The organism is Ruegeria sp. BF8 (assembly GCF_056538625.1).
This window is the reverse complement of record NZ_JBQFTL010000001.1, coordinates 561157-783235: the sequence shown is the minus strand read 5'-3', so window position 1 is coordinate 783235 and position 222079 is coordinate 561157. Positions and strand designations below refer to the sequence as shown.

General features: G+C 62.2%; 234 protein-coding genes and 1 tRNA gene (2 of these 235 running past the window's edge). 108 read left to right on the top strand and 127 right to left on the bottom strand.

Annotated features, from left to right (window positions below):
* Positions 1-101, bottom strand: the 5' end (the start) of a protein-coding gene (gene dusB, locus ACR0LD_RS03935) for a tRNA dihydrouridine synthase DusB (protein WP_480635660.1). The gene continues 916 nt to the left of window position 1, outside the view; 101 of the gene's 1017 nt are visible here — the first part of the coding sequence; it begins with the start codon at positions 99-101; its stop codon lies beyond the left edge, outside the window.
* Positions 102-253: 152 nt separating this feature from the next.
* Between dusB and ACR0LD_RS03930 the strand changes: the two genes are divergently transcribed.
* The 9 genes from ACR0LD_RS03930 to ACR0LD_RS03890 all read left to right on the top strand — a co-directional run bounded on the left by ACR0LD_RS03930 (position 254) and on the right by ACR0LD_RS03890 (position 9017).
* The gene (locus ACR0LD_RS03930) at positions 254-1384 is read left to right on the top strand and encodes a bifunctional 2-C-methyl-D-erythritol 4-phosphate cytidylyltransferase/2-C-methyl-D-erythritol 2,4-cyclodiphosphate synthase (protein WP_170418537.1); all 1131 of its coding nucleotides are present in this window, start codon (positions 254-256) and stop codon (positions 1382-1384) included.
* Positions 1381-1878 carry a phosphatidylglycerophosphatase A family protein gene (locus ACR0LD_RS03925; protein WP_480635659.1) on the top strand — a complete coding sequence of 166 codons (498 nt, stop codon included), beginning with the start codon at positions 1381-1383 and terminating at the stop codon, positions 1876-1878. Before ACR0LD_RS03930 ends, ACR0LD_RS03925 begins: the two co-directional genes overlap by 4 nt.
* Complete coding sequence (locus ACR0LD_RS03920) at positions 1875-2351, top strand: CinA family protein (protein ID WP_170358998.1); 477 nt, start codon at positions 1875-1877, stop codon at positions 2349-2351. Before ACR0LD_RS03925 ends, ACR0LD_RS03920 begins: the two co-directional genes overlap by 4 nt.
* A 180-nt stretch (positions 2352-2531) precedes the next feature.
* Positions 2532-3713, top strand: coding sequence for an ammonium transporter (locus tag ACR0LD_RS03915; protein WP_170370570.1), 1182 nt, complete (start codon positions 2532-2534; stop codon positions 3711-3713).
* A gap of 146 nt (positions 3714-3859) precedes the next feature.
* On the top strand, positions 3860-4537 hold the full coding sequence (locus ACR0LD_RS03910) for an orotate phosphoribosyltransferase (protein ID WP_170358994.1): 678 nt from the start codon (positions 3860-3862) through the stop codon (positions 4535-4537).
* Positions 4538-4738: 201 nt separating this feature from the next.
* On the top strand, positions 4739-6229 hold the full coding sequence (locus tag ACR0LD_RS03905) for a replicative DNA helicase (RefSeq protein ID WP_170338856.1): 1491 nt from the start codon (positions 4739-4741) through the stop codon (positions 6227-6229).
* A gap of 231 nt (positions 6230-6460) precedes the next feature.
* Positions 6461-7495 carry an alanine racemase gene (alr, locus tag ACR0LD_RS03900; protein WP_170372447.1) on the top strand — a complete coding sequence of 345 codons (1035 nt, stop codon included), beginning with the start codon at positions 6461-6463 and terminating at the stop codon, positions 7493-7495.
* Positions 7492-8274 carry an MlaE family ABC transporter permease gene (locus ACR0LD_RS03895; protein ID WP_170338351.1) on the top strand — a complete coding sequence of 261 codons (783 nt, stop codon included), beginning with the start codon at positions 7492-7494 and terminating at the stop codon, positions 8272-8274. Before alr ends, ACR0LD_RS03895 begins: the two co-directional genes overlap by 4 nt.
* Entirely contained in the window at positions 8271-9017 is a 747-nt protein-coding gene (locus tag ACR0LD_RS03890) for an ABC transporter ATP-binding protein (RefSeq protein ID WP_170338853.1), read from the top strand. The genes ACR0LD_RS03895 and ACR0LD_RS03890 overlap by 4 nt, the downstream gene beginning before the upstream one ends.
* A 2-nt stretch (positions 9018-9019) precedes the next feature.
* On the opposite strand, the gene ACR0LD_RS03885 is transcribed toward ACR0LD_RS03890, so the two are convergent.
* Positions 9020-9442: an acyl-CoA thioesterase gene (locus ACR0LD_RS03885; RefSeq protein ID WP_480635658.1), complete on the bottom strand. Its 423-nt coding sequence runs from the start codon at positions 9440-9442 to the stop codon at positions 9020-9022.
* Between the two features lie 106 nt (positions 9443-9548).
* On the opposite strand from ACR0LD_RS03885, the gene ACR0LD_RS03880 reads away from it, so the two are divergent.
* From ACR0LD_RS03880 to ACR0LD_RS03850, 7 genes are all read left to right on the top strand, one after another.
* Positions 9549-10001 (top strand): paraquat-inducible protein A, encoded by a 453-nt coding sequence (locus ACR0LD_RS03880; RefSeq protein WP_170338849.1) that lies wholly within the window; start codon positions 9549-9551, stop codon positions 9999-10001.
* A 149-nt stretch (positions 10002-10150) separates the two neighbouring features.
* Positions 10151-10933 (top strand): DNA repair protein, encoded by a 783-nt coding sequence (locus ACR0LD_RS03875; protein WP_480635657.1) that lies wholly within the window; start codon positions 10151-10153, stop codon positions 10931-10933.
* A 133-nt stretch (positions 10934-11066) separates the two neighbouring features.
* Positions 11067-12431, top strand: coding sequence for a DNA repair protein RadA (gene radA / locus ACR0LD_RS03870; protein WP_170358987.1), 1365 nt, complete (start codon positions 11067-11069; stop codon positions 12429-12431).
* A gap of 40 nt (positions 12432-12471) precedes the next feature.
* Positions 12472-13041 carry a CvpA family protein gene (locus ACR0LD_RS03865; RefSeq protein WP_093962256.1) on the top strand — a complete coding sequence of 190 codons (570 nt, stop codon included), beginning with the start codon at positions 12472-12474 and terminating at the stop codon, positions 13039-13041.
* Between the two features lie 497 nt (positions 13042-13538).
* Complete coding sequence (gene purF, locus ACR0LD_RS03860; protein ID WP_170402710.1) at positions 13539-14999, top strand: amidophosphoribosyltransferase; 1461 nt, start codon at positions 13539-13541, stop codon at positions 14997-14999.
* A 184-nt stretch (positions 15000-15183) separates the two neighbouring features.
* Positions 15184-15432, top strand: a complete 249-nt coding sequence (locus tag ACR0LD_RS03855; RefSeq protein ID WP_093962257.1) for a hypothetical protein — start codon at positions 15184-15186, stop codon at positions 15430-15432.
* A 42-nt stretch (positions 15433-15474) separates the two neighbouring features.
* On the top strand, positions 15475-16122 hold the full coding sequence (locus tag ACR0LD_RS03850; protein WP_480635656.1) for an SDR family NAD(P)-dependent oxidoreductase: 648 nt from the start codon (positions 15475-15477) through the stop codon (positions 16120-16122).
* A gap of 56 nt (positions 16123-16178) precedes the next feature.
* Here ACR0LD_RS03850 and ACR0LD_RS03845 read toward each other — a convergent pair whose 3' ends face one another.
* The 4 genes from ACR0LD_RS03845 to ACR0LD_RS03830 form a co-directional block, all read right to left on the bottom strand.
* Complete coding sequence (locus ACR0LD_RS03845; RefSeq protein ID WP_480635655.1) at positions 16179-17021, bottom strand: ATP-binding protein; 843 nt, start codon at positions 17019-17021, stop codon at positions 16179-16181.
* A gap of 115 nt (positions 17022-17136) precedes the next feature.
* Positions 17137-18018: a twin-arginine translocase subunit TatC gene (tatC, locus tag ACR0LD_RS03840; protein ID WP_170390335.1), complete on the bottom strand. Its 882-nt coding sequence runs from the start codon at positions 18016-18018 to the stop codon at positions 17137-17139.
* Positions 18015-18473 (bottom strand): Sec-independent protein translocase protein TatB, encoded by a 459-nt coding sequence (tatB, locus tag ACR0LD_RS03835; protein ID WP_170358981.1) that lies wholly within the window; start codon positions 18471-18473, stop codon positions 18015-18017. Before tatB ends, tatC begins: the two co-directional genes overlap by 4 nt.
* 6 nt (positions 18474-18479) lie before the next feature.
* Positions 18480-18695: a twin-arginine translocase TatA/TatE family subunit gene (locus ACR0LD_RS03830; RefSeq protein ID WP_170338833.1), complete on the bottom strand. Its 216-nt coding sequence runs from the start codon at positions 18693-18695 to the stop codon at positions 18480-18482.
* Positions 18696-18914: 219 nt separating this feature from the next.
* Here ACR0LD_RS03830 and ACR0LD_RS03825 point away from each other — a divergent pair, with 219 nt between their 5' ends.
* Positions 18915-19220 carry a hypothetical protein gene (locus ACR0LD_RS03825; protein WP_149774521.1) on the top strand — a complete coding sequence of 102 codons (306 nt, stop codon included), beginning with the start codon at positions 18915-18917 and terminating at the stop codon, positions 19218-19220.
* Between the two features lie 21 nt (positions 19221-19241).
* A complete protein-coding gene (locus ACR0LD_RS03820; RefSeq protein ID WP_170363332.1) occupies positions 19242-19913 on the top strand; it encodes a helix-turn-helix transcriptional regulator in 672 nt (223 codons plus the stop codon).
* Between the two features lie 43 nt (positions 19914-19956).
* Here the strand turns inward: ACR0LD_RS03820 and ACR0LD_RS03815 are convergent, their stop codons facing one another.
* The 7 genes from ACR0LD_RS03815 to ACR0LD_RS03785 form a co-directional block, all read right to left on the bottom strand.
* A complete protein-coding gene (locus tag ACR0LD_RS03815) occupies positions 19957-21108 on the bottom strand; it encodes a LysM peptidoglycan-binding domain-containing protein (RefSeq protein WP_480635654.1) in 1152 nt (383 codons plus the stop codon).
* Positions 21109-21171: 63 nt separating this feature from the next.
* On the bottom strand, positions 21172-21822 hold the full coding sequence (locus ACR0LD_RS03810; protein WP_170338827.1) for a protein-L-isoaspartate(D-aspartate) O-methyltransferase: 651 nt from the start codon (positions 21820-21822) through the stop codon (positions 21172-21174).
* Positions 21819-22601, bottom strand: coding sequence for a 5'/3'-nucleotidase SurE (gene surE / locus ACR0LD_RS03805; RefSeq protein ID WP_480635653.1), 783 nt, complete (start codon positions 22599-22601; stop codon positions 21819-21821). The genes ACR0LD_RS03810 and surE overlap by 4 nt, the downstream gene beginning before the upstream one ends.
* A gap of 123 nt (positions 22602-22724) precedes the next feature.
* Positions 22725-23810: an ABC transporter ATP-binding protein gene (locus ACR0LD_RS03800; RefSeq protein ID WP_170338320.1), complete on the bottom strand. Its 1086-nt coding sequence runs from the start codon at positions 23808-23810 to the stop codon at positions 22725-22727.
* Between the two features lie 86 nt (positions 23811-23896).
* Positions 23897-25009, bottom strand: a complete 1113-nt coding sequence (locus ACR0LD_RS03795; RefSeq protein WP_480635652.1) for a hypothetical protein — start codon at positions 25007-25009, stop codon at positions 23897-23899.
* Positions 25010-25011: 2 nt separating this feature from the next.
* The gene (locus ACR0LD_RS03790; protein ID WP_480635651.1) at positions 25012-25791 is read right to left on the bottom strand and encodes an SDR family oxidoreductase; all 780 of its coding nucleotides are present in this window, start codon (positions 25789-25791) and stop codon (positions 25012-25014) included.
* Positions 25792-25866: 75 nt separating this feature from the next.
* The gene (locus ACR0LD_RS03785) at positions 25867-26229 is read right to left on the bottom strand and encodes a nuclear transport factor 2 family protein (RefSeq protein WP_093962268.1); all 363 of its coding nucleotides are present in this window, start codon (positions 26227-26229) and stop codon (positions 25867-25869) included.
* A gap of 109 nt (positions 26230-26338) precedes the next feature.
* On the opposite strand from ACR0LD_RS03785, the gene ACR0LD_RS03780 reads away from it, so the two are divergent.
* The 3 genes from ACR0LD_RS03780 to ACR0LD_RS03770 all read left to right on the top strand — a co-directional run bounded on the left by ACR0LD_RS03780 (position 26339) and on the right by ACR0LD_RS03770 (position 30505).
* Complete coding sequence (locus ACR0LD_RS03780) at positions 26339-27946, top strand: peptide chain release factor 3 (protein WP_170338819.1); 1608 nt, start codon at positions 26339-26341, stop codon at positions 27944-27946.
* A 43-nt stretch (positions 27947-27989) separates the two neighbouring features.
* Positions 27990-28931 (top strand): glycosyltransferase family 2 protein, encoded by a 942-nt coding sequence (locus tag ACR0LD_RS03775; protein WP_480635650.1) that lies wholly within the window; start codon positions 27990-27992, stop codon positions 28929-28931.
* A 185-nt stretch (positions 28932-29116) separates the two neighbouring features.
* On the top strand, positions 29117-30505 hold the full coding sequence (locus ACR0LD_RS03770; protein ID WP_480636277.1) for a DEAD/DEAH box helicase: 1389 nt from the start codon (positions 29117-29119) through the stop codon (positions 30503-30505).
* A gap of 59 nt (positions 30506-30564) precedes the next feature.
* Here the strand turns inward: ACR0LD_RS03770 and ACR0LD_RS03765 are convergent, their stop codons facing one another.
* From ACR0LD_RS03765 to ACR0LD_RS03755, 3 genes are read right to left on the bottom strand one after another with little or no spacing between them, the layout of a single operon-like run.
* Positions 30565-31467, bottom strand: coding sequence for an EamA family transporter (locus ACR0LD_RS03765; RefSeq protein ID WP_480635649.1), 903 nt, complete (start codon positions 31465-31467; stop codon positions 30565-30567).
* Positions 31468-31488: 21 nt separating this feature from the next.
* Complete coding sequence (locus ACR0LD_RS03760) at positions 31489-32391, bottom strand: fatty acid desaturase (protein ID WP_480635648.1); 903 nt, start codon at positions 32389-32391, stop codon at positions 31489-31491.
* A complete protein-coding gene (locus ACR0LD_RS03755) occupies positions 32384-32587 on the bottom strand; it encodes a DUF2061 domain-containing protein (protein WP_480635647.1) in 204 nt (67 codons plus the stop codon). Before ACR0LD_RS03755 ends, ACR0LD_RS03760 begins: the two co-directional genes overlap by 8 nt.
* A 110-nt stretch (positions 32588-32697) precedes the next feature.
* On the opposite strand from ACR0LD_RS03755, the gene ACR0LD_RS03750 reads away from it, so the two are divergent.
* Positions 32698-33564 (top strand): helix-turn-helix domain-containing protein, encoded by an 867-nt coding sequence (locus ACR0LD_RS03750; protein ID WP_480635646.1) that lies wholly within the window; start codon positions 32698-32700, stop codon positions 33562-33564.
* Positions 33565-33654: 90 nt separating this feature from the next.
* Positions 33655-33837: a hypothetical protein gene (locus ACR0LD_RS03745; RefSeq protein WP_093962276.1), complete on the top strand. Its 183-nt coding sequence runs from the start codon at positions 33655-33657 to the stop codon at positions 33835-33837.
* Here ACR0LD_RS03745 and ACR0LD_RS03740 read toward each other — a convergent pair.
* The 3 genes from ACR0LD_RS03740 to bcoG form a co-directional block, all read right to left on the bottom strand.
* Positions 33834-34595 carry an SDR family oxidoreductase gene (locus ACR0LD_RS03740; protein ID WP_480635645.1) on the bottom strand — a complete coding sequence of 254 codons (762 nt, stop codon included), beginning with the start codon at positions 34593-34595 and terminating at the stop codon, positions 33834-33836. The two genes, ACR0LD_RS03745 and ACR0LD_RS03740, sit on opposite strands and share 4 nt — an antisense overlap.
* Positions 34592-36055, bottom strand: a complete 1464-nt coding sequence (locus ACR0LD_RS03735) for a carnitine 3-dehydrogenase (RefSeq protein WP_170586970.1) — start codon at positions 36053-36055, stop codon at positions 34592-34594. The genes ACR0LD_RS03740 and ACR0LD_RS03735 overlap by 4 nt, the downstream gene beginning before the upstream one ends.
* An 81-nt stretch (positions 36056-36136) precedes the next feature.
* Positions 36137-37051 (bottom strand): 3-dehydrocarnitine:acetyl-CoA trimethylamine transferase BcoG, encoded by a 915-nt coding sequence (gene bcoG / locus ACR0LD_RS03730; protein ID WP_480635644.1) that lies wholly within the window; start codon positions 37049-37051, stop codon positions 36137-36139.
* A gap of 133 nt (positions 37052-37184) precedes the next feature.
* Between bcoG and ACR0LD_RS03725 the strand changes: the two genes are divergently transcribed.
* Positions 37185-38171, top strand: a complete 987-nt coding sequence (locus ACR0LD_RS03725) for a GlxA family transcriptional regulator (protein ID WP_170358955.1) — start codon at positions 37185-37187, stop codon at positions 38169-38171.
* A gap of 70 nt (positions 38172-38241) precedes the next feature.
* Here ACR0LD_RS03725 and ACR0LD_RS03720 read toward each other — a convergent pair whose 3' ends face one another.
* Genes ACR0LD_RS03720 through ACR0LD_RS03710 form a run of 3 tightly spaced genes read right to left on the bottom strand, consistent with a single transcriptional unit; the run spans position 38242 to position 41277 of the window.
* Complete coding sequence (locus tag ACR0LD_RS03720) at positions 38242-39288, bottom strand: aldo/keto reductase (protein ID WP_480635643.1); 1047 nt, start codon at positions 39286-39288, stop codon at positions 38242-38244.
* A gap of 56 nt (positions 39289-39344) precedes the next feature.
* The gene (locus tag ACR0LD_RS03715; protein ID WP_480635642.1) at positions 39345-39806 is read right to left on the bottom strand and encodes a DNA polymerase III subunit chi; all 462 of its coding nucleotides are present in this window, start codon (positions 39804-39806) and stop codon (positions 39345-39347) included.
* A gap of 4 nt (positions 39807-39810) precedes the next feature.
* Positions 39811-41277, bottom strand: a complete 1467-nt coding sequence (locus ACR0LD_RS03710; protein ID WP_480635641.1) for a leucyl aminopeptidase — start codon at positions 41275-41277, stop codon at positions 39811-39813.
* Positions 41278-41505: 228 nt separating this feature from the next.
* Between ACR0LD_RS03710 and lptG the strand changes: the two genes are divergently transcribed.
* The 5 genes from lptG (at position 41506) to rsmA (ending at position 47907) form a co-directional block, all read left to right on the top strand.
* The gene (lptG, locus tag ACR0LD_RS03705; protein WP_170372421.1) at positions 41506-42606 is read left to right on the top strand and encodes an LPS export ABC transporter permease LptG; all 1101 of its coding nucleotides are present in this window, start codon (positions 41506-41508) and stop codon (positions 42604-42606) included.
* The gene (locus ACR0LD_RS03700; RefSeq protein WP_480635640.1) at positions 42606-44774 is read left to right on the top strand and encodes an LPS-assembly protein LptD; all 2169 of its coding nucleotides are present in this window, start codon (positions 42606-42608) and stop codon (positions 44772-44774) included. The genes lptG and ACR0LD_RS03700 overlap by 1 nt, the downstream gene beginning before the upstream one ends.
* Complete coding sequence (locus ACR0LD_RS03695; protein WP_480635639.1) at positions 44765-46018, top strand: peptidylprolyl isomerase; 1254 nt, start codon at positions 44765-44767, stop codon at positions 46016-46018. The genes ACR0LD_RS03700 and ACR0LD_RS03695 overlap by 10 nt, the downstream gene beginning before the upstream one ends.
* Complete coding sequence (gene pdxA / locus ACR0LD_RS03690) at positions 46015-46980, top strand: 4-hydroxythreonine-4-phosphate dehydrogenase PdxA (protein ID WP_480635638.1); 966 nt, start codon at positions 46015-46017, stop codon at positions 46978-46980. Before ACR0LD_RS03695 ends, pdxA begins: the two co-directional genes overlap by 4 nt.
* Positions 46981-47064: 84 nt before the next feature.
* Positions 47065-47907 (top strand): 16S rRNA (adenine(1518)-N(6)/adenine(1519)-N(6))-dimethyltransferase RsmA, encoded by an 843-nt coding sequence (rsmA, locus tag ACR0LD_RS03685; protein WP_170338787.1) that lies wholly within the window; start codon positions 47065-47067, stop codon positions 47905-47907.
* Positions 47908-47975: 68 nt separating this feature from the next.
* Here rsmA and ACR0LD_RS03680 read toward each other — a convergent pair whose 3' ends face one another.
* From ACR0LD_RS03680 to prfA, 3 genes are all read right to left on the bottom strand, one after another.
* Positions 47976-48548, bottom strand: a complete 573-nt coding sequence (locus tag ACR0LD_RS03680; protein ID WP_170338278.1) for a DUF4167 domain-containing protein — start codon at positions 48546-48548, stop codon at positions 47976-47978.
* A 239-nt stretch (positions 48549-48787) separates the two neighbouring features.
* A complete protein-coding gene (gene prmC, locus ACR0LD_RS03675; protein WP_170437758.1) occupies positions 48788-49633 on the bottom strand; it encodes a peptide chain release factor N(5)-glutamine methyltransferase in 846 nt (281 codons plus the stop codon).
* Complete coding sequence (prfA, locus tag ACR0LD_RS03670) at positions 49630-50685, bottom strand: peptide chain release factor 1 (protein ID WP_480636275.1); 1056 nt, start codon at positions 50683-50685, stop codon at positions 49630-49632. The genes prmC and prfA overlap by 4 nt, the downstream gene beginning before the upstream one ends.
* A gap of 62 nt (positions 50686-50747) precedes the next feature.
* Between prfA and ACR0LD_RS03665 the strand changes: the two genes are divergently transcribed.
* The gene (locus ACR0LD_RS03665; RefSeq protein WP_480635637.1) at positions 50748-51050 is read left to right on the top strand and encodes a hypothetical protein; all 303 of its coding nucleotides are present in this window, start codon (positions 50748-50750) and stop codon (positions 51048-51050) included.
* Here the strand turns inward: ACR0LD_RS03665 and ACR0LD_RS03660 are convergent.
* From ACR0LD_RS03660 to ACR0LD_RS03645, 4 genes are all read right to left on the bottom strand, one after another.
* Positions 50976-51383 carry a DUF1499 domain-containing protein gene (locus ACR0LD_RS03660; protein ID WP_480635636.1) on the bottom strand — a complete coding sequence of 136 codons (408 nt, stop codon included), beginning with the start codon at positions 51381-51383 and terminating at the stop codon, positions 50976-50978. The two genes, ACR0LD_RS03665 and ACR0LD_RS03660, sit on opposite strands and share 75 nt — an antisense overlap.
* Positions 51384-51449: 66 nt before the next feature.
* Positions 51450-52397, bottom strand: a complete 948-nt coding sequence (gene speB, locus ACR0LD_RS03655; protein WP_170402632.1) for an agmatinase — start codon at positions 52395-52397, stop codon at positions 51450-51452.
* 69 nt (positions 52398-52466) lie between these two features.
* Positions 52467-53444, bottom strand: a complete 978-nt coding sequence (speB, locus tag ACR0LD_RS03650) for an agmatinase (protein WP_170358930.1) — start codon at positions 53442-53444, stop codon at positions 52467-52469.
* A 35-nt stretch (positions 53445-53479) separates the two neighbouring features.
* Complete coding sequence (locus ACR0LD_RS03645) at positions 53480-54643, bottom strand: M20 aminoacylase family protein (protein ID WP_170366170.1); 1164 nt, start codon at positions 54641-54643, stop codon at positions 53480-53482.
* 66 nt (positions 54644-54709) lie between these two features.
* Here ACR0LD_RS03645 and mazG point away from each other — a divergent pair, with 66 nt between their 5' ends.
* The 3 genes from mazG to ACR0LD_RS03630 all read left to right on the top strand — a co-directional run bounded on the left by mazG (position 54710) and on the right by ACR0LD_RS03630 (position 57016).
* Entirely contained in the window at positions 54710-55567 is an 858-nt protein-coding gene (gene mazG / locus ACR0LD_RS03640) for a nucleoside triphosphate pyrophosphohydrolase (RefSeq protein WP_480635635.1), read from the top strand.
* A gap of 61 nt (positions 55568-55628) precedes the next feature.
* The gene (locus tag ACR0LD_RS03635; protein WP_480635634.1) at positions 55629-56570 is read left to right on the top strand and encodes a nucleoside hydrolase; all 942 of its coding nucleotides are present in this window, start codon (positions 55629-55631) and stop codon (positions 56568-56570) included.
* A complete protein-coding gene (locus ACR0LD_RS03630) occupies positions 56567-57016 on the top strand; it encodes a GNAT family N-acetyltransferase (RefSeq protein WP_480635633.1) in 450 nt (149 codons plus the stop codon). Before ACR0LD_RS03635 ends, ACR0LD_RS03630 begins: the two co-directional genes overlap by 4 nt.
* On the opposite strand, the gene ACR0LD_RS03625 is transcribed toward ACR0LD_RS03630, so the two are convergent.
* The 7 genes from ACR0LD_RS03625 to ACR0LD_RS03595 all read right to left on the bottom strand — a co-directional run bounded on the left by ACR0LD_RS03625 (position 57013) and on the right by ACR0LD_RS03595 (position 63056).
* Entirely contained in the window at positions 57013-57183 is a 171-nt protein-coding gene (locus ACR0LD_RS03625) for a hypothetical protein (protein WP_170338259.1), read from the bottom strand. The genes ACR0LD_RS03630 and ACR0LD_RS03625 overlap by 4 nt on opposite strands.
* 133 nt (positions 57184-57316) lie before the next feature.
* Positions 57317-57859: a GNAT family N-acetyltransferase gene (locus tag ACR0LD_RS03620; protein ID WP_480635632.1), complete on the bottom strand. Its 543-nt coding sequence runs from the start codon at positions 57857-57859 to the stop codon at positions 57317-57319.
* Positions 57860-57905: 46 nt separating this feature from the next.
* A complete protein-coding gene (gene eno, locus ACR0LD_RS03615; protein WP_170366178.1) occupies positions 57906-59183 on the bottom strand; it encodes a phosphopyruvate hydratase in 1278 nt (425 codons plus the stop codon).
* A gap of 135 nt (positions 59184-59318) precedes the next feature.
* Positions 59319-60203 (bottom strand): DMT family transporter, encoded by an 885-nt coding sequence (locus ACR0LD_RS03610; protein ID WP_170432248.1) that lies wholly within the window; start codon positions 60201-60203, stop codon positions 59319-59321.
* Between the two features lie 148 nt (positions 60204-60351).
* Positions 60352-60765: a Fur family transcriptional regulator gene (locus tag ACR0LD_RS03605; protein WP_093962302.1), complete on the bottom strand. Its 414-nt coding sequence runs from the start codon at positions 60763-60765 to the stop codon at positions 60352-60354.
* Between the two features lie 81 nt (positions 60766-60846).
* Positions 60847-61551: an endonuclease/exonuclease/phosphatase family protein gene (locus ACR0LD_RS03600; protein ID WP_170358914.1), complete on the bottom strand. Its 705-nt coding sequence runs from the start codon at positions 61549-61551 to the stop codon at positions 60847-60849.
* An 86-nt stretch (positions 61552-61637) separates the two neighbouring features.
* Complete coding sequence (locus ACR0LD_RS03595) at positions 61638-63056, bottom strand: protein adenylyltransferase SelO (RefSeq protein ID WP_480635631.1); 1419 nt, start codon at positions 63054-63056, stop codon at positions 61638-61640.
* A 66-nt stretch (positions 63057-63122) separates the two neighbouring features.
* Here ACR0LD_RS03595 and ACR0LD_RS03590 point away from each other — a divergent pair, with 66 nt between their 5' ends.
* Positions 63123-63542 (top strand): cupin domain-containing protein, encoded by a 420-nt coding sequence (locus ACR0LD_RS03590; protein WP_170358910.1) that lies wholly within the window; start codon positions 63123-63125, stop codon positions 63540-63542.
* A gap of 90 nt (positions 63543-63632) precedes the next feature.
* The gene (locus ACR0LD_RS03585) at positions 63633-65174 is read left to right on the top strand and encodes a phospholipase D family protein (protein WP_480635630.1); all 1542 of its coding nucleotides are present in this window, start codon (positions 63633-63635) and stop codon (positions 65172-65174) included.
* A gap of 12 nt (positions 65175-65186) precedes the next feature.
* Here the strand turns inward: ACR0LD_RS03585 and ACR0LD_RS03580 are convergent, their stop codons facing one another.
* From ACR0LD_RS03580 to ACR0LD_RS03570, 3 genes are all read right to left on the bottom strand, one after another.
* A complete protein-coding gene (locus ACR0LD_RS03580; protein ID WP_170363300.1) occupies positions 65187-65639 on the bottom strand; it encodes a TspO/MBR family protein in 453 nt (150 codons plus the stop codon).
* A 29-nt stretch (positions 65640-65668) separates the two neighbouring features.
* Positions 65669-66181, bottom strand: a complete 513-nt coding sequence (locus ACR0LD_RS03575) for an aggregation factor core (protein WP_170446407.1) — start codon at positions 66179-66181, stop codon at positions 65669-65671.
* A gap of 76 nt (positions 66182-66257) precedes the next feature.
* Positions 66258-67379, bottom strand: a complete 1122-nt coding sequence (locus tag ACR0LD_RS03570; RefSeq protein WP_480635629.1) for an anhydro-N-acetylmuramic acid kinase — start codon at positions 67377-67379, stop codon at positions 66258-66260.
* 63 nt (positions 67380-67442) lie between these two features.
* On the opposite strand from ACR0LD_RS03570, the gene tyrS reads away from it, so the two are divergent.
* Positions 67443-68693, top strand: coding sequence for a tyrosine--tRNA ligase (gene tyrS, locus ACR0LD_RS03565; protein ID WP_480635628.1), 1251 nt, complete (start codon positions 67443-67445; stop codon positions 68691-68693).
* A 37-nt stretch (positions 68694-68730) separates the two neighbouring features.
* Here the strand turns inward: tyrS and ACR0LD_RS03560 are convergent, their stop codons facing one another.
* The gene (locus ACR0LD_RS03560; protein ID WP_480635627.1) at positions 68731-69432 is read right to left on the bottom strand and encodes a GntR family transcriptional regulator; all 702 of its coding nucleotides are present in this window, start codon (positions 69430-69432) and stop codon (positions 68731-68733) included.
* Positions 69433-69544: 112 nt separating this feature from the next.
* Between ACR0LD_RS03560 and ACR0LD_RS03555 the strand changes: the two genes are divergently transcribed.
* Positions 69545-70495 carry a GlxA family transcriptional regulator gene (locus tag ACR0LD_RS03555; RefSeq protein WP_170338740.1) on the top strand — a complete coding sequence of 317 codons (951 nt, stop codon included), beginning with the start codon at positions 69545-69547 and terminating at the stop codon, positions 70493-70495.
* Between the two features lie 76 nt (positions 70496-70571).
* Positions 70572-71327 carry a 3-hydroxyacyl-CoA dehydrogenase gene (locus ACR0LD_RS03550; RefSeq protein WP_480635626.1) on the top strand — a complete coding sequence of 252 codons (756 nt, stop codon included), beginning with the start codon at positions 70572-70574 and terminating at the stop codon, positions 71325-71327.
* Between the two features lie 55 nt (positions 71328-71382).
* On the opposite strand, the gene ACR0LD_RS03545 is transcribed toward ACR0LD_RS03550, so the two are convergent.
* From ACR0LD_RS03545 to ACR0LD_RS03535, 3 genes are all read right to left on the bottom strand, one after another.
* Positions 71383-73194 carry an ABC-F family ATP-binding cassette domain-containing protein gene (locus ACR0LD_RS03545; protein WP_480635625.1) on the bottom strand — a complete coding sequence of 604 codons (1812 nt, stop codon included), beginning with the start codon at positions 73192-73194 and terminating at the stop codon, positions 71383-71385.
* 69 nt (positions 73195-73263) lie between these two features.
* Entirely contained in the window at positions 73264-74004 is a 741-nt protein-coding gene (locus tag ACR0LD_RS03540; RefSeq protein ID WP_170358892.1) for a GNAT family N-acetyltransferase, read from the bottom strand.
* A 98-nt stretch (positions 74005-74102) separates the two neighbouring features.
* Entirely contained in the window at positions 74103-74576 is a 474-nt protein-coding gene (locus ACR0LD_RS03535; RefSeq protein WP_093962985.1) for an outer membrane protein assembly factor BamE, read from the bottom strand.
* Positions 74577-74659: 83 nt separating this feature from the next.
* On the opposite strand from ACR0LD_RS03535, the gene ACR0LD_RS03530 reads away from it, so the two are divergent.
* The 8 genes from ACR0LD_RS03530 to ACR0LD_RS03495 all read left to right on the top strand — a co-directional run bounded on the left by ACR0LD_RS03530 (position 74660) and on the right by ACR0LD_RS03495 (position 80024).
* Positions 74660-75196 (top strand): YceD family protein, encoded by a 537-nt coding sequence (locus tag ACR0LD_RS03530; protein ID WP_480635624.1) that lies wholly within the window; start codon positions 74660-74662, stop codon positions 75194-75196.
* A gap of 205 nt (positions 75197-75401) precedes the next feature.
* Positions 75402-75608 carry a 50S ribosomal protein L32 gene (gene rpmF / locus ACR0LD_RS03525; protein ID WP_093962313.1) on the top strand — a complete coding sequence of 69 codons (207 nt, stop codon included), beginning with the start codon at positions 75402-75404 and terminating at the stop codon, positions 75606-75608.
* Between the two features lie 24 nt (positions 75609-75632).
* Complete coding sequence (plsX, locus tag ACR0LD_RS03520; protein WP_480635623.1) at positions 75633-76718, top strand: phosphate acyltransferase PlsX; 1086 nt, start codon at positions 75633-75635, stop codon at positions 76716-76718.
* A 23-nt stretch (positions 76719-76741) separates the two neighbouring features.
* Positions 76742-77713, top strand: coding sequence for a beta-ketoacyl-ACP synthase III (locus tag ACR0LD_RS03515; RefSeq protein WP_093962315.1), 972 nt, complete (start codon positions 76742-76744; stop codon positions 77711-77713).
* Positions 77714-77809: 96 nt separating this feature from the next.
* Positions 77810-78112 carry an integration host factor subunit alpha gene (ihfA, locus tag ACR0LD_RS03510; protein ID WP_093962316.1) on the top strand — a complete coding sequence of 101 codons (303 nt, stop codon included), beginning with the start codon at positions 77810-77812 and terminating at the stop codon, positions 78110-78112.
* Between the two features lie 18 nt (positions 78113-78130).
* Positions 78131-78745, top strand: a complete 615-nt coding sequence (locus ACR0LD_RS03505) for a MerR family transcriptional regulator (RefSeq protein ID WP_480635622.1) — start codon at positions 78131-78133, stop codon at positions 78743-78745.
* A 61-nt stretch (positions 78746-78806) separates the two neighbouring features.
* Positions 78807-78883: transfer RNA gene (locus tag ACR0LD_RS03500), tRNA-Pro, on the top strand.
* 61 nt (positions 78884-78944) lie between these two features.
* On the top strand, positions 78945-80024 hold the full coding sequence (locus ACR0LD_RS03495; RefSeq protein ID WP_170418417.1) for a 2'-deoxycytidine 5'-triphosphate deaminase: 1080 nt from the start codon (positions 78945-78947) through the stop codon (positions 80022-80024).
* Positions 80025-80027: 3 nt separating this feature from the next.
* Here the strand turns inward: ACR0LD_RS03495 and ACR0LD_RS03490 are convergent, their stop codons facing one another.
* The 7 genes from ACR0LD_RS03490 to ACR0LD_RS03460 all read right to left on the bottom strand — a co-directional run bounded on the left by ACR0LD_RS03490 (position 80028) and on the right by ACR0LD_RS03460 (position 86919).
* Entirely contained in the window at positions 80028-80267 is a 240-nt protein-coding gene (locus ACR0LD_RS03490) for a hypothetical protein (protein ID WP_170402583.1), read from the bottom strand.
* A gap of 63 nt (positions 80268-80330) precedes the next feature.
* Positions 80331-80990, bottom strand: coding sequence for an SMC-Scp complex subunit ScpB (gene scpB, locus ACR0LD_RS03485; protein WP_170370616.1), 660 nt, complete (start codon positions 80988-80990; stop codon positions 80331-80333).
* Positions 80983-81777: a segregation and condensation protein A gene (locus tag ACR0LD_RS03480; RefSeq protein ID WP_093962321.1), complete on the bottom strand. Its 795-nt coding sequence runs from the start codon at positions 81775-81777 to the stop codon at positions 80983-80985. Before ACR0LD_RS03480 ends, scpB begins: the two co-directional genes overlap by 8 nt.
* Positions 81767-82774 (bottom strand): beta-N-acetylhexosaminidase, encoded by a 1008-nt coding sequence (gene nagZ / locus ACR0LD_RS03475; protein ID WP_480635621.1) that lies wholly within the window; start codon positions 82772-82774, stop codon positions 81767-81769. Before nagZ ends, ACR0LD_RS03480 begins: the two co-directional genes overlap by 11 nt.
* Positions 82771-83832, bottom strand: a complete 1062-nt coding sequence (locus ACR0LD_RS03470; RefSeq protein ID WP_170587073.1) for an SPOR domain-containing protein — start codon at positions 83830-83832, stop codon at positions 82771-82773. Before ACR0LD_RS03470 ends, nagZ begins: the two co-directional genes overlap by 4 nt.
* A gap of 88 nt (positions 83833-83920) precedes the next feature.
* Positions 83921-85666: an arginine--tRNA ligase gene (gene argS, locus ACR0LD_RS03465; protein ID WP_480635620.1), complete on the bottom strand. Its 1746-nt coding sequence runs from the start codon at positions 85664-85666 to the stop codon at positions 83921-83923.
* Positions 85667-85761: 95 nt separating this feature from the next.
* Positions 85762-86919: a deoxyguanosinetriphosphate triphosphohydrolase gene (locus ACR0LD_RS03460; RefSeq protein WP_480635619.1), complete on the bottom strand. Its 1158-nt coding sequence runs from the start codon at positions 86917-86919 to the stop codon at positions 85762-85764.
* Positions 86920-86995: 76 nt separating this feature from the next.
* Between ACR0LD_RS03460 and ACR0LD_RS03455 the strand changes: the two genes are divergently transcribed.
* Both ACR0LD_RS03455 and xth read left to right on the top strand, forming a co-directional pair.
* The gene (locus ACR0LD_RS03455; protein ID WP_093962326.1) at positions 86996-87319 is read left to right on the top strand and encodes a HesB/IscA family protein; all 324 of its coding nucleotides are present in this window, start codon (positions 86996-86998) and stop codon (positions 87317-87319) included.
* Positions 87320-87562: 243 nt separating this feature from the next.
* Complete coding sequence (gene xth / locus ACR0LD_RS03450; RefSeq protein WP_170338208.1) at positions 87563-88342, top strand: exodeoxyribonuclease III; 780 nt, start codon at positions 87563-87565, stop codon at positions 88340-88342.
* Between the two features lie 4 nt (positions 88343-88346).
* Here xth and ACR0LD_RS03445 read toward each other — a convergent pair whose 3' ends face one another.
* A complete protein-coding gene (locus ACR0LD_RS03445; RefSeq protein ID WP_480635618.1) occupies positions 88347-89498 on the bottom strand; it encodes an FAD-dependent oxidoreductase in 1152 nt (383 codons plus the stop codon).
* Positions 89499-89569: 71 nt separating this feature from the next.
* Entirely contained in the window at positions 89570-89992 is a 423-nt protein-coding gene (gene dksA / locus ACR0LD_RS03440) for an RNA polymerase-binding protein DksA (RefSeq protein WP_170358872.1), read from the bottom strand.
* Positions 89993-90356: 364 nt separating this feature from the next.
* On the opposite strand from dksA, the gene ACR0LD_RS03435 reads away from it, so the two are divergent.
* The 5 genes from ACR0LD_RS03435 (at position 90357) to ACR0LD_RS03415 (ending at position 94508) form a co-directional block, all read left to right on the top strand.
* Positions 90357-91202 carry an AAA family ATPase gene (locus ACR0LD_RS03435; RefSeq protein ID WP_093962329.1) on the top strand — a complete coding sequence of 282 codons (846 nt, stop codon included), beginning with the start codon at positions 90357-90359 and terminating at the stop codon, positions 91200-91202.
* Positions 91203-91326: 124 nt separating this feature from the next.
* Complete coding sequence (locus tag ACR0LD_RS03430) at positions 91327-91776, top strand: GNAT family N-acetyltransferase (protein ID WP_170443006.1); 450 nt, start codon at positions 91327-91329, stop codon at positions 91774-91776.
* Entirely contained in the window at positions 91773-93122 is a 1350-nt protein-coding gene (locus ACR0LD_RS03425; protein ID WP_170443008.1) for a DUF2927 domain-containing protein, read from the top strand. The genes ACR0LD_RS03430 and ACR0LD_RS03425 overlap by 4 nt, the downstream gene beginning before the upstream one ends.
* Before the next feature lie 26 nt (positions 93123-93148).
* On the top strand, positions 93149-93319 hold the full coding sequence (locus tag ACR0LD_RS03420; RefSeq protein WP_170338198.1) for a hypothetical protein: 171 nt from the start codon (positions 93149-93151) through the stop codon (positions 93317-93319).
* 4 nt (positions 93320-93323) lie between these two features.
* Positions 93324-94508: a vWA domain-containing protein gene (locus ACR0LD_RS03415; protein ID WP_480635617.1), complete on the top strand. Its 1185-nt coding sequence runs from the start codon at positions 93324-93326 to the stop codon at positions 94506-94508.
* Between the two features lie 19 nt (positions 94509-94527).
* Here ACR0LD_RS03415 and ACR0LD_RS03410 read toward each other — a convergent pair whose 3' ends face one another.
* A complete protein-coding gene (locus tag ACR0LD_RS03410) occupies positions 94528-96012 on the bottom strand; it encodes an inorganic phosphate transporter (RefSeq protein WP_170358865.1) in 1485 nt (494 codons plus the stop codon).
* Between the two features lie 203 nt (positions 96013-96215).
* Here ACR0LD_RS03410 and ACR0LD_RS03405 point away from each other — a divergent pair, with 203 nt between their 5' ends.
* Complete coding sequence (locus ACR0LD_RS03405) at positions 96216-96902, top strand: M48 family metallopeptidase (RefSeq protein ID WP_093962334.1); 687 nt, start codon at positions 96216-96218, stop codon at positions 96900-96902.
* A gap of 54 nt (positions 96903-96956) precedes the next feature.
* Here the strand turns inward: ACR0LD_RS03405 and ACR0LD_RS03400 are convergent, their stop codons facing one another.
* Genes ACR0LD_RS03400 through ACR0LD_RS03380 form a run of 5 tightly spaced genes read right to left on the bottom strand, consistent with a single transcriptional unit; the run spans position 96957 to position 102211 of the window.
* Positions 96957-97499, bottom strand: coding sequence for an RSP_2648 family PIN domain-containing protein (locus tag ACR0LD_RS03400; RefSeq protein WP_170358863.1), 543 nt, complete (start codon positions 97497-97499; stop codon positions 96957-96959).
* Entirely contained in the window at positions 97496-98704 is a 1209-nt protein-coding gene (locus ACR0LD_RS03395) for an RSP_2647 family RNA methyltransferase (RefSeq protein WP_480635616.1), read from the bottom strand. The genes ACR0LD_RS03400 and ACR0LD_RS03395 overlap by 4 nt, the downstream gene beginning before the upstream one ends.
* Positions 98705-98756: 52 nt before the next feature.
* Positions 98757-99029, bottom strand: coding sequence for a hypothetical protein (locus tag ACR0LD_RS03390; RefSeq protein ID WP_170338699.1), 273 nt, complete (start codon positions 99027-99029; stop codon positions 98757-98759).
* A complete protein-coding gene (locus ACR0LD_RS03385; protein WP_480635615.1) occupies positions 99016-101808 on the bottom strand; it encodes a [protein-PII] uridylyltransferase family protein in 2793 nt (930 codons plus the stop codon). Before ACR0LD_RS03385 ends, ACR0LD_RS03390 begins: the two co-directional genes overlap by 14 nt.
* Before the next feature lie 13 nt (positions 101809-101821).
* The gene (locus tag ACR0LD_RS03380) at positions 101822-102211 is read right to left on the bottom strand and encodes a nuclear transport factor 2 family protein (RefSeq protein WP_170363276.1); all 390 of its coding nucleotides are present in this window, start codon (positions 102209-102211) and stop codon (positions 101822-101824) included.
* Between the two features lie 141 nt (positions 102212-102352).
* Here ACR0LD_RS03380 and ACR0LD_RS03375 point away from each other — a divergent pair, with 141 nt between their 5' ends.
* The 4 genes from ACR0LD_RS03375 (at position 102353) to ACR0LD_RS03360 (ending at position 104565) form a co-directional block, all read left to right on the top strand.
* A complete protein-coding gene (locus ACR0LD_RS03375) occupies positions 102353-102772 on the top strand; it encodes a DUF2852 domain-containing protein (RefSeq protein ID WP_170370632.1) in 420 nt (139 codons plus the stop codon).
* A 66-nt stretch (positions 102773-102838) separates the two neighbouring features.
* Positions 102839-103270 (top strand): RDD family protein, encoded by a 432-nt coding sequence (locus ACR0LD_RS03370; protein WP_093962341.1) that lies wholly within the window; start codon positions 102839-102841, stop codon positions 103268-103270.
* Between the two features lie 74 nt (positions 103271-103344).
* The gene (locus ACR0LD_RS03365; protein ID WP_093962342.1) at positions 103345-104169 is read left to right on the top strand and encodes an arginyltransferase; all 825 of its coding nucleotides are present in this window, start codon (positions 103345-103347) and stop codon (positions 104167-104169) included.
* A gap of 6 nt (positions 104170-104175) precedes the next feature.
* Positions 104176-104565, top strand: coding sequence for a VOC family protein (locus tag ACR0LD_RS03360; protein WP_170338689.1), 390 nt, complete (start codon positions 104176-104178; stop codon positions 104563-104565).
* A gap of 74 nt (positions 104566-104639) precedes the next feature.
* Here ACR0LD_RS03360 and ACR0LD_RS03355 read toward each other — a convergent pair whose 3' ends face one another.
* The 3 genes from ACR0LD_RS03355 to ACR0LD_RS03345 all read right to left on the bottom strand — a co-directional run bounded on the left by ACR0LD_RS03355 (position 104640) and on the right by ACR0LD_RS03345 (position 109145).
* Complete coding sequence (locus ACR0LD_RS03355; RefSeq protein WP_480635614.1) at positions 104640-106994, bottom strand: TRAP transporter large permease; 2355 nt, start codon at positions 106992-106994, stop codon at positions 104640-104642.
* 17 nt (positions 106995-107011) lie between these two features.
* Positions 107012-107938: a TRAP transporter small permease subunit gene (locus ACR0LD_RS03350; protein ID WP_170338177.1), complete on the bottom strand. Its 927-nt coding sequence runs from the start codon at positions 107936-107938 to the stop codon at positions 107012-107014.
* Between the two features lie 124 nt (positions 107939-108062).
* A complete protein-coding gene (locus ACR0LD_RS03345) occupies positions 108063-109145 on the bottom strand; it encodes a TRAP transporter substrate-binding protein (protein ID WP_170338175.1) in 1083 nt (360 codons plus the stop codon).
* Between the two features lie 247 nt (positions 109146-109392).
* On the opposite strand from ACR0LD_RS03345, the gene ACR0LD_RS03340 reads away from it, so the two are divergent.
* Positions 109393-110826, top strand: coding sequence for a cache domain-containing protein (locus ACR0LD_RS03340; RefSeq protein WP_480635613.1), 1434 nt, complete (start codon positions 109393-109395; stop codon positions 110824-110826).
* On the top strand, positions 110826-111470 hold the full coding sequence (locus ACR0LD_RS03335) for a response regulator transcription factor (protein WP_170338171.1): 645 nt from the start codon (positions 110826-110828) through the stop codon (positions 111468-111470). The genes ACR0LD_RS03340 and ACR0LD_RS03335 overlap by 1 nt, the downstream gene beginning before the upstream one ends.
* Before the next feature lie 30 nt (positions 111471-111500).
* Here ACR0LD_RS03335 and ACR0LD_RS03330 read toward each other — a convergent pair whose 3' ends face one another.
* Positions 111501-111875: a bleomycin resistance protein gene (locus tag ACR0LD_RS03330; protein ID WP_170432165.1), complete on the bottom strand. Its 375-nt coding sequence runs from the start codon at positions 111873-111875 to the stop codon at positions 111501-111503.
* 44 nt (positions 111876-111919) lie between these two features.
* Positions 111920-112765 carry a HalD/BesD family halogenase gene (locus tag ACR0LD_RS03325; protein WP_480635612.1) on the bottom strand — a complete coding sequence of 282 codons (846 nt, stop codon included), beginning with the start codon at positions 112763-112765 and terminating at the stop codon, positions 111920-111922.
* Between the two features lie 418 nt (positions 112766-113183).
* Between ACR0LD_RS03325 and ACR0LD_RS03320 the strand changes: the two genes are divergently transcribed.
* The 6 genes from ACR0LD_RS03320 to ACR0LD_RS03295 all read left to right on the top strand — a co-directional run bounded on the left by ACR0LD_RS03320 (position 113184) and on the right by ACR0LD_RS03295 (position 119295).
* Positions 113184-114935, top strand: coding sequence for an acetolactate synthase 3 large subunit (locus ACR0LD_RS03320; RefSeq protein ID WP_170338679.1), 1752 nt, complete (start codon positions 113184-113186; stop codon positions 114933-114935).
* A 64-nt stretch (positions 114936-114999) separates the two neighbouring features.
* On the top strand, positions 115000-116256 hold the full coding sequence (locus ACR0LD_RS03315; protein ID WP_480635611.1) for a glycosyltransferase family 87 protein: 1257 nt from the start codon (positions 115000-115002) through the stop codon (positions 116254-116256).
* On the top strand, positions 116253-116813 hold the full coding sequence (gene ilvN / locus ACR0LD_RS03310; RefSeq protein WP_093962354.1) for an acetolactate synthase small subunit: 561 nt from the start codon (positions 116253-116255) through the stop codon (positions 116811-116813). Before ACR0LD_RS03315 ends, ilvN begins: the two co-directional genes overlap by 4 nt.
* 278 nt (positions 116814-117091) lie before the next feature.
* The gene (locus ACR0LD_RS03305) at positions 117092-117808 is read left to right on the top strand and encodes a helix-turn-helix domain-containing protein (RefSeq protein WP_254429924.1); all 717 of its coding nucleotides are present in this window, start codon (positions 117092-117094) and stop codon (positions 117806-117808) included.
* Between the two features lie 111 nt (positions 117809-117919).
* Positions 117920-119077, top strand: coding sequence for an aromatic ring-hydroxylating oxygenase subunit alpha (locus tag ACR0LD_RS03300; protein WP_170363267.1), 1158 nt, complete (start codon positions 117920-117922; stop codon positions 119075-119077).
* On the top strand, positions 119074-119295 hold the full coding sequence (locus ACR0LD_RS03295; protein WP_170338672.1) for a hypothetical protein: 222 nt from the start codon (positions 119074-119076) through the stop codon (positions 119293-119295). Before ACR0LD_RS03300 ends, ACR0LD_RS03295 begins: the two co-directional genes overlap by 4 nt.
* A 10-nt stretch (positions 119296-119305) precedes the next feature.
* On the opposite strand, the gene ACR0LD_RS03290 is transcribed toward ACR0LD_RS03295, so the two are convergent.
* The 3 genes from ACR0LD_RS03290 to prfB all read right to left on the bottom strand — a co-directional run bounded on the left by ACR0LD_RS03290 (position 119306) and on the right by prfB (position 122767).
* Positions 119306-120109: a DUF2189 domain-containing protein gene (locus ACR0LD_RS03290; RefSeq protein ID WP_170449684.1), complete on the bottom strand. Its 804-nt coding sequence runs from the start codon at positions 120107-120109 to the stop codon at positions 119306-119308.
* Positions 120110-120133: 24 nt separating this feature from the next.
* Positions 120134-121534 carry an amidase gene (locus ACR0LD_RS03285; protein ID WP_170358828.1) on the bottom strand — a complete coding sequence of 467 codons (1401 nt, stop codon included), beginning with the start codon at positions 121532-121534 and terminating at the stop codon, positions 120134-120136.
* A 105-nt stretch (positions 121535-121639) separates the two neighbouring features.
* On the bottom strand, positions 121640-122767 hold the full coding sequence (gene prfB, locus ACR0LD_RS03280) for a peptide chain release factor 2 (protein WP_170368612.1): 1128 nt from the start codon (positions 122765-122767) through the stop codon (positions 121640-121642).
* Positions 122768-122845: 78 nt separating this feature from the next.
* Here prfB and ACR0LD_RS03275 point away from each other — a divergent pair, with 78 nt between their 5' ends.
* Positions 122846-123679, top strand: coding sequence for an aminoglycoside phosphotransferase family protein (locus tag ACR0LD_RS03275; RefSeq protein ID WP_480635610.1), 834 nt, complete (start codon positions 122846-122848; stop codon positions 123677-123679).
* On the opposite strand, the gene ACR0LD_RS03270 is transcribed toward ACR0LD_RS03275, so the two are convergent.
* From ACR0LD_RS03270 to ACR0LD_RS03260, 3 genes are all read right to left on the bottom strand, one after another.
* A complete protein-coding gene (locus tag ACR0LD_RS03270; RefSeq protein ID WP_170338660.1) occupies positions 123673-126162 on the bottom strand; it encodes a penicillin-binding protein 1A in 2490 nt (829 codons plus the stop codon). The genes ACR0LD_RS03275 and ACR0LD_RS03270 overlap by 7 nt on opposite strands.
* 95 nt (positions 126163-126257) lie before the next feature.
* Positions 126258-127478 carry an N-acetylmuramoyl-L-alanine amidase gene (locus tag ACR0LD_RS03265; protein WP_480635609.1) on the bottom strand — a complete coding sequence of 407 codons (1221 nt, stop codon included), beginning with the start codon at positions 127476-127478 and terminating at the stop codon, positions 126258-126260.
* Positions 127479-127543: 65 nt separating this feature from the next.
* Positions 127544-128707, bottom strand: coding sequence for a pyridoxal phosphate-dependent aminotransferase (locus ACR0LD_RS03260; protein ID WP_480635608.1), 1164 nt, complete (start codon positions 128705-128707; stop codon positions 127544-127546).
* Between ACR0LD_RS03260 and ACR0LD_RS03255 the strand changes: the two genes are divergently transcribed.
* Both ACR0LD_RS03255 and ACR0LD_RS03250 read left to right on the top strand, forming a co-directional pair.
* Positions 128706-130088, top strand: coding sequence for a M48 family metalloprotease (locus ACR0LD_RS03255; protein ID WP_170438940.1), 1383 nt, complete (start codon positions 128706-128708; stop codon positions 130086-130088). The genes ACR0LD_RS03260 and ACR0LD_RS03255 overlap by 2 nt on opposite strands.
* Entirely contained in the window at positions 130085-130843 is a 759-nt protein-coding gene (locus ACR0LD_RS03250; RefSeq protein ID WP_170438938.1) for a DsbA family protein, read from the top strand. Before ACR0LD_RS03255 ends, ACR0LD_RS03250 begins: the two co-directional genes overlap by 4 nt.
* Positions 130844-130915: 72 nt before the next feature.
* Here the strand turns inward: ACR0LD_RS03250 and ACR0LD_RS03245 are convergent, their stop codons facing one another.
* The 4 genes from ACR0LD_RS03245 to hemA all read right to left on the bottom strand — a co-directional run bounded on the left by ACR0LD_RS03245 (position 130916) and on the right by hemA (position 135328).
* Entirely contained in the window at positions 130916-131281 is a 366-nt protein-coding gene (locus ACR0LD_RS03245; protein ID WP_480635607.1) for a hypothetical protein, read from the bottom strand.
* Between the two features lie 279 nt (positions 131282-131560).
* Positions 131561-132682, bottom strand: a complete 1122-nt coding sequence (gene ispG, locus ACR0LD_RS03240; RefSeq protein ID WP_170358814.1) for a flavodoxin-dependent (E)-4-hydroxy-3-methylbut-2-enyl-diphosphate synthase — start codon at positions 132680-132682, stop codon at positions 131561-131563.
* A 72-nt stretch (positions 132683-132754) separates the two neighbouring features.
* The gene (locus ACR0LD_RS03235; RefSeq protein ID WP_480635606.1) at positions 132755-133975 is read right to left on the bottom strand and encodes a helix-turn-helix domain-containing protein; all 1221 of its coding nucleotides are present in this window, start codon (positions 133973-133975) and stop codon (positions 132755-132757) included.
* Positions 133976-134104: 129 nt separating this feature from the next.
* Positions 134105-135328: a 5-aminolevulinate synthase gene (hemA, locus tag ACR0LD_RS03230; RefSeq protein WP_480635605.1), complete on the bottom strand. Its 1224-nt coding sequence runs from the start codon at positions 135326-135328 to the stop codon at positions 134105-134107.
* Positions 135329-135669: 341 nt separating this feature from the next.
* On the opposite strand from hemA, the gene ACR0LD_RS03225 reads away from it, so the two are divergent.
* Entirely contained in the window at positions 135670-137055 is a 1386-nt protein-coding gene (locus ACR0LD_RS03225; protein WP_170446473.1) for a dipeptidase, read from the top strand.
* Positions 137056-137213: 158 nt separating this feature from the next.
* Here ACR0LD_RS03225 and lpdA read toward each other — a convergent pair whose 3' ends face one another.
* Positions 137214-138608, bottom strand: coding sequence for a dihydrolipoyl dehydrogenase (gene lpdA / locus ACR0LD_RS03220; protein ID WP_480635604.1), 1395 nt, complete (start codon positions 138606-138608; stop codon positions 137214-137216).
* A 211-nt stretch (positions 138609-138819) separates the two neighbouring features.
* On the opposite strand from lpdA, the gene ACR0LD_RS03215 reads away from it, so the two are divergent.
* Positions 138820-139251, top strand: a complete 432-nt coding sequence (locus ACR0LD_RS03215; RefSeq protein WP_480635603.1) for a hypothetical protein — start codon at positions 138820-138822, stop codon at positions 139249-139251.
* Here the strand turns inward: ACR0LD_RS03215 and ACR0LD_RS03210 are convergent.
* The 4 genes from ACR0LD_RS03210 to ACR0LD_RS03195 form a co-directional block, all read right to left on the bottom strand.
* Complete coding sequence (locus ACR0LD_RS03210; protein ID WP_170338132.1) at positions 139248-139826, bottom strand: DUF924 family protein; 579 nt, start codon at positions 139824-139826, stop codon at positions 139248-139250. The genes ACR0LD_RS03215 and ACR0LD_RS03210 overlap by 4 nt on opposite strands.
* A gap of 108 nt (positions 139827-139934) precedes the next feature.
* Positions 139935-141206: an MFS transporter gene (locus ACR0LD_RS03205; protein ID WP_170338636.1), complete on the bottom strand. Its 1272-nt coding sequence runs from the start codon at positions 141204-141206 to the stop codon at positions 139935-139937.
* A 108-nt stretch (positions 141207-141314) separates the two neighbouring features.
* Positions 141315-142361, bottom strand: a complete 1047-nt coding sequence (gene queA / locus ACR0LD_RS03200) for a tRNA preQ1(34) S-adenosylmethionine ribosyltransferase-isomerase QueA (RefSeq protein ID WP_480636273.1) — start codon at positions 142359-142361, stop codon at positions 141315-141317.
* Between the two features lie 44 nt (positions 142362-142405).
* A complete protein-coding gene (locus ACR0LD_RS03195) occupies positions 142406-145792 on the bottom strand; it encodes a YhdP family protein (RefSeq protein WP_480635602.1) in 3387 nt (1128 codons plus the stop codon).
* A gap of 68 nt (positions 145793-145860) precedes the next feature.
* Here ACR0LD_RS03195 and ACR0LD_RS03190 point away from each other — a divergent pair, with 68 nt between their 5' ends.
* From ACR0LD_RS03190 to ACR0LD_RS03165, 6 genes are all read left to right on the top strand, one after another.
* Positions 145861-146322 carry a peroxiredoxin gene (locus tag ACR0LD_RS03190; RefSeq protein WP_480635601.1) on the top strand — a complete coding sequence of 154 codons (462 nt, stop codon included), beginning with the start codon at positions 145861-145863 and terminating at the stop codon, positions 146320-146322.
* Positions 146323-146399: 77 nt separating this feature from the next.
* A complete protein-coding gene (locus tag ACR0LD_RS03185; protein ID WP_480636271.1) occupies positions 146400-147218 on the top strand; it encodes a ferritin-like domain-containing protein in 819 nt (272 codons plus the stop codon).
* 175 nt (positions 147219-147393) lie between these two features.
* Positions 147394-148719: a DUF5930 domain-containing protein gene (locus ACR0LD_RS03180; protein ID WP_170358803.1), complete on the top strand. Its 1326-nt coding sequence runs from the start codon at positions 147394-147396 to the stop codon at positions 148717-148719.
* Complete coding sequence (locus ACR0LD_RS03175) at positions 148709-149212, top strand: bactofilin family protein (RefSeq protein ID WP_170338122.1); 504 nt, start codon at positions 148709-148711, stop codon at positions 149210-149212. The genes ACR0LD_RS03180 and ACR0LD_RS03175 overlap by 11 nt, the downstream gene beginning before the upstream one ends.
* 179 nt (positions 149213-149391) lie before the next feature.
* Complete coding sequence (aqpZ, locus tag ACR0LD_RS03170) at positions 149392-150081, top strand: aquaporin Z (protein WP_480635600.1); 690 nt, start codon at positions 149392-149394, stop codon at positions 150079-150081.
* Positions 150082-150315: 234 nt separating this feature from the next.
* Positions 150316-151539, top strand: a complete 1224-nt coding sequence (locus tag ACR0LD_RS03165) for a hypothetical protein (protein ID WP_480635599.1) — start codon at positions 150316-150318, stop codon at positions 151537-151539.
* A gap of 16 nt (positions 151540-151555) precedes the next feature.
* Here ACR0LD_RS03165 and ACR0LD_RS03160 read toward each other — a convergent pair whose 3' ends face one another.
* The 3 genes from ACR0LD_RS03160 to ACR0LD_RS03150 all read right to left on the bottom strand — a co-directional run bounded on the left by ACR0LD_RS03160 (position 151556) and on the right by ACR0LD_RS03150 (position 153685).
* Entirely contained in the window at positions 151556-152518 is a 963-nt protein-coding gene (locus ACR0LD_RS03160) for a DUF3179 domain-containing protein (RefSeq protein ID WP_480635598.1), read from the bottom strand.
* 122 nt (positions 152519-152640) lie between these two features.
* A complete protein-coding gene (locus ACR0LD_RS03155; RefSeq protein ID WP_170338115.1) occupies positions 152641-153186 on the bottom strand; it encodes a peptidylprolyl isomerase in 546 nt (181 codons plus the stop codon).
* Positions 153179-153685: a peptidylprolyl isomerase gene (locus ACR0LD_RS03150; RefSeq protein ID WP_093962382.1), complete on the bottom strand. Its 507-nt coding sequence runs from the start codon at positions 153683-153685 to the stop codon at positions 153179-153181. Before ACR0LD_RS03150 ends, ACR0LD_RS03155 begins: the two co-directional genes overlap by 8 nt.
* A 134-nt stretch (positions 153686-153819) precedes the next feature.
* Between ACR0LD_RS03150 and ACR0LD_RS03145 the strand changes: the two genes are divergently transcribed.
* The 3 genes from ACR0LD_RS03145 (at position 153820) to ACR0LD_RS03135 (ending at position 155879) form a co-directional block, all read left to right on the top strand.
* On the top strand, positions 153820-155010 hold the full coding sequence (locus tag ACR0LD_RS03145; RefSeq protein ID WP_480635597.1) for a phosphoglycerate kinase: 1191 nt from the start codon (positions 153820-153822) through the stop codon (positions 155008-155010).
* Between the two features lie 59 nt (positions 155011-155069).
* Positions 155070-155414 (top strand): lysozyme inhibitor LprI family protein, encoded by a 345-nt coding sequence (locus ACR0LD_RS03140; RefSeq protein ID WP_480635596.1) that lies wholly within the window; start codon positions 155070-155072, stop codon positions 155412-155414.
* A 165-nt stretch (positions 155415-155579) separates the two neighbouring features.
* Positions 155580-155879 carry an FtsB family cell division protein gene (locus tag ACR0LD_RS03135; RefSeq protein WP_170338112.1) on the top strand — a complete coding sequence of 100 codons (300 nt, stop codon included), beginning with the start codon at positions 155580-155582 and terminating at the stop codon, positions 155877-155879.
* On the opposite strand, the gene ACR0LD_RS03130 is transcribed toward ACR0LD_RS03135, so the two are convergent.
* Positions 155876-156595 carry a hypothetical protein gene (locus tag ACR0LD_RS03130; protein ID WP_480635595.1) on the bottom strand — a complete coding sequence of 240 codons (720 nt, stop codon included), beginning with the start codon at positions 156593-156595 and terminating at the stop codon, positions 155876-155878. The two genes, ACR0LD_RS03135 and ACR0LD_RS03130, sit on opposite strands and share 4 nt — an antisense overlap.
* Positions 156596-156819: 224 nt before the next feature.
* On the opposite strand from ACR0LD_RS03130, the gene pdhA reads away from it, so the two are divergent.
* The 3 genes from pdhA to ACR0LD_RS03115 are packed head-to-tail and all read left to right on the top strand — an operon-like array spanning position 156820 to position 160520.
* Entirely contained in the window at positions 156820-157809 is a 990-nt protein-coding gene (pdhA, locus tag ACR0LD_RS03125) for a pyruvate dehydrogenase (acetyl-transferring) E1 component subunit alpha (protein WP_093962386.1), read from the top strand.
* 15 nt (positions 157810-157824) lie between these two features.
* Positions 157825-159198, top strand: a complete 1374-nt coding sequence (locus ACR0LD_RS03120; protein WP_170358788.1) for a pyruvate dehydrogenase complex E1 component subunit beta — start codon at positions 157825-157827, stop codon at positions 159196-159198.
* A gap of 14 nt (positions 159199-159212) precedes the next feature.
* A complete protein-coding gene (locus ACR0LD_RS03115; protein WP_170455658.1) occupies positions 159213-160520 on the top strand; it encodes a pyruvate dehydrogenase complex dihydrolipoamide acetyltransferase in 1308 nt (435 codons plus the stop codon).
* A gap of 69 nt (positions 160521-160589) precedes the next feature.
* Here the strand turns inward: ACR0LD_RS03115 and cysE are convergent, their stop codons facing one another.
* Positions 160590-161399 (bottom strand): serine O-acetyltransferase, encoded by an 810-nt coding sequence (gene cysE, locus ACR0LD_RS03110; RefSeq protein WP_093962389.1) that lies wholly within the window; start codon positions 161397-161399, stop codon positions 160590-160592.
* 86 nt (positions 161400-161485) lie between these two features.
* Between cysE and ACR0LD_RS03105 the strand changes: the two genes are divergently transcribed.
* Entirely contained in the window at positions 161486-161824 is a 339-nt protein-coding gene (locus ACR0LD_RS03105; RefSeq protein ID WP_170370659.1) for a TraR/DksA family transcriptional regulator, read from the top strand.
* Here ACR0LD_RS03105 and ACR0LD_RS03100 read toward each other — a convergent pair.
* The 16 genes from ACR0LD_RS03100 to ACR0LD_RS03025 all read right to left on the bottom strand — a co-directional run bounded on the left by ACR0LD_RS03100 (position 161805) and on the right by ACR0LD_RS03025 (position 174357).
* Entirely contained in the window at positions 161805-162101 is a 297-nt protein-coding gene (locus ACR0LD_RS03100; RefSeq protein WP_170358782.1) for a DUF7742 family protein, read from the bottom strand. The two genes, ACR0LD_RS03105 and ACR0LD_RS03100, sit on opposite strands and share 20 nt — an antisense overlap.
* Before the next feature lie 7 nt (positions 162102-162108).
* Positions 162109-166074, bottom strand: a complete 3966-nt coding sequence (locus ACR0LD_RS03095) for a baseplate multidomain protein megatron (RefSeq protein WP_480635594.1) — start codon at positions 166072-166074, stop codon at positions 162109-162111.
* A complete protein-coding gene (locus ACR0LD_RS03090) occupies positions 166074-166517 on the bottom strand; it encodes a C40 family peptidase (RefSeq protein WP_170418294.1) in 444 nt (147 codons plus the stop codon). The genes ACR0LD_RS03095 and ACR0LD_RS03090 overlap by 1 nt, the downstream gene beginning before the upstream one ends.
* Positions 166517-167404 (bottom strand): DUF2163 domain-containing protein, encoded by an 888-nt coding sequence (locus tag ACR0LD_RS03085; RefSeq protein ID WP_480635593.1) that lies wholly within the window; start codon positions 167402-167404, stop codon positions 166517-166519. Before ACR0LD_RS03085 ends, ACR0LD_RS03090 begins: the two co-directional genes overlap by 1 nt.
* Positions 167404-168036 (bottom strand): phage distal tail protein, Rcc01695 family, encoded by a 633-nt coding sequence (locus ACR0LD_RS03080; protein ID WP_480635592.1) that lies wholly within the window; start codon positions 168034-168036, stop codon positions 167404-167406. Before ACR0LD_RS03080 ends, ACR0LD_RS03085 begins: the two co-directional genes overlap by 1 nt.
* A 15-nt stretch (positions 168037-168051) precedes the next feature.
* Complete coding sequence (locus tag ACR0LD_RS03075) at positions 168052-168714, bottom strand: phage tail tape measure protein (protein ID WP_005982489.1); 663 nt, start codon at positions 168712-168714, stop codon at positions 168052-168054.
* Entirely contained in the window at positions 168692-168910 is a 219-nt protein-coding gene (locus tag ACR0LD_RS03070) for a rcc01693 family protein (RefSeq protein WP_170358769.1), read from the bottom strand. Before ACR0LD_RS03070 ends, ACR0LD_RS03075 begins: the two co-directional genes overlap by 23 nt.
* Positions 168907-169227, bottom strand: coding sequence for a gene transfer agent family protein (locus ACR0LD_RS03065; RefSeq protein ID WP_170358767.1), 321 nt, complete (start codon positions 169225-169227; stop codon positions 168907-168909). The genes ACR0LD_RS03070 and ACR0LD_RS03065 overlap by 4 nt, the downstream gene beginning before the upstream one ends.
* Complete coding sequence (locus ACR0LD_RS03060; RefSeq protein WP_170370664.1) at positions 169227-169640, bottom strand: phage major tail protein, TP901-1 family; 414 nt, start codon at positions 169638-169640, stop codon at positions 169227-169229. The genes ACR0LD_RS03065 and ACR0LD_RS03060 overlap by 1 nt, the downstream gene beginning before the upstream one ends.
* Before the next feature lie 20 nt (positions 169641-169660).
* Positions 169661-170074, bottom strand: a complete 414-nt coding sequence (locus tag ACR0LD_RS03055; protein WP_480635591.1) for a DUF3168 domain-containing protein — start codon at positions 170072-170074, stop codon at positions 169661-169663.
* Entirely contained in the window at positions 170071-170409 is a 339-nt protein-coding gene (locus tag ACR0LD_RS03050) for a phage head closure protein (protein ID WP_480635590.1), read from the bottom strand. Before ACR0LD_RS03050 ends, ACR0LD_RS03055 begins: the two co-directional genes overlap by 4 nt.
* A complete protein-coding gene (locus ACR0LD_RS03045) occupies positions 170406-171005 on the bottom strand; it encodes a head-tail connector protein (protein WP_170366307.1) in 600 nt (199 codons plus the stop codon). Before ACR0LD_RS03045 ends, ACR0LD_RS03050 begins: the two co-directional genes overlap by 4 nt.
* A 177-nt stretch (positions 171006-171182) precedes the next feature.
* Positions 171183-172361: a phage major capsid protein gene (locus tag ACR0LD_RS03040; protein ID WP_480635589.1), complete on the bottom strand. Its 1179-nt coding sequence runs from the start codon at positions 172359-172361 to the stop codon at positions 171183-171185.
* Between the two features lie 34 nt (positions 172362-172395).
* Positions 172396-172941 carry an HK97 family phage prohead protease gene (locus ACR0LD_RS03035; RefSeq protein ID WP_149774850.1) on the bottom strand — a complete coding sequence of 182 codons (546 nt, stop codon included), beginning with the start codon at positions 172939-172941 and terminating at the stop codon, positions 172396-172398.
* Between the two features lie 26 nt (positions 172942-172967).
* Positions 172968-173192: a GTA head formation protein, RCAP_rcc01685 family gene (locus ACR0LD_RS03030; RefSeq protein WP_093962401.1), complete on the bottom strand. Its 225-nt coding sequence runs from the start codon at positions 173190-173192 to the stop codon at positions 172968-172970.
* Positions 173185-174357, bottom strand: a complete 1173-nt coding sequence (locus ACR0LD_RS03025) for a phage portal protein (RefSeq protein ID WP_170366310.1) — start codon at positions 174355-174357, stop codon at positions 173185-173187. The genes ACR0LD_RS03030 and ACR0LD_RS03025 overlap by 8 nt, the downstream gene beginning before the upstream one ends.
* 192 nt (positions 174358-174549) lie before the next feature.
* Here ACR0LD_RS03025 and ACR0LD_RS03020 point away from each other — a divergent pair, with 192 nt between their 5' ends.
* Positions 174550-175392: an SDR family NAD(P)-dependent oxidoreductase gene (locus ACR0LD_RS03020; RefSeq protein ID WP_170366313.1), complete on the top strand. Its 843-nt coding sequence runs from the start codon at positions 174550-174552 to the stop codon at positions 175390-175392.
* Here ACR0LD_RS03020 and ACR0LD_RS03015 read toward each other — a convergent pair whose 3' ends face one another.
* Positions 175393-176763 carry a DNA-packaging protein gene (locus ACR0LD_RS03015; protein WP_244952356.1) on the bottom strand — a complete coding sequence of 457 codons (1371 nt, stop codon included), beginning with the start codon at positions 176761-176763 and terminating at the stop codon, positions 175393-175395.
* A gap of 592 nt (positions 176764-177355) precedes the next feature.
* Here ACR0LD_RS03015 and ACR0LD_RS03010 point away from each other — a divergent pair.
* Positions 177356-177655, top strand: a complete 300-nt coding sequence (locus tag ACR0LD_RS03010; protein WP_480635588.1) for a hypothetical protein — start codon at positions 177356-177358, stop codon at positions 177653-177655.
* 309 nt (positions 177656-177964) lie between these two features.
* Positions 177965-179215 carry a DEAD/DEAH box helicase gene (locus ACR0LD_RS03005; protein WP_170358751.1) on the top strand — a complete coding sequence of 417 codons (1251 nt, stop codon included), beginning with the start codon at positions 177965-177967 and terminating at the stop codon, positions 179213-179215.
* Between the two features lie 116 nt (positions 179216-179331).
* Here ACR0LD_RS03005 and mltG read toward each other — a convergent pair whose 3' ends face one another.
* The 7 genes from mltG to fabD all read right to left on the bottom strand — a co-directional run bounded on the left by mltG (position 179332) and on the right by fabD (position 185660).
* Positions 179332-180492, bottom strand: coding sequence for an endolytic transglycosylase MltG (gene mltG / locus ACR0LD_RS03000; protein ID WP_480635587.1), 1161 nt, complete (start codon positions 180490-180492; stop codon positions 179332-179334).
* Entirely contained in the window at positions 180493-181758 is a 1266-nt protein-coding gene (gene fabF / locus ACR0LD_RS02995; RefSeq protein ID WP_170338075.1) for a beta-ketoacyl-ACP synthase II, read from the bottom strand.
* A 195-nt stretch (positions 181759-181953) separates the two neighbouring features.
* Entirely contained in the window at positions 181954-182697 is a 744-nt protein-coding gene (locus ACR0LD_RS02990; protein ID WP_170358746.1) for a 1-(5-phosphoribosyl)-5-[(5-phosphoribosylamino)methylideneamino]imidazole-4-carboxamide isomerase, read from the bottom strand.
* Between the two features lie 123 nt (positions 182698-182820).
* Positions 182821-183360: a GNAT family N-acetyltransferase gene (locus tag ACR0LD_RS02985; RefSeq protein ID WP_170366317.1), complete on the bottom strand. Its 540-nt coding sequence runs from the start codon at positions 183358-183360 to the stop codon at positions 182821-182823.
* Positions 183361-183498: 138 nt separating this feature from the next.
* Positions 183499-183732, bottom strand: coding sequence for an acyl carrier protein (locus ACR0LD_RS02980; RefSeq protein ID WP_005982462.1), 234 nt, complete (start codon positions 183730-183732; stop codon positions 183499-183501).
* Between the two features lie 210 nt (positions 183733-183942).
* Entirely contained in the window at positions 183943-184680 is a 738-nt protein-coding gene (gene fabG / locus ACR0LD_RS02975) for a 3-oxoacyl-[acyl-carrier-protein] reductase (protein WP_170338567.1), read from the bottom strand.
* A 41-nt stretch (positions 184681-184721) separates the two neighbouring features.
* Positions 184722-185660 (bottom strand): ACP S-malonyltransferase, encoded by a 939-nt coding sequence (gene fabD, locus ACR0LD_RS02970; protein ID WP_480635586.1) that lies wholly within the window; start codon positions 185658-185660, stop codon positions 184722-184724.
* A gap of 172 nt (positions 185661-185832) precedes the next feature.
* Between fabD and ACR0LD_RS02965 the strand changes: the two genes are divergently transcribed.
* The gene (locus ACR0LD_RS02965; protein ID WP_480635585.1) at positions 185833-187062 is read left to right on the top strand and encodes a cytochrome b/b6 domain-containing protein; all 1230 of its coding nucleotides are present in this window, start codon (positions 185833-185835) and stop codon (positions 187060-187062) included.
* Between the two features lie 66 nt (positions 187063-187128).
* Here ACR0LD_RS02965 and ACR0LD_RS02960 read toward each other — a convergent pair whose 3' ends face one another.
* Positions 187129-187701, bottom strand: coding sequence for a YceI family protein (locus tag ACR0LD_RS02960; protein WP_093962996.1), 573 nt, complete (start codon positions 187699-187701; stop codon positions 187129-187131).
* Between the two features lie 127 nt (positions 187702-187828).
* Positions 187829-188338 (bottom strand): hypothetical protein, encoded by a 510-nt coding sequence (locus ACR0LD_RS02955; protein ID WP_244952357.1) that lies wholly within the window; start codon positions 188336-188338, stop codon positions 187829-187831.
* Between the two features lie 280 nt (positions 188339-188618).
* Between ACR0LD_RS02955 and rpsF the strand changes: the two genes are divergently transcribed.
* The 6 genes from rpsF (at position 188619) to ACR0LD_RS02925 (ending at position 192381) form a co-directional block, all read left to right on the top strand.
* Complete coding sequence (rpsF, locus tag ACR0LD_RS02950) at positions 188619-188972, top strand: 30S ribosomal protein S6 (protein WP_093962413.1); 354 nt, start codon at positions 188619-188621, stop codon at positions 188970-188972.
* 28 nt (positions 188973-189000) lie between these two features.
* Positions 189001-189228 carry a 30S ribosomal protein S18 gene (gene rpsR / locus ACR0LD_RS02945; protein WP_005608650.1) on the top strand — a complete coding sequence of 76 codons (228 nt, stop codon included), beginning with the start codon at positions 189001-189003 and terminating at the stop codon, positions 189226-189228.
* 12 nt (positions 189229-189240) lie between these two features.
* Positions 189241-189861, top strand: a complete 621-nt coding sequence (rplI, locus tag ACR0LD_RS02940; RefSeq protein WP_480635584.1) for a 50S ribosomal protein L9 — start codon at positions 189241-189243, stop codon at positions 189859-189861.
* 150 nt (positions 189862-190011) lie between these two features.
* A complete protein-coding gene (locus ACR0LD_RS02935; protein ID WP_480635583.1) occupies positions 190012-190494 on the top strand; it encodes a transglycosylase SLT domain-containing protein in 483 nt (160 codons plus the stop codon).
* Between the two features lie 226 nt (positions 190495-190720).
* On the top strand, positions 190721-191422 hold the full coding sequence (locus ACR0LD_RS02930; RefSeq protein WP_170338055.1) for a helix-turn-helix transcriptional regulator: 702 nt from the start codon (positions 190721-190723) through the stop codon (positions 191420-191422).
* Between the two features lie 95 nt (positions 191423-191517).
* Positions 191518-192381 carry an acyl-homoserine-lactone synthase gene (locus tag ACR0LD_RS02925; protein WP_480635582.1) on the top strand — a complete coding sequence of 288 codons (864 nt, stop codon included), beginning with the start codon at positions 191518-191520 and terminating at the stop codon, positions 192379-192381.
* 226 nt (positions 192382-192607) lie between these two features.
* On the opposite strand, the gene tig is transcribed toward ACR0LD_RS02925, so the two are convergent.
* The 3 genes from tig to ACR0LD_RS02910 form a co-directional block, all read right to left on the bottom strand.
* Positions 192608-193939 (bottom strand): trigger factor, encoded by a 1332-nt coding sequence (gene tig / locus ACR0LD_RS02920; protein ID WP_170340026.1) that lies wholly within the window; start codon positions 193937-193939, stop codon positions 192608-192610.
* Positions 193940-194125: 186 nt separating this feature from the next.
* Positions 194126-195247 (bottom strand): porin, encoded by a 1122-nt coding sequence (locus ACR0LD_RS02915; protein WP_480635581.1) that lies wholly within the window; start codon positions 195245-195247, stop codon positions 194126-194128.
* A gap of 308 nt (positions 195248-195555) precedes the next feature.
* On the bottom strand, positions 195556-197148 hold the full coding sequence (locus tag ACR0LD_RS02910; RefSeq protein WP_480635580.1) for an NAD(P)H-hydrate dehydratase: 1593 nt from the start codon (positions 197146-197148) through the stop codon (positions 195556-195558).
* A gap of 169 nt (positions 197149-197317) precedes the next feature.
* Here ACR0LD_RS02910 and ACR0LD_RS02905 point away from each other — a divergent pair, with 169 nt between their 5' ends.
* The 5 genes from ACR0LD_RS02905 (at position 197318) to ACR0LD_RS02885 (ending at position 201992) form a co-directional block, all read left to right on the top strand.
* Positions 197318-197656 carry a P-II family nitrogen regulator gene (locus ACR0LD_RS02905; protein ID WP_093962420.1) on the top strand — a complete coding sequence of 113 codons (339 nt, stop codon included), beginning with the start codon at positions 197318-197320 and terminating at the stop codon, positions 197654-197656.
* A 31-nt stretch (positions 197657-197687) separates the two neighbouring features.
* Positions 197688-199094, top strand: coding sequence for a type I glutamate--ammonia ligase (gene glnA, locus ACR0LD_RS02900; protein ID WP_093962421.1), 1407 nt, complete (start codon positions 197688-197690; stop codon positions 199092-199094).
* 143 nt (positions 199095-199237) lie between these two features.
* Positions 199238-200074 carry an amino acid ABC transporter substrate-binding protein gene (locus ACR0LD_RS02895; RefSeq protein WP_170358729.1) on the top strand — a complete coding sequence of 279 codons (837 nt, stop codon included), beginning with the start codon at positions 199238-199240 and terminating at the stop codon, positions 200072-200074.
* A gap of 16 nt (positions 200075-200090) precedes the next feature.
* Complete coding sequence (locus tag ACR0LD_RS02890; RefSeq protein WP_170338547.1) at positions 200091-200885, top strand: lytic murein transglycosylase; 795 nt, start codon at positions 200091-200093, stop codon at positions 200883-200885.
* Between the two features lie 198 nt (positions 200886-201083).
* Positions 201084-201992, top strand: a complete 909-nt coding sequence (locus ACR0LD_RS02885; protein WP_480635579.1) for a hypothetical protein — start codon at positions 201084-201086, stop codon at positions 201990-201992.
* Positions 201993-202029: 37 nt separating this feature from the next.
* Here ACR0LD_RS02885 and ACR0LD_RS02880 read toward each other — a convergent pair whose 3' ends face one another.
* Positions 202030-202773: a heme-dependent oxidative N-demethylase family protein gene (locus ACR0LD_RS02880; RefSeq protein ID WP_480635578.1), complete on the bottom strand. Its 744-nt coding sequence runs from the start codon at positions 202771-202773 to the stop codon at positions 202030-202032.
* A gap of 123 nt (positions 202774-202896) precedes the next feature.
* Between ACR0LD_RS02880 and dddP the strand changes: the two genes are divergently transcribed.
* The gene (gene dddP / locus ACR0LD_RS02875; protein ID WP_480635577.1) at positions 202897-204240 is read left to right on the top strand and encodes a dimethylsulfonioproprionate lyase DddP; all 1344 of its coding nucleotides are present in this window, start codon (positions 202897-202899) and stop codon (positions 204238-204240) included.
* A gap of 3 nt (positions 204241-204243) precedes the next feature.
* Here dddP and ACR0LD_RS02870 read toward each other — a convergent pair whose 3' ends face one another.
* Complete coding sequence (locus ACR0LD_RS02870; protein ID WP_170338541.1) at positions 204244-204438, bottom strand: hypothetical protein; 195 nt, start codon at positions 204436-204438, stop codon at positions 204244-204246.
* A 236-nt stretch (positions 204439-204674) separates the two neighbouring features.
* Here ACR0LD_RS02870 and ACR0LD_RS02865 point away from each other — a divergent pair, with 236 nt between their 5' ends.
* Complete coding sequence (locus tag ACR0LD_RS02865; protein WP_480635576.1) at positions 204675-205913, top strand: bifunctional alpha/beta hydrolase/OsmC family protein; 1239 nt, start codon at positions 204675-204677, stop codon at positions 205911-205913.
* Between the two features lie 22 nt (positions 205914-205935).
* Here the strand turns inward: ACR0LD_RS02865 and ACR0LD_RS02860 are convergent, their stop codons facing one another.
* The 3 genes from ACR0LD_RS02860 to ACR0LD_RS02850 all read right to left on the bottom strand — a co-directional run bounded on the left by ACR0LD_RS02860 (position 205936) and on the right by ACR0LD_RS02850 (position 207305).
* On the bottom strand, positions 205936-206295 hold the full coding sequence (locus ACR0LD_RS02860; protein ID WP_170338034.1) for a hypothetical protein: 360 nt from the start codon (positions 206293-206295) through the stop codon (positions 205936-205938).
* A 10-nt stretch (positions 206296-206305) separates the two neighbouring features.
* Positions 206306-206860: a hypothetical protein gene (locus tag ACR0LD_RS02855; protein ID WP_244952358.1), complete on the bottom strand. Its 555-nt coding sequence runs from the start codon at positions 206858-206860 to the stop codon at positions 206306-206308.
* A gap of 112 nt (positions 206861-206972) precedes the next feature.
* The gene (locus ACR0LD_RS02850) at positions 206973-207305 is read right to left on the bottom strand and encodes a hypothetical protein (RefSeq protein ID WP_170358721.1); all 333 of its coding nucleotides are present in this window, start codon (positions 207303-207305) and stop codon (positions 206973-206975) included.
* An 87-nt stretch (positions 207306-207392) separates the two neighbouring features.
* Here ACR0LD_RS02850 and purB point away from each other — a divergent pair, with 87 nt between their 5' ends.
* From purB to ACR0LD_RS02825, 5 genes are all read left to right on the top strand, one after another.
* A complete protein-coding gene (gene purB / locus ACR0LD_RS02845) occupies positions 207393-208697 on the top strand; it encodes an adenylosuccinate lyase (protein ID WP_170538714.1) in 1305 nt (434 codons plus the stop codon).
* Positions 208698-208824: 127 nt separating this feature from the next.
* Entirely contained in the window at positions 208825-208977 is a 153-nt protein-coding gene (locus ACR0LD_RS02840) for an adenylosuccinate lyase (RefSeq protein ID WP_141138470.1), read from the top strand.
* A 101-nt stretch (positions 208978-209078) separates the two neighbouring features.
* Positions 209079-209618 carry a tetratricopeptide repeat protein gene (locus tag ACR0LD_RS02835; protein ID WP_480635575.1) on the top strand — a complete coding sequence of 180 codons (540 nt, stop codon included), beginning with the start codon at positions 209079-209081 and terminating at the stop codon, positions 209616-209618.
* Between the two features lie 66 nt (positions 209619-209684).
* On the top strand, positions 209685-210785 hold the full coding sequence (locus tag ACR0LD_RS02830) for a flagellar motor switch protein FliG (protein WP_480635574.1): 1101 nt from the start codon (positions 209685-209687) through the stop codon (positions 210783-210785).
* 118 nt (positions 210786-210903) lie between these two features.
* Entirely contained in the window at positions 210904-211827 is a 924-nt protein-coding gene (locus tag ACR0LD_RS02825; protein ID WP_170338026.1) for a lysophospholipid acyltransferase family protein, read from the top strand.
* Positions 211828-211835: 8 nt separating this feature from the next.
* Here ACR0LD_RS02825 and ACR0LD_RS02820 read toward each other — a convergent pair whose 3' ends face one another.
* Positions 211836-212537: a DUF1223 domain-containing protein gene (locus ACR0LD_RS02820; RefSeq protein ID WP_170358715.1), complete on the bottom strand. Its 702-nt coding sequence runs from the start codon at positions 212535-212537 to the stop codon at positions 211836-211838.
* 226 nt (positions 212538-212763) lie between these two features.
* On the opposite strand from ACR0LD_RS02820, the gene acnA reads away from it, so the two are divergent.
* Together acnA and ACR0LD_RS02810 are read left to right on the top strand one after the other, a co-directional pair.
* Positions 212764-215454 (top strand): aconitate hydratase AcnA, encoded by a 2691-nt coding sequence (gene acnA, locus ACR0LD_RS02815; protein ID WP_480635573.1) that lies wholly within the window; start codon positions 212764-212766, stop codon positions 215452-215454.
* A 110-nt stretch (positions 215455-215564) separates the two neighbouring features.
* A complete protein-coding gene (locus ACR0LD_RS02810) occupies positions 215565-216266 on the top strand; it encodes an SDR family NAD(P)-dependent oxidoreductase (protein WP_480635572.1) in 702 nt (233 codons plus the stop codon).
* A gap of 8 nt (positions 216267-216274) precedes the next feature.
* On the opposite strand, the gene ACR0LD_RS02805 is transcribed toward ACR0LD_RS02810, so the two are convergent.
* The 9 genes from ACR0LD_RS02805 to secD all read right to left on the bottom strand — a co-directional run.
* Entirely contained in the window at positions 216275-216814 is a 540-nt protein-coding gene (locus ACR0LD_RS02805; protein WP_170438865.1) for a DsbE family thiol:disulfide interchange protein, read from the bottom strand.
* Positions 216807-216965 (bottom strand): heme exporter protein CcmD, encoded by a 159-nt coding sequence (ccmD, locus tag ACR0LD_RS02800; RefSeq protein WP_005982370.1) that lies wholly within the window; start codon positions 216963-216965, stop codon positions 216807-216809. The genes ACR0LD_RS02805 and ccmD overlap by 8 nt, the downstream gene beginning before the upstream one ends.
* Positions 216962-217735: a heme ABC transporter permease gene (locus tag ACR0LD_RS02795; protein ID WP_170372304.1), complete on the bottom strand. Its 774-nt coding sequence runs from the start codon at positions 217733-217735 to the stop codon at positions 216962-216964. The genes ccmD and ACR0LD_RS02795 overlap by 4 nt, the downstream gene beginning before the upstream one ends.
* A 59-nt stretch (positions 217736-217794) precedes the next feature.
* Positions 217795-218451: a heme exporter protein CcmB gene (gene ccmB, locus ACR0LD_RS02790; protein WP_093962439.1), complete on the bottom strand. Its 657-nt coding sequence runs from the start codon at positions 218449-218451 to the stop codon at positions 217795-217797.
* On the bottom strand, positions 218448-219062 hold the full coding sequence (ccmA, locus tag ACR0LD_RS02785) for a heme ABC exporter ATP-binding protein CcmA (protein WP_170372302.1): 615 nt from the start codon (positions 219060-219062) through the stop codon (positions 218448-218450). The genes ccmB and ccmA overlap by 4 nt, the downstream gene beginning before the upstream one ends.
* Positions 219063-219188: 126 nt before the next feature.
* Complete coding sequence (locus ACR0LD_RS02780; protein WP_480635571.1) at positions 219189-219542, bottom strand: Mth938-like domain-containing protein; 354 nt, start codon at positions 219540-219542, stop codon at positions 219189-219191.
* An 8-nt stretch (positions 219543-219550) separates the two neighbouring features.
* A complete protein-coding gene (locus tag ACR0LD_RS02775) occupies positions 219551-220297 on the bottom strand; it encodes a sulfite exporter TauE/SafE family protein (protein WP_170338013.1) in 747 nt (248 codons plus the stop codon).
* Positions 220290-221258 (bottom strand): protein translocase subunit SecF, encoded by a 969-nt coding sequence (gene secF, locus ACR0LD_RS02770; RefSeq protein WP_480635570.1) that lies wholly within the window; start codon positions 221256-221258, stop codon positions 220290-220292. The genes ACR0LD_RS02775 and secF overlap by 8 nt, the downstream gene beginning before the upstream one ends.
* 1 nt (position 221259) lies before the next feature.
* Positions 221260-222079: the end of a protein translocase subunit SecD gene (gene secD / locus ACR0LD_RS02765; RefSeq protein ID WP_480635569.1), read on the bottom strand. 842 nt of this gene lie beyond the right edge of the window; 820 of the gene's 1662 nt are visible here — the last part of the coding sequence; its start codon lies off the right edge, out of view — the gene reads right to left on this strand; the stop codon is at positions 221260-221262.

Genomic DNA, 222079 nt, shown 5'->3' with positions numbered 1-222079 from the left:
GTGATTCCGGCCATCGGCGCCAGCAGAACTGGCGGGGTCAAAGTTTTCTCGGCAATGCGCAGCGTCAACGTGCCTAATCCTTGAGCAATTGCGGTTTTCATATCGAATACGGGGCGTATGAACAACAAATCCGCGACCAACAAGCCCGCAAAATCATCATATGCCTATTTTTTAATCAGCTTACCGCGAGTGATTGCCTCTGCTTTCACCGCCGCCTAAACACGGAAGCCAAACGAAGGTCGGAAATTCAAACATGACAACCGCCGCCATCATCGTCGCCGCCGGGCGCGGCCTGCGCGCCGGAGGAGGCCAGCCCAAGCAGTGGCGCCCCTTGGCCGGGCGACGTGTGGCCGACTGGACGATCGAACGGATCAAGGCGCAGGTCCCGCTGGTCGTGCTGGTCCTGTCCCCCGACGACCCCGAGGCCTGGACGGAATTCGCCGACAGCGGCCTGATCCTTGCGCCCGGCGGCGCCGACCGAGCCGAATCCGTGCGCAACGGGTTGCAGGCGCTGGCCGACCGCGGCGTCAGCAAGGTTCTGATCCATGACGTCGCCCGGCCCTGTGTCAGCGCGCGGGTCATTGGTGACGTGCTGGCGGCCCTCGACACCCACGCCGCTGCGGCGCCGGGGCTGCCGGTCACCGATGCGCTGTGGACCGGGGCCGACGACCAAGTTACCGGCACCCGAGATCGCGCGGGCCTGTATGCCGCGCAGACGCCGCAGGGGTTCCGCTATGACGCCATCGTCGCCGCGCATGCCGCGCATCCCGGTGGGGCCGCCGATGATGTCGAGGTTGCCCGCGCCGCCGGGATCAACGTGGCCATCGTGCCGGGCGACGCGGACAATCTGAAAATCACACGGCCCGAGGATTTTGCCCGGGCCGAAAGGATATTGAGGTCAGATATGGATGTAAGGCTGGGCAACGGATATGACGTGCACCGGTTCGGACCGGGCGATCACGTGATCCTGTGCGGCGTCGAGGTCCCGCATGATCGGGGGCTGCAGGGCCATTCCGACGCGGATGTGGGCATGCACGCCGTCACCGACGCGATCTATGGCGCGCTGGCGCAGGGCGATATCGGTCAGCACTTCCCCCCATCCGACCCGCAATGGAAGGGCGCCGCCAGCGAGATCTTTCTGCGCCATGCGGTGGATCTGGCCACGCGCATGGGCTTTCGCATCTCCAACATCGACTGCACGCTGGTCTGCGAATACCCCAAGATCGGCCCGCACGCTGCGGCGATGCGGCAGAAAATGAGCGAAATCATGGGGCTGGAGGCGGACCGCGTGTCGATCAAGGCCACGACGTCCGAGCGGCTGGGCTTTACCGGCCGCAAGGAAGGCATCGCCGCTATCGCAACCGCCTGTCTGGTGAAACCATGACCCTGGCGCGCCTGATCGGAACCGTGGGCGGGGTCGGATATCTACGCCCTGCCCCCGGCACCTGGGGTTCGCTGGCCGCCCTGCCTTTGGCCTTGGCGCTGCACCTGCTGGGCGGCTTCCCGCTGCTGGCCGTCGCAACCGTCGCCGTTTTTGCGGCCGGCACCTGGGCCACGGGCGTCATGACTGCCGGGCAGGACGATCACGACCCTTCAGAGATCGTCATCGACGAGGTCGCGGGCCAATTCATCGCTATCTGGGCCGTGTCTTATCCGGCCTGGGCGCATGACATCGCGGTCACCGCCCTGTGGCCGGGCTGGATCGCCGGGTTTTTGCTGTTCCGCTTGTTCGACATCACCAAGCCAGGCCCCATCGACTGGGCCGACCGTCGTGGCGACCCCTTGGGCGTGATGCTGGATGACGTGATCGCGGGCTTGTTCGCGGCCGTGGGCGTTCTGATCCTGGCCGGGATCTCACATGGAGTACTGGGCTTATGACCGTCGCCGAACTGCTCGACCGCGCCAAGGCGCTGAACGTCATGATCGCCACAGCAGAAAGTTGCACGGGCGGCATGGTCGCCGCCGCGCTGACCGACATTCCCGGCAGCTCGGCCGTGGTTGACCGAGGCTTCGTCACCTATACCAACGCCGCCAAGCAGGACATGCTGGGCGTGCGTGCCGAGACGCTGGCGGCCCATGGTGCCGTCTCTGAAGAGGTCGCCCGCGAGATGGCCGAGGGTGCGCTGGCGCATTCCCAGGCGCAGCTTGCGGTCTCGATCACCGGCATCGCGGGGCCCGGCGGGTCCGAGTTCAAGCCCGAGGGCCGGGTCTGTTTCGGCCTTGCCGTCACAGGCCACCCCACCCTGACCGAAACCGTCGAGTTCGGCGCCGCGGGCCGCGCCAACGTCCGACGCGCGGCGCGGGATCATGCGCTGAAACTGCTGGAAAACGGGCTTTCCGAACTCGCCTAATTTTTTGGCACCTTCCGGGATACGGCGCACTTTTTGTCACCACTTGGAAAAAGGACGCCAAAACAGGCACCTTTTTCGCACCCCGCCTCTTTTTTCCTCGACGTCCGTTCGGTTGAACCCACGGCACGTCACTCACACCGCGCCCCTTGGCGCAGCTTCAGGAAAGAGGAGAACGGCCCAATGAACGGAGCCGATACCGCCTGGATCATCGTCGCGACGGCGCTGGTCCTGTTCATGACTTTGCCGGGCCTGGCCCTGTTCTATGGCGGGCTGGTGCGCGCCCGCAACGTGCTGAGCGTTTTCATGCACTGTTTCGCGATCGCCTGCCTGATGAGCATCCTGTGGCTGGTCGCGGGGTATTCAATCGCCTTCGGTGACGGCGGTTCAGGCCTGTGGGGCGGGCTGGGCAAGGCGTTTCTGAACGGCGTTGATGCCGACAGCCTGTCGGGTACCCTGCCCGAAGTGCTGTTCTTTGCCTTCCAGATGACCTTTGCCATCATCACCCCGGCCCTGATCGTCGGTGCCTATGTGGAACGCGTGGGCTTTGGTTTCGTGCTGGTCTTTTCGGGCCTTTGGATGCTGCTGTGCTATGCGCCGGTGGTGCATTGGATCTGGGGCGGTGGCATCCTGACCGATGGCGGCATCCTGGGCGAGGTTGGCGTGCGCGACTTTGCCGGTGGCATCGTGGTGCACGAAACCGCCGGTCTGGCCGCTCTGATCATCGCGTGGGTCCTGGGGCCGCGCAAGAACCGCACCACCCCGCCGCACAACCCCGGATACGTCATGATCGGGGCCGCGATGCTGTGGGTCGGCTGGTTCGGCTTCAACGGCGGCTCGCAGCTGGCCGCGGATGGCGGCGCGGCCATGGCGCTGACGGTCACGCATATCTCGGCCGCCACCGCATCGCTCAGCTGGGCGCTGTGGGAGCGGATCAAATACGGCAAGGCCTCGCTGGTCGGTCTGGTCACCGGGACCATCGCGGGTCTGGCCTCGATCACGCCGGCCTCGGGCTATGTCGATCCGGTTCAGGCGCTGATCATCGGCGCGGTCGCCGGCATCCTGTGCCAAGAGGCGGTGAACGTGGTCCGCAACGTGCTGAACATCGACGATACGCTGGACGTGTTCGCCGTGCATGGCGTGGGCGGCATTTTCGGCACCATCATGATCGCCGTCTTCGGCCTGGGCGCCTGGACCGCGCAATTGGGCGGGCTGGTGATCGTGGGTGTCTTTACGTCAGTTGTCACGTTTGTGCTGATCAAGGTGGTTGCGCTTGTCACCCCGCTTCGCGTAGACGCCGAGACCGAAACGAACGGGCTCGACCTGTCGGTCCACGGCGAACGGGCCTATGACATGAGCAGCTAAGCCCACCTTGGCTGACTCGACTGCCCATCCGGGCATCAAGCGGACCTCTTGGGAGGTCCGCTTTTCTTTTGCGCCAACCCCTCTCGACATCGGGCCGGTCGGCAGGCTATCAGCCCGCAACGTCATTTCAGCGCCGAGGTCCCGCCATGATCCCCAGTTCCTTTCCCGACAGCACGGAAATCGCCCGCCTGACCGCGCGGATGCTGCTGGAGATCAAGGCGGTGCATTTCAACGCGCGCGAGCCGTTCACGCTGGCCAGTGGCCTGCCCAGCCCCACCTATATCGATTGCCGCAGGCTGATCTCGTACCCGCGCATCCGGTCGACCCTTATGGACTTCCTGACGGTCACCGTCATGCGGAATGCCGGGTTCGAAGCCTTCGACAACATCGCCGGTGGTGAGACCGCGGGCATCCCCTTCGCCGCGATGGTGGCCGAGCGCATGGCCCTGCCGATGACCTATGTGCGCAAGAAGCCCAAGGGCTATGGCCGCAACGCCCGGATCGAAGGGGCCATGACCGAAGGCCAGCGCGTGCTGCTGGTCGAGGACCTGACCACCGACGGCGGCTCAAAACTGTCCTTCGTGGACGCAATCCGCGAAACCGGCGCCACCTGTGGGCATACGGCGGTGATCTTCTATTATGGCATCTTCCCCGAAACCGAAAAGACGCTGGGCGATCACGGTGTGCAACTGCACCACCTGTGCACCTGGTGGGACGTTCTGGCCGAGGCCAAGGCACAGGGCACGTTCGACGCCGAAACGCTGGACGGGGTCGAGGCCTTCCTGAACGACCCGCGCGGCTGGCAGGACGCCAACAAGAGCTGACTGTCGAGCCATTGTTGCCGGCCGGGAAACACTGGCCGTCAGCCTTGCTACCTATCCACAAGATGTTGACGAATGACCGATCCCTGCGGCAAGATGCAGGAGCGGAAGATATGCACAGCATATCCCCAGAAAACATACAATTTGCCCCGACTCACGGGGCCGCGATATGACCTTTGTCCCATGGGGACAGCGAGAGCAGCAATGAACGAGATCAGCAGTATCGAGCAGGCAGCGGCGCAGATTCAGAACGCCGAGACCATGCCGCATTCCATCGAGGCCGAACAGCAGCTTCTGGGCGCGATCCTGACCAACAACGACCTGTATGACCGGGTCGCCTCGATCATCGGGCCCGAGCATTTCTATGACCCGGTCCATGCCCGCATCTATGAGGTCGCCGCCGCGCGCATCGCCAAGAACGCGCTGGCATCGCCGGTGACGCTGAAATCCTTCATGGCCGAGGACGAGGGTTTGAAGGAACTCGGCGGCCCGGCCTATCTGGTCAAGCTGGCCGGGGCCTCGATCAGCGCCTTCGCCGTGCATGACTATGCCCAGATGATCTATGATCTGGCGATCCGGCGCGAACTGATCCGGCTTGGTCGCGACATCTCGGACAAGGCCGCGCGGGTCGAAGTGGCCAGTGAGCCCAAGGAACAGATCGTCGAGGCCGAGCAAAAGCTCTACAAGCTGTCCGAACAGGGCCAGACCGAACAGGGGTTCAAATCCTTCCTCAAGGCCGTGACCGAGGCGGTGAATGTCACCAACGAGGCCTATCAGCGCGGCGGCGGCATGGCCGGGATTTCGACCGGGCTGGTCGATCTGGACAAACAGCTGGGCGGGTTGCACCCGTCGGACCTGATCATCCTTGCCGGGCGTCCGTCGATGGGTAAGACCTCGCTGGCGACCAACATCGCGTTCAACGTGGCCAAAGCCTATAAGCGGGGTCAGCGCGCCGATGGCACCGAGGGTGCGGTGGACGGCGGCGTCGTCGGATTCTTCTCGCTGGAAATGAGCGCCGAGCAGCTGGCCGGACGGGTTCTGGCCGAGGCGTCCGAAATTTCCAGCCACAAGATCCGTCAAGGCGACATGACCGAGGACGAGTTCCGCCGTTTCGTCGATGCGGCCAAAGCGCTGGAAGCCTGTCCGCTTTACATCGACGACACACCGGCTCTACCGATCTCACAATTGGCGGCCCGGGCGCGGCGGCTCAAGCGGACGCATGGGCTGGACCTGCTGGTCATCGACTATCTGCAGCTGTGCCGCGGCATGTCCGACAACCGCGTGAACGAGATCGCCGAGATCTCGATGGGCATGAAGGCCATCGCGAAAGAGCTGAATATTCCCGTCATCGCCCTGTCGCAGTTGTCGCGTCAGGTGGAAAACCGCGACGATAAGCGCCCGCAGCTGTCCGACCTGCGCGAATCCGGCTCGATCGAGCAGGACGCCGACGTGGTGATGTTCGTGTTCCGCGAGGAATACTACAAAGAGCGCGAAAAGCCCGGCGATCACGAGCTGGAGAAGATGGAAGAGTGGAAGCAGGCGATGGAGCGCCTGCACGGCAAGGCCGAAGTCATCGTCGGCAAGCAGCGCCACGGCCCCATCGGCACGGTCGAGCTGTCCTTCGAGGCGCAGTTCACCCGATTTGGCAACCTTGTCAAACCCTGGCAGCAGGGTGGCCAGATCGAAGGCTACTAAGCCCATCAGGCCCGAATCCATGTGCCGCGGCCCAATGCGCCGGATGAACGATCTGGATCAGCCAACGGTTTTGGCCCGGATAGGCGGACAATGCTGGCAGGCTGTCTTGCCCGCGTTCAAGCCCGCCCGGACCTGCGCAACCCGGCTACAAGCCGCCCATGGCAAGGACTTTACGCGCGTTTGCAGCGCATTCCCCCTTGACCTCGTGCGGCGCAATGTCATGAACGGGTCATGAGTACTGCACGTTTGACGATCAACCTTCATGCGCTGGCCAGTAACTGGCGGGCGCTGGACGCAAAAACCGATGTCGAGACCGGAGCCGTGGTCAAGGCCGACGCCTATGGTCTGGGCGCCGGACCTGTCGCCAACACGCTGGCCGAAGAAGGCGTCCGCAAGTTCTTTGTCGCCGTTGCCGAGGAAGGTGCCGCCGTCCGTCAGGCGATTGGCCCCGGCCCGCTGATCTGCGTCTTTTCAGGCCATATGGAGGGCGACGCCGACCTGTTGCGCGATCACGACCTTGTGCCGCTGATCAACTCGCCCGAGCAATTCCAACGCCACCTGCAGGCGCTGCCGGTCCATCCGTTCGGGATTCAGTTGGACAGTGGCATGAACCGCCTCGGGCTGGAGCCTTCCGACTGGGCCGCTCTGCGCAGCCGGGCCGAGGCGCTGAACCCTGTCGTGGTCATGTCGCACCTGGCCTGTTCGGACGAACCCGACCATCCCATGAACCGGCAACAGCTGAAAACCTTCCGCGAGATGACCGATGGCGTATCAGCTCCGCGTTCGTTGGCGGCCACCGGTGGCCTTCTGCTGGGGCCGGAATTCCACTTTGATTTCTGTCGGCCCGGCATCGGCCTGTATGGCGGCTTGCCTTTTGCGGGCGCCAAACCTGTGGTCACCGTCGATCTGCCGGTGATACAGGTGCGCGACCTAGCAGTCGGAGAAACCGTCGGCTACGGCAACACGTGGAAAGCCCGGCGCCCCTCGCGGATCGCAACCGTGGCCGCGGGTTATGCCGACGGGCTGCACCGCGCCATCGGTGGCGGCATCGACACCTTCGCCGGCGACCTGCCCTGCCCCGTCGTCGGACGCATCTCGATGGATCTGATCACCGTCGACGTCACCGACCTGCCGCACACGCCCGAACGTCTGCGCATTCTGAACGGCCATCAGACGGTGGACGACCTGGCCGAGGCCGCGGGCACCATCGGGTACGAGATCCTGACCTCTCTCGGCAGCCGCTATTCGCGGGGCTATGTCGAATGAATCCACTCGCATGGCTTGGCGAACTGGGCCGCGCGGTCCTGAACCTGCTGGCGGCGTTCGGCCGCGTGGCGCTGTTTGCATTGGATGCTCTGTCACACATCTTTCGACCGCCGTTCTACCCGCGTGAACTGGGCATGGCTCTGCTGAACATCGGCTGGCTGTCGCTGCCGGTCGTAGGCCTGACGACCATATTCACCGGCGGCGCGCTGGCGCTTCAGATCTACGCCGGCGGCGCGCGTTTCAACGCCGAAGCCGTCGTGCCCCAGATCGTGGCCATCGGCATGGTCCGCGAGTTGGGTCCTGTCATGGTCGGCCTGATGATTGCGGCGCGCGTCACCTCGTCGATCGCCGCCGAGATCGCCACAATGAAGGTGACCGAGCAGATCGACGCCCTGGTCACCCTGTCGACCCACCCGATGAAATACCTGGCGGCCCCGCGCGTTCTGGCCGCATTGATCACCGTCCCTGTTCTGGTTGCCGTGGGCGACATCATCGGCATCGCGGGCGGCTACGCCGTGGCGACGCAGAACCTCGGCTTCAACCCGGCAGCCTATCTGAAAAACACGGTCGATTTCCTCGAGCCGCTCGACATCCTGTCCTCGCTGGTCAAAGGAGCGGCGTTCGGCATGATCGCGGCCATCATGGGCTGCTATTTCGGCATGCATTCGGGGCGCGGCGCGCAAGGCGTGGGCCGCGCAACCAAGGGCTCGGTCGAGGCCGCCGCTGTGCTGATCCTTGCCGCCAACTTCGTTCTCACGGGGGTGTTCTTCTCGCTATGATCCGGATGGAGAACGTACACAAGGCCTTCGGCGACAACCACGTGCTCAGGGGCATGAACCTCGAGATTGCCAAAGGCACGTCCATGGTGATCATCGGTGGCTCGGGCACCGGAAAATCCGTGGCGCTGAAATGCATCCTTGGTCTGATCAAACCCGACAGCGGCAAGATTTTCGTCGATGGGCAGGACGCCCAGACCGGTGACCGAGACGCCTTTCTAGCCAGGTTCGGTATGCTGTTCCAAGGGGCGGCCCTGTTTGACTCGTTGCCCGTCTGGCAGAACGTGGCCTTCCGCCTGCTGCGCGGCTCGCTGAAACGACCGACGGACGAGGCACGTGAAATCGCGATCGAGAAACTGCGCCGCGTGGGCCTGCGCGCCAAGGTGGCAGATCTCTACCCGTCCGAACTGTCGGGCGGCATGCAGAAACGTGTAGGTCTGGCCCGCGCCATCGCCGCCGAACCCGAGATCATTTTCTTCGACGAACCCACTACGGGGCTGGACCCGATCATGTCGGGCGTCATCAATGACCTGATCCGCGAGATCGTGACCGAAATGGGCGCCACCGCAATGACCATCACGCACGACATGAGCTCCGTCCGCGCGATTGCCGACAACGTGGCGATGCTGCATGACGGGGTGATCCAGTGGACCGGACCGGTCAGCCAGATGGATTCCTCCGGCGATCCTTATGTCGAACAGTTCATCAGTGGGAGTGCGGAAGGGCCGATTGAGGCGGTGCGGTAGGTCTATTCTACATCCATCCACAGTTTCGCTTTTTCTGAAACATCACCGGGCAACACCTCAGCCCGGCGTGTTTCCAAGTTCAGCAAAACACATTTAAACACAGCGGTGAAAACCGTTTCACCGTCCGCTACTTTTCTAAGCGTGTGGCGGAAAGTCATGGATTTCTTTCCAATTTCCAGAATTTCGCTCTCCATTTGGATCGCTTCGCCCGAACCAAGTTCCTGCCGGAAGTCGCTGTTGATATTCACCACTGCGAAGGAAAGCCGCCTACCGCTCCGCATATCGTCTGCCGTCAAACCCATTTCTGCCTGCATGGCGAAAACGGAATCTGAACATGCTGCAAAATACCTGGATACATTCATGTGCCCAAGGAAATCGCAATCGGAAGGATCAACCACCGACTTGAACGCCAAATAGGCGGGCATAGAAATTATCTCCTTGCCGAATGACTTTATATGACTTCACTTGTACACGTTATCACATCGTTCAGTCGAAGAAAGCGTCGTCCATAAACCCTACGATTTAAGCATAATGACCCTCCGCCTCGCCACCCTCTCGCTCCTGATCCTCTACCCCATCGCGTGGTTCGCCCCGCTGATGCGCGCGGGCCTGCTGCCGATCTTCGGCCTCAGCGAGATCAGCGTCATCACCGGCCTCCAGTCCTTGTGGAAATCCGACATCTTCCTCGCGCTGGTCGTCACCGTCTTTGCCCTGTTCGCCCCGTACATCAAAACCATCGGCACCGCGCTGGTCCAATGGGACCTGCTGGACCCGCGTGTCCAACCCGCGCTGAACATCATGGGCAAGCTCGCCATGGCCGATATCTTCCTCATCGCGCTCTACATCACGTTGGCCAAGGGCATCTCATACGCAACGATCGAAACAGCGTGGGGCCTGTACCTTTTCACCGGCTGCATCCTTGCGTCGATCGCGCTGGGATACGTTACCGAAGTGAAACTTGGTTCACGAAACCTCCGGACCTGATTGATTGAAAACGCATTTCTGGCTATGATGGCCAGTATTCGAGCAGCCAAGTCATTTTTGTTTCAGGGTCCGACGCGGACCGTCTTGCACGTTTGATGGATACTCCGCCCGGGCCCGGTTTTGCCGGTTTCCAAAGGAGTAGGACTGCCATGGCCGCCCTCCATTCGATTTCAATTCATTTCCAGAACGTATTCCTGCGACTGACTTTTTTCCTGATTTGCGCCGCCGCTCTGTTTGCCGTATCCGCCACCCTGCTTGCCGCCGTGAATGTCTGGCCTTGGCTGACGATGCAGGCTGGATTGGGCGGGCAGGACATTCCGAACGCCGGCGTCTACATCCAGATCGGCCTGACCGCTCTGGTTCTGATGCTCGCCTTCTATCTGCCCTCCAGCGCGCGCATGATGGCGTTGGAAAACGCGCATCGGAAGTTCTCGCTGCAGATGCAGGACGTGGTCGATGCCTACCAGATCGCCCATGCGGCCGACCGCAGCGGCGTGTTCGCGCTGGCCTCGGAATTCGACGCGGTAAAGGAACGCATGGCCTTCCTGCGCGATCACCCCGACCTGCAATCGCTGGAGCCCGAGATCCTTGAACTGGCCGCGCAGATGAGCCAGGTCAGCCACGAACTGGCCGAGATTTACGGCGCGGCCAAAGTTGCCCGAGCGCGGGCGTTCCTGCAACAGCGGCAGGAAGAGGTCGAACTGTTCCAGCAACGGATCGAAGACGCCCAGACCATACAGCATGAATTGCGCCAATGGACCCGCGACATCGAGATCGAGGAGTCCATCGCCAAGGCGCAACTGGCCCGCCTGCGCGAGGAATTGTTCGAGCTTTTGCCCGAGCTGTCAGCCCAGTTGCAGACACCGCCGGACGACAGCGACCCGACCGCATCGAGCGTCATCGCCATGCCCCCGCCCCGCGCCGCCGAATAGCCACTCACTCACCAGATGCGGCAGCATCAGCCGCGAAGGATGGCCCTCCCGGGCCTGACGCCGCGGCCCGTCAGTCCGGATTGAACACCGGAAGGGCTTGAAGAACCGCGCAAGCTCGGGCACGAATTGCGCCATGGCAAAGACGACGACTTTCACCTGCTCGGCCTGTGGCGCCTCGCATTCCCGCTGGTCCGGCCGCTGCGACGGCTGTGGCGAGTGGAACACCATAGTTCAAGAGGCCCCATTGTCGGCAGGCCCGGCCAAGAAATCGCTGGGCGGCAAACGGGGCCAGGCCGTCACCCTGACGGACCTCTCCACCGAGGAGGCCCCGCCGCCCCGCACAGTCTGCGGCGTCGAGGAACTGGACCGTGTCCTGGGCGGCGGGCTGGTCCCGGCCTCGGCCCTGCTGGTGGGCGGCGATCCGGGCATCGGCAAATCCACCCTGCTGTTGCAGGCCGCCGCGCGCTTTGCCCGGTCAGGGCTAAAAACCATCTATGTCTCGGGCGAGGAAGCCAGCGCCCAGGTTCGCATGCGCGCGCGCCGTCTGGGGCTTGAAGACGCGCCGGTTCAACTGGCGGCCGAGACCAACCTACGCGACATTCTCACCACGCTCGAGGCCGAGAAACCCGGCCTGGCCATCATCGACTCGATCCAGACCATGTGGGCGGACAATGTCGACAGCGCACCGGGATCGGTCAGTCAGGTCCGCGCCGCCGCGCACGAACTGACCAGCTTTGCCAAGCGCCACGGCGTGTCCATCATCATGGTCGGCCATGTCACCAAGGAAGGCCAGATCGCCGGCCCCCGCGTGGTCGAGCACATGGTCGATACCGTCCTCTATTTCGAGGGCGAGCGCGGCCACCAGTTCCGCATCCTGCGCGCGGTCAAGAACCGCTTTGGCCCCGCCGACGAGATCGGCGTGTTCGAGATGACGGGCAAGGGTCTGGCACAGGTCACCAACCCCTCGGCCCTGTTTCTGTCGGAGCGCGGCACACCCAGCCCCGGCTCGGCCGTTTTCGCAGGCATCGAGGGCACCCGGCCGGTTCTGGTCGAACTGCAGGCGCTGGTCGCGCCCTCGCCCCATTCACAGCCCCGCCGCACGGTCGTCGGCTGGGACAGCGGACGGCTTGCGATGATCCTCGCCGTGCTCGAAGCGCGCTGCGGCATCCCCTTTGCGGGGCTCGACGTCTATCTGAACGTGGCCGGGGGCCTGAAGATCAGCGAGCCCGCGGCCGACCTTGCCGTGGCTGCCGCCCTGCTGAGCGCGCGCGAGGACACCGCCCTGCCCGCCGACACCGTGGTTTTCGGAGAAATCTCGCTATCCGGGGCACTTAGACCAGCGCCGCAGACCGAAAACAGGTTGAAAGAAGCGCAAAAACTTGGTTTCACAGCAGCAATTGCTCCGGCAGGCGGCAAAACCGGTACTGTGGCAGGTCTGACACTCACCCGACCCTCTGATTTGGTTGGGTTTGTTGGCGAAACCTTCGGAGCAGGTTAAAGTCGCGCCTCGAGGGGCAGAAAAAGAACAGGCGAGGGCCATGGAAGGTTTTACAATAATTGACGGGCTCGTTGCCCTGATCATCGTGCTGTCGGGGATTCTGGCCTATTCGCGCGGCTTCATGCGCGAGGTCATGGCCATTGCAGGTTGGGTCGCCGCCGCAGTTCTGGCCTTCATCTTTGCACCGCAAGCCGTGCCGCTGGTCAAGGAAATCCCGGTGGTCGGAGACTTCTTGCGTGACAGCTGCGAATTGTCGGTGATTACGGGCTTTGCCGCGGTGTTTGCCATTGCGCTGATCGTGGTCAGCATCTTCACCCCGTTGTTCTCGTCCCTGGTACAGCGCTCGGCGCTGGGTGGGCTGGATCAGGCGCTGGGGTTCTTCTTCGGCATCGCCCGCGGCATTCTGCTGGTTGCCATCGCCTTCTTTGTCTACGACACCGTGATGACCGGCCAGTCCTACACGATCGTCGATGAAAGCCGCTCGGCCAAGGTATTCGAGCAGTTCAGCGACAGGATCGAAGAGCAGAACCCCGAGGCCGCCCTGGGTTGGGTGACCACCCAGTACGAAGAGCTTGTTGCATCCTGCACAGCGGATTCTCAGGGGCAGTAACAGCTACCAGCCAAGCAAAACGAAGCAGCCCGGCGGCCAGCCGGGCTTTTCTTTTGTCAGAGGGTCAGACGAACCCTTCGCCCCCACAAACCGAGCAGCGGTTGGTTTTCAGGCCAAAGCATCCGTCGCACCGGCTGAACTGGGGCTTGCCCAAGTGATCTCGACCCTTCAGGACTTCGCCCTTGCCATTGCATATCTGGCAAGGTGCACGTCCCATTCCGCGGCACCGATGGCACCGGCGTTTGACGTGCTCGTCCTTTTTCTGGCTCGGTCGTCCCTGCCACATACCTGTTTTGCCCTCGGTCAAATGCTGCCGGCGTCATGCCACGCAGCGCGTTCAAAACACGGGAAACACTCATGTTCGCGGCCCCATCAAACCAGAAACCCGGCCTGCGGCAAAACGAATTATGATCCTTTGGTGACATGGGGGGCATTAGGCATTATGTGAGGGCCAACTCGCCATGGAATCGGAGCTGCCTGTCTTGCATAGCCCGCAGATGCCCCCCGCCCACCCGTTCGATGATGACAAGCTCCGCGAGGAATGCGGGATTTTCGGGGTCGTCGGCGTCAAAGATGCCGCCAATTTCGTTGCTCTTGGTCTGCATGCCCTGCAGCACCGCGGGCAGGAAGCCGGCGGGATCGTCACCCATGATCCTGAACTCGGCTTCAACTCGGCCCGTCGATTTGGCTATGTGCGCGACAATTTCACCTCGTCCGACGTGATGGAAAGCCTGCCCGGGCCTATCGGGATCGGCCATGTGCGCTATTCCACGGCCGGGTCCAAGGGCCAGACCGCCATCCGTGACGTACAGCCATTCTTCGGCGAGTTTTCGATGGGCGGCGCCGCGATTGCGCACAATGGCAACATCACGAACGCCAATGCCCTGCGGCGCGAGCTGATCGAGCGCGGCTCGATCTTCCAGAGTTCGTCCGACAGCGAATGCATCATCCACCTGATGGCCCGCTCGCTACAGCGCAACATCCCCGAACGGATGGAGGACGCGCTGCGCCGGGTCGAGGGTGCCTTCTCGGTGGTCGCCATGACCCGCACGAAGCTGATCGGCGTCCGCGATCCTCTGGGTGTGCGCCCGCTGGTATTGGGCAAAATCGGCGATGGCTGGTGCCTGGCCTCGGAAACTTGTGCCCTGGACATCATCGGTGCCGAATTCCTGCGCGAGATCGAACCCGGCGAAATGGTTGTGATCAATGCCCAGAACGGTGTTGAGAGCCACTTCCCGTTCCGCCGGCAACCCAGCAAGTTCTGTATCTTCGAGCATGTCTACTTCTCGCGCCCAGACTCGATTCTGGGTGGACGCTCGGTCTATGAGACACGCGAAGCCATCGGGCGCGAGCTGGCCAAGGAAAGCCCCGTCGACGCGGACCTGGTCTGCCCCGTGCCAGACAGCGGTACGCCCGCGGCCATTGGGTACTCGCTGGAGTCGGGCATCCCCTATGCGATGGGGATCATCCGCAACCAATACATGGGCCGCACCTTCATCGAACCCACCGAACAGATCCGCAATATGGGCGTGCGGCTCAAGCTGAACGTGAACCGCGCCCTGATCGAGGGCAAGCGGGTGATACTGGTCGACGACTCGGTCGTGCGCGGCACGACCAGCCGCAAGATCAAGGAAATGATCCTGGATGCCGGCGCGAAAGAGGTGCATTTCCGCATCGCCTCGCCGCCCACGGCCTGGCCCTGTTTCTACGGCGTGGACACCCCACAGCGCGAAAAGCTGCTGGCCGCCACGATGACCGAGGAAGAAATGACCAAGCATCTGGCGGTCGATAGCCTCAAGTTCATCTCGCTGGACGGGCTGTACCGGGCGGTCGGCGAATCGCAGGGTCGCAGCAAGGACTGCCCGCAATACTGCGATGCATGTTTCTCGGGCGAGTATCCCGTCACTCCGGCGGACATGGTTGAACAAGGGTTCAAGATGCAACCGGCGGCCGAATAAGGCCGAAATTCAGAGACTTCTCAAAGGGGCCGCAGGGCCCCTTTTTTCATGGGCCGGATCGGCGTGGCGAAACATGGCCGACACCTGCTGCACCGGCTTTTCCTTCTCCTTTGGCTCTGCTAGCCAACCGGCTGCTCACTCACGCAATCACACGGAGGCCGGGCCACCGGGCCGGCCAGTTTACATGGCAAATCCCAGAGTCGACAGCGCGGCCACCCAAAAGGGCGCGCTCAGCAAGAATGGTACGACCGTCCTGGGCGTCTTTGGCCCGCAGAACGACATGCGCGCCCTGATGCGCTCATCGTCTGGACGGGTGAAAGAGGTCAAGACCGGCAGCCGTTTTGGTTCGGGCACGATCGTGGCCATCGACAAAGACGGCATCATGCTGCGACAAAGCGGCCGGACCCAGCGCATCGCCATCCCCGGAAGCTGATCCGGGCTTGACGGGCTGCGCGCTTGGGTTCAAACCCCGCGCATGACCGATCAGATCAAAATCGCACTTGTCACCGGCGCGTCGCGCGGCCTTGGTGCCGCTCTGGCCGAGGCGCTGGCGCCCGAGTATCACATCGTCGCCGTTGCCCGCACCACCGGCGGGCTGGAAGACCTGGATGACCGCATCAAGGCCAAAGGGGGCGCGGCCACCCTGGCGCCGATGGACATCGCCGACCCCAATGCCATGGCCACGCTGTGCCGGGGCATCCATGACCGCTGGGGCAAGTTGGACCTGTGGCTGCATACGGCCATCCACACCGCACCGCTGACGCCCGCAAATTTCATCGACCCCAAGGATTGGCAAAAGTCCGTGGACGTGAACGCCTCGGCAACTTCGGTGCTGATCCCCTATGTCGCGCCCTTGCTGGGTGAGGCTGGACAGGCCGTGTTCTTTGACGATCCCCGCGCGGGCGAGAAGTTCTGCGCCACCTATGGTGCAACCAAGGCCGCGCAGATCGCCATGGCGCGCAGCTGGGCCGCCGAAACCGTGCGCACCGGGCCGAAGGTTTATGTGTTGCAGCCCGAGCCCATGGCCACAGCCCTGCGCGCGCGTTTCTTCCCCGGTGAGGACCGGTCGAAGCTGGCCAGCCCCTCGGACGAGGCAGCGCGCCTGCTGTCCATGCTGGGCTGAGACCTTTCGGTCAGATCCTTTGACACATGCAGCGGCGCCCAATACGGGCGCCGTTTTCATTCGATATGGACGCCCTGACGGCCAGCCAGATCGACAAAGAACTGCCACGCCACCCGGCCCGAACGCGCGCCGCGCGTGGCCTGCCATTCGATCGCCTCGGCCCGCAGAACGTCGGCATCGACGCTGACGCCATAGGCCGCGCAATACCGGTCGATCATCGCAAGGTATTCGTCCTGATCGCAGGGGTGGAACCCCAGCCACAGGCCGAACCGGTCGGACAGCGAAACCTTTTCCTCGACCGCCTCGGACGGGTTGATCGCGCTCGAGCGTTCGTTCTCGATCATGTCACGCGGCATCAGGTGGCGGCGGTTTGACGTGGCATAGAACACCACGTTTTCGGGCCGGCCCTCGATCCCGCCGTCCAGCACGGCCTTCAGCGATTTGTAGTGCTGGTCGTCATGGCTGAACGACAGGTCATCGCAGAACAGGATGAACCGGTAAGGTGCGGCGCGCAGGTGGTTCAGCAACCGCGCGACCGAGCCCATGTCCTCGCGCTGAAGTTCGACCAGCTTCAGGTCGGGAAACTCGGGCTGAAGGGTCCCATGCACCGCCTTGACCAAGCTGGACTTGCCCATGCCGCGGGCACCCCACAGCAGTGCGTTGTTGGCCTTGTACCCGGCGGCGAAGCGGCGCGTGTTGTCCAGCAGCGTATCGCGCGACCGGTTGATGCCCACCAACAGATCCAGATCGACGCGGTTGACATGGTGCACCGGCTCCAGCCGGTCGGGCCCGATGTGCCAGACAAAGGCGGGGGCTGCCGAGAAATCAGGCGCGGCCAGCGGCGCCGGGGCCATGCGCTCCAAAGCGTCGGCGATGCGGTTCAGGGCTTGGTCGTCCATGGGTCCTCCGAAGTCTTGCGGCCGATTTCAACCACGTTCACGGGCCGCCAACAAGACCCGCATGAAGAAAGGGCGCACCCGCCAAGGCACGCCCTTCCCCATTTACTGCTCGGGTTTATTTGCCGTCTTCTGCGTCAAACTCGTCCATCATCGCATCATCGGCGGCTTCTTCATCGTCATAGTAGCCTTCGGCCCGCAGCTGTTCTTCACGCTTTCTCTCGACCCGGGCCACCAGGAAGATCGAGATCTCGTACAGGCCATAGACCACGACGAACAGGATGATCTGGGTGATCACGTCCGGCGGGGTCACGATGGCGGCCAGAACCAGAATGCCCACCACGGCATATTTGCGCACCGCGCCCAAGCCTTCGGCGCTGACCAGCCCGGCCTTGCCCATCAGGGTCAACAGAACCGGCAGCTGGAAACACAGGCCAAAGGCCACGATGAACTTGATCGTCAGGTTCAGGTATTCCTGTGCCGAACCCTGGAAAACCACGCTCAGCGGCGCAGTGGCACCATCCGCTAAGGCCTCACCCTCGGCCCCGAATTGCTGGAACCCAAGGAAGAAGTCATAGGCCAGCGGCGTGACCACGTAAAAGGCAAAGCTCGCGCCCAGCAGGAACATGAAGGGCGAGGCCAGCAGGAACGGCAGGAAGGCGTTCTTCTCGGATCGATAGAGCCCCGGCGCCACGAACCGCCACATCTGCATACCGATATACGGAAAGGCCAGAATGAACCCACCCAAGAGCGAGACCTTGATCGCCACGAAGAAGCCCTCCTGCGGCGAAATGAAGATCAGGTCGCAGTCCTGTCCCCGCTCGGACAGAACATCGCACAGGGGCTGGGTCAGAAAGTTGAAGATCGGCGTGGCTACCGTGAAACAGATGATCATACCGATCAAAAATGCCACGACGCTGTGGATCAGCCGCGTGCGCAGCTCGGCCAGATGCTCGATCAGGGGGGCCGAGGTATCTTCGATCTCGTCGGTCTTGCTCATGTCTTGCCTTCGGTTCTCAGCGCGGCTTCGGCCTCTTCAGCCTTGGCCAGGGCCTCGGCGGCTTCTTTCGCTTTGCGCTCGGCAGCCGCACGGGCGGTAGAGGCCTGGATCTTCTTGGCCTGCTCGGCGCGCTCAGCGGCCAGTTTGCCGGTTTCGCTGTCGGGGTCGAACTTGGTCGGGTCCATACTCTTGGCCATGTCCTGGGCCGCCTGCTTGACGCCGTCCATCGCACTGCCCACCGGGTTGGTGGCCGCGTCCAGTCCTTTCTTTATGTCATTCACGCCCGCCTGGTCGGCCGCCTCGTTCATGGCGCTTGAGAACTCGCGCGCCATGCCGCGGGCCTTGCCGACGAACCGTCCGACATTGCGGAACAGAACCGGCAGGTCCTTGGGCCCCACGACGATCAGGGCAACGATGCCGATGACCAGAAGCTCGGTCCAGCCCAGATCAAACATGGGCGATTAGACCTTGTCTTTGTCGGACTCGGGCGTGACATCCTTGGCCAGCTCGGACGCGTCCTGTTCGATCTCTTCGGTACCGTCCTTGACGCCTTTCTTGAATGCGGTGATGCCCTTGCCCACTTCACCCATCAACGAGCTGATCTTGCCGCGGCCGAACAGCACCAGCACCACGACGGCGATCAGCAGCAGGCCGGGAAGGCCGATATTGTTGAGCATGTCTCTTCTCCTTCTACGTCGGCGCGCCGCGCCGGGAATGTGATCTGGAAGCCTGTCTACGCCCACCGGGCAGCCGAAAAAAGTGACGCAAGTCAAATCCGCGTTCAAATCCGGGCCGCTCGGGCGCTTTTTGCGGGCTGGCAATTCTCTACTGACAGGTTTATGTCAGTTGCAGGCGACTAGGAACAGGGCATCGAAACCTGGTCAACGGAGACTCACATGACCCATGTTGCTGAAATCGTCACCTTCACCCTCGCCGATGGCACCACGCCGGAGGAGTTCGTCAGGCTCAGCCAGACGACCGAGGCCTTCGTGCGCGCGGCCCCGGGCTTTGCCCACCGACAGCTGAGCCAGGGCGAGGATGGCCGCTGGACCGATTATGTCATCTGGACCGACATGAAGGCCGCGCAGGACGCCGCCGCGCAGTTCCCGCAGCAGGATTTTGCCGCCGGTCTGATGGCGGCCATCGACCCCGCCAGCATCCAGATGCGTCACGAGAAAGTGCTATGGAACATGACCGCCTGATCGCGGTCCGGACGGCGTGTCATGCGCCGCACTGACCGCCTGTTCGACATCATCCAGATCCTGCGCGACGGCAAACTGCACCGCGCGCAGGACATCGCGGACCGGCTCGAGGTTTCGGTCCGCACCATCTATCGCGACATGGACACGCTGGTGGCGTCGGGCGTCCCGGTCGAGGGTGAACGCGGCGTGGGATACATGGTGCGCGAGCAGATCACCCTGCCCCCGCTGAACCTCACCCCGGCCGAGCTTGAGGCCCTGAACCTCGGCATGGCGATCGTGGCCGAGGCCGCCGACCCCGACCTGAAAGCCGCCGCCGAGTCGCTGGCCGCCAAGATCGACGCGGTACTGCCCACCCAGGTGGTGGCCGAGGCGGATGCGTGGAAATTCGCCGTCTACCCCTTTGCCGATGCCGCGCGCGGGCTGGCGCATATGGCTCCGATCCGGGCGGCCATCAAATCGCGCCAGAAGCTGCGGCTGACCTACCGGCGAATCGACGGAACCCTGACCGAACGCACGATCCGCCCCCTGCACATGGAATACTGGGGCCGGGTCTGGACCCTAACCGCCTGGTGCGAGCTGCGCGACGCCTTCCGCGTGTTCCGCATCGACCTGATCGAAAGCGTCACACCGCTGCCCGAGATATTTGCGGACGAGCCCGGAAAGCGACTGGCTGACTACAACCCGACCGCCTGATCCCGTTTTTCGCGCAAGGCTACTTGGAACGGCGCTCAGACCCTCAGCGCAGATAGGTTTCGGGGTCGACGGACTCGAACCCTTTGCGTACCTCGAAGTGCACATAGGCGTTCTCACCCCCGCGCAGCTTGGCAATGCTCTGGCCGCGGCTGACCCGGTCGCCCTTCTTGACCGAGATGTTCTCGACATTCGCGTAGACCGTCAGCAAATCGTTGGTGTGCTTGACGACGATGATCGGGATCTGATCCGCATCCGCCGTAATGGCCGCCACGGTACCGGCTTCGGCCGCCTTGACCGATGCACCGGGCGAACCGGCGATGTCGATCCCTTCGTTCTTGCCCTTGGCATAAGGGCGAATGATCTTGCCGGTCACCGGCAGAGCCAAGGCTGACGAGCTGGAATTCGTCGGGGCCTCGGCCGTCACGTCCGGAGCGGGCGTCAACGGCGCAACTTTTTCGTCCGGCAACGGCTGCGTTGCACTGGGCGGCGTCGGGGTGGGCGATCCCTGCCCCGGTTCGGTGGTCGCCGTGGGCGCTGCGGCGGCAGCTTGGCGCGGTGCAGCCTGATTCTTGACGGGGATCAGCAGAAACTGCCCTTCGCGCACGGCGAAGTCCGAACCCAAACCGTTCCATTCAGCCAGCGCATCGACCGGAACCTGATACAGGCGCGAAATGGTATAGGCCGTCTCACCCCGCTTGACCTTGTGCCGGATCGGCTCGTCCGTCGAGGTGACGGGCGCCGGTTTGGCCGGCTCAAGGTTCGTGACCCGCACGCCGCCCGTGTCCGGCGCCTGATCAATCGCGGTCGTGGCAATCGAGGCGATATCGACGTTCCCCGCTCCGGCGCCGACGGACCGTGGCAAGGCCAGCACCTCGCCCTCGCGCAGCTGGTCGGTGGGCTTGAGACCGTTGAACCGGGCCAGCTCCGCCTGGGGCAGACCGACCCGCGCAGCCACGGCGGCGACGTTGTCACCCCGTTGCGCGACGGCAACCTGATATGTCGGATAGGTGATCACGCCACGGCTGTCCGGCGCCGGTCGGTTCGTGGTGGCTGATTGTGCGGCCGGAGTGGTCGAAAAACCGCCGACCTGACCGCGCAGGTCGTAATCCAGCGGGCCTTCGCAACCGGCAAGCACCAGCGCGGCAACCATCGCCGTTGTTCCACGACCCAAGACTGACTTGGAAACTGCTCTCATATCACTGTCCTCAACACCTGCCCCTGTTTGCCGGGGTTCTGGCGCCCAATTCCTAAACCTACGTTACGCCTCGTCCTTTCCAAGCCCTTCCAGCAAGGGCACGAACCGAACAGGCAACAGTTCGTCATATTCCAGCCCGGTCTCGGTTCTGGTGACCCGTATCAGGGTCTGAACCGCATCCGACTGCCCAACGGGCAAGACCATGATACCGCCGATTTTGAGCTGCGCCAAGAGCGGGCCCGGCGGGTCCTCGGCCGCGGCGGTGACGATGATGCGGTCAAAAGGAGCCTGTTCGGGCAACCCGAAAGATCCATCCGACAGCATCGCCGTGATATTCGTCAGCCCCAACTCTCGAAACAGCTCTCCTGTTTCGCGTACCAGACGCTTGTGGCGTTCCACGGTGTAGACCCGCCGCGCCAGCTTGGACAGCACCGCAGCCTGATACCCCGAACCCGTCCCCACCTCGAGCACCTTGTCGCGCGGCGTGACCTGCAGCGCCTGCGTCATCAGACCCACGACCGAGGGCTGGCTGATCGTCTGGCCGCATGCAATCGGCAGCGGCGTGTCCTCGTAGGCACGCTCTGCGAACAGGCCCCGCACGAACTTGCCGCGGTCGATCTGCTCCATCGCGTCCAGAACACGCGCATCCGTCACCCCGCGAGACCGCAGGGCGAACAGGAACTGCATCTTGGTTTCGGGGTCCAGTCCGGTCATTCGATCGTCTTCAACGCCTCCAGCGCATCATTGGCGGTCAGGTCGGCCCGCATCGGCGTGACCGAGATATAGCCATCCAGGTTCGCCGCAGCATCCGTTCCTGGAGCCGTCGGGTTGTGCTGATAGCCCCCTTTGATCCACAGGAAACGGCGACCCGAGGGCGAGCTGTGCGGTTCCACCCCAAAATGCGTGTCGCGTCGGAAACCCTGACGCACGACGCGGGTACCAAGAACTTCATCGGCAGGCACCGGAGGGAAATTCACGTTGTAAAACAGGCGGTAGTCTTCCTGCGCGGGCGGATCGGCCTCAAGGATGCGTCGTACCAGGTCCGCTCCGAACCGTGTGGCGGCCTCGAACGGTTCTTCCAGCCCAAGATTGCGCGGGCCAAAGTACTGCGACAAGGCGATCGCCGGAATGCCCTGAAGTGCGGCCTCCATCGCGCCGCCGATCGTGCCTGAGTACAAAGTGTTCTCGGCCGAATTGTTGCCCCGGTTCACGCCTGAAAGAACCAGATCAGGTCGCGCGTCCTTCATCACGTCATGAAGCCCGGCCAGTACGCAATCGGCCGGCGACCCTTCGGCCGCGTAACGACGCTCGCCCAGTTTGGCCACCATCATGGGATGGGTATAGCTGATGCAATGCCCGACCCCTGACTGTTCGAAAGCCGGAGCCACGATCCAGACCTCACCATCCGGGCCGGCCACATCCGCAGCAATCGCCTCGAGCGCGATCAGGCCTGGGGCGTTGATCCCGTCGTCATTTGTCAGAAGTATGCGCATTGCCTGCCTGTGCCCCCGCGTTTCGCCCTTGATAGACGGCCCCAAAGGATGCGGCAAGCGATGCCCCGGCGCATTCTGCGGCATTCGCGCACCACTCGCCGGGAAATCGACCGGTTGCGGCGTCTAGGCTGGAAAAACGAAGCAGCGATCCCGCCGGATGGTCAACCACATCACCCGGCCCGGATTGGGCACGAACACGTTCGGAACGGTCGCCTTGAGGATCGAGCCGTCATAGTCCATCCGAAACTCGATCAGGCTTTCGTTGCCCAGAAAGCGAGCGCGCTCGACCACGCCGCGGGCCGCAACACCATCGGTCGCCGTCGGCAGCGGTCCCTTGCCGTTGCGATCAAAGTCCAGCCGCACATGCTGAGGGCGGAAAACGATTTCGACGTCCGTGCCATCGGGAACGCCCGGCGCCAGGAATTGACCAAATGGCGTTTGCGCCAATGCTCCATTCACCTGGGATTGCAACACATTGACATCACTAAAAAATGCCACGGCAGCCTTGTCTACGGGTCGGGTGTAGACATTGTAGGGCGCGCCCTGCTGCACGATCTTGCCGCGGCGCATCAGTGCAATCTCGTCGGCCATGCGCATCGCTTCTTCGGGCTCGTGCGTGACCAGCAGCACGGCGGCGTCCTCTTCCTTGAGGATGGCGAGGGTCTCGTCGCGGATGCCGTCGCGCAGACGGTTGTCGAGGCCAGAAAACGGCTCGTCCATCAGCATGATCCGCGGACGCGGCGCCAACGCTCGGGCCAGCGCGACCCGCTGCTGCTCGCCCCCTGACAGTTGATGCGGAAACCCGTCGATATGGCGGATCAGGTCGACCTTTCTCAGCAACTCTTCGACACGTTCCCGTTTTTGCTCTTTGGCCCCCTTCAGGCCAAAAGCCACGTTGTCGGCCACGCTGAGGTGCGGAAACAAAGCGAAATCCTGGAACATCAGTCCGATCTCGCGACGTTCCGGCGGCACCCTGAACACCGTGTCACAGACCAACTTGCCATCGACGTAGATTTCGCCCGAGTCCTGCATTTCGACGCCGGCAATCATCCGCAACGTAGTGGATTTGCCGCAGCCCGACGGGCCCAGCAGACAGGTCACCTGCCCCGCCTGAACGGTCAGCGAGACATCATCCACCACCGTGCGCCCGCCGAACCGACAGACCAGATTGCGGATTTCCAATCGCGGAGGAGCTGTGTTGATTGCCACCGACGGACCCCAATTGCCTTTTCCCGATCAAATTCATCGGGCTTGCGCCGGGATAACAACCCCGCCCATCGGGCGCAAGAGAGGCGCTAGGTCAGCAGCTCGAACGGCACGCCCGCGCGGACCTTGCCGTTGACCTGAATCTCAAGCCTGTGCGGCCCCGGAACCAGCCGAAACGTGGTGGCGTCGCCCTTGAGTTTGTGACGCTTGCTCAGCCGCAGGCGGCCATCTGACAGATTGGCTTGCTTGAGCTTGTGAACCTTGGGTGAGATTTTCCCGCCAGGTCGCTGAAAATGCACGATATAGTCAATCAAGACCGGCTGATCATCGGGACCTGAAACCGAGACGGCGAACTCCAGAACCCCGCCGATGCGGGCCTCGCCAATCACCTCAACATTCACCTCCAGCGGTGCGTCGGGATCATAACCCAGCAGCGCCATCGCCCCGCCATGGCCGGACTTGACCAGCCCGCGCAGCGCATGTGCGGTGATCCACCGCATCTCGTCGGGGTCTTGCGCACCGGAGGCGTGCCACGCCTTCAAGCGGGTCAGCGCCAAGTCGGGGTCTTTCTTGGTGATGTCGTTGAGATGGTTCGCCACCGACCGCGTGACATAGCGCGTCGGATCCGAGTGCAACCGATCCAGCAGCGGCAGCGGGTCAGACAGGTCCAGCCCGACCGCCTGCCCCCAGGGCAGCCGTGGGCGCGTGCCTTCGGAGACCAGCCGCCGGACGTGATAGCTGGAATGCCCGCACCAGTCCTGCATCCGATCCAGCACCAGATTGGGATGACTGTTCAGAAAAGGCCGGATCGCCCATTCCATCGAAAATCGCTGAGTGATCTCTGCAAGCACATCCAGCGCCACGTCGGGATGGTCCGCGCCGACCTGCGCCACCCACTCACCCAATGGGGCAAAGATGAAGTCACCGAAATCATCATCGCTCAGGGTCGGATCCAAAGGCGGCGGCAAGGCGCGCAGGATCACCGGGGCCACGTCGGGCAGCGCGCCGGGAAAGGCCGTCTGCAAACAATCGGCAATCCACGCGATCCGCTGCTTCAGCTCCAGCTCCGGTAGGCGCGACATGACCCGAGCCTCGAACGCCTCTCCGTCAAACCCGGGGTCGGCCTGCGCGAACAGGCCGACTAGGTAACGGGTCTTTTCCGCGTTGAACAGCTGATCCTTCAGCGAAAACCCCTGCGCCACGGTCACATCGTCAGGTTGGTCGCGCCACCATCCAGCAGGATGTTCTGCCCCACGATGAACCCGGCATGTTGCGAGCACAGAAACGCGCAAGTCGCGCCGAATTCCTGCCGCGTACCATAGCGCCGCGCCGGGATCGTGGCCGCGCGCTCGGCCCGTGCCTCGTCCAGCGAGATGCCCTTCTGCGCCGAAACCCCGGCATCCAGCGAGTCCGCCCGGTCGGTGGCATGAATGCCGGGCAACAGGTTGTTGATGGTCACGCCGTAGGGCGCCACCTGCCGCGCCGTTCCGGCCACATAGCCGGTCAGCCCCGTGCGCGCAGCGTTCGACAGGCCCAGCACCGCGATGGGCGCCCGCACAGATTGCGAGGTGATGTTCACCACCCGGCCCCAACTCTTGTCCATCATTGACGGCAACAGCGCCTTCATGAAGGCGATCGGCGTCAGCATGTTGGCATCCAGCGCCTTGATGAAATCGTCGCGATCCCAGTCGGACCACAGGCCCGGCGGCGGACCACCGGCGTTTGTCACAAGGATATCAACGCCCTGCGCGGCCTCGATCACCTGCGCCTGGCCTTCGGGCGTGGTCACGTCGCAGGCGACCGTCTGCACCTCGACACCGTAATCGGCGCGCAACCGGTCGGCCTGCGCCTCCAGCGCGTCAGGCCCACGTGCGTTCATCACCAAATCGACACCCTCGGCGGCCAGCGCCTCGGCGCAGCCCAGCCCCAAGCCCTTGCTGCTGGCACAGACCAGCGCGCGTTTTCCTTGTAGTCCCAGATCCATGTGATCCCCCCTGTCATTTGTTACCCGCATGTCTAGCACCGGCCAGACAGGGAAGACCAGATTGGCGTCGGCAAATCAGTAGAAGAACTCTTCCCGCACGATCTTGCCGTTGACCACGTGATAGACGCCGACCTCGCGCATGTCGAAAGCTTCACCGCTTTCCTTCACCTTGCCCTGCACTTCAAAAATCACGGCAAAGCTGTTTTCACCATGCAGGAACGGGTCGCTGACCGACGCGCCCGAGACCTCGTGCGCGCTTTCCCACCAATCATGCTTGCCGCGGATGCCCTCGATGCCGTGGGTCTCGCGGCCCATGCCCTGCATGTCCATCGCCTCGACCGAGACGGCATCGGCTGCATACAACTTGTCCAGATTCTCCTTGGCGCGGTTTTCGCGGCAACCCGCCACCAGTTCCTGGGCGATTTCTTTCAAATTCATTGATCCACTCCATTATTTGTTCACTATATGTTCTTATTGGCATATCCACCTGATTCGAACCACCCCCTTTGTCTTGCCTCGGCAGGATTCCCCGCCTATACGCGCCTTCATGCTTGATACCGCCTCGAACCAACCCACCCTGCCGCCCGAGATCGCGCGGCGCCGGACCTTTGCCATCATCTCGCACCCGGATGCGGGCAAGACGACCCTGACCGAAAAGTTCCTTCTGTATGGGGGTGCTATCCAGATGGCCGGACAGGTGCGCGCCAAGGGCGAGGCACGGCGTACGCGGTCGGACTTCATGCAAATGGAAAAGGACCGGGGTATATCGGTCTCGGCCTCGGCCATGTCGTTTGACTATGGCCCCTACCGGTTCAACCTGGTGGACACACCCGGCCACTCGGACTTTTCCGAGGACACCTATCGCACGCTGACCGCCGTTGACGCCGCGGTCATGGTGATTGACGGGGCCAAAGGCGTGGAAAGCCAGACGCAGAAGCTGTTCGAGGTCTGCCGCCTGCGCGATCTGCCGATCCTGACCTTCTGCAACAAGATGGACCGTGAGAGCCGCGATACGTTCGAAATCATCGACGAGATCCAGGAAATGCTGGCCATCGACGTGACCCCGGCCAGCTGGCCCATCGGCGTGGGGCGCGATTTCATCGGCTGCTACGACATGCTGCGTGACCGGTTGGAACTCATGGACCGCGCCGACCGCAACAAGGTGGCCGAAAGCATCGAGATCAACGGGCTGGACGACCCCAAACTGGCCGAGCATGTGCCCGCAGAACTGCTGGACAAGCTGCTGGAAGAGGTCGAGATGGCGCGCGAATTGCTGCCTGCGCTGGACCCGCAGGCGGTGCTTGAAGGCCACATGACCCCGATCTGGTTCGGCTCGGCCATCAACTCGTTCGGCGTCAAGGAACTGATGGAAGGCATCGGTGCCTATGGACCGCAGCCGCAGGTGCAATCGGCCGAACCGCGCCAGATTTCGCCGGACGAGAAAAAGGTGGCGGGCTTTGTCTTCAAGGTGCAGGCCAACATGGACCCCAAGCACCGCGACCGGGTGGCCTTTGTCCGCATGGCCAGCGGCCACTTCAAGCGCGGCATGAAGCTGACCCATGTGCGCAGCAAGAAGCCCATGGCGATCACGAACCCGGTTCTGTTTCTGGCCTCTGACCGGGAACTGGCCGACGAGGCATGGGCCGGCGATATCATCGGCATCCCCAACCACGGCCAGCTGCGCATCGGTGACACTCTGACCGAGGGCGAGGCGATCCGCGTTACCGGAATTCCATCCTTCGCGCCCGAGCTGTTGCAGGGCGTGCGCGCGGGCGATCCGATGAAGGCCAAGCACCTGGAAAAGGCGCTGATGCAGTTTGCCGAGGAAGGCGCGGCCAAGGTGTTCAAACCCTCGATCGGCTCGGGCTTTATCGTCGGCGTGGTGGGCGCGCTGCAGTTCGAGGTGCTGGCCAGCCGGATCGAGCTGGAATACGGCCTGCCGGTGCGGTTCGAGGCCTCGCAATTCACTAGTGCGCGCTGGGTGTCGGGCGACAAGGCTGAGGTCGAGAAGTTCGTAAATGCGAACAAGCAGCACATTGCCCTCGATCACGATGGCGACATCGTCTATCTCACCCGCCTGCAATGGGACATCGACCGCGTGGTGCGCGATTATCCCAAACTGACGCTTACCGCGACCAAGGAAATGATGACCTGATGCTGACCCCGCCCCCCGCCAAAGCAACAGAGGCCGTCATCGCATGACCGCAGCCAGGCCGAGCTGGGGCATCGTCTCGACGGTGCGTGGATCGGCCCGCGACATTCTGAGTTTTGCGGCCTACCACCTGGATCTGGGCGCGGATCACCTCTACCTCTACCTTGATGAGCCCAACCGGCGGGCTTTTCGCGCCCTGCGCCGCCACACCAAGGTGACCGCCCGCATCTGCGACGATGCGTTCTGGGCGGCGCGCAAACGGGACAAGCCCGAGCGCCACCAGGTCCGCCAGACCGTTCATGCGACCTTTACCTATCGCCACACCGATCTCGATTGGCTAGCGCATATAGATGTGGACGAGTTCCTGTGGCCCACGGCCCCCATCGCGGACTTGCTGGGCGAAGTGCCCGAAACGGTGCACGCGGTTCGGGTTCGTCCGATCGAGGCCCTGGCCTGCGGCAACGATCTCTACAAAGCGTTCATCCCCCAGGGCCCCGAACGCGAAGCGCTTGTCGAGACGATCTATCCAAACTACGGCGCTTTCGTTCTGGGCGGCTTTCTTAGCCACGTACAGGGCAAGCTGTTCGTGCGCACGGGGATGGAGAACCTCAATTATCGCATCCACAATCTGTTTCAGAACAAGGTCATCTTGCCCTGCAAGACCGAGATGCCGCAGATCGACCTGTGCCACCGCCACGCCCCGGATTGGGAGCATTGGTGGTCACACTATCGGTTTCGACTGGAACGCGGCTCGTACCAGCCCGGCATGGCTCCGAACGTACATCGCGATCGGGGCGGGTTGAACATGAACGAACTGCTCAGTTGGATCGAGGCCGAAGAAGGCGAGCAAGGTCTGCGCAAGTTCTTTGACGAACTCAGCGCCACCGACCCGAAGGTTCGCGCGCGCCTGCAGGAACGGGGCCTCATCAAGCACCGACCGCTTGATCTTGAGGAAAAGCTGCAGAAACACTTTCCCGGAAGCTGCTGAATTGTTGCACGAAATCGCCAGTGACGCGATGTAGCGGTATAGATGAAACTGTCTTCATTTGACCCTGCCACACCTTTTTGTTATGTCCGCATCCAAGCCGAAACGCGCATGGTGCGCATGGCCATCCGGGCCCGGCATTTTTCATACGCGCGGGCCAGGTCAGTGTCCGCATGAACCGGACATACATGACGAAATTCAACGATCTGAACCTGAACCCCAAGGTCCTCAAAGCTATTGAGGAAGCCGGCTACGAAACCCCGACCCCGATCCAGGAAGGCGCCATCCCACCGGCGCTGGAAGGGCGAGACGTTCTGGGCATCGCCCAGACCGGAACCGGCAAGACGGCCAGTTTCGTCTTGCCCATGATCACCCTGTTGGCGCGCGGTCGTGCGCGGGCGCGGATGCCGCGTTCGCTGGTGCTGTGCCCGACGCGGGAACTGGCGGCGCAGGTGGCCGAAAACTTCGACACCTATACCAAGCATCTAAAGCTGACCAAGGCGCTGCTGATCGGCGGCGTCAGCTTCAAGGAACAGGATGCCCTGATCGACCGCGGCGTGGACGTGCTGATCGCCACGCCCGGCCGTCTGCTGGACCATTTCGAGCGCGGCAAGCTGCTGCTGACCGGCGTGCAGATCATGGTCGTGGACGAGGCTGACCGGATGCTGGACATGGGGTTCATCCCCGATATCGAACGCATCTTCTCGCTGACGCCCTTTACCCGGCAGACGCTGTTTTTCTCGGCTACCATGGCGCCCGAGATCGAGCGGATCACCGACACGTTCCTGTCGGCCCCGGCCCGGATCGAAGTGGCCCGTCAGGCCACCGCGTCCGAGACCATCCAACAGGGTGTCGTGATGGTCAAAGGCGGCCGCCGCGACCGCGAGGGCAGCACCAAGCGCAAGGTCCTGCGCGCACTGATCGATGCCGAAGGTGACAAATGCACCAACGCCATCATCTTCTGCAACCGCAAGACCGATGTGGACATCACCGCGAAATCGCTCAAGAAATACGGCTACAACGCCGCACCGATCCACGGTGATCTGGACCAGTCGCAGCGGATGAAGACGCTGGACGGGTTCCGCGACGGCTCGGTACGTTTGCTGGTGGCGTCTGACGTGGCCGCGCGCGGGCTCGACATTCCGTCGGTCAGCCATGTGTTCAACTTCGACGTGCCCAGTCACCCCGAGGACTATGTGCACCGCATCGGCCGCACCGGCCGCGCCGGGCGCGAGGGCAAGGCGATCACCATCTGCTCGGCCCGCGATGAAAAGGCGCTGGATGCGATCGAGAAACTGATCCAGAAGGAAATCCCGCGTCTGGACAACCCGGTTCAGGCCGAACCGGCCGAGGCCGAGGACAAAAAGCCCGAAAAGAAATCGCGCGCCTCGACCCGCAAGGACGAGGTCAAGAAGGACAAGCCCGCCAAGGACGCCGCGTCGAACGACAAACCTGCCAAGGAAAAACGTGGCAAGGGCCGTGGACGTCGCGACGATGGCGGTCCGGCCGTCGTCGGCATGGGCGATCACCTGCCCAGCTTCATCGCACTCAGCTTTGACGAACGCCGCGCGGGCTGACCCGCCTGCATGGCCAAAGATCAGAAGGCGCACGGACCTCCGCGCGCCTTTTTTGCATCTCAGATCGTGGCGACCAGGATCAGGATCGAGAGGCCCAGCAGGACCATCCCCGCAATCTCGCGCCGGGTCACCGTCTCGCGGAACACCAGAACCGAGGCCATGAGGCTGAAAATCAGCTCGACCTGCCCCAGCGCCTTGACGTAGGCCGCGTTCTGCAGGCTGAAGGCCCAGAACCAGCAGAACGACCCGCCCAGGCTGGTCAGCCCGACGAAGACGCCGGTGCGCCGCGTGTCCCACACCGCGCGCAGCTCGGCCCGGTCGCGCCAAACCAGCCACAGCGCCATCGATAAGAACTGGATCGAGACCACGACCGCCAGCGTCACCAGCGCCCGAAACCAGGCCTCGCCATCGCCCAGTTGCAGCGACGCGCCGCGATAGCTGACCGCAGAAAAGGCGAACAAGACGCCCGATCCCAACCCCAGTTGCGAGGCGCGGTTGGTTAGGTGACGCCACCACGCCCCACTGCCGCCCGGAGTTTTCGACAACAGGAGAACCGCCAGAAGCCCCAGCAGGATGGCCCCGAACGCACCGGTTGAAACCCGGTCGCCGAGCACGACGAAACCGACGATTGCGGTCTGGATCACCTCGGTTTTCTTGAAGGTGATGCCGACGGCAAAGTTGCGCTGTTTGAACAGTGTCACGACGCAGATCGTGGCAAGGATCTGGGACAGCCCGCCGATGGCGGCATAAAGCCAGAACAGAGGCGGCAGCGCCGGCAGCGGCAGACCGCTGAGCCGGATTGCTCCTGCCAGACCCAGCAGCACCAGAGGCATCGAGTAGGCAAAGCGCGCAAAGGTCGCGCCGGTCGCCGACAGCTTCACGCTGCTCAGCGATTTCTGCAGCATGAAGCGCACCGTCTGAAAGGTGGCGGCGGCCAAGGTTACGGGAATCCACAAACTCATGGCTTCCCTTCTGTCGTCAAATCAAGGTTTTGGCCAGAGCGGATGCGCCACCGGATCCTTGGCGCGCCAGATATACTGCCGGAAAACCTGCCCGTAGGAACGATAGACATAGGCCTCGTTGCAGGCCAGATAGCGCTCTTTCCCTCGGCGATAGAGCGCGGGCAACCGATACCATGGCGCCGCCGGGTTCATGTGATGAACGACGTGCAAGTTGTTGTTCAGAAACAGAAAGGCAAGCGGCCCTCGGTCTTCGACAATCACCGTGCGGGCGCGCGACTTTTCGTGCGCGCGGTGTTCCAGAAAGGTGCGTATCTTGACCAGCGCAAGTCCCAGATAGGCCGAAAGGACAAAGGCCCAGACCGGCATCGCTGATTGCGCCACGACCCACAGAACCACCGCCACGCCGAGCAGATGGAAAGCCCAGGCTAGCCAGATGTCGCGGTCCCCGCGCACCGCACCGCGCCAGTCGTCGCGCAGAAAAGCCAACTGGCCGATGATCGGACCCAGCGCCATGCGCCCCAACAGCGTGTTGTTCGCCTGATAGACCCACCGCTGCCACCGCGGCAGCCTGACCCAGACCGCCGGGTCCAGATAGTTGGATTCCGGATCGTCGTAGGGGTCGGTCAGGTTGGCATCCTGATGGTGCGCCAAATGCAGATCGCGGAAGCGGTTGTAGGGGATGAACAGGGTCAGCGGCAGCGCCATCAGCGCCTCGTTCAGCCACTTTGCGCGGAACGGGTGGCCATGCAGCGCTTCATGCGTCAGCGATGAATGCAGCGCCGCGACGACCCCCATCAACGGTACCGCCAGCCACAGCGACCACGCCGCCACGCCGAAAATCGCAATCAGCCAAAGGGCATAGCAGGCTACGATCAGGGCAAAGGTCGGCCATTCGGGGGTTTTGGGGGTGGTCGCCTCAGCCATGCCGCCCCCAGGAGATTCCGGCCCAGATGCGTTCGTAAATCACGTAGAGCGTCAGCCCGATGGCCGTGTTCACCACCGCCAATGCGCCTCCGACAGCGGCCGAGCCGGTGGCGACCAGCCCCACCACGGTCATGACCGCAAGGCCCATCGCATTCCAAATGATTGCCTTCACGACAGATCTTCGCCGCGTTTCCATTCCGGTCCCCAGTCTTTTTTGGTTTTCACACAAGCGTTACCTGCCGCCGGCCCTGTCGAGAATTCCGAATATGATTAACAAATCTCAGCGACCGTGATATTTATCATCACATGCAGGAAAATTTCGACAAACGAGACCGCGCCGCGCAGTTCCGCCTGCGCCTGGCCCGCGCGATGGACCAGCGGAAGATGAGCCAAAGCGCACTGGCGCGCACCATCGGGGTCGATCGCTCGACCGTGTCCCAGTTGCTGACCGATACGGGCGCGCGCCTGCCCAACGCCCATGTGGTGGGCAGCTGCGCCTCGGCTCTGGGGGTGTCGGCGGATTGGCTGCTCAGCCTCTCGGACCGACCCGAGAGCGCGGCCGAGTTGCTGGCCAGTTCGCTGACCATGACCGAGGCACCCCGCGCGCTGGTCGACGAACGCATCTTTGAATGGCACCAGCAGGCCGCGGGGTACAAGATCCGCTATGTTCCGGCCACCCTGCCCGACATGCTGAAAACCCGCGCCGTGCTGGAATGGGAATACGCGCCGCATCTGGGCCGAACCGCTGACCAGGCCATCGGCGCCTCCGAGGACAGACTGACCTGGATGCGCGGTGCCCAATCCGACTATGAAATCGCCATGCCGCTGTACGAGATTCACAGCTTTGCCCATGGCACTGGCTATTATGACGGGCTGCCCCTGCAGGTGCGGCTGGACCAGATCGACCACATGCTGGAGCTGTGCGAGCAGTTGTATCCGCGTATGCGCATCTACCTTTTCGATGCCAAGCGGCTCTATTCCGCGCCGGTCACCATCTTTGGTCCGCTGCTGTGCGTTTTCTATGCAGGCAGCCATTACATGGCCTTCCGCGACCGGGACCGGATCGAGGTTTTTACGCGCCATTTCGATACCTTGGTCCGCGAAGCTGATCTGACCGCCCGGCATTTCCCGACCCATCTTCGCCAACTGCGCGCGGCAATGGCGGCCGGGTAACGCCAGTCCACAGGTGCAATTTCCCACCTGATCCCCTATATTGAGGTGCGCGAAAATCCGAACGATCCGACCCAAAGGAGGATATCAGGAATGGACGCTCTCAAGACCGCTCAATACGCACGCGCCCTCTACTCGGCGCATGGCGACAAGGCCGAGGCCGAAGCCGCCCAGAAAGCCCGCGAATTCGAAGCCGCCGGAAACGTGGAAGAGGCACAGAACTGGCAGGCCGTCCGCGCCTCGATCCGCCAGATGCGCGGCCCAAACCAGGGCTAAAGCTTGGGGTCGGGGTTCACGGTGTGCCCATCGACGGCGATGACCTGCCCCGACACCAACCGTGCCGCATCCGAGGCCAGGAACACCGCCATGGCGGCAATGTCATGCGCTTCGACGAAGCGGCCCATCGAAGTACCCGCCGCATAGCCCTGATAGACCTGATCCCGGGTCATGCCCTTGGCGACCGCTTCGCGCTGCAGCACGCCCTCCATCCGAGGGCCTTCCACCGCGCCGGGGCAGATGACGTTGCAGCGCACGCCGTGCGGCCCCAGCTCCATCGCCAGGGTCTTGCCCAACCCGATCACCGCCCATTTCGCCGCCGCATAGGGCGCGCGGTTGGGATAGCCGTACTGCCCGGCGGTCGAGGATGTGATCAGCACCACGCCGCGCCCCTGCCGTTTGAGCATCGGCGCCGCGTATTTCGCGCACAGAAACGCCCCGTCCAGATTGACGGAAATACATTTTTGCCAATCTCTTAGCGCCACATCTTCGACCAATGCGGTCGGCCCCGCGATACCCGCATTCGCGCACAGAACATCCAAACCGCCCCACTGCGCCGCGATTTCGGAGAACAGCGCTGCGACGGCGGCCTCATCCGACACATCGGCCTGCGACCGCCCCCAGTGATCCGGGCAGGCCTGAAGCGCCTCGAAGTCCACGTCCGCCACCCAGACCTGCGCGCCCGCGGCGTCGAACGCCTCGGCCATCGCGCGCCCGACGCCCGAGGCACCGGCAGTGATCAGAACCCGACCGGTCATGACGGTTTGCGGATGGCCGCCCCTGCGCCCTCGGGATAGGGCAACCCGGCCTGCGCTTCGGCGATGCGGGCCATTGCGGCTTCGATCTGCGGCGACGGCGCACAGGGCCGACGGGTTTCCAGGCTGACATGCAGCAGAAAGCTCTCGCCCGTGGCCAGCAGTTTGTCGCCCTCGAACATGCTGTGGAACAGGTGCAGCTTCTTGCCCTGCCCCAACAGCATCTGCGTGCGCACCTCGATTTTCGCCCCGGCATGGGCCTCGTCCAGATACCGGATGTGATTTTCAGCCGTGAAATAGCTGCCGCCCGAGGCGATGTAGTCGGCATCGCAGCCGATGATCTCCATGAAACGGTCGGTCGCTGCGGCAAAGGCCTCGAGATACCGCGCCTCGTTCATGTGACCGTTGTAGTCGGTCCAGTCCAGCGGCACCGCGCGGGCCAGCGTCAGGATCGCCTGGCCCAAATCCGCCTGTTCCAGCGTCGGCAGGGCACCCGGCTTCAGCAGCGCGTCATGCCGGTTCAGAACTGCCCCCGCGCCCCAGTCGCGCGCCTTCAGCGCCCGCATCATGCCCACCAGATTGTTGTCACGAATGCGCTCCAACTCGCGGATCGAGTGCATCCCCGATTGCGCGTCCGACTGGTCGGCGATCATATTGACCAAATCATCGGTGAACTCGGGCACATCCATCAGCTTGGTCCAGGGCCATTTCAGCGCCGGGCCGAACTGGGCCATGAAGTGCCGCATCCCGGCCTCGCCCCCGGCCACGCGATAGGTCTCGAACAGGCCCATCTGCGCCCAGCGGATGCCAAAGCCCATCCGGATCGCCTCGTCCACCTCCTCGGTCGTGGCCACGCCGTCCTTGACCAGCCACAGCGCCTCGCGCCAGACGGCCTCGAGGAACCGGTCGGCGATATGCGCGTCGATCTCCTTGCGGACCTGCAGCGGGAAAAAACCGACCGAGCGCAACACGTCCTTGGCCTGCCCGACCTGTTCAGGCGGGTTGACGGCCGAGGGCACCAATTCGACCAGCGGCAGCAGATAGACCGGGTTGAACGGGTGCGTCACCACGATCTGTTCGGGCCGCAGCGCGCCTTCCTGCAGCTCGGAGGGTTTGAACCCGCTGGTCGAGGATCCGATGATCGCCCCCGGATCACAGGCCTCCTGCAGCCCCTTGTAAACCTTCAACTTCAGATCCAGCCGCTCGGGCACGCTCTCCTGGATCCACGTTGCCCCCTGCACCGCGTCGGCCATGTCGGCATGAAAGCTCAACGCGCCTTCGGGCGGCAGCGGCACATCGCTCAGCCCGGGCAATGACCGCCGGGCGTTGTCCAGGACCTCGCCGATCTTTCGCTCGGCCTCGGGGTCCGGGTCGAACACCCGTACATCCCAACCATTCAGCAGAAACCGCGCGGCCCATCCGCCGCCGATCACGCCACCACCGATGATCGCTGCCGTCTTCATCTTCTCTCCTTCGCCCCGAACGTTCGCGCCGCACCGGGGGCCATCGTTGTTTGACAGATTTTGCGAGGGTCGCCCCGCCCGTCAGGACGCCACAGGCGCCCGTTTGACCAGCCCCAGTTTCTCGCGCACCTCGGCCGGGCCGATCACCCGCGCGCCCATGTTCTCGATGATCGTTCCGGCGCGCTCGACCAGTTGCCAGTTCTCGGCCAGCACCCCCTTGTCCAGCCACAGGTTGTCCTCGAGCCCCACGCGCACGTTGCCGCCCGCCAGAACCGAGGCCGCCACATAGGCCATCTGATGCCGCCCCAGCGAGAACGCGCTGAAGGTCCAGTCGTCGGGCACGTTGTTCACCATCGCCATGAAGGTGTTCAGGTCGTCCGGCGCGCCCCACGGCACGCCCATGCACAGCTGCACCAGCGCATTCGGGGCCAGAACGCCCTCTTTCACCAGTTGCTTGGCAAACCACAGATGGCCAGTGTCAAAGGCCTCGATCTCGGGCTTCACGCCCAGATCGGTCATCATCTGCCCCATCGCCCGCAACGCGCCCGGCGTGTTGGTCATCACATAGTCGGCCTCGGCAAAGTTCATGGTGCCGCAATCCAGCGTGCAGATTTCGGGCAGACACTCGGCCACATGGGCCACGCGTTCCGAGGCACCGATCATGTCGGTCCCCTCGGCCACGGGAAAAGGGGCTTCGACTCCGCCGAACACGATGTCACCGCCCATGCCGGCGGTCAGGTTCAGAACCACGTCCACCTCGGCGTCGCGGATGCGGTCCGTCACCTCGCGATACAGGTCAAGACGGCGGCTGGGCGCGCCGGTTTCGGGGTCGCGCACATGGCAATGAACCACCGCCGCCCCGGCTTTGGCGGCCGCGATCGCACTGTGGGCGATCTGCTTGGGCGAACGCGGCACATGCGGGCTGCGATCCTGCGTCCCACCCGAGCCGGTCACGGCACAAGTGATGAATACTTCGCGGTTCATTTCCAAAGGCATGGTGTTATCCCCAAGTTATACACGGCTTCGCCATGGGTTTTCCCCAGGCTTCTCCCCGGATTCCGATTTGCGTCTGGCCCCGACTCTGGCGCAGCCTTGACCAGACAACTTGCCAGAATGCGAATCAGACTTGATGAAATCCGCAAAAAACATCCTCCAGCCCGAGCACCGCGCGCTGAAAACCGCCGTTCTGGTGCTGGACGAGTGCAACACGCTCAGCTTCGCCTCGGCGGTGGACCCGATGCGCGCCGCCAACCGGCTGGCCGACCGCCCGGCCTTCGACTGGGACTACGTGACCGCCACGCCCGAGCCGGCGATGCTGACCAGCGCGTTGCAAGTGCCGGGCATCCCGCTGGCGCGTCTCGACCACTGCGACCTAATGATCGTGATCGCGGGGTTCAACCTGGTGCGCCACGCCACCCCCAGCCTTCTGGCCGGGCTGCGCCGCATCGCCAATACCGGCGCCACGATGGCGGGCATCGACGGAGGCCCCTGGCTGTTGGCCGAAGCGGGGCTGCTTGACGGTCACGCCGCCACCACCCATTGGGAAGATCTCGAGACCTTCGCCAGCCGCTTCCCCGAAGTCGACGTGCGCCCCGACCGGTTCACCGTGTCGGGCAACCGCCTGACCTCGGGCGGCGCGATCCCCGCGGTCGAGATGATGCTGCAAATCATCGCGGCACGCCACGGCGCCGGCTTCGCGGCCCGTGTCTCGGGCCTGTTCCTCTACGAAGGCGCCCCCGAACCCGGCAGACCACAGAGCCGTACTGGGGCGCCACACCGCCACAGTGCCCTGACCGCCCGCGCCAACGCGATCATGCAGGCCGCGCTGGACGACCCGCTGCCCCTGGCCGAGATCGCAAAGGCCCTGGGAACCAGCCCGCGCACCCTGCAGCAGCAATTCCGCCTGCGCCTCAACACCACGCCACAGGACCACTACCTGCAACTGCGCCTGGCCGAGGCCCGCCGTCTGGTCACCGATACCGACATGCCGCTGATGGATGTGGCACTGGCCACGGGGTTCACGTCACAATCCAGCTTTGCGCGCGCTTTCCGCACGGCGCATGGACTATCCGCCCGCGACCTCAGGCAGGACCGCACCCAGCCCACCCATCACTGACGGGCGAGCTTCATCTGGTCATAGATTTGGGGGGAGTTGGCCACGGCGACGGGCGCAGCGCCCCCATCCCTCAATACGGCATCGGATGCGCGCGATGGGCCGCGTTGATCTCGGCCATAACCTCATCGGACAGCACGACATCCCGCCCCTCCAGGATCCGCTCCAGCTGCGCCTGCGTGGTCGCGCCGAAGATGACCGAGGTCATGAATGGCCGCGCCTGGCACCAGGCCAGCGCCATGTGCACCGGGTCCAGCCCGTGTTTAGCGGCAATCGCCAGATAGGCTTCGACCGCGTCGAAAACCCGGTCGCCTTTGCGCCCGCCCATCTGCGGCACGATCGACATGCGCGATCCCTCGGGCACCGCCCCGCCCTGATACTTGCCGGTCAGAAATCCGGCGGCCAGCGGCGAGAAGGCCAACAGACCCACATCCTCATAGGCGCTCAACTCGGCCATGTCGGTGTCATACAGGCGGCACAGCAGGGAATACTCATTCTGGACCGAGGCCACCCGCGGCGCACCCATCTCTTCCGACAAGCGCAGCCACTGGGCGGTTCCCCAGGCGCTTTCGTTCGACAGGCCGAAGGCGCGGATATTGCCCTTGTCCACCTGCGCCTGCAGCGCCTCGAGGCATTCGCGCATGTTGTCCAGAACCGCCTGCCTGTCGCCGCCCGAGGGGTCATAGTCCCAGTTCTGCCGGAACATGTAACTGCCTCGGTTGGGCCAGTGAAATTGGTACAGGTCGATGTAGTCGGTCTGCAGACGCCGCAACGATCCCTCGATGGCCCCGGGGATCGTGCTGGCCGAGATCGGTGCTCCGTCCCGCGCATGCGCGAAGCCGGCGCCCGAATGCTTGGTAGCCAGTACGTAACTGCCGCGGCGGGCCGGATGTGCCGCATTCCAGTTGCCGATAATCTGCTCGGTCTTGCCCACGGTCTCCTTGGTGATCGGGTTGACCGGGTACATCTCGGCGGCATCAAGGAAATTGATCCCGGCTGCCAGCGCCGTGTCGATCTGACGATGCGCATCCGCCTCGGGGGTCTGCGTGCCGAATGTCATGGTTCCGAGGCACAGATCCGAGACCTGAATGCCCGTGCGGCCCAACGGTTTCATTTTCATCAATCAATCTCCTGTCGCGCGGATCGCCACGCCTGCAATCTGATTTTGGTCCCAAGTCAGCCGGATTCGGCCTTTTTCTCCCAACGGCCGGATTCCTCCGACCAATACTGCGCCGCGCAACCCGCCGCGGTGAGCGTCTTCCATTGACCACGCGCATGGTCCACCGCGCTTGGATCGTTGCCGTCGAACAGGATGCAAACCCGCTCCGAGGCGGTCACCTCATCCGGCGTCACCTCGGCCCCGTCCACCGCCATCAGGCAAGACGGGTTGTTGGCAGCGTCCGCCTCGGTAGTCAGCAGAATCGGCTGAACCGCGTCATACGGCCCACCTGCCTGCCCATGCGGCAGAAACGCGTCTTCGGGGCCCCGCCAAAGCCTTTCGTCCAGCCAGTCCATCCGCGCAGGGTCAGTGCCTCGCACCGCAATCCGCCACCCGGCCTGTCGTGCCTTGTCCAGCAATACCGGCAAGGTCTGCTCAAGTGGATGGCGGGTCAGGTGGTAGAAGTAGACGGCGCCCATCGACCTACTCGAAATTGTCCTGCACGAAACGGCTGAGCGCACGGACGCCCCAACCCGTGGCGCCCTTGGGCGCATAGGACGTTTCCGCCGCGACCGAGGCCACGCCCGCGATATCCAAATGGATCCAGGGTGTTTCTTCCTTGACGAAACGCTGCAGAAACTGCGCTGCGGTGATCGAACCGGCCGGCCGGCCGCCCACGTTCTTCATGTCCGCGATGCGCGACTTCAGCAGATCGTCATAAGCCTGCCCCAGCGGCATACGCCACGCGCCTTCATCCTCGGCCCGGGCCGCCTTCAGGAACGCGTCGCAGAAGGTGTCGTTGTTGGAAAACACGCCTGCGTTTTCATGCCCCAGCCCGATGATGATCGCGCCGGTCAAGGTGGCCAGATCGATCATGCCGACCGGATTGAACCGCTCCTGCGCGTACCACATGACGTCACACAGCACCAAACGGCCTTCGGCGTCGGTGTTGATGATCTCGACCGTATCGCCCTTCATCGACTTCACGACGTCGCCCGGCCGCGTGGCACTGCCCGAGGGCATGTTCTCGACCAGCCCGACCAGGCCCACGACATTGGCCTTGGCCTTACGCTTGGCCAATGCGCGCATGGTGCCCGCAACGACGCCTGCGCCGCCCATGTCCATGGTCATATCTTCCATACCAGCGGCCGGTTTGATCGAAATACCGCCGGTGTCGAAAACGACCCCCTTGCCGACCAGAGCCAGCGGTGCGTCATCAGCATCGCCGCCATTCCACTGCATCACGACGACTTTCGAGGGGCTGTCCGACCCTTGCCCGACGCTCAGCAGGGTCCGCATGCCCAACTCGGCCAGCTTGTCTTCCTCCAGCACCTCGACCTTCAGGCCCAACTCCTCCATCTCTTTCAGACGGTTGGCAAATTCGCTCGTTGTCAGGATGTTGGCGGGTTCGTTCGTCAGGTCGCGGGTCATGCGCACACCATCAGCAACCGCATAGAGCGGTGCGAAGGCGGCCTTGGCGTCGTCGGGCTTGGCGTGGCAGATGGACACCGCGCCTTTTGCGTCATCGTCCGTGGTTTTGTGCGCGTCAAAATCATAGCTGCGCAAAGCAATGCCCAAGGCCAGTTCCTCGGTCCGTACGTGGTTGCCCGCCATGACCAGCAGGTCCTTGCCACCTGCCAGCTTGGCCAGCGCAGCACCGCCCTTGCGGGCTTCGTCCGGTTCGGGGCGGCGTGGCAGGACGAGGATGTCCAATGCCTCTGCCTCCATCCCGCCGGGCCAAGCCAACGAGATCACGTCGCCAGTCTTGACCTTGGCGAAACGGTCGCTTTCCACCAGCCGGGCCACGGCACCACGGGTCAGTCGGTTTGCGCGACGCGCGGCGGGGTTCATCTTGCCATCGGTCGGTATGAGAATGGCCACCCGGCCTTGGGCCTGTGCCATCAGGTCCAGTTCGAAGGCTTGAAAACGGATCGGTACCAGACTGCTCATTTCTTGCTCCTGAAAAACTCTGCCCACAGACCTAGCCCGCGCTGCCGCCATTGACCAGATAGCAGTTTTCCCCGCCCGCCAATTGCATTAAGGTCGCGCCAAAATGACCGGCAGGCTCGGGGGAGAAAATTTGGCATCATTCGGCAGGCATAGGCCGTCGCGCATGTTTTTGTGCCTTGGCGATTCTGGCAACAGGCCTGCTGGACGCCCCGTGCCGGGGATGCGGCCGTGATTCTGGACCGGTACTTCGCCCGCCGCTTTTTGCAGAGCTTTCTGGTGATTGGGGCCATCTTCCTGACACTGATGATCCTGATCGACCTGATCGAACAGGCCCGTCGGTTCAATGACGCCGACCTGTCATTTGGCCAGGTTCTTCAGCTGACGCTGTTGAACACACCCGCTGCGATAAGCGAGATGCTGCCGCTGTTGATGATCCTGTCGACCATTGCCCTGTTTGTCGGCCTCGCACGCAGCTCGGAGTTGGTGGTGACCCGGGCGATCGGCCGCTCGGGTATCCGCGCGCTGTTGGCACCGGTCCTTCTGGCGCTGATAATCGGAACTCTGGCGGTGGCCCTGCTGAACCCGATTGCGGCGGCCACGTCCGAGCAGTACCGGCATTTCTCGGATCTATACAAAAACGGTGGCAGTTCCGCCCTGTCGATCAGCCGCGATGGGCTTTGGCTGCGTCAGGGCTCGCCACAGGGCCAATCGGTGATCCATGCCCGCGCATCGACCAACGACGCCGAGCTTGAATTGATCGACGTGTCCATCATCACGTTTTCGCCCGAAGGTCTTCCGACCCGTCAGATCATCGCCGACGGCGCTCGCCTCGACGACGGGGCCTGGATCCTGCGCAACACCAAGGAATGGCCCCTGTCCAGCGACACCAACCCCGAGACCCACGCCGTCACGCATGAGACCCTGCGGCTGCCCACTTCGCTGACCCGTCAGCGCATCCTTGAAACCTTGGGCCAACAGGACAGCGTCTCGGTCTATGACCTGCCCCAACTGATCCGCGACCTGCGCGAGGCGGGCTTTTCAACCAAGCAATACGAGGTTTGGCTGCAGGTGCAGCTGGCGCGTCCATTCTTCCTGATTTCGATGGTGTTGATCGGCGCGGCCTTCACCATGCGGCACGTGCGGTTCGGCGGCACCGGCGTCGCCGTGCTGACGGCTGTTCTTCTGGGGTTCGGCGTATATTTCGTGCGCAATTTCGCTCAGATTTTGGGAGAGAACGGCCAATTGCCGATTGTGATTGCGGCCTGGGCACCACCGTTTGCGGCCATATTGCTGTCGCTCGGCCTTCTGCTGCACGCGGAGGACGGTTGATGCGGCGCCTTCTGCCCCTTCTTTTGTCCAGTGCCGTGTTCTTTTCCGGTCCGGGGCTGGCATTGGCCCAAACCTCGGAGACCAGTACGCCCGCGCCTGACACGGCACAACAACAGGATCAGCCTGCCCTGCTGGTGGCTGACAGGATCTTCATCACCCCGGATCGCAAACTGGTGGCCGAGGGTAATGTCGAAGCCTTTCAGGGCGACGTCAAGCTGTCCGCGCAGCGCGTGGTGTTCGACCGCGAGTCGGGCGAGCTGACGCTGGAAGGTCCGATCCGGATCGATCAGGGCGGACGCTCGACCGTCCTTGCGGACTCAGCGCAACTGGATGACGGCATCCAGAACGGGTTGCTGACCGGCGCACGGCTGGTGTTCGACCAGCAGGTGCAGATCGCGTCGGTTCAGGCGACCCGCGCGGCAGGACGATACACGCAGTTCAGCAAGGTCTCGGCCACGTCCTGCCATGTCTGCGCCGACGGTCGGCCGCCCCTCTGGCAAATCCGGGCCCGCAAGGTCACGCATGATCAGCTCGAACGGCAATTGTATTTCGAGGGCGCCCAGTTCCGCATTCTGGATGTGCCGGTTTTCTACTTTCCAACCCTGCGGCTGCCGGACCCGACACTGGACCGGGCAACCGGATTTCTGGTGCCGTCAATCCGCACGACCTCGCAGTTGGGTACCGGCGTCAAGACGCCGTATTTCTTCAAACTGGGCGATCACAGGGATCTGACGCTGACCCCCTACCTGTCGTCCAAGACCACGACGCTTGGCTATCGCTACCGGCAGGCCTTCAAGAACGGCCGCATCCAGTTTGAAGGGGCCTATACCCGCGACGATGTCCAGCAGGAGCAGGATCGGGGCTATTTCTTTGCGAATGGCTGGTTCAATCTTCCGAACGACTTCCGGCTCACCTTTGACGTCCAGACCGCATCGGACGACTCATACCTGGCGGACTATGGGCTGCCTGACTATGACCGCCTGCGCAGCGAGATCGCGCTTGAGCGCATCAAACGCGACACGGCGTTTCGGACCAGCTTCATTCACTACAAGACCCTTCGCGACAGCGAGGAACAGGATGAGATCCCGTCGCAGGTCTTCGATCTGTTCTACCAGAAACGCTATTTCCCCGCGTCCGCTGTCGGCGGTGAGGTGCGGTTGGGCTTCGTCACCCACACCCACACCCGGACCAGCGACGAGGATACCATCGGGCGCGATGTGGCCCGCGCCACATTCGACGCCCAGTGGCTGCGCAGCTGGACCTTTGCCTCCGGGCTGCGCGCGGATGCTGAACTGGGGGCTTCGGTCGACACGTTCGACATTCGCAATGACAGCGCCTACCCCGACCAGATCACCCGGTCGACCCCGCGTGCGGCTTTGACACTTCGCTATCCGATGACCCGGCGCGAAGCCTCTGGCGCGACCCAGTTTCTTGAGCCGATCGCGCAGTTTGGCTGGACTCATGTTTCGGACACCGATGTGCCCGATGACGAAAGCACCTTCCAGGAATTTGACCAGGGCAACCTGTTGTCCCTGTCGCGCTTTCCGGCCGAGGATCGACGCGAAGACGGCACGACCGCGGTCGTGGGCGTGAACTGGGCGCGGTATGCCCCGGGCGGTTGGCGGGCATTGGCCACGGTCGGCCAGGTCTTCCGCTCGACCGCCGATCCGAACTTCACGGCTACGTCCGGCCTGCAGGGAACTTCGTCCGACCTGCTGCTGGCAGGGCAAATCAAAACGAACAATGGCCTGACGCTGGCCGCACGTGGATTGATGAATGGCGATTTCAGCTTTACCAAGGCTGAATTGCGCGGAACCTGGGCCAACGAGGGGACCCAACTGGGCGGAAGCTATATCTGGCAGCAGCCGGACCCGGCCGAAAACCTTGACATGGAAACATCCGAGATACGGTTGACCGCACGTCAACGACTGGATGAAAACTGGAGAGCCAACGCCCTGGCCCGCTATGATCTGGCAGAATCCGAACCGCTGCGGCTGGGCTTGGGTGTGACGTATGAAAATGAATGTGTGCAGGTTAACATGTCCGTCAGCCGGCGATATACTTCGACATCAAGTATTGAGCCTTCGACGGAATTCGGCTTTACCGTTGCACTGACAGGATACGCCGTTGAAGGCGGGGGCAAGAAGTATAAAAGAAAATGCAGCTGATTTCAGGTTTTTCCAGGTTCTTTCGTTCCCGTTGGCTGACGGCATTTGCGCCCGGCCTCGCGGTCGCCATGCTGTCAGTTGCGCCTCAGCAAGCCCCTGCGCAAAGCTTGTTTTCACCGGCGATCCGCGTGAATCAGGACATCGTCACCTGGTACGAACTGGATCAGCGCCAGCGGTTTCTTGAGATTCTGGGTATCCCCGGCAGCTCTGAGGCCGAAGTCCGTAAGGCACTGATCGACGAACGCCTGCGCAAACAGGCCATGCGTGAAGCCGGTATCCAGCCCACACCCGAAGACATTCAGGTTGCGATCGACGAATTCGCCTCGCGTGGTCAGCTGACCCCGGATCAATTCCTGAAGGCATTGGCTGATGCGGGCATCGACCGCGAAACCGTGCGGGATTATGTATCCAGTCAGCTGGCATGGCGCGACTATGTCAGCGCCCGCTTTATCTCTCAGGCCCGTCCGACCGACGACGAAATTGACCGTGCAATGGGTCAGACCGGCGGTGGCGGTCTCCAGGTTTTGCTGTCCGAAATCATCATCCCCGTGAATGCGCAAACCTTGGCACAGGCCGAAGCCTTGGCCGACGAGATCGCCCGTGTCGAAACCATCGATGCATTTTCGGCCGCCGCCACGCAGTACTCGGCAGCGCCGACACGCGAAAATGGCGGACGCCTGGACTGGTTGAACGTCAGCAACCTGCCTCCGGCGCTGCAACCGGTTATCCTTGGCCTGAAAAATGGCGAGGTCACGGCCCCGCTGAGCCTGCCCAACGCCGTAGCCCTGTTCCAGATGCGCGGCCTGCGAGAAGTGGCCGCCAGCACGCCGCGGTTCTCCAAGATCGACTATGCGGCCTATTACCTGCCTGGCGGGCTCAGCCCCGAAACATTGCAAAGAGCCGCCGAACTGAAGGAAACGGTTGATACCTGCGAGGACCTGTACGGCATCGCCAAGGGGCAACCGCCCGAGGTACTCGACCGGGTCTCGGCAAGTCCGTCCGAAATCCCGCGCGACATCGCGCTGGAACTCGCCAAGCTGGACCCCAACGAGGTGTCGACCTCTCTGACCCGAAACAACGGCCAGACGCTGGTGTTCCTCATGCTGTGCGGTCGGACGCGCGATCTGGGTGAGGATACGTCGCGCGAAGACGTGGCCAACGCGCTGACGCAACAACGCCTGCAGGCATTCGCCAACAGCCTCGTCGAACAGCTGCGCGCCGACGCCACCATCATCGAGCAATGACCGCGCCCATCGCGCTCAGCTGCGGCGAACCCTCGGGCATCGGTCCGGAAATCGCCGCCAAGGCCTGGGCCGCATTGCGCGACAGCTGCCCATTCTTCTACATCGGCGATCCCGACCATCTGCCGGACAACATTCCCACGACCGAGATCGTAGACCCCGCCCAGGTGGCTGACATCTGCGCAGGGGCGCTGCCGGTGTTGCCGCTGACCTTTCCGGCCCCGAACCTGCCCGGCCACCCCGATCCAGCCAATGCGCCTTCGGTGATAGACGCCATCGAAACCGGCGTGTCACTGGTGCAATCGGGCGCGGCCTCGGCCCTCTGCACGGCACCGATCCACAAGAAGGCCCTGATCGACGGCGCCGATTTCGCCTATCCTGGCCATACCGAATTTCTGGCGGCGCTGGCAGGCCGTTCCCGCGTGGTGATGATGCTAGCCAGCGAGCAACTCCGCGTGGTACCCGCCACGATCCACATCCCACTGTCGCAGGTGCCCTCGCGCCTCACGCCCGACCTGCTGCGCGACACGATCGCAATCACCGCCGACGGCCTGCGCCGCCAATTCGGCATCCCGCATCCTCGCATCGCGGTGGCCGGGCTCAACCCCCATGCCGGCGAGGGTGGCAAGATGGGCCGCGAGGAACTGGACTGGATCGCCCCTCTGCTGGCCGATCTCACCCCCGATGGCTACAGCGTCACCGGCCCGCACCCGGCCGACACGATGTTCCACGCCGCCGCGCGCGCCCGTTACGATGCCGCCATCGCCATGTATCACGATCAGGCGCTGATCCCGATCAAGACCCTCGACTTCGACCGTGGCGTGAACGTGACCCTGGGCCTGCCCTTCATCCGCACCTCGCCCGACCATGGCACCGCGCTCGATATCGCCGGACAGGGCATCGCAAACCCCACCAGCCTGATCGAGGCGCTGAAACTCGCCCAACGCATGGCACAAAGCACTTGATCCTTCATCTGGCGCCAAATATCCCCGCCGGAGGCAAAAATTCTCTGGCGCACCGCCTGCCCCTCGCGCCACGGTAACCGGATCATGAGCGCAATCGACACCCTCCCCCCGCTGCGCGAGGTCATCGCCAAGCACCAGCTCTCGGCGCGCAAGTCGCTGGGTCAGAACTTCCTGCTCGATCTCAACCTGACGGCCAAGATCGCCCGGCAGGCCGGCGACCTGAGCCAATGCGACGTGCTGGAGATCGGCCCCGGCCCCGGAGGCCTGACCCGCGGTTTGCTGGCCGAAGGTGCGCGCAAGGTGGTGGCGGTGGAAAAAGATATCCGCTGCATCGCCGCGCTTCAGGAAATCGCCGCTGCCTATCCCGGGCGGCTCGAGGTCATCAATGGCGACGCTCTTGAAATCGATCCGCTTGAACATCTGAACCCGCCCATCCGCGTGGCGGCCAATCTGCCCTACAATGTGGGCACGGAACTGCTGGTGCGCTGGCTGACCCCGCCGGAATGGCCACCCTTCTGGCAGAGCCTGACCCTGATGTTCCAGCGCGAGGTGGCCGAGCGCATCGTGGCGCAGCCCGGCACCAAGGCTTATGGGCGGCTGGCGATCCTGGCCCAGTGGCGGGCCGAGGCGCGCATCGCCATGTCCCTGCCCCCCGGTGCGTTCACGCCGCCGCCCAAGGTCAGCAGCGCCGTGGTCCACCTGACCGCCCTGCCCGAACCCCGCTTTCCGGCCGATGCCGGTATTCTGTCACGTGTCGTGGCCGCTGCGTTCAATCAACGCCGCAAGATGCTGCGCGCGTCGCTCAAGGGGATGGCCCCCGATATCGAGGACCGCCTGAACGCCGCCGGCATCAAGCCCACCGACCGTGCCGAGCAGATATCACTCGAAGCGTTCTGCGCGCTGGCGCGTGAGATACAAAAAACCTGATCCCGAACGAAAACGGCCCCGGACATCTCTGACCGGGGCCTTTGAACTCTGTGCGCAACCGCTATGGCTTATTCGGCAGCCTCTGGTGCATCACCGCCGCCTTGGGGGGCCTGCTCTTCTACGGCCTTAGGCTTGCGTGCGCGCGGTCTCCGGGCAGGTTTGTCCTTGCGCTCGGCCGCTTCGGCCTTGGCGCCCGCGCTTTCGGGCGTCTCGACAAGCCCGGATTCAGGAGTATCCGAATCGGCGTTCAGATCAACGATGTCCGGCTGCGGAGCCTCGGCCGGGTCCGCCTGGCGTGCGGCTTCACGTTCCTGCCGTTCCGCCCGCTCCCGATCGCGCTCGGCCTGACGCTCGCGGTTCTGGCGTTCCTGCTCTTCCCGACGCGCTTCCATTTCGCGTTGCGCCTCGCTCAGCAGGCGCAGGTAATGCTCGGCATGTTGCTGAAAGTTTTCGGCAGCGACGCGGTCATTGGCCAGCTGTGCATCGCGCGCCAGCTGGTTGTACTTGTCAATGATCTGCTGCGGCGTGCCGCGCACCTTGCCCTCGGGCCCCGAGCTGTCGAAAACCCGGTTAACGACGTTTCCACCAGAGGGACGATTGCGGTTGTTCTTTGCCCGCGAGCGGGATTTGGAGGATCTCATCTTACTGTACGTCAGCCTTGTCTTGCACTGTCGATCCACCCGTATTCTGCGCTGCTCTGTGGCCTGTGCCGTCACGGGATGTCGACTTTTTTGGGCTTGGCGTCAGGGGTGCGCCGAAGGGGCGTCAACCGCGCTGACTACTCTGAGTAAGCATGTCCTGACGGCGCAGACAAGGGGTTAATACACCAAATGCCGGGTTTTTTACCCCGACCGGCGTAAATCGGCCTCAGAATCCGCGGCTAGCCCGGCATTCTGGCGCCCACCACCCGGTCCCGCCCGTCCAGATCAGGAACCACACGGATATCCGCCAGCCCCGCCGCGTCGAACAACGCGCCGACCGCCTGCGCCTGTGTCGGGCCGATTTCCACCAGAAGCCGTCCGCCGGGCACAAGGTGATCAGGGGCGCCGGCCGCAATCCGGCGATAGGCGTCCAGCCCGTCCGCTTCATCCGTCAAGGCCAGGCGCGGCTCGTGCTCGCGCACTTCGGGCGACAGGCCGTCCATCTCATCCAGCGCGATATAGGGCGGATTGGAAACGATCAGGTCGAAATGGCCACCAATGTTTTCGAACCAGTCCGAGCGCTGGATTTCCGCCCGATCCTGCACCCCATGGGCCACTGCATTGGCGCTGGCCTGCAGGCAGGCGGCCTCGCTCAGATCGACGCCCAGCCCGGTTGCGCTGGTGCGTTCTGCCAGCAGGGTGATCAGGATGCAGCCCGAACCGACGCCCAGGTCCAGCACGCGGTCGAACGGCTGGCTGAGGGCCGCTTCGATCAGCGCTTCGGTTTCGGGGCGCGGGTCCAGCACGTCGCGGCTGACGCGGAAGCGTCGGCCGTAGAATTCGCGTTCGCCCAGAAGATGGGAAACCGGCACCCGGATCGCGCGCAACGACACCAGTTGCTCATACCGTTCGGCGATCTCGGGCGAGAGCTCTTCGGGCGCGATCAGGGTCACGCGGCTGGCCTCGATCCGGGCGGCATGGGCCAGCAGGACCCGCGCGTCGCGCGCCGGGTCGTCCACGCCTGCGGCCCGCAGGCGCGCGGTGGCGGCCACCATGGCCTGGGCGGCCGTCAGCGCCGCGATCATTGCGTCATCTCCGCCAACAGGCGGGCCTGATCATCGGCGGTCAGCGCGTCGATCACCTCATCCAGATCGCCCTGCATGATCTGGTCCAGCTTGTAGAGCGTCAGGTTGATCCGGTGATCGGTCATCCGGCCCTGCGGGAAATTGTAGGTACGGATGCGCTCGGACCGGTCACCCGACCCCACCTGGCTGGCCCGGTCGGCCGAGCGTTCGCTGTCGATCCGCTGACGCTCGAGGTCATAGAGACGCGTCTTGAGCACCTGCATCGCGATCTCGCGGTTGCGGTGCTGCGACTTCTCGGAACTGGTCACCACGATTCCCGTTGGCAGGTGGGTGATCCGCACCGCCGAGTCGGTGGTGTTCACGTGCTGCCCGCCCGCGCCCGAGCTGCGCATCGTGTCGATGCGGATGTCATTCGGGTCGATCTGGATGTCCACGTCCTCGGCCTCGGGCAGGACGGCGACGGTTGCCGCCGAAGTGTGGATGCGCCCGCCGCTCTCGGTTTCGGGCACGCGTTGAACGCGGTGCACGCCGGATTCGTATTTCAGTCGGGCAAAGACGTTGTCGCCCTTGATGTGGGCCACCACTTCCTTGATGCCACCCAGTTCGGTCTGCTGTTCTTCGATGATCTCGAACTGCCAGCCGCGCGCCTCGGCATAGCGCTGATACATCCGCAGCAGATCGCCCGCGAACAGCGCCGCCTCGTCGCCGCCGGTGCCGGGGCGGATCTCCAGCATCGCTGGCCGCGCATCGGCCGCGTCCTTGGGCAGCAGCGCCAGTTGCAGCGCATGCTCGGCCTCGGGGATGCGCGCCTTGAGCTGCGGGATCTCCTCTTCAGCCAGCTCTTTCATGTCGGGGTCGCCCAGCATCGCCTCGGCCTCGGCCAGATCGGACCGCAGCTGACGCCAGGCTGCGATCTGTTCGACCACCGGCTTGAGGTCGGAATATTCCTTGGCCAAAGCCGCGATATCCCCGCCCGAGGCGCCATCGGACATGGCCGCTTCGAGGTACTGGAATCGCTGGGTGATCTGTTCAAGACGTTCTTCGGGGATCATTGGGGCGGTGTCTATCATCCGACGGCTTTGGTCAAGGCCCCGGCTTGTGCTAAGCTATGCGCATGAAACGGATCATTGCCCTGCTGATTGTCTGCGCAACACCCGGTCTGGCCGATGTCATCGGCCCCGGTGGCAAGGTGCAGGATTGCTATTGCACCGACACGTCCGGCAGCCGCGTCGAACTGGGCGAGATGGTCTGCCTGCAGGTCGATGGCCGCATGTTCATGGCCCAATGCCAGATGTCGCTGAACGTGCCGATGTGGCGCGAGGTGTCCGAGGGGTGCCTGTCTTCAGGACTGCATAGCCGCCAGCCAACCGTCGACCCGGGTGCGGTTGACGTCGAAATCCCGTCGGCCAAATCGTAACCGTCCATAGATGCGCAACGAGTCGCCGTCCTGCTGGGCGGTAGTGTAGTCGGGAAAGCCGAACACCCGGCTGCGGGACACATAGGTGATCAGGCCCTCATCCACCGATCCGGCCAGCACCGTCGTACGCGGCGTCGACCGCGCCATCTTGTCCAGCCGCGCGAGGCCGTCCGGCCCGGTCTGCACCACGCGGATCACGCCTCCGGGCAGGTCACGATCTGCCTCGGCCACGACTGGCACATGCCAGCGCGCGGGATCGGCCGGTGCCAGCCGCACATAGAGGCCAAGCCCGACAACCGCGGCGACGATCAACCAAAGAACCATGCGTTTCATTCCAATCAGACCTTCCGGCAGAACCCTAGCCGCCCGCTGGTAAGGGGCAAGACCTGCCGGCGCTGCCTACCGTGACGTCACGCCGGGCAGAATGCACAGCAGTTCGAACAGCAGATTTGCCGCCGTCAGCGCGGTGTTGCCCGACGGGTCATAGGGCGGCGAGACCTCGACCAGATCGCAGCCCACCACGTTCATGCCCCCCAGCGCGTGGATCAGCTGCAGCGCTTGCGGCGTGGTCAGCCCGCCGATCTCGGGCGTACCGGTGCCGGGGGCATAGGCCGGGTCCAGGCTGTCGATGTCGTAGGTGACATAAACCGGATGCTCGCCGATTTCCTTGCGGATCAACGCTCCGATTTGAGTCAGGTTTTGTTGCCACAACTCCCACGCAGGAAACTGCCGGAACCCCCAGCCCTTGGCCTCGGTGAAATCGCTGGCCGCATAGCCCGAGCCGCGGATACCGACCTGAAAGGTCCTGTCGGGCACGATCAGCCCCTCTTCATACGCGCGGCGGAAGACGGTTCCGTGGGTCTCACGCTCACCGAACATCTCGTCATTGACGTCGGCATGGGCGTCCACATGCACCAGGGCAACAGGCCCATGTTTTGCGGCAACGGCCCGCAGAATCGGCAGGGTGATCGAATGATCGCCCCCCATCGCCACCGGGATCACGCCCTGCGCCAGGATCGCGTCATAGCTTTCCTTGATGATCCGAAGGCTGTCGGCCAGCGAGAAGGTGTTGATCGCCAGATCTCCGATATCGGCGATCTGGAGGCTGTCGAAAGGCGCGGCGAAGGTAGCCATGTTGTAGGGCCGGATCATCGCGCTTTCGGCGCGGATCTGCTTGGGGCCGAACCGGGTGCCCGACCGCCATGAGGTTCCGATATCCATCGGCACGCCCAGCACCGCCACGTCCAGCCCCGCCAGCGTATCGGCCGCGGGCAACCGCATGAAGGTGTTCGGCCCGGAAAACCGCGCCAGATCATTGCCGCTGATGGGTTGGTTGTATTGGCTCATGGCGTGCGCGTCCCCTGTCCCGTTGGTTCACCTGATATCGGCCATAGCAAAACCATGGCTAACCAATGGTTAAAGCCGCCCGTCTTTCGCCAGCTTGGTCCATCCCAGCAGGCAGATGATCTGGGTCGCCACATGCGCCCCCGCAATCGCCGTTGCGCCGGACGTATCGAACGGCGGAGACACCTCGACCACGTCGCCGCCCTTGATGTTGATCCCGGCGATGTCGCGCAGAATGATCTGCGCCTGGATCGAGCTGAGCCCGCCCCAGACCGGCGTGCCGGTGCCGGGGGCAAAGGCCGGGTCCAGCCCGTCGATGTCAAAGCTCAGATAGACCGGACTGTCGCCCAGGATGCCCTTGATCTTCTGCGCCACGGCGGCGGGGCCGGATTCATAGACCTCGCGCGCGTCGATGATGTTGACGCCCAGCGTGTCCTCGTTGGTGGTGCGGATCCCGACCTGGACCGAGCGTTTCGGGTCCACGATTCCCGACTTCACCGCCTTGTAGAACATGGTTCCGTGGTCCACCCGGCTCATGTCGTCATCGGCCCAGGTGTCGGTATGGGCGTCGAACTGCAACAGGGACATCGGGCCGTATTTCTCGGCATAGGCCTTGAGGATCGGAAAGCTGATATAGTGGTCGCCCCCCAGCGTGACCGAGGCCACATCCGCCGCCAGAATGGTACGGATATGATTGGTCAGCGTGTCGGGAAAGGCCGGGATGTTGGCATAGTCATAGGCCATGTCGCCATAGTCGATGATCGCCAGCTCGCTGAGCGCATCGAAGGGCCAGCCATAGGGCGCATCGGGCGATTGCAGGGCGCTGGCCTCGCGGATCGCGCGCGGACCCAGACGGGTACCGGGGCGGTTGGTCACCGCCTGATCGAACGGCACGCCGGTCACCGCGATATCGGCGCCGGTCAGATCCTTGGTGTACAGCCGCCGCAGAAAGGACGTCGCCCCGCCAAAGGTGTTTTCATAGCTCAACCCCTTCAGGTCGGGGTTGGTAAAGGCCTCATCGACCTGATTTTTTGCGTCTTCCAATGCCATTTTGGCCCGTTTCCTTCCTGATATCGACCGGACCGTCAGGTCAACGGCTGCGCCTTTTCGACGATGCGCGCAAAGAACGAGGCACCCACCGGTGCGATCTCGTCGTTGAAATTGTACTTGGGGTGGTGCAACCCGGGCCCGTCGCCCTGCCCCAGGAACAGATAGGCGCCCGGACGTTCCTGCAGCATGTACGAGAAATCTTCGGCCCCCATCTCGCGCCCGGCTTCGGCGATCACCCGATCGGCTCCCGAGACCTCGCGCGCAACTTCGGCGGCGAAACCGGTCTTGTCCGCATCGTTGACCGTGGCCGGATAGCCGACGACATAATCCAGCGTCGCCGTGACCCCGTAGGACGCCGCCTGCCCCTGCACGATTTCTTCAAGACGGTTCATCACCATCTGCTGCACCGCCGGATCGAAAGTGCGGACGGTGCCGTTCAGATAGGCGGTGTCGGGGATCACATTGTTCACGGTCCCGGTGTGGATCTGGGTGACCGAGATCACCAGATCGTCCAGCGCATAGTGGTTGCGGCTGACGATGGTCTGGATCGCCTGGGCGATTCCGCAGGCGGCCATGACCGGGTCGCGCGTCTCGTGCGGCATGGCACCGTGGCCACCCACGCCCTGAATGTGGATGTCGAACGTATCGACCGCCGCCATGATCGGCCCAGGCGTGGTATAGAACGCGCCCTCGGCAAAGCCCGGCGCGTTGTGCAGGGCATAGACCTGAGCGATGTCGAACCGGTCCATCACACCCTCTTTGACCATGATATCGGCACCACCGCCCTCTTCCTCGGCGGGTTGGAACAGCAACGCCACCCGGCCCCGGAAATTCCGCGTCTCGGCCAGGTACCGCGCCGCGCCCAGCAGCATAGTGGTGTGCCCGTCATGCCCGCAAGCATGCATCATGCCCGGTGTCTTCGAGGCATAGTCCACACCCGTTTCCTCAGCGATCGGCAGCGCATCCATGTCGGCGCGCAGCCCGATCGTGGGGCCATCGCCCTGCCCGGTGATGATCGCCACGATCCCTGTCTGCGCGATCCCTTCGTGCAATTCGTCCACGCCGAATTCACGCAGCCGCTCGGCCACGAAAGCGGCAGTCTGGTGGCAGTCGAACTCCAGTTCCGGGATCGTGTGCAGGTGCTGGCGCCATTCGGCCATGTCGGCGGCGTAATCGGCAATGCGGTTGACGACGGGCATCGGGGGTGGACTCCTGATCCAAGCTGCGGGATGGATGCATCTGACACCGGAACAAGGGGCTTCGCAATGGCTGAAAATCCACTGATCCACGATACCGACGCCGGAATCGAGCGGCTGCTGGAGATCATGCGCCGCCTGCGCGACCCGGAAACCGGCTGCCCGTGGGACATCGAACAGGATTTCGCCACCATCGCCCCCTACACGATCGAAGAGGCTTACGAGGTCGCCGACGCCATCGAGCGACAAGCCTGGGACGAGCTCAAGGGCGAGCTGGGCGACCTGCTGTTCCAGTCGGTCTTTCACGCGCAGATGGCCGAAGAGGCGGGGCATTTCACCTTTCAGGACGTGGTGCGCACCATGTCCGACAAGATGGTGGCCCGCCATCCGCATGTCTTCCGCGACGAATCCCGCGACAAGTCCGCCGAACAGCAGACCCGCGACTGGGAGGCGATCAAGGCCGCCGAGCGCGCGGGCAAGGAACAGAAAGGCGCTCTGGACGGGGTGGCCGCCAACCTGCCCGCCCTGCTGCGCGCCTACAAGCTGCAGAAACGCGCCGCGCGGGTGGGTTTCGACTGGCCCGATGTCAGCCATGTGCTGGCCAAGATCACCGAAGAGGCCGCCGAACTGACAGAGGCGCGCGACCAGATGGACGCGGACGCGCTCGAGGACGAGTTCGGCGACCTGCTGTTCGTGATCGTCAATCTCGGCCGCCATATGGGCATCGAGCCCGAGGCCGCGCTGCGCCGCACCAACGCCAAGTTCACCCGCCGGTTCGAACAGGTCGAAGCCCGGCTGGCCGCACGTGGCAAGACGCCGTCAGACAGCACGCTGGAAGAGATGGACGCCCTGTGGGACGCGGTGAAAACCGAAGAACACCGGGCAAATGGCAAACTCCCGCCGGTGGCCACCGGAACAGGGGCCTGAAACCGCTGGACAAGCGGCGCGCGGATTGACAGTCTCCGCCCTTCAAGACCCCGGAGGCCCCGTGACCGCGCGCAAGATCATCATCGACACCGACCCCGGACAGGACGACGCCGTCGCCATCCTGCTGGCGCTGGCCAGCCCAGACGAGATCGAGGTTCTGGGCATCACCGCCGTCGCCGGCAACGTGCCGCTGGAGCTGACCGCAAAGAATGCGCGCATCGTCTGCGAACTGGCCGGGCGCACCGACATTCCGGTCTTTGCCGGGTGCGACCGCCCTTTGAAACGTCCTCTGATCACCGCCGAGCACGTGCATGGCAAAACCGGGCTGGACGGCCCCGTCCTGCCTGACCCGCAGATACCGTTGGCCGAGGGGCATGGCGTCGATTTCATCATCGACACGCTGCGCGCGCAGGATTCCGGCACCGTCACCCTCTGCCCGCTGGGGCCGCTGACAAACATCGCCACGGCTTTTCAGAAGGCGCCCGACATTGTTGAGCGCGTGCAGGAAATCGTGCTGATGGGTGGCGCTTACTTCGAAGTCGGAAACATCACACCCACCGCCGAATTCAACATTCATGTCGACCCCGAGGCCGCTGATATCGTGTTCAAATCCGGCGTTCCGATCGTGGTGATGCCGCTGGACGTGACGCACAAGGCGCTGGTTACCAAACCGCGCAACGACGCCTTCCGCGCCCTTGGCACCAAGGTTGGAATCGCAGTGGCCGAGATGACCGATTTCTTCGAACGTTTCGACAAGGAAAAATACGGAAGCGAGGGCGCGCCCCTGCACGATCCCTGCGTGACCGCCTATCTGATCCGCCCCGAGCTGTTCTCGGGCCGCCATGTGAACGTCGAGATCGAAACCCAGTCGGACCTCACGCTCGGCATGACCGTCGCCGACTGGTGGGGCGTCACCGACCGCAGGCCCAACGCGCTGTTCATCGGCGACGTGGACGCCGACGGGTTCTTTGCCTTGCTGACCGAACGGCTGGCGCGGCTATGAGTGCCGCTCTGCGCCTTGCCCGTCCCGAGGACCTTGATCGCCTGATGGGCCTGGTCGCCTCCTTTCACGCTGAGGCCGGGATCGAACAGGACCCCGACCAAAGGCGCGATGCGCTGACGCCGCTGCTGGAAGGCATCCCGCATGGCTGTATTTATCTGATCGGCCCGTCGCGCGCACCGTTGGGCTACATCATCCTGACCTTCGGTTGGTCGGTCGAGTTCGGGGGGATGGACGGGTTCGTCGATGAAATCTACATCCGACCCGCCATTCGCGGCCGCGGAATCGCCACCGAGGTTCTATTGGACTTGCCCAAAGCGCTGGCGGGTGCCGGCCTGACGGCCCTGCATCTGGAAGTGGATCGAACCAACGAAGCCGCGCAGAAACTCTACCTTAGGACCGGTTTCAAACCGCGCGACCGTTACATGTTGATGAGCAAAAAGCTCTAGCGTGACTCGCCGCGGAAGATCAGCCCGGGATTGTAGTACATCTCTTGCACCGGATCGTTCTGCGACACCGGCTCGCCGGTGATCGGGTAGGTGTCAGGCCCTGCGCAGGCCGCCAGAACCCCGACGGAAAGCACGGAAATAACGAGAAGGATTCTTGAAGCGGACATCACGTTCTCCTTTTCTGCTGTACCGTCAAGCTACGCCCGACAACCTCGCACTTGTAGGAACAAGTTCACACATAATCACATTTATGTTTGCTTTTTTCTCCCTGCCTGCCCCAAACTCGGGCGTAAAGGGAGATTACCCTGCAATTCCATCGGGTTCGGCAGAGTCGTCCGCCAGTGACATTTCGAAGAACAACAGCTGGCCTTGGGCGATCTTGGGTATATCCGAATAGGCATCGCGCAGCTTGAACCCCAGCGACAGATACAGCCGAGTCGCCGCTTCCAGCGGTTTTCCGGTGTCCATCCGGATCATCTCAAACCCGTCCTTGCGGCACTGGGCAATCAGCGCCTGCATGATCGCACACCCCGCGCCAGTGCCCCGAGCGTCATCGGTCACGAACACGCGCTTGATCTCGGCGATACCCGGACCGATCGTCTGGAACATCCCGCAGCCCACCGCCTGCCCGTCCAGCATCGCCAGCCGGGTCCCGCCCTTGGGTGGCATATGCTCGACTTCGATGGCGGACAGAACAGCTGCATATTTCTCGGGTGGATAGAACGTGTTCACGACCTGCCGCGATCGTTCATCCAACGTCAGCAGATAGGCGTGATAATCCCAACACAAACGCCGGACAGCATCGAACTGGTCCGGCGTTCTTGGTTCAACGATACTAAGCATGACGGACCCCCGGCCAATGTCGGGGGTCAGCCTAGCAGCTTGAGCGTTACTTGCGAAGGATCGAACGCCCCGCGTATTCCGCGACCTCGCCCAGCGTTTCCTCGATGCGGATCAGCTGGTTGTACTTGGCCAGCCGGTCCGACCGCGCTAGCGAGCCGGTCTTGATCTGACCGCAGTTGGTCGCCACGGCCAGATCGGCGATGGTAGCGTCCTCGGTCTCGCCCGAGCGGTGCGACATCACGTTGGTATAGCGGGCGCGGTGCGCCATATCCACGGCACGCAGGGTCTCGGTCAGCGAACCGATCTGGTTCACCTTGACCAGCATCGAGTTGGCGCAGCCCTTCTCGATCCCTTCGGCCAGACGCGCGGGGTTGGTCACGAACAGGTCGTCACCTACCAGCTGCACCTTGCCGTCCAGCTCGTCGGTCAGCGCCTTCCAGCCGTCCCAGTCATCCTCGGACATGCCATCCTCGATCGAGATGATCGGATAGTCGTTCACCAGGGCTGCCAGATAGGCCACGTTCTCGTCGCTGCTGAGGGTCTTGCCCTCGCCCGACAGGACGTATTTGCCGTCCTTGTAATACTCGGTGGCGGCGCAATCGAGCGCCAGGTAGATCTCGTCACCCGGCTTGTAGCCCGCCTTCTCGATCGACTTGAGGATGAAATCCAGTGCCTCGCGGGTCGAGGCGATGTTGGGGGCAAACCCGCCCTCGTCGCCGACACCGGTGGCCAGCCCGGCGGCCGATAGTTCCTTTTTCAGAGTGTGGAACACTTCCGAACCCATGCGCACCGCTTCGCGGATGTTGCTGGCGGCCACGGGCATGATCATGAATTCCTGGATGTCGATCGGGTTGTCGGCATGTTCGCCGCCATTGATGATGTTCATCATCGGCACCGGCAGAACCCGCGCCGAGGTGCCCCCCACGTAGCGATAGAGCGGCTGGGTGGTGAAATCCGCCGCCGCCTTGGCCACGGCCAGCGACACGCCCAGAATGGCGTTGGCGCCCAGGCGGCCCTTGTTCGGGGTGCCGTCCAGCTCGATCATGGCGGCGTCGATCGCCACCTGCTCGGTCGCGTCAAAGCCCACCAGCTCTTCGGCGATCTCGCCGTTCACGGCGGCCACGGCTTCGAGCACGCCCTTGCCCATGTAACGGGACTTGTCGCCATCGCGCTTTTCCACCGCCTCATAGGCGCCGGTCGATGCGCCCGAAGGCACGGCGGCCCGGCCCATGGTGCCGTCTTCCAGAACCACGTCCACCTCGACGGTGGGGTTGCCCCGGCTGTCCAGGATTTCGCGTGCGTGGATGTCGATGATGGTGCTCATGATACCGGTCCCTGAAAATGCGTTCGGTTGCATGCCTCATACCAGCACGCGGGGAAAAGTAAACCGGGTCCGTTATCGCTAACACGCATATTTTCCGGCCTTTAGCGCCAACAGCGGCGTGTTTGCGCCAACAGGTCAGCAGACCGCCGGAGCCATGGCCCGGGCAATGCGCCGTTCGCGGATGAACGTGTACATGCCCGACCCGATGATCAGCGACGCGCCGATCATGGTCATCAGGTCCGGCCGTTCGCCGAACATCCACATCCCTGCCAAGATCGAAAACAGCAGCCGCGTATAGCGGAACGGCGTCAGGGCCGAGGCCTCGCCCACGCGCATTGCGGTCACGATCCCCAGATAGCCTAGAACACCGAATCCAACGGCACCGAGATAGGGTCCGATCTGCCCCATCTGCAGCGGCGCCAGAGGCTGCGCCGAGGTCAGCATCAGCACGCCGCCGGCAATTGCGACCGCCGCGTAGGCCTGCAGCGCCACCACGGCCGAAGCCACGCGCGCGTCCAGCCGGCGGGTGATCAGGTCCCGCGCGGCGATCGCAATGACGCTGGCCACCACGAACAGAGCCTCGGGCCGAAACCCGTCCAGACCGGGGCGGATGATCATCAGAACGCCGATGAACCCGACACCGATTGCGCTCCAACGGCGCCAGCCGACCTGCTCGCGCAGGAAGAGTGCGGCCCCCATCGTGACCACCAGCGGCATCGCCTGGAACACGGCCGCAACGGTTGACAGGTCGACCAGGGACAAGGCCGTGACAAAACTCAGCGCCCCGACCGCCTCGGTGCACGCGCGGATCACGAACAGCGGTTGCCAAGCGGCCGAGTCAAAGATCGGTTTGCGTGTCACGATGGCCATGGCGGCAAAGACTAGCGCGCAGAACAGCCCCAACACGATCATGACCTGACCGGTCGGCACGGTGACCGACAAATGCTTGATGAACATGTCCTCAAGCGTGAAGGCGGCCATAGCGCCGATGACCAGCAGGATGCCGTTCGCGTTGTTCATGTCATTGCCTATTGATTTCGGAGGGCCTAATTGCCGCGTCGCAACTCAGAAGACCCGGATCGCGCCGCCGTGGCAAGCGCGAAGAGGGCTTGGAATCATGAATAGATTTTAGATGACCAATCGCTTTTGGTGATGTGTCCCGGCCGGATCAGTCCTTGTCCAGCGGAACTCCGTACAACTCCAGCCGATGACCTTTCAGGCGATAGCCCAGCTTCGAGGCGATCTTTTCCTGCAGGGCTTCGATCTCGGGGTCCACGAATTCAATCACCTCGCCCGAGTTCATGTCGATCAGGTGATCGTGGTGGTCGCGCTCGGCGTCCTCATAGCGCGCACGCCCGTCGCCGAATTCCAGCCGTTCGAGAATGCCGGCCTCTTCGAAAAGTTTGACGGTGCGATAGACGGTTGCGATCGAAATGCCCGCATCCAGCGCCGAGGCGCGTGCGTACAGTTCCTCGACATCGGGATGATCATCACTGTCCTGCAGTACCTGCGCGATGGTTCGACGCTGGCCGGTCATGCGCAGGCCTTTGGCTTCGCAACGCGCGATGATCGTGTCCGCCATGTCATCCCCCAGAATCCGTTCGGGTTTCTGTCTTAGTACGTCCGCGCAGATTTCGCCACTGTGATTTGCGCCCGCTGCGCCTTAGCCCGCCAGCCGCAGATCGGCCCAGACCGGCAGGTGGTCCGAGGCGATATGCGCGGGCCGTTCCCCGTGCACGCCGTGGGCCAGCGCCTCGAGCCCACCGCCCAGCGCGATCCGGTCCAGCGCGCCCAGAGGCTGCGCGGCGGGAAAGCTGGGCACAGGCGGCAGGAACCGCATGTCGGGAGCCAGACGGTCAAGAATCGGTTGGCGTGACCATTCGTTGAAATCCCCTGCCCAGACGGTGGGCATCCGGTCCAGCGCGCGGCCGTCCTGCCGCAGGTGGATGATCTGCTGACGGCGCCACGCCGAGAACAGCCCCAGATGCATCCCCATCACCCGCAAAGGCCCGATATGGGTGTCGAACTCGACCCGGACCGCCCCGCGCGGCTCCAGCCCCGGCAGATCGTGATGCGCGGCGCAGCGCACCCGGATGTGGTCTCCCCGCCAGATCACCGCGTTGCCATGCCAGCCCAGACTGCCCGCACCGCCCAGATCGACGATCTTCCACCCGGCCTCGTCCAGCATGAAATGCGGCAGCGCCGCCGGGCGCGGCGGCAGGCGTTTGTCGGCCTCTTGAAGCACCACGATATCGGCGCCCAGCCGGTCCAGCACCTGCAGGATGCGCTGCGGCTGGCGTCGCAGGTCCAGTCCGACGCATTTCTGGATGTTGTAGCTGGCAAGGCGCAGCTTGGGCAAAGTGGTCATCGGTTTTCTACGGTTGTACCCCGTCAGGATTCGCAGGATCGCGCCTGGACGCAAGCCGATAGTTCAGCACAGATGCCGAAACCCGCTCAGGTCCCGCAAAAGGTGGCATGCACCACCTCGTCCTGCGTGGGCGGGCGTATCAGGTCGGCGGCGTCGGGCTGGTCGCCATAGGGCCGGGCCAGCACTGCATTCAGCCGGTGGAACGGGGCATAGTCGCCCTGAACGGCGGCCTGGATCATCTGTTCGACCCGGTGGTTGCGCGGGATGAAGGCGGGGTTGGCGGCGTGCATCACCGCGGCCGGGTCCGCCTCGCGCGTCAGTCGCGCGCGCCACCCCTCGGCCCAGCTGTCGAAAGCCGCCGGATCGGTGAACTGGTCCCGCGCCGCATCGCTGCCCAGCGCGCGGAAGGTATTGGTGAAATCGGCCTGATTCTGCGCCATCCGCGTCAGCAGGTCCGAGATCAGCGCAAGGTCGCCGTCCTCCTCGGTGGTCAGGCCGATCTTGGCCCGGAACCGGCGCAGCCAGTGCTTCTGCATCAAATCGGGCATGGCGTGTACGATCTCGGTCGCCTCTTCCACGGCGGCCTGCTTGTCCTCGATCTGCTGGATCAGCGCCGTCGCCAGCTGCGCCAGGTTCCACACCGCGATCTCGGGCTGGTTGGAATAGGCATAGCGCCCCATCCGGTCGATCGAACTGTAGACGGTGTTCGGATGATAGCTGTCCATGAAGGCGCAGGGGCCATAGTCGATGGTTTCGCCCGAAATGGCGCAGTTGTCGGTGTTCATCACCCCGTGGATGAAGCCCACCGCCATCCACTGCGCGATCAGCGCGGCCTGCGCGTCACGCACGGCGCGCAGCAGGCCCATCGGCCCGACGGCGTCCGGGTAGTGGCGCGCGATGGCATAGTCGGTCAGCCGCTGCAGGTCGGCGATCTGGCCGCGTGCGGCGAACACCTGAAACGTACCCACCCGCAGATGGCTTTGCGCCACGCGGGTCAGTACCGCACCGGGCATAGGGCCCTCGCGCAGCACGACCTCGCCGGTTTCCACCGCCGCCAGCGCCCGCGTGGTGGGAATACCCAGCGCGTGCATCGCCTCGGACACGACATATTCGCGCAGAACCGGCCCCAGCCAGGCCCGCCCGTCGCCCTGCCGCGAAAACGGCGTGCGCCCCGAGCCCTTGAGCTGAATGTCGCGGCGAATCCCGTCCGTGCCCACCACCTCGCCCAGAAGCACCGCGCGCCCGTCGCCCAGCTGCGGGTTGTAGTTGCCGAACTGGTGGCCGGAATACAGCTGCGCCAGCGGCTCGGCCCCGTCCGGCAGGGTGTTGCCCGCAAAAACCTGGGCCATGTCCTGCGCGTCACCGGGCGAGATACCCAGCACCTGCGCCAGATCGTCATTGAAAGCCACCAGCCGCGGCGCGCGTACGGGCTCGGGCGACTGGCGCGCATAAAACGCACCGGGCAGCCGGGCATAGGAATTGTCGAACGGGATCGTCAGGGTCATGGCGCAAACATATGATCTGTGCACAGTATTGCCAGCACCAAATCCCATCGCCGTGAAAGGCCCGCCATGACCGCCGACCAGATCATCGACCACCTGCAACTGCAGCCCCACCCCGAAGGCGGCTGGTATGCCGAGACCTGGCGCGCAGACAACACAGGCCGCCCCACCGCGACTTGCATCTATTTCCTGCTGAAACGGGACGAGGCCAGCCACTGGCACCGGGTCGATGCAACCGAGATCTGGCTGTTTCACGCCGGCGCGCCGCTGATCCTGTCGATCAGCGAAACCGATACTGGACCGGCAAGCGATCACATGCTGTCCCCTGACCTGAGCGCGGGCGCGCCGCAGGTCATCGTACCCGCCGGGCATTGGCAGGCTGCCCGCAGCACCGGGGACTACACGCTGGTCAGCTGCGTCGTCTCGCCCGGGTTCCAGTTCGACGGGTTCGAATTGGCGCCGCCGGAGTTCGACATTCCCAGGAACTAAACCTCAAGCCCCTGCCGAACCATGCTTGAACTTGCCCTGCCCGATGCGGCAAGGTTCGCGTGTGTATGATTGGGCAAAGACGAGGGCGCGATGCGGCTGATCAAGACTTTGGTGACCGTGGCTGTGATCCTCGGCCTGGGCGTGCTTGGGATGCGGTTGGCTTTTCCGCTGCCCGAGACCAATTTCTCGGAGCGGACATACCGCCAACCCGCGGATTGGACTGGTCCGCTGGGCCAAGCCATCGAGCCGGCGATGCAGCGCAACCCCGGACTGGACGGCGTCCGCCCCCTTGGTCAGGGGCATACCGCATTTGCTGCCCGCGCCATTCTCGCGCGTGAGGCGGTCTCGTCCTTAGATGCCCAATACTACATCTGGCAGGATGACGTGACCGGCCTGATGTTGCTGGACGAATTGCGTGCGGCGGCGGAACGGGGCGTACGCGTGCGCCTTCTGGTCGATGACAACGGCATCTCGGGGCTGGACCCGCTTCTGGCTGAACTGGATGCCATGCCAACGGCCCATGTCCGCATCTTCAACCCGTTCACGCTGCGCAATCCCAAGCTGCTGTCCTATGCGTTCGATTTCGGCCGGTTGAACCGCCGCATGCATAACAAGTCCATGACGGTGGACGGTGTGGCCACGATTGTCGGGGGCCGAAACATCGGCGACATCTATTTCGACTACGGTGCCGGGACGCATTATCTGGATGTCGATACCATCGCGATCGGTCCGATCGTGGACGAGGTGGCCGAGTCGTTCGATGCCTACTGGAACAGCGGATCAGCCTATGATGCCGCGTTGTTCCTGCCCGCTGCGACCGACCCAAGCCTGAAAGCACTGGCCGAGGCCGCGCGTCAGACCGCGGCCGGGGCCGGATACCAAAAGGCGATCCGCGACAATGAGCTGGCCGACCGCATCGCCGCCCGCGATCTGCCGTTCGAATGGAGCGCGGTCGAACTTTTTGTCGATGACCCGGCCAAGGGGCTTGGAGAGGTCGAGGACGAGAACCTCATGGTCGAGCGTCTCATCACCTTTGCCGAAAGCTCGGAGACTTCGCTCGATCTGGTCTCGGCCTATTTCATTCCCGGTCCCCGCGGGGCCGAGCTGCTCGAGCGGTTGTCGTCATCCGGGGTCAAAGTCCGGGTCCTGACCAACTCACTGGATGCGACCGATGTGATGCCGGTTCATGCGGCCTACATGGCCTATCGCGACGACCTGCTGGCAAGCGGGGTTCAGTTGCTGGAGCTGCGCGCGTTGCGCGACGAGCACAAGGAACGCAGCCTGCCCGAAATTCTTGCAGGCTCCGCCTCCGGCCTGCATGCAAAGGTTTTTGGCTCGGATGGCAAACGGATCTTTATCGGCTCATACAATCTGGACCCGCGTTCGGCCCGGTTGAACACCGAGATGGGCCTGCTGATCGAGAGCCCCACGATCGCGACAGATCTGGCCCGGCAACTGGACAAGCCGGAATTTGCCTATCGCGTCGAGATGGATGTTGACGGTGGGCTGGTCTGGGTTCAGCAGACCAAGGACGGGACGACCACGACCTTTGAGACCGACCCGAACACCTCGCGGTTCCAGCGCGGCCTTGCCGCCGTCGTCAGATGGCTGCCGGTCGAGTGGATGCTCTGACCACCGCCGGCGTCAGTTCAGGATCGCGATCGACAGGTTCAGAACGGTCGCAAATGCCACCCATGCCAGATAGGGCACGAACGCCCATGCCGAAACGCGATCCACAGGGCGGACACGTGTGATGAACAGAACAATCACCACCAGAAGCGCCAGTATCACTACCAATGCCAGCCACGGCTGGTGCAGCACGAAGAATGCGGGCGACCACAGGAAGTTCAGGCCCAGCTGCGCCCACCACAGGCGCATTGCGGGCGATCCCCGGTCGCGTTCGAACTGCCGCCATCCCGCCATCGCAATCAGCACGTACAGAACCGTCCAGACCGGGCCGAATACCCAGCCCGGCGGGTTGAAGACCGGTTTGTTCAGGTTTGCATACCACTCACCCGGCCCCGTCAGAGTGCCGATCAGTATGCCGCCACCCAGTACCAGAACCAGAAATGCGATACGTGTCAGGGTCTTGGTCATGCCGGTTCCATCCGCAGGTGCACTGCCCCTCAGCAGGTCCCGACCGGTATAGCCGCGCGGGCCGCCGACGAAAAGACACCACGCTGCGGGTTCTTCGCGCCTTCCAGAGAGACCGTCGCGCCCTGAATCTCAGCCCCCGACACGGTGATCTCGCGTCCGCCGCCCGTGTCATCCACGTCGATCGTAAAGGCGATTTCCGCACCGGGCGGCATGGCCCGGATGTCCAGATCGACCATCGACTGCCCGTCCTGAACCTGAGGCAACCCGTTCAGATACTCGGACCCCGAAACCATCTCAAACGGCTGAAACACTTCGACCCCTGCCCCCGCGCCAGTGACATCAAAGATCAGCCCGCCCTGCGACGAGGACAAATCCAGACGCACCGTTGCAGCAGACAGGCTGCAATCGCTGGCGTTGCGAAGAACGAAGCGGTCCTTTGGCGCTCCCTCGACGAACTCAACCTGCACGTCGGCCATGGCGGGCACTGCGAGCATGAACGCGACGGCACACCCGGCCGCATTTTTGACAAGGGAACCGATCATCTTCATCTCCGGCGTTTTTGTGGCTACTGCTACAATTACGCCCGAGCGCCTTGGCAGGATCATTTTTCGCCGCGTTTCAGCGCGGTGCGCCCTGCGACACCCGGCTGACCGTGCCCCCGCCAACCAACGCCTTGACACCGGTGGTGCCGGGGCAAGAGGTCGGCATCCCCCGCGCCACGCGCACCGCCAGATAGGCAAAGGCCTGCGCCTCGAGCATGTCGCCATCCAGACCTACGGCCTCGACCGGATCGACCGGGCAGTCCATCGCCACGCGCAGCATCTCCATCAAGACCGGGTTCCTGCGCCCGCCGCCGGTGACCAGCACCCGCGCGGGCGGTCTGGGGCAATGCTCCATCCCCTGCACCACCGCCGCCGCACTCATGCCTGTCAGGGTGGCGACGGCGTCAGCGTCGCTCAATTCCCTCACCAGGCCGATCATCTCGGCAAAATCGTTGCGGTCCAGCGATTTGGGCGGCAGGCGGTTGAAATAGGGCTCGGCAAGGAACAGCTCCAACGCTCCGGTCTCGACCGTGCCCTGCCGGGCCAGCGCGCCGTCGCGGTCCATCGGCAGGCCCAGACGCGCCTGCACCAGGTCGTCGATCGGCGCGTTGGCCGGGCCGGTGTCAAAGGCCAGCAGCGCACCGGGCGCCTCGGGCCCGTCAAAGGACGGGTCCACATAGGTCAGGTTGCCGACACCACCCAGATTCAGAAAGCACAAGGGCGCCGTGGCCCCGACATATTTTGCGCAGGCAAAGTGGAAGAACGGCGCCAGCGGCGCGCCCTCGCCGCCCATGGCCACGTCATCGCTGCGGAAATCCCAGACCACGGGCACACCCAGCGCGACCGCCAGCCCCTCGCCATCGCCCACCTGCAACGTGCCCTTTCCGCGCGGCTCATGCGCAAGGGTCTGGCCGTGAAAGCCGATCAGGTCCACGTCCTCGAATTCCGACAGCAGCTCGGCATGGGCGCGGGTCACCAGGTCTTCGGCGGCGTGCACTTCGGGTCCGCTCCATTTGCCCAACGCGGCGCGCAGCAGCTTGCGCTCGTCCTCGGTATAGGGCCTGTACGCGCTGTCGCCGAACCGCAGGATCTGCCGCCCGTCGGTTTCCACCACCGCCGCGTCGACCCCATCGAGCGAGGTGCCCGACATGGCCCCCAGTGCCCGCACTGCCCCAACTTTGCCTCGGGCCTTATTCATGGCCTTTTCCTTCCCTCGTTCGCCGCCTATAACGTGCCCCGCAATTCAACCCCGAGGCAAGACATGACGTATCACCCCAAATCGGATTTCATCGCCACGATGATCGAGCGCGGCTTTCTCGCCGATTGCACCGATTATCAGGGCCTTGACGATGCTCTGACAAGCGGGGTGCAGACAGCCTATATCGGGTATGACGCCACCGCCCAGTCCCTGCATGTCGGGCATCTGATGAACATCATGGTTCTGCGCTGGTTCCAGAAGCTGGGGCACAAGCCGATCACCCTGATGGGTGGCGGCACCACCAAGGTGGGCGATCCGTCTTTCCGCTCGGACGAACGCCCCCTGCTGGGCCCCGAGCAGATCGACGCCAACATCGCCGGCATGCAGAAGGTGTTCGACAAGTACCTGTCCTATGACAACAGCGACACCGGCGCGCTGATGCTGAACAATGCCGAATGGCTTGACGACCTGAACTATCTCGATTTCCTGCGGGACATCGGGCGGCATTTCTCGGTCAACCGGATGCTGTCCTTTGAATCGGTGAAATCGCGGCTGGACCGGGAACAGTCCCTGTCGTTCCTCGAGTTCAACTACATGATCCTGCAGGCTTATGACTTTCTGGAACTGAACCGCCGCTATGGCTGCATCCTGCAGATGGGCGGATCGGACCAGTGGGGCAACATCGTCAACGGCATCGACCTGACCCGCCGCGTGCTGGATCACGAGATCTATGGCCTGACCACGCCCCTGCTGACCACCAGCGATGGGCGCAAGATGGGCAAAAGCCAGGGCGGCGCCATCTGGCTGAACGGCGACATGCTGTCGCCCTACGAATTCTGGCAGTTCTGGCGCAACACCACCGACGCCGATGTGGGCCGCTTCCTGAAGATCTTCACCGAGCTTCCCGTGGACGAATGCGACCGCATGGGCGCGCTGCAGGGGTCCGAGATCAACGAGGCCAAGATCCGTCTGGCCAACGAGGTGACGACCCTGCTGCACGGGGCCGAGGCCGCGGCCAAGGCCGAGGCCACCGCGCGCGAGGTGTTCGAAAAGGGCGGCGTGGGCGGCGACCTGCCCACCCTGACCCTGACAGCCGAGGATCTGGGCGACGGCATCTCGGTCGTGCAGCTGATCGTGAAGTCGGGCCTGGCGAAATCGGGCAAGGAGGCCAAGCGCTTGATTTCCGAAAACGGCGCCCGTCTGGACGACGCACCGCTGACCGATGCCGGGCTGATGATCGACGCAGCGGCCCTTTCCTCGCCCATCAAGCTGAGCGCGGGCAAGAAGCGGCACGCGCTGGTGCAGCTGGGCTGAACCCGATCTCCACGGCCGCCTTCGGGCGGCCGTTTTTCTATCCGCGCTCGACCGAGCCCAGCGGCAGGTCCAGACCAGCCGGCGTCACGAACAGCTCGATCTGATCGCGCGACAGCGCCCAGTGATCGGCCGCCAGCTGCCCCGCCGCCGCCTCGTCACGCGCCTCGATCGCGGCGATGATGGCCTCATGCTGGTCGCAGGCCAGATCGAGGCCTTCACCCATCCCGTCCTGACCCGGGCGATAGAAGGTCATGCCGATGCGCGCATGGTCGATCAGCAGCCGCTGAAACGACGGCAGCAGGTAGACATTCGCCGCCATCTCGCCGGTGATCTCGTGGAACTGGTTGTTGGCCAGCGCGCGATCTTCGGCCGAGCTCGCCCGCAACGTTTCCCGAAACGCCGCCTGCGCCGCCTTCAACCGGTCGATCTGGTCGCCCGTGGCGTTCTGCGCCGCCAGCCGCAGCACCGCGCCATAGATCATCGGCGCCACCAGGAAGAAGTCGCGCAGCGTGGCATAAGACATCTGGGACACCCGCGCGCCCCGGTTTTCACGCAGTTCAAGATAGCCCAGCCCGGCCAGATGCCGGAACACTTCGCGCAGCGGTGTGCGCGACAGGCCGAACGCCTCGGACAGCTGCGCCTCGTCCAGGTCATCGCCAGGGCGCAGTTTCAGTGTCATCACCGCCGCCTTCAGATGCGCGGCCAGCGCCGCCTTGCGGCTTTTCGTGTCGTCTTTCATCCCCAACCTTCGATTTGGTCGAATCGCGACACCCAGGATGTCGCCTCTGCTCTTGCCCGATAAAATGCAACTTGTACACAATCAGTCTGACCGCCCGTGATAGACTGAGCGCATGACCCGCCCGCAACATTTCTGTTTCATCCTCGTTCCCGAGTTCTCGCACCTGGCCTTCTCCTGCGCGGTCGAGCCGCTGCGGATCGCCAACTGGGTCAGCGGCGAGGAACTGTACCGCTGGTCCTTCGCCTCGGAGGACGGCGCGCAGGCGGTGTGTTCGAACGGGTCCGTGACACTGGTGCATGGCGGGTTGGCGGACCTGCCGAAATGCGACCAGATCTTTGTTTTGTCGGGCATTCACATGCGCGATCACGTCAGCCGACCCCTGCTGGCCGCGCTGCGCCGCGAACGGGCGCGCGGCACGGCCATCGGGGCGCTGTGTTCGGGTGCGTGGCTGCTGGCCGAGGCCGGGTTCCTGAACGGGATGCAGGCGGCGATCCATTGGGAATATCACGACGCCTTCATGGAGGCTTTCCCGGACGTGAATCTGGTGCGCAGCGTCTTCGTGGCCGATGAAAAGCACATGACCGCCTCGGGCGGCACCGCAACGGCCGACCTGATGCTGCACCTGATCGAGCGCGACCACGGGCAGGACCTGTCGATCGCGGTGGCCGACCAGATGGTCTACAACGCCGTGCGCAACGCGACCGCCGATCAGCGTGTGTCGCTGCAATCGCGCAACGGCATGCGCAACGCGCATCTGGCCAAGGCGATCCAGATCATGGCCGACCGCATCAACGACCCGATCTCGCCGGCGGTGATCGCCGAACAGATCGGCATCTCGACCCGCCAGCTGGAACGGCTCTTCGGCAAATACCTCAACGCCTCGCCCAAGAAATACTTTATGGAACTGCGGCTGGACCGCGCGCGCAACCTGTTGTTGCAGACCGAATCCTCGGTCACCGACGTGGCCTTTGCCTGCGGCTTTGAAAGCCCAGGCCATTTCTCACGCGTGTACCGCGCCGCCTTCGGCGTCACCCCGATGCAGCAGCGCAGCCGGCTGGACTGAGTCACTGCCGACTGGACAGGACGTGCCATCTCGGATTATTTGAACGAACGTTCAGATCACTGGGGAGGAGCCCGCCATGCAATTGTCCACCACCGCTGCCGTCATCACCGGCGGCGCCTCGGGCCTCGGAGAGGCCACCGCCCGTTACTTTGCCGAGAACGGCGCGCAGGTCACCATCCTCGACCGCGATGCCGAGCATGGCGCGCAGGTCGCAGCCGAGATCGGCGGACATTTCGCCCAGACCGACGTGACGGACGAGAACTCGGTGGCCGCGGCCATTGCGCTGGCGATGGAGAAGATGGGCAAGATCACCGCCTGCGTGAACTGTGCCGGCATCGCCTATGGCATCAAAACCGTCGGCAAGGACGGCCCGCATCCGCTGGACGCCTTTCAGCGCACCATCGACATCAACCTGGTGGGCACCTTCAACGTGTCGCGTCTGGCCGCCGCCGAGATGGCCCAGAACGCGCCCGAGTCGGATGGCGCGCGTGGCGTGATCATCAACACCGCCTCGATTGCCGCGTTTGACGGACAGAAAGGTCAGGCGGCCTATGCGGCGTCCAAGGGCGGTGTCGTGGGCATGACCCTGCCGATGGCGCGCGATCTGGCCTCGACCGGGATCCGGGTCATGACCATCGCGCCCGGCATCTTCATGACGCCGATGCTGGCCGGCCTGCCCGAAGAGGTGCAGCAGCAGTTGGCCGCCGACGTGCCCAACCCCGCCCGTTTGGGTGACCCGCGCGAATATGGCCGGCTGGCCGGATTCATCGTCGAGATGGGCTATCTGAACGGCGAGGTCATCCGCATCGACGGCGCCCTGCGCATGCGCTGACATGACCGCATGGCGTGGGCAGAGCCGATCTGCCCGCGCCTCGGGTCGAGCCTGGCTAGGCCCCGGCCTCGGCCTTTTCTTCCAGTTCCAGCCATTCCTCCTCGGCGGCGGCCAGCTTCTCCTGCCGCTCGACAAGGGCTTCGGTCGCCTTCTGGAACTTCACCGGCTCGCGGGTGAACAGCTCGGGGTCCGACATCAGCTCCTCCAGCTTGGCGATCTCGGCTTCCAGCCGCGCGATCTCGGCGGGCAGCTTCTCGAGCCGGTGCTTTTCGGAAAAGGACAGGCCGGCTTTCGGCTTGGCTTCCTGCTTGACCTTCGGCTTGTTCTCTTTTGATTTCTCAGTCTTTTTCTCGACCATATCGCCGCGCTGCGCGACATAGTCCGACCAGCCGCCTGCATAGACCGTCGCGCGGCCGTTGCCCTCCATGGCGATGGTCGTGGTCGCCACACGATCCAGGAAATCGCGGTCGTGGCTGACCAGCAGCACGGTGCCGTCATAGTCGTCCAGCAACTCCTGCAACAGGTCCAGCGTCTCGACATCCAGGTCGTTGGTCGGTTCGTCCAGCACCAGCAGGTTCGACGGTTTCGCCATCAGCTTCGCCAGCAGCAACCGCGCTTTTTCCCCGCCCGACAAGGACTTGACGGCCGCTCGTGCCTGCCGCTCGTCGAACAGGAATTCCTTGAGGTAACCCACGACATGCTTGGGCTGGCCGCGCACCATCACCTGATCGGCCTTGCCCGAGACGCGCATCTCGGGGTCGCCGGTCAGGCTGTCCCACAAAGTCATCTCAGGGTCCAGCTGCGCGCGGGTCTGGTCGAAGACCGCGATTTCCAGATTGGTGCCCAGGCTCACGCTGCCGTCATCCGGCGCGACCTCGCCCAGCAGCATCTTCAGGACGGTGGTCTTGCCCACACCGTTCGGCCCGACAAAGGCCACCCGGTCGCCGCGCTGCACCAGCAGGTCCAGGTTGCGCACGATCGGCTTGCCGTCGAACGCCTTGCTGACGCCGCGCGCCTCGATCACCTTGCGCCCGGATTTCGGACCAGACTCCAAGGACATGGCCGCCGAGCCCTGACGCTTGATCTGCGCGGCGCGTTCAGCCCGCAAGGCCTGCAAGGCGCGCACCCGGCCCTGGTTGCGCTTGCGGCGAGCGCTGATCCCCTCGACTGCCCAACGCGCCTCGGATTTGATCAGCCGATCCAGCTTGTGGCGTTGCTGATCTTCCTCTTCCCAGATCTTGTCGCGCCAGGCCTCGAAGGCCTCGAACCCCTGCTCCTGCCGGCGCACCTCACCGCGGTCGATCCACAGTGTTGCCCGGGTCAGCGCCCGCAAGAACGCGCGGTCATGCGAGATCAGGACAAAGGCCGCCCGCGTCGCGCCCAGTTCACGCTCCAGCCAGCCGATGGCCTCGATGTCCAGATGGTTGGTCGGCTCGTCCAGCAGCATCAGGTCGGGGGCCTCGGCCATCAGCTTGGCCAGCGCCGCGCGCCGCCTTTCACCGCCCGAGGCGGTCTGAACCGCGCGCGAGGGGTCGAATTTCAACCCTTCCCCGGCCCGTTCCACCTTGTACAGCTCGCCGGGTTCAAGCCCGCTGGCCGCATAGTCGCCCAGCGTGGCAAAACCCTCCATCGTCGGGTCCTGCTCCATGTAGCCGACGGATTTGCCGGGCGGCACCACGATTTCGCCCCGGTCCGGTTCGACCAGACCGGCCATAACCTTCATCAGGGTGGATTTACCCGAGCCGTTCCGCCCGACCAGCGCAACGCGGTCGCCGGGCTGAACCACCAGGTCCAGGTCGGAAAACACCGGCTCGCCCCCGAAGGTCAGCGAGATACCGGACATCTGCAACAAAGGAATACGTGCCATAAGCGCCAGCTAAACCGGCAGACATTGGGCGTCAACGCCCCAGCCTCACCTTTTGACAGCAGCGCGGCTTCAGCCCGCGATCATCCGCAAGAGGCGTTTCCGCGCCGCGGGAATCGCACCGATCTCGACGCCGGTGAACACATGCAGCGTGTTCAACTGGCGATCCACCACCGCATGGTCGCTGACCCAACCGCCCATCATCAGATAGGTGCGCAGCAGCGGCGGCATTCGCAGCATGGCCTTTTTGGCATCCGGGCGTCGCCGCAGCCGCGCGGCAAAGCGAAACACGTCCGGCGCCTTGACCCGCGGCAACCAGCGTTTGGGCGCAAGGTGGCGATGTTTGAGCATCGCGAAGGCATCCAGGTATTCCGCAGTCTCAGTCCCTGCGAAGGACGAGCATCCAAACAGCAACTGGACGCCGTTGCGGTCGACGAAGGCCGTCATCGCGCCCCAGGCCACCCTCAGGATATCGGGGTCTGTCCAATCGGGATGGATGCAGAACCGCCCCATTTCCACCATGCGCCCATCAAAGCTCTGCAACGCGGAAAGGTCATAGAACTGGGCCGAATAACTCCGGCTGATTTCGCTGCCGCTGTCCATGACCAGCATCCGGAAACAGCAGACTAACTGGCCGCCTGCCTGCGAATCCTCGACCAGAACATGGGCGCAGGCAACATCGAAGTCGTCCTGATCCGTCTCGGCTGTTCGGAATGCAAGAGTACGAAGATTCTTGGCCGCCCGCACGTCCTCGGGACACCGCGCCAGGCGCGCGCGGTAGCGGCCCTTGTCCAGCAAAATATCATCGGCCATGGTCGCATCCTCCACGGTTTCTCACCGATTGCGATCTGCCTGATCCCATGCACCAATAGTGTGACCGCCGTGTGAAGCTTTCAACCGGCGGCCGGAAATTAGCTGGCCCCCGGGATGTTCGACGGGCTGAATTGGCCGATGTTGCCCAGCAGCTGCCGCAGGAAGCCTTTGTCCTGAACACTGGAGTCCGTCACACGGCGATCCAGCACGATGACATAGCCGTCTTCGAGACCGAATTTCTCGATATTGCGGACGACGCCACGCTGGTCAAAGCTGATCGCCACCAATTCGCGCGAGACGACCTCGGGGCGTTTGGGGCCATAGTGGCGAACGCGCGACGCCACATAATAGAAACCCGAATCCTTCAACACACCTGACGAGCTGGGCGCGCCAGCCTTTTCCAGAACCGTGTCGCGGGTATCGACGCCAACCTTGATCTCGGCCAGCTCTTCCGGGGTGGGGATATAGCCGTGTTTCTTGTAGACCGGGGTACAGGCAACAGCGGTGGCCAGAACAAGCGTGCAGGCAACCGCCCTGGACGCCGGTTTCAGCCTGTTCAGTACTTTCAACATGTTCACCCTCTTGCCTTGGTCCCTTGCGGCTTCTATCCGATTACAGAAACCCATGCCCCGGTTCAACACAGGAAAGGGTCACAATGTCCGACCTCTCAACATTGCGCGTCGCCGATCTGCCGCAAAACAGCCCGACCGCGTTCGAATTGCGCCCCCTTGCCCGGCAACTCGAGGAATTTCGTGATGCGTTGGGCCTGCTCGGGCTGCGCAAGCTGAGTTTTGTCGGCGAGCTGCGCGCGAAGGGCAAGCGTGATTGGGTGTTGACCGCCAAGCTGGGCGCAACCGTCATTCAGCCCTGCGTGGTGTCGCTGGACCCGGTCACGACCCGGATCGAGGCCCCGGTGCGGCGCGTTTTCCTGGCCAATTGGACCGAACCCGACGAACCCGAATTCGAAATGCCCGAAGATGACGAGACCGAAGCCTTGGGCCCGGAAATCGATCTGGACCAGGTGATGCGCGAGGCATTGTCCCTTGCGTTGCCCCAATACCCCCGGAAAGACGGTGCACATTTGGGCGACGCGAACTATACCGAACCGGGCAAACAGGCGATGACCGACGAGGATGCCAAACCCTTTGCCGGGCTGGCGTCCCTGCGTGACGCACTGAAAAAAGACGAGTGACAGGGGATCGATTTCCTGTCATAGCAGGCGCTCAGAAAAATCGCTTGAACATGTCGAGAATCGCAGTATTTTCGCGCGCTCATCGGAATTTGGGTTGGACATCGCGGGGCTTGTTCCCTAAACGCACGTCACACCACGAGAAAACGAAGAATGAAACCCGGCCTGCAGCGAATCTGCTGGCCCTTAGTAGACAAAGGTTGAGACCATGGCCGTCCAACAGAACAAAGTTTCCAAGTCGCGTCGCAACAACCGCCGCGCACACGACGCTCTGGTTGCTGCAAACCCGAACGAATGCGCGAACTGCGGCGAGCTGAAGCGCCCGCACCACGTTTGTGCAGCCTGCGGCCACTATGACGACCGTGAAGTCGTCGCTCAGGCCGACGACATCGACCTGGACGAAGACGCGGCCTAAGCCTGATTGAACGCAGGTTCTGGCATGACAGCGCAGCCCACGCAGACCGGAAAGATCATCATCTCGGTTGACGCAATGGGCGGGGATTCAGGTCCCGGCGTGGTCGTGGCTGGAATCGCGAAGTCAGCAAAGAAGAACCCCGAAATCGGATTTCTTCTGCACGGCCCGGAAGATGTGCTGAGCAAGCTTGTATCGAAACGGCGTGTCCTCGACGGACGCGTCGTTTTTCGTGATTGCCCGGACGTGGTCACGATGCAGGACAAGCCCAGCCAGGTGGTGCGCAGCGGCAAGAACACCTCGATGTGGTCGGCGCTGGAATCCGTGCGTCAGGGCGAGGCCCGTGGTGCCGTGTCCTGCGGCAATACCGGCGCGCTGATGGCGCTGTCGATGATGCGACTGCGCAAACTGCCCGGGGTAAACCGCCCCGCCATCGCGATTCTGTGGCCATCCCGCAACCCTCAGGGTTTCAACGTCATGCTGGACGTGGGCGCGGATGTGCGGGCCGACGCCAAGGATCTGCTGCAGTTTGCACTGATGGGCGCTTCTTATGCGCGCAACGGCATGGAACTGACTCGCCCGCGTATCGGACTGCTGAACGTCGGCACCGAAGAGCACAAAGGCCGCGCCGAACTAAAGGAAGCCCATGCCCTGATCACCGAATTCGCGGATCAGGCAAACTTTGATTTCGTGGGCTTCGTGGAAGGCAGCGACATTCCAGGCGACAAGGCGGATGTCATTGTTACGGATGGGTTTACCGGAAACGTCGCCATCAAGACCGGAGAAGGCACGGCCAGCCTGATCGGTGACCTGCTCCGCGAGGCCTTCAAGTATTCGCCCCTATCTCGCCTGGCCTCGGTTCTGGCCATCACCTCTCTGCAGCGATTGAAGAAACGCATCGACCCGCGCCGCGTCAACGGCGGGGTCTTTCTTGGCCTGAACGGCACTGTCATCAAATCCCACGGAGGCGCCGACGCCACCGGCGTGTCTGCCGCGATCAAGCTGGCTTTCACCCTGGCCAAGTCCGGCTTTGCGGAAAAATTGGCAGCACGGGTTGCATCCACGGCTGAGCTTGAACAAGATGCGGCGCAATCTGCGCTGCAGACCAAATAAGAACAAAGAAGGCAGTACCCCAGATGGCAGGCCGTTCAGTCGTTGTAGGTGTCGGGCATTACCTGCCCAAGCGGGTGGTTCCGAACTCCGAATTCGAAAAGACGCTTGATACGACCGATGAATGGATTCGCACCCGTTCCGGTATCGAACGTCGGCACTTTGCGGCCGAAGATGAAACCACGTCCGATCTGGCAACCTATGCGGCCAAAGCCGCTTTGCAGGACGCCGGCCTTACAGCTGATGACATTGACGCAATCGTACTGGCGACCTCGACCGCGGATCTGACGTTCCCGTCGGCCGCAACCATGGTTCAAGCCAATCTGGGCATGACCCGGGGGTTTGCCTTTGATGTTCAGGCCGTCTGCGCCGGTTTCGTGTTTGCGCTGAGCAACGCCAACGCCCTGATCCTTTCGGGTCAGGCCAAGCGGGTGCTGGTGATCGGCGCCGAAACTTTTTCGCGGATCATGGACTGGACCGACAGATCGACTTGCGTGTTGTTCGGGGATGGGGCCGGTGCTCTCGTGCTCGAGGCGCAGGACGGTGCCGGAACAAGCGATGATCGAGGTATCCTGTCCACGGATCTGCATTCGGATGGACGTTACAAGGACCTTCTGTACGTGGACGGCGGGGTGTCGACGCAATCGACGGGCCATCTTCGGATGCAGGGCAACCAGGTGTTCCGCCATGCGGTCGAAAAGCTCACCGCCACGGCCGAAACCGCCCTGGAACGCGCCGGACTGAACAGCCAGGACGTCGACTGGATCGTGCCGCATCAGGCCAATATCCGCATCATTCAGGGCACCGCAAAGAAGATGGGCCTGCCCATGGATCACGTTGTGGTGACCGTTCAGGACCACGGAAACACATCGGCCGCCTCGATTCCCCTGGCCCTGTCGGTGGGCAAGGAACGGGGCCAGATCAAGCAAGGTGATTTGATCGTGACCGAGGCGATTGGCGGCGGTTTGGCATGGGGCTCGGTGGTCCTGCGCTGGTAACCGGCGCAATCCGGCTTACACAGCCGCCCGCAATTCATTGATATTGACAGCGAATTTGCGCTACCCCTATGCTCGAAAATCAATAGGGGAAATGTCATGGGCGATAATACACTGACGCGAATGGATCTGAGCGAAGCCGTGTTTCGCGAAGTTGGGCTGTCACGCAACGAAAGTGCACAGCTTGTCGAAAGCATTCTGAACCACATGTCGGACGCGCTGGTGCGTGGCGAACAGGTCAAGATTTCGTCCTTCGGCACTTTCAGCGTTCGTGACAAATCAGCCCGTATTGGACGCAACCCGAAAACCGGTGAAGAGGTTCCGATCCAGCCGCGCCGCGTGCTGACTTTCCGCCCGTCGCATCTGATGAAGGATCGCGTCGCCGCCGGGAATCGCAAGTAAACCCGGGGCCAGGAGGATATGAGCAAGTCACCCGACGCGTTTCGCACCATCAGTGAAGTTGCGGATTGGCTCGGTGTTCAGGCCCATGTCCTGCGATTCTGGGAAAGCCGGTTTGCACAGGTCAAACCGGTTAAACGGGCTGGCGGTCGCCGTTACTACCGCCCCAACGACATGCGCCTGCTGGGCGGCATCAAGAAGCTGCTGCACGAGGACGGCATCACGATAAAAGGCGTTCAACGCATCCTGAGGGAACAGGGCGTGGCCCATGTGGCGGCGCTGTCACCCGACATCGATGTCAGCGCAGAATCACCACAGACGCCACAGGACGTGGTGGTGTCCTTTCTGCCCAAATCGACCGGTCAGCAAATCGACCTCGATCTGCAGGCCGGCACTGATGGTCCCGGATCGCCAGAGCCTCAGGAAACACCCAGTTCCCCAGACCCCGAGCCGGCGCCCGCGCCCACTGCGGTCAACGGGGACGATGGCATCAGCCCTGCCCCGCTGTTCGGCGGCATCGCCTCCAAAGCTTGGCAGACTACGGATTTTGACGCTGAGGCGCTGCGCCAGATCGCCCCGATCGCGAGGGACCTCAGGGCATGGCTCAGCCGGGTCGAAGGTCAAAAGGCGGGATAAGAAGAAAGGCAATGTTTTCCTCTTGCCCCTGCCGGGAAAATCATTATGAACAGCCCAACGTCGGGCTATGGCGCAGCCTGGTAGCGCGTCCGTCTGGGGGACGGAAGGTCGCAGGTTCGAGTCCTGCTAGCCCGACCAAATCACACCGACGTTTATGGCAGACAGGCCAGATCCCGCTCTGGCACCAGGGGGGATCGGAATGACAGGTGTATGCCCGAACCAGCAAATCGAGGCGATGATCGCGCGCGGTGAGATCTCCGCCGAGCCGGCCATTCTGCCCGCTCAGATCCAGCCCGCCAGCCTTGATCTTCGTTTGGGAACAGTTGCTTACCGCGTCCGTGCGTCATTTCTGGCGGGCGAAGGGCGTTCGGTGTCCGAACGGCTGGCCGAGTTCGAGATGCACCGTATCGACATCACCGACGGCGCCGTTCTCGAAAAAGGTTGTGTCTACCTTGTGCCCCTGATGGAAGCGTTGTCCCTGCCCGGTGACGTGACCGCTGTCGCCAACGCCAAAAGCTCGACCGGGCGTCTGGACCTTCTGACCCGTACCATTACCGATGGCGGAACCGAGTTCGACCGGGTGCCCGCAGGCTATTCGGGGCCCCTCTACGCCGAAATCTGCCCGCGGTCCTTTTCTGTTCTGGTGCGTCCGGGGATGCGGCTGAACCAGATCCGTTTCCGGCAAGGCCAGGCGGTTTTGTCCGATGCAGACCTGACCGCTCTGCATGCGGAATCACCATTGGTCGATGGTCCGGCCGTCATTCAGGACGGTCTGGGGTTTTCGGTCGACCTGCGCCTGCCCAACACTGACCTTGTTGGCTATCGCGCGAAACCGCATACCGGCGTGATCGACCTTGACCGGATCGGCGAATACGACCCACAGGAATACTGGGAAGAGGTGCGTACCAAGGACGGGCGGATCATTCTGGATCCGGGCGCATTCTATATCCTGGTCAGCCGAGAGGCAGTTCACATCCCACCGATGTACGCGGCCGAAATGGCGCCCTATCTGGCGATGGTGGGCGAATTCCGGGTGCACTACGCGGGCTTTTTCGATCCGGGCTTCGGTCATGCCGAAGCCGGAGGCGCCGGGTCACGTGGAGTTCTGGAAGTTCGCTGTCACGAAGCGCCCTTCGTACTGGAGCATGGACAGGTCGTCGGGCGGCTGGTCTATGAGCGTATGGCCGAGATGCCGACACAGCTGTACGGCGCAGGAATTGCTTCGAACTATCAGGGCCAAGGCCTGAAATTGTCGAAGCATTTCAAGTCCGTACAGTAAACCTCAGAACCGCATGAACCGCCGCATCTGGCGGGTCAGCTGCTTGGCCTGTTTCATGCTCGGGCTCTGTCCGCCTGCACTTTGCGCCATGCGCCGGTCGGTCTGAGGATCGCGCGGCTGGCTTTGTTGGCCCGACTTGCGGGTCGCACGATCGGCAAGGTCAAAACCTTTGTCGACACCGCGCGTGACCAGCCTGCGCATGACTTGCCGAACGATCATGTCGATGATGCGGTTTGCGTTCATTTCGGTCTCCGTTCCTCTGCGCCGAACCTAACGGCGATATGCGCCGACAAATGGGCGACGCAATCAATCTTCCTCGAACAGTTCGGACTGATCTTCGTCACCCGTTTCATCTTCGTTGGCCTCGCCGATCGGCATCGCCCCCGGCGGCGGCCGGTTTTCCAGCAAGCCAGCAGCGCGCAGTTCCTTAAGGCCCGGCAAGTCACGCGCGCTTTCCAGACCGAAATGGTCCAGGAATTGAGGCGTTACGACAAAGGTCACCGGACGGCCCGGCGTCATGCGGCGACGGCCCAGCCGGATCCACTCCATCTCCAGCAGCTGGTCGATGGTTCCCCGCGACACGGACACGCCGCGGATTTCTTCGATCTCGGCGCGGGTGCAGGGCTGATGATAGGCCACGATCGCCAGGGTCTCGATGGCGGCGCGGCTCAGCTTGCGGGTCTCGACCGTTTCCTTCTGCATCAGGAAGCCCAGATCGGGGGCCGTGCGGATGGCCCACGCCTCACCCACTTTGACCACGCGGACCCCGCGCCCTTCATAACGTTTCTGCAGCAGTTCCAGCGCTTGCGCGGCGTCGCAGCCATGCGGCATCCGCGCCTCAAGATCGGCCACTGTCACCGGCTCAGCGCTGGCGAACATTACCGCCTCGACCATACGCTCCTGCTCAGCCAGCGGAGGCGCTTCGAACAGGGTGCCGGTGCCGTCGTCTTCGGGGGCGTCAGTCACGTTTGTCAGTCCTTCTGCGCAGTTGGATCGGAGCAAAGGTCTCGCTTTGCTTGATCTCCATATGTCCTTCCTTGACCAGTTCCAGCGAGGCCGCAAACGTCGCCGCCGTGGCCGAGCGCCGCCGCACCGGGTCAACGTCCCATCCGTCGGGCAGGTAGGTTTCCATGTCGGTCCAGGTTCCGGCAAATCCGATCAGCGGGCGCATCCGTTCCAGCGCCTGCTCCATCGTGAAAACGGCGTCGCGGTCCATCACGAAGGGCCGGAACTCGTCGCGGGTGCGGATGCGGGCATAGCCCTGCATCAGGTCCAGCAAGGTCGCGGAATAAGTGACCGTGCGGATGCGGGTGACATCCTCGCCCTGCCCGCGCCTGAAGAAATCGCGCCCGAGTTGGTCGCGCGCCATCAGGCGCGCCGCCGCGTCGCGCATCGCCTGCAGGCGTTCCAGCTGAAAGGCCAGGTGAGCGGCCAGTTCCTCGCCCGTCGGCCCCTCTTCGTCGGGGTCGGGCGGCAGCAACAGCCGGGATTTCAGAAAGGCCAGCCACGCGGCCATCACCAGGTAGTCGGCGGCCAGTTCGATCCGCAGGGCGCGGGCCCGTTCGACAAAGGCCAGATATTGCTGCGCCAGCGCCAGAACCGAGATCTTGCGCAGATCGACCTTTTGCGTCCGCGACAGGGTCAGCAGAACGTCCAGCGGGCCTTCAAACCCGTCGACGTCCACGATCAGCGCCTCTGCGGCCAGCCGATCGGCGACCGAAACCGGGTCTTCGCTGAAAAGGTTATCCGTCATATACCTGCCCGCCCATCAGACGGGATAGTTCCGTCTCGGCGGCACGGATGTCAAGTTCCTCGGGCGATTGCCGCTGTGCCAGCGCCTTGTCTGCGCGGGCTTGTGCCGCCTCGGACATCTCGCCCGCAGCTTCCATGACCGCCGCCCTGTCGGCAAGCGAGCCGTTGCAGTGCAGCACAACATCGCATCCTGCGGCCAGCGCCTGACGTGACAGGTCGGCCAAAGACCCGCTGAGCGCCTTCATCGAGATGTCGTCGGTCATGATCAGGCCATCAAACCCGATCTGATCCCGGATCACAGCCATCATCTGCGGAGAGATCGTTGCCGGTCGTTCATCGAGCTGCTCAAAGACCAAATGGGCTGTCATGCCCATCGGCAGGTCGTTCAAGGCGCGAAACGGGGCAAAATCGGTCTGCAACAGATCGACCAACGGCGCATTGACGTGTGGCAGATCGAAATGGCTGTCCAAGGTCGCCCGCCCGTGGCCGGGAATATGCTTGACGATGGGCAACACGCCACCGTCCAAATGACCCTGCGCAACGGCCCGGCCGATTTTTGCGACCGTAGCAGCATCGCCACCGTAGCACCGGTTGCGCAAAAACGCGTGGGTGTCTGGACGCGCCAGATCCACCATCGGTGCGCAGTTGCTGTCGATCCCCATGGAATACAGTTCATGCGCGATCAGGCGGTACCGCAGGTACATGGCCCGCTCGGCATGGTCGCCGGCACGTTCCGCATGATCCAATGGGGGCATCCATTGCCGGGCAAGTGGCGCGCGCAAACGTTGGACCCGTCCGCCTTCTTGATCGATGGTGATCGGACAGTTTCGGCCGACAGCCTCGCGAAAGTCGCCACACAAGGCACGGACCTGATCCGCGGTTTCGATGTTGCGGGCAAACAGAATGAACCCGAACGGGTTCATTTGGCGAAACAACGCCTTTTCTTCGGGTGTCAATCGCAGCCCGGCCGCATCCGTGATCGTGGCGCCAAACCTCACCGCACGGCAACCGGGATACAGTCAGCGTCCTGTGCGACAAGGGCGGCGCAGAACTGGCGCGAGTCGCTCAGGTCATCGAACCCCAGGACCCGCAGACGGTAAAACGTGCGGCCTCCGCTTGAGGTTTTCTGGATAACCCTCTGCTTTCCATCCATATATTCGCCAAACCGACGATACAGCCTGTCCCATTCGGCCTGCGCGACCTCGGGGCTTTCAAACGCACCCAGCTGCGCCAGCCGGGTACCCTTGGTCAAGGTGTTCGGGTCGACATCCAACCCTACAGCAGCCTTGACCGCGGCGTTGATCGCGGCTTCGTTGACCGCAGGGCGCACAGCGGAAGCCGCGCGCGCCGGGCGGCGGAGCGGACGCAGGGACCGGCGCACGCCCGGCAGGGCCGCGATTTCGGGATCCGGCAACTGAGCGGCGAGATCGGCCGGATCAATGGCTGGCTCGTCATCGGCCAAGTTCAGGGATGCAAGCTGCACACCCGCTTCGGTCTGCGGTGTCTCAACGGCAGGCGCGCCGGACAGTTCGGCCACCACGGCGTCAACTGCGCCTTGACGCAGTTCGGCCGCTTCCTGGTTCGAGATTTCTTGTTCGACAACATGCACGGCGGGGGTCGGCTTCAGCTCGCCCATCGCCACGTCTTCATCCGTCAGGGAAACGGGCCGCGGCGCAAGGATCAGCCGGTCGGCCGGAGGCGCCGCGGTTCCAACCGCGGCAACTGCATTGACCGCAAGACCCTGGTGATCGGCGGGTGTGCCCCCGGGAGTTTCCGGCTGCACCCGCATCGGTCCCTCGGCCGCGCGTACGACCGGTACGCCGCTCACATCGCGCATGACCAGCTTGTACCCCCAGATCGCGACGCCAGCGACAAGCGCCAGAGACGCGGCAGCACCCAGCAGGTTGACGACGCGCCCAAGGCCCGCGCCCGCCGGCGCACCCTCTGCCTGGTCCATCATGTCGTCGGGATATTCATACCCATCTTCGGGGTGGAACTGATTCGAGTAATGCGCGTGCTCGGGGCTGGTCTGCCCCGAGAAATCGTAACTGGTCATATCCGCCTCACTGCCCGTTTCGCGCCTGAAATTGGGGCGCGCGGGTCATTTCTTGCCTACCTCGGGCCGGCGGTTCGGGCAGTGTTGGTTACCGCATCTCCTGCGCCGGCGTGACACCAAGAATACCCAAGCCTGCTGAAATCACAACAGAAACGGCCCGGGCCAGCGCGATTTTTGCCTGGCTTGTTGCCGCGTCACCATCTTGCAGGAAGCGCAGCGACAATTCTTCGTTGCCCTTGTTCCACAACGCATGAAAATCCCCTGCAAGTTCATATAGATAGAAGGCAACCCGATGTGGTTCATTGGTACGCGCAGCGATCTCGACCAGCCGTGGCCATTCGGCCAGCTTTTTGGCAACAACCAACTCAGCCGCGTGGTCGATCTTGCTCAGATCGGCAGCTTTGAGGGTCGCGTCGTCCGCGGCAATGCCCGCTTCGGCGGCACGGCGCAGCACGCTCATGACCCGGGCATGGGCGTATTGCACGTAGAACACGGGGTTCTCGCGGCTTTGCTCAAGCACCTTGTCGAAATCGAAGTCCAGCGGCGCATCGTTCTTGCGGGTCAGCATCACGAACCGGGTCACGTCCGGGCCAACCTGGTCAACCACATCACGTAGCGTGACGAAATTGCCGGCCCGCTTGGACATCTTGAACGGCTCACCGTTTTTCCACAGTTTCACCAACTGGGTCAGCTTGATGTCCAGCGGCACCTTGCCGTCCGACAAGGCCGAAACGGCGGCCTTCATCCGCTTGACGTAGCCACCGTGATCTGCGCCGAACACGTCGATCAGCGCGTCGAATCCGCGGCTCACCTTGTCGTAGTGATAAGCGATGTCCGGAGCAAAATAGGTCCAGCTGCCGTCGGATTTCTTGACAGGGCGATCCACATCGTCGCCATGCGCGGTAGACTTGAACAGGGTCTGCTCGCGGGGTTCCCAGTCTTCGGGGGTTTTGCCCTTGGGCGGCTCAAGAACGCCTTCATAGATAAGACCCTTGTCGCTGAGCGACTTCAGTGCAGCCTCGATCTTGCCGGTTCCGTACAGCGACTTCTCCGAGAAGAACACGTCCATCTCGACGCCCAGCGCCTTCAGGTCGGCGCGGATCAGATCCATCATCGCATCGGTTGCGAAAACGCGGACCTCGGCCAGCCACTCGCTTTCAGGCTTGTCCAGCAAGCTGTCGCCGTATTTTTCCTTCAGCGCCTCACCGATCGGAATCAGGTAGTCGCCCGGGTAAAGGCCTTCGGCGATCTCCGGGCTTAGGCCGTTGGCCTCGCGGTACCGCTCAAACGCGGACCGGGCCAGCACATCCACCTGCGCACCGCCATCGTTGATGTAGTATTCACGGGTCACGTCGTGGCCGGAATAGGCCAACAGGCTGGCCAGCGCGTCGCCGAACACTGCGCCACGTGTGTGGCCCACATGCAGCGGTCCCGTGGGGTTGGCCGAGACGTATTCCACGTTCACCTTCAACCCCTGCCCCATGGTCGAGCGACCATAGTCCGTGCCCTGTTCCAACACCGCACCCAGAACGCCCTGCCAGACCGACGGAGCAAGCCGCAGGTTGAGAAAGCCCGGACCTGCAACCTCGGCACTCGTGATCCGCTCATCGGCGGCCAGTTTCGCGGCCAGCGCATCGGCAATGTCACGCGGCTTCATCTTGGCCGGCTTGGCCAACACCATCGCGGCATTGGTCGCCATGTCTCCATGGGCGGCGTCGCGCGGGGGTTCGACCGCAACGTTGTCAAAGCTCAGCCCCTTGGGCAGCGCGCCTTCGGACTGCATCTGCGTCAGCGCGTCCAGAACAAGGCCGCGGATCTCGGAGAACAGGTTCATTTCGGATGTCCTTTTGCTTGCGCAGCGGTTTACCACGCAAGGCGGCAAGGTCAATGCGGGCAAGCGGTCCAAACCAGCATTCGCAGCATGCAGCCCTAAACCTGCGGGGGCTGCGCGCCGGTCAGGCGCGCATGATCCTGCAATGCAAAGCGATCGGTCATGCCCGCAATATAGTCTGATACGATCCGGGCCAACGCAGTCTCGTCCGGCGCCGCTTCGATATCCGAATGCCAATGCCGAGGCATCTGGCGCGGGTCGCTCAGATAGATCGGGAACAGCTCCTCGACTACGCGACTGACCTTGGCGCGCACCTCCATGACGCTGGGCGCCCGGTACATGCGGGTGAACAGAAACGCCCGGATATCGTTGAGCTGCGCCCAAAGATCATCCGAGAAGCGGATGACAGGCGCCCCGAGGTGACGAACATCCTCGACTGTTTGCGCACCCGATCTCTCCAGAACCTCGCGCGAGGTGTCGATTACATCCGAAACCATCACGCCGAACACCCGCCTCAGCGCCTCGTGACGACGCCGGTAGAAATCCAACCCGGGGTACCTGCGATCCACCTCTGCATAACACTCCCGGACGATCGGCAATTGGGCGATCTCGTCGTCGTTAAAAAGTCCGGCCCGCAGGCCGTCGAACAGGTCATGATTGTTGTAGGCGATGTCGTCGGACAGTGCCGCAACCTGCGCCTCTGCGCTGGCATGGGTGTGCAGTTCAAGGTCAAAATCGGCATTGCACTCGGCCAGCGCCCAGGGCAGCTCGCCCGTAACCGGGCCGTTGTGCTTGGCGATGCCCTCAAGGCATTCCCATGTCAGGTTGCACCCGTCGAAATCCGCGTAATGCCGTTCCAACTTGGTGACGATGCGGATCGCCTGGGCGTTGTGGTCGAAGCCCCCGTAGGGCGCCATCAGCGCATGCAGAGCGTCCTCGCCGGTATGGCCAAACGGCGTGTGGCCCAGATCATGCGCCAGGGCCACGGCCTCGGTCAGTTCGGGGTTCAGCCCCAATGCCCCCGAGATCGTGCGCGCGACCTGCGCCACCTCGATCGAATGGGTCAGGCGCGTGCGATAGCTGTCGCCCTCATGCTCGACAAAAACCTGTGTCTTATGCTTAAGACGTCGGAACGCGCTGGCGTGTATGATCCTGTCCCGGTCCCGCTGAAAGCACGACCGGAAACTGCTTTCTTCCTCTGGCACCAGCCGCCCGCGCGCCCGGCCCGGATCGGCAGCAAATCCTGCTCGCTCCAATGGTCTTGTCCTTGTCGCCTGTCTCCGGGGTTTCTATATTGTAGACCAACGAGGAAATAAACCTTTGGAGCATGGCATGAATCTGCCTCCGAGAGTCACAGAACGCGCCTTCGAGAGGCTTGCCGAGATCGGCGCCGCCGACAACGGCAAGGCCCTGCGCATCGCCGTTGAAGGCGGAGGGTGTTCAGGCTTTCAGTACGAAATCGCGTTGGACGAGCCCAAGGACGATGATCTGGTACTGGAAGGCAAAGGCCAGAAGGTTGTCGTCGACGAAATATCTTTGCCGTTCCTGGAAAATGCGACGATTGATTTCACTCAGGAACTGATCGGCGCCCGGTTCGTGATCGACAACCCCAACGCAACCTCTTCCTGTGGGTGCGGCACGTCTTTTTCGATGTGATCAATCGTGGGGGCGTTGCGCCCCCGTCCTCTGAATATCTCTATGATCTGCAGGAGCGCCCGCTGTCCCGCGATCAGGCCTTAGGGCGCGGTTGACCGTTTTTGGTCCCGCGCCCTCTGGGCCAGTTCGTCATCGCGTCATCCGTCCCCAAACGCCCCCGGTGCCCGCGGCAGGCCTGACTGACACCTTGTGATGGCCTCCGTTCTGGGCGATAGGTTTCGGCAGAGCTTCGGAGGGACCGGGATGAAAATCGCAACATTCAACATCAACGGCATCAAGGCGCGGGCCGAGGCTCTGCCCCGCTGGTTGGACGAAGCCCAGCCCGATGTAGTCCTACTGCAGGAAATCAAATCCGTCGACGAAAACTTTCCCCGCGAGATCTTTGAGGAACGCGGCTACAACGTCGAAACCCATGGCCAGAAAAGCTTCAACGGCGTGGCGATACTTTCGAAATATCCGCTGGAAGACGTCTCGCGCGGGCTGCCCGGGGATGAAGAGGACGAGCAGGCGCGATGGATCGAGGCAACCGTCATCGGCAAGCGGGCGCTGCGGATTTGCGGGCTTTATCTTCCCAACGGGAACCCTGCTCCGGGGCCGAAATTCGACTACAAGCTTGCGTGGATGGAGCGGCTGTACGAGCGCGCCCGTGATCTTCTAGCCACGGAAGAGCCGGCCCTCATGGCCGGGGACTACAACATCATTCCGCAAGCCGAGGACGCGAAACGCCCGGAGGCCTGGCGCGAAGACGCCCTGTTTCGGCCGGAAAGCCGCGCGGCGTTTCGCAAGGTGCTGAACCTTGGCTTCACCGAAGCGTTCCGCGCGCGGACACAAGGCCCGGGCCACTATTCGTTCTGGGATTATCAGGCCGGCGCGTGGAACCGGAATGACGGCATTCGCATTGACCATTTCCTTCTGACACCACAAGCGGCGGACCTGATGCGCGATTGTCAGATCGACGCCGCAGTGCGCGGACATGAAAAACCGTCCGATCACGTCCCTGTCTGGGTGGACCTCGACATCTGACCCGTCAGGCCGTCGGATCGTAGTCGTAGATCCAGTCGTATCGACGCGTCAGGCGAGGACCAATCAGGGCCAAGGCCGCCTGCGCCGCCAGTCGTGCGGGACCGCGCAAATGAAAGTTCCGCGCGTTGGCACCGGCAGCTGCGACCACCTTGCGCGCGCGGGGTTTCCTCGTGCTTTCATAGGCTTCGAGTGCGCGGCGGACACCCGACTGTTCGTCAAAAGATCGGGCCAGGATCCAAGCATCCTCAAGCGCGAGGCACGCCCCTTGAGCCATAAACGGCAATGTGGGATGCGCGGCGTCCCCCAGAAGGACAACGCGACCATTCTGCCATTTCTGTGCCACCGGGCGCAGAAACAAAGCCCACAGATGGACATCCTGCACCTGCGCAAGCGCGGCGCCGGCCAGACCGCCGAAATCGGAAAAACGCGCCCGCAGGTCCTCGGGGTCACCGCGCAGGCGCCAGTCCTCTTCCCGCCAGTCGGACCGCTCTTCTACCGCCACGATGTTCAACATGGACTGCTTTCGCAGCGGATAGGTCACGACATGACGCCCGGGGCCCATCGTCAGCGATGCCATGGGCTCGGCTTCGTGGTCGGTCCAGGGCACAGTTGACCGCCAGGCCACCTGATGCGTGAACGCGGGCGCTTCGGTTCCGTTCAGGATGGGCCGGATACCGCTGCGCCCGCCATCCGCTGCAACGGCGAATTCAGCGCGCAGCCGGGTGCCATCCTGCAGCGCAATCTCGGCTTCGGCTGGATGCTTCCGAACATTGGTGACGCGGGCATTCAGTCTGATCGACACCCCTGCGCGCTCGGCCGCCTTTTGCAACACGTCCAGAAGGTCAGCGCGATGGAAATACCACGTGGGTCCGGCCGAAGGTGCCGGAAGACGGCTGACGACGCGGCCCCGCCGATAATCGCGCAGAAGAGTGCCGTGAGAGAGTTGTGCGACCCGACCGGGATCATCCACGACACCCAGCGCACGCAGGACCGCCATGCCGTTGGCGCTGATTTGCAGGCCGGCCCCGACCTCGGTCAAGGCCTCGGCCTGCTCGAGCACGGTCACCCGTGCACCGCGTTGCTGCAAGGCCAGCGCAGCGGCCATTCCGCCGATCCCGCCGCCGATGACACAGATTTGCAAACCGTCGATCTTCATGACACGGGCCTAACGCAAAAAGGCCGGAGCCACAGGCCCCGGCGCATGTCGCTTTTGAAAGAACCCAGCGATCAATCGTCGCGGTGAACTTTTTCGCGACGCTCGTGACGCTCTTGCGCTTCCAGCGTCATGGTCGCGATCGGACGCGCATCCAGACGCTTGAGCGAGATCGGGTCGCCGGTTTTTTCGCAGTAACCGTATTCGCCCTCGTCGATCCGGCGCAGAGCCGCGTCGATCTTGGCAACCAGTTTGCGCTGACGGTCCCGGGTGCGCAGCTCCAGCGCACGGTCGGTTTCCTCGCTGGCGCGGTCTGCAACGTCGGGAATGTTACGGGTGCTGTCCTGCAGCCCCTCGATCGTGTCCCGGCTGCCCGCCAAAAGTTCGTGTTTCCAGTTCAGCAGCTTGCGGCGGAAATACTCAAGCTGGCGTTCATTCATGAAAGGTTCATCTTCGGCCGGACGATAGTCCTCCGGCAGAAAAACTTCCTGCTTCATATTGGCTCCCTCGGTATGGCCAGAAACGTCTTTTGCGGTCGTGTCGCCTGACATTTGGCACCCCCTTCTGCGCAGCGTTTAACTGACGGGACGGGGAATGTCACTATCCAAACGCAACCCCGACGCGCCGTTATGAGAACCGGTATAAATATGAGACTTTGGGCACCAAATCGTTGCCATTCTGTGAAAGCGAAACGACCATTTTCCGGCAGAACACCCGCGAGCGGATGATGGAATCGGTGCGATTCGTCCCTCGCACCCGTCGTTGGCAGCCCGCGACGCTGCGGCCCGGCTTGTCATTCGGCCGCGCCCTAGGTAACCCGGTTCCCGTCTCCTGTTGCTGCGACCATCATACGAGGGCCCCATGACCGCACGTTTCAAAGGCACAGCCGAATACGTTGCCACCGACGACCTGACCATTGCCGTAAACGCAGCCGTCACGCTGGAACGACCACTGCTGGTCAAGGGTGAACCCGGCACGGGCAAAACCGAACTGGCCAAACAGGTCGCCGGCGCACTGGGTCTCAGGATGATCGAGTGGAACGTCAAGTCGACAACCCGCGCGCAGCAGGGTCTTTATGAATATGACGCAGTCAGCCGACTGCGCGACAGCCAGCTGGGCGACGAACGTGTGCATGATGTGTCGAACTATATCCGCAAAGGCAAGCTGTGGCAGGCCTTCGACGCCGATGAAAAGGTCGTGCTGCTGATCGACGAGATCGACAAAGCCGATATCGAGTTCCCCAACGACCTGCTGCAGGAGCTCGACAAGATGGAGTTCCACGTTTACGAGACCGGCGAAACGATCCGGGCCAAACACCGCCCCATCGTGATCATCACTTCGAACAATGAAAAGGAACTGCCAGACGCCTTCCTGCGCCGCTGTTTCTTCCACTATATCCGCTTCCCCGACGAAGCCACGATGCGCCGCATCGTCGAAGTGCATCACCCCGGCATCAAAGAGGCGTTGCTGACCACCGCCCTGACACAGTTCTACGAAATCCGCGAGACGCAGGGGCTGAAGAAAAAACCCTCGACCTCCGAGGTGTTGGACTGGCTGAAACTGCTGCTGGCCGAGGATCTGGATGCCGAGGACCTGAAACGCGACGGGGTAAATGCCCTGCCCAAGCTGCACGGGGCGTTGCTTAAGAACGAGCAGGACGTGCATCTGTTCGAACGGCTGGCCTTCATGGCGCGCGCCAAGCGCTGAAGCCCGCCCATTCATGAATACTTGGTGATCACGGCTTGCCTTGCGGCAAGCCTGATGCCAGCATTGCTGCAACTAAGATCAAAGAATACGACACCGAGCACGCTGTAGAGCAGGACCACCCGAATTGACCCAAGCGCCGCGCATTCGCCCCCTCAAGCCCGAAGACCGGCCGAGCTGGGACTTGTTGTGGCGGGCGTATCTTGAATTCTACGAAACGGTCTTGCCCGACGAGGTCTACGACAGCACGTTTGCGCGCCTGCTGGGGGATGATCCGCAGGACTTTTCATGCCTAGTGGCCGAGTTGGACGGCGAATTGATCGGGCTGACCCACTTCCTGTTTCACCGCCATGCCTGGAAGATCGAAAACGTCTGTTATCTGCAGGATCTCTATGCCAGCCCGCATGTACGCGGCAGCGGTGTCGGTCGAGCGTTGATCGAGGCCGTCTATGCCGAAGCCGATCGAAAAGGCGCGCCCGATGTCTATTGGTTGACGCAAGAGTTCAACCATACGGCGCGCCAGCTTTATGACCGCGTCGGCCAACTGACGCCTTTCCTCAAGTATCGGCGTCCATGAAACGTCTTGCTGGCATATTTCTTGGCTTTGTCCTTGCCGGCTGCAGTTCGGTCGACCGGATTGAGTTGCCCGATGAAATCAAGGTGACCGAGGCCGCGGCACCGGTGACTCAGGCTTTCGGCACGCCACGTCCTTTCCCGCCGGCCCGGTCGAATACGAACATCGCGGCGGATTTCGTGGAGCTGCATTTCTCGCTGGAAAGTGGCACTGCCCTGCCGGTGTTCACGCGGTTCGAGGGTCCGATCACAGTTCGGCTGACGGGCGCCCCTGCCCCCACGATGCAATCCGACCTGACGCGTCTGCTGACCAGACTGCAGCGCGAAGCCCGGATCGACATCCGCCAGATCAACGATGGGCAGGCCAACATCACGATCGAAGCAGTGACCCAGCGCCAGATCCAGCGGCTGCTGCCGCAGGCCGCGTGTTTCGTCGTGCCCAACGCGTCCAGCCTCGAGGAATACAATCGCGACAAGCGCAAGACCAAAAGCAGTTGGCGCGCACTGCGCAGCCGCGAGCGATTGGCGATCTTCATTCCCAACGATGTCAGTCCCCAAGAAATGCGGGATTGCCTTCACGAAGAACTTGCACAGGCGATCGGGCCTCTGAACGACATGTACCGCCTGCCGGATTCGGTCTTCAACGACGATAATTTCCACACTGTCCTGACCGGGTTCGACATGCTGATCCTGCGCGCGACCTATGTGCCGGAGCTTCAGACCGGCATGACCCGGGAACAGGTGGCGCAGGTCATACCCGGGGTCATCGCCCGCCTGAACCCGCGCGGTGCCAATCTGCCCGTCCAGCCAATCTCGGAGACCCCGCGTGAATGGATCGACGCCGTGCAACTGGCGGTCGGCAAGGGCCGAGCCTCGCCGCGGCAAATGCGGGCCATCGACCGCGCGATGCGGATCGGCCGAGAGCAAGGTTGGACCGATCACCGCCGGGCGTACCCCCATTATCTGAAGGCCCGTTTGGGTGAATTCGACGCCCCCGAGGAAGCGCAGCGCGAATATGCCATCGCTCTGCAATACCTGCGCGCGACCCCCGGAACCGAGCTTCAGCGCGCGCATATCTCGGTTCAGACGGCGGCCTATGCCCTGACCCAAGGGCGCGGCCCCGCAGCCCTGCCGGACCTCGACCGGGCCATCGCGACGATGACGCGGGCCGAAAACGCCTCGATGTTGGCGACGCTGCTGCTGCTGAAGGCCGAGGCCTTGAAGCAGGCCGGCAAACCCGAACAGGCACGCTCCGTCAGGCTGGACAGTCTGGGGTGGGCGCGCTACGGGTTTGGCTCGGAATTGGTGGTCAGCTCGTTGATGCAGGACGTCGCACTGGGGGCCCCATAACATCGCAAAAGGCGGATGACTAACACATGCTAGTGGTTGTGGGAATGGCGGTCCTGGGGGCGGCTCTGGGCGCGCTGACGGCACGAAAACGCAAAGGCAGCGGCGCGGATATCGCCCAGTATGCGGCCGGCTACGGCATTGCATTTGCATTGGCGGGACTGGCCATTTCGCTTGTTCTAGTGCGGGTGATAGGCTGAGCCGATGTTCATCCCCTTTTTCGAAAACCTCAGAAAAGCAGGCATCCCCGTCTCGTTGCGGGAATACCTGACTTTTCTGGAGGGGATGAAAAAGGGGCTGGCCACCTACGACATCGAGGCGTTCTACTACCTCGCCCGTGTCTCGATGGTGAAGGACGAGCGCAACATCGACAAGTTCGATCGCGCCTTTGCCGCCAGCTTCGAAGGGCTGTCCGAGATCACCTTCGATCAGGTGCTCGAGGCCGTGGACATCCCGGCCGAGTGGCTGGCCAAGATGGCCGAGAAGCACCTGTCAGACGAGGAAAAGGCTGAGATCGAAGCGCTTGGCGGTTTCGACAAGCTGATGGAGACGCTGCGCGAGCGGCTGAAGGATCAGCAAGGCCGCCACCAGGGCGGCAACAAGTGGATCGGCACCGCGGGCACGTCGCCCTTCGGGGCCTATGGCTACAACCCCGAAGGTGTGCGCATCGGTCAGAAGGAAAGCCGCCACCAGCGCGCGGTCAAGGTCTGGGATAAGCGCGAGTTCCGCAATCTGGACGACACGGTCGAACTTGGCACCCGCAACATCAAGGTCGCGCTGAAACGCCTGCGCCGCTGGGCCCGTGAGGGCGCCGCCGAAGAACTGGACCTCGACGGCACCATCCGCGCCACGGCCGAGCACGGATACCTGGACGTCAAGACCCGGCCCGAACGGCACAATGCGGTCAAGGTGCTGCTGTTTCTCGATGTGGGCGGCTCGATGGACCCGCATATCAAGGTGGTCGAGGAATTGTTCTCGGCCGCGCGGTCCGAGTTCAAGCACCTGGAATATTTCTATTTCCACAACTGCCTGTACGAAGGCGTCTGGCGCGACAATCGCCGCCGGTGGGATGCGCAGACCCCCACGCATGAGATGCTGCGGACCTACGGCCCCGACTACAAGTGCATCTTCGTGGGTGATGCGTCGATGTCGCCTTACGAGATCGCCTATCCCGGCGGCGCCAACGAGCACTGGAACGCCGAGGCCGGGCAGGTCTGGCTGCAGCGCGCGCGCGAACAGTGGACGTCGAACCTGTGGATCAACCCGGTGCCCGAGAAATACTGGGAATACACCCATTCCATCGGCATGATCCGCGAGATCTTCGAAGACCGGATGGTGCCGATGACGCTGGCCGGGCTGGAACGCGGCATGCGCGAGCTGACGCGATAGCGCCAGCCCGGCTTTGCTTTTATCCGGCGATTGCCTGAATCCCCAGGAACAGCAGACCTGACAGCAGGGCCGCCGCGGGCACGGTGATCACCCAGGCCGCGATGATCGTCAGGAAATGCGACCGGCGCACCAGCTTGCGGCGGCGGCGCTCTTCGGGGGCCAACACCGGGCGTTCCGGCACAGCGCCGCGCGCCTTGATCAGGCGCCGCTCGGCGTCCCATTCCCGGAAGAACCCGACACCGAACACTGCGCCCACGGCGATGTGGGTCGAACTGACCGGCAGGCCAAGCCAGCTGGCCACGATCACGGTGATCGCCGCCGACAGCGCCACACAATAGGCGCGCATCGGGTTCAGCTTGGTGATCTGGCTGCCGACCACCCGGATCAGCTTGGGCCCGAACAAGAACAGACCGAACGAAATGCCGAAGGCGCCGATGATCATGACCCAGGGCGGAATGTTCACCGCATGGGTGAAATCACCCACCGCCGAAGCCTGAACGATGGCGGCCAGAGGTCCGACGGCATTTGCCACGTCATTGGCCCCATGCGCAAAGCTGAGCAGCGCCGCCGAAATGATCAGCGGGATGCCGAACAGGATCTTCAGCGACTTGTTGCGGTTCTCCAGCCCTTCGGCCTGACGGCGAATGACAGGAATCGTCACCATCCAGATCAGCACTCCGCTGACCAGACCGATCACCAGGGCCGTCTGCAGGTTGATCTTGAACAGATGTTTCAGGCCTTTCAGCGCAAGGTACGAGGCAAACGCCCCGGCCATGATGCCGACCAGAACTGGAACCCATTTGCGCGCAGCGGCGATCTTGTCGTCCTGGTAGATGATCCGCGCCTTGATGAACCACAGGAATCCGGCGGCGATGATGCCGCCCAGAAGCGGCGAGATGACCCAGCTTGCAGCGATCTGGCTCATCTTGACCCAGCTGACCGCGCCGAACCCCGCCGCCGCGATCCCTGCCCCCATGACGCCCCCCACGACCGAATGCGTGGTCGAGACCGGAGCGCCAACCCAGGTGGCCAGGTTGATCCAAAGCGCAGCAGACAACAGCGCGGCCATCATGGCCCAGATGAAGACGGTTGCCGTTCCCATGCTTTCGGTATTGATGATGCCCTTGGCGATGGTCGAGACCACATCTCCACCCGCGATCAGGGCGCCGGCGCTTTCGAAAACTGCGGCAATCGCGATGGCGCCGCCCATGGTCAGGGTGTTCGCGCCCACCGCCGGGGCCATGTTGTTGGCCACATCGTTCGCCCCGATGTTGAGCGCCATGTAGGCTCCGAACATGGCCGCAATCACGACGATCATCGTGTTGCTGGCCTGTCCGAACAACAAAGCAGCCGTGATCCCGGCGATCACGATGAACACGAAGGCGATGCCCGATCCGACGAACGGCCGCCCGACCTGCGCCGTTGCAACCTCGAGGCGGGAAAACCGCCGCAGGTCACGATCCAGTGTTTCAAGGTGCCGGGCTTCTAAATCATTGTTGGCCATTTGTCCCTCTTGCAAAGCGCGCGCTCGCACAGCGTGCGCCGTGCCCTAGAAGGCTTTTGCCTTCATTTCAACCTTTGAAATATGGAAACTGCGATCTGACGCCGCGCGATTTCCGTCTCACGAACTGCCCCAGGTCGCCCATGTTGCCCGAAAGTGATGAGGAACGACTTGCCCCCGCATCCCGATCCGCCCATATCTGAGATATGTTGCGTCTGACCCCAATTCTGCTGGCGATCGCCTATGCCATTGTGATGTATCGGATTTCCGTCTGGCGCACCCATCGCGAGCTGGATGCGAAGTCGACCGAACTGGCTGATCCCGAGTTGAAGCGTATGACCGACCGCCTGGCCGCCGCCTTGGATGTGGCGCGCGTGCCGGTCTATATCTATGAAATCGACCCGGTGAACGGGCTGGCCGCACCGGACGGGCGCATTTTCATCACCCGAGGCTTCTATCGCAAGTTCCGCAACGGCGAGGTCTCAGCCGAGGAGATGGCCAGCGTCATCGCGCACGAGCTGGGACATGTTGCGCTGGGCCACGCCCGGCGGCGGATGATCGATTTTTCCGGTCAGAACGCGATGCGGGCGGCGCTGATGATGCTGCTCAACCGGTTCATTCCCTTCATCGGCGCGTGGATCGCAAATGCGCTGACCGCGCTGCTGGCCTCGCGCCTGTCGCGGGCGGACGAATACGAGGCGGACGAATACGCAGCCGCCCTGCTGACCAAGGCCGGAATCGGGATCGGGCCGCAGAAATCCCTGTTTCACAAGCTTGAGGATCTGACCCAGCAGCGGGCGGGCGTGGTTCCGGCCTGGCTGATGAGCCATCCCAAGACGGACGAGCGGATTGCCGCGCTGGAGGCCCTTGAACAACGTTGGGAGCGTGGCTGAGGGTCAGAGTGCGAGAGGCCACACTCTCGCGATATTTGGAGCCAGGGGAAGAGGTCAGGCCGCCAAAGCCTTGCCGAGACGCGGCAGGCGGGCTTTTTTCATCAATGCGCGCAGAGTCCATCTGTCGCCCGACAGACGGTTGGCTTCGGTCAGGACCGATTGAGCCATCTCTTCGACACTGCTCGGGTCACTCTGCCAGATGCCGTGAAGGAAGCTGTCGGGGTCGATACGCGCAAGGCCCTCTTCCGCCAGAATATTCCTTGGAAAGTCTTTGGCATTCACGGTGATGATCGTGTCGGCCGAAGCGGCGACCGCGGTGGCCAGCACATGGGTGTCGGCCGGATCGGGCAGCCAGAGTCGCTGTTCGAGGCCGGGTGCCTCGGGGCGTTCGGCCTGCGGCCAATGTGCCTGCACCAGCGCGATTTCGGCCCGGGCCTGCGCCTCGCCCTCGGGTCCGAGTTTGCGGGCGGCGCGGGCCCATTCCTCGAGGATGCGAGCCGACCAGAGCGGGGTGAAATGGCCCCGCGCCGCCACGCCCAGCAGCATCTCGCGCATCACCGTCGGATAGATGACGCAGGTGTCGAGAACCGCCTTCACAGCCGGTAGAACACGGATTTCAGATAGCCGCTCTCGGCCAGTTGCGGCAGTTGCGGATGGTCGGGGCCGGCAAAGCCAGTATGGATCATCTGCGCCTGGCGCCCGGCCCGGCCGATGCCGCGGGCGCAGGCCTCGCGAAAGCGGGTCAGGTCGGCGGCATGTGAGCAGGAACACAGGCCCAGATACCCCTCCGGTTTGACAAGCGGCGCGGCCAGACGGGCGAGCCGTTCATAGGCCCGCAGCCCGGCATCCAGCGCCTGTTTCGACGGCGCAAAAGCCGGCGGATCGCAGATGACCACGTCGAACTGCACACCGTCCTCACCCAGCTGGGTCAGAACGTCGAAGGCATCGCCCTGTCGGGTTTCAAAGCGGTCACCGAAGTCCGATGCGGCGGCGCCCTGCTCGGCCAGAGTCAACGCGGCGGCCGAGCCATCGACCGACAGCGCATGATCTGCCCCACCGGCCAGCATGGCCAGGCCAAATCCGCCCACGTGGCTGAACACGTCCAGCACATGCGCGCCGGGGCCCGCCAGCCGGGCGGCAAGAGCGTGGTTGGGGCGCTGGTCGTAGAACAGCCCGGTTTTCTGGCCCCCGGTCAGGTCGGCCATGTAGGTCGCGCCATTCATCGGGACGGGCAACGGAGCATCGGGCGCGGTGCCGCGCAGTGTCTGGTTCACGTCATCCAGACCTTCCAGCCCGCGGGTGCGGCCCGAGGCGTTCTTGAGCACGGTCGTCACCCCCGTCACCGAGACCAGCGCGTCGGTCAGAAGGTCCAGATGCGCCTCGGCCCAGGCGGCGTTGGGCTGGATCACGCAGGCATCGCCAAAGCGGTCGATGATGACACCGGGAAAACCGTCGGCCTCGGCATGGACCAGCCGGTAGAAGGGCGCATCGAACAGCCGTTCGCGCAGGTCGAGCGCGCGGCGCAGGCGGGTTTCGAACCACCCGGCGTCCAGCTGTGCCGACAGGTCACGATCCAACACCCGGCACATGATCTTGGAATCCGGGTTCACTGCCACCAACGCGATCGGGGCGCGTTTGTCATCCTCTAGCACGGCCAGCGCACCAGGCGCGATCTTGCGGGTGCGCCGGTCGGTAACGATGTCATTGGCATAGACCCAAGGAAAGCCGTGGCGCAGACCGCGCGCATTGGCTTTGGGTTTCAAACGGATTCTGGGGCGGTCGGGCATGTCGGCATGGGTCATGGCGCCCTCATAGTCGCGATTGCGCGGGCAGAAAAGCCCCTCTGGCTATCCGTCAGCGTTGGCGCGCCCGCCAGCCGCCGCGCCGGCGCGGAGCCTGCGCGGTGTCCAGCCCTTCGCGCAGAACCTGTGTCATGGGATGGTCGGCATCCTGTGCGGTATAGACAGCATGCAACTCGGTCAGCGCCTGCTTCTGGTCGCGCCCGTCCGGCAGGCTGAGCGCCCAGTCCAAAAAGATGCTGCGACACTCGGGCAGCGTGATTCCGTCGATGCGATAGGCCTCGCGAATCAGGCCCTTGGGGTCGTTCGGGTCGTCACTGCGCGCCATCCGCACTCTCCTCGATCACCGCGCCGATCACTTCGGCTGCGGCAGCATAGCTGTCCTGCAAGGCGGACTGTAACTGCTCGACCTGCTCGAACCCGGTCGCCCGGCACAGAAAGGCCGTGCCCCCCTGCCCGATCTTGTCGGCCTCGATCACCTTGCCCGACAGTAGCCGCGCCGCGCATTGCACCGACCAGCATAGATCATATGCGTCCTTCAACACCTGCGCCTGAGCGACATCCAAGAGACCCGCAGCGACCGCTCCGTCCAGGCCCGAGTCGACGTCGCGCCGTGGCGCGCCGGACAACAGTGCGCCGGTTTCGGCCATCAGTTCGATATCCAGCAGACGGCCGGGGCCATTCTTGACATCCCAGACACCGGCGGGAGATTTCGCGGCCGCGAGGCGTGCGCGCATGTCGGACACTTCGCGCAGGACCTGATCCTTGTCGCGCGGGCGAGACAGGAACTGCGTGCGGAAAGCTTCGAAATCGTCGGCCAGATCCGTGTTGCCTGCAACTGCGCGCGCGCGGGTCAGGGCCAGATGCTCCCAAACCCAGGCTTCCTCTTGTTGGTAATGAGTGAAGCTGGCCCAGCTTGTGGCGACTGGCCCCTGATTGCCGGACGGCCGCAGTCGCATGTCGACCTCGTACAACCGTCCTTGCGCCATCGGTGCCGACAGGGCGGTAATCAGCGCCTGTGTAAAGCGCGCATAGTAGGTGCGCGTGGCCAGTGGCTTGGGGCCGTCGGACATGTCCACCGCTTGCGGGTCGTAGATCACGATCATGTCCAGATCGGATTGCGAGTTCAGCCGAGCGGCCCCCAACGACCCCATGCCCAGCACCACAGCGCCACGCCCTGGGGGGGAGCCGTGCTTCTGCGAAAACTGCCGCTCTACGCAAGGTAAGATCGCGGCGATGACAACCTGCGCGAGGTCCGCGTATTGCCGCCCGGCCTGCAATCCGTCGATCAGACCGCGCAGGTGGTGCACACCGATACGGAAATGCCATTCCTTGCACCAGCGCCGCGCCAGATCCAGCTGCGTTTCATAGTCCGACTCAGCCGCCAGCGCGTGGGACAGTTCAGCCTGCAAGGCGGACTGACCGGGCCAATCGGCAAAGAAGCTGCCACCGATCACCGCGTCGAACACCTGCGCATTGCGCGACAGGTGCGCGGCCAGTGCATGCGAGGTTCCGACGATGTCGACCAGCAGGTCGATCAGATGCGGGTTGGCTTCGAACAGCGAAAACAGCTGCACACCGGCGGGCAAGCCGGCCAGAAACCCATCCAGCGCCAGCAGCGCCTCGTCGGGACGGGCGGTCTTGGCCAGCCGGGCCAGCAATTCGGGTTTGAGCCGCTCGAAAATGCGCGCGCCCCGTTGCGAACGCAGCGCGGGATAGGTTGTCCACCGGGCCAGAACGCCGGCGTCGAACTCGACCGGGGGTGCTGCGGTCGGCGTGGGGCCGCCGCCGGGCGCGAAAAAGCCCTCGGTCAGCTCGTGCACCTCGGTCAGGCGGCGGGTCAGTTCGGCTGTCAGGTCGGCGCTGGTGGTGCCCATCAGGCAGGCGATGCGCTCGATCCCGTCGGGCGACTGCGGCACCTTGTGGGTCTGCGCGTCATGCACCATCTGGATGCGGTGCTCGACCTCGCGATGTGCGCGGTAATGGTCGGTCAACTTGTCGGCCACGTCCTGCGGCACCCAGTTCTTGGCCGCCAGCGCGGCCAGTCCCGGCACCGTGCCGCGCACCCGCAGGTCGGGGTCACGGCCCCCGGCAATCAACTGCCGCGTCTGGGTAAAGAACTCGATTTCGCGAATGCCGCCCTGCCCCAGCTTCATGTCATGGCCGGGGATCGTCAGAGCCCCCCCGGTGCCCTTGTTCTCGCGAATGCGCAGGCGCATGTCGTGAGCGTCCTGGATGGCGGCGAAATCCAGATGGCGGCGCCAGACAAAGGGCCGCAGGGTCTCCAGAAACCGCTGCCCGGCGGCGATGTCACCGGCGCAAGGGCGGGCCTTGATATAGGCTGCACGCTCCCATGTGCGGCCCAGGCTTTCGTAATAGCGCTCGGCCGCCTCGGTCGCCATGCAGACGGGGGTGACCGCAGGATCGGGGCGCAGCCGCAGATCGGTGCGGAACACGTACCCATCGGCCGTCTTGTCGCTGAGCGTAGCGCAGAAATTGCGCGTGGCCCGCACCATGCCCTGCCGCGCCTCATAGAAATCGTCGGGATCGTACCGGGTTTCGTCGAACAGCACGATCAGGTCGATATCCGAGCTGTAGTTCAGTTCGTGCGCACCCATCTTGCCCATCGCCAGGATCACCATCCCCGCGGCGGTTTCGACGTCGTCTTCGGTCATGCCGGGCAGCTTCTTGCGCCGGATCAGCGCCGCGATCTCGGCCTTGGCCGCGATGTCCACGGCAAGCGCCGCAAAGTCGGTCAGTGCCGTCGTGACCTGCTCGAGGTTCCAAGCTCCGGAAAGGTCGGCCAGGGCCGTCAGCAAGGCAAGCCGATGCTTGGCCTGCCTCAGGCCCGGTTTCAACTGGTCAGGAGCCAGCGCGCGTGCGTCGTCCATGATCTGCGCAAAGCCGTGCTGCGGCCGATCCAGCGCCGGGGCCAGCCAATTGCGCTCACGGTCGATCAAGCTCTTGAGGTACGGGCTGCTGCCTGCGGCACCGGTCACCAGCTCGGACTGATCAGCGGTCAGATCCGGCACTGCGGCGCAGGCTTCTCGCCCCAATTCGGGGTCGTAGGGACGCGGGACGCGTTGGATGGTAAGATTGTCGGTCATGGGCGAATTCCGGTCAGTTAACGTCGACTGGAGTGTCCTGGCTGAAGGTATTGATCCAGCCATCATCCCGGCGTTCCCACAACGATGAGATCAGCATCGCCTCGCGCGCGGACGCACCCGGCCGCTGATAGTCCGCCCGGTAGGACAACAGGACGATATCCGATGTCAAAACGCGCAGTTGCGCCGCGCTCAACTCATATGACTCCATGGTCGGGCTGTCTGCGAACTGACCCACATGATCGTCACGATTGGCGAAACCGGATGGGTATACGCCCAGAAAATCGGCGCTCAGCAACGCCCGGTCCGCCTGCGCATCACCCTCGACCAAAGCGGTCCAGACCTGTTGCTCCAGGTTCAGGATTTCTTCAAGCGTCGGGGCGGGCTTGTCGTTGTGCGTGTTCATGCCCGCACGTTGCGCAGGATCAGAACTGCCGTCAACCGGGGCACTTAATGTAAATCTTTTTCACATCACCCCTTGCATCCGGGCCGGGCCACCCCATCTAGATCAATGTGAACACAATTTACATCAACCTGGAGAGCCCAAATGACCGCATTGTCCGAACACGCCGTCCCCCGCAACCCGGGATGGTTGCACCGTGCAGAGGCCTGGCTAGACGACAAGGGCAAAGGCGCCTGGATCGCTGCCATGGTCCTTGGTTTCATCTTCTTCTGGCCCGTTGGCCTGGCCCTTCTGGCCTATATGATCTGGAGCAAACGCATGTTTAGCAAATCCTGCAGCCGCCGCCATTCCTGGCACAGTCACATGAGCGCGATGAAGCCCTCGGGCAACAGCGCATTCGACGCCTACAAGGCAGACACGCTGGCCCGCCTGGAACGGGAACAACAGGATTTCGAAGCCTTCCTGCACCGCCTGCGTGAAGCCAAGGACAAGGCCGAGTTCGACCAGTTCATGAACGAACGCACTCAGGAGAATACGGCGGACGACAAGGACGAAACCGCCTGATACCCTACCGCCCTGCCCCTCTCTGTGGGACAGGGCAAACCTCAACAACCGACCGGAAATTCCTTCATGTCTCATCTGCCCGACCCGGATCGTCAGCCGGACTTCTACAAATCCGTGGCGATCAAACGCTTTTTCGCGTGGCTGTTCGATATCGCCTTCATTTCGCTGCTGTGCACGGTTGCCATTCTGCTGACCTTCGGTATGGGCCTGTTCGTCATCGCGCTGATATATGCGGTCGTCAGTTTCATCTACCGTGTCGTCACCATCGCAAACGGGTCTGCCACGCTGGGTATGCGCTTTATGGGGATCGAGCTGCGCGACGCATTTGGCGAACGCATGGATACCGGCAAGGCCGTCGCGCATACAGCCGGTTACTTTGTCAGCATGGCGTTTCCGATCCTGCAGATCATCTCGGTCATCATGATGCTGACCAGTGCCCGCAACCAGGGCCTGACCGATGCCTTCCTCGGCACCGTAATGCTGAACCAGCGCGCCTGACACGGCCCGTTTCTGGGACTTGGCGACCCCAGAAACGGTTGCTATCATCGGCCCCGAGGAAACACGGGGCCTTCATGCGACACACGCTGCCGATTGCGCCGCAGTTCTATGTGACTGCACCACAGCCCTGCCCTTATCTCGAGGGCAGGATCGAGCGTAAGCTGTTCACCGCCCTGCAGGGCGAAGGCGCGGATCAGCTGAACAACTCTCTGTCGCAGCAGGGTTTTCGCCGGTCTCAAAACGTTCTGTACCGGCCCTCTTGCACCGATTGTGCGGCCTGCCTGTCGGCCCGGATCGACGTCTCGGCCTTTTCTCCGACCAAAAGCCAGAAACGCGCGGCGCGGCGCAATGCGCACCTTCAGCGACGCGCGACCTCACCTTGGGCCACCGACGACCAGTACGAGCTGTTTCGGCGGTACCTGGACACACGGCACGCTGATGGCGGCATGGCAGATATGGACGTGTTCGAATTCGCCGCGATGATCGAAGAGACCCCGATCCGCAGCCGCGTCGTTGAATACGCCGACCCCAAAACCGGAAACCTGATCGCCGTCAGCCTGACCGATGTTCTGGATGACGGGTTGAGCATGGTCTATTCGTTCTATGACCCGAACCAGCCGCAAAGCTCGCTGGGAACCTATATGATCCTCGATCATATCGACATCGCGCGCGAGGCCGGGCTGCCATATGTATATCTGGGCTATTGGGTCCCCGGCAGCCCCAAGATGGGCTACAAGGTGAAATTCGCCGGGCTCGAGGTCTATGTGAAAGGCGGGTGGCAGCGTGTGGACGACCCGGAGGCATTCACCGACTCAACGCATCACCCACTTTCGACTGCTCCGATTGCCGAGCAGGTCGCGAATATCCAACTTCCCGATCGCCACCCTACCAAAGGTTGAATTCTGATGCAGCAAGGTTTGCACGCCGTCACCCTGGTGGTGCCGGACTATGATGACGCGATCGCGTTCTACACCAAGACGCTTCGGTTCCGGCTGACCCAGGACATCGATCTTGGCGAAGGCAAACGATGGGTTTTGGTTACGCCCCCCGGCAGCGATGGGGCTGCTCTGCTGTTGGCCAAGGCTGACGGAGACAGCCAACGGGCCGCAATCGGTAATCAGACCGGAGGTCGTGTCGGGTTTTTCCTCAGAACCGATGATTTCGCCCGCGATCACGCAGACATGCTGGCCAACGGGGTCCGGTTCGAGGAAGAGCCCCGCCATGAACCCTATGGCATCGTTGCCGTCTGGCAGGATCCGTTCGGGAACCGTTGGGACCTGATCCAGTTCACCTGACAACCGGCGTCAGCCGGGACCAAAGCAAAGGGGGCCTCGCGGCCCCCTTTTCACTTTGATAACGCCATCACCGATCAGTTCGGGATCAGGTCCGGCACGATCGTCACGATCGACGGGAAGAACCACAGGATTCCAATGCCAACCACCTGGATCAGCACGAAGGGGATGATCCCGCGGTAGATATGGCCCGTCGTCACTTCTTTCGGCGCCACGCCGCGCAGATAGAACAGCGCAAAGCCAAATGGCGGCGTCAGGAACGAGGTCTGCAGGTTCACCGCCACCATGATCGTCACCCATTTCGGGTCGAACGACCCGCCATAGATCACCGGCCCCACGATCGGGATCACGATGTAGATGATCTCGAGGAAGTCCAGCACGAAGCCCAGGATGAACAGCACCAGCATCACGATCAGGAAGACCGTGAACTCGTTGTCGAAGCTCTTCAGGAACTGCTGGATGTAGTGTTCCCCGCCGAACGAGATCACCACCAGGTTCAGCAGCTGCGAGCCGATCAGGATGGTGAAGACCATCGAGGTCACCTTGGCGGTTTCCCGCACCACCGGTGTCAGAACACCGCTGGCATACAGCACCCAGCAGGCGAACAGCAGGCCGAACAGCGCATAGAGGTAGGTGGCATAGGCCAGGATGAACGCAATCCAGGTCTCGACGCTTACATCGCCTTGGTTCACGCGGAGGTCAAAGTTGACACCCAGCAGAAGGCAGATGATGACAGCGAAGGTGGACCAGATGATCACTTTGCCCGACCGTCCCTGATCCTGCAGTTTGCGATAGGCCGCCAGCATGATGGCCCCGCCTGCCCCCAGCGCTGCTGCCGGAGTCGGGTTGGTCACACCACCCAGGATCGATCCAAGTACCGCGATGATCAGAACCAGCGGCGGGAATACCACGCGGATCAGATCATTGGTCGCACAGCGCGCCGCCGCTTCCTTGCAGCCATACATGGCAAGCCCGAAAGGCAGCGCCAGCAGCAGGAAGGTGGCCCCCGACGAGGTGGTCGGCGCAATCAGCAGCACATCGACCAGCAGCATCAGGATCAGCCCGATTGCACCCACGATCAGCGGCTGCGGCGATCGCGAGGGCGCGATGCCGCGACCCAGAACCAGCGTCAGCCCCAGCAGCACGACCATGACCGCAACACCGGTGCCGATCGGGGCGGCAGCCGCAATCTTGGCTTCACGGGCCGAGGCCAGTTCTTCCTCGCTCAGCCGTTGCGCTTCGGTTGCGCCGCCGGCGGCATCGATGGCTTCCTGCTCGGCCACGGCCTGGTCCCAGGCCGCCTGACCATGCAGGTCGATCATCGAGGCCTTGCACTCTTCGGACACATTGGTGCGCAACGAGGCTGCCTCACCGATATCCGAGAAGCCGGAAACCGTGATGTTCTGGCTGCCGATGACACCGGCGCTTCCCAGCAGAACCGCGCCCACGATCAGTGCGACCGGGGCACCCAGCAGCCAGGTCAGCCCTTCCGAGCGGGTGATGGTCTCGCCGCTGCCCCCTGACAGTTCGACCGCAGGTGCCTTGTGCGGGTTGAGCAGCGCGTAGCCAAAGGCATAAAGCGCATAGAGCAGCGCCAGCATGATCCCCGGCAGCAGCGCCGCCTGGAACAGCGTCCCCACCGAAACCACGGCAGGCTCGCCCAGATAAGTCAGCGCGTCGGTACATCCAGCTTCGACTGCGCGGGTCTCCTGCGCCGTCGAATACAGGTCACCCGCCAGCGTGCCCAGCAGAACAATCACGATCGAGGGCGGAATGATCTGCCCCAGCGTGCCCGAGGCCGCGATCACGCCCGTCGCCAGCTCTGGCGAGTAGTTGTTGCGCAGCATGGTCGGCAGGGCCAGCAGGCCCATCGTCACCACGGTCGCGCCCACAATACCGGTCGAGGCCGCAAGGAATGCCCCCACAACCACGATCGACACCGCCAGACCACCCGGCAGCGGGCCAAAGACGCGCGCCATCGTGGTTAGCAGATCGTTGGCGATTTTCGAGCGTTCCAGCGTGATGCCCATCAGCACGAACATCAGCACCGCCAGCAGAGTCTCGATCGACTGACCGGCCAGAACTCGTTCGTTGATACGGTTCACGATGAAGGACACGTTGCGGTCCAACGCGGTTTCCCAACCCTGAACAAAGACCGGCTCGGCGATCCTTGGCAGGTCCGGGTATCGGAACACGGATATCACATCGGGTTTCACACCCGAATTTACGATGTCCCGATAGGCTTGCGAGCTTGTGTCGATCGCCTGGTGGATCAGCAACCCGGCGCTGTCCAGCGCGGCGATGATCCCGAAAGAGATGATGCCGGCCCCGCCGATGGCAAACGCCACCGGAAAGCCGCTGAGAATCCCGCCAAACAGGCAGAGGAATACGATAATGAGGCCTATCTCGACGCCATCAAGTCCGAATAGCATTGTCTTGGTCTCCGTCCTTAATGTGTGCCTTCGTAGGCTTCTTCACCCTCGCCAAGGCTGTCCTTGTCGAGGTATTTTCCAGCGCTTTCCGGGCCTTCGACATATTCGAGATAGGACCGGTAGAAGAACGCGATCGCGTGCAGGAACACCATCGCGGCAAAGGCCACAAGCAGGATCTTGAACAGGAAGTAGGCATTGAAGCCGTTGGGGCTGAAGCCGATGGTTTCTACGTTCCAGCGCAGCGCGCGGGATTTCATCACCAGCCGGTCCAGCGTGTCGCTGGCCGAGGGCTTCGGCACGATCAGGTGACGCCACATGAAGTACCAGCCATACATCCAGGTCAGCACGGCGATGGGCATCATGAACAGGATCGAACCCAGCATGTCGACCACGCGCTTGGCCCGGTGCGAGATACCGGCATAAACGAGGTCCACGCGGACGTGGCCGCCCTGCACGAAGGTGTAGGTGCAGCACAGGCAGACGACGAGCGCGTTGTACAGCTTCAGCTCTTCGGCGTACCAGCTGATATCCATCTGGAACGGGATACCCAGACCAAACGCCATGTCAGGCCGCGCGAACACGCGCTGCATGAATACGATGACGATTTGCTGGATCACCATCAGCAGGCCCGCCCAGGCAAAGAAACGCCCGGTCGTGTTGGCGAACCCTTCCAAAACGCGCACCATGCCCCACATGAAGCCGCGGAAGTAAAGCCCGATCGCGGTCAACACGAGGAAGATCGTGAAGACCACGAAAAAGAACTCGACCGACCCGCCGTAGTAGACAAAGCGCATGATTGCTTCTTTGTCCGACCAGTTCAGCCACAGCTGCGGATGCGTGATGGCGTATCCGAAATTATAGAAGGCTTCGGCGATGCTCTGAACGAACCAGACCAGTCCGTTCCACAGGGCGCCGAAGAACGAGATACCGTTTTCGTCCTGCATAATGTCCCCAGGTCCCGTTGGTTGCGACGCTGATTATAGCGGAAAACCGTGCGATCCGCGCATCTGCAACAGGAAAGGTTTCCCCGCACGTGGCGGGGAAACCGTTTGATTGCCAGACGGCCAGTTAGCCCAGAACGCGGTCGCGCTGAGCGGTGTAGACGCCCGACGACATGTTCAGCCACGACGACGAGGCTTTCATCGATGCCATCGCGCTGTCGTGGATCTTCTTGAACAGCTCGTCGCTCATGTTCTCGGCCAGAACTTCCTGGCTGGCTTGTCCGAAGGCATCCCAAACACTGTCGGGGAATTCCATGACCTTTACGCCACCGGCCTGCAGACGCTGCAGCGCCGCGCCGTTGTTGGCCAGGAACTGTGCCAGGTTCCACTGGTGCGCTTCGCCGGCAGCGATCTCGATGATCTTCTGGTGCGCCGGCGAGAGGCTTTCGAACACGTCGCGGTTGGTGGCCAGCGACAGGCCTGCGCCCGGCTCGTGGAAACCGGCGGTGTAGTAGATCTTGGTGATCTCCTGGAAACCGGCCTTTTCGTCGGCCCAGGGACCGATCCACTCGGTGCCGTCGATGGCACCCGAGGACAGTGCCTGGTACACTTCCGAACCCGGAATGTTCTGAACCGATGCGCCCAGTTTGCCCAGAGCCTTGCCGCCCAGACCCGGCATACGGAACTTCAGGCCGTTGAAGTCTTCGGGGCTGTTGATCTCTTTCGAGTACCAGCCGCCGGCCTGCGCACCGGTGTTGCCTGCCAGGAACGATTTCAGGCCGAAGATCTGGCCCAGTTCGTCATGCAGCTCCATGCCGCCATCGAAATAGTACCAGTTCACCAGTTCCTGCGCGGTCATTCCGAACGGAACGGCGGTGAAGAACGCATAGCCCGGGTGCTGACCGACAAAGTAATAGTCAGCGGCGTGATACATGTCAGCCTGACCCGACGAGACCGCGTCGAACACTTCGAACGCGCCCACCAGTTCGCCCGCGGCCTTGATGTCAACGGTTAGGTTGCCGTCGGACATTGCGGTGATGCTGTCGGCGCAACGCTGCGCGCTGTCGAACACACCAGCCAGACCGCGGCCCCACGAGGTAACCATGGTCAGCGTGCGCTTGCCCTGCGCATAGGCAGGTGCCGCCAGTGCGGTTGCCGCTGCGGCCGAGCCGCCCAGTGCCGACGTCTTTAGAAACTTACGACGATCCATAAGAGTAATCCTCCCCTTCATAGTCACGACTCGGGCAGCGCCCGAGCCAGTCGTTTACGGTAGCGTCACCCTAATGAAGGCCGTTTGAAAAGGAATACCTATTACTACGTAGATCAGATGGTTTTTTCTGCGGAACGCGCAATTGAGGGGCTCATTTTTTCCCGCAAACCGCGAGTCCTGGGCGTTTCGAGCGCCGGAATGCCCAATCTCTTTGCAATTTCACCCCCGCTTGCGTATCGATTCGACCATGGGGAAACTCCGCGCTCTGCTTTCACTGACCTACGCTCAGAAGCTGTCGCTGGTGGCGGCCATTCCGCTGGTCGTGGCCGTGGCCGCGATCGCGGTCATGGTGGCCTACGAATCCCGCGCGACGGCTGAACGCGAGATCAAGGCGTTGGAGCGTCGGCTGATCGAGGCCAAGAAGGAAGAGCTGCGCAATTACGTGACACAGGCCCGAAACGGGTTCGCTTATATCTACGGACGCGCGTCTCCGGATGACAAGGTCGCCCAGAATCTGGTGACCCAGATCCTGTCGGCGATGATCTACGGAAAGGACGGGTTCTTTTTCGTATACGATTATGACGGCAACAACCTTGTCAGCCCGCGCCAGACCGAGTTCATCAATCAGAACTGGGAAGGCCTGACGGACAGCGAGGGTGTTCCGGTCGTCGACGAGTTCATCCGCCTAGCCCGGCAAGGTGCCGGATGGCACAATTTCATGTGGCAGAAGCCCTCGACCGGGGAAGAGGCGATGATGATCGCCTATGTCGTCGGCCTGCAGGATTGGCGCTGGGCCGTGGGCACCGGTGTATTCATCGACGACATCGTCGCAACCGTTGCAAATGCCCGCGCCGAGGTCGAAGCGCGCGTACAACGCACGTTCCTGTATATCGGCGGAATCGTTCTGGCGGCGGTTCTGATCGTCTTCGCCTCGGGGATGCTGTTGAACATCCGCGAACGCCGGCTTGCGGATGCCAAGCTGAAGGAACTGACCAAGCGGGTCATCGACGCGCAGGAGGAAGAGCGCGGCCGCGTGGCGCGTGAACTGCATGACGGGATCAGCCAGATCCTGGTCGGGGTGCGCTATGCGCTGGACAATGCCCGGCGGCGCCTGTCCAAGGGCGATCATGACGGCGCACGTGCGCCGCTGGACAAGGGCATCGACAACCTGGGCACCGCGATTACCGAAGTGCGTCGCATCAGTCGCGACCTGCGGCCCGGCGTATTGGATGACTTGGGCCTTGGCCCGGCCCTGAAGGCGCTGACCGATGATTTCCGCGAACGGACCGGGATCGAGACCGAGTTCTCGACCGTCGTGTTCCGCAATCGTCTGGACCAGGACAGCAAGATCGCCCTCTACCGTATCGCGCAAGAGGCGCTGACGAATATCGAACGCCATTCTGGCGCAACCCGCGTCACGATCGACCTGCGCGGCCACAAGAAGGGCGCGACCATGCGCATCACCGACAACGGCCGTGGCCTTCGGTCACGACCGGGCCGGGTCAGCACCGGGATCGGGCTGCGCAACATGCAAGAGCGCATAGAACAGCTTGACGGATCCCTGCGTATCCTGTCATCACGCGGCGCACAAAGTGGTACAGTGATCGAAGTCAGCCTGCCGCTGAGCCACCTGTTGCCGCCGCAGGAAGACGCGACACCCAAAGGAAAGGCCGGTTCCTGATGACCGAAACGATCCGAGTCCTTATCGTCGACGATCACCCCATGGTCGCCGAGGGCATCCAGTCGATCCTCGAGAGTTTTGACGACATCAAGGTCGTCGGCACGTTGGGCAATGGCCGTGACGCGGTGGATCAGGCCGCGCGCCTGCAGCCCGATGTCATCCTGATGGATCTGAACATGCCGGGGCTCGGGGGGCTCAGCGCCACGGAGCTGATCCTCGAACGGCTGCCCGACACCCGCATCCTCATTCTGTCGATGCATGACAGCCCGGAATACATCTCGACCGCATTGAGCCACGGGGCCAAGGGCTATGTTCTCAAGGATGTGCCGACGGACGAAATCAAGCAGGCCATAGACGCGGTCATGCGTGGAGAGCGCTATCTGTGCACCGGGGCGATCGGATCGCTGGAACCGAAAGAGGATGCGGCGCGCGAAGCACTCACCGGACGCGAGCAGACGATCCTTCTGGAATTGGCGCAAGGCAAGTCGAACAAGGAAGTCGCGCTGGCGCTGGATATTTCGGTTCGCACGGTCGAAACCCATCGCAAAAACATCAAGCGCAAGCTGGGCATCTCATCGACTGCCGGCCTGACCCGATACGCGCTGGAACATGGCGTTCTGCAAGGAACCGGCGTGGCCTTCTGACGGCCGCGCCATCAGCGCAGCTTCCGCGCTTCAACGGATTCCTTCGCCGAAAAAGATCAGCGTGCCGTCCTCATCCAGAACGTGAAACTCTCGCTGTTGATATGGCTGATCAAATGGCGCACGAACCCGCCCTTCGGGCAGGTCTTCGAGTTTGGGACGCAGGCTTTCGTACAAATCGTCTATATCCTCGACATCGATATAAAAGGATTGCTCGTGGCCCAGCGGCAGGCCATCCGCGCGCGGCGGGCATTCCAGCAGGCGAATTGCAACCGGGCCAAGCCTGAGAAAAGCATAGTTGTCTTGCGTGAACCCACACGCGAAACCCAGACGATCGCAGTAGAATGCAATTTGCCGGCTCAGCGAGGAACACAGGACAAAGGGGGTCAGCTGAACAACACGTGGCACCTTGCACTCCCTGGCAGGATCTGACTGCTCCACCCTAGCACGGGTCAGTCCAGAAGCTCATCGTTTCGCACCCCCTCCCTGTCGCGATGACACGGCAGCACACGGCCGTAGAGCTGCCGTGTACGCTCGACCCCGCCACACATGCCTTCGGCCTCGACAAAGGAGAATATCCCCACGTAGCGCGGCCGTGCACCCGACACTGGCGCCACGCGATGCAAGGAATAGCGCCCCCGAAAGATTTGCAGATCACCGGGATTGAGCTCCAACTGGCGTACCATTCCCATATTGCCGTCTAACACCGAGGCCACCTTGTCAAAGTTCTCCTCCTCAGCGGTGCGCAGGTTCGGCGCGTATTCAAAGGCGCCGCCTTGCTCGCCATTCTGGATCGCCAGAGTAACCGTGTAGTTGTTCGTGTCGAAATGCCACGGAAAGCCCTGCCCCTCTTCGACCACGTTGATGATCACATCCGCCAATGGATCATCGTAGCGAAAGAACCGATCCGCGGGTTCATTCAACGCTTCGCGGATGAAGGGCAGAAATCCTTCGAACTCGTAGATTCTGCGCAGGGGACTGGTAGACGGAAAATTGTCGGCCGGAACAAAGGCGTTCGACCGATCATAGAACCGACGGATCGGGTGGGCGATACCAAAGCGGGGATCGTCCTTGGTGAAATAGGCGTTGGTCCGGTTGAAACTGCGATGCGCACTCGGCGCGACGGCTTCGGCTTCGGTCAGCAACTGACCCAACCCGTCTTCGTGGACAAATCCGGGTAAAACTGCGCAACCATCTTTTTCGAGGTCACGACGAATGTCATCGATCAACCGATCATAGGCCGCCGAATTCGGACGATCTATCGGATAGCGCCCGAGGTCCACCAGATCCATCAGCATGCCGTCCTCCCTGACTTGTTCGCAGCCCCAGCCTGACCCAGCCCGGACCCCGCATCATGCCCGTTTCAGACATCGCTCTGACGCATTCTGACCTCGACCACCGCTCGGAACTCGGCAAAACTCGGCCAGTATTTCCGGAAATTTCTCCACATGCGGCAATCTGCGCAACAAAATGTCGCAAAATTCGACACCAGAGTCAGGAAATTGGCCAGATTGCCTGTTGACGCCCCTTCGCGCCGCCCATAATGTCTGCCCCACGCAAAAAGGAGCCTCTGGCGATGAGAACGCTAGTCGTAATCGTAGGAACCACGCGCATGGGCCGGTAACGGTAAGCCATAATCGAACCCATGCGCCTCCGAAACTTCGGGGGCTTTTTTTTGTCAAACGCAAGACACATGTCGCGAACGGAGCAAAGCAGATGACACGTGAGATGACCGGCGCAAAGATGGTGGTCCAGGCCCTCAAGGATCAGGGCGTGGACACGGTATTCGGATACCCCGGCGGCGCCGTGCTACCGATCTATGACGAGATCTTTCTGCAAAATGACATCCGCCACATCCTGGTGCGGCATGAACAGGGCGCGATACATGCCGCCGAGGGCTATGCCCGGTCGACCGGCAAACCCGGTGTTGCACTGGTGACCTCGGGGCCCGGCGCGACCAACGCGGTGACCGGCCTGACCGACGCGCTTCTGGATTCGATCCCGATCGTGGTTCTGACCGGTCAGGTCCCGACGTTCATGATCGGCTCGGATGCGTTCCAAGAGGCGGACACGGTGGGCATCACCCGGCCCTGCACCAAGCACAATTGGCTGGTCAAAGACACCAACTCGTTGGCGGAAACCATGCACGAGGCGTTTCATGTCGCCACCGCGGGCCGTCCCGGTCCTGTGTTGATCGACATCCCCAAAGACGTTCAGTTTGCCACCGGCAAATACACCGCGCCGAAACCATCGACCTCGCATTATCAACCGGCGCTCAAGGGCGACATCGAAGAGATCACCGAACTGGTCGCCGCCATCGAAACCGCCAAGCGGCCCGTGTTCTATACCGGCGGCGGCGTGATCAACTCAGGCCCCGCTGCCAGCCAACTTCTGCGCGAGCTGGTCGACGCGACCGGGTTCCCCATCACCTCGACCCTGATGGGCCTGGGCGCCTATCCGGCATCGGGCAAGAACTGGGTCGGGATGCTGGGCATGCACGGCCTCTACGAGGCGAACATGGCCATGCATGACTGTGACCTGATGATCAATGTCGGCGCCCGTTTCGACGACCGGATCACCGGGCGTATCGACGCGTTCTCGCCCAAGTCGAAGAAGGCGCATATCGACATCGACCCGTCCTCGATCAACAAGGTGATCCGGGTGGACATCCCCATCGTGGGGGACGTGGCGCATGTTCTGGAAGACGTGCTGAAGGTCTGGAAGGCGCGTGGTCGCAAAACCAACACCGAAGCGATCGCCAAGTGGCAGGCCCAGATCTCGGACTGGCGCAAGGTCAACTGCCTTGCCTACACCAACAGCGAAAAGGCGATAAAACCCCAATACGCGCTGGAACGGCTCGAGGCGCTGACCAAGGACCACGATCGCTATGTCTGTACCGAGGTGGGCCAGCACCAGATGTGGGCCGCGCAATTCCTTGGGTTCGAAGACCCCAACCGCTGGATGACCTCGGGCGGGCTGGGCACCATGGGCTATGGCTTCCCGGCTTCGATCGGGGTGCAGATGGCACACCCGGACGCGCTGGTGATCAACGTCGCGGGCGAGGCCAGTTGGCTGATGAACATGCAGGAGATGGGCACCGCCGTCCAATACCGCCTGCCGGTGAAACAGTTCATCCTGAACAACGAACGCCTGGGCATGGTGCGCCAGTGGCAGGAACTGCTGCACGGCGAACGCTACTCGCATTCGTGGTCCGAGGCCCTGCCCGATTTCGTCAAGCTGGCCGAGGCCTTCGGGGCCAAGGGGATCATCTGCAAAGACCCCGCCGATCTGGATGACGCGATCATGGAGATGATCAATTACGACGGTCCGGTGATCTTTGACTGTCTGGTGGAAAAGCACGAGAACTGCTTCCCCATGATCCCGTCGGGCAAGGCCCATAACGAGATGCTGCTGGGCGAGGCCGAAACGAAGGGTGTCATTCAGGCTGGCGGCGCGGTGCTGGTTTGATATTGCTTGCGGACACAGGGCCACGCTGTTGGCCCTGATGGACGCTCACAGGACAGGACGGAACATGCCCGGCATCCCCACTCAGACATCTCCACGCGAGAACCTGCAGATTTTTGCGGGGCGTCGCGGCTGGCAGTTGGGCATTCTTGTCCCTGCGCTGGTGCTTGGGGTCTTTGTCATCTGGCTCGGCCTCAGCTGGAGCGAGATCGCGGCCAATGGCAGCGCCGGCTTTCCGATCGACTTTCGGGTCTTCTGGGCCGCCGGACGTCTGGCCCATCTGGGTGAGCCTCTGTCGGCTTTCAGTGTCGACAGCCTGACCGCCATGCACAACGTCATCAAGGAAGATGACTGGATGCCCTGGTCTTACCCGCCGGCGTTTCTTGCAACGCTGCAACCCTTGGGCGCCCTTCCCTTCCCCATTGCCTGGCTGGTCTTCTCGATCGCGTCGATCGTCGCGATGATATTCGCCGCCCGGCCGTTCGCGGAAGGCATCACACCGGTCTGGTTCGCATTTGCGCTGCCTCCCGCGATATTGCCGACCCTGTTCATGGGGCAGACCGCAGCCCTGTGGATGGCCGGTTTGCTGGCGGCACTTGCAGCGCTCAAGAACCAACGTTTGGTTCTTGCCGGCTTTTTTGTCGGCCTTCTGACGCTCAAACCTCAGCTGGGCATCCTGATTCCCTTTGCTTTGCTGGCGTGCCGGGCGTGGCCGACCATCATTTCGGCCGGCGTCACGACCCTGGTCATCTCGGGGTTGGCGACTGCGCTCTACGGTCCGGAATACTGGCTGGAAATGCGCAACATGATGGCGGTCCACTTTTCGGTGGTGCGTGAAACCATCGTCGAAAACAATCTGATGCTTAGCCCCTATTCGACGCTCGCCAGCTTTGGGCTGCCCGAGCCTGTCGCCTTGGCCGTTCAGTGGACGATCACAGCCTGCGCGGCCATCATGGTCACGATCACATGGCGCAGCCCCCGGATCGGTTTTGACCTGCGTGCCGCGGTGCTGGCGCTGGCGGTTATGCTATCCACCCCATACCTGTGGTTCTACGAGTCTGCTCTGATCTCCGCTGCGGGACTATTCCTCTTGCGCGCAGGTGTATTGACGAACAGCCCATGGGGCCTGGCGCTGGCCGGAGCGATGTGGCTGGGTGCCGCCCCCGCTTTCTTCGCCTTTCTGTTCCGCGGCGAGGTCGACATCTCGATCCGCCTGCTTTTTGCACCGCTTTTGTATCTTTCCTGTCTGGTTTGCATCGGTGCCGTTGTTCAACGGCTGCGGGCGCCAGACAATTCCTCTGCCAACGATGAGGTCTTCCAATGACTGCACTCAAGATCCGAAAAGGTTCCACCCGCCACTCGGCCTACAACCTGCGCCCGACCTTCTCGGACGTGCAGGAACGCCACACGATCGCTGTTCTGGTCGAAAACGAACCGGGGGTTCTAGCCCGGGTCATCGGGCTGTTCTCGGGGCGCGGCTACAACATCGAAAGCCTGACCGTGGCCGAGGTCGACCACACCGGGCACCTCAGCCGCATCACGATCGTCACCACCGGTACACCGCAGGTGATCGAACAGATCAAGGCTCAGCTGGGCCGTATCGTCCCGGTGCATGACGTGCATGACCTGACAGTCGAAGGCCCTTCGGTCGAACGGGAACTGGCGATCATCAAGGTCGTCGGCGAAGGCGACAAGCGGGTCGAGGCGTTGCGCCTTGCCGACATTTTCCGGGCCAATGTCGTGGACAGCACGTTGAATTCGTTCATCTTCGAAATCACCGGCGCGCCGGACAAGATCGATGCATTTGCCGATCTGATGCGCCCGCTGGGCTCTGTCGAGGTTGCACGGACAGGCGTCGCGGCCCTGCTGCGCGGCAACTGATTTTTCGCGAACCCATCAAAACGCCCCGTCGCGCAGATCGACGGGGCGTTTTGCGTTTTCGGATCGAATTCCGCGGGTGCGTAACTGAGCACTGATAGGAAAAAGACCATACAAATAGGCTTAATGCCTATTGCGTTCGCGCCTGAGCGCGTTACGCTTGGACCAGAATACGCAAACTGCGTGTTCCATGGGGTCAATTTTGCGATTTCTTGACTGGCGACCGACCTTTCTGGCCGATCCGGTCGTGTTTCCCGAACCGTTGCAAACCAGAGTGAGACATGGCCGTAGACACTCGCACGCCCGCCGAGCTGCGCAGCATGCTGGGGGCGAATCTCAGGCAACTTGCCGACCGCTATCCTTCGGTCGCCGAACTGTGCAGACAGCTGGGCGTCAACCGCACGCAGTTCAACCGGTATCTTTCTGGCGAGAGTTTTCCACGCCCGGACGTTCTGGACCGCATCTGCCGGTTCTTTGACGTGGACGCCCGCATTCTGCTGAAACCGCTTGAGGAAATCCCCGCGCCCCGGCGCTGTGACCTGCCCGAAAGCGTGGTCCAGTTCCTTCGGCCCGGACTGGCAGCCTTGACCGAGGACACGTTTCCAAGCGGCGTCTATCTTGTGACGCAACATGGCGGCGAAGCCGATCCACGCGCCCATCATTGGCTGGTTCAAACCCGGCACCTGCATCAGTGTGCTGTCCTGCGCGGCTTCCTGCCGCCGGCCATGGCCGGTACGCGTTCCGCCACGGGCCGTGAACTTCGTGGCTTCGCCGCCTGCGCCGGACCCAATATCTACGCAGTCTTGTCGCGCGAGGCTGGTCGTGACAGCAAGACGATGGTGATCCGCAAGGACATGACCGATGGCAACGGCGTCTGGATCGGTTCGTGCATGGAGCACTCTGCGGCTACTCCGCACATCTACAGATTGGAAATCCGCCATCTGGGCCACGATTTCCGGGCAACGCTGGAGGCAGCAAGACTGGCGCGCCGGACATAGGAAACCGCCCAAACTCCCGTGCATGTCGTTGTGAGAAAAGCCGGAGTCGCAGAAGTGTAAGCAAGGGCTGGCCCCGGATGCCTAGGCTGGTGGAGAAGCGAGGAGAACCAGATGGCCAGCACCCCAACCGAACTGTCGGCTGTTCGTCAGAGCATTGAAACCGCTCTGGGCCTGCCCAACGCACATTATACGGACCCTGCCCTGCACGCCGAAGAAACTCGCGCCCTGCTGCTGGATGGCTGGGCCGGTCTCGCGGTCACCGCCGATGTCCCCGAGCCCGGTGACGCGGTTCCGCTGGAGTTCATGGGTATTCCGCTCCTGTTGCTGCGTGACCGTTCCGGTACGGTCCGTGTGTTTCAGAATATCTGCCGTCACCGCGGCATGATCCTGGTCGAAGAGCCCCGCAAGATCGAAGGCGCCATTCGCTGCCCCTATCACAGCTGGTGCTATTCCACCGAAGGCCGGCTGGTCGCCACGCCGCATGTGGGCGGCCCGGGCCAGAACGCACATGACGCGGTCAGCAAATCGGAACTCGGCCTGATCGAGGTGCGTAGCCATATATGGCGCGACGTGGTTTGGATCAACGTCTCGGGCGACGCGCCGACGTTCGAGGATGCCAACGCCAGGCTGATCGAGCGTTGGGCCGAGTTCGACAAGCCGCTGTACCACGGCGGCCCGGAAAGTTCCTTTCGGTTGGACGTCAATTGCAACTGGAAACTGGCGGTCGAGAACTACTGTGAAAGCTATCACCTGCCGTGGGTGCATCCCGGGTTGAACAGTTACTCGCGGCTTGAGGACCACTATCACATCCAGGAGCCCGGCCTTTATTCCGGTCAGGGAACCTTGGTCTATCGGCAACTGAAAACTGAGGACGGTCGGGTTTTTCCCGATTTCGAAGGTCTCAGCGAGAAATGGGACACCGCAGCCGAATACATTGCCGCCTTCCCCAACGTGCTGCTGGGCGTGCACCGGGACCACGCCTTCGCCATCATTCTGCGGCCCGAGGCCCAGAACCGGACCTCGGAGCACATCCACCTGTTCTATTCGGCGCCAGATACCGATGCGGATCTGCGCGCCCGCAATGCCGAGCAGTGGAAAGTGGTCTTTGAAGAGGATGTGTTCGTCGTAGAAGGGATGCAGCGTGGCCGCGCGGCGCCGGGGTTTGACGGCGGACATTTCTCGCCGGCGATGGACGGGCCGACCCATCTGTTCCACGACTGGGTGGCGCAGCGTCTGATGGCACATCGCAACGAACTGGCCGCTGAATGACCGACCTGCACACCCGCCTTCTGCAGGCGCATGCGGCGGGTGACATCACGGCTTTGGCTGAATTGTACGAATTGGCCGCCGCCAGCCAGCAGGACGACGACGCCCGGAGCTTTTTTCTGACCCACGCCTATGTCCATGCGCTTGAAGCCAACCTGCCCGGCGCGGGACGTCTGCGTCAGATGCTGGTCGACATGGGCCGCGAAGTGCCCGATTCCTGACCCCGAGAACCTAGGCTTGGGCCGCTTCGATAACCGGCTCCGCCGCTGCGTCGTCTTCGGTGATCTGCCGATACAGGTGCCAGCTGGCATGACCGAACAGAGGCAACACGATCAGCAATCCCAAAAACCAGGGCACCATGGCGACAAAGGTCGTGACCGCAATGAAGGCACCCCAGCCCAGCATGACCCGCTTGTTCACGCTGACATAGGCATAGCTTGAGATCATGGCAGTGACGAAGTCGAGTTCCCGGTCCAGCAGCATCGGGATCGACAACACGGTGATCATGTAAAGCAGGATGGCAAAGATCGCGCCTACAGCAGTGCCGACAGCCAGCATAGCCAGACCGTTGGGTGTCAGAAACACCTCAAGCGATGACGACACGTTTGTCATTGTCGACAGCCCCATGAACAGCGCAAAGATCATGTGGCCGAGAAAGAACCAGAACAGAAACATCACGACGATGATCGCGCAGATCGACGGCAACTGACGGCGGCTCTGCTGGATCACGACACCGAAGATGGCGCCATAGTCCAACGGCTCATTCCTCTCGAGCCGGTGCGATACCTCGTACAAACCCACGGCGGCGAACGGCCCGATCAGCGGAAAGCCGATGGCAGCCAGAACCAGCCAGAACGAGGTGCCCGTTTGCACGGTTACCCAGGCCATCAACCACCCGACCAGAACGTAGAAGCCGCCGAACAGCAGGCCAAAGACCGGTGCGCGGCGATAATCCTGCCAGGCGCGATGCAGCGCCGTGCGCAACATGCCGATATCCGCCGGTTTCAGCGTTGGCACTCCGAATGGCTTTTCCATGTTACGTTTCTCCTCCCCTTGCCCTCAGGCCATGGCCGGGCGTTTTTGCGGCCAATGCGTCACGGCGTGATAGGCGGCCCCCAAAGCCAGCAGTTGCGCGTCGCTGCCGCGCGGCCCGAACAGTTGCATTCCCATCGGCAGGCCTCCGGGGCCGAACCCCGCCGGTATCGAAAGGCAGGGCAGACCAATCAGGCTGACCGGCGTGACCACCTGCATCCAACGATGATAGGTGTCCATCGCGACCCCACCAATGCTGCGCGGATACGGCTGATCCACAGGGAACGGCCACACCTGAGCCGCCGGCAACACCAGCGCATCATACTCGGCAAACAGTTCGACCGCCCGACGGTACCAATCCGAACGGGTGACGCTGGCTGCATGGACCTCCATCGCCGTCAGGGCCAGACCTCGCTCCAGCTCCCATTGCGCGGTGTCCTTAAGGGCGTCTTTTCGGTCGGCCAAAGGCAGCAGACTTGCTGCTACGCTCCACGACCGCAGGGTGATCCAGCTGTTCCACAGGCGTTCGGCATCGAAGGGCGGCGGTACGTCCTCGACGGTTGCGCCAAGTCCCTCAAAAATCGCCAACTCGTTGCTGCATTGGGTCAGAATCCCTTCCTCGGTCGGGAATGCGCCGCCCCAATCGCCCAGCCATCCGATCCGCATCCCGTCCAGGCTTTCGACAGACAATGGGGTGACGGGTTCGCAGGGAACGCTCAAAGGCTGCCTCGGATCGGGGCCAGAGATCACATCCAGCAATAGTCCGATATCCTGCGGGCTGCGGGCCATCGGTCCCAAGGTCGAGAGCTGGTGCAGGAACAAATCACCCTGTGGTTCCGAGGGAACCCGGCCCCAGCTGGGCCGGAAACCGTACACGTTGTTCCACGCGGCCGGATTGCGCAGGCTGCCCATCATGTCCGACCCATCCGCCAGCGCGACCATCCCAGTGGCCAAGGCCACCGCTGCGCCACCCGACGACCCACCGCAGGACCGGGCCGGATCGTATGGGTTCCGGGTTGCGCCATAGACCGGATTGAAGGTGTGCGAGCCCAACCCGAACTCCGGTGTGTTCGTCTTTCCGATCAGGATAGCCCCGGCAGCCCGCAAACGTGCTGCGATCAGGTCGTCGACGGCTGGGACGTGATTGCGAAAAACCGGCGACCCCTGGGTCGACGCGATGCCAGCCACATTGACCAGGTCTTTGACGGCAATCGGAAGCCCATGAAGCGGCCCGCGGCCCGACTTGTCGTCGGCGGCCCGGGCTTGTGCCATAAGCACATCCTCATCCTGCAGCGCGACAATTGCATTGACCTGCCCGTTCACCTGGGCAATCCGGTCGAGCGTCGCGCGCATCAACTCGGCGGCCGACAAATGCCCTGTCGCGAGTTTCTCGAGAAGATCAGCGGCTGAAGTATCGCTTAGGTTCATGGGGTTACGTCCGAGCTTTGCTTGCGCTCAGCCTAGCGACCCCATGTGTGCATTTAAACCCGGTGTTTTGGATATATCTTTTCCACGCAGTTCAACTGCGCGGCATCAGTCGTCCGACTGCGCCTCGGCCCGGCTTTTGCCCGAGACCTTGAGGGCCAGAGTGGCTGCCATGAATGCATCCAGATCACCGTCCAGGACCCCTTTGGTGTCCGACGTCTCGTAGCTGGTGCGCAGGTCTTTGACCATCTGATAGGGCTGCAGAACATAGGACCGGATCTGGTTGCCCCAGCCGGCATCGCCCTTGGCTTCGTGCGCGGCGTTGATCTCGGCGTTGCGGCGGTCCAGCTCCATCTGGTACAGGCGCGATTTCAGCGCCTTCATGGCGATGTCGCGGTTCTGGTGCTGCGATTTTTCCGAACTGGTCACCACGATGCCGGTCGGGATGTGGGTGATCCGCACCGCCGAGTCGGTGGTGTTGACGTGCTGACCGCCCGCCCCCGAGGACCGGTAGGTATCGACGCGGATATCGGCCGGGTTCACTTCGATCTCGATATTGTCGTCCACCACCGGATAGACCCAGACCGAGCTGAACGACGTGTGCCGCTTGGCCGCCGAGTCATAGGGCGAGATGCGCACCAGCCGGTGCACGCCGCTTTCGGATTTCAGCCAACCATATGCGTTGTGACCCGAGATCTTGTAGGCCGCCGACTTGATCCCCGCCTCTTCGCCCGGAGTTTCCGACTGCAGCTCGACCTTGTAGCCCTTTTTCTCGGCCCAGCGGACATACATCCGCGCCAGCATCGAGGCCCAGTCGCAGCTTTCGGTCCCCCCGGCGCCCGCGTTGATTTCAAGGAAGGTGTCATTGGCATCGGCCTCGCCGTCTAGCAGCGCCTCGAGTTCTTTCTCGGCCGCCTTGTCGCGCAGCTTCTTCAGGGCCTCTTCGGCATCCTTGACGACCTCTTCATCGTCCTCCATCTCGCCCAGCTCGATCAGTTCGATGTTGTCGTTCAGATCGGTCTTGATGGACTCGTAGGTTTCGATGGCATCGACCAGAACCTGCCGTTCGCGCATCAGCTTCTGCGCGTTTTCGGGGTTGTCCCACAGGTTGGGGTCCTCGACGCGGGCGTTGAATTCCTCCAGCCGGTGCGGCGCGGTTTCATAGTCCATACGCTGGGCCAGCAGCTCCAGCGATTTTTGGATCTCGGCCACGATGTTCTGGATTTCGGCGCGCATGGTCAGGTCCCAACTTGCTCAATCAGGCCTGCGTGATAGCAAGAGGTTCAGGCCACCACAAGATGACCCGAAAGGCAAATGCAGCACGGACCGGAGCAGTTCCTGAAGAAATGGTATCTGGCCGACCCGCGGCTGGTGGCGGATACCGGCGCGGCGCGTGTCTGGCGGGCCAAACGTGAGGACGGGTCTGAAGTCGCGCTCAAGCTCTATCGCCGCGCCGATCGCGGGAACGAGGCGCCGGGATGCCGCCTGCTGGCCGCCTGGCGCAACCGGGGCGCCGTCGCGATCCTGGCCGAAGACCGCCGGGCGGTCATGATGGAGTGGCTCGAGGGTCCGACCCTCGGCGATCATGCACGGGCGGGCAACGTGGCCGACGCCCTGACACTACTGGCTGAAACGGCGCGGAACCTGCATGCTGATCCGATTGTCGAAGTGAGCGGGTTGAGGCCTTTGGAGCAAGTGTTTGCACCGCTTTTCGACGTCGGATTTGCCGATCAATGTACGCGGCCCCTGCAGGCCGATATGCGGCGCGCCATAGCTTTGGCTCAGGATTTGCTGCAGATGCAACCCGTGCATCTCCCCCTGCATGGAGACCTGCACCCCGACAATGTCATCTTGACTGCGTCCGGCCCGCGCGTGATCGATGCCAAGGGTTATGTCGGGGATCCGGCGTTCGAACTGGCAAATGCGCTGCGGTACCCAAAAGGCATGCCGGACCTTGTGCGCGAAGTCGGGCAGATTTCCGCGTGCCTGGATCTATACGCCGCGGCGATGAATGTTTCGCGGACGCGTCTGGCCCGATGGGCGGCGGCCAAATGCGCCCTGTCCATATGCTGGCGGTCCGGCGGATCGGTCGAGAGTGACCCGGAGGCCGATCTGCTGCGCCTGTTTCTAAGCGCTGCAGATCAGTAAAGTCCGCCGCCCTGAAGATCGCCCTGGCTGGCCTTGGGCCCCACGATGATGGTCTGCCCGGTCGAGGTCTGGACCTGGCGCCCGCCATTGGTCACTTCTTCGAACAACGGCAGATCGGACCCCATCGCAAAACCACCGTCATAGACACGGTCGATGAACCCGTCGACGCCATCACGGAAATACTCGGCCACCACATAGTCACCCGATGCGTCATCCGGCAGACGGGCACCGCTGAAACGGTCGATCTTGATGAAGTGCCCACCCGGCGGCACTTCGAACGGACCGCCGCCGTATTTCTCGACGGCCTTTTCCATAAAGCTCTGGAAGACCGGACCGCACAGCGTGCCGCCGTAAGCACCCCGCCCCATCGGGCGCGGGCGATCATACCCGATGTAGCACCCGGCAACGATGTTCGAGGTGAAGCCGATGAACCAGGCGTCCTTGGATTCGTTGGTCGTACCGGTCTTGCCAGCCGTCGGAACCGGCAGATTGACCACACGAGACGCGGTGCCGCGATCAACCACGCCCTTCATCATCGACGTCAGCTGATAAGCCGTGATTGCATCCATCACCTGCTCTCGGTCGGTCACGATCGTGGGTGAGGCGTCGGGCTCCAGCCAGCTGGAGTTGCAATCCAGGCACTGCCGGTCATCATGCCGATAGATCGTTTTGCCGAACCGGTCCTGGATCCGGTCGACCAGAGTCGGTTCGACCCGCTCGCCGCCGTTGGCGAACATCGCATAGGCCGCCACCATCTTGTAGAGCGTCGTCTCCTCGGCCCCCAGCGCATTGGCCAGGTAGGGACCCATGTTGTCATACACACCGAACCGCTCCGCGTATCCCGCAACCACCGGCATCGAAACCTCTTGCGCCAGTCGGATGGTCATCAGGTTTCGCGACTGCTCGATCCCGGTGCGCAGGGGCGTCGGCCCGTAGAATTTGTTGGTCGAGTTCTTCGGGGTCCACAAGCCCTGCGGTGTGTTCACCTCGATCGGGGCGTCTACGACGATGGTCGCTGGGCTGTAGCCACTGTCCAGTGCTGCCGCATAGACGAAAGGCTTGAAGGCCGATCCCGGTTGGCGCTGCGCCTGGGTTGCCCGGTTGAACACCGAGTCCTGGTACGAGAACCCGCCCTGCATCGCCAGAACGCGGCCCGAGTTCACATCCATCGCCACGAAGCCGCCTTGGACCTCGGGAACTTGACGGGCGGACCACTGGCCCTCTTCCCCGGCAACGACCAGGATCACGTCGCCGCGTTTGAAGTTTGCCTTGAAGTCACCCTGCATCCATTTGATGTCGCTGCGCGGGATGATGCCGTCAGCCGGACCGTTCTCGATCCCTACCGTCAACTGCTGATCGGCCACATCCAGCACCACCGCGGGGTACCATTGCGTGGGCAGCACCACGTCCCGCGGAATTTCCATGATCGCCAGAGCTTCGCGCCACTGCGCTTCGTCTGCCAGTTTTTCCTCGGGGATGGTTTCACCCGTGCCGCGCCACTTGCCGCGCGACTGGTCATATTTCTGAAGCGCCTCGCGCAGGGCGCGTGCGGCTTCAACCTGCATCTCCTCGTCAACCGAGGCCCGGACGGTGAAACCACCGGTAAAGAACTCACCCTCGCCGAAGTCCTCGCTCAGCTGGCGGCGGATTTCGTCGGTGAAATAGTCGCGCGGTGGCAGTGCGGTGCGGAAGCTTTCGAAATCACCGTTCTGAACCGAACGCAGCGGTTGCGCCACTTCAGTCTCATAGGTTGCCTGATCGATATATCCGTTCTGATACATCTCGCGCAGCACGTAGTTGCGGCGATCCAACAGACGCTGTTTCTGGCGCACCGGGTGATAGTCCGAAGGCGCCTTGGGCATCGCAGCCAGCGTCGCGGCTTCATGCGGGGCCAGTTCCTGCAAAGTCTTGTTGAAATACGTCTGTGCAGCGGCGGTCACGCCGTAGGAGTTTTGACCAAGGAAGATCTCGTTGAGATACAGCTCAAGGATCTGTTCCTTGTTCAGCGTTTTTTCCAACCTGGTCGCGAGGATGATTTCCTGAATCTTGCGTTCGACCCGCCGGTCGCCGGACAGCAGGAAGTTCTTCATCACCTGCTGGGTGATGGTCGACGCGCCGCGCAGCGTCTCGCCCTTGGATTGGACCGCCTCGATTCCGGCTGCGATGATCCCGCGTGGGTCGTACCCCTGATGCGAATAGAAGTTCTTGTCTTCCGCCGAGATAAACGCGTGCTTCACTAGGTCCGGGATTTCTTCGGACGGGGTGAACAGACGGCGCTCCTGCGCGAATTCGTCGATCAGTTGACCCTTGCCCGAATAGATACGGCTGATGGTGGGCGGCTTGTACTGGGCCAGCGACTCGTGGCTGGGCAGGTCGCGGCCATACATCCAGAAGACCGCGCCAATCACCAGCGCGACCATGAAAATACCCAAGGTGACGAGGCTGAAAACCGCCCCGAAAATCGAAAGAATGAACCGGATCACGTTGCTGCCTTTTGTTCGCGGTGACGCCTATATAGTGTCGCTGCACCCAAGGGTCAAAACACACGGGCGCATTCTAGCCACTTTGCGCCGCAGGGTCACTGCCCAATCAAGCCGCGGCGGATCAGATCCTGCTGGCGCCAGGCTTCAAGACCTTGGTGGATTCCCTGCGCCATTCCGATGCGCCACTCGGGATTTACAAGGTTTTTCAGGTCTCTGGGGCTGGAGATGAATCCGATCTCGACCAGAACCGAGGGAATGTCGGCTGCCTTGAGGACGGAAAACGACGCACTGCGGATCGGGCGCCGATTCATGGGGCCGCCCTGCTGCCCCATGCCGTGCGCCAGCGCATGGGCCAAAGCTTCCGAGCGCGGCTGGGTCTCCTGCCGTGCCATGTCCAGCAAAACGTCAGCGATCTGGTCGTCCGAGCCGCTCAGGTCGATACCCGCGATCAGGTCGCTGCGGTCGTGCCGCTCGGCCAGTTTCTGGCTGGCCACGTCCGAGGCCTCATCGGAGAGGAAATAGACAGTGGCCCCATGAGCCTGCCCCTCGGACAATGCATCCGCGTGCAACGAAATGAACACATCGGCGCTGGCCCGATGGGCCAGAGATATTCGGCGTTCGAGCGACACGAAGTGATCGTCCACCCGGGTCATCACGACCTCGTATCCGCCAGCGCGCAGCAAGTGTTCCCGCAGTTCGCGCGCAAACGTGAGCATCAGGGTTTTTTCGTTAACGCCACCCGATTCCGCGCCGGGGTCGATGCCACCATGCCCCGGGTCCAGCATCACGCGCAGCGGTCTTTCGCCATCTCGCGGCACGACCGGGGGCGTGGCGGCAGGCGCAGGCAAATCCCAGCCCGGATTGCGCGGCGCACCCGCGCTGGCGGCAAAATTGTCGAAATCCGTACCTTTCAGATTCAGAGTCAGAACCGCGGCCCCGCTGTCGGGGTCCACGCGCATGGCCGCCGTATCGACGGCCAAGGGCGCCCCCAGATCCAGCACCATCCGGGACCATCCGGGCACATAGGCGCCGAACTGGACCCCGCTGATCCGACGGGTCTGCAACAGCTTGGCCCGATCAAGGCCGCTCCAGTCGACCTCCTGGAAATCGATGACCATACGGTAAGGGTCTTGAAGCGTGAAAACGCGATACGGGACGCCCTGACTGAGCCCCAGCTCAAGCGTCACCCCCGCACCCTTGCCGTCAGTGATCCGGCTCTGCTCGGGCAGGACCCGCGCCAAGGCGTTGAATTCCTGCGCCCAAACGGCTCCGGCCAGCGCCCAAATCAGCGCACATACGAAGAAGATCCTGCTCATGGCCTCAAGTTTTCCCGAGATCGTTTGGCAGGAGCCTATCGCAGCGTGGCCGGTTTGTGAACGCCTCAGGCCGACTTCTGCGCCGTCCGGCGATCCGCCATGAAGCTGCGCAACCGTTCAAGGCCCTGTTCAATGTCCTTGGTCGACCGGGCGTAGGAAAAGCGCAGGGTCGTGTGGCCGCGCACCGGGTCGAAATCAAGCCCCGGCGTCACGGCGACGCCGGCTTTGTCCAGGATCTCGGCGGCAAAGGCGCGGCTGTCCTGGGTCAGGTCCGAGACATCGGCATAGACATAGAACGCCCCGTCGGGTGGCGCGATGTTGGTGAACCCGGCCTCGGGCAGGCCCTTCAGCATCAGGTTGCGGTTGCGCCGATAGACGGCCAGGTTGCCCTGCAGTTCGTCTTCGCAATCCATCGCGGCCAGCGCGGCGACCTGGCTGGCATGGGGCGCGCAGATGAACATGTTCTGGGCGATGCGCTCGACAACGCGCACCTGATCTTCCGGCACCACCATCCAGCCGACGCGCCAGCCGGTCATCGAGAAATACTTGGAAAACGAGTTGATGACATAGCACTCGTCGGTCAGTTCCAGCGCAGTGACCGCCTTGGCCTCGTATTCCAACCCGTGATAGATTTCGTCGCTGATGAACGAGGCCCCCTGCCCCCGCGCGGCCTCGATCAGCGCACCCATGGCGGCGTGGTCCAGCATGGTTCCGGTCGGGTTCGCGGGCGAGGCCACCATCAGCCCCTGCAGGTCGAGCCCGGCAAAGTCCTGTGGCACGGGTTGCAGGCGGTTTTCCGGCGCGGTCGGCAGATCGACCGGCACCAGACCCAGCGCCCGCAGAATCTGCCGATAGGAGGGATAGCCCGGCGCGCCGATCCCCACCCGGTCGCCGCTGTCGAACAGCGCAGTGAAGGCCAGCAGGAATCCGCCCGAGGATCCGGGAGTGATCACCACCCGCTCGGGGTTCAGGTCGACGTCGTACCATTCGCCGTACATCCGTGCGATGCGTTGCCGCAGCGCCGGCAGGCCCAGCGCGACGGTATAGCCCAGCGGGCCTTGCCGCATCGCCTCGGCCAGCGCCTCCAGCGCGCCTTGGGGCGCGCCGGTTCCGGGTTGGCCGACCTCCATGTGGATGATGTGGCGCCCGGCCTCTTCAGCGCGGCGCGCGGCCTCCATCACGTCCATCACGATGAAGGGATCAACGCCCGACCGGGTTGAGTTTCGCATGCCCATCTCCCATGTTGCGACCATGGCTTTTGAACGCGGATCCCGGCTGGCGTCAATCCCGGCAATTCTGCTGGCGGTGGCGCTGTGGATGGCGTCGACCGCGCAAAGCCACGCGCAAAGCCTGATCCGCGACCCCGATATAGAACACGGGCTGCGCGAACTGGCCTTTCCGATCTTGCGCGCCGCCGGCCTGAACACCAACCGCGTGCGGGTGATGGTCGTCAAGGACGGGACGTTCAACGCATTCGTCATCGACTACAACACGATCTACCTGAACCACGGACTGATCCTGACGGTCGACAGCCCCGAGATGCTGCAGGCCGTGATCGCGCATGAGGCGGCCCATATCGCCAACGGGCACCTCGCCCGTCGGGCCGAGAACCTTCGGGCGGCTCAACGCGCGGCCGGTTTCGGCACCGCGCTGGCTCTGATTGCCGCCGCTGCGGGCGGCGGAGAGGCCGCCGCGGGCATTGCCGCCGGCACCCAAGGGGCCGCAATCCGCAGTTTTCTGGGCCATACGCGGGCCGAAGAATCCTCGGCGGATCGCAGCGCCGCCAGCTACCTGCGTTGGGCCGAGATTTCCCCCATTGGCATGGTCGAACTGCACCGCAAATTCGCAGGCCAAGAATTGCTGAACGAGATCAATCAGGATCCCTATATGCGCTCGCACCCGACCAGCCGTGAACGCCTGCGCGCTGCCGAGGAATTTCTCTACCAATTCGGGGATCGGGCGAAATCTAACCCGAATGCCGACTACTGGTTTGCGCGGGTCAAGGGCAAGCTGTCCGCGTTTCTGCGCTCTCCCGGCTGGACCCTGCGGCGGGCCAAGGAAGAAACGGCGCAGGATATTCGCCTGATGCGCGAGGCCGCCGCCCATCATCAGAACCGCAACCTTTCGGCTGCGCGGGCAGCCATTGATGGTGCGCTGGCCATCCGCCCTGACGATCCGTTCTATCACGAACTGAAGGGGCAGATCCTTTTGGAGAACCTTCGGGTCTCGGAGGCGGTCACGGCCTATGCCAGGGCGTCCGAGCTGGCTCCGACCGACGCATTGATCATGGCTGGCTACGGGCGCGCCCTGCTTGCTGACGGACAGACCAAAAAGGCCCTGCAGGTGTTGGAAAGCGCACGCGCCCGCGACTACCGGAACGGCCGCCTGATGCAGGATCTGGGAATGGCCTATTCAAAGGTCGGCAACAACGGTATGGCATCCGCCGTCACTGCCGAGCGTTTCGCTCTTGAGGGGCGCCTGCTGGATGCCGGAATTCACGCAAGACGAGCCATCGGTCAGTTGCCCGAAGGCTCGACGGGTTGGCAACGGGCACAGGATGTGCTGATTGCCGCAGAACAAGCTGAGAAATCGAAAAGGAACCGGAAATGATCCTCAGACACGCAGCACCTGCCCTTCTGGGGCTTTCCCTGATTACCGGTCCGGCCAATGCGCTGGATCTGTCCTCGATGACCGACTCCGAAAGAGCAGAGTTCGGCGCGCAAGTGCGGGAATACCTCCTGGAAAATCCCGAAGTCATTCTCGAGGCGATCAACATCCTTGAGCAACGCAACGCTGCGGCCGAAGCACAGGCCGACCAGCAATTGATCGCTGAAAACGCCGACGAGCTGTTCAATGACGGCTATAGCTGGGTCGGTGGCAACCCGGACGGCGACATCACCCTCGTCGAGTTCATGGATTACCGTTGCGGATACTGTCGCCGCGCGGTCCCCGAAGTGGACGCGCTGCTGGCCGAGGATGGCAACATCCGCCTGATCATCAAGGAGTTCCCAATTCTGGGCGATGCGTCGGTTCTTTCGTCGCGCTTTGCCATCGCCACCAAGCAGGTCGCCGGGGATGACGCGTACAAGCAAGTCCATGACGCCCTGCTGGAATTCACGGGCGAGCCTTCGGAAGTGACGCTGCGCCGGATCTCGGACGGGCTGGGACTGGACAGTGACGCCATCCTTGTGGCGATGGACAGCGACGAAGTGACCGAAGAAATTGCCAAGACGCGGGCACTGGCGCAGCGCATGCGGATTTCGGGCACCCCATCCTTTGTTCTGGGCACCGAGATGCTGCGGGGCTTCCTGCCCGCAGATCAGATGAAACAGATCGCTGACGGTGTGCGGGCTGAACGCGGCTGAAGCAGCTGGGGCGGCTTGATCGCCGCCCCGTTGAAACGACGCCCTAGTCGTTTGGATACGGGGCGTCGCATTTCATCGACACGACCCATGTCGGAGTTCCAGTTTTCTAAATTGGGTCGCGGGTACGGATTTGCCCCGAATTCCCGATGGAATGACGTCACGCCCCTGCCGTTTGCTTTCAGCCAGAATTGCCTGCAGGTCCTGGGGATTGTCGTACTTGCGAATACCGGTGTTTTCAGAAATTGGGCCGGTTGGGCAGTAGGTCGCCCCTGCGATCTGTTTCGCCAAAGCATAGGCCGCCTGGGCATCCTGACCGGTTTTGAACGATACCGCGACCCGAGACGCCAGCTGCGGGTCGACATTCATGATCGGGGTCAAACGGCCCCGCGGTTTGCCGGTCCCGCCCGGGCTGAGCCGGACGTCTGCGCGCGTTGTCACTCCGTCATTTCCGAAACCGGACACATGCACCGACATATACCCAAGTTGCGTCCCCGGTGCAGACTGCGGAACTGGAACACTGAAGAAACCGGGGCGTTTGTCCGACCCGGTAGAGGGGCTGCTGCACGCAGAAAGAAGGATGACGGCAAGGGCCGTCACAAAAGGCATTGGTTTCAAAGAATCGAACTCCGGTCCAGACAGTCGATATCGCGATTGATACCGCAAAAATGGGCCTAAAAATGGCTTATGATGAATTAGTTCCGGATCGAAGTTAAAGTACTACTCCGCCGCCTCGGCCGCGGCTTCCAGCTCGGCCGCCTTCTTTTCCACCTGCTCGACGATGTGGTCGATCATCTGTTCGTTCGACATCTTGTGGCTGGCCTTGCCCGCCAGATACACCATGCCCGAGCCTGCGCCGCCGCCGGTAAAACCGACATCGGTCATCAACGCCTCGCCCGGGCCGTTGACGACGCAGCCGATGATCGACAGGCTCATCGGCGTCTTGATATGCTCCAGCCGATGTTCCAGCGTCTCGACGGTTTTGATCACGTCGAACCCCTGCCGCGCGCAGGACGGGCACGAGATGATGTTCACGCCCCGATGGCGCAGGCCAAGAGACTTGAGTATCTCGAACCCGACCTTCACCTCTTCGACCGGATCGGCGGACAGGCTGACGCGGATCGTGTCGCCGATGCCCATCCACAGCAGGTTGCCCAGCCCGATGGCCGACTTGATCGTGCCGCTGACCAGCCCACCGGCCTCGGTGATGCCCAGATGGATCGGGGCGTCGGTGGCCTCGGCGATGCCCTGATAGGCCGCGGCCGACAGGAACACGTCGCTGGCCTTCACGCTGATCTTGAATTCGTGGAAATCGTTATCCTGCAGAATACGGATATGCTCCAACCCGCTTTCCACCATCGCTTCAGGGCACGGCTCGCCATATTTCTCCAGCAGGTGCTTTTCCAGGCTGCCCGCGTTCACGCCGATGCGGATCGAGCAATTGTGGTCGCGTGCGGCCTTGATGACCTCTTTCACCCGCGCCTCGTCACCGATATTGCCCGGATTGATGCGCAGGCAGGCGGCACCGGCCTCGGCGGCCTCGATCCCGCGGCGATAGTGGAAATGGATATCCGCCACGATCGGCACCGGGCTTTCGCGCACGATCTCCTTCAACGCTTTCGACGACGCCTCGTCCGGGACCGAAACGCGCACGATATCGGCCCCCGCCTCTGCCGCAGCTTGTACCTGCGCCACGGTCGCGGCGACATCGGTCGTCAGCGTGTTGGTCATGGTCTGAACGGCAATCGGCGCGTCGCCACCTACCGGGACATTGCCAACCATGATCTGGCGGGATTTGCGGCGATAGATGTCGCGCCAAGGGCGCACATGGTTCAGAGACATGAAAACGGATCCGCGTCAGCCTGGGGTCTGGCCTTTAGATAGTCCGGGGGCAAGCCCGCCGCAATGGCAAGATCACTCTGCCGGCGCCTCGGCGGATTGTGTCTGAAGCTCAGCCACCAGCTGTTTGAGCGCAATGTTTTGCTCAGCCTCAAGATCCGCCACGGCATAAGTCTCGGCCACAGCGTCCTTGGACAGAACCACACCCTTGGCGACGGTTCCCGGTGCACCAGCCGGCCCATAGAGCTCGCCGTTCATCGAGAAATACACGTTGCCCGACGCACCGGCCCGCAGTTGCGGCGGCTCTTCCGTCAAGGGAACCTCAAAGCTCTTGCCGTTTTCGACGGTTCCCAACGTGCCTTCGAAGATCACGCTGCCATCCGCTGCGGTGACCCGCATCCAGGCCGGTTCGACCGCGACGATTTTCAGCGACGTGTCGACCTTTTCAACCACCTGTGGAAGGGTCGCGGCAGTTCTTTCGACGGTATGAATTTCAGCCAGCGCGATTTCCGGGACTTCCGGCGGACGGAACGTGCCTACGGTCCGAGGATCGAGTGTGGAAATCGGGGCATCCCGTGCAACCATCACCGGTACATCCAGTGCTTGGGGGCGGTAGAGACGGTCCAGCGCTTCGGGGCTGGGAATTTCAGCGGCCGCAACCTCGGTCGTTCCGGACTCGGTCCGGATGGCCGACAGCGGGTCAAGATCGGACAGCACGACCGGGGCCTGTTCGACGGGCGAGACCTGAACCTGCTGGATCTTGTTCAGAACCGACCAGCCGCCATATCCGATCCCGGCGATCAGCGCGAGGAGGACAAGCGACGAGCCTACGGCGCGCGGCTCGATCTGGCTGAACACGGACTCGCGGCCGGGAATGTAGGGCGTGTTCGGCGAAATGAACGGATCGCGCCCCATCGGGCCACGGTTCGGAAGGTCCCCGACAAATTTTTTGACGACCGATGCCTGTGCGGACATACCATGGGCCACTTCGAACCCGCTTTCCTTGCAGAACGCAGCAAAAGTGTCGTCAGGGTTCATCCCCAGATAACGGGCGTAAGAACGCACATACCCGGCGATGAAGCCGGGTGTGTCGAATGCGTCTGGATCGGCATTCTCGATGGCAGCGATGTAGTTGGCCTTGATCCGCAGTTCGCGCTGTACGTCGAGAAGAGACTTGCCCATCGTCGCGCGCTCACCGCGCATCACGTCGCCAAGCCGTACTTCGTAGTCGTCGAACCCCTTGGGCCTGACGTCCACGTCTTCTTCGGAATTGCGCTGTGTCCTGCGCCCAATCATTCCTGCTGCCCCATTCTGCCCATCGCGTGTTTCACGCTAACGGCGAATCATCCCCATAACGATTCGTCCGCTACTTTTGTTAGCGTAAGCTTAACACGCGGCAAACAAGTTGCACATGTCGGCGTTAGGTTAACCAGCAAGTTCGGCGCGATTTAGCGCACAATGTGACCAAAGTTCGTCCATGGCCTGGACCAGACGGTTCATCTCGTTGGGTCCATGAACCGGCGAAGGCGTAAAGCGCAGACGCTCCGTCCCCCGCGGAACGGTCGGGAAATTGATCGGTTGCACGTAGATCCCGTAGTCGTCCAGCAGCATGTCGCTGAGCTTTTTGGTGTGCACCGGGTTGCCAACGATCACCGGAACGATGTGGCTGCCGTGATCGATCAGCGGCAAGCCCAGACCCTTCAGTCGCAGCTTGAGGATCTTGGCTTGGGTCTGATGCTGCTCACGCAGTTCGGGCGCTGTCTTGAGATACGCCACCGAGGCCGCAGCACCGGCCGCAACCGATGGCGGCAGCGAGGTGGTGAAGATGAAGCCCGGCGCATAAGAACGGACCGCATCGCACATCTTCGCGCTTGCTGCGATATACCCACCCATCACGCCGTAGGCTTTGGCCAAAGTGCCATTGATGATGTCGATCCGGTGCGCCAGGCGGTCTCTCTCGGTCACACCGCCGCCGCGCGGGCCGTACATCCCAACCGCGTGCACTTCGTCGATATAGGTCAGCGCGCCGAATGCGTCGGCCAGATCACAGATCTGTTCGATCGGACCGAAATCGCCATCCATCGAGTAGACCGACTCGAACGCGATCAGCTTCGGCGCCGCCGGATCGTCGGCTTGCAGCAGCTCGCGCAGGTGCTCAACGTCATTGTGACGGAAGATCCGCTTGGCCCCGCCATTTCGGCGGACACCTTCGATCATCGACGCGTGGTTCAGCTCGTCGGAATAGATGATCAGCCCGGGAAACAGCTTGGGCAGCGTGCTGAGCGTGGCGTCATTGGCGATGTAGGCGCTGGTGAAAAGCAGGGCCGCTTCCTTGCCGTGCAGATCGGCCAGCTCGGCCTCGAGCCGCTTGTGGTAGACGGTCGTCCCCGAGATGTTGCGCGTCCCGCCAGAGCCCGCTCCGGCTGCGTCGATCGCCTCGTGCATCGCCTCCAGCACGACGGGGTGCTGCCCCATGCCAAGGTAGTCGTTGCCGCACCAGACGGTGATGTTCTGCTGTGACCCGTCGGGACGCGTACGCACGGCATGGGGAAAATGTCCGTTGCGGCGTTCGATGTCGATGAAGGTCCGGTAACGGCCTTCGTCGTGCAGCCTGGCAATCGCTGAGTCGAGCTGAGCAGTGTAGTCCAAAGGACCCTCCTTCGTGACCCCGCCGCAGGGTGATTGCACGGCAAGGCTGTGTTCCGATGCGTATCATAACCGATTTTTCGGCCGCATCCGCGCCTATTTTCAGGTTTCCTGCCTAACGCCCAGACAGGGGTCGCAACTTTGATTTGCATCAATTATCGCCTTGAACCCGCAGCGACAAGTAAAGTTGAGACCATAAGGCGCGAGGAAACGACGCAGGTTACGTGCCGTTTCGCGCAGAATGTTTCCGATCAGACGCGCGTTTTCCCGCCGCTACGGGCTGGACGGCGCTGCCAGCGCTGTTAGGGTCCGCCGCAATATCTCATACATTCAGGAGTACACCCATGTCGCTTGACGCCACTCTGAGCAAAATCGACTCCGACCTCTCAGCCTCCATCGAGCGGCTGATGGAGTTTCTGCGAATCCCGTCGATTTCCACCGATCCGGCCTTCAAGAAAGACGTGGACAAGGCAGCCGACTGGTTGGTCGACGACCTCAAAAGCATCGGGATCGATGCGAAAAAGCACCCCACCCCGGGCCACCCGATGGTCGTGGGCCATGTCGGCGACGATGCGGACGCCCCGCACGTGCTGTTCTACGGCCACTACGATGTGCAGCCCGTTGATCCCTTGGACCTGTGGAACCGTGACCCGTTCGACCCGGCGCTGGAAGAGACAGAACACGGTCAGGTCATCCGCGGACGGGGCTCTTCGGATGACAAGGGCCAGTTGATGACTTTTGTCGAAGCCTGCCGCGCCTGGAAGGCGGTCAACGGCAAGCTGCCTTGCCGCATCACGTTTTTCTTCGAAGGCGAAGAGGAATCCGGTTCACCTTCGCTGGTCCCATTTCTCGAGGCCAACAAGGAAGAGTTGAAGGCCGATCTGGCGCTGGTCTGCGACACCTCGATGGTCTCACGCGGTGTGCCCTCGATCGCATCGCAACTGCGCGGCATGCTCAAGGACGAATTCACCATCATCGGTCCGCGCATCGACCTGCATTCCGGCCATTACGGCGGCCCCGGCTTGAACCCGCTGCGGGAAATCTCGCGGATCGTTGCCTCGTTCTACGATGAGGAAACCGGACGGGTCGCTGTGGAAGGTTTCTACGAAGGGGTCCACGAAGTCTCCGCCGAGCAGCTGCGCCAGTGGGAGAACTGTGGTTTCGACGAGGCCGAATACCTCAACTCGGTGGGTTACACGCGACCGCATGGTGAGAAAGGGTACTCGACCCTGGAACAGCAGTGGGCGCGCCCGACGCTGGAGATCAACGGATTGTGGGGCGGCTACAACGGCGCCGGTTCGAAAACGGTGATCCCCAGCCAGGCACATTGCAAGATCACCTGTCGCCTGGTCGGTGAAATGGACCCGGACAAACTGCGCGACAAGATCCGGAAGCATGTTGAAGACCGGCTCTCTGCTGACGCCAAAGTCGTCTGGGACAATGATCTCGAAGGCTCCCCCGCATCCGTGATGAACCTGGATCGCCCGGAATTCGAAGCGGCACGCGCCGCACTGTCCGACGAATGGGGGCGCGAAGCCGTTTTCACCGGCATGGGAGGATCGATCCCGGTGGTGGGGTATTTCAATACGGTCCTGGGTCTGGATTCAATGTTGGTCGGCTATGCCAACGACGATGACGCAATCCATTCGCCCAATGAAAAATACGACGTGAAGAGCTTTCACAAAGGGATCCGCTCGTGGGCCCGAATTCTGGACGCTCTGAGCCGATAGCCGCGAATATCGCAAGGCGCTGCCTTGCGCTCCGGGATACTCCGAGCCGGGTGAAGCGCGGATGCGAACTTCATCTGGCCGGCAGTATCCCGGGGGTGTCGCGGGCAACGCGGCCGGGGGCACCGCCCCCATAAGCCGCAGCCCGCGGACAGACCGTTTTACATGTGGATCACGCGCCCGTAGGCGTCCAAAACCGATTCATGCATCATTTCCGACAAGGTCGGGTGCGGGAAGACTGTATTCATCAGGTCTTCTTCGGTAGTCTCCAACTGGCGACCGACGACATAGCCCTGAATCAGTTCGGTCACTTCCGCACCAACCATATGGGCGCCCAGCAACTCGCCGGTTTTCGCGTCGAATACGGTTTTTATCATGCCTTCCGGCTCGCCCAATGCAATTGCCTTGCCATTGCCGATGAACGGGAAGCGGCCCACCTTGACATCAAAGCCAAGCTCCTTGGCCTTGGCCTCGGTATAGCCAACCGACGCGACCTGGGGATGACAATAGGTACATCCAGCGATGCTCTCCGGTTTCACGGGATGGGCATGTTTGCCAGCGATGAGTTCTACGACCATCACGCCTTCGTGGCTGGCCTTGTGCGCAAGCCAAGGCGCCCCGGCGATGTCGCCGATTGCATAGAGGCCATCGACCCCGGTCCGGCAGTATGCATCCGTCACCACATGGGTGCGGTCAATTTTGACGCCCAGCGCCTCAAGCCCGAGGTTCTCGACATTTCCGACGATCCCAACGGCAGAGATGACAGTATCGAAATCGTGCTTTTCGACCTTGCTGCCGGTTTCGATATGAGCCGTCACCTTGCCTTTGCCGCGATCCAGCTGCTTGACCATGGATTTCTCCATGATCTTCATGCCCTGTTTGACAAACGATTTCTTGGCGAACGCGCTGATCTCGGCATCTTCGACCGGCAAGACCCGATCCATCACTTCGACCACGGTCGTGTCTGCGCCCAACGTATTGTAGAAGCTGGCAAACTCGATCCCGATCGCTCCGGACCCGATAACAAGCAGCTTTTTCGGCATCCGGGCCGGTTGCAGCGCATGTTTGTAGGTCCAGACCAGATCGCCATCTGCTTCCAGGCCCGGCAACTCGCGCGCACGGGCACCGGTGGCCAAGATGATGTTCTTCGCCGTCAGATCCTCGGTGCCCTTGTCGGTCTTGACCGTCACTTTGCCTTTCGACGGGATTGTCGCCTCGCCCATCACGACGGTGACTTTGTTCTTCTTCAGCAGATGACCGACGCCGCTGGTCAGTTGCTTGGCAACCCCGCGCGAGCGTTTGACGACCGCGTCCAGATCGTAACCGATCTTGTCGGCACTCAGACCGAAGTCCTTTGCACGCTCCATCAGGTGGAACACTTCGGCCGACCGCAGCAAGGCCTTGGTCGGGATGCAGCCCCAGTTCAGGCAGATGCCGCCCAGATGCTCGCGCTCGACCACGGCGGTCTTGAGGCCCAGTTGGGCCGCACGAATGGCAGCCACATAGCCGCCGGGGCCCGCACCGATTACGATCAGATCAAAGGATTGTGCAGCCATGTTTACCTCTCGGCGCAGGTCGATTGAAAACTAGTTTACCGTTAAACTATTTTTTTGAACGCATCAATATGCTGCCCCGCGACATATGTGACGCAGGGTCATCAAAACAAGAGCGCGCGGTATTCAGCCTATACCCCGCGTCCCTTGAAGGCTAGAAAAGACCTGCAACCATGTTCGAATTTCGGATCTGCAGATTTTAGGGAAACCAATCATGGCCAAGACTGTCAAAGATTTGTTGCTTGCCCTTTTGAACGCCACACTGATCCTTGTGGCTCTGTGTCTGTTCCTTGGTTGGAAGCTGGCGCGAAGCGTCGAGAATATTCAGGACAACTTCAGAGAAAGCCTGCAAATCGTTCAGCCGCTGCGTGAACAGGCGCAGGGCGTCCGAGAGGATCTTGCAAGTCTGCGCGCTGATCTGTCCGGTATTCGCATCCTGGGAGATGATGAGCCGGAGTTGAAGCAGAAGCTTCAGCAGGCGCTGGTGCGATTGGACGAGGTCCAGGCCAAGCTGGAAACCACGCAGGCTCGCCTCAACGAACTGGTCGAAAACCCTCAGCTACTGATTGATTACGCAATCACCACGGCCGTCGATGCCGCAACGGCCAGGCTGATCGAATTGCGCGGATGTGGGAAGGCGGCCTAACCCGCCGCCTGCAACTCACGCACCGTTGTGCCGTATCCGCCGCCGCTGACATATGCGGCTTCGGGTGCCGTCGTCTCACGGGCAAGCGCCGCGTTGCGGTATGGGAAACGCCCAAACTTGCGGATCACCTCACGATGGGCGCGGGCATGCAGCAGATTGCTTGCACCATGTTCCGGCATGCGCTGGCACATCAGGCGCACACAGCGCTCCTGATCGCACAGGTTCTCTGAGTGCATCATCGGCAGGTAGAAGAACTGTCGGGCTGGCTCGTCGATCTTCAGATCCCATTCCTTGTCGACGGCACATTTCGCTGCTGCCAGTGCCGCCTTGTCGGATGAGAAGGCTTTGCCGCTGCCTCGGAACATGTTGCGCGGAAACTGGTCCATGAGGATGATGTAGGCCAGCGATCCGCTGGGATATGTCAACCACAGAGAGAACTTACCCTCGCACGCGGCTTGCCATGTCTCAAGGAAGCGGTCCCGTATCTGCGCATCCAGCGCTTCATCTTCGCGGTACCACCCCTCGGGGCCTACTTCATCCAACCAGAAACTCAGTACTTCTTCAGGACCAACCATTGCCCTTGACTCCGTCTGTTCCCCCCCGAGGGACGTAACGTCATATAAGTCGGTTTTACAGACTTGTTACAGTAACATATTGCAACATTGACGACATAAATCCGGCGGTCAGGCAGGTTGGTGTTCTTCCTCTTCGTCCTGCGCGGCTTCGATCGCGACTTCTTGCGCAACTTCCAGTGCGACCGGCGATGCCGTCGGGTACAGCGGCGACATGGTGCCGGTTTCGTCCACGGGCACCGAGGCCCGCTGGGTCATCCGGTAGACCGCATAGACCGCCATGGCAAACAGTAGTGCGGCAATGAACAGGAAGAAGCCGGACGGCCCGAACACGGCATCCCCCATCAACCAGCCGGTGATCAGCGGGCCGGCAATTGCGCCGAGCCCGTTGATGAAAATCAGCCCGCCGGACGCGGCTGCCATATCTTCGTGTTCGAGGTAGTCGTTGGTGTAGGCGATCAGCAGGGAATACAGCGGATTGGACATTCCACCGATGACAAAGGCCGCAGCCAGCAAAACCGGGAAGTCGACCCCGAAAACCATGCCCACCGCCGCACTGATGCCGCCCACGACCGACACCAGCAGGATCAACAGGCGCCGGTCCATACGGTCCGAAAACCAGCCCAACGGGTACTGCAGAACCAATGCGCCGATGTAGAATGACGCCACGAAGGTTGAAATCTCGACCAGTGTCAGCCCTGCCCGCGCGCCATAAACCGCGGCCATGCCGAACTGAGCCGAGAAGATACCACCCAACAGGAACATGCCGACACAGCCCAAGGGCGACGTGTCCATCAACTGCCTGAGCGTCATCGGCTTGGTCGTATCAAACGCCGGCGTCGGTGAAATCGACAAAAGGATCGGAGCAAAGGAAACGGAAACCAGGATCGAGGCAATCACAAAGGTTTCGTACCCAGCCGGGTCCCCTGCAAGCATCAGTGCCTGAGCGCTGACAATGCCGATCATCTGGACGATCATGTAAAGCGACAATGCCTGGCCACGGTTTTCGTTGCTCGCGGCGTTGTTCAGCCAGCTTTCGGCGGTCACGTACACGCCGGAAAAGCAGAACCCGATCACCACACGGCCCAGCGACCACGCGATCGGATCGGTCAGCATCGGATAGCTGATCATCACGGCAGAGATGAAGGACGCCAGCGCCGCGAAGACCCGCACGTGCCCGACCCGCCGTATCATCTCGGGTGCAAGTCGGGATCCGCCCAGAAAGCCGACGAAATACGCGGACATGACAAATGACATCTGCAGGGTCGAAAACCCTTCGATCTCGCCCCGGACACCCAACAGGGTGCCCTGCAGGCCGTTGCCGATCATCAGCAGACCCATTCCGAGTAGAAGCGCCCACGCGCTGGCAAGTACCTGAAGCATGTTTGCACTCCAAATCCGCTGAACAATGGCTTTCGTTAAAGGATCAAACGATGTCCCGGTCGCGCTTGTCTACGACATTCACCAGATTCGATCCCGCGATCCCGCCCTCTAAGGGATCAAAAGCGACGCGTCACCATAGGAAAAGAAGCGATAGCCACTTTTGATCGCATGATCATAGACCCTCAACATCCTGTCCCTTCCCATCAGCGCCGAAACCAGCATCAGAAGCGTCGATTTCGGCAGATGGAAATTGGTCATCAGCGCGTCGGTGACCTGAAACTGGAAGCCGGGGTAGATGAAGATGTCGGTCTCCCCCTCCCAAGGCTGGATCGATCCATCGCGCGCGGCACTTTCGATCAGACGCAAGGCCGTGGTGCCAACCGGGATGACGCGTCCACCGGAGGCTTTGGTCGCCTGAATCTCGGCTGCGGCCTGCGGACTGACCTGCCCCCATTCGGCGTGCATCTTGTGGGTCGTCACATCCTCGACCTTGACCGGCAGGAACGTTCCGGCCCCGACGTGCAGGGTAACATGGGTGAACTCGACACCTCGATCCGCAAGGGCTTGCAACAATGGCTCGTCAAAGTGCAGAGAGGCGGTCGGTGCCGCCACGGCCCCGGCCTGCCGCGCCCAAACGGTCTGGTAATCGGTCTTGTCACGCTCGTCCGCCGACCGTTTGGCCGCGATGTAGGGGGGCAAAGGCATTGCTCCGGCCTGCTCGAGCGCCCGGTCGAAATCATCGCCCTTCAGATTGAAGCGCAGATGGGCCTGGCCGTCAGCGACCCCTTCCAGAACCGCGCTGAGGTCGACGGAGAACACGATCTCTTCGCCCACCCGGATCTTCTTGAGCGGTTTCAGCAATGCGCCCCAGGTGCCGTCCGCGCGGGGCTCAAGCAAGGTGGCCTCGATCGCGGCCGAGACCGGACCCTGGGCGCTGTCACGGTGACGCCGGCCGCTCAGCCGGGCCGGGATGACGCGCGTGTCGTTCAGCACCAGCCGATCACCGGGGCGAAGCCAGTCGGGCAGGTTGAACACCCGATCATCCGAGATCGCGTCACCCTGTGCCACCAGCAGGCGCGCCGAAGACCGCGGGCTGGCGGGCCGCGTGGCAATCAGGTCATCCGGCAGGTCGAAATCGAAATCACTCAGCTTCATGGCCGCGCCATACATCGCCCGAACAGATTCGGCCACACTCTGCGTCAGCGGTCCTCGCCCCGGCTTCCCACCGACGGGCTGGGTCCGTCCGGTGCGACAGGCGTTGCGTTGGGGCCGTCGGAAACGGTTGGGGCAGGTTCTCGTAGCAAGTTGCGCAGAAACAGTGGCGCCAGACCGGACAGCGGGTTCACGGACACTTGCGGGGCCGAGATCGGGCCCACCAGCGTATAGTTGAACGCGAATACGCCCTCGCCCTTCTTGGTCAGGACGCTGCCAATCGCGTTCACCATATAGATCGGAGAGATCGCGCCGCGCAGGTTCAGGAACTTTCGTTCGGTATCCACCGTCCCGTCGAAGGACAGCCCCATCGACGGCCCGACCGCACTGCCGCTGAGAATCTTGACCTCGGTCGGCGTGATCCGCATCTCGCTGTCGATTGAAGAGAAGTAGATCCCCTGCCCGGCCATCTCGGTCAGTAGACCGACAAGGCTGATGGCGTTCAGCAACGCCGCCATGGCCGGAGCATCCTGGATCCGCGTGTCCGTGATTTTCAGGGTCAGATCGTAGTTGCCCGGGCCAGCCACCGGATTCAACCGGAGTTGCAGCTTTCCTCCTCTGGCCTGGGTCAACAAACCGGCAGACCGCAGTACCGCACCGGCGTCCACAGATTGCAGGCTGACCGCACTGCGCGATCCGCTGGGCACAACCTGCCCCTGGACCGGGGCGCCTCCGTTGACCTGAGCGGAAAATCCACCCTTCAACCCTCCGGTCGTTTCGAAATTGCCCTTCAAACCGGTCAGGGCCACTTCCTCGGTCACCTGCAGCCGGTCCAGCGCCACGTCAAGGTTCGGACCTCGACCCGATGACGCGCCGCCGCCGCTGCCGCTGCCGAACGTCGCTTTGCCCAGGTTGAGAACGCCGCCCAAAACGCGGATATCCGGCGCCGCGGCACCACGGCCGATCAACTCGGCCGGAACAGCCAACCAATCGCCCAGTTCAAAAGAACTGAACTGAACCCGATCCAAAGCGCCATTTGCGATCGAGATCGAGGCCACCGCGCGCAATCCGGCGGCATCAATCCGCAGGCTGTCCACTCGCAGTTGATCGCCCAGCGTCGCCTCGGTGGCCAACGTCCCGGCAGTGGCTGCGGATTTTTGCCACCCCAGTTCGGGAATTGCCATTCCGACGCCGACCAGATCAGAGGTCGCGGTCAGCTTTGTCGGCTCTCCCCCTCCAATTCCAAGACTGATCTCAGCCACGCCTTGCCCGGTCAGCATACCGGACGGCAATCCGGCCTTCAGTTCATCCATCAACCGCGGGGACAGTTCGATCTGCCCACTGAGTGTGCTGCGTTGTGCTGTCTTGCCGCCGATCGGTTGTCGCCAAGTCGCCTGTATCGGCACCTCACCGAACAGACCGTCTCCGTCTATGGCCACCTGGGTCTGATCCCCGCTCAGGCGCAGTTTGGCGGCGCTGATGCGGAAGCCCGGAACCAGTTTTTCCGTATCCAGATCAATCAATTCTCCCAGAAAGTGAAATTGCGTGTCCTCGAATTTCAACCCCTTGATCAAGGGCAGAGACAGAGTGCCGCCCAGTCGCACGCTGCCCGAAGCCAGATCAACCGGAAGGTTTGCCTTGGTCAGCAATTGCAGCGGCGCCCGGTCAAGCAACGACAAGGCCGAGGTCACACTGCCACTGGCTTGAACACGCACAATGCCCGGTGTATTCTTTTTGATGTCTGTATCCGGGATGATGAACGACGTCCCAGAGGCATCAACCGCGCCACCGTCATCGGCGATCACCACGCCCTTGCGGGCGGTCACCGTGAATCGACGGCCAATCAGCGTGGCCTGCCCACGCCCGCCTTGGATCGGCGGCAAGGTCTTGGCAAACCGAACCAGCGCATCATCGAAATCGAAATCAAGATACAGTTCGGGCTTGGAATCTCCGGGCCGCAGCCTCAGAACGAAGTCCATGTCCGAAAGATTGCCTTCGTACAGGTTCTCGGTCACCCATTTGCGCGGCTTCGGAGCCAATCGGGGCGGCCAGTAATGCAGCAGCTTGTCCGATGCCATGTGCCCCAGCCGCGCGTTCAGATCCACGCTCCACCCCTCCGGCAGGCCCACAAGCTCGCCCGAAGCGCGCAATAGGTCTTCGCCATCCTCGACCACGACCTGCCCCAGCTGCAGCCGGAAGGGGTTCAGGCGCACTTGAAAGTCCAGATCGGCCTGCTTGACCTCTAGCGCATCAACGAACAGGTCGGCTGGGTTCACCCGGATACCGTTCAGACGGAACTGCACCGCCATGCTTTCCAGCGCGCCGGCCTCTACACCCTTCAGATAGGCTTTGCCCTCGCCCTGTACGCTGCCCCAGCCCGACACCACGGAAACCTCGTTGAAATCCAGAACCTGCTGCGCCGGGTCATAGGTGAAATACGTGCGGGCCGAGTCGAACGGAACCGGTCGGGTCTCGGGGTTGGGCTGAACGGCCCCGGCCCCAAGGTTCAAGGTTGCAAATACCGGCCCGAGCGCGCCGGCCCCGTTGATACTGCCGCGCAATGCGCCCGAGATCGGCGTGTCCAATACCTGCAACCAGGCCAGTGCCGGGGTTTGCGCCGCCACGTCGGTCGCCGGAAGATCGGTGATCGAAATCCCGAACTGCGCCTCGGGTGAGCCGAGCGTGCTGGTGTAGTTCGCTTCGATCATGCTGACATAGTCACGGCCCGCCAACACCGAGAACCCGGTCGCCAAGCGCAGGGCGCCTTCGCTCCGCGTCGCCAGAATATGCCCGCCGTCCAGAACCCAGGACCGCCCAAGGCGCAGATCCCGATAATCCAGCGTAATGGCGTCAAGCTCGACCGAGGTCAGGGACGACAGAACCGGTGACAGGAAAACCTGATCGGACTGTTCAATCAATTCGGCCAAGGTTGGCGCATTCTGCACGGGCGCGCTGCCGGAACCGACGGTCAGCGAGAGCGATCCGTCCTCGGCTCGGGTCAATGCGATCTGCGCGCCGTTGAGGGTGATCCGCTTGGGCCGGACATGGCCGCGCAGCAGCGGGCGCATCGCCAGGCTGGCCTGCATGCTTGAGACCTGAGCGATTTGGCGCCCCTCAGCGTCGCTGATCGAAACATCGCTGAGCCGCAGACGCGGGCGCCATTCCTGATTGATGATAAAGCTGACATCGCCGAACCGGATCTGCAGGCCGCCCAAAGCGTTTTCCAGACGCGTTTCGACCCGGTCGCGCAGCCATTCCGGCGCGTGGATCCGATGGCCAAACACCATGACCCCGGACAGGACGGCCAGAAACACCAGCAGGAACACCCCGCGCAAGGCCCACAGCCCGGCTGTCCGCCGACGGGATCGGCGGCGCAGCGGTTTCCCGCCCTTCTCAGCCTCGTCCTGTTCGTCTTGCGCCAATTTGCCGTCCACGTCTTTCAACCTGCCCGAGCCGCCCTATGATACGCGGCATCACCTACAAATCCTGACCGGAGTTCAAAATGCCTGACGTTGCAGACATCGCCCCCGATTTCACCTTGCCCCGCGATGGCGGCGGCACGGTTACTCTGTCGGACCTGCGCGGTGGTCCCGTTGTTTTGTTCTTTTATCCCCGCGATGATACGCCGGGCTGCACCAAGGAATCCATCGGTTTCTCGGAGCAGCTTCAATCCTTTGCCGACGCCGGCGCACAGGTTTTCGGCATCTCTCGCGACAGCGTCGCCAAGCACGACAAGTTCGTCGCCAAGCACGGGCTGACCACTCCGCTGCTGTCCGACGAAGGTTCGACCGTGTGCGAGGATTACGGCGTCTGGGTCGAAAAAAACATGTATGGCAAGAAGTCGATGGGGATCGAGCGCTCGACCTTCCTGATCGACGCCGACGGAAAGATCTCCCGCGTCTGGCGCAAGGTCAAAGTTCCCGGCCATGTGGATGAGGTGCTGGAGGCCGTACGCGCGCTTTGACGCTGCGGGCCATCCGGTCTAAGAGGCGGCAGTTTTCATCCAACCCGAGGATTACCGTGGCCAAAACCCTGACCAAGATGGCAACCGAGGTTCTGACCACTGCGGATGGGCGGTCCAAGACCGCCCTTTCCAAACGCTATGCCGCCAAATGGTTTGCGGCGCGCAACAGCGACGCCCCCGCGATCGAAGTCGGGACAGCCACGCCACCGTTGCATCCGTCGCGTCCTGACAAGCCCGAGCTGCTGTCGCCGCGCGACGTGCCGCGCCGTCGCCCCGGCTCGGAGGCTGGACGCATCGCGCTGCTGCACGCTGTGGCCCATATCGAGTTGAATGCCGTGGACCTGCACTGGGACATCATCGCCCGGTTCGGGCATGTGCCGATGCCGGTCGGTTTCTACGACGACTGGGTAAAATGCGCCGAGGAGGAATCGCGCCATTTCGAAATGATCTGCGACTGCCTGGAAGCGATGGGCAGCCACTACGGCGACCTCCCGGCCCATGCCGGGATGTGGCGTGCGGCCGAGGACACCGCCGAAGACCTGATGGGCCGGCTGGCGGTGGTGCCGATGGTGCTCGAGGCGCGCGGCCTCGACGTGACACCGGGCATGATCGACATCTTCCGCAAGGCCAAGGCCGATCAGGCCGTGGCCGCGCTTGAAGTGATCTATGCCGAAGAAGTCGGGCATGTAGCCTATGGCTCGAAATGGTTCCACTTTCTGTGCGGCCGCGAGAATGCCGACCCCAAGGACGTGTTTCACCAACTGGTCCGGCGCTATTTTCATGGCGCGCTCAAGCCGCCCTTCAACGAGGAAAAGCGGGCCGAAGCCGGCCTGCCGCCCGATTTCTACTGGCCTTTGACCGAGGATCTGACGCCCCCGGGAGACGCGAAACGCTGACGGAATCGCGCCGCTTTCGGCAATTTTCTGCCGATGACGTGCGGGAAAACACCGTAATTGTCGACCAATCGGTTAACAAACTTGCCCAACCGGGACCGGCCCTTTAAGCAATCGGCCCAAGGGGCGGCGATCCACTCACGACCGGTCCCGACATTGGGGATGAGAGGTAAGGCGCGTGAGAACCCGTCTGGCAATCAAACTACACTCACTGCTCGAACGGCACTTCCCGGAACGCCGGGTCTTCCTGAAATCCGACAATGACACACGCTTCATCCGGCTCAGCTCGGAGACGCAGATCGTGGCAGCGCTTGGCGTTTCGATCATGGTCGGCTGGACGGCGGTCGCCACGGCGATCCTGCTGATGGACAGCATCGGGTCGGGCAACTTCCGTGAACAGGCCAAGCGCGATCAGGCGACCTATCAGGAACGGCTGAACATCCTGTCGCAGGAACGCGACGCGCGGGCCCAGGAAGCACTGGCCGCGCACGCCCGGTTCAACTCGGCGCTTCAGCAGATCTCGGCGATGCAGTCGGAACTGCTGGAATCCGAAAACCGTCGACGCGAGCTGGAAACCGGCATCGAGGTCATTCAGACCACCCTGCGGTCGACCATGAAGCAACGTGAGGAAGCCCGGGCGCAACTCGCCGAGCTTCAGGAGAAATCCGATGGCGCATCGGTTGCGATGTTCGCCTCTGCCGCTCCGGCACAGATCGAATTCATGGCCGACGCCCTGACCCGGACAGCACAGCAGCGGGACCAGATCGCAACTGATGCACAGGCGGCACTGGACCAGCGCGATGAGCTTGAGCTGGAAATCCTGCTGATGCAGGAACGCAATGACGAGATCTTCCGCCAGTTGGAAGAAGCCATGGTGATCTCGGTTGAACCGCTGGACAAGATGTTCCGCGAGGCCGGAATGCCCACCGACCGGATGCTTGACGAAGTGCGGCGCGGCTACAGCGGCATGGGCGGCCCGCTGACGCCGATTTCCTTCAGCACCCGCGGCGAAGAGCTTTCGGCAGATGAGGTGCGCGCAAATCAGCTTCTGCAGCAGATGGACCAGCTGAATCTGTATCGCATAGCGGCCGAAAAGGCCCCGTTTGCCACACCGGTCAAATCGGCGTTCCGGTTCACCAGCGGATATGGTTATCGCCGCGACCCCAAAACCGGCGGGCGCCGGATGCACAAGGGCACCGACTTTGCGGCTCCGACAGGCACGGATATCTTCGCCACCGCCGACGGTGTCGTGACCCATGCGGGCTGGCAATCCGGCTATGGCCGTCTGATCAAGATAAAGCACGCCTTCGGGGTTGAGACACTTTATGCCCATAACTCGAAGATCCGCGTGAAGGTCGGCCAAAGGGTCTCGCGCGGGGATCACATTGCTGATATGGGTAATTCCGGACGGTCGACCGGAACGCATCTGCACTACGAGGTGCGCGTGAACGGAAAACCTGTAAACCCAATGGACTTCATCAAGGCTGCGAACAATGTTTTCTAAAAGCAAAATCAACGAGCCCGCACCCAAGGCATCCGAAACGGCCAAGCCGGCAGCCCCGGCGCCTCAGGCGACCCCTGCCCCGACCGAACAGAAGGCCGCAAGCACCGCGCCCAAGCCCAAGCCGCCGGCATCGGTTCTGTCGTCGGACCTGCATATCACCGGCAACATCAAGACCACCGGTGACATCCAGGTCGAAGGAACCGTCGAAGGCGACATCCGCGCGCATCTGCTGACTATCGGCGAAACCGCGACCATCAAAGGCGAAGTGACCGCGGACGACGTGGTTGTGAACGGCCGCATCGTGGGTCGTGTACGGGGTCTCAAAGTACGTCTGACCTCGACCGCCCGGGTTGAGGGCGACATCATCCACAAGACCATCGCCATCGAAAGCGGCGCGCATTTCGAAGGCTCGGTTCAGCGTCAGGACGATCCGCTGAACCCGGGACGCAGCGGCAAAACCGGAGCCAATCCGGCGGCTGAAGTCAGCCAGTAAACCGCTCCGAGTACCGAGTTCCAAGAACGCCGCGGCCACTGTCCGCGGCGTTTTTCTATGCCCATCAGGCAACAATCCGTCCCCCTATCAAGACCGCAAAGCCCTGCACGCGCGATACATTTTCACAAAAGGTGTTTTTTGAATTAAACTTCACCTCGTTGAAATTGGGAGGTTTTATCATGCGAGCAAAACTGATGGCCGAATTCTTCGGCACGTTCTGGCTGGTTCTCGGCGGTTGTGGCAGCGCAGTGCTGGCTGCCGGGGTCGCCGATGTGGGCATCGGATGGCTGGGCGTGTCGTTCGCCTTCGGCCTGACGGTCCTGACCATGGCCTTTGCGGTCGGCCACATATCGGGTGGTCACTTCAACCCCGCCGTCAGCCTCGGGCTGATGATCGGTGGGCGTTTCCCGTCCAAGGATCTGCTGCCCTACTGGGCTTCGCAGGTGCTTGGAGCGATACTGGCCGCAGCCGTTCTGTACGTGATCGTCAGCGGCGCACCTGGCTTCGAAGGCGTGGGCAGCTTTGCCTCGAACGGGTATGGTGAGGCCTCGCCCGAAGGATATTCGATGATGTCGGCGCTGGTGATCGAGATCGTTTTGACCGCCTTCTTCCTTATCATCATTCTGGGCGCGACATCCGAAAAGGCTCCGGCCGGATTTGCGCCCATTGCCATCGGTCTTGGGCTGACGCTGATCCACCTGATTTCGATCCCGGTCACCAATACGTCGGTGAACCCGGCCCGCTCGACCGGGGTGGCGCTGTTTGCCGATGGACCCGCCTTGGCGCAGCTGTGGCTGTTCTGGGTCGCCCCGCTGATCGGTGGCGCTTTGGGAGCCGCGATCTGGAAAATGATGGCCTCGGACGAATAGAAACCCGTCCTACTAATGCAAACCCCCTCCCGGCCTACGCCGGGAGGTGACTCTGTTATACGGTTGCGTGGGCCACACCCGCGGCAAGAATTCGACCGGTCGGATCAGGGTGGTTGAATTTCCGGAACGAACCGCCAGAATTCGCAGAACTCTGTGAAAGACCTGATCATGATTTCCTGGCCAAAGTTCCGGCGCCCCGCTTCCGCAATTCCCGCATCCACCGCCTGGATTGCGATGGCCAGTATTCCGCTGGTTCATTATTTCTGGCCAGACCTCGGCGCGGTCTCTGATCGGGATCAGACTGTTCTGTTCGCTCTGACGATCTTTGCCATTCTGGCCCTATCCGAGATTTTCATAGCGCGAATTCATCGCAAGCCGGGCAGCGGCTTGGTCTACAACCCGGAAAACTTCAAAGACCCGGCGTATCTGGCTGATTTCTTGATCAAACTTATTGGTCTGTCGGCCAGTCTTGCGCTGCTTGCGCTGTTCTACTCCACCGCCGACCTCTACCGGGATGAATGGTATCAGCCGTTCTTTTCGCTGTTCGGTGACTACTGGCCGCTGATCCTTGCGATTGTCCTTTCCGTTGTCACGGCGGTTCATTTCTCGATGCGACATCCTCGCGACGGCATGTGGCATCTGGGGCGTGTGGTTTTGTCTTTTGGTCGCCAATCCACCGGGGCCCGCGAGTTGAAATCCTTTCTTCTTGGGCTGGGCGTCAAAGGGTTCTTTCTGCCACTGATGTTCTGCTATCTGGTCTATGACTGGAGCTTTCTGCAGACCAGTTCGCTGTGGGATGCGCAGGACTTTCAACAGATCTACGCATATCTCTACCGCTTTGCCTTCTTTCTGGACTTGACGATCGTCACCATCGGCTATGCCACCGCCACCCGGCTTCTGACCTCTCACATCCGCTGGACCGAGACGACGGTGAGCGGATGGCTGGTCTGCGTGATCTGCTATGCCCCGTTCTGGCAACTGCTGTCGCGCAGCTATTTCAACTATGTCGAGGATGGCTTCGCCTGGGGTGTCTGGCTGTGGGATTACCCTGTCCTCTACGGATTGTGGGGCGGCACCATCCTGTTCTTCCTGACGGTCTATTGTCTGACCGCCGCGCGCATGGGTCTGCGGTTCTCGAACCTGACCTATCGCGGGCTGGCCTGCGACTTTCCCTACAACATCAGCAAACACCCGTCCTACATCAGCAAGAACATCACCTGGTGGATGATTTCAATCCCGTTCATCGCGGTCGACTTCTGTGCAGGCCTGGCCAACTGTCTGGCCCTGCTGGGTGTGAACCTGATCTATTTCGCACGGGCCTGGCACGAAGAGCGCTGCCTGTCACGCGCGCCGTCCTACCGAGCCTACAAAAAGCACGTGAACGAATACGGTCTTCTGGCCCGCATCCGGCGCGGCCTGAGCGGCTGGACCCGGAGCGTTGCCAGACAGGTGAATTGATCGCGCGGCGCGCGGGTCAGCGCCCTGTCATCCAGATACCGTCGGGCCAGAAGGCGTGGAAGGCAAACGCGAACATCACATCATGCACGACATCCCGTCCGGCACCATCCGTGACGCGGATCGATCCTATGTCGCGTCCCTTGTCGACGCGCCCGGCGTCCAGAGCCGAAGCCTGCCCCGCCGACCAAACGATGACAACGCCTGCTTCTGACAATCGCCCAGCCGCACGCAACCGCGTCAGAGGCCAGGCCCGCTCACCGACACGCACCACCCGTTCGAGCGGTTGAATACCATGCGGAGGCAGCGCGCCGTCATACAGGAACGGTCTGCGCGCGCTGTCATACCCTCGATAAGGGTTGCGCCCGTAGTCCCGCGCAAAATTCGGCTCGGCCATCACCAGACCGTCGGGATTGCGCTTGCGGAACTGATCCCACCCTTCCATCCACGCTGGCAGCGCTGTCAACTGAGCACCGGTCAACTGGCCCACGATCGCCTCGCCGGTGGCTTGCTGCCACCAGCTTTCGGTTTCGCGGTCATACATGATCATGTCCGAATTTCGCAGCTTGCCGGACACGCCGAAACTGAGAACCCGTCCCGGGATACGCCGATCAAAAACCAGCCCCGAATTGCACAATGGGCAATATGTAACCGCGACTGGACGGTTGCCGATGCGATCATTCACGATCTCATGCCAGATCAGGTAACGCAGGGGATAGGCGCGCGAGCGCTTACCGGGCAGTTCCACCGTGATCACGGCCTCGGTCAGCCCCAACCCGGTTTCCGCCGAAGCCGGGACAAACTCGGGTTTGTCGATGGCAGGGATGTCGTCTTTCGGCGGCCCGCCGGACCGGACCTCAGACCAGTCACCGATCGAGGTGACCGCAAAATCGGTTTTGGGCCATTCGTCGCGCCACAGGTTCGGGTCCGCGGACACCGCGGTTGCGCAGAACAGCAGAAGGGCAAACAGACGGCATCGCATGAGGCACCTTTGGCTACCTGCCATCGTGCGTCAGGCCGTGCGGCCGGGCCAAGCCCCTTACACAGGGACGTGAAGCGCCGTGCGCGGACAACCCGGCGCGCAATCCGCGCCGGGTCTAGGGATCATTCGGTGACGGTAACCTTGGTCATGACGTCCGGTTGGCCGACCACCGCGCCGTTCGGGCCTGTGCCGCGTTTGATCGCATCAACAACGTCCATGCCATCGGTCACCTTGCCCACCACCGTGTACTGGCCATTCAGGGTCGGGGCCGGTTCGAACATGATGAAGAACTGCGAATTTGCGCTGTTCGGATTGCTGGCGCGAGCCATTCCGACAATGCCGCGCTCGTACGGAACTTCGGAAAACTCGGCAGGCAGGTCCGGACGGCTTGAACCGCCGGTACCGGCGCGACGCATGTCGCTGCCCAGTTTACCGTATTCCACGTCCCCGGTCTGTGCCATGAACCCCTCGATCACACGGTGGAACACCACCCCGTCATACTTGCCTTCGGCGGCCAGAGCGGTGATCTGCTCGACATGCTTGGGCGCGACGTCTTCGAACAGGTCGATGGTGATCGTGCCGTTGGCCTCGCCCTCGACTTCGATCTGCAGGCCTGCGGCCAGCGCGGGGCTGGCCAACAAGGTAAAAACGGCGGCCAGCTTATACATCGGCGGCCACCTTGACGCTGATCATGCGGTCGGGGTTCGCAGGCGGCTCACCACGGGTGATGGCATCGACATGCTCCATCCCCTCGATCACGCGGCCATAGACGGTGTATTGGCCGTTCAGGAAATGGTTGTCCTTGAAGTTGATGAAGAACTGCGAGTTGGCCGAGTTCGGGTTGGCCGAACGGGCGGCACCCAGCGTGCCCCGGTCATGCGGCAGCTTGGAAAACTCGGCCGGAAGGTTCGGCAAGGACGACCCGCCAGTGCCTGCCATGCGGATGTTGAAGCCGTCTTCCATATCGCCGTGCTGCACGTCGCCGGTCTGGGCCATGAAGCCGTCGATCACCCGGTGAAAGGCCACGTTGTCATACTCGCCCGCGCGCGCGAGTTCCTTCATGCGCTCGCTGTGCTGAGGCGCCACGTCGGGCAGCAGTTCGATGACGACGTTGCCGTCCTTCAGCTCGATGATGATGGTGTTTTCGGGATCCTTGATCTCGGCCATGGGGCCCTCCTGTGGAATTGATTTGCGCAAATACCTATGCGCCGGACGCGCGAAAGCCAAGTGACGCATTGACCTGAGGGCAAAATGCAGGAAAAGAACCGCTTACGCGTGGTGACAACGGCGAGGATGACACGATGGGCTGGAAAACTCTGGACGACATGGATTTGCAGGGCAAACGCGTTCTTGTGCGCGTGGACATCAACGTCCCGGTTCTGGATGGCGCCGTGACCGATGACACCCGGATCCAGCGGATCGTGCCCACGGTGCGCGACATTCTGGCCGCTGGCGGCAAACCCATCCTGCTGGCCCATTTCGGCCGGCCCGGCGGTGAGCGTCGACAGAACCTGTCGCTGAAACAGCTGGTGCCCGCGCTGGAAGCCGCCTTTGGAACCAAGGTCCGTTTCGGAGAGGATTGCGTCGGATACGAGGCTGAAATCGCTGCCGCAAACCAGGGTGACGGCGAGGTCTTGCTGCTGGAGAACACCCGCTTTCACGCCGAAGAGACCCAGAACAGCATGACCTTGGCCGAAGGTATGGCCAAGATGGGCGACATCTACTGCAATGACGCTTTCTCGGCGGCTCATCGGGCGCACAGTTCGACCGAGGCACTGGCGCGCCTTTTGCCCTCCTGCGCCGGGCGTCTGATGCAGGCAGAGCTCAGCGCACTCGAAGCCGCTCTGGGCAACCCTCAGCGTCCGGTGACCTCCGTGGTCGGTGGGGCCAAGGTATCAACCAAGCTAGATCTGCTGGGCAACCTGATCGAGAAGGTCGACAACCTGATCATCGGCGGCGGCATGGCCAACACCTTTCTGCTGGCCAAAGGGCTGGACGTTGGTAAATCGTTGGCCGAGCACGCGATGACCGATACCGCAGCCAAAATCATGGCAAAAGCAGACAAGGCAGGCTGCCGGATCGTCCTGCCCAGCGATGTTGTCGTTGCAGAGAAATTCGAAGCACACGCCCCACACAAGGTCGTCCCAGCGAACAAGTGCCCCGCAGATTCGATGATCCTGGACGCCGGGCCGGACAGCGTCGCCGCAATCTGCACCATCTTCGAACAGAGCAAGACTCTGATCTGGAACGGCCCATTGGGGGCATTCGAACTGGAACCCTTCGACGCGGCGACAAATGCCGCTGCATTGAAAGCCGCAGAACTGACGCAGGCGGGCAAACTGGTTTCGGTCGCCGGTGGCGGCGATACGGTTGCAGCCCTCAACGCGTCGGGCGCCGCGCAGGATTTCACCTACATCTCGACCGCCGGCGGAGCGTTCCTGGAATGGATGGAAGGCAAAACCCTGCCCGGTGTGGCAGCGCTGGCCCAATAACCCCATTCTAGTTGGCGATCGGCATTCGTGGTATTCTCTCACAGACCGGGAGACGGGCCATGAAAGCCGTTGCCACGTTTGCTGTTATCCTCCTGCCCAGTGTTTCTGGCGCGCAGTCCAATTGCGCCGGGCAAACTCAGATCGACGCCACTTTCTGTGCCAAAGAGAAATGGGAAATCGCTGACAAAGAACTGAACCGCCTCTGGAAAGAGGTCAAATCAGCGGCGGACAGGCGCGGAAACGGCGAGGCTTTGTTGAACGAACAGCGTACTTGGTTGAAACGCAGGGATGCAACTTGTGACCCCGAATTCAAAAGCGATGGCAGTGCCGCGCAAATGTTCTATTGGTCCTGCATGGAAGAACAGACCCTGAAGCGAAATAGGGAACTGACCGCTTTGCGTTGAGCGGATACCTACGTGGTCATGGCTCTTCGAGCATCACTTTTTTCGTCGAATTGCAAAAAGTGCGAATCGGGGGATTCACAACCCGAATCACCTGTGACATAGTGCCGACAGATGCCCGCAAAGGGCACGTTTTTTTGAGGCAGTATTCATACGGCGGTTAACAGAGTGTCCCGTTCCAATCGGCCCGGTCTGGGCGCAGTCGCATTCTTCTCGGTGGCTTTCATGCTGGGTGTCTATTTCACCTTTGCTGCCGTTCAGGGCGACTACGGCCTGTTCCGACGGATCGAGATTTCAGCGGAACGGGACGCTCTGTCACGCGACCTTGCGGCGCTGAACGCCGACATCGCTCGGATGGAAAACCTGACCCGACGCCTTTCAGACACCTACCTGGATCTCGACCTGCTGGATCAGCAGGCCCGAACCGTTTTGGGAATGATCCGGGCTGATGAAATCGTCATCCGCTAATTAGCTGTTTGCCCGACCGCCCTGGGTTCCTCTGCAGTTGGCAACTGATACCCGAAAGCGTCGATTTCCCGTCGGAACAGGTCAGCCACCACGTCCACGGCTTCGCCGTCCCAGTTTTCACCGTAGAAAACATCGAACTGCTTTGATTTTCGAATGCCGGAATTCAAACGTTTGTCGCCGAGGCTGACATCGCCAAGGCCGAAGTCATCCAGCACCTGCGCCAGATCGCTGTCCAGGCTTTCGTATCGCAACACCCGATCAAACGCGATCTCCCCGCCCTCAGAATAAAGATGGAAGTCAGAGAAGAACTTCAGGCGAGTCCGGCAAAAACTCAGGAACAGTGCATTTGCGTCGTTGATCTGCGTTCTGCGCTGATGCATCCAGAAATAGAACGCTGAGACAGCCTTGTCCCAGGGATTTCTCTCAACGCAAATGCTGCTGCAGCCCTCCGCAATATCGGACAGATACCGATTGACCACGCCGATCCCATTGTGGGGATACCTAGCCTGCACTTCGCCTTTGGCTCTGTCCCGCAAGAGCTTGACCGACCGGCGGACGATGTATTGCTTCCCCGGACGTTGAAGTTCGGCTTCCTTGCCGAACGGTGTTGCGAAATCTCCGTCCTGCAGTTTCGCGCTCAGTGCAATTTCGATGGATGATCCGGCGGTTTTCTTCGTTTTGATGAAAACCAGCTTCGGCTCTTTGAGGATCATCATGCCAATTTGTCTCCGGCGCCTGTTCAAAACTGCCTGCCAATGGAAGCATACTAACCGTGCATAGGGCGAACCAAAAGGCGAAAACCTGCCGGATATCGGGTAGAAACAGATACCCCCACCCCGTCCAGGACGCTGCGTCACATTTCCGCTCGCCAGAAAGCGCGAAATGCTTTATGAGATAGTTTAACGCTAAACTATCTTGCCGGAAGGGAGAGGTCGCCACGATGGCTGCGCGAAAAACCACAAAGAAACCAAATGTTTCTGCGGAAGAACTCAAAACCTACTACCGCGAGATGCTGTTGATCCGCCGATTCGAGGAAAAGGCAGGTCAACTGTACGGCATGGGTCTGATCGGCGGTTTTTGCCACCTTTACATCGGTCAGGAAGCCGTCGTCGTGGGGCTCGAAGCTGCGGCCGAGGATGGCGACAAGCGCATCACCTCCTACCGCGACCACGGCCATATGCTGGCCTGCGGCATGGATCCGGGCGGCGTCATGGCTGAATTGACCGGACGCGAAGGCGGCTTGTCCAAGGGCAAGGGCGGCTCGATGCACATGTTCTCAAAAGAAAAGCATTTCTATGGTGGCCATGGAATCGTCGGCGCACAGGTTCCGCTGGGTGCGGGCCTTGCCTTTGCAGACAAGTACAAAGACAACGGCCGCGTGACCTTTACCTATTTCGGTGACGGCGCAGCGAACCAGGGTCAAGTCTATGAAACCTTCAACATGGCGGCCATTTGGCAATTGCCGGTGGTCTTCGTGATCGAGAACAACCAGTACGCGATGGGCACGGCGCAATCGCGCTCAACCTCGACCAAGGACATCTATCACCGCGGTGAGGCGTTCGGCATCCCGGGCGAAATCGTCAACGGAATGGACGTGCTGGCAGTGAAAGAGGCCGGCGAAAAGGCCGTGGCGCACTGCCGGGCTGGGAAGGGCCCTTACATCCTCGAGGTCAAGACCTACCGTTACCGCGGACACTCGATGTCGGATCCCGCCAAGTACCGCACCCGCGAAGAGGTGCAGAAGGTGCGCGAGCAGAGCGACCCGATCGAACACGTGCGCGAGCTGCTGCTGACCGGCAAGCACGCCACCGAGGATGACCTGAAGGCGATCGACAAGGAAATCAAGGAGGTCGTCAACCAGGCCGCCGAGTTCGCCAAGGAAAGCCCCGAGCCGTCGCTGGACGAGCTCTGGACCGACATTTACGCCTGAGAGGACGAATAAGACATGGCAACCGAAATTCTCATGCCCGCCCTTTCGCCGACCATGGAGGAAGGCACACTGGCCAAGTGGCTGGTCAAGGAAGGCGACACCGTAAGCTCTGGCGACATTCTGGCCGAGATCGAAACCGACAAGGCCACGATGGAGTTCGAAGCCGTCGATGAAGGCATCGTCGGCAAAATCCTGATTGCCGAGGGCACCGAAGGCGTGAAGGTCAACACGCCGATCGCGATCCTGGTCGAAGAGGGCGAAGACGCCTCGGCCGTGACCGCGGCTGCCCCCGCAGCCGCAGCGGAGGCCGAAGCCGCCCCGGCGGCGGTTGAGGCCCCCGCTCCTGCCCCTGCTGCACCGGCCGTGCCAACCGTGGACCTGTCGCCGGACTGGCCAGCAGATGCCGAGATGAAATCGATGACGGTCCGCGAGGCTCTGCGCGACGCGATGGCCGAGGAAATGCGCTCGGACGAAGACGTCTACCTGATGGGCGAAGAAGTCGGTGAATACCAAGGCGCCTACAAGGTGAGCCAGGGCTTGCTAGACGAATTCGGCGCAAAACGTGTGATCGACACGCCGATCACCGAGCATGGTTTTACCGGCATTGCCGTGGGTTCCGCCTTTGGAGGCCTGAAGCCGATCGTCGAGTTCATGACTTTTAACTTCGCCATGCAGGCGATCGACCAGATCATCAACTCGGCTGCCAAAACGCTTTATATGTCCGGCGGTCAGATGGGCTGTCCGATCGTGTTCCGCGGCCCCAACGGCGCCGCCGCGCGCGTGGCGGCCCAGCACTCTCAGGACTATGCCGCCTGGTACATGCAGATCCCGGGCCTGAAGGTGGTGATGCCCTATTCGGCTGCCGATGCCAAAGGTCTGCTGAAATCGGCGATCCGCGATCCCAACCCGGTCGTGTTCTTGGAAAACGAAATCCTCTATGGCCGCTCGTTCGACGTGCCGCAGGTCGATGACCTGACCGTGCCGCTGGGCAAGGCCCGCATCTGGCGCGAAGGCACCGATGTGACCATCGTCAGCTTTGGGATCGGTATGCAATACGCATTGGAAGCCGCCGACAAGCTGGCTGAGGATGGCATCAGCGCCGAGGTGATCGACCTGCGCACCATCCGTCCGATGGACACCGGTGCGATCATCAACTCGGTGATGAAGACCAACCGCCTGGTCACAGTGGAAGAAGGCTGGCCGCAAGGCTCGGTCGGCAGCTACATCAGCTCCGTGGTCATGCAGGAAGCGTTCGACTATCTGGACGCGCCCGTCATCACGCTGACCGGCAAGGACGTGCCCATGCCCTATGCGGCGAACCTGGAAAAGCTGGCGCTGATTACCACCGACGAAGTGATCGCCGCCGTCAAACAAGTGACCTATCGGTAAGGAGCGACTGACAGATGCCCACCGAAATTCTGATGCCCGCCCTTTCACCGACCATGGAGGAAGGCACGCTTGCCAAATGGCTGGTCAAGGAAGGCGACACCGTCTCCTCCGGCGACCTGCTGGCCGAGATCGAGACCGACAAGGCCACGATGGAGTTCGAAGCTGTCGACGAAGGCGTCGTCGGCAAGATCCTGGTTCCTGAAGGCACCGAGGGGGTCAAGGTGAACACCCCCATCGCCGTGCTGCTGGAAGAAGGCGAAAGCGCCGATGACATCGCCGAAGCCCCGACCAAGGCACCCGAGGCTGCCCCCGCAGCCGACGCGGGCAACGAGGCTGCCGCCCCTGCGGCATCCGAGGCGCCCGCCCCTGCCCCGGCACCGGCGGCCCCGGTCAAAGCCGATGGCGGTCGCATCTTTGCCTCGCCGCTGGCCCGTCGCATTGCCGCCCAAAAGGGTCTGGACCTGGCGCAGATCAAGGGCTCGGGCCCGCATGGCCGCATAGTCAAAGCGGATGTCGAAGGCGCAACCGCTCCGACAGCGGCACCGGCTGCTTCGGCAAGCGCGGCGCCCGCCCCTGCTGCTGCTCCTGCAGGCCCCTCGGCCGACATGGTGGCCCGCATGTACGAAGGCCGCGAGTACGAAGAGGTCAAGCTGGACGGCATGCGCAAGACCATCGCCGCCCGTCTGGCCGAGGCCAAGCAGACCATCCCGCATTTCTACCTGCGCCGCGACATCAAGCTGGACGCGCTGCTGAAATTCCGCAGCCAGCTGAACAAGCAGTTGGAAGCCCGCGGCGTTAAGCTGAGCGTCAACGACTTCATCATCAAGGCCGTCGCCAACGCGCTGCAGCAGGTGCCCGAGTGCAACGCCGTATGGGCGGGCGACCGGGTTCTGCAGTTGAAACCTTCGGACGTGGCCGTGGCCGTGGCGATCGAAGGCGGGTTGTTCACCCCGGTCCTGCAGGACGCCGACACCAAATCTTTGTCGGCCCTTTCGACCGAGATGAAGGACCTGGCCGCGCGTGCGCGCGAACGCAAGCTGGCCCCGCATGAGTATCAGGGCGGCACATTCGCGGTTTCGAACCTGGGCATGTTTGGCATCGACAATTTCGACGCCATCGTGAACCCGCCGCACGCAGGCATCCTGGCCGTTGGCACCGGCGCCAAGAAGCCGGTCGTGGGCGAGGATGGCGAGCTGACCGTGGCGACCGTGATGTCGGTTACCATGTCGGTCGATCACCGGGTGATCGACGGCGCGCTTGGAGCACAGCTCCTGCAGGCCATCGTGGACAACCTGGAAAACCCCATGGTCATGCTGGCCTGATCCAAGTCACAAAAATCAAAAAAGCCGCCTCGGACCCCGAGGCGGCTTTTTTCGTACCTGAGAACAGGTTTACTGATCCTTGCCTAGCATGTGATCCATCGAGATCGAGGGCTGGTCGCATCCCGCCTCACCCACGATCTTGGCGGGGATACCCGCCACGGTCTTGCAGGGCGGCACGTCCTGCAGCACCACCGAACCGGCGGCGATGCGGCTGCAATGACCCACGCGGATGTTGCCAAGAACCTTGGCCCCAGCCCCGATCAGAACGCCATCCTCAATCTTGGGATGGCGGTCCTCTTCTTCCTTGCCGGTCCCGCCCAGGGTCACCGAATGCAGCATCGAAACGTTGTCGCCCACAACCGCAGTTTCGCCAATCACGATGGAATGCGCGTGGTCGATCATGATGCCCTTGCCGATCTTCGCGGCGGGGTGAATGTCGATCCCGAAGATTTCCGAACTGCGCATCTGGAAGAAATAGGCCAGATCGTGCCGGCCCTTCTGCCAAAGCCAGTGAGCCACACGATAGGCCTGCATGGCCTGGTAGCCTTTGAAATACAGGATCGGCTGTAGCAGACGATGGCAGGCCGGGTCGCGCTCGTACACGGCCATAAGGTCCGCGCGGGCGGCATTCATCAGCGCCTTGTCATCGGCATAGGCCTCTTCGACGATTTCACGCAGAACCATCATCGACATCTCGTTCGAGCAAAGCTTGGCCGAGATCCTATAGGACAACGCACGTTCCAAAGACTTGTGGTGCAGGATACAGGCATGCACCAGTCCGCCCATCAAAGGCTCTTTTTCGACGGCGGCCTGTGCTTCGGCCGTGATCCGGTCCCAGACGGGGTCAACTGACGTAACTTGGGTGCGCGTTTCAAACATGGCTTTTGATCCTCTGCTGCGCCTAGAATAGCCATCTAGGCCCAAAAAGGCCAAACGCAAACCCTTGATGTGCAACACAACAGAAAATGAACCGGTTCGAACTCAGGGAATTTGAAACACTTATCCTGTCCCGGCTGGAGGAATTGGAACGCAATTCCCTCGCCGGTCAGGACGCTCAATCCGTGGTCGAGCTTGACCAGCAGGCGGTCGGGCGGCTCAGCCGAATGGATGCGTTGCAGAATCAGGCCATGGCCAAGGCGCAACAAACGCGACGAGATCTCGAAGCCCGAAGGCTGAGAGCCGCCCTCGACCGGATGGCCGAGGGCGAATTCGGGTATTGCGAGGATTGCGGTGACGACATTCCGCGCAGACGGCTGGACCTGGACCCGGCCGCCAGCAAGTGCGTCAGCTGCGCGGCCGGTTGAGTTGAAACCGGATAAGATGGCGCAGTACCGTCTCGAAACACCGGCAATACTCGGTGTCGCTGAAACTTGGCTCGTCTGCCAGCGGGCGGCTGCGTGCAGCTGCCATCAATGCTCCGTTCCCGTAAACAGGATGCAAACGACCCGTCGCGGCCACGTGACGGTCAGCCAACTCGGCCTCGGCGATCATGCGCGCGCACAGCCGCTCACGCTGGGCTTGCGGCACGGTCAGCAAAACCCGCGCCGCAGAACTGACATCGCCGTGCAAAACAGGGCGCATGATCCCTCTACCCCACACTCAGACTCGCGACCGCGCCCGGCCCGTAGCTGGCCGAAACCTGCGCCACCTCGACCTCGTAGAGGCCCGCGACGCCGTCCGAAGACTGTGCCGCCGCGGAATAGGTCCAAATTGGCGTCGTGGCGATCTCTTCCCGAACAAGGGCGCCACCTGACCGAATCCGGATCAGATAAGTTTCGGACTCCTCGCCCAGCGGCACGTCCAGCACGTCCCAATCGTCGCCGTCGATCCGGGTTCGGCGTACCCAGGTGAACAGGTCATCGCCCCCGTGTCTTTTGACCTTCAGATGAACTGGCGCGTAGGGGCGCAGACCGTTTCCATCAAACGCCTCGACCTTATGGACAAAAGAATCGTCGTCGTATCCGCGGGTTGCAGGCCCGATCCGGTAGTGCCGGGCAATTCGGCGTTCGGTCCGCAGCAGACTGGTCTGAAGAACCCTCTCGTCAAGCAACACGAACACGGAACCCTCCGGCCAGATTTCGGGCAAGACTGCGTCCGTACCCAATTGGCCACGCAGGCGGCCAGACAGGGCATAGACCCCGGGTTCCTGCAAGACGGCATCCGCGAATTGAAACACTTCCCAATTTCCGGGCGTGCCGTCTCCGATCGCGGCCAAGTTGGCGCCGGTCAGAAGTGAGTCACGCGACCGCGACTGCAAGACGCCATCGACAAGGCGCACGCGCAACGGCTCACCTTCATCCCAAACCCCTGCGCTCGCGGAAGGCAAGGCGGATTCGGTAAACCCGATCACAGCCTGACCAGTCACCAGATCGCGCAGCGCGTAGCCCTCGTCGCTGTCCGAGGAATAGACGGCGACGCTGCCTTGCCAGGGATCGGCCGTGACGGCCAGATAAGGGGCGTGCGGCTCTTCGGCGCCTGTAATGAGTGGCAGATCAAGAAAAATCGGAAGAACCGGGACTGGGGCCACAAACGGTTGTGACACAAACCCATCATCCGCCATATCGGACGGCGAATAGACCCCGGGCTCGATCCGCACGGCATCTGCCAGCTGGATGTCAGCCTGTTCCAACCTGTCTATGCGATACAGCGCACCGGCTCCCCCATTCCAGGATGGAAGTCGAACAATGTCGCCGGCGCCCAGATTCATCTGCGACGGCGGCAGCGCAAAGCGAGCGGTATTGCGCGCGACGCGGGCCTCGGCCAGCCAGCGTTCGACCGTCTGCCGTCCTTCGGAGCGGGTCATCGACAGAGGCATTTCGTTCACGGCTACAGAATGGGTCCGATCATCGGGCAGCACGGCCTCCTCCGCTACCACATCATGGTCCGCATCCGACTGAACAAAACGCAGACGCACGCGGCCGGCCATTTCGGCCTCGGCTTCGCGCTGGTACTGGACCCTGCCATCGACCTCGGGGCTTTCCGCGACCTGATCCAGCGACAGATCGAATGCCCGGCGCCCGGCCCTCATGCGGAATGTCAGAACACCGTCCCGCTCGATCGCATCAAATCCGTAGCGCAGCATCAGTGGCTGCAGGGCCGCCCGCGCGTCCGAAACATCTTCGATCACGTATCCACGGACGACTCCGTCCAGCGCAGACACATCAAAATCGGAGACGTCTGCAGCCTGACAAATCTCGGCCACCACCGAGGCCAATGTCCTGGCACCAGAACGTCCGTTCAACCAATGACCACGGGCGTAGTTTTCGCCGTCGCTCCACTGTGAACGCAGGTTCGGGAATGTCGGGTAAGGTCTCGCGTCCCACGCCCATACATAGGCGTTCGAAACGTCCACCATCGGACCATCGTAGATGTCCGAAACCGGGTTGATCTGCGGATCGGCCCAATATCCAAGAACTGCCTTCAAATACTGAACCTGAATGAAATCGTCGCGTTGACCGTTCGAGTATTTAGGCAGATCGGATTCCGAGGATTTCGGATCCAAAAACTTGTTGGGCTGGTTCGTTCCCTTGTCTATGGCCGCACAGCCCAATTCCGTGAACCAGATCGGCTTTGATCCCGGAACCCAATCGGTCGGTTCAGCTTGGCGCACTCCTCCGATCCGTTCGTGGTGCAAGTTCGACCACCAGTTGCGGATGTCTTTGTATCGCCACACCCATGGCTCTGCATGTTCGCCGTCCTCGATCGGATACCATATCTGCGCGTCCTGTTCTTCTGGTGTTGGATAGTACCAGTCGTATCCTTCACCGCCTTCGATGTTGCCGCGCAAATAATCCAAGTCGTAGATTGACCTAGCACCATCCAGCGCATCCAGATGCTCGTCGCCATCCCGCCAGTCCGAGACCGGCATGTAGTTGTCGATCCCGACGAAATCGATGTTTTCGTCTGCCCACAGAGGGTCCAGATGGAAGTATCGGTCGCCACTGCCATCGGCAGGCTGGTACCCGAAATACTCTGTCCAATCCGCGGCGTAGCCTATCTTGGTGTCTGGCCCCAGTATCTGCCGCGCTTCCGCCGCCAATGCCTTCAGCTGAGCAACGGCCGCGAACCCGGACGCGCCGCGTATCTGGGTAAGGCCACGCATTTCCGAGCCGATGCAGAACGCCTCGACCCCGCCTGCTGCCTTGCACAACGCCGCGTAGTGAAGAATGAAACGGCGCATGCTCCATTCTTCCGGTCCGGTATAGGTGACAGTGCCATTACCGATGATGAAATCCGAGGCTTGGGCTGCACCAAAAAAGCTTGCCACCTGAGCGTCCGCACCTGCGGTTCCGTCCAACGACCCCGGACGCCCTGGAGCCACGTCCAGCGTGATCCGGCCGCGCCACGGCAGATGCGGCTGATCGCCGGCATCCGACCATGGGTCTGGAAGACCATTACCCTGCATCTGATCCATCAGGATGAAAGGATAGAACATTACCCGGCTGCCGGAGCCCTTGAGGTGTTGAATGGCCTGAACCACCGACGCATCGGCCGGGGTACCGCCATAGACGGGTCGCCCGTCCACATGTTGCACGACCTGGGCCGATTTGCGCTTTAGCCCAGAGACTTTCCACGGCATGTTGGCGCCGTCCACGTCGTCGCGGATCACCTTGGGTCGAACGCTGCAAGCGCCGCAACGCAAGTCATCTCCGAACCAAGAGACCACCAGTGACGCAGCCTTGCAGCCCGGAAGTTCTTTGTTCAGGGCACGCACCGAGGCCACCAGATCGGGCTCGCCCGAGGGCGAATTGACGTTGGCGGCCCAGCTTTGGCCCGACCCTTTGGAATAGTTTACCTGCGTGCTGGCCAGCGTGTATTCCCCGGTGCCAGGCATCAGGGCCACGGCCCGGACAATCTGTTGCAATTCGGATTCGTAGTCTGGTGCGGATTTCTGATCAGGCCGAACAACCTCGAAAGAGAACTGGGGAACGCGATTGCCAAATTGCGCCAGCGGCAGGTCTTCAATCACAACATACGCAGTGCCGCGATAGGCCGGAACCGTTCCGGCACCTTCGATCGTTTCGATCAGTGGATCCGGCAGCTGATCCTGGCTGCCGGTATAAACCCGCATGTTCAGACTGTTACGCTCAAGCTCTTCCCCATCGGCCCATATCCGCGCGATGTCCGCGATCTCTCCGACGCCGACAGCAATCGCCAGTGATATCGAGTAGCTGTAGCTATGGGTGGTCGTGGTGACTTCGGCTGGTTTTGGCGTTCCTTTGCCGCCAGCAGACTGCGTAGACGTCGTGGTTTTGCGGGTCTCAAGGAAATCCGACGCCCAGATCACCTGCCCACCGACCCGCATTCGGCCGAACACGGTGGACAACGGCGCGCCCTCGCCTGTTTCCGTAAGTCTGAACCGGTCCAGCCGGCCAGACTCGACCACCTCGCTTCCGGCACCCATGACCGACTGGCTCATCAATCGCTGGTCGATAACCCGCCCGAGCGTCGCGCCGACTGCCCGGCCCACGATGGCCGTTGACAGCCCAGCAACGGTTCCACCGATGGACCCGCCCAGCGCAGCCCCCGCCGCAGATAAAACTATCGTCGCCATCAGTTGCCCTCCAAAGGAAATTCAAAACAGGCGACCACCCGGCGGCGCCAGGGGTCGCTCAGTGCGTTTTCGACAACGCCATGTCCGGAATAGGCATGGATGAAGCGCGGCACGGCGCCCGCTTCACTCACGATACCAAGGTGTTTGGCCACACCGGCATCGCGCATCCGGAACAGCAGCACGCACCCGGGGACCAGAAAGTTGCGCGGACGTTCGACCAGATTGCGCCGCGCAGCCGCCCACATGCGCTCTTCGCCCTGCGGCTCGGACCAGTCCATGCTGTAGGTAGGCACCGCCTCGGGCTCGTGGCCGATTACGGATCGCCAGACGCCGCGCAGCAATCCCAAGCAATCGGTTCCCGCTCCCTTGACCGAGGCCTGATGCACATAGGGCGTTCCCAGCCAGCCTCGCGCTTCGCCCACGATATCCTGCGCCGTCACCATCACCGCCTACTGCCTCCATTGTTCGCGTTGCCCTGTTTCGGTACGGCCATCACCCAGTCTTCGCTCGGCAGATCCGGAAAACCCTGGAAATTTATGATGTTGTTGAATTTCAACCGACAGGTCTCCATCCGCTTGTCGCAGCCCGCCAGCACCCGCACACGGTCACCGGCGGCCAGACCCGAGCCCAGAGCGGTCCAAAGGTGCAATTCCCGCCCGATCTTGACGCTTCGGTCCGTCTTCACCGAAGCCCAAAGACCCTGAGAGCGGCCGGTCAGCACATCGACGCGGCCACGTTCGAACCAGCCGTCCTCAAACGCCTCCGCCCCCTGCAGTCTGAGGATCGGCCCATCGTCGATCTCGGCAATCTCGGCCTCGGCCCAGTAGCCGGGCGTCAACCTGTCGAAGCCGCAGGCTTTGTCACCCAGAACCGCCGTACAGGGTTTTTGGTAGATCCGCCCCAAGGGTCGGTTCAGCAGATCGGTCAGCCCGCGCAATTCGGCGTGAAACGCGCCCCCAGCGCGGCGCAGCTCGCCAATTGAGCCACGGAACTGTAACATGCGCTGTTCCGGCGCGGCCCAGTTGACCAGCCATGCTCGGACATCGGCACCGTCAAAGCGGCCGTCTTCGATATCCTCGTCGCGCACGGCCGCATCAGAAAGCGCCCCCATGGCCTCGGAATTGTCGATCGACAGGCCCGTCGCCTGTTCGATGGCCGAGGCTGTGAGACCGGTGCTTGCCTTGAACACCAGCCCGTCAAAGGCCAGTTCGCGGTCATGGTCGGTGAACCCGAAGGACACGCCATCGGTTCGGGTGATCGCCCAACAGCGGCAGACCGTAGTCATGCCGGACTGAAGATGGGTCAGCAATGCCTGCTTGTCGCCGCTCATCAGACCCGCACCTCCACCACCGGAACATTGGGCACGTCGCCAGCCTGAAAGCTGGCCACGCTGACTTGGATCCTGTCGGTGTCAAACCGCACCGGCACATCGAATTCGAACCCGGCGGTCGCCTCGACCCCCTCGGCCGGCGGGACCGCGAATTGGATCAGACCGCTATTCAGGTCCACCTCGAAATCGACGCCTTCTCGGGCCTCATCCTGATCCAGCCCAATCTTGACCGTACCCAGCACCGGCTTGACGATGGGCCTGACATAGCTGACCCCGCCTGAGGCATAGGTCTTGACCAGCTGAAACGCGGTCGTGACCCCGTCGCCTTGCCCGATCACCTGGTCGCCCTTGTCGACCTCGGCGGATGCGGCGCAGGACTTGTAGTCCGACCAGTCTTTCCAGCGGAACCCGTACATCTGCCCCTGGCGCGCCTCGAAAAAGGCGATCACCGTCTGGATGTCGTCCAGCGACCGCATCCCCAAACCGGCGTCATAGCGCCGTCGCGAATGCGCCCAGGGCGTGTTGCGTTCCTCGAACCCGTTGGCCAGCGCCACGATGTCCGTGCGCCGTTCGGGTCCGCCAACCGACCCGAAACTCAGGCTGGCGGGAAATCTGACTTCGTGGAAATTCATGTCCTGCTCCCCAATCTAGCGGTTGCGATTGCCGCGCCCCAGGGCGCGGCTCATCTGGGCCGCGATCTGGCCCTGGCTGCGGCGGAAGCCCTGAACGTCGGGTGTGGTGATGTTCATCACCACGTTCACCGCCCGTCCGCCGCCCGAGTTGCGCACCCCCAGCTTGCCGTCGGGTCCGCGCGCCAGCGGCATGATCGCCTCGGGGCCGGCCTCGCCCATCAACCCGGTCGCACCGCGCATCGGAAAGGTGGTCGGCCCGGTGACCACTCCGCCATTGGCAAAAGGCATGACGCGTCCTTGGGCGAAACTGCCGCCGTCGGCAAAGGGCAGCAGCCCCTGCACCAGGCCGCCGACCGTATTGGCCAGCATGCCGCCGAAATGATCCGTCACCGGCTTGATCGCCGCCGAATAGGCCGTGCGGATCATGGAGTTCTTCAGCACGTCCAGCGCGTCCGACAGGTTCATTCCGTCCAGAACCACGCCGTCGAAGGCCTTGCGCAGCCCGCTCGACATGCCCCGCTCCAGGGTGGCGACATCCTTCCCGGTCTCTTCGAAAGCGGCGCTGATCCGCTTCATCTGGGCATCGAAGGCCGCCGCCATCGTGGCGGCATCGCCCAGGGCATCGCCCAGCGCCTCGCCGCGCTCCTGCAGGTCGTCAAACCCGTCCCGATCCGTCATCACGCTCTCCTTGTATCTTGTCGGGCCAGGCGGCCAGCAACCTGTCCAGCCGCGCCCGGTTCATCGCCGGCATCCCGCGGCCCTGCCCCAGCATCAGCCGCAGTTCGGCCGGGGTCAGACGCCAGAACTGATCCGGCGTCAGCCGCAGCTCGTGCAGCCCGGCACGCATCAGGCCGGGCCAGTCAAAGCCGCTCATGACTCACCCGGCACCATGAAGGCCCGCGCCAGCAGCTCGGCCGCCGCCCGCGCCGCCGCCATCGGGCCGCCCTCTATCTCGGCCCGCAACATGTCGGCGCGGGTCACATCCATCCCGCCACCGCGCAACCCCGCCAAGATCAGCGCCAGCACGTCACCGCTGGAATAGGCGCCGCTCTCGAACCGCTGCACCAGTTCCACCAAAGACCCTGCGCCCAGCTCCTGCTCCAGCTCGGCCAACGCGCCCAGCGTCAGCTTCAGCACCCGGCGCTGGCCATCGACCACCAGCGCCACTTCTCCCGCCCACGGATTGACCATCACAGCGCCACGAAAGTCAGAGCGCCGGCGCTGGCCAGGCTCATCTCATAGGTCGCCTCGCCATTGTGCGAGCCCGCATACTCGATCCCGGTCACCTGGAACGGGCCTTCCACGATGCCGAAATCGGGGATGATCACCTGGAAGGCGGGCGTTTCGCCATCAAAGAACAACTGCCGCGCGCGTTCATCCGTGCCGGCGTCCTTGAACACGCCCGATCCGGAAATCGAGGCCGACTTGACCCCCGCCCCCGACAGCAGCTCGCGCCAGCCGCCCTGGCTTTCCAGCGTCGTGACATCCACGCTTTCGGCGTTGAAACTGATCCGCGTGGCCCGCAGCCCCGCGATGGTCTGGAACAGACCCGTGCCGTTCATGTCCACCTTGACCAGCAGGTCCTTACCGTTCTGGGCACCCATATGCTCTCTCCATTGATTGCTTAGTTGTCTTCCACGCGGGCGCGGAATCTCAGGTCGATCTGCCGGATCGCGCCGCCGGTCCCGGTGCGCCGGGCCGAGGCCCGCTCGAACCACAGCCCCACCAGCCGCCCCCGATCCAGCGTCAGCGCGGCGCCGTCCAGCGCGTCGCACACGGCCCCGGCCAGAGTCTTGGCCGCGCCGAACCCGGCCGCCTCGGACACCACCGACACGGTGAAGCGATGCAAAGTGCCCTGCCCCGTCGTGTCCGAGGCCTCGCGCACCTCTTCCGGACCCAAGGTGATGTAGGTTTGCGGCAACGTCCCCGATGGCACCGCGTCATAGACCGCGTCGCTGACCCGGGACGAAATGATCCTGTCATTGACAAGTTGCTGGAACACAGCCGCCTGCAGCGCGGCCGACACGCCATAGCTCATGCCGCCACCTCCTCATCCGCGAAACAGGTCAGATAGCGCCCGGCCGCGTCGTATTCGGCCACCGCGCGGATCACGAAGCGACGATTGCTCTCGCGAAACCTCTGATCGGGTGCCGGACGCATCGACGACCCCTCGGGCGCGCCGCGCACCACGATGCGGTAACTCACGCGCGACACCGCCACATTTGCGATCGCACGCTCGGTGCCGGTCCGGGCGGTCACCTCGGCCCACAAAGTGCCCAGCGGCGCCCATGTCTCGGCATAGCCGCCCGCGCCATCGGCTACCCGCACCGGGGCCTCCAGCACCAGCTGCCGGTTCAGGCGGGGCGCGCTCATTGCATCACCCCCGCGCCGAAACGCACCATGCGATAGCGCTGGATCAGGCTGGTCACGCCGAAGGGCATGCAGCCGTCACTCAGGCTGGTCTCGTCGCGATACTCATAGTAATGCGCCGCCAGCAGCAGCACCGCCTGCCCCAGATCCGCCGGCAGCCCGCCCCAATCCGCCGCCATCCCAGCCGTCAGCGCGATGGTCACCTCTCCACCGGTGGGAATGGCGGGCAGGCAAGCCCCCATTGGGCGCAGGCAAGGGCGCTGGTTGTCGCGCTCCAGGCGGTAGGTCCCGGGCGCCACCACCTGCTGAGTGCCCTGCGCGTCGGTCAGCGTCACCGCGTCGATACTCGTCACCGGCGCGACCGGCAGAACCTCGCCCGCGTCGTTGCGCCAGCGGCTCAGGGTCCAGGTGAAACTGCGCGATATCAGCACTTTGCCCGTGCGCGCCTCGATCGCGGCCATCGCCGCCCTCAGGAACCCCTTCAACACGTCGTCCTGCAGGCTGATCTCGGCAAATCCCGTGCCCAGCCGCAGATGCGCTTTGAACTGATCCACCGGCAGCGCCGCATCCGCGATGGCGGTTTCTTCGATCAACATCATCCATTCACTCCGCAATCTCGGACCCCTCCGGGGGCCGCATCCTTGGAAAATGGCGGGCACGTGCCGCCCCACGTTGCTCGGACGGAGGGGAGCAGCTAGACAACGCGGGGGATCTCACCCCGGCCCGCGCCCGCCGCCCGAGGGACCGGTCCACCGGCCCCCCGGATCCGTCACCGCTTAGGCGGTGCCGAATTTCACCAGCTTGATCGCGGCAAAGTCGCTGATGTCGCCGCCCACGCGCTTGGTGGCATAGAACAGGACATGCGGCTTGGCGCTGAACGGGTCGCGAAGCACGCGCAGGTCGGGGCGCTCGGCGATGGTGTAGCCGGCCGAGAAGTCACCGAAGGCGATCGAGAAGCTGTCGGTGCCCGGATCGGGCATATCCTCGGCGATCAGCACCGGATAACCCATCAGGCGCGCGGGCTCACCCGCAGCCAGGCCATCGGACCACAGGAAGCGGCCGTCGGCATCCTTCAGCTTGCGGATCACGCCCGCGGTTTTCGAGTTCATCACGAAGGTGCCGTTCACGCGGTACTGCGCGCCCAGCGCATAGACCACGTCAACGATCGCATCCGCGTCGATGCCGCCCGAAACACCCGTGGGCACATAGCCCAGGTTGCCCCAGGTCCAGACGTCGTTGTCCACCGCCGGATGGCTCAGGATGCCCTTCGGCTTGTCGATGCCGTCGCCGTTGATGAAAGCCGCCGCCTCGGCGCGGGCGAACTTGTCGGCGATACGGCCAGCCAGCCAGCCCTCGACGTCGAATGCGCTGTCATCCAGCAGCCGCTGCGAGGCCTTGGGCAGCGCGCTCAGCTCGTGCAGCGGGATCGAGATGCGGTCGATCGACGGGGTGCCGGTCTCGGTGGCGGCCGCGGTTTCATCGGCCCAGCCCGCGCCCACATCGGTGTGGTCGATCAGCACGTCGAACGAATTCGCCTCTACATTCACGACCGACGCAATCGAGCGGATCGACGAGGTGGATTTCAGCACCGACTTGATCATCTCGGCGGTCTGCGGATCGACCAAATAGCCGCCATCGCTGTTGACGGCCGCCGACAGCGACTTGGCCTCGATTTCCAGCCCGCGCAGGGCATCGTCATCGCCCGAGCGCACATAGGCGTCAAAGGCCTTCTGGTGCGGCGCTTCCTCCAGGGTCGAGGCCGCAAGATGCGGGCGCGCCGCGATGGTTGATTTACGATCCAGCATGGTCAGTCGCTCTTCTGTCTGTTGCAGTTTGTGTTGAATTTCAGCCTTCAGGCCCTTGAATTCACTAACGAAGCCAGCCATCGCCTGCTTCACCTCCTGAACCAGGGGCACACCCTCTCCGGTCAAGGCCGCGGTCTCGGTCTTGCTCATCAGCACTTCCTTTCTGGGTGGGGGTTGAGGCGCGCTAGGGTCGCGCCAGCTCCTGCCGGGCGCTCTGGAACACCTCGGCAATACTGCGCCAGGTGTCCTCGGCATCGGGGTCCGTCCCCTTTGCCGCCACCCGCGCACTGGGCAGCATCGGGAAGGTCACCAGCGACACCTCCCACAGCTCCAGTTCCGTCAAGAGCCGCCGGCCCTTGTCATCCTTCACGGCCCGCTTGGTGCGATAGCCGATCGACAGCCCGTCCAGCGCACCCGCGCGGATCAGCTCGGCCGCTTCGCGCCCCTTCTGGGTGCTTTCCAGCAACCGCCCCTTGACCCACAGGCCGCGCTCGTCCTCGCGCACCTCGTCCCACACGCCGATGGGCTGGGCCGGATCGTGCTGCCACAGCATCTTGACCCGCTGACCGGCCGCCTTCAGCCCGGCCAGCGATGCGGCATAGGCACCTTTCTGCACCACATCGCGGCCCTGATCGACCTGGCCGAACAGGCTGGCATAGCCCTCGATCACCGCATCCTCGGTCACCGACAACCCATCGCCGAACCGCGCGAACTTGCGCTCCAAATCCATGAACAACTCCTCGTAAGCCACTGAATTCATGGCGCCACCGTCAGGAAAGACTGGAACGCCTGCGCCAGGATCACCGCCGCCACGCCATAGACGGTCAGCCACAACCGCCGCTCCAGCCGTTCCATCATTTCCTCGATCTGATCCAGCCGCCTGCACAGATGCGCATGCTGGATCTCGGCCACCCTCTCATGCGCGGCCAGACGCAGGCCCGGCGCGCAGTCAAAGGGCGGGTACCCCGGCGTGTCAGCCATCCGCCGTCTCCGCCAGCGCCGGCAGGCCCAGCAGAGCACGCTTTTCGGCATCCGTCAGGAAATCGGCATTGGCCACCCGCGCCCATTGCGCGTCACGCTCCGTCGCCAGCGCCGGCACCTGGTCCAGATCGGGCTTCAGCACCAGATCTTCGCCGGTAAAGCCCGACAACCAGTCCGACAACGCCGCCGCCACCCGCGTCACCAGGGGCAGAACGGTCAGGCGATAGAACGCCCGGTTGGCCTCCTGATAGTTCGAATAGGTCGCGTCCCCCTGGATCCCCAGCAGCATCGGCGGGACACCGAAGGCCAGCGCGATCTCGCGGGCGGCGGCTTCCTTGGTCTTCTGAAACTCCATGTCCGAGGGGGAAAAGCCCATCGGCTTCCAATCCAGCCCCCCTTCCAGAACCATCGGACGCCCGGCGTTGCGCGCCCCGCGATAGTTCGCCTCGATCTCGTCGCTCAGGCGGCGGAACTGTTCCTCGGCCATCCCGCCCTGCCCGTCGCCGCCCTTCCACACCAGCGCGCCCGAAGGCCGCGCGGCATTGTCCAACAGCGATTTCGACCAGCGCGAGGCGCTGTTGTGCACGTCGATCGCCATCGCCGCCGCCTGCATGGGCGAAAAGCCGTAATGGTCATCCTGCGGATGGAACGACTTGATATGGCAGATGGCCTCGGCCGGGAACCGGTGCGTCTTGCCCCCGGCGGTGTAGTCATAGGCTCTGGGCCAGCCATCCGCCCCCGGCACCACGCTCATCCTGTCGGATCGCAGCACATGCAGCTCGACCGGCAGTCCGCCCTCGGCCTGCACCGCCTCGACATAGGCGTTGCCCGACAGCAGCAGCTGCCCGAACAGCGCCTCCAGCAGCTCGGCTTTGCCCTGCGCCGCGTTCGGCCGGCGCATCAGGCGCAGAACCGGGTGGGTCTCGTACCGCTGCGCGTCGTCCTGCAGAACCAGGGGCAGCGCCGCCGCGGCCTCGGCAATCAGCTTGACCGACCGGAACCCCACCGGGTTGCCCGAAAACCCCGTGCGCGTCAGAGAGGCGGTGTCGCGCGGGCTCCAGGCGACTCGCCCGCCGGTCTGCCAGGCCACCACCGGCCCGGCTGCGCTTGCTTTTGCCTCGGGGGCTTTCCCAGCCGATCCACGACGCAAGAAATCGAATACCATGTCCAGATGCTCCTTTCTGCCGCCGCTCTGCCCGGCTTGTTGAAAGGAGTTATGACGGAAAGATCTTTAAGCCTCGGGAATGGGGCGTACGGCCGTTGTGCAACGGCTGGGGAACATGTGCCCGCAGGATAAACCTCGGCATCCGACAGAAATGCGCTACCCTCAGCATCTGAGCATCACGAGGGACCAGCCATGTATGAAAGCGCAGTGAAAACCGGCGGGATCGCCGTCGTGACCGGCGCCGCCAGCGGTGTCGGGCGCGTCGCGGCACAGCGTTTTGCCCAAGCCGGGCTGGACGTCATACTGGCCGATCTTCCGGGACAGGCGCTGGACGAAACGACGCAAGACCTGAAGGCAGGCTTTGACGCGGCAAACATCACCGCGGTGCCGACGGATGTCACCTCTCAAGCCGACATGGAAAATCTGGCCGACACAGCTTTCGCCGCCGGGCAGGTCGCCGTCTTGATGAACAATGCAGGGATCAGCCTGCCGACGAAAACATGGGAGTCATTCGACAACTGGCGGAAAATTCTCGACGTGAACTTTCTGGGGGTGCTGCGCGGCGTCCAAGCCTTTTTGCCCCGCATGATCGAGGCTGACCGCCCGGCCGTCGTCATCAACACCGGGTCAAAGCAGGGGATAACATCTCCGCCAGGCAACCCCGGCTACAACGTGTCCAAGGCCGCCGTCAAAACGCTGACCGAACAGCTCGCGCACGAGCTGCGCGAGGCCGGCGCACCGATCACCGCGCATCTCTTCGTTCCGGGCTTTACCTATACCGGCATGGTCGCGTCATTCCTGCCCGAAAAACCGGCCGCCGCCTGGACCAGCGAGCAGACCGTCGACTATTTCCTCGACCGCATGGCCCAAGGCGATTTCTACATCCTCTGCCCTGACAACGACGTCGATGCCGAACGCGACCGCCGTCGCGTTCAATGGGCCGCCGAGGACATCATCCACAACCGCCCCGCCCTTTCACGCTGGCATCCCGACTACGCCGAGGCCTTCGCAAAGTTCGAAAAACCCAAGGGCTGATCACAAAACCCGCACCCGCGGCCGCCGGTAGACCGCCGCCGGCCCCACCACCAGCTCATGCAGTCCCCAGACCAGCGCATCGACCCGGTCGGGCGAGCCCTGCCCCTCGAACCCCCGCGCGGTCATCTGGCACATCTGTTCCTCCAACGCGTCCAACCCGGCCACATGGACCACCCGCCCCTGCTCATAGAGCGCCGCCACCGGCTCGGCCCGCGCCACCTTCCCGCGCGAGGCCCGCACGGCCCGGAACGGAACCAGAGGGTCCACCTGCCGCACCACCTCTTCCACCAACTGCCCGCCCTGGTTGACCTCGGCCACCAACCGTTCGGCCCCGAACTCGTCCATCGCGTCGATCGCCGCGCGCGCCCAGCCCGCCGGGCCAGCGCCCTGCACCGTCCGGTCGGCCAGCACATAGGCGCGCCAGTCCTCGGGCGGCCCCTGCACCTGCGCGCCGACCACCACGATCCCGCAGGCATCCGCGCCCGATCCGCTCGTCACCGCCGGGTCCAGCGCCACCACCACGCGGTCCAGCTCGGGCACCGCCTTGACCCGCGCCGCATCCAGCATCGAGCCAGTCCACAACGCCCCCTCGGCATCGGCCAGCAGCACCCCGTCCAACTCCTGCCGCCCCAGCCGGGTGCCCGCATAACGCGCGCGCACCTCCTGCAAAAAGGACTCCGCCAGGTTGGCCCGGTTCGCCTCGGTCGGCGCATGGGTCATCACCGTCGACGGTGCCGCCAACAGGTCCTTCAGCACCTTCACGTTGCGCGGCGTCGTGGTCACGCAGACCCGCGGCCGCTCGCCCAGTCGCAGCGCGAATTGCAGCATGTCCCAGGTCTCGCCTGCCTTTTTCCACTTGGCCAGCTCATCCACCCAAGCCGCATCGAACTGCGGCCCCCGCAGCCCCTCGGGGTCATGAGCCGAAAAGGCCTGTGCCTCGGCACCGTTGGGCCAGACCAGCTTGCGTTCCGACGCCTTCCACTGCGGTCGCCGGTCAGGCGGAGAGCACTGCATGATTCCGCTGTCGCCAAAGATCATCACGTCCCGCACCTGGTCAAAGGTCTCACCCACCAGCGCCACGCGCCGGGCCTCACCCTCATCAAACGGCTTGGCCCCCTCGACCACGGATCGCACCCACTCTGCCCCGGCCCGCGTCTTGCCCGCGCCACGCCCGCCCATGATAACCCAAGACCGCCAGTCGCCCTCGGGCGGCAGTTGATGCGGCAGCGCCCAGAACTCGAACAGGAAAGGGAGGGCACATAGCCCTCCCTCCCCGATCTCACTCAGAAACCTGTCCCGCACCGCAGCAGGCGCGGAGGCGAGCCAATCGGCACCCGATCTCAGATCGGGCCCGCTCCAGGTCGAGCGCATAGCCCCCTTGGGCAATTCCCGCTTGTCTGTGACATTGTTCGACAAAGCTTGTCTCCACTTTCTGGCAACTTCGGATCAGCCCCTCTAGCTGCCCGAGTTGTCTGGCTGAACTCGCCAGGTCTGCATCCTCCCCGGTCTCGATCCGCTTGCGCAGGTCTTCCGCCGCTTGCCGCAAACCGCGAATGGACACCTCCAACGACTGCAACAGCTCGGCCGTCCGGGACATCCGCTCTTCCGGGGTAATCAAAGTCATGTTTGCCTGTGACCTCATGCGTGAGTGATCTCCGCACGAGAGAAATGAAAAACGGCCGCCGGGTCGCCCCGGGGCCGTTGCCCACTTCTTCTAGCATGACACAACTTATACGTGAAATCGGGCGCTCAGTCAAGCTCCGACGCAACAGCGCGCAACAAGTAACGCACTGCCAGTGTTAACAAAATCCTAATCCAGATCAGGGACCGCAACCAATTCTGTGATCGGCAAGATTTCCGCGACGGAGTAATTTCCGTCGTGCGTTTCAAAAACGGATTGCACACGCAATCTGCATAAACACCAAGAACCGCAAGCATACGAAAAATTTCTGAAGGACAAAAAATGTACCATCCCCTCAGCTATGTCTCGGTAATCTGTCTGGGAGGCCTGATGCTCTTCGGCACAGTGGCGCAGGCTCAGACAGGGCACCGCGGACCTGATCTTGGCAAGATCGCCAGCGAGATTGGCATTCCGCAATCTGCGCTCCAAAACTGCCTGGGCGATCGTCCCAAGCCCGGCAAGCGCCCCGAGCGCCTTGACGCGGGTTTAATTGCTTCGTGCCTGTCCAAGGCCGGTCACCCCTCCACCGCACAGGCAGTCGAAAAAGCGCTGGCGGCCGCCGCCCCGACGCCCCGTGGTTGACCATCCATTTGCAACGGATAGGACACCGGCAGCCTTGACTGCCGGTGTCGGCTTGACATTCGCCTCAGCAGCGCTCATCTACGCCACAGCGCTGCCGCGTGAGCACGCGGACCGAACCTAGGTCCGAGATAGCGCCCAATTTTCCCAGTTCCCATTCACGCAGGGTTCTTGACGCAAAAGCCGGATGTTGCGGGACTCGCCCGCAAATCCTGAGGCTGCGCACACTCCCTGCCGGTCGTGCAATCCGCACGGCCAGCTACTCTTGTTCGCGCACGGCCAATGCCGGCGCGGATTACAAAGGAAGACGACTTGTTCGATTTCGACATGCTCGGCCTCGCGCCGGCACTGAACGACGCGCTCGAGCGCGCAAATTTCACTCAACCCACACCGATCCAGAACCAGGCCATCCCGTTGGCCTTGGAAGGACATGACATTCTGGGCCTTGCACAGACCGGCACCGGCAAGACGCTGGCCTTTGGCCTGCCGCTGATCGACCACCTTCTGGCGCAGCCCGGCAAACCGGCACCCAAAACCGCCAAGGCGCTGATCCTCGCCCCAACCCGCGAACTGGTGAACCAGATCGCTGAAAGCCTCCGCACGCTTACCAAAAAGACGAAACTGCGCGTGGCCACAGTTGTCGGCGGACAGTCGATCAACAAACAGATCATGTTTCTTTCGCGTGGGACCGATATTCTTGTCGCGACCCCCGGTCGTTTGATCGACCTGATGGAACGTGGCGCGGTCGATCTCGGCTCGGTTCGGCACCTAGTTCTGGATGAGGCCGACCAGATGCTGGACCTCGGCTTCATCCACGCTCTGCGCAAAATCGCGCCGCAACTGGGCACTCCGCGCCAGACCATGCTGTTCTCGGCCACCATGCCGAAGCAGATGGAGGAACTCAGCCGCGCCTACCTGACCAACCCGCAACGGGTGCAGGTCTCGCCTCCGGGCAAGGCGGCCGACAAGATCACCCAGTCGGTGCATTTCGTTGAAAAGCCGGGAAAGCCCGCCAAGCTGCGCGAGATCCTTTCGCGTGATACCGACGCCCTGACGCTTGTGTTCTCCCGGACCAAGCATGGTGCGGAAAAGCTGATGAAAGGGTTGGTGGCCGACGGCTACAACGCAGCATCGATCCATGGCAACAAGAGCCAGGGCCAGCGGGATCGCGCCATCAAGGCCTTCCGCGCCGGCGAGATCACAGTTCTGGTTGCCACCGACGTGGCAGCCCGTGGCATCGACATTCCAGGGGTGGCCTATGTCATCAACTATGACCTGCCGGACGTTCCTGACAACTATGTGCACCGCATTGGCCGCACCGCTCGGGCCGGCCGCGAAGGCGAAGCCATCGCCTTCTGCGCACCGGATGAATTTGATCTGCTGCGTCAGATTCAGAAATTGATGAAGATCGAGATCCCGGTCGCCAGCGGAGCGGCACCCGAAGCCGCGGAGGCCGCCAAACCCGGCAATCGCCAGCGCAATCGACGCCGTGGCCCGAAACCGCAGGGCACAAATGGCCTCGCCAACCGTCGGCGCCGTCCGCGCCGCAAATCGGCCGCATAAAAAAACTGCGCGCATGTCTCCTTGCGCGCAGTCTTTTTCCAGGATTTTGACTTTTCATTTCTCAGGCGGGTTGTCCGCCTGATTTATGCTGGCCCTGCTCTCGACCAACGAGCGGATCAGTTACCCGAATTGTTCCGCTCGGCTTCGATCTCACGCCATTTGGCAACGTTTCGGTTGTGTTCCTGCAGCGTCTTGGCGAAGGCATGGCCGCCAGTTCCATCTGCGACGAAGAACACGAAGTCGGTTTCGTCTGGAGCCACGGCAGCTTGCAAGCTGGCCAGTCCCGGGTTGGCAATCGGCGTGGGCGGCAAACCGTCTATCAAATAGGTGTTCCAGGGCGTGTTCCGCCGAAGCTCGCTGCGGCGAAGGCCTCGGCCCAGCGTACCCTGACCCTTGGTCACGCCGTAGATCACTGTGGGATCCGTCTGCAGCTTCATGCCTTGCTTCAGGCGGTTCACAAAGACACTGGCAACCTGACCGCGCTCTTCCGGAATGCCTGTCTCCTTCTCGATGATCGAGGCGAGGATCAGCATTTCTTCGGGGCTGGACAGGGGCAACCCGTCTTGACGCGTCTCCCAAACCCGGGCAATCCGCTCTTGCTGTCGGTCCTGCATCTTTTGCAGCAAAGCCGTTCGCTCATCACCCGGTGAGATTTCGTAGCTGTCCGGGGCCAACATGCCTTCAGGCGGAATTTCCGAGACCTCTCCGGTCAGGGCATCCACGGCCTTCAGCCCCTCAACGACCTGCCAACTGGTGACACCTTCTGCCAAGGAAACGCGGTATCGCGTATCGGCTTGGTTCCGCTTTTCCTGATAGACTTCAGGGACTTCGTCCTCACCAACGACAAAAGATGCGACCTCGACGAAATTCGATGTTGCAGGGTCCAGCTCGCGAACCCGTGTCTGAGTGCGGGTCACACCGATGCGGTACTCGACCTCGGTTCCACAGGTGCTGGCGCCGCTGCGGGTGACTTCGTCGATGATTTCCGCCATCGAAGCGCCTTCGGAGATCAGGAAACTACCCGCTTTCAGCTGCTGCGACTTGTCGGTGTAGTCTGCCGCCATACGAAAGATCGTTGCGCTGCTGATCGCGCCCTGATCTTCAAGATCACGGCTGACTTTGTTCATGTTCGAACCACCCTTCACCCGAAGGCAAATGGCGGTATCGAGCGGGCCCTCGGCCTTGTACTGCGACTGCCCCCAAAGGATCAGACCGCCAAGAAGAAACATGGCAACCACAAGAAAGGTCAGCGCATTGGATGCCAGAGCCCGCCACATTTACGATGCTTTCCCGAAAATCACGCTGGCATTGGTGCCACCGAAGCCGAATGAATTCGACAGCGCCACGTTGATTTCCCGCTCGCGCTTGGCATTCGGCGCAAGGTCGATCGGCGTTTCCACCGCCGGGTTGTCCAGATTGATCGTCGGCGGGGCGACCTGATCGCGGATCGCAAGGATCGAGAAGATCGCCTCGATCGCGCCCGCGGCCCCCAGCAAGTGCCCGGTGGCCGATTTAGTCGAACTCATCGTCGCCTTGCTGGCATGTTCGCCCAGCAGCCGTTCAACGGCCCCCAGTTCGATCGTGTCGGCCATGGTCGAGGTGCCATGCGCGTTGATATAGTCCAGATCCTTCGGCTCGAGCCCTGCGCTGCGCAGTGCCGCCTTCATCGAGCGTTCCGCCCCGTCGCCATCCTCGGCCGGCGCCGTGATGTGATAGGCATCGCCCGACATCCCATAGCCCAGAACCTCGGCATAGATTTTGGCGCCGCGGGCCACGGCATGCTCGTATTCCTCCAGAACCACGATGCCGGCGCCCTCGCCCATCACGAAACCGTCGCGGTCGACGTCATAGGGGCGGCTGGCGGCCTTGGGGTTGTCGGCATATTTGGTAGACAGCGCCTTGCAGGCGTTGAAACCGGCAATCCCGATCTCGCAGATGCAGCCTTCGCCGCCGCCGGCGATCATCACGTCGGCATCTCCCGACCGGATGATCCGGCTGGCATCGCCGATCGCGTGGGCACCGGTTGAACAGGCGGTCACCACCGAATGGTTCGGACCCTTGAAGCCAAAGCGGATCGAGACCTGACCCGAGGCCAGGTTGATCAGCGCGCCCGGGATGAAGAACGGCGACACGCGGCGCGGGCCCTTGTCACGGATCAGGTTGGCGGTTTCCGCGATCGAGCCCAGACCACCGATGCCCGACCCGATCAGAACGCCGGTGCGCAGACGCTCTTCCTCGTCCTCGGGCAGCCAGTTGGCGTCCTTGCAGGCCATCTCGGCCGCAGCGATCGAATACAGGATGAAATCCTCGATCTTGCGCTGTTCCTTGGGCGGCATCCAGTCATCGGGGTTGAAGGTTCCGTTGGTCCCGTCACCGCGGGGCACCTCGCAGGCATAGGTCGTGGTGACCCCTGCGGCTTCGGCATCGAACAAGGTGATCGGGCCGGCACCTGACTCTCCGGCCAGCAGCCGCGACCAGGTTTCCTCGACCCCACTGGCCAGTGGAGTGACCAATCCCAGACCGGTTACAACGACTCTGCGCATGAAATGCCTCTTGCCTGCTTCCTGTTTGAGAAACGCTCATACCCCGGCCCGGGGTCCGGGGGCAAGAGCAACAGCGTATTCCGCACCGGCAGCTTGCCGCCTGCCTCTGCGCTGCACACGGCGCGCGGCCAAAGCAGAACCACACGAGCCGCCCCCGACGACCTGTCGGGGGCGGCTCGGACGGATTAGGCCGCGTTACTGGAACTGTGCCACTGGTTCATGGGCGGTTTTGGCTACCGCCAATGCCTCGGACAGGTCGACCGTCTTGCGGAACAGCGCCCGTCCGACCAACGCACCCGAGATATTGGGAATGTAGGCCAGACGCGAGATGTCGTCGCTGCTGCGCACGACGCCGCTGGCGATCACCGGTGTGCGCGAATGCGCGGCCAGCCCCGAAATCAGGCCCAGCTGCGCCTCGACATCCACCATGTCGCTGTCGATATCGGTGACCAGAATGGCAGCCAGCGGAGCATCGGCAAACGCTTCGATGAAAGCCTCCGGGGTGAACGCACTTTGGGTACGCCAGCCGTCGGTCATCACGTAGCCCTGCCACACGTCCACGGCCAACACGATCTGGTCTGGGTATAGCTTGGCCAACTCTTTGAACAGATGAGGATCACGCGCCGCCAGGGTGCCGATCACGATGCGGCCTGCCCCTTTGTCGATCCAACGCTCGACCTGCTCGCGCGAGCGGAACCCGCCCGCCAGTTGAACAGGCAGCTCGGCGCTGCGGATGATCTGTTCGACCAGCGCAGAGTTCGTGTCCCGCCCCTCGATCGCATCGAAATCGGTCAGGTGCATCCACTCGGCACCTGCGGCGGCCCAGCCTTGGGCCGTTTCCACCGGATCGACATGCCAGATCATCGGTTCGTCCAGACGGCCCTTGTCCAGCGTGACACAGCGGCCGCTCTGCAATTCCATTGTAGGATAAACCCTCATGAGCACACTCCTCCGCTCAATCGTTCCGGATATCCATGATAGCATACTGGTCGCGCGCAGGTTCGCGTTTATCAGTTTCGGCAAACGACGATCCGTTTGCGGCACCGCAAAAAAAGAAGCGTTTCAGTTCCGGGCCGGAGGGCCGTCGCGTCGAAACAGTTTCACCGGGCTGTCCCGATACTCTGTCTCGCGCAGCAATTTATATCCAAGCTTGGCCGCCAGCTTTTGCGAGGCCTTATGATCCGTGTCAATCATCGACACCAAGGGCCCGGGCATGATCCGGTCGAACCAGTCATGCGCGGCCTGAACGGCCTCGTGCCCGTATCCCAGGCCATGCGCCTCGGGCGCCAACACCCAACCGGCCTCGGGGAAGGTGTCGAAATCCTCTCCCAGACAGCGGTTGCCGTAAAAGAACCCGGCCTGACCTATCAATTTGCGATTCGCCTGCAAGAACACGGCCCATTGCCCGAACCCAGCCATCTGCCAGTGTCCCGCATTGCGCAGGAACGCGTCCCACGCCTCGCCACGGGTACGGGGTTTGCCGCCGATATGGCGCACCACGCAGGGGTCGCGCCAAATCTCCGCGAACCTTTCAAAGTCCTCGGGACGCATTGCGCACATCATCAGGCGCGCGGTGTTGATCATCGGGGCGGATCTTTTCATGCCCTTACCCGGTGTTTTGTTGCCTCATCGCAAACAGTGCAAACCGATTTTCCACGAGGCAAGCGGGAATTCGAGCGGGCAAAAAAAAACGGCGCTTCCGTTGCCCGGAAGCGCCGTTTTCGGTCAAATTCAAAGCGATCAGGAAGCTTCGCTGATGAACTTCACGGCGTCGCCGAAGGTTTGGATGGTCTCGGCTGCATCATCGGGGATCTCGATGCCGAACTCTTCTTCGAAAGCCATGACCAGCTCAACGGTGTCCAGGCTGTCCGCGCCCAGATCGTCGATGAAGGACGCGTTCTCGGTGACTTTGTCCTCTTCAACACCCAGGTGCTCAACAACGATCTTTTTAACGCGATCTGCGACGTCGCTCATGTCTATTCCTCATTCCATTTCAGGGCGGTCTGCCCGGTTCTGCCCTTGCCCGCTCGGGGTGGCCTTGGTTTGCCCGATCCGGGCGGTTTGGGTCCCGGGTCTCCGGGAAAGTAGAAGGCCGACCTGAACGACCGGCCCCTGATTACATGCGCCGCCTATAGCACAGACGACGCAAGAGGCAAACGCTTTCGCATCTGCCCCTGGCTGCGCCTACAACATGGCCATGCCGCCGTTCACATGCAAGGTGGTTCCGGTAACATAGCCCGCTTCGGGGCTTGCAAGGTACAGAACGGCCGCCGCAATTTCAGATGGCTCGCCCATCCGACCGGCGGGAACTTGCGTCAGGATGCCGGATTTCTGCTCATCGGTCAGCTTGTCGGTCATCGCGGTCGTAATGAAACCCGGCGCGACGGCATTGGCGGTGATGCCACGGCTCGCGACCTCGTAGGCCAGCGACTTGGTCATGCCGACCATGCCCGCCTTGGACGCGGCATAGTTCACCTGACCCGGGTTGCCGGTTGCACCAACAACGGACGAGATGTTGATGATGCGGCCCCAGCGCGCCTTCATCATGCCCCGCAGCACACCCTTGCACAGCTTGGCGGTAGCGGTCAGGTTCACGTCGATCACGCTCTGCCATTCCTCGTCGGACATACGCATGAAGATGTTGTCGCGGGTGATGCCTGCATTGTTGACCAGAATATCAACGGACCCCATGGCATCGGCGGCCTGTTTCGGCAACGCGGCCACGGCCTCGGGATCACCCAGATTGCACGGCAGGACATGAGCGCGCTCGCCCAGTTCATCCGCCAGCTTCTGCAGCGGTTCGACGCGCGTGCCGGACAGACCAACAGTAGCCCCTGCGGCGTGCAAGGTGCGTGCAATCTCGCCCCCGATCCCGCCCGAAGCCCCGGTGATAAGGGCGCATTTTCCAGTCAAATCAAACATACCGGTATCCTTTTCGAGTGTCCTGTCGGACCAGCTTTGAGTTAATCGCCTGCCTGCAGCGCTTTTTGAACGTCTTCCGGCGTACCAACGGCGGAGCAGGCAATGGACCGGTCGATTTTGCGGATCATGCCCGACAGAGCCTTGCCCGCACCGATCTCCCACGCTTCGGTCACACCCTGCGCCACCATGTACTGAACGGATTCGCGCCACCGGACCGAACCGGTGACCTGTTCGACCAGCAATTGCCGGATCAAGTCGGGGTCGGTCACCGCCTCGGCGCGGACATTGGCAACCAGTGGAACCTCCGGCGCCTTGATTTCGACTCCCGCCAGAGCTTCGGCCATCACGTCGGCGGCAGGCTGCATCAGGGCACAATGGAACGGAGCGCTGACCGGCAGCATCACAGCGCGCTTCGCGCCCTTTTCCTTGGCGATTTCAGCGGCGCGTTCAACGGCGGCTTTGGCACCTGAAACCACGACCTGCGTAGGGTCATTGTCATTGGCAGCCTGGCACACCTCGCCCTGTGCGGCCTCTTCGGCCACGGCGCGAACGGCGTCGAGGTCCAGTCCCAGGATCGCGGCCATCGCGCCGTCGCCCACCGGAACGGCGCTCTGCATGGCTTGACCGCGGGTGCGCAGCAGGCGAGCAGTGTCCGCGACACTCAGCGCGCCGGCTGCGGCAAGGGCCGAGTATTCGCCCAGCGAATGACCGGCCACGAAGGCGGCCCGTGTCACATCGACCCCTTCGGCCTCAAGCGCGCGCATCGCCGCCATCGATGTGGCCATCAACGCCGGCTGCGCGTTCTGCGTCAGAGTCAGGGTCTCGATGTCGCCATCCCAGATCAGGCTGCTGAGGCTTTCGCCCAGCGCTTCGTCCACCTCGTCAAACACGGCCTTGGCGGTCGGATAAGCGTCGGCCAGCGCCTTGCCCATGCCGACGGTCTGGGCGCCCTGCCCCGGAAAAACGAACGCAAGTGTCATTGCAACCTCTTGGATGACGTTAGGTTGCGCCGGGGTGTAAACCGAGTGAGGGTCCGGCACAAGCACTGCCTGCACTCTGCGTGACGGCACCGGGTCTGTGCGCCACACGCTATTGTCTATGTGCGTCACACGGTTACCTTGGCCACAGCAGAAAACCCGGAGCGCAAGATCAATGTCCCTAACCAACACCAATGTCAGCTATGGCAGCGTGACCAAGACATTCCACTGGCTGACCGCATTGTTGATCTTCACCGCCTTGCCCTTGGGGTGGTTCGCCAACAACCTGGCCCATGCAATCTATGACCCGACCATCCCCACCACCGAGGCCGATCTTGCCCGAGCCGCCCGGCTGTTTTCCCTGCACAAAACCGTAGGGATCACTGTCTTCTTCGTTGCGCTGACACGCATTCTCTGGGCGGTCACCCAAACCAAGCCCGGACTGTTGAACGCCGACAACAAGCCCGAGGCCTTTGCGGCCGAGACGGTCCATTGGCTGCTGTACGGGTCCTTGGTTTTGGTTCCGCTGTCTGGTTGGATCGACCACGCTGCTACCGAAGGCTTCGCGCCCATCCTTTGGCCATTTGGGCAGAACCTGCCACTGGTGCCGAAGTCCGAGCATCTGGCCGAGGTGATGGCAACGCTGCACTGGCTTTTCATGCTGGTTCTCGTCGCAGCTTTGACCCTGCACATCGCCGGAGCACTGAAACACCACGTCATCGACAAGGACAGTACTTTGCGGCGAATGTTGCCCGGGGCGTCCGCTGCGCCGGTTCCGCCGGAACAGAAGCACTCGATGGTTCCCGCCGCGGCTGCTGGGCTTGTCTGGGTTGGCGTTCTGTCAGCCGGCCTGCTGACCGGCAGTTTTTCAGACAAGCCAGATGCCGAGGTTGAAACGGCCGAGTTGGCGGCCGTTCAATCGGATTGGCAGGTGGAAGAAGGCGCGCTTGCCATCACGATCACACAACTGGGCAACCCTGTAACCGGTCAGTTTTCAGACTGGACCGCCGCAATCACGTTTGACGACCCCGTCGAACCCGGTCCGGCCGGGTCGGCAGAGGTCACGGTCTCCATCGGGTCTTTAAGCTTGGGTACGGTAACCGATCAGGCCATGGGAGCTGATTTCTTCGACAAGTCGCAATTCCCGACGGCCCAGTTCGATGCCGAGATCTACAAAACCGAAACGGGGTATGAAGCAAGGGGTCCGCTGACCATCCGCGATCAAACACTGGACGTTGTATTGCCCTTCTCTTTGGACATCAAAGGCGAGACTGCCAAAATGTCCGGCAGGATGGACCTCAACCGCCTCGACTTCGGGGTTGGCCAATCGATGCCGAAAGAGGATTCGTTGGCCTTCGCCGTCACCGTTTCGGTCGAGTTGACGGCAACACGCAACGCTCAGTAAGCCGACGACACGAAAAAACCGCCGGGGCATCGGCCACCGGCGGTTTCTCTAGTTCTGAGGCCCGGATCAGTCGGCCTTCTGCGCCTCGATCGAAATCGCGATGGCAACTTCATCTCCGACGAAAGGCGCGAACTTGCCCAGTTCGAAATCGCTGCGCACCAGGGTGGTGGTGGCATCGAACCCGGCCCAAGGCTTGCCCGCCATCGGATGCTCGCCGACCTGATTCAGCTTGGCGTCCAGAACCACTGGCTTGGTCACACCATTCAAGGTCAGGTCCCCGGTGATCTTTGCGGTGTTCTCACCCGTCACCTCGATCGAGGTCGAGGTAAATGTCACCATTTCCTCGGCAGTCGCCGCGAAGAAATCTTCGGACATGAAATGATCTTCACGGGGTTTCCAGCCGGTGATCATCTCGACCACGGGCATCGAAACCGTCACGCTCGACGCTGCTGGATCTTCCTGATCAAACATGATCTCGCCCTCGAAACCCGAGAACATGCCGGTGGTGGTCGAAAAGCCAAGATGGTTGTAGCTGAAAACAACCTGGCTGTGGCTCGGGTCCAGAACGTATTTCTCCGGGGCCGCGATGGCCGAGGTCGCCGCCGTGGCAAGTGCTGCTGCAATAAGGGTGGATTTCATGGCAATCTCCGAAAGTTTTCAAAGCGCAAACCGGTTGGGTTGCTCCAAAACAAAGATGTGCCGCCCATGGGCGGCACACAACCTTCATTCTCTCACAAATTCTGTTCCTCAATGAACAGAATAAAATTCAGGCGAAAATTGTTACGCTTCCGCTGAGTTGCCCTTTCAGCGCTCGGCTGACATCCGCCGATTCCAGCGGCAGCTTCATCAGAAGGCTGCCATCGACTTCAAAGAGTTCAACTTGGTCGTCCACGAACCGGGCTCCGCCCAACGTATCGTAGCTGCGGCGCAGCACGGTCTGCGGACGCCCGTTTTCGTTCTTCTGCAGCACCCGAACTTCGCGGCGGATCGGGTCGAAATATGCGTCGGGACGCGGATCCAGAACCTCGATGGTCAGCAGGCTCACCCCGAGGATCAGGAACATCAGCGACGCGACCAACTTGATGGTCCAGACATCGGCGCCGATGACCGAACCCGGCATCAGCCACATCGAAAAGGCCGATACGATCAGAAATGCACCCAGCACACGGAACAGGACCAACCGGGCCTTCCAGTTCGGTGCAAAGGAAATAAGCACGGGCACGGATTTGTCGTATGCTGCGCCGGCTGCGGACTGTTGAAATGTGTTCGTGTTCATGACGGCCATCGCTTTTGCCCTGTCCAAGTTTCTTGAGACCCCCCGGGTAACGCCGGGCTTGCAAACAACCTCAAGCCGAAAAGCGTCAGGATTTGGGCAGCCCAAAGGTAATTGGGCGGCGTGAGAAAGGCATTCATGGCAGGGCTTGCCCCCCATCCAGAAACGTGTATACGGGGCCATCCTTCGCAATACGCATGAACCGCGCAGCCTCTCGTGGCAGGGTCGCGAAGGGTTGCTGGCCCCGCCTATGAAATGCGCCTTGATATAAACAGGAGTGAACATGCCACTGTATGAGCATGTAATGATCGCGCGTCAGGATCTGTCCAACGCGCAGGCCGAGGGCCTGATCGAACACTTTGGCACCGTATTGGCTGACAACGGCGGCAAGATCGTCGACAGCGAGTACTGGGGCGTCAAAACGATGGCCTACAAGATCAACAAAAACCGCAAGGGCCACTATGCCTTCCTGAAGACCGACGCTCCGTCGGGCGCCGTTCAGGAAATGGAGCGCCTGATGCGCCTGCATGAAGACGTGATGCGCGTTCTGACCATCAAGGTCGACGAACATCCCGAGGGCCCCTCGGTCCAGATGCAGAAGCGCGATGAGCGCGATGGCCGCCGCGAGCGCCGTTGATCAACGCCTGAGGAAAGGACACCAAACCATGGCCGCAAAACCGTTTTTCCGCCGCCGCAAGGTCTGCCCGTTCTCGGGCGAGAACGCGCCGAAGATCGACTACAAAGACACCCGTCTGCTGCAGCGCTACATTTCCGAGCGCGGCAAGATCGTGCCTTCGCGCATCACCGCCGTTTCGGCAAAGAAGCAGCGTGAACTGGCCCGCGCCATCAAGCGCGCCCGCTTCCTCGCCCTGCTGCCCTACGCCGTGAAGTAAGGAGAGACTGATATGCAAGTTATCCTTCTGGAACGCGTTGCGAAACTGGGTCAGATGGGCGATGTCGTCGACGTCAAGCCCGGATACGCCCGCAACTTCCTGCTGCCGCAAGGCAAAGCGCTGAGCGCGTCCGAGGCCAACATCGCCTCGTTCGAAGCCCAGAAAGCGCAGCTGGAAGCCCGCAACCTGGAAACCAAGAAAGAAGCTGAAGCTCTGGCTGAAAAGCTGGACGGTCAGCAGTTCATCGTGATTCGCTCGGCATCGGACGCCGGTGCGCTGTACGGCTCGGTCACCCCGCGTGACGCAGCCGATGCCGCGACCGCTGCTGGCTTCACTGTTGACAAGAAGCAGGTCGTTCTGGTCTCGCCGATCAAAGAGCTGGGTCTGCACACGGTTTCCGTCAAGCTGCACCCCGAAGTCGAAGTCGAAATAAAACTGAACGTTGCCCGCTCGGAAGAAGAAGCCGAACTTCAGGCATCGGGCAAGTCGATCCAGGAACTGGCCGCTGAAGAAGAGGCCGCCGCAGATTTTGAAATCGCGGAACTGTTCGACGACATCGGCTCGGCCGCTTCGGAAGACGAAGAACTGGTTGTCGCCGATGCTACGACCGAGGAAGACGAACCCAAAGCCTGATCCGATCAGGTCGGTTTATCTTAAAGGCCGCGCTGCATTGCGCGGCCTTTTTCTTTTCTACTGGCAATTTTTGGCCACCGCAGCGCGCCGGACTTGCGACCCGGGGCCACTTTCGTATCATCCAGCCGCGTAACAACCCGGAGAAGTTGCATGGCAAAGGTCCTGCGTCGAATATTGCTTTCAGTGCTTCTGGCTGCCCCGATTGCCGCCTGCAGCGACCCATCTGGCAAAGCGACGAAGGAACAGGCATTCGAGCCGCCGCTTTACCCTAACGAAACGCCTGAATTGCGCGAGTCGATCAACAAATGGGCTGATCACTATGAACTGCCGCGGGAACTGGTCCATAAGCTGGCGATCCGCGAAAGCACGCATCGCCCCTGGGCGACGAACCGGCCATATTACGGCCTGATGCAGATCCTTCCCGCCACCGCTCGTTCGATGGGCTACAAGGGCGACGCCAAGGGGCTTCTGGATGCGGACACCAATCTGGAATACGCGGGCAAGTATCTTCGCGGGGCCTGGATGCTGGCCGACGGCGACCAGCAGCGCGCGATCTTCCTCTATGCAAAGGGGTACTACCCCGAAGCCAAGGCTCGCGGAATGCTGGTTGAAACCGGCTTGCGGTCCGAATAGCGTAAATGGGGCAATCGACATCGGTCTATACAGCGTTCAATTTGACCGCGAATACCTCACAGGATGAAGTAATCCGGAGGTTGTCTGTTGCCATTAGCACTCAATAACTCCATGTGATATGTACAAATGGGTTGCGCAATCTGTTCAGATTGACGCAACGTAGGCTGTGATACGGACAGATACGGCATTTTTCGGGGGAAATGCCGATGGGACAAAGGTTGGACGAGTGAAACTTATTGACTTGGCCACAATTGATCATGATGAACGGTCGGCTTACGACATAATTAATTCTGTCTGCAACGAACTTGGATTCGACTATGCGTCCTATGCGACGACCCATCCCGTGAATGGTGACGTCCAAGGTTACGCAAACTACCCGGATGAGTGGAAGATCCACTACGCCACACAAGGCTATCATCACCTTGATCCCACCCTGTATCAGTCGGCGCTCAGCATCGCGCCGGTGGACTGGGGCCGCTTCAATCACGACGACAAGTTCAACGCGGTGTTCCGTGACGCTCATGATTTCGGGATCACCGACCGCGGCCTGACGGTTCCAGTTCGGGGGCCTTATGGCGAAACTGGCTTGCTCAGCGTGACCAAGGATTGCACGGACGAGGAATGGAAAAAGCTTAAGAAGCACGTGATGGGTGACCTGCAGATGGCCGCGGTTCACGCACATGACACCGTCATGCAATCGGGCCTTTTGGCCAAGGCTCTATACCTTCCGACCCTATCCTCGCGCGAAAAAGAAATCCTGCAATGGGTCGCCGAGGGCAAGTCCCAGCAGGATATCGGAGATATTCTGTGCATTTCGCACCGGACGGTCGAGGTGCACATGCGTTCCGGACGAGAGAAACTGGGCGCACTTACGACAGCCCAGGCGATCGGCCGTGCCATTGGTCTGGGGTTAATTTACCCCGGTTAACAATTAAGGCAGAAAAATACGGGATATCCCCAATAGTCTTCTTTCGAAACTTGGTTAATCTGCTCCTTACGGTAACCAAACTGTAGGGGGATGGAATGATCATCGTTATTGATGGCATCAACCAGCATAAGTTCAAAGACGTCTTGGATGAGATGTTCAAGCTGCGAGCACGCGTGTTCGGGGATCGCTTGGGCTGGGAAGTGAACATCCAGGACGGGCGCGAATTCGATCAGTTCGACTCGCTCAATCCTGCACACGTGGTCAGCATCAACGACGAGGGGGACGTCGTTGGGTGCATGCGCCTCTTGCAGACGACCGGCCCGCACATGCTGGCCGATGTGTTCAGCTCGATCCTTGATGACGAGCCGCCAATCCGCAGCGCCCAAGTCTGGGAAGCCACGCGGTTCTGTGTTGACACGAAAAGGCTCGGCCGGGGACGTGGCAAGAATTCCGTATCCTACGTGACCAGTGAGGTCATGATTGGGTCATTCGAATACGCCCAGGAAGCTGGAGTGCTCGACTCGGTCGCGGTCATTGATCCGGTTATGAACCGGGTGCTGCAACGGTCCGGAAATGCTCCGTACGACTATGTCGGAACGGCCAAGCCGATGGGCAAAGTGGTCGCAATGGCCGCCCTAATGGATTGTTCGGACGAGCGTATCCAATCGATCCGCGAGTATTCGAGCATCGACTACGACGTGTTCCTGACCGACGATCAGGCGCTCGAACTGTTCAATTCGGGTCAGCAAGCCAAGCTTGCACAGGCCGGTGCCGCCAATCTTGACCACCAGCCACTGACCGATCTTGAGAAATACTTCGTCGAGCAGATGCACGCTGCGACGACGAAAGAAGAAGTCCGGGCAGTACTCAAATTGATCGAGAGCCTGTCGGACCGCTTCACCCCAGAGCAGAAAACCGCTCTGTTGCAAACCCCCCGTGCTTTTGCTCATGAGGCCTGACCCCCTCACCTCATAAGTCCAAAAGCCACCCATGCGGAGCCGTCCCATTACAGGCGGCTCCGCTCTAATTTTTGCAACCGATCCGCCGCTGACGCCATACGTTCCGGTTCTCGGCAGCAACAGAGAAGGCCCTCCGAAGAGGGCCTGTTTTCATTTCATTCTGTCCGGACAATCGCCATTTGACAGACCGGGTGCGGCGGCACCCGGACCGACCAGTAAAAGCGGCTTATTCCTCTTCGAGGGCTTCGATTGCCTTCTGCAGCTCTTCCTTGCTGACTTCCTTTTCGGTCACTTTGGCCAGCTCGACCACGTAGTCCACAACCTTGTCCTCAAAGATCGGCGCGCGCAGTTGCTGCTGCATCTGAGCGTTCTGCTGAACGAACTCGAAGAACTGACGCTCCTGACCCGGGTACTGGCGAGCCTGGTTCATGATCGCCTGGGTCATCTCGGCGTCGGTGACTTCGACTTCAGCCTTCTGGCCCAGCTCGGCCAGCAACAGGCCCAGACGCACGCGGCGCTCAGCCAGTTTGTTGTGCTCTTCGGTCGGCTCGATCTCATCGTGGTTGTGATCGGTCACCTCGGGGTTTTCTTCGTGCCACAGCTGATGTGCGATCTGCTTGGCTTCGGCTTCGACCAGGGTCGGCGGCAGGTCGAACGACACTTTCTCGTCCAGCGCGTCCAGCAGAGCGCGCTTCATCACCGCGCGCGACGCACCTGCGTATTCGGCTTCCAGACGTTCGGCAATCTGTGCCTTCAACGCAGCCAGATCCTCAGCGCCGAACTTCTGTGCCAGTTCGTCGTTGATCTCGGCGGCAACAGGTTCCTTTACCTCTTTGATGGTGCAGGTAAACACGGCCTCTTTGCCGGCCAGGTGCTCGGCACCGTATTCTTCGGGGAACGTAACGGTGACGTCTTTGACTTCCTCGGCCTTCACGCCAACCAGCTGATCCTCGAAACCGGGGATGAAGCTGTTCGAGCCCAGCACCAGCGGGTAATCCTCGGCCGAACCGCCTTCGAAGGCCTCGCCGTCAACCTTGCCGACGAAATCGATAACGACCTGATCGCCTTCCTTCGCCTTTGATCCCTTGCGGCGGGCTTTGAAATCCTGAGCGGTTTCAGCCAGGTTCTGCAGGGCTTCTTCCACGGCTGCGTCGTCCGCCTTGACGACCAGCTTTTCCAGCTCGACCGATTTCAGATCAACTTCGGGGATTTCCGGCAGAGCTTCATAGGACATTTCGACGTGAACGTCGTCGCCTTCTTTCCAGTCTTCGTTGGTCATCTTGACCTGAGGCTGAAGCGCCGGACGATCACCACTGTCTTCGAAGTGCTTGTTCATCGCACCGTCGATGGTTTCTTGCATTGCTTCGCCCAACAGGCGCTGGCCAAACTGCTTTTTCAGCAGTGCCATGGGAACCTTGCCCTTGCGGAAGCCTTTCATCTCGATTTCCGGCTGAGCTTCGATCAGTTTCTCATTGACCTTCTCGTCCAGCTCGGCGGCGGTAACAACGATGTTGTAGCCGCGTTTCAGACCCTCGTTCAGCGTCTCGGTAACCTGCATTCTGGTAGTCCCCATAGGATTCGGGGCGCGCAAAACGGGCGCGCCGGGCAAATTTGACGCCTTCTATTTGCCTAGCCGCCGAAGGGCAAGGGGCAAGGTGCCAGATTGGCCTTGTTTTGCCACCCTGCCCCACAAAAAACGCCCCGGACAGAGCCGGGGCGCCACGAATTCACAACAACATCAGGATCAGAACTTCCAGCGGGCCCCCAGGACCCAAGCTTCGTTCTTGTCAAACGACGTTCCGTCGTTGAAGTCGTGGTTGCGATATTTCAGGTAGGCATCGGTGTTGATGCTGTCGATGCGCTGCACCACCGCGATACCCCAGGACTCGGTGCTGGACCCGTCCGTGTTGAAATCGGAACCATCATAGTAGTCGATGCCGATACCGGTCTTGCCCCAGGACACCCAATTATCCTCGTAGGCGATCTTGGTGTACCAGAAGTTGGGATCGCTTTCGCCCGACACGTTATTTCGGGTACCGGCGGCAGCGGTGAAGCTGAAGCCGCTGGGCAGCAGTACCGATGCCGAGCCGATCGTGTCTTCACGGTCGCCGGAACCATCGTCGAAATCACGCACTGCATAGGCCACGCTTGCCGCGAACTCGACGCCACCGGCAAAGGTGTTGTTGTAGTTCAGAGCAACGTCGTAATAGTCGTCGTCATCACTGCTGGACAGGATGTTCTGACCATAGGCGAAGCTTGCCGAAAAGCCGCTAAACTCCGGCGTGTCATACCGCACGCGGCCACGACGCGCGCCGTCAAAGTTGCTGCTGGAGTCGCCGACGGTGATGTCGCTGAGGGTTCCGTCGGTTCCGCGGTAGAAGAAGCCCGAGTTTTCATCGTTGGTGAACGAATACAGCGCGGTGCCGACATAAGACAGGTCAGTTTCCGCTGCACCGTCAGACGCCATGCTGCCCTGACCGGCCGAGAATTTACCCCAGCCACCTTTCAGCGCAAAATCCACGTGACGAATGTCTTCCCGGGACCAGCCGCTAAAATCGGTGCCCAGCTGGTTCCACTCACTGGAGTTCGGCAGACCCAGCGCGGTTTCAAAGCGGAACGTGAACTCGTTCTGGCCAAACGGCTGCATCAGGCTCAGGCCGACGCGGCTGTTGGACAGGTCGTTGTCCAGCAGGCGGGTATCGGTCTCTTGGCCGTCGTCAACCGAGATGATTGCCGGGTTGAACTGCCCATATAGCAGAACATAGCCACCGCTGTTGTTCTCGTATTTCAGCTCTGCCGCGGCGGGGATGGCCGTGGTGGCCGCAAGAACAGCGGCGACTGAGGAGAGTTTGATATTCAATGTCATAGCACTCACCATGAAAGGTTCGGGTTTCAGGTACTGCCCAGATGTTCAGTGGAACTGTCCGGTTCCAGAGGCCCCTACGCCATTCAGCTCGATCATTGCAAATCCGCCACAAAGACAAAGTGGCAGCAAAGCAAAATGTCCGTGTTATCAATATTTTAACAACAAACGCATGCAGGCTTCAGACGGCCCGCAAGAGAATTCTGCCATCCGGCCATGCGTTTGGCAAACACTCGCTATGCATTTGCGCAGTCTTGACAGCAAAATCCTGCCGATATTCTAGCCTTGCGCCTTGGGAACACGCAAGAACTTCATATCTGAAGACGCTTGAGCACTCCGGGCAGTTGCTCGGGAAGGTCTTCCGCGATCAATCCCGGGCCAAAAGCGCGCGCGCATTCCACGTGAAGCCAGACGGCGGTTTCGGCGGCATTCAGCGGGTGCAATCCACGTGCCAGCAGCCCGGTCAAAAAACCCGCCAACACGTCGCCCGCTCCTGCGGTCGCCAGCCACGGCGCGGCCCGATCATAGTGGGCTGAATGGATCGAGCACCGACCGTCCGGACCCGCAATCACAGTGTCCGGTCCCTTGAAAAGAACCACGCACCCTGCCCTGCCGGCCGCCTCGCGCACGGCATCAACCTTTGAGAAAGCTGGTCCATCCTTGGGATGTAAGGAAAGCTTGGCCGAGATGTCGGGGAACAGACGGGCGAATTCACCGCCGTGCGGTGTCAGGACGCAGTTTTTATTCAGGATCGCCATCAGTGACGCTGGATTTTCAGCAAATGCCGAAAGAGCGTCGGCATCCAGCACGGTTGGTCTTCCGGACTCTAGCGCCACAGGGACCAGCGATCGGGCCTTGTCCAGGCCCAATCCGGGCCCCAGGCACAGCGCGTTCAGGCGTTGGTCCCGCAATGCAATGGCCAGCCCATCCGCGCCTGCGATCTGCTCAATCATGACCGCGGTGACTTGGCTGGCGACTTCCTGCAATGCGGCGGGAGGGACACCCAGTGTGACAAGACCGGCGCCCACGCGCAACGCTCCGCGGGCAGCCAATCGCGCGGCACCTGTTCTACCTGTGTCGCCTGTCAGGATCAGCGCATGACCGTGGCCGTATTTGTGATGGAAAGCCGATTTCCGCAGATCAGGCAGATTTTCGGGGCCCAACAACACGCTCGGCCGTTGATCCGGCGTTTCTTCAACTGACAGAGCCGGCAGACCGATATCGACAACGGAGATCCTGCCACAGCACTCTGGTCCCTCGGCCAGATAATGGCCCGGCTTTACGGTATGAAACGTCACCGTGAGGTTGGCCGAAACGGCGCAGTCTTCGGGGGCAAATCCCTCGGACACCAGACGCCGACCACTGTCGGCACATAGGCCGCTGGGAATGTCCACACAGACGACACGTGGGCAACCACCTTCCGACTGTGACGCTTTCCACTGGCCCAATTTACGCATTGTGCGGGGCAGCCCTGCTACCGGTCTCGTCAGCCCGGTTCCGAACAAGGCATCAACCGCCAGAACAGTATCCGAACAGGCCGCTGCGTAGGCATCGAGCGCGTCATCAGACAGCCCATGGCACGAACCCATCGCGCACCAGCGCTCATAATTCGCCCGCGCGTCTGCAGGCAACTTCTCGGGGTCGCCCAACAGGAAGAGGTCCACGACCCACCCCCACTCTTTCAGAATGCGCGCAACTACAAAACCGTCGCCGCCATTGTTGCCCGGCCCGCAGAACACAACGGCCCGGCCGGACCCGGCCGCGAGGTCAGGCCAGGTTTCAAAGACGGCCTCGACCACACCGCGACCTGCGCGCTCCATCAGTTCCAGGCCGGTGACAAGGCCGGATTCAATTGCGGCGCGTTCAGCCGCCCTCATCTGGGACGAACTCAACAGTTTTGGCATCCGAAACCCTCGCGCGATTCAAATCTGATTACTTTTTGTGCAACTTGCCTAAAAATTGGCCCGCCGCCCAGAATCCCTTCACCAGCAGACGGTCAATTCGGCAATCGCATTGCCGCCCGATCTTAGACGTGATCACTGCCATTCTGACAACCATGCGAGGTGAGCCCGGATGAAAAAGATCGAAGCGATCATCAAGCCGTTCAAATTGGACGAAGTGAAAGAGGCCCTGCAGGACGTTGGTGTCCAGGGCCTCAGCGTGATCGAAGTCAAGGGCTTCGGACGCCAGAAAGGACACACCGAACTGTACCGCGGCGCGGAATATGTGGTGGACTTTCTGCCCAAGGTCAAAGTCGAGGTAGTTCTGGATGCCGATCAGGTCGATGCGGCCATCGAAGCCATCGTGTCGGCCGCCAAGACCGACAAGATCGGGGACGGCAAGATCTTTGTCTCGTCCGTTGAACAAGCCATTCGCATCCGGACCGGCGAGACCGGCTCGGACGCGCTGTAAAACCAATTCTGCAATCTAGAGGAACATAGTAATGAGCAAGGACGCAGTTCTTCAGCTGATCAAAGACGAGGGTGCCGAGTATGTCGACATCCGCTTCACCGATCCGCGTGGCAAGCTTCAGCACGTGACCGTCATGGCCGACCAGGTCGACGAAGACTTCCTTGAGGAAGGCTTCATGTTCGACGGTTCGTCCATCGCCGGCTGGAAGTCGATCGAAGCATCGGACATGAAACTGATGCCCGATACCGAAAGCGCTTATGTCGATCCCTTCTATGCGGAAAAGACTATCTGCCTGCACTGCTCGGTCGTGGAACCCGATACCGGCGAAGCCTATGAGCGTGACCCCCGCGGCACCGCGCAGAAGGCCGAAGCCTACCTGAAGTCTTCGGGCGTTGGCGACGTGGCCTACATGGGCCCCGAGGCCGAGTTCTTCCTGTTCGACGACGTGCGCTTCTCGAACAGCATCAACAAGGTATCCTACGAAGTTGATGCAACCGATGCGTCCTGGAACACCGACACCGAATACGAGATGGGCAACATGGGCCATCGTCCGGGCGTCAAGGGCGGCTACTTCCCGGTCAACCCGATCGACGAGGCACAGGACCTGCGTTCGGAAATGCTGTCGACCATGAAGCGTCTGGGCATGAAGGTCGACAAGCACCACCACGAAGTGGCCTCGTGCCAGCACGAGCTGGGCCTGATCTTCGACAGCCTGACCAAGCAGGCCGACGAGCTGCAGAAATACAAGTACGTCATCCACAACGTCGCGCACGCCTACGGCAAGTCGGCCACTTTCATGCCGAAGCCGATCGCAGGCGACAATGGCACCGGTATGCACGTCAACATGTCGATCTGGAAGGACGGCAAGCCGCTGTTTGCAGGCGACAAATATGCCGATCTGTCGGACGAAGCCCTGTGGTTCATTGGCGGTATCCTCAAGCACGCCAAGACCCTGAACGCTTTCACCAACCCGTCGACCAACAGCTACAAGCGCCTGATCCCGGGCTTCGAAGCCCCCGTTCTGCGCGCCTACTCGGCCCGCAACCGTTCGGGTTGCGTCCGTATCCCGTGGACTGAATCGCCGAAGGCCAAGCGCGTCGAGGCCCGCTTCCCCGATCCGTCGGCAAACCCCTACCTGGCGTTTGCGGCACTGCTGATGGCCGGCCTGGACGGCATCAAGAACAAGATCGATCCGGGCGAAGCAATGGACAAGAACCTGTACGATCTGCCCGCCGAAGAACTGGCCGGTATCCCGACCGTCTGCGGCAGCCTGCGCGAGGCGCTGGAATGTCTGGCGGCCGATCACGACTTCCTGCTGCAGGGCGACGTGTTCACCAAAGACCAGATCGACGGCTACATCGCACTGAAGATGGAAGAGGTCGAAACCTACGAGCACACTCCGCACCCGGTCGAATACGGCATGTACTACAGCTGCTGACCCCGGTCGGAAGTCCAATGAAAAGACCTTGGGGGGCGTCCTGTCGGGCGCCCCTTTTCAGTGGTGCAAGGCCCCGATATTTCCCTTTGTGACAGGCGCCTTTGCCGCTAGGCTGAAGATCAATTCAATTATCAGGATTTTTCATGCGCCTTCTCGCCCTGACCCTCTCTGCAGCACTTCTTGTTTCAGGCGCTGCTGCGCAGACGATCGACCGGATCAAAGAAACACGCGAAATCCGGTTTGGGTTTCGTACAGATGCTGCCCCGCTTTCGTTCATCAACGACAAGGAGCGACCCGACGGGTTGTCCGTGATGGTCTGCGACCAAGTTGCCCGAGCCATCGCCAGCCGACTGGGTGCGGACGACCTCACCGCACAATTCATTCCGGTGCAGTCGGATACACGCTTTGACATGGTCGCCTCTGGCCAGATCGACCTGTTGTGCGGCGCGGCGACAATAACCTTGTCGCGGCGGGAAACCGTTGATTTCTCGATCCCGATCTTCGTAGACGGAACATCCGTTTTGCTGCCGATAGATGCGGAAGTCACGATGGCGTCGCTTTCCGGCAAGAAAGTCGGCATGCGCAGCAGCACGACCACCGAAGAAGCCGTGTTCAACTCGTTCGGATCAGCGGGGATCGAGGCAAAGCTCGTTCGGTTCGCCTCGCATCCCGACGGGATCAAGGCTTTGCGGGACGGAGAGATCGACGCCTATTTCGCCGACCAATCCATCCTTTTGGTGAATTATCTGGCAGCTGGATTGAAGGACGACTTCAAAATCTCGCAGGAGATTCTGACGATTGAAAAACAGGGCCTGGCCCTTGCACGCGGCGATGATGACTTTCGCCTGATGGTCGATGAGATCCTGTCGCAGATGTATGCACAAGGCACGATGGAAGAGATATTTCGCGCCGCACTCCCCGGGATTGAACCCAGCGAGGCCCTGAAAGCCCTGTACGTTATCGCACCCACCCTGCCCTGATTTCCAGGAGGTCGCCATGCGCCTTACGGTCCTGTCCGTTTTCATTGCACTGAGTGCACCCATTGCGGCGCAGTCCGCTCCCTGCGGGAACACAGGCGCTGGTTTTGAAGCCTGGAAGGCCGATTTTGCCAAGCAGGCGCGCAAAGCCGGAGTAAAGAAAAAAGGGCTGCAGGCTCTGGCGCAAACCCAATACGCCACGCGAACCATCGCCGCGGATCGGGGGCAAAAAAGCTTCAAATACTCCCTCGACAAGTTCATGAAGGTTCGAGGGGCGGATACGATCGTGGCCCAGGGCCGCAAGCGAAAGGCCCGAAACCCGGAATTCTACGCGGCGCTGGAGCGTCAGTACGGTGTCCCGGCCGGCGTTCTGATTGCCATTCACGGCATGGAAACCGGGTTCGGAAACTTCATGGGCGACAGCCAGGTTGTTTCCGCAATCACAACATTGGCCTACGATTGTCGCCGGTCCGACTTCTTTGTTCCCCATGCCATCGGAGCGCTGAAACTGGTCGATCAGGGGGCGATCACGGTGGCAACAAAAGGGGCAAAACATGGCGAGTTGGGCCACACCCAGTTTCTGCCCGGCAATGCTCTGACCTATGGCGTGGACGCCACGGGTGACGGGCGCGTGGACTTCTACAACATGACGGATGCGTTGGCCTCAACCGCAAATTTTCTTCGGCAGAAAGGGTGGAAACCCGGCCGGGGCTATCAACCCGGCGAACCGAATTTTGCGGTGATCCAGCAATGGAATGCCGCATCGGTTTACCAAAAATCAATTGCGATCATGGCCGCTCGAATCGACAACTGAGGCTTTGTCAGCAACCTGACCGCCGCACTCAATTCCGCCACATTGCTGCCACAGTGTCGGGCGGAAAGCTCTAATTTCTTGGTTTCCAAAGCGTAATCAATCGTCGCAAAAATTCATTTTTTTGCAATATGGTCAAAATTTAACCCTCATCACCAACTAGAGTGTTGGTTCAGTATTCGTACGGCAGAGGGCAAGACTGTGACCACGAAGCACAGATACCACGGCGGCCTGCAATTCAACGGCGACACGAACGGCGCGTTGGAGCGGTTCGGCCATATTGTGGTGGCAACTCTTGAGGACTACGGGCATCTTGTGGAACGTAAGACCCTGCTGAGCCAGACCGAGGCAACCATCGTGTCCAGCCAGTACCTTGTCCGTTTGACCCTCGAGTCCGAACCCCGGGAGACCAGCGACCGCTATGGGCGTCTGGACCGTACGGTTGGTCTGAAGACCATGGTGCGCCCATCGGCGGCACGACCGCGCAACCGATTGGTGATCTCGGTCTCGCCTGTTTCCGGCCTGGTGGATGACCCCGAGATCTCCGAATTGATGCTTGTCGTCATGCTGTATCGGATGGTCGACATCTGCTCGACGCAACGAGTGGAATGGCTGTCGCCGAAAACCGTTTTGACGATCGAACAGTTCATGGGCGCGTTTGACTCGTTGATGCCACGCAAGCAGCGGAACCGCCGCGAGGCGTTCGAGGCGGTCAGCGGACCTTTCGCGGGCCTTGAGCCCGCTGCAACTGATAACCAGGAGGCCGTCAAATCGCCGGCAAAGCCGCCGCGCCCGATTCAATTGACCGATGAGCAATTGCTCAGCATCGCCTTCCGTTCCGACGAGGCCGACGCACCCGTTTCCGATGCACCGACCGCGACGGATGGCGATGAAGACCGGCCCAGTGACGCGTTGCGACTGACCAGCTGGGCCCTGACCGGTGCCGTTGCCAGCCTGTCGGCGCCGATCGCTCTGTCGATGGCCGCTGTGAACCTCATCCGGGGCGAAGACTTTCGCCTGAACACTCAGGTCCTGGCCTATACGGTCGCCATCGTGTCGCTGAACTCAAGTGGTGCCTTTGCCGATGTCGCCAATGCGATCGGACTGTAACTGAATTACCAGAAGACCCTCCTTGGAGGCCCCGCCATCAGGCGGGGTTTTCCATTTCTGGCAGGTGCTCGACCGGCACGACATAGGTGTGGATCGAGAACACCACGGCCCGTGTCTCGGGCAACCGCAAAAGCGTTTGCCGCTCGCTGCGCAGATACCGGGTGGTACCACGGTCACGGATCTCGCGCGGGGCGCTGGCGCTGCGGGGCTGGTGCAACTCGGGGTCGTCATACCACAGCGCGTTGAACCGCCACAAAGGCCGGCCGACCTGAATCCCGTCGAACAGGCGCTGTACCCGGCGCGCGATGTTGAGATCGTAGCTGTCGACCGGCTCGTGAATGTCGATCAGTGGTCGCATGAATTTCTCGGACAGACGCCAGCTGGCGGGAAAGCACAGGATGGCCCCGGTCAGCACATGCTCGTCGCCTCGTTTCTGCAGGATGCAGAAATCCTCCTGCGCCAGCAGGCAAAGCGTATCCAAAGGATTGTCGCGGTCAATCGGTACAGCGACCCCATCTGACCGCATTGCGGTGTCGCTCGCATCGGGATAGGCCTGCGCCAGAACCACGTCCAGCAGTTCGACGGCGGCGGGGTGGGTCTCCGGGTCCAGCGCCAGAACGTTATCCCGGCGGGTTTCAAGCAGGTGCTGGCGGTGGCGCATCTGCGCGGCGAAGGCATCATCGCGATGCAGCCAGTCATCCATCGTGGTCGGCGCGATCCCCGGCAGCGGTCGCTGGTGGATCGGATCGTAGGGCAGAGTCTGTTGCAGAATGGCTGTCATGGCCTTGGGTTAGCACCCCAAACGGACCTTGTCGGTCAAAAAGCGACTGGCAAATCGTCGCAATTCACCCAGACGGGGCCGCCCTGCCCCGTCAGGCTGAACCGGCATGCAGGGAGGCGCGCCGTGAACCACCACTACCGAGACACCCGCAAGATCGACCCCAGCCGCGGCGCGACGCTGGGCGACGGCACGCCGAACGACAATGACCGGATCGAGATCGGCCCCACCCAACTTGCATTCAGCGAATGGGCCGCCGCCGGGTTGCAACTGCCCAACCTGAACCGCATGCGCGACTATCGCTGGAAACGGCTGACCCAGGCGATCGTCGACCGGGGCTATGGCGGGCTGTTGATGTTCGACCCGCTCAACATCCGCTATGCGACCGACAGCACCAACATGCAGCTTTGGAACACGCACAACCCGTTCCGGGCGGTGCTGCTGTGCGCCGATGGCTACATGGTGATCTGGGACTACAAGAACTCGCCCTTCCTGTCGAAATTCAACCCGCTGGTGCGCGAGCAGCGCTCGGGCGCGGACCTGTTCTATTTCGACCGGGGCGACAAGGTGGACGTACAGGCGGACGTGTTCGCCAACGAGGTGCGCGTGCTGATGCAGGACCACGCCCCCGGCCACACCCGGCTGGCGGTGGACAAGATCATGCTGCACGGCCTCCGCGCGCTCGAGGCGCAGGGTTTCGAGATCATGGAGGGCGAAGAGGTCACCGAAAAGACCCGCGCCATCAAGGGCCCTGACGAGATCCTGGCCATGCGCTGCGCCAGCCACGCCTGTGAAACCGCCGTGGCCGAGATGGAGAAGTTCGCCCGCGCCCATGTGGGCGACGGCAAGACCTCCGAAGATGACATCTGGGCCGTTCTGCACGCCGAGAACATCAAGCGCGGCGGCGAGTGGATCGAAACCCGTCTGCTGGCCTCAGGCCAGCGTACCAACCCGTGGTTTCAGGAATGCGGGCCGCGGATTACTCAGAAGAATGAAATCATCGCCTTTGATACCGATCTGATCGGCAGCTACGGCATTTGCGTCGACATCTCGCGCACCTGGTGGATCGGGGATGAAAAACCCCGCCCCGACATGATCTATGCCATGCAGCACGCGCACGAGCACATCATGACCAACATGGAGATGCTGAAGCCCGGCGTGATGATCCCCGACCTGACCGCCAACTGCCACAGGCTGGACGACAAGTTCCAAGCACAGAAGTACGGCTGCCTGATGCATGGCGTGGGCCTGTGCGACGAATGGCCGTTGGTGGCTTATCCCGACAAGGCAGTGCCAGGCTCATATGATTATCCGCTGGAACCGGGCATGGTGCTGTGCGTCGAGGCCGCCGTGGGCGAAGTCGGCGGCGATTTCTCGATTAAGCTGGAAGATCAGGTTCTGATCACCGAAGATGGCTACGAGAACCTGACCCGCTACCCGTTCGATTCCGCGCTTATGGGGCTCGACTAGGCCTCAATCCGCCCAGTGAGAGCGACGCACATTTCCGTGCCAATCCTCAAGCACCGGCTCTGCCGATGCGCCTGGCGAAAACGTGTCTTGGGGCCAGTGCAGTCCGGCGGCAAATCCGATGGCCGTGGCCAGAAAGACGGCAACCGCCGTACCGACCTGTGCAACTTCGAAATGCGCCACGTTTGTCGAATGTGTCATCTCCGCGCTCCTTGATCCTTTGTTTCGGTTAGGCCGAACATGGGAGCTTCTGAATCATTATTAAAACGAATTGTTGTTCGCTTAGACTTCACAGATTGTGATCAACGCCCTGACAAAGGGCGCCTCACGATCATCGCCTGCGCCCTCACCTTCCCGTGACGGTCCTGTCACAAGGGTTGAGACTGCACTGCCTTGTTCACAGTATTGCGCCCAGCATCACAGCCTGAGGACTCGACATGCCCACAGAACGCGTCACATTTTCCGGTCACGATGGTGGCCGACTGGCTGCTCGGCTGGATCTCCCCGATGGGCCGGTGCTGGCAACTGCGCTTTTTGCTCATTGCTTTACCTGCTCCAAGGACATACCTGCGGCCCGGCGCATCAGCGCGCGGCTGGCCGCGATGGGATTTGCCGTTCTCCGGTTCGACTTCACGGGCCTTGGCCATTCCGACGGCGAGTTCGCCAACACGACTTTCACTTCGAACGTTGAGGATCTGATCGCCGCTGCGCAGTTTCTTGCGGGCCGGAACATGGCGCCCGACCTGCTTGTCGGGCATTCTTTGGGCGGGGCCGCGGTCTTGCGGGCGCGGGCCGGTATACCCTCGGTAAAGGCGGTGGTCACGATCGGCGCCCCGGCCGATCCCGGCCATGTGGCTCATCACTTTGAAGACGCACGGGGCCAGATCGAACAGGATGGCAGCGCCGAAGTTCTGCTGGGTGGGCGCCCCATCCGCATCGGCCGAGAGTTTGTGCGCGACATCTCTGAATCCGAACTGACGCCCTCGATTGCCGAGTTGAAGGCCGCGCTGCTAATCCTGCATGCGCCGCGCGACGAAACAGTCAGCATCGACAATGCCAGCACGATCTTTCTGGCCGCCAAGCACCCCAAAAGCTTTGTCACGCTGGATGACGCAGACCACCTGATCACCCGTTCGAAGGATGCAGAATACGCCGCGGACGTCATCGCGGCCTGGGTATCGCGCTATGTCCCGCTGTCGCCGCCCGCCCCGCCGCCGGGCGCGCCCGAAGGCGTGGTGCGCGTGACCGAAGTGGACCCAGGCGGATTTCTTCAGGACATTCAATCAGGTCCCAGCCATCATGCCGTGGCGGATGAGCCGGCCTCTTACGGCGGGACCGATCGCGGCATGTCGCCTTATGGCTTCGTTTCTGCCGGGCTTGGGGCGTGCACTTCGATGACCATCCGCATGTATGCGCGACGCAAGCAATGGCCCCTGACCGGGATCAGCGTGGATGTCTGTCACAACAAGGTGCACGCGCAGGACGCGGGGTTGGCCGGGGATGGAAAGGTCGACCAGTTCCGCCGCAAGATCCGACTGGACGGACCGCTGGACAATGACCAGCGGACCAAGCTTCTTGAGATCGCCGACAAATGCCCGGTGCACCGCACGCTTGAAAATTCAGCGCATATCACCACCGAACTGCTGCCGCCGGAACCTGTTGCGGCTCCGGCGTGAACCGTTACCCGTTCCGGATGGCCTATCGCCGTGGCGCAGGCCTGTGGATCGGGGGCCGTGCCGCCGGTGGGCGGGCCACGGGCGGTCGAGGACGCGCCGGCGGCTTGGCGATCGGAGGTTTCGGTCGCGCGGGCGGCTTCGCAATTGGCGGCTTGGGTTTGGGCGGCGGTTTTCCACCCGGCGGTTTACCCGGCGGCGGAGGACGGTCCACGTCAATGTCGACATTCACGTTGCGGTAGTAGTCGTTCCACAGCATCGAGTCATAGAACGGGTCATATCCGTATCCTACGCCGACCGTGACGCCCTCACAGCCCGAGAGGGTGAATCCCCCGGCCCCAAGCCCCAGAACGATGACGGATCGCTTTAAAAATGTTCCTGCCATTTTCACGCCCTCACTGCACTGACCGGAATGACGCGAAGATGGCATTCAGATCCTCGACATAGCCAGGATCTGCACCATCGCGCAGGATGGTCACCACAACCGCGACACGGTTGCGCGGCAGGTCGATCACCGTCGCAGTGAAGTTGATCCCGCGCCCGTCACGAGTGCCGGTGCCGCGAATGACCCGGGCCGGCAAACCGCCGATGCGCATGTTCGCATCACTTGTCACCTCTGGGTTTTTCACCAGAAACTTGTCGACATCCTGCAAGTAACGGACCCCGTCCTCGATGCTGGCAACGCCGAACGGCGAAACGAATCCGATCCAGACCGAGTCATCTGTGACCGGGCGCGCAGCCATCACCCGGCTTACGGACCGGGTATCGCCCAGTTGTGTATCCTCAAGATCGCGTGGGCCGCCCGTGCGCAGCATCCAGAAATCCGGGACATCGAACTGAAACAGCGCACGCCCCCCTTCGGTGTAGGTGACCGGCGTATCGCTCAGCCCCGCACCCGTCATGCCGACCCAAAAAGCCGCGCCGATGGCAAAAAGGTTTTTCTTAAACAAGCTGATATCTCTATTTGTTAGTGTCATCGTCCTGAGGATGAGCGATGCAACCCGCGCTTGTCCAGTTTTTAAAGAGTTTTGCTCAGGGGGCCCGCCCGACCTGCGTTGCCGCCTAGTCTGCATATACGCCGACTGTCGCATCGCCGGCCTCTCCCACAAATCGGATCCGCGTACCGTCCGACTGAACATCGTAACAGGCCCAAAAGTCAGACGGTGGCCAGATCGAACAGTATCTGTCATCCCGCACCGCCCAGCGCCCCGAGCTGGGTCGACCCGAGAAATACTGCGTGGCCATAGACGGCTCGAAGACCTGTGTGGCTCCGTTGTCATAAGCCAGCGTCCGGCCCGACAGGGCGTCGAGAATCTGCGCGCCCGTCAGCGGTCGGAACGTGTCGGCCGCCAGAATTCCGGGCCAAACCAACAAAATCAGGGCAAACCGTCTCATCCCGCGTCTCCTGCCTTGTCCCAACGGTCCGGCGAGTCTATCACCCGCGCCAACACCCATTGCCAACCGAAAAAGGTGCCGCCGCCCATGATTCCCCGCTATTCCCGCCCCGAAATGGTTGCCGTCTGGTCGCCCGAGACCAAGTTCCGCATCTGGTACGAGATCGAGGCCCATGCCTGCGACGCGATGGCCGATCTGGGCGTCATCCCGCGCGAAAACGCCGAGGCCGTCTGGAAAGCCAAGGACGTGGAATTCGACGTGGCCCGCATCGACGAGATCGAGGCCGTGACCAAGCATGACGTCATCGCCTTTCTGACCCATCTGGCCGAGCATGTCGGCAGCGATGAGGCCCGTTTCGTCCACCAGGGCATGACTAGCTCGGACGTGCTGGATACCTGCTTCAACGTGCAACTGACCCGCGCCGCCGACATCCTGATCGCCGATCTCGAAGGCCTGCTGACCGCGCTCAAGCGCCGCGCCTACGAGCACAAGGACACTGTCCGCATCGGCCGCAGCCACGGCATTCATGCCGAACCCACCACCATGGGCCTGACCTTCGCGCGCTTCTACGCCGAGATGGACCGCAACCTGTCGCGGATGCGCGACGCCCGCGCCGAGATCGCCACCGGCGCCATCAGCGGCGCGGTCGGCACCTTCGCCAATATCGACCCCCGCGTCGAAGAGCATGTCTGCGAAAAGCTGGGCCTGGTGCCCGAGCCGATCAGCACGCAGGTCATCCCGCGCGATCGCCACGCGGCCTTCTTTGCCACGCTGGGCGTGATCGCCAGCAGCATCGAGAACATCGCGATCGAAATCCGCCACATGCAGCGCACCGAGGTTCTGGAAGCCGAGGAGTTCTTCTCGAAAGGCCAGAAGGGCTCGTCGGCGATGCCGCACAAGCGCAACCCGGTGCTGACCGAGAACCTGACCGGCCTGGCCCGGTTGGTGCGCATGACCGTGATCCCGGCGATGGAGAACGTGGCCCTATGGCACGAGCGCGACATCAGCCACAGCTCGGTCGAGCGCAACATCGGCCCCGACGCCACCGTGACCCTGGATTTCGCCCTGTCGCGCCTGACCGGGGTGATCGACAAGCTGGTGGTCTATCCGGACAACATGCTGGCCAACATGAACAAGTTCCGCGGTCTGGTCATGAGCCAGCGCGTGCTGCTGGCCCTGACTCAGGCCGGCGTCAGCCGCGAGGACGCCTATCGCCTGGTGCAGCGCAACGCGATGAAGGTCTGGGAAGAAGGCAAGGACTTCAAAACCGAACTGCTGGCCGACCCGGATGTGACCGCAGCGCTGAGCAAGGAAGAGATCGAAGAAAAATTCGACCTTGGTTATCACACCAAACATGTCGACACGATCTTCGAGCGGGTGTTCGGCGAGTAACCCTCGACGCAGGAACGGCTTTTGCCGGGGCCCGGGTCGCGCTGCGCGATCCGGGCCCCTGTCTTTTGCGGAAACGTCCGAAATCGGCTATGCTGAATGGGCAATTTCCGTTCAAGGAGAGCCCATCATGATCCGCACGACACTCTGCGCACTGGCCCTTGCCCTGTCCGCCTCGTCCGCATTCGCCTGCCAAGGCCACAGCAAGCAATCGCAATCCTGTGCGCCCGGTACGACTTGGGATTCGGCCTCGGAAAGCTGCGTGAAAAACGCCAGCAGCTGAATTCTTGTCCTACTTGTGAATAAAAGCGAGCCATTGGCTGTTAGCTTTTTTGAAGAACGCACTATGCTTCTTGCGAGCAGCCCCTGGAACGGAGTAGGACAATGCGCCTTTTGATGGCCACGGCACTAGCCCTTCAGACATTTGCCTTTGCCCCCGCGGTCAGTGCCGCCGGCGGTGACAGCAGCCCCCCAAAACCGACGAACACCACCAAGAAATGCCTGTTCGGCCGCGTCTATGACGAAGCAGCCGGCCGTTGCGTCAAGCCGAACAAGACCAATTTCAGCGAAGAGCAATTGTATCTGGCCGCACGCGAGCTTGCTTATGACGGCCAGTTCGAAAATGCGCAGAACGTGTTGCGGGTCATGGATCAAGACGATGATCGCGTTTTGACGTATTGGGGTTTCACCTACCGCAAAATGGGCGAAGCCGAGCTGGCCGAAACCTATTACCAACGCGCAATCGAAACCAATCCTGACAACATTCTGGCCCGCAGCTACATGGGTCAGGGATATGTCACCGAAGGGAAAACCGAACTGGCCATCGCGCAATGGCGCGAGATCAAGGCACGCGGAGGAGAAGGCACCTGGGCCGAAGCGTCTCTGCGCGAGGCGATCCGCACGGGGCTGACTTACAGCTACTAGGTTCAGTCTTTCTTTACTCGACTCTCGCTAATCTGCCTGCGGAACAAAAATTGACACCGCAGGCAGATGCAAGATTCACATGCTTTGGTACAGACCGCACCGGGTAATTCTGCTCCGGCCGAGAAACAGACGGATGACGCCCCTCGCGTCGTACCTCGCCAACTCACGCCCGGCCAGAAGGCCGCCATCATCGTACGCCTGCTGTTGAACGAGGGGGCCGATCTTCCGTTGGAGGAGTTGCCCGACGAACTGCAGGAACGGCTGACCCTCCAACTGGGCCGGATGGGGCTGGTAGACCGCGTGACCCTCGCTGCGGTCGCGCAAGAATTCGCAGATGCGCTGGACAGCGTCGGACTTGCCTTTCCGCACGGCTTGGCCGGGGCGCTGGACGCGGTAAATGGAAAGATTGCCCCGGCGACCGCCGCCCGGCTGCGCAAGGTCGCGGGTGTGCGCCAGGTCGGCGATCCATGGCTGCGCCTGCGTGACACCCCTGCCGAAGACCTTGCGCGTATGGCTCAGGCCGAAAGCATCGAAGTTGCGGCCGTCATGCTATCCAAGCTCGAAACGGCGAAGGCAGCACAGTTGTTGGCGCAATTGCCCGGGCCGGTGGCCAGACGGATTACCTATGCCGTTTCAAAAACCGCCAACGTGACGCCCGAGGCGGTGGAGCGGATCGGCTGGTCCCTGGCCGCGCAACTCGATCAACGCCCAGTTCCGGCCTTCACCGATTCACCCGACACGCGCGTCGGGGCGATCTTGAACCAATCCCCCCCATCCACGCGTGACGGACTGCTGGACGCGCTCGATGAGGAGGATACTGAGTTCGCCAGCGCTGTTCGAAAGTCCATCTTCACCTTTGCGCACATCGCCAGGCGTATAGCTGCACGGGATGTGCCTGCCATCCTGCGCGAAGTCGATCAGCCGGTTTTGATAACTGCTCTGGCTGGCGCAAGAACCGAGGATGACAAGGCCTCGGTCGACTATCTGCTGTCCAACATATCCGCACGGATGGCCGACAACCTGCGCGAGGAAATTGCTGAACGCGGCAAGGTCAAGCAGGCCGAAGCAGAGGAGGCCATGACCCAGATTGTCGGTGCGATCCGCACACTCGTGGACGCAGGCACAATCACCTTGGTCGAAGCGGACGCCGATGGTAACGACGACTAAGGGCTGCCCGCCGCTGCCTCGGATGCCGCGGAACCCGGGCTCGGGACAATGCTTGTGGTTGTTGCGCGCCGGCTGTATGTCTGAATCCGCAATTCACAACACCCGGTGAGATCCCCCGATGCCCGTCGAAAAGTCGGAACTGAGCCGCTTTGAGCTTGGTCAATACTATGTCGCCAACCTGTTCCTGAAAGGCATGATCGGCGCAATGCGCCTTTTGCCCTATGAACGGCGCATTGCGACGATGGGGGCGATCGTGCGCGGGTTGGCCCCGGCGGTTGGGTTCACCAAACGTGTGCGAAGCAACCTGAAACTGACCTGCCCTGACCTGCCTGAAGCCGAAGTCAAACGCATTTGCCGTGCGGTGCCCGACAACGCAGGCCGCGCGATTATGGAACACTTCTCGCCCGAGGATTTCACTGAACGGCAGAAGAACGCAAAAGTATCAGGTTCAGGAATCGCCGCCTTTGAACAAGCGGTGGCCGAAGGGCGGCCGGTGATGATGATCACCGCACATTTCGGCCACTACCTTGCTGCGCGGATCGCTTTGCAGGCGCGCAGCGGCAAGCCGATTGGCTGCCTGTACCGCCGCATGGCCAATCCGTATTTCAACGAGATGTATGTCGACGCCTTCCACAAAACCGGCGAGCCGATGTTCGAACAAGGTCGGCGCGGCATGGTGGAAATGGTTCGGTCCCTCAAAAAGGGCGGCATAATCGCCATCGTATCGGACCTGCACGCCCATGGCGGTGAAGAGTTGACGTTTTTTGGCAAACCCGCAGTCACGTCGGTTTTGAACGCAGAATTGGCGATGAAATACGATGCCGTTCTCATTCCTTGTTACGCGGTGCGTCAAGCCAACGGTATCGATTTCGAGATCGTTTTGCATGATCCGGTGCCGCATACGGACCCCAAGACCATGACCCAATTCATCAACGATGACCTCGAAGGCATGGTGCGGAAACACATGGGCCAATGGTTCTGGATTCACCGACGTTGGAAGGCCTGGAATGGGCTGGGTGTGCAGCCTCAGGACATGCCCTGAGCCGCCCTCTACTTCACCCTTGTTGAGGCGATGATCGGGCCACTGCCGGTGCCCTGAATCAGAACCACCGCGGGCAGGTCCGAAGACAGTTCGATCTGAAAATCCTGTTCAGCCGACCCGTTCCATCGGCCCGCTTCGTGCCATTCCTCAACGACATTCGCGTAGTCCAGATCGTGTCCGGCCAGCTCGCCCCGTCGAATCGACGCGTGGCGCAAGGGCGTGTATTGCACGACCACGACGTCATAGTTTTTCGCGTCGACGAGGTCGACCGGGGCAACGCGGACCGTAACCGTGTTCCCGGACCTCTGCGCCGAAACCGACGCGGTGGGCGCAGCAGTCAAATGCGCGTCGATCAATCGGTTCAAGTCACGGGATTTGGCGCCAACGACATCCTGCTGTCCGTTGATCACCATCTGAGGGGTATAGATCATCGAACGGCCGCCGCGCCGCGCATACGCTCGTTGACGGTCCGTATGCGCCGGATCGGCATACTCGTCCTTCCAACCGATGTAGTCCCAATAGTCCACGTGCAGCGCCAAGCCGATCACGTCGTCGCGCTTGGCGAGATCGTGCATGATCGCATCTGCCGGCGGGCAGGACGAACACCCCTGCGAGGTAAACAATTCGACCACCACCGGGCTGTCCGCCCAGGCCGAAGACGCCGACAGGAATACGGACGCAAGAACTGTAGTCAGGGCTGATCTTTTCATTTCACTCTCTGTTTGAGGAGCCTGCAAGCACCGGTGTACTCCGCCACCGGATCAAGCGCCAATCAAGGTTTCTTGAGACAGGTTTCGGCGGCAATTCGCAAAAATGTGTGCAATGGTATACAAAAATTGCCGCACCCGCCCTGTTGGACCTTGAACCGCAGGCCATGGTGATGCAGATACCGCTCAGCGAATCCCAATTCCACGTCATTTGAGAGGGAGGCCACAGATGCCCATCAAAGTCGGACAGGATACCGCCAAGACACGCCGCAGCCTGAGCGTGAATGGCAAGTCCATCTCGTATTACTCGATCCCCGCCGCGCAAGAGGCCGGCCTGGGCGATTTCTCCAAGCTTCCCGCCGCGCTGAAAGTGGTGCTGGAAAACATGCTGCGGTTCGAGGACGGCGGTTTTTCGGTTTCCGTCGATGACATCAAGGCCTTTGCCGAATGGGGCGCCAACAACGGGAAGAACCCGCGCGAGATCGCTTACCGCCCTGCCCGCGTGCTGATGCAGGACTTCACCGGCGTTCCGGCCGTTGTCGACCTGGCCGCGATGCGCGACGGCATCAAGGCGCTGGGGGGCGATCCGCAGAAGATCAACCCGCTGAACCCCGTAGACCTGGTCATCGACCACTCGGTCATGATCGACGAATTCGGCAACCCGCGCGCGTTCCAGATGAACGTGGACCGCGAATATGAACGCAACATGGAGCGCTACCAGTTCCTGAAATGGGGCCAGAGCGCGTTCAACAACTTCCGCGTGGTACCGCCAGGCACCGGCATCTGCCACCAGGTGAACCTGGAATACCTGGCCCAGACCGTCTGGACCGACACCGACCAGAACGGCGAAGAAGTCGCCTACCCCGATACACTGGTCGGCACCGACAGCCACACCACCATGGTCAACGGCATGGCCGTTCTGGGCTGGGGCGTCGGCGGGATCGAGGCCGAGGCCGCGATGCTGGGTCAGCCGATCTCGATGCTGATCCCCGAAGTGATCGGGTTCGAACTGACCGGCGAGATGGTCGAAGGCACCACCGGCACCGACCTGGTTCTGAAGGTCGTCGAGATGCTGCGCGCTAAGGGCGTGGTGGGCAAGTTCGTCGAATTCTACGGCGAAGGCTTGGACCGCCTGCCGCTGGCCGACCGCGCAACCATCGCCAACATGGCGCCGGAATACGGCGCGACCTGCGGCTTCTTCCCGATCGACAACGAAACCCTGCGCTACCTGCGCAACACCGGCCGTGACGAGGACCGCATCGCGCTGGTCGAAGCCTATGCCAAGGAAAACGGGTTCTGGCGTGGGGCGGACTATGCTCCGGTCTACACCGACACGCTGTCCCTGGACATGAGCACGATCGTTCCCGCGATCTCGGGCCCCAAGCGTCCGCAGGATTATGTGCCACTGACCAACGCCAAGGCCGCTTTCCGCCAGGAGATGGAAAACACTTTCAAGCGCCCGATGGGCAAGGAAGTGCCGGTCAAAGGCGAAGACTACACCATGGAATCGGGCAAGGTCGTGATCGCTTCGATTACGTCGTGCACCAACACCTCGAACCCCTATGTGATGATCGGTGCGGGCCTTGTCGCACGCAAGGCGGCGGCTTTGGGCCTGGACCGCAAACCGTGGGTCAAAACCTCGCTGGCGCCGGGATCGCAGGTCGTGTCCGCATATCTTGAGGCCGCTGGCCTGCAGGAAGATCTGGACAAAGTCGGCTTCAACCTCGTTGGTTACGGCTGCACCACCTGCATCGGCAACTCGGGCCCGATCCAGAAAGAGATCTCGGAGGCCATCGCCGAGGGCGACCTGGTGGCGACCTCGGTCCTGTCGGGCAACCGCAACTTCGAAGGCCGGATCTCGCCGGACGTGCGCGCCAACTACCTGGCTTCGCCGCCGCTGGTGGTGGTTTATGCACTGGCCGGTACGCTGGACATCGACCTGACCTCGGAACCGATCGGTCAGGACAAGGACGGCAACGACGTCTACATGAAAGACATCTGGCCGACCCAGAAAGAGATCGCCGAACTGGTCGAGGCAACCGTAACCCGCGAGGCATTCCAGTCGAAATATGCTGATGTCTTCAAAGGCGACGAGAAATGGCAATCGGTCGAAACCACCGATGCCGAGACCTATGACTGGCCGCCGACGTCGACCTACATCCAGAACCCGCCCTACTTCCAGGGTATGGGAGCACAGCCGGGCACCATCTCGAACATCGAAGGCGCCAAGGTTCTGGCCATTCTGGGTGACATGGTCACCACCGACCACATCTCGCCGGCTGGTTCGTTTGCAACCACCAGCCCCGCGGGCAAATACCTGCTGGAGCGCCAGGTGCAACCACGCGAGTTCAACTCGTACGGATCGCGCCGCGGCAACCACGAGGTCATGATGCGCGGCACCTTCGCCAACATCCGCATCAAGAACGAGATGCTGGACGGTGTCGAGGGTGGTTACACCAAAGGCCCCGATGGGCGGCAGACCTCGATCTATGACGCATCGATGGCCTATCAGGCAGAAGGCACTCCGCTGGTCGTGATCGGCGGCGAGCAGTATGGCGCCGGTTCCTCGCGGGACTGGGCGGCCAAGGGCACCGCGCTGCTGGGTGTCAAGGCCGTGATCGCAGAAAGCTTCGAGCGTATCCACCGCTCGAACCTGGTGGGCATGGGCGTCATCCCGTTCGAGTTCACCGCCGGCGACAACCGCAAGACGCTGGGCTTGAAAGGCGACGAGACCTTCTCGATCCACGGTCTGGACACGATCCAGCCGCTGCAAGAGGTGCCCTGCACCATCACCTATGCGGACGGAACCGAGAAGACCATCACGCTCAAGTGCCGCATCGATACCGCGCCCGAGATCGAATACATCGAAAACGGTGGCGTGCTGCACTATGTGCTGCGGAACCTGGCCAAGGCCAGCTAAGCCGGCACAAAGCCAAGAACGCAAGGGTGCCCCGACCGGGCGCCCTTTTTCGTTTCAGGTCTGGCCACTATCGCGTTGTGTTCCGAGCAGATAAGCGGTCTGCTGGGGACATGGAAAAAGTTGCCTTGATAACGGGTGGTGCTCGCGGAATTGGCCGGGCTATCGCGGTTGATTTGGCCGTGGATCATCGCGTCGCCCTGACGTGGCACAAGACCGAACCGCAGCCCTTGCCCGATGACCGACCGGCCCTGACCCTGCACAGCGATCTCACGCAAGAAGGTCAGCCCGAAGACGTGGTGCGCCGCGTCATCGACAGGTTCGGCCGGCTGGATGTGATCATCAACAATGCCGGGTTGGTTCAGGCCACGCCGAAGGACAGCTTCAGCCGAAAGGACCACACGGCTATTCTTGATCTCAACCTGCTGGTACCGGCCGCGCTGCTGGCTGCCGCGTTGCCTCACCTGCAGCGGGGAGCGTCGATCGTCAGTATCTCATCAGTCAACGCCGAACTTCCTCCGCGCGACGCCGCGACCTATGGGGCCAGCAAGGCCGCGCTGAACTTGTGGACCCGCGCCATGGCGAAAGAATTGGGCCCGAACGGCATTCGCGTCAACGCGGTGGCTCCCGGAGCGATCAACATCCCCGAAGCCCCAAGGCCCGACGATCTGACCGACCTGTTCGTTCAGAACACGGCGCTGGGGCGTGTTGGGATACCCGAGGACATAGCGCGCGCAGTTCGCTTTCTAGCATCCGAAGACGCGTCCTTCATCACCGGAGAGGTGCTGACCGTCTCTGGCGGGTATCGCCTTTAACCCCGGCGTTACTGCGCGGCGGCTTTTTCCAATGCGGGTCGGATAGTGCTCTCGATCACGCGCTGGGTGATCGGGCCGGCAAACCGCAGGATGATCGTGCCGTCACCGTCGATCACATAGGTCTCGGGCACGCCGTAGACGCCCCAGTCCAACCCCATGCGGCCATTTTCATCGCGCCCGATGGCGGCGTAGGGATCGCCCAGCTCAGCCAGGAACGCATCGGCATTCGCCAGTTTGTCTTTGTAGTTGATGCCGTAGACCGGAATGCCTTCCTGCGCCAGTTTCTCGAGGTTGGGATGCTCGGCACGGCAGGGGGCACACCAGCTGGCCCAATAGTTCACCAGCTTGACCTGGCCGTCGCGCAGGGTTGCATCGTCGAACCCCTGTTTCCCCGGAAACTCGGCCAGAACAACGGGCGGCGCTGGCTGGCCTTCGCGGGCCGAGGGCAGCGCGTTGGGGTCTTCGCGGAACATGCCGATGGCAGCCAGCACTGCAAAGGCGCCGAAAATCAGCGGTGGAGCAATCATCAACGGCGAGATCTTAGCCATTGCGCGACATCCTTTGTTCGATCTTTTCCATCTCGGCCCGGACCTTGCGGCCACGCAGGATGCTGAAAACCACCAGTGCCACCAGCAAAACGATCGAGGCCGCGTAGGAAGACAGAACCGTTTCGGCGTATTTTCCCAGATCAGGCATCATCCGTTTACCCTTTCCCGTGCCAGCAGCGCCTTGATGCGCCGCGCGCGAATTTCGGTGCCGGTCCGGTACAGGACCAGCGCGATGAACAGCAGCACGAAGCCGATGATGCAGGTCAGCAGCGGGTAGAAGAACACGTTGCTGACCTTCTCGGTGGTGTCCGTGCCGGTGATCGCCCCTGCGCGCATCACCGATGCGCCCTGATGCAGACCCTGGTTCCAGAAATTCACCGCATAGCGGCTGAGGATTGCAAAGACCGACCCCACGATGCACAAGACCGAGGTCAAGTCCGCCGCCGTGTCGGGGTCTTCGATCGCCTCCCAGAGGGCGATGTAGCCCAGATAGAACAGGAACAGGATCAGGAACGAGGTCAGGCGCGGATCCCAGGCCCACCAGGTGCCCCACATGGGCTGCCCCCAGATGGCGCCGGTGGCCAGCGCGATCAGGGTCATCACGATGCCGATCGGCGCTGCGGCGCGTGCGGCAAGGGCACTGACATGGTGCCTGCGCACCAGCCAGACCAGCGAGGTGATCAGCATCATCAGCCAGCAATTGATGGCCATCAGCGCCGATGGCACGTGTAGATAGATGATCTTGACGGTCGACCCCTGCTTGTAGTCATCCGGCGTGAAGAAGAACCCCCACACCAGCCCGACGACCAGAAACAGGGCCGAGCTGATCCAGAAGAACGGCAGGACCCGCTCGCTGGTGGCGAGGAACTTGCGCGGGTTGGCGTATTCCCACAGGGCGTTGGCTTTGGCTGCTATCGACATGGGCTCTATCTAGTCCGAGTCGGGGGCGTTCTCAATTGACATTGGTCAACGTGCCCCAATCATCTGAGGTTGATGCGCAGCACCGCCGCGCTGGCAAAAGGCAGAAGGGCGACCGTGGCGGCGGTGATCCCGGCCAGCATCAGCAGCGGGGTCTGGACCTCCATCCCGGTGGCACCACGGCGCGCGACCTCGGCCCCGAAGATCAGCGTTGGCACGTATAGCGGCAGCACCAGCAGCGACAGCAGCAGGCCGCCGCGCTTGAGCCCCACGGTCAGGGCTGCGCCAAAGGTGCCGATCACGCTGAGCGCGGGCGTGCCGATCAGCAGCGAGACGACCAGCCAGCCAAAACCGGGGCCGGGCAGGTTCAGCAGCACACCCAGCACCGGCGCGGCCAGCACCAGCGGCAGGCCGGTGGTGATCCAATGCGCCAGCGCCTTGATCGTGACCACCGATTCTAGCGGCAGCGGCGCGGTGGCCAGCAGATCGAGCGACCCATCCTCCCAATCCAGTGCCAGCAGGCGATCCAGCGACAGCAGGCAGGCCAGCAATGCGCCCAGCCACAGCACCCCCGGCGCGATGGTCGCCAACAGCGAGGATTGCGGACCCACCGAAAACGGCACCAGAACGGTGACGATCAGGAAGAAGGCCAGCCCGAGGCCGAACCCTCCGCCCGCGCGGAAGGACAGTTTCAGGTCACGCAACAGCAGGGCGATCACAGGAAGCCTCCGTCGAAGTCATCCAGCGCCTTCGGGCGCGCCTTGTTGGGGCCGACATCTAGGACCTCACCATCGAGACCCAGGTCGATATGGGTGGCAATCAGGGCCGAGCCGCCCTGCCCCAGATGCGCCCGCACTGCATCGGCGAACATTGCCACGGCGGTCTTGTCCAGTGACACGGTGGGTTCGTCCAGCATCCAGATCGGTCGGCCGGTCACCAGCATCCGCGCCAGACCCAGCCGGCGTTTCTGGCCCGCCGACAGGTTGCCTGCGTGACGATCGGCCAGTTCGTTCAGGGCGAAGGCCTCCAGCGCGGACTGGATGTCGCGCGTGCCAAAGACCGAGGCCCAGAAGGTCAGGTTCTCGGTTACGGTCAGGGTGGGTTTCAGCCCGTCGGAATGGGCGGCATAGGCGATCCGGTCCTCGGCCCCCTCGATCCGGCCCGAGAGCGGTGGTTGCAGCCCGGCCAGCGTGCGCAGAAGGGTGGTCTTGCCGATCCCGTTCGGGCCGCGCAGGATCAGCGCCTTGCCCGGGGGCAGCGCGAAACTGAGGCCTTCGAGCACGGGCACGCCCCCTCGGGCAATGGCAAGGTCGGTCACGGTCAGAGTCATGAGACCCGCTTATCCGATTGGTTGCGGGGGAAAAAGGACGGATTTGCCGCAGGGCCTGTCGGCGGCGTGGGATGTGAGGGGCCAGCCCCTCACGCTCCCCGGGATATTTGGGGCCAGATGAAGCGGTCAGACCGGCAACAGGGCCACAGCGATGCGGCGGCCTTCGGACAACAGCACGTTGTAGGTGCGGCAGGCGGCGGGCGAGTTCATGATCTCGACCCCGATGCCGGCCTCTTCGAGGGTCGACCGCAATTCAGAGGGTATCTGAGACAGATCAGCGCCGGTGCCGATGAACAGAACGTCAACCTGATTGGCCAGCCCTAGAAGGCTCTCGCTGTCCGCAAAACCGCCCCAAGGTCCGGTCCCTCCGGGGCCTGTCAGAACACTGCCTTCGTGAACCTCGCCGCCTATCCGAAAAAATCCCGGCCCATAGCCATCAATCGGAACTGCGTTGGTATATGTGATCTCGTTCAGACGCATGTGATCTTCTATCCCCAAAGCGGCAAGCCCGACAAGGCCGCAGCAGCGATGACTGCATACGCGATCACGCGGTAGACCCGTTCCCTGGCAGGCTGAAACATCCAGCCGCCCAGCCAATTTCCTGCCAGATTCGGAACGGCAAGCGCCAGCCCCAACCCAACCGTTGACCAGGTCAATTGCCCGAACGCAGCGAGATATCCGAAGATCAGAAAATCAAAGGCCAGAAGGAACAGCAGGATCGTGGCCCGAACAACTGCCACAGGCAACGGGCGAGACATGTAGAACAGGATTACCGCCGGACCCGGGATGCCTGCAACGCCCCCCAAAAAGCCGGCCGCAGCGCCGATGGCAGTTACCATGTTGCGCCGGACTTCGCCGTTGTACCGCAGCCCCGAAATCAGCACGACCAGCATGAACAGGGTCACGAGGCTGACGGCGTAGCGAAAAACCTCAGGCTGGACTCGGGTCAATATCGACAGTCCGACCGGCAGCAAAAGTGCACACCCGACGACAAGTCGCACGAGATCGCGTTTGTCGACATCAACCCAGGCGCGGCGCAGATTGGGAAGTGGCCCGAAGACATCCATGCAGGTCAACGCGATCAAAGCCCCGAACGGACCAAGATAAGGCGTCGACAGCGGCAGAAAGATCAGCGCGGTGCCGAACCCGGAAAACCCTCGAACGATTCCACCCGCGAGGGCTGCAAAAATGATGACGGCCAATCCCGTTGGGGATTGGCCGAACACATCAGGCATCAATATTGGCAAACTGGTTGCCGGCCGTGTTCGATGGCTTGGACCAATCGCGTTTGACCCCCAGCCACAGCAGGATGGTCGAGGCCACGAAAACCGACGAATAGGTCCCTACGATCACGCCCCAGATCATCGCGAAGACGAACCCGCGGATCACGTCACCGCCGAGCACATACAGCGAGACAAGCGCCAGCAACGTGGTGACCGAGGTCATGACGGTTCGGCTGAGCGTTTCATTGATCGAGAGGTTCAGCACCTCTTTCAGGTCCTTCTTCTTGTATTTACGCAGGTTCTCACGCACCCGGTCGAATACGACCACGGTATCGTTCAGCGAGTAACCGACGATTGTCAGAAGCGCGGCGATAATCGCGAGGTCGAAGCGGATCTGCAGCTCGGAAAAAATACCGATCGTCAGCAACACGTCATGCACCAGCGCGGCGACCGCCCCCAACGCGAACTGCCATTCGAACCGCAGCCAGATGTAGACCAGCACCGCTCCGATCGCCAAAACCACGGCAATCACGGCGGTTTGGATCAGCTCGCCCGAGACTTTCGGGCCCACGGATTCCACCGAAACGAACTGGATATCTGGGATCACAGCCTTCAAGGCGCCTTCGACTGCCGCGATGGTTTCGGCCGTGACAGATTCGGCACCGTCCTGCGCTTGAATGCGGATCATTGCCACGTTCTCATCAGGCCCGAATGTCGGGTCGAAGATTTCGGTGATGGTGACATCCCCGAGGCCCAGCGGCGCAATGGCGTCGCGGTAAACACCGACATCCAATTCCTGCGTGCTCTGGGTCCGGATCGTGGTACCGCCCCGGAAGTCGATCCCGAAGTTCAAACCTTGGAGCATGAACGAAGCGAATGCGATGACCATCATCAGGCCCGAAATGCCCAGCCAGACCTTCCAGCGGCTGAAGAAATCGAACGAGGTGTTTTCGGGTACGAGTTTCAGTCTCATGTCAAACCTCGATCGTTTTCGGGCGGCGCCGTTCGAACCACATGATGATCATCAGTCGCGTCACGAAGATCGCGGTGAAGACCGACGTCAGAATGCCCAGGCCAAGCGTGATGGCAAAGCCGCGAACCGGGCCGCTGCCGATGGCGAACAGGATAACGGCGGTGATGAAGGTCGTGATGTTGGCATCCAGAATGGCCGACAGGGCCTTTTCATAGCCCAGGTCGATTGCCCGAGCGGGGCCTTTGGCCGATTTCAGCTCTTCTCGAATACGTTCGAAGATCAGCACATTGGCATCCACCGCCATACCGACCGTCAACACAATCCCGGCAATGCCCGGCAACGTCAGTGTCGCGCCAATCAGTGACAACAGCCCAAAGATCAGCCCGACGTTAATCAGCAAAGCGATGTTGGCGAAGATGCCGAAAAGACCATAGCTGAGCGCCATGAAGATCAAGACCGCTGCAAAAGCGACTGTGGTGGCGACCTTACCCGCGTCGATGCTGTCCTGGCCCAGTTCGGGGCCGATCGTACGTTCTTCGAGGAACTCAAGTCCCGCCGGCAGCGCGCCTGCACGCAGCAGAACAGCAAGGTTCGTGCTTTCTTCGACGGTGAAGTTGCCGGTGATGATGCCGGAACCGCCGGGGATATGGCTTTGGATCACCGGGGCCGAGATCACCTCGTCATCCAGCACGATCGCAAACGGAGCACCGATATTGTCGCGGGTGTAATCGCCGAATTTACGGGCGCCGGATGTGTTGAACCGGAAGCTGACCGCCGGGCGTCCGTTCTGATCGAAGGAAGGCTGCGCGTCGACCAATTCC

Excerpts from the sequence above, each read along its gene's own strand:
- ACR0LD_RS03930 (WP_170418537.1), top strand. The coding sequence starts at position 254 with ATGACAACCGCCGCCATCATCGTCGCCGCCGGGCGCGGCCTGCGCGCC.
- ACR0LD_RS03925 (WP_480635659.1), top strand. The coding sequence starts at position 1,381 with ATGACCCTGGCGCGCCTGATCGGAACCGTGGGCGGGGTCGGATATCTA.
- ACR0LD_RS03920 (WP_170358998.1), top strand. The coding sequence starts at position 1,875 with ATGACCGTCGCCGAACTGCTCGACCGCGCCAAGGCGCTGAACGTCATG.
- ACR0LD_RS03915 (WP_170370570.1), top strand. The coding sequence starts at position 2,532 with ATGAACGGAGCCGATACCGCCTGGATCATCGTCGCGACGGCGCTGGTC.
- ACR0LD_RS03910 (WP_170358994.1), top strand. The coding sequence starts at position 3,860 with ATGATCCCCAGTTCCTTTCCCGACAGCACGGAAATCGCCCGCCTGACC.
- ACR0LD_RS03905 (WP_170338856.1), top strand. The coding sequence starts at position 4,739 with ATGAACGAGATCAGCAGTATCGAGCAGGCAGCGGCGCAGATTCAGAAC.
- alr (WP_170372447.1), top strand. The coding sequence starts at position 6,461 with ATGAGTACTGCACGTTTGACGATCAACCTTCATGCGCTGGCCAGTAAC.
- ACR0LD_RS03895 (WP_170338351.1), top strand. The coding sequence starts at position 7,492 with ATGAATCCACTCGCATGGCTTGGCGAACTGGGCCGCGCGGTCCTGAAC.
- ACR0LD_RS03890 (WP_170338853.1), top strand. The coding sequence starts at position 8,271 with ATGATCCGGATGGAGAACGTACACAAGGCCTTCGGCGACAACCACGTG.
- ACR0LD_RS03885 (WP_480635658.1), bottom strand. The coding sequence starts at position 9,442 with ATGCCCGCCTATTTGGCGTTCAAGTCGGTGGTTGATCCTTCCGATTGC.
- ACR0LD_RS03880 (WP_170338849.1), top strand. The coding sequence starts at position 9,549 with ATGACCCTCCGCCTCGCCACCCTCTCGCTCCTGATCCTCTACCCCATC.
- ACR0LD_RS03875 (WP_480635657.1), top strand. The coding sequence starts at position 10,151 with ATGGCCGCCCTCCATTCGATTTCAATTCATTTCCAGAACGTATTCCTG.
- radA (WP_170358987.1), top strand. The coding sequence starts at position 11,067 with ATGGCAAAGACGACGACTTTCACCTGCTCGGCCTGTGGCGCCTCGCAT.
- ACR0LD_RS03865 (WP_093962256.1), top strand. The coding sequence starts at position 12,472 with ATGGAAGGTTTTACAATAATTGACGGGCTCGTTGCCCTGATCATCGTG.
- purF (WP_170402710.1), top strand. The coding sequence starts at position 13,539 with ATGCCCCCCGCCCACCCGTTCGATGATGACAAGCTCCGCGAGGAATGC.
- ACR0LD_RS03855 (WP_093962257.1), top strand. The coding sequence starts at position 15,184 with ATGGCAAATCCCAGAGTCGACAGCGCGGCCACCCAAAAGGGCGCGCTC.
- ACR0LD_RS03850 (WP_480635656.1), top strand. The coding sequence starts at position 15,475 with ATGACCGATCAGATCAAAATCGCACTTGTCACCGGCGCGTCGCGCGGC.
- ACR0LD_RS03845 (WP_480635655.1), bottom strand. The coding sequence starts at position 17,021 with ATGGACGACCAAGCCCTGAACCGCATCGCCGACGCTTTGGAGCGCATG.
- tatC (WP_170390335.1), bottom strand. The coding sequence starts at position 18,018 with ATGAGCAAGACCGACGAGATCGAAGATACCTCGGCCCCCCTGATCGAG.
- tatB (WP_170358981.1), bottom strand. The coding sequence starts at position 18,473 with ATGTTTGATCTGGGCTGGACCGAGCTTCTGGTCATCGGCATCGTTGCC.
- ACR0LD_RS03830 (WP_170338833.1), bottom strand. The coding sequence starts at position 18,695 with ATGCTCAACAATATCGGCCTTCCCGGCCTGCTGCTGATCGCCGTCGTG.
- ACR0LD_RS03825 (WP_149774521.1), top strand. The coding sequence starts at position 18,915 with ATGACCCATGTTGCTGAAATCGTCACCTTCACCCTCGCCGATGGCACC.
- ACR0LD_RS03820 (WP_170363332.1), top strand. The coding sequence starts at position 19,242 with ATGCGCCGCACTGACCGCCTGTTCGACATCATCCAGATCCTGCGCGAC.
- ACR0LD_RS03815 (WP_480635654.1), bottom strand. The coding sequence starts at position 21,108 with ATGAGAGCAGTTTCCAAGTCAGTCTTGGGTCGTGGAACAACGGCGATG.
- ACR0LD_RS03810 (WP_170338827.1), bottom strand. The coding sequence starts at position 21,822 with ATGACCGGACTGGACCCCGAAACCAAGATGCAGTTCCTGTTCGCCCTG.
- surE (WP_480635653.1), bottom strand. The coding sequence starts at position 22,601 with ATGCGCATACTTCTGACAAATGACGACGGGATCAACGCCCCAGGCCTG.
- ACR0LD_RS03790 (WP_480635651.1), bottom strand. The coding sequence starts at position 25,791 with ATGGATCTGGGACTACAAGGAAAACGCGCGCTGGTCTGTGCCAGCAGC.
- ACR0LD_RS03785 (WP_093962268.1), bottom strand. The coding sequence starts at position 26,229 with ATGAATTTGAAAGAAATCGCCCAGGAACTGGTGGCGGGTTGCCGCGAA.
- ACR0LD_RS03780 (WP_170338819.1), top strand. The coding sequence starts at position 26,339 with ATGCTTGATACCGCCTCGAACCAACCCACCCTGCCGCCCGAGATCGCG.
- ACR0LD_RS03775 (WP_480635650.1), top strand. The coding sequence starts at position 27,990 with ATGACCGCAGCCAGGCCGAGCTGGGGCATCGTCTCGACGGTGCGTGGA.
- ACR0LD_RS03770 (WP_480636277.1), top strand. The coding sequence starts at position 29,117 with ATGACGAAATTCAACGATCTGAACCTGAACCCCAAGGTCCTCAAAGCT.
- ACR0LD_RS03765 (WP_480635649.1), bottom strand. The coding sequence starts at position 31,467 with ATGAGTTTGTGGATTCCCGTAACCTTGGCCGCCGCCACCTTTCAGACG.
- ACR0LD_RS03760 (WP_480635648.1), bottom strand. The coding sequence starts at position 32,391 with ATGGCTGAGGCGACCACCCCCAAAACCCCCGAATGGCCGACCTTTGCC.
- ACR0LD_RS03755 (WP_480635647.1), bottom strand. The coding sequence starts at position 32,587 with ATGGAAACGCGGCGAAGATCTGTCGTGAAGGCAATCATTTGGAATGCG.
- ACR0LD_RS03750 (WP_480635646.1), top strand. The coding sequence starts at position 32,698 with ATGCAGGAAAATTTCGACAAACGAGACCGCGCCGCGCAGTTCCGCCTG.
- ACR0LD_RS03745 (WP_093962276.1), top strand. The coding sequence starts at position 33,655 with ATGGACGCTCTCAAGACCGCTCAATACGCACGCGCCCTCTACTCGGCG.
- ACR0LD_RS03740 (WP_480635645.1), bottom strand. The coding sequence starts at position 34,595 with ATGACCGGTCGGGTTCTGATCACTGCCGGTGCCTCGGGCGTCGGGCGC.
- ACR0LD_RS03735 (WP_170586970.1), bottom strand. The coding sequence starts at position 36,055 with ATGAAGACGGCAGCGATCATCGGTGGTGGCGTGATCGGCGGCGGATGG.
- bcoG (WP_480635644.1), bottom strand. The coding sequence starts at position 37,051 with ATGCCTTTGGAAATGAACCGCGAAGTATTCATCACTTGTGCCGTGACC.
- ACR0LD_RS03725 (WP_170358955.1), top strand. The coding sequence starts at position 37,185 with ATGAAATCCGCAAAAAACATCCTCCAGCCCGAGCACCGCGCGCTGAAA.
- ACR0LD_RS03720 (WP_480635643.1), bottom strand. The coding sequence starts at position 39,288 with ATGAAAATGAAACCGTTGGGCCGCACGGGCATTCAGGTCTCGGATCTG.
- ACR0LD_RS03715 (WP_480635642.1), bottom strand. The coding sequence starts at position 39,806 with ATGGGCGCCGTCTACTTCTACCACCTGACCCGCCATCCACTTGAGCAG.
- ACR0LD_RS03710 (WP_480635641.1), bottom strand. The coding sequence starts at position 41,277 with ATGAGCAGTCTGGTACCGATCCGTTTTCAAGCCTTCGAACTGGACCTG.
- ACR0LD_RS03700 (WP_480635640.1), top strand. The coding sequence starts at position 42,606 with ATGCGGCGCCTTCTGCCCCTTCTTTTGTCCAGTGCCGTGTTCTTTTCC.
- ACR0LD_RS03695 (WP_480635639.1), top strand. The coding sequence starts at position 44,765 with ATGCAGCTGATTTCAGGTTTTTCCAGGTTCTTTCGTTCCCGTTGGCTG.
- pdxA (WP_480635638.1), top strand. The coding sequence starts at position 46,015 with ATGACCGCGCCCATCGCGCTCAGCTGCGGCGAACCCTCGGGCATCGGT.
- rsmA (WP_170338787.1), top strand. The coding sequence starts at position 47,065 with ATGAGCGCAATCGACACCCTCCCCCCGCTGCGCGAGGTCATCGCCAAG.
- ACR0LD_RS03680 (WP_170338278.1), bottom strand. The coding sequence starts at position 48,548 with ATGAGATCCTCCAAATCCCGCTCGCGGGCAAAGAACAACCGCAATCGT.
- prmC (WP_170437758.1), bottom strand. The coding sequence starts at position 49,633 with ATGATCGCGGCGCTGACGGCCGCCCAGGCCATGGTGGCCGCCACCGCG.
- prfA (WP_480636275.1), bottom strand. The coding sequence starts at position 50,685 with ATGATCCCCGAAGAACGTCTTGAACAGATCACCCAGCGATTCCAGTAC.
- ACR0LD_RS03665 (WP_480635637.1), top strand. The coding sequence starts at position 50,748 with ATGAAACGGATCATTGCCCTGCTGATTGTCTGCGCAACACCCGGTCTG.
- ACR0LD_RS03660 (WP_480635636.1), bottom strand. The coding sequence starts at position 51,383 with ATGAAACGCATGGTTCTTTGGTTGATCGTCGCCGCGGTTGTCGGGCTT.
- speB (WP_170402632.1), bottom strand. The coding sequence starts at position 52,397 with ATGAGCCAATACAACCAACCCATCAGCGGCAATGATCTGGCGCGGTTT.
- speB (WP_170358930.1), bottom strand. The coding sequence starts at position 53,444 with ATGGCATTGGAAGACGCAAAAAATCAGGTCGATGAGGCCTTTACCAAC.
- ACR0LD_RS03645 (WP_170366170.1), bottom strand. The coding sequence starts at position 54,643 with ATGCCCGTCGTCAACCGCATTGCCGATTACGCCGCCGACATGGCCGAA.
- mazG (WP_480635635.1), top strand. The coding sequence starts at position 54,710 with ATGGCTGAAAATCCACTGATCCACGATACCGACGCCGGAATCGAGCGG.
- ACR0LD_RS03630 (WP_480635633.1), top strand. The coding sequence starts at position 56,567 with ATGAGTGCCGCTCTGCGCCTTGCCCGTCCCGAGGACCTTGATCGCCTG.
- ACR0LD_RS03625 (WP_170338259.1), bottom strand. The coding sequence starts at position 57,183 with ATGTCCGCTTCAAGAATCCTTCTCGTTATTTCCGTGCTTTCCGTCGGG.
- ACR0LD_RS03620 (WP_480635632.1), bottom strand. The coding sequence starts at position 57,859 with ATGCTTAGTATCGTTGAACCAAGAACGCCGGACCAGTTCGATGCTGTC.
- eno (WP_170366178.1), bottom strand. The coding sequence starts at position 59,183 with ATGAGCACCATCATCGACATCCACGCACGCGAAATCCTGGACAGCCGG.
- ACR0LD_RS03610 (WP_170432248.1), bottom strand. The coding sequence starts at position 60,203 with ATGAACAACGCGAACGGCATCCTGCTGGTCATCGGCGCTATGGCCGCC.
- ACR0LD_RS03605 (WP_093962302.1), bottom strand. The coding sequence starts at position 60,765 with ATGGCGGACACGATCATCGCGCGTTGCGAAGCCAAAGGCCTGCGCATG.
- ACR0LD_RS03600 (WP_170358914.1), bottom strand. The coding sequence starts at position 61,551 with ATGACCACTTTGCCCAAGCTGCGCCTTGCCAGCTACAACATCCAGAAA.
- ACR0LD_RS03595 (WP_480635631.1), bottom strand. The coding sequence starts at position 63,056 with ATGACCCTGACGATCCCGTTCGACAATTCCTATGCCCGGCTGCCCGGT.
- ACR0LD_RS03590 (WP_170358910.1), top strand. The coding sequence starts at position 63,123 with ATGACCGCCGACCAGATCATCGACCACCTGCAACTGCAGCCCCACCCC.
- ACR0LD_RS03585 (WP_480635630.1), top strand. The coding sequence starts at position 63,633 with ATGCGGCTGATCAAGACTTTGGTGACCGTGGCTGTGATCCTCGGCCTG.
- ACR0LD_RS03580 (WP_170363300.1), bottom strand. The coding sequence starts at position 65,639 with ATGACCAAGACCCTGACACGTATCGCATTTCTGGTTCTGGTACTGGGT.
- ACR0LD_RS03575 (WP_170446407.1), bottom strand. The coding sequence starts at position 66,181 with ATGATCGGTTCCCTTGTCAAAAATGCGGCCGGGTGTGCCGTCGCGTTC.
- ACR0LD_RS03570 (WP_480635629.1), bottom strand. The coding sequence starts at position 67,379 with ATGAATAAGGCCCGAGGCAAAGTTGGGGCAGTGCGGGCACTGGGGGCC.
- tyrS (WP_480635628.1), top strand. The coding sequence starts at position 67,443 with ATGACGTATCACCCCAAATCGGATTTCATCGCCACGATGATCGAGCGC.
- ACR0LD_RS03560 (WP_480635627.1), bottom strand. The coding sequence starts at position 69,432 with ATGAAAGACGACACGAAAAGCCGCAAGGCGGCGCTGGCCGCGCATCTG.
- ACR0LD_RS03555 (WP_170338740.1), top strand. The coding sequence starts at position 69,545 with ATGACCCGCCCGCAACATTTCTGTTTCATCCTCGTTCCCGAGTTCTCG.
- ACR0LD_RS03550 (WP_480635626.1), top strand. The coding sequence starts at position 70,572 with ATGCAATTGTCCACCACCGCTGCCGTCATCACCGGCGGCGCCTCGGGC.
- ACR0LD_RS03545 (WP_480635625.1), bottom strand. The coding sequence starts at position 73,194 with ATGGCACGTATTCCTTTGTTGCAGATGTCCGGTATCTCGCTGACCTTC.
- ACR0LD_RS03540 (WP_170358892.1), bottom strand. The coding sequence starts at position 74,004 with ATGGCCGATGATATTTTGCTGGACAAGGGCCGCTACCGCGCGCGCCTG.
- ACR0LD_RS03535 (WP_093962985.1), bottom strand. The coding sequence starts at position 74,576 with ATGTTGAAAGTACTGAACAGGCTGAAACCGGCGTCCAGGGCGGTTGCC.
- ACR0LD_RS03530 (WP_480635624.1), top strand. The coding sequence starts at position 74,660 with ATGTCCGACCTCTCAACATTGCGCGTCGCCGATCTGCCGCAAAACAGC.
- rpmF (WP_093962313.1), top strand. The coding sequence starts at position 75,402 with ATGGCCGTCCAACAGAACAAAGTTTCCAAGTCGCGTCGCAACAACCGC.
- plsX (WP_480635623.1), top strand. The coding sequence starts at position 75,633 with ATGACAGCGCAGCCCACGCAGACCGGAAAGATCATCATCTCGGTTGAC.
- ACR0LD_RS03515 (WP_093962315.1), top strand. The coding sequence starts at position 76,742 with ATGGCAGGCCGTTCAGTCGTTGTAGGTGTCGGGCATTACCTGCCCAAG.
- ihfA (WP_093962316.1), top strand. The coding sequence starts at position 77,810 with ATGGGCGATAATACACTGACGCGAATGGATCTGAGCGAAGCCGTGTTT.
- ACR0LD_RS03505 (WP_480635622.1), top strand. The coding sequence starts at position 78,131 with ATGAGCAAGTCACCCGACGCGTTTCGCACCATCAGTGAAGTTGCGGAT.
- ACR0LD_RS03495 (WP_170418417.1), top strand. The coding sequence starts at position 78,945 with ATGACAGGTGTATGCCCGAACCAGCAAATCGAGGCGATGATCGCGCGC.
- ACR0LD_RS03490 (WP_170402583.1), bottom strand. The coding sequence starts at position 80,267 with ATGAACGCAAACCGCATCATCGACATGATCGTTCGGCAAGTCATGCGC.
- ACR0LD_RS03480 (WP_093962321.1), bottom strand. The coding sequence starts at position 81,777 with ATGACGGATAACCTTTTCAGCGAAGACCCGGTTTCGGTCGCCGATCGG.
- ACR0LD_RS03470 (WP_170587073.1), bottom strand. The coding sequence starts at position 83,832 with ATGACCAGTTACGATTTCTCGGGGCAGACCAGCCCCGAGCACGCGCAT.
- argS (WP_480635620.1), bottom strand. The coding sequence starts at position 85,666 with ATGAACCTGTTCTCCGAGATCCGCGGCCTTGTTCTGGACGCGCTGACG.
- ACR0LD_RS03455 (WP_093962326.1), top strand. The coding sequence starts at position 86,996 with ATGAATCTGCCTCCGAGAGTCACAGAACGCGCCTTCGAGAGGCTTGCC.
- xth (WP_170338208.1), top strand. The coding sequence starts at position 87,563 with ATGAAAATCGCAACATTCAACATCAACGGCATCAAGGCGCGGGCCGAG.
- ACR0LD_RS03445 (WP_480635618.1), bottom strand. The coding sequence starts at position 89,498 with ATGAAGATCGACGGTTTGCAAATCTGTGTCATCGGCGGCGGGATCGGC.
- dksA (WP_170358872.1), bottom strand. The coding sequence starts at position 89,992 with ATGAAGCAGGAAGTTTTTCTGCCGGAGGACTATCGTCCGGCCGAAGAT.
- ACR0LD_RS03435 (WP_093962329.1), top strand. The coding sequence starts at position 90,357 with ATGACCGCACGTTTCAAAGGCACAGCCGAATACGTTGCCACCGACGAC.
- ACR0LD_RS03425 (WP_170443008.1), top strand. The coding sequence starts at position 91,773 with ATGAAACGTCTTGCTGGCATATTTCTTGGCTTTGTCCTTGCCGGCTGC.
- ACR0LD_RS03420 (WP_170338198.1), top strand. The coding sequence starts at position 93,149 with ATGCTAGTGGTTGTGGGAATGGCGGTCCTGGGGGCGGCTCTGGGCGCG.
- ACR0LD_RS03415 (WP_480635617.1), top strand. The coding sequence starts at position 93,324 with ATGTTCATCCCCTTTTTCGAAAACCTCAGAAAAGCAGGCATCCCCGTC.
- ACR0LD_RS03410 (WP_170358865.1), bottom strand. The coding sequence starts at position 96,012 with ATGGCCAACAATGATTTAGAAGCCCGGCACCTTGAAACACTGGATCGT.
- ACR0LD_RS03405 (WP_093962334.1), top strand. The coding sequence starts at position 96,216 with ATGTTGCGTCTGACCCCAATTCTGCTGGCGATCGCCTATGCCATTGTG.
- ACR0LD_RS03395 (WP_480635616.1), bottom strand. The coding sequence starts at position 98,704 with ATGACCCATGCCGACATGCCCGACCGCCCCAGAATCCGTTTGAAACCC.
- ACR0LD_RS03390 (WP_170338699.1), bottom strand. The coding sequence starts at position 99,029 with ATGGCGCGCAGTGACGACCCGAACGACCCCAAGGGCCTGATTCGCGAG.
- ACR0LD_RS03385 (WP_480635615.1), bottom strand. The coding sequence starts at position 101,808 with ATGACCGACAATCTTACCATCCAACGCGTCCCGCGTCCCTACGACCCC.
- ACR0LD_RS03380 (WP_170363276.1), bottom strand. The coding sequence starts at position 102,211 with ATGAACACGCACAACGACAAGCCCGCCCCGACGCTTGAAGAAATCCTG.
- ACR0LD_RS03375 (WP_170370632.1), top strand. The coding sequence starts at position 102,353 with ATGACCGCATTGTCCGAACACGCCGTCCCCCGCAACCCGGGATGGTTG.
- ACR0LD_RS03370 (WP_093962341.1), top strand. The coding sequence starts at position 102,839 with ATGTCTCATCTGCCCGACCCGGATCGTCAGCCGGACTTCTACAAATCC.
- ACR0LD_RS03365 (WP_093962342.1), top strand. The coding sequence starts at position 103,345 with ATGCGACACACGCTGCCGATTGCGCCGCAGTTCTATGTGACTGCACCA.
- ACR0LD_RS03360 (WP_170338689.1), top strand. The coding sequence starts at position 104,176 with ATGCAGCAAGGTTTGCACGCCGTCACCCTGGTGGTGCCGGACTATGAT.
- ACR0LD_RS03355 (WP_480635614.1), bottom strand. The coding sequence starts at position 106,994 with ATGCTATTCGGACTTGATGGCGTCGAGATAGGCCTCATTATCGTATTC.
- ACR0LD_RS03350 (WP_170338177.1), bottom strand. The coding sequence starts at position 107,938 with ATGCAGGACGAAAACGGTATCTCGTTCTTCGGCGCCCTGTGGAACGGA.
- ACR0LD_RS03345 (WP_170338175.1), bottom strand. The coding sequence starts at position 109,145 with ATGGATCGTCGTAAGTTTCTAAAGACGTCGGCACTGGGCGGCTCGGCC.
- ACR0LD_RS03340 (WP_480635613.1), top strand. The coding sequence starts at position 109,393 with ATGGGGAAACTCCGCGCTCTGCTTTCACTGACCTACGCTCAGAAGCTG.
- ACR0LD_RS03335 (WP_170338171.1), top strand. The coding sequence starts at position 110,826 with ATGACCGAAACGATCCGAGTCCTTATCGTCGACGATCACCCCATGGTC.
- ACR0LD_RS03325 (WP_480635612.1), bottom strand. The coding sequence starts at position 112,765 with ATGCTGATGGATCTGGTGGACCTCGGGCGCTATCCGATAGATCGTCCG.
- ACR0LD_RS03320 (WP_170338679.1), top strand. The coding sequence starts at position 113,184 with ATGACACGTGAGATGACCGGCGCAAAGATGGTGGTCCAGGCCCTCAAG.
- ACR0LD_RS03315 (WP_480635611.1), top strand. The coding sequence starts at position 115,000 with ATGCCCGGCATCCCCACTCAGACATCTCCACGCGAGAACCTGCAGATT.
- ilvN (WP_093962354.1), top strand. The coding sequence starts at position 116,253 with ATGACTGCACTCAAGATCCGAAAAGGTTCCACCCGCCACTCGGCCTAC.
- ACR0LD_RS03305 (WP_254429924.1), top strand. The coding sequence starts at position 117,092 with ATGGCCGTAGACACTCGCACGCCCGCCGAGCTGCGCAGCATGCTGGGG.
- ACR0LD_RS03300 (WP_170363267.1), top strand. The coding sequence starts at position 117,920 with ATGGCCAGCACCCCAACCGAACTGTCGGCTGTTCGTCAGAGCATTGAA.
- ACR0LD_RS03295 (WP_170338672.1), top strand. The coding sequence starts at position 119,074 with ATGACCGACCTGCACACCCGCCTTCTGCAGGCGCATGCGGCGGGTGAC.
- ACR0LD_RS03290 (WP_170449684.1), bottom strand. The coding sequence starts at position 120,109 with ATGGAAAAGCCATTCGGAGTGCCAACGCTGAAACCGGCGGATATCGGC.
- ACR0LD_RS03285 (WP_170358828.1), bottom strand. The coding sequence starts at position 121,534 with ATGAACCTAAGCGATACTTCAGCCGCTGATCTTCTCGAGAAACTCGCG.
- prfB (WP_170368612.1), bottom strand. The coding sequence starts at position 122,767 with ATGCGCGCCGAAATCCAGAACATCGTGGCCGAGATCCAAAAATCGCTG.
- ACR0LD_RS03275 (WP_480635610.1), top strand. The coding sequence starts at position 122,846 with ATGCAGCACGGACCGGAGCAGTTCCTGAAGAAATGGTATCTGGCCGAC.
- ACR0LD_RS03265 (WP_480635609.1), bottom strand. The coding sequence starts at position 127,478 with ATGAGCAGGATCTTCTTCGTATGTGCGCTGATTTGGGCGCTGGCCGGA.
- ACR0LD_RS03255 (WP_170438940.1), top strand. The coding sequence starts at position 128,706 with ATGCCCATCTCCCATGTTGCGACCATGGCTTTTGAACGCGGATCCCGG.
- ACR0LD_RS03260 (WP_480635608.1), bottom strand. The coding sequence starts at position 128,707 with ATGCGAAACTCAACCCGGTCGGGCGTTGATCCCTTCATCGTGATGGAC.
- ACR0LD_RS03250 (WP_170438938.1), top strand. The coding sequence starts at position 130,085 with ATGATCCTCAGACACGCAGCACCTGCCCTTCTGGGGCTTTCCCTGATT.
- ispG (WP_170358814.1), bottom strand. The coding sequence starts at position 132,682 with ATGTCTCTGAACCATGTGCGCCCTTGGCGCGACATCTATCGCCGCAAA.
- ACR0LD_RS03235 (WP_480635606.1), bottom strand. The coding sequence starts at position 133,975 with ATGATTGGGCGCAGGACACAGCGCAATTCCGAAGAAGACGTGGACGTC.
- ACR0LD_RS03225 (WP_170446473.1), top strand. The coding sequence starts at position 135,670 with ATGTCGCTTGACGCCACTCTGAGCAAAATCGACTCCGACCTCTCAGCC.
- lpdA (WP_480635604.1), bottom strand. The coding sequence starts at position 138,608 with ATGGCTGCACAATCCTTTGATCTGATCGTAATCGGTGCGGGCCCCGGC.
- ACR0LD_RS03215 (WP_480635603.1), top strand. The coding sequence starts at position 138,820 with ATGGCCAAGACTGTCAAAGATTTGTTGCTTGCCCTTTTGAACGCCACA.
- ACR0LD_RS03210 (WP_170338132.1), bottom strand. The coding sequence starts at position 139,826 with ATGGTTGGTCCTGAAGAAGTACTGAGTTTCTGGTTGGATGAAGTAGGC.
- ACR0LD_RS03205 (WP_170338636.1), bottom strand. The coding sequence starts at position 141,206 with ATGCTTCAGGTACTTGCCAGCGCGTGGGCGCTTCTACTCGGAATGGGT.
- queA (WP_480636273.1), bottom strand. The coding sequence starts at position 142,361 with ATGAAGCTGAGTGATTTCGATTTCGACCTGCCGGATGACCTGATTGCC.
- ACR0LD_RS03190 (WP_480635601.1), top strand. The coding sequence starts at position 145,861 with ATGCCTGACGTTGCAGACATCGCCCCCGATTTCACCTTGCCCCGCGAT.
- ACR0LD_RS03185 (WP_480636271.1), top strand. The coding sequence starts at position 146,400 with ATGGCAACCGAGGTTCTGACCACTGCGGATGGGCGGTCCAAGACCGCC.
- ACR0LD_RS03175 (WP_170338122.1), top strand. The coding sequence starts at position 148,709 with ATGTTTTCTAAAAGCAAAATCAACGAGCCCGCACCCAAGGCATCCGAA.
- aqpZ (WP_480635600.1), top strand. The coding sequence starts at position 149,392 with ATGCGAGCAAAACTGATGGCCGAATTCTTCGGCACGTTCTGGCTGGTT.
- ACR0LD_RS03165 (WP_480635599.1), top strand. The coding sequence starts at position 150,316 with ATGGCCAGTATTCCGCTGGTTCATTATTTCTGGCCAGACCTCGGCGCG.
- ACR0LD_RS03160 (WP_480635598.1), bottom strand. The coding sequence starts at position 152,518 with ATGCGATGCCGTCTGTTTGCCCTTCTGCTGTTCTGCGCAACCGCGGTG.
- ACR0LD_RS03155 (WP_170338115.1), bottom strand. The coding sequence starts at position 153,186 with ATGTATAAGCTGGCCGCCGTTTTTACCTTGTTGGCCAGCCCCGCGCTG.
- ACR0LD_RS03150 (WP_093962382.1), bottom strand. The coding sequence starts at position 153,685 with ATGGCCGAGATCAAGGATCCCGAAAACACCATCATCATCGAGCTGAAG.
- ACR0LD_RS03145 (WP_480635597.1), top strand. The coding sequence starts at position 153,820 with ATGGGCTGGAAAACTCTGGACGACATGGATTTGCAGGGCAAACGCGTT.
- ACR0LD_RS03140 (WP_480635596.1), top strand. The coding sequence starts at position 155,070 with ATGAAAGCCGTTGCCACGTTTGCTGTTATCCTCCTGCCCAGTGTTTCT.
- ACR0LD_RS03130 (WP_480635595.1), bottom strand. The coding sequence starts at position 156,595 with ATGATGATCCTCAAAGAGCCGAAGCTGGTTTTCATCAAAACGAAGAAA.
- pdhA (WP_093962386.1), top strand. The coding sequence starts at position 156,820 with ATGGCTGCGCGAAAAACCACAAAGAAACCAAATGTTTCTGCGGAAGAA.
- ACR0LD_RS03120 (WP_170358788.1), top strand. The coding sequence starts at position 157,825 with ATGGCAACCGAAATTCTCATGCCCGCCCTTTCGCCGACCATGGAGGAA.
- ACR0LD_RS03115 (WP_170455658.1), top strand. The coding sequence starts at position 159,213 with ATGCCCACCGAAATTCTGATGCCCGCCCTTTCACCGACCATGGAGGAA.
- cysE (WP_093962389.1), bottom strand. The coding sequence starts at position 161,399 with ATGTTTGAAACGCGCACCCAAGTTACGTCAGTTGACCCCGTCTGGGAC.
- ACR0LD_RS03105 (WP_170370659.1), top strand. The coding sequence starts at position 161,486 with ATGAACCGGTTCGAACTCAGGGAATTTGAAACACTTATCCTGTCCCGG.
- ACR0LD_RS03100 (WP_170358782.1), bottom strand. The coding sequence starts at position 162,101 with ATGCGCCCTGTTTTGCACGGCGATGTCAGTTCTGCGGCGCGGGTTTTG.
- ACR0LD_RS03095 (WP_480635594.1), bottom strand. The coding sequence starts at position 166,074 with ATGGCGACGATAGTTTTATCTGCGGCGGGGGCTGCGCTGGGCGGGTCC.
- ACR0LD_RS03090 (WP_170418294.1), bottom strand. The coding sequence starts at position 166,517 with ATGGTGACGGCGCAGGATATCGTGGGCGAAGCGCGAGGCTGGCTGGGA.
- ACR0LD_RS03085 (WP_480635593.1), bottom strand. The coding sequence starts at position 167,404 with ATGAGCGGCGACAAGCAGGCATTGCTGACCCATCTTCAGTCCGGCATG.
- ACR0LD_RS03080 (WP_480635592.1), bottom strand. The coding sequence starts at position 168,036 with ATGAATTTCCACGAAGTCAGATTTCCCGCCAGCCTGAGTTTCGGGTCG.
- ACR0LD_RS03075 (WP_005982489.1), bottom strand. The coding sequence starts at position 168,714 with ATGACGGATCGGGACGGGTTTGACGACCTGCAGGAGCGCGGCGAGGCG.
- ACR0LD_RS03070 (WP_170358769.1), bottom strand. The coding sequence starts at position 168,910 with ATGAGCGGCTTTGACTGGCCCGGCCTGATGCGTGCCGGGCTGCACGAG.
- ACR0LD_RS03065 (WP_170358767.1), bottom strand. The coding sequence starts at position 169,227 with ATGGTCAATCCGTGGGCGGGAGAAGTGGCGCTGGTGGTCGATGGCCAG.
- ACR0LD_RS03060 (WP_170370664.1), bottom strand. The coding sequence starts at position 169,640 with ATGGGTGCCCAGAACGGTAAGGACCTGCTGGTCAAGGTGGACATGAAC.
- ACR0LD_RS03055 (WP_480635591.1), bottom strand. The coding sequence starts at position 170,074 with ATGAGCTATGGCGTGTCGGCCGCGCTGCAGGCGGCTGTGTTCCAGCAA.
- ACR0LD_RS03050 (WP_480635590.1), bottom strand. The coding sequence starts at position 170,409 with ATGAGCGCGCCCCGCCTGAACCGGCAGCTGGTGCTGGAGGCCCCGGTG.
- ACR0LD_RS03045 (WP_170366307.1), bottom strand. The coding sequence starts at position 171,005 with ATGATGTTGATCGAAGAAACCGCCATCGCGGATGCGGCGCTGCCGGTG.
- ACR0LD_RS03040 (WP_480635589.1), bottom strand. The coding sequence starts at position 172,361 with ATGAGCAAGACCGAGACCGCGGCCTTGACCGGAGAGGGTGTGCCCCTG.
- ACR0LD_RS03035 (WP_149774850.1), bottom strand. The coding sequence starts at position 172,941 with ATGGATTTGGAGCGCAAGTTCGCGCGGTTCGGCGATGGGTTGTCGGTG.
- ACR0LD_RS03030 (WP_093962401.1), bottom strand. The coding sequence starts at position 173,192 with ATGGCTGACACGCCGGGGTACCCGCCCTTTGACTGCGCGCCGGGCCTG.
- ACR0LD_RS03025 (WP_170366310.1), bottom strand. The coding sequence starts at position 174,357 with ATGGTATTCGATTTCTTGCGTCGTGGATCGGCTGGGAAAGCCCCCGAG.
- ACR0LD_RS03020 (WP_170366313.1), top strand. The coding sequence starts at position 174,550 with ATGTATGAAAGCGCAGTGAAAACCGGCGGGATCGCCGTCGTGACCGGC.
- ACR0LD_RS03015 (WP_244952356.1), bottom strand. The coding sequence starts at position 176,763 with ATGCGCTCGACCTGGAGCGGGCCCGATCTGAGATCGGGTGCCGATTGG.
- ACR0LD_RS03010 (WP_480635588.1), top strand. The coding sequence starts at position 177,356 with ATGTACCATCCCCTCAGCTATGTCTCGGTAATCTGTCTGGGAGGCCTG.
- mltG (WP_480635587.1), bottom strand. The coding sequence starts at position 180,492 with ATGTGGCGGGCTCTGGCATCCAATGCGCTGACCTTTCTTGTGGTTGCC.
- fabF (WP_170338075.1), bottom strand. The coding sequence starts at position 181,758 with ATGCGCAGAGTCGTTGTAACCGGTCTGGGATTGGTCACTCCACTGGCC.
- ACR0LD_RS02990 (WP_170358746.1), bottom strand. The coding sequence starts at position 182,697 with ATGAGGGTTTATCCTACAATGGAATTGCAGAGCGGCCGCTGTGTCACG.
- ACR0LD_RS02985 (WP_170366317.1), bottom strand. The coding sequence starts at position 183,360 with ATGAAAAGATCCGCCCCGATGATCAACACCGCGCGCCTGATGATGTGC.
- ACR0LD_RS02980 (WP_005982462.1), bottom strand. The coding sequence starts at position 183,732 with ATGAGCGACGTCGCAGATCGCGTTAAAAAGATCGTTGTTGAGCACCTG.
- fabG (WP_170338567.1), bottom strand. The coding sequence starts at position 184,680 with ATGTTTGATTTGACTGGAAAATGCGCCCTTATCACCGGGGCTTCGGGC.
- fabD (WP_480635586.1), bottom strand. The coding sequence starts at position 185,660 with ATGACACTTGCGTTCGTTTTTCCGGGGCAGGGCGCCCAGACCGTCGGC.
- ACR0LD_RS02965 (WP_480635585.1), top strand. The coding sequence starts at position 185,833 with ATGTCCCTAACCAACACCAATGTCAGCTATGGCAGCGTGACCAAGACA.
- ACR0LD_RS02960 (WP_093962996.1), bottom strand. The coding sequence starts at position 187,701 with ATGAAATCCACCCTTATTGCAGCAGCACTTGCCACGGCGGCGACCTCG.
- ACR0LD_RS02955 (WP_244952357.1), bottom strand. The coding sequence starts at position 188,338 with ATGAACACGAACACATTTCAACAGTCCGCAGCCGGCGCAGCATACGAC.
- rpsF (WP_093962413.1), top strand. The coding sequence starts at position 188,619 with ATGCCACTGTATGAGCATGTAATGATCGCGCGTCAGGATCTGTCCAAC.
- rpsR (WP_005608650.1), top strand. The coding sequence starts at position 189,001 with ATGGCCGCAAAACCGTTTTTCCGCCGCCGCAAGGTCTGCCCGTTCTCG.
- rplI (WP_480635584.1), top strand. The coding sequence starts at position 189,241 with ATGCAAGTTATCCTTCTGGAACGCGTTGCGAAACTGGGTCAGATGGGC.
- ACR0LD_RS02935 (WP_480635583.1), top strand. The coding sequence starts at position 190,012 with ATGGCAAAGGTCCTGCGTCGAATATTGCTTTCAGTGCTTCTGGCTGCC.
- ACR0LD_RS02925 (WP_480635582.1), top strand. The coding sequence starts at position 191,518 with ATGATCATCGTTATTGATGGCATCAACCAGCATAAGTTCAAAGACGTC.
- tig (WP_170340026.1), bottom strand. The coding sequence starts at position 193,939 with ATGCAGGTTACCGAGACGCTGAACGAGGGTCTGAAACGCGGCTACAAC.
- ACR0LD_RS02915 (WP_480635581.1), bottom strand. The coding sequence starts at position 195,247 with ATGACATTGAATATCAAACTCTCCTCAGTCGCCGCTGTTCTTGCGGCC.
- ACR0LD_RS02910 (WP_480635580.1), bottom strand. The coding sequence starts at position 197,148 with ATGCCAAAACTGTTGAGTTCGTCCCAGATGAGGGCGGCTGAACGCGCC.
- ACR0LD_RS02905 (WP_093962420.1), top strand. The coding sequence starts at position 197,318 with ATGAAAAAGATCGAAGCGATCATCAAGCCGTTCAAATTGGACGAAGTG.
- glnA (WP_093962421.1), top strand. The coding sequence starts at position 197,688 with ATGAGCAAGGACGCAGTTCTTCAGCTGATCAAAGACGAGGGTGCCGAG.
- ACR0LD_RS02895 (WP_170358729.1), top strand. The coding sequence starts at position 199,238 with ATGCGCCTTCTCGCCCTGACCCTCTCTGCAGCACTTCTTGTTTCAGGC.
- ACR0LD_RS02890 (WP_170338547.1), top strand. The coding sequence starts at position 200,091 with ATGCGCCTTACGGTCCTGTCCGTTTTCATTGCACTGAGTGCACCCATT.
- ACR0LD_RS02880 (WP_480635578.1), bottom strand. The coding sequence starts at position 202,773 with ATGACAGCCATTCTGCAACAGACTCTGCCCTACGATCCGATCCACCAG.
- ACR0LD_RS02870 (WP_170338541.1), bottom strand. The coding sequence starts at position 204,438 with ATGACACATTCGACAAACGTGGCGCATTTCGAAGTTGCACAGGTCGGT.
- ACR0LD_RS02865 (WP_480635576.1), top strand. The coding sequence starts at position 204,675 with ATGCCCACAGAACGCGTCACATTTTCCGGTCACGATGGTGGCCGACTG.
- ACR0LD_RS02860 (WP_170338034.1), bottom strand. The coding sequence starts at position 206,295 with ATGGCAGGAACATTTTTAAAGCGATCCGTCATCGTTCTGGGGCTTGGG.
- ACR0LD_RS02850 (WP_170358721.1), bottom strand. The coding sequence starts at position 207,305 with ATGAGACGGTTTGCCCTGATTTTGTTGGTTTGGCCCGGAATTCTGGCG.
- purB (WP_170538714.1), top strand. The coding sequence starts at position 207,393 with ATGATTCCCCGCTATTCCCGCCCCGAAATGGTTGCCGTCTGGTCGCCC.
- ACR0LD_RS02840 (WP_141138470.1), top strand. The coding sequence starts at position 208,825 with ATGATCCGCACGACACTCTGCGCACTGGCCCTTGCCCTGTCCGCCTCG.
- ACR0LD_RS02835 (WP_480635575.1), top strand. The coding sequence starts at position 209,079 with ATGCGCCTTTTGATGGCCACGGCACTAGCCCTTCAGACATTTGCCTTT.
- ACR0LD_RS02830 (WP_480635574.1), top strand. The coding sequence starts at position 209,685 with ATGCAAGATTCACATGCTTTGGTACAGACCGCACCGGGTAATTCTGCT.
- ACR0LD_RS02825 (WP_170338026.1), top strand. The coding sequence starts at position 210,904 with ATGCCCGTCGAAAAGTCGGAACTGAGCCGCTTTGAGCTTGGTCAATAC.
- ACR0LD_RS02820 (WP_170358715.1), bottom strand. The coding sequence starts at position 212,537 with ATGAAAAGATCAGCCCTGACTACAGTTCTTGCGTCCGTATTCCTGTCG.
- acnA (WP_480635573.1), top strand. The coding sequence starts at position 212,764 with ATGCCCATCAAAGTCGGACAGGATACCGCCAAGACACGCCGCAGCCTG.
- ACR0LD_RS02810 (WP_480635572.1), top strand. The coding sequence starts at position 215,565 with ATGGAAAAAGTTGCCTTGATAACGGGTGGTGCTCGCGGAATTGGCCGG.
- ACR0LD_RS02805 (WP_170438865.1), bottom strand. The coding sequence starts at position 216,814 with ATGGCTAAGATCTCGCCGTTGATGATTGCTCCACCGCTGATTTTCGGC.
- ccmD (WP_005982370.1), bottom strand. The coding sequence starts at position 216,965 with ATGATGCCTGATCTGGGAAAATACGCCGAAACGGTTCTGTCTTCCTAC.
- ACR0LD_RS02795 (WP_170372304.1), bottom strand. The coding sequence starts at position 217,735 with ATGTCGATAGCAGCCAAAGCCAACGCCCTGTGGGAATACGCCAACCCG.
- ccmA (WP_170372302.1), bottom strand. The coding sequence starts at position 219,062 with ATGACTCTGACCGTGACCGACCTTGCCATTGCCCGAGGGGGCGTGCCC.
- ACR0LD_RS02780 (WP_480635571.1), bottom strand. The coding sequence starts at position 219,542 with ATGCGTCTGAACGAGATCACATATACCAACGCAGTTCCGATTGATGGC.
- ACR0LD_RS02775 (WP_170338013.1), bottom strand. The coding sequence starts at position 220,297 with ATGCCTGATGTGTTCGGCCAATCCCCAACGGGATTGGCCGTCATCATT.
- secF (WP_480635570.1), bottom strand. The coding sequence starts at position 221,258 with ATGAGACTGAAACTCGTACCCGAAAACACCTCGTTCGATTTCTTCAGC.